Annotated in this window: 210 protein-coding genes, 4 tRNA genes, 1 other RNA gene and 2 riboswitches (2 of these 217 only partly in view); of the genes, 104 read left to right on the forward strand and 111 right to left on the reverse strand. The window is 70.0% G+C overall.

Translation table 11 applies throughout. From position 1 onward, the window contains the following. A protein-coding gene (locus tag ACTWNK_RS41260) for a gamma carbonic anhydrase family protein (RefSeq protein ID WP_474310465.1) crosses the window boundary here: on the forward strand, positions 1 to 349 show its 3' portion. 176 nt of this gene lie to the left of the window's left edge; 349 of the gene's 525 nt are visible here — the last part of the coding sequence; its start codon lies off the left edge, out of view; its stop codon occupies positions 347 to 349. Here the strand turns inward: ACTWNK_RS41260 and ACTWNK_RS41265 are convergent. After that, on the reverse strand, positions 318 to 1,214 hold the full coding sequence (locus tag ACTWNK_RS41265; RefSeq protein ID WP_474310466.1) for a hypothetical protein: 897 nt from the start codon (positions 1,212 to 1,214) through the stop codon (positions 318 to 320). The genes ACTWNK_RS41260 and ACTWNK_RS41265 overlap by 32 nt on opposite strands. Before the next feature lie 61 nt (positions 1,215 to 1,275). On the opposite strand from ACTWNK_RS41265, the gene ACTWNK_RS41270 reads away from it, so the two are divergent. Together ACTWNK_RS41270 and ACTWNK_RS41275 are read left to right on the forward strand one after the other, a co-directional pair. Further along, positions 1,276 to 2,550, forward strand: a complete 1,275-nt coding sequence (locus ACTWNK_RS41270; protein WP_474310467.1) for a hypothetical protein — start codon at positions 1,276 to 1,278, stop codon at positions 2,548 to 2,550. A 210-nt stretch (positions 2,551 to 2,760) separates the two neighbouring features. Further along, complete coding sequence (locus ACTWNK_RS41275; RefSeq protein WP_474310469.1) at positions 2,761 to 2,949, forward strand: hypothetical protein; 189 nt, start codon at positions 2,761 to 2,763, stop codon at positions 2,947 to 2,949. A gap of 87 nt (positions 2,950 to 3,036) precedes the next feature. On the opposite strand, the gene ACTWNK_RS41280 is transcribed toward ACTWNK_RS41275, so the two are convergent. The 7 genes from ACTWNK_RS41280 to ACTWNK_RS41310 form a co-directional block, all read right to left on the reverse strand. Further along, entirely contained in the window at positions 3,037 to 3,318 is a 282-nt protein-coding gene (locus tag ACTWNK_RS41280; protein ID WP_474310471.1) for a metal-sensitive transcriptional regulator, read from the reverse strand. A 19-nt stretch (positions 3,319 to 3,337) separates the two neighbouring features. Next, a complete protein-coding gene (locus tag ACTWNK_RS41285; protein WP_474310472.1) occupies positions 3,338 to 4,408 on the reverse strand; it encodes a glycosyltransferase in 1,071 nt (356 codons plus the stop codon). Beyond that, entirely contained in the window at positions 4,405 to 5,190 is a 786-nt protein-coding gene (locus ACTWNK_RS41290) for a hypothetical protein (protein WP_474311136.1), read from the reverse strand. Before ACTWNK_RS41290 ends, ACTWNK_RS41285 begins: the two co-directional genes overlap by 4 nt. 147 nt (positions 5,191 to 5,337) lie before the next feature. Further along, complete coding sequence (locus tag ACTWNK_RS41295; RefSeq protein WP_474310473.1) at positions 5,338 to 7,443, reverse strand: (Fe-S)-binding protein; 2,106 nt, start codon at positions 7,441 to 7,443, stop codon at positions 5,338 to 5,340. A 190-nt stretch (positions 7,444 to 7,633) separates the two neighbouring features. Then, positions 7,634 to 8,233 (reverse strand): TetR/AcrR family transcriptional regulator, encoded by a 600-nt coding sequence (locus tag ACTWNK_RS41300; protein ID WP_474310474.1) that lies wholly within the window; start codon positions 8,231 to 8,233, stop codon positions 7,634 to 7,636. Continuing rightward, positions 8,230 to 9,024, reverse strand: a complete 795-nt coding sequence (locus ACTWNK_RS41305) for a class I SAM-dependent methyltransferase (RefSeq protein ID WP_474310476.1) — start codon at positions 9,022 to 9,024, stop codon at positions 8,230 to 8,232. Before ACTWNK_RS41305 ends, ACTWNK_RS41300 begins: the two co-directional genes overlap by 4 nt. Before the next feature lie 4 nt (positions 9,025 to 9,028). Then, positions 9,029 to 9,841: a sugar phosphate isomerase/epimerase family protein gene (locus ACTWNK_RS41310; protein ID WP_474310477.1), complete on the reverse strand. Its 813-nt coding sequence runs from the start codon at positions 9,839 to 9,841 to the stop codon at positions 9,029 to 9,031. Positions 9,842 to 9,898: 57 nt separating this feature from the next. On the opposite strand from ACTWNK_RS41310, the gene ACTWNK_RS41315 reads away from it, so the two are divergent. The 5 genes from ACTWNK_RS41315 to disA all read left to right on the forward strand — a co-directional run bounded on the left by ACTWNK_RS41315 (position 9,899) and on the right by disA (position 14,146). After that, on the forward strand, positions 9,899 to 10,597 hold the full coding sequence (locus ACTWNK_RS41315; RefSeq protein WP_474310479.1) for a class I SAM-dependent methyltransferase: 699 nt from the start codon (positions 9,899 to 9,901) through the stop codon (positions 10,595 to 10,597). Positions 10,598 to 10,646: 49 nt separating this feature from the next. Continuing rightward, positions 10,647 to 11,021: a MerR family transcriptional regulator gene (locus ACTWNK_RS41320; protein WP_474310481.1), complete on the forward strand. Its 375-nt coding sequence runs from the start codon at positions 10,647 to 10,649 to the stop codon at positions 11,019 to 11,021. Further along, on the forward strand, positions 11,018 to 11,335 hold the full coding sequence (gene trxA / locus ACTWNK_RS41325; protein WP_474310483.1) for a thioredoxin: 318 nt from the start codon (positions 11,018 to 11,020) through the stop codon (positions 11,333 to 11,335). Before ACTWNK_RS41320 ends, trxA begins: the two co-directional genes overlap by 4 nt. 133 nt (positions 11,336 to 11,468) lie before the next feature. Beyond that, positions 11,469 to 12,878, forward strand: coding sequence for a DNA repair protein RadA (gene radA / locus ACTWNK_RS41330; RefSeq protein ID WP_474310485.1), 1,410 nt, complete (start codon positions 11,469 to 11,471; stop codon positions 12,876 to 12,878). Between the two features lie 182 nt (positions 12,879 to 13,060). Continuing rightward, positions 13,061 to 14,146: a DNA integrity scanning diadenylate cyclase DisA gene (disA, locus tag ACTWNK_RS41335; protein WP_474310487.1), complete on the forward strand. Its 1,086-nt coding sequence runs from the start codon at positions 13,061 to 13,063 to the stop codon at positions 14,144 to 14,146. A gap of 226 nt (positions 14,147 to 14,372) precedes the next feature. Here disA and ACTWNK_RS41340 read toward each other — a convergent pair whose 3' ends face one another. Then, entirely contained in the window at positions 14,373 to 15,083 is a 711-nt protein-coding gene (locus ACTWNK_RS41340; protein WP_474310489.1) for a hypothetical protein, read from the reverse strand. Positions 15,084 to 15,313: 230 nt separating this feature from the next. Between ACTWNK_RS41340 and ACTWNK_RS41345 the strand changes: the two genes are divergently transcribed. Continuing rightward, positions 15,314 to 16,069, forward strand: coding sequence for an HhH-GPD family protein (locus ACTWNK_RS41345; RefSeq protein WP_474310490.1), 756 nt, complete (start codon positions 15,314 to 15,316; stop codon positions 16,067 to 16,069). Positions 16,070 to 16,177: 108 nt separating this feature from the next. Here the strand turns inward: ACTWNK_RS41345 and ACTWNK_RS41350 are convergent, their stop codons facing one another. From ACTWNK_RS41350 to ACTWNK_RS41375, 6 genes are all read right to left on the reverse strand, one after another. Further along, positions 16,178 to 17,116 (reverse strand): TIM barrel protein, encoded by a 939-nt coding sequence (locus ACTWNK_RS41350; protein WP_474310491.1) that lies wholly within the window; start codon positions 17,114 to 17,116, stop codon positions 16,178 to 16,180. Between the two features lie 368 nt (positions 17,117 to 17,484). Next, complete coding sequence (locus ACTWNK_RS41355) at positions 17,485 to 19,989, reverse strand: ATP-dependent Clp protease ATP-binding subunit (protein WP_474311137.1); 2,505 nt, start codon at positions 19,987 to 19,989, stop codon at positions 17,485 to 17,487. A 299-nt stretch (positions 19,990 to 20,288) separates the two neighbouring features. Further along, on the reverse strand, positions 20,289 to 20,621 hold the full coding sequence (locus tag ACTWNK_RS41360) for a histone-like nucleoid-structuring protein Lsr2 (RefSeq protein ID WP_474310492.1): 333 nt from the start codon (positions 20,619 to 20,621) through the stop codon (positions 20,289 to 20,291). Positions 20,622 to 21,147: 526 nt separating this feature from the next. Further along, the gene (locus ACTWNK_RS41365; RefSeq protein ID WP_474310494.1) at positions 21,148 to 21,612 is read right to left on the reverse strand and encodes an RDD family protein; all 465 of its coding nucleotides are present in this window, start codon (positions 21,610 to 21,612) and stop codon (positions 21,148 to 21,150) included. Positions 21,613 to 22,058: 446 nt separating this feature from the next. Next, on the reverse strand, positions 22,059 to 23,666 hold the full coding sequence (locus ACTWNK_RS41370; protein WP_474310495.1) for an RDD family protein: 1,608 nt from the start codon (positions 23,664 to 23,666) through the stop codon (positions 22,059 to 22,061). Between the two features lie 205 nt (positions 23,667 to 23,871). Then, a complete protein-coding gene (locus tag ACTWNK_RS41375; protein ID WP_474310496.1) occupies positions 23,872 to 24,441 on the reverse strand; it encodes an amino-acid N-acetyltransferase in 570 nt (189 codons plus the stop codon). Between the two features lie 320 nt (positions 24,442 to 24,761). Then, a riboswitch (cyclic di-AMP (ydaO/yuaA leader) is annotated at positions 24,762 to 24,910 on the forward strand. Between the two features lie 5 nt (positions 24,911 to 24,915). Between ACTWNK_RS41375 and ACTWNK_RS41380 the strand changes: the two genes are divergently transcribed. Continuing rightward, positions 24,916 to 25,959, forward strand: a complete 1,044-nt coding sequence (locus ACTWNK_RS41380; RefSeq protein WP_474310498.1) for a C40 family peptidase — start codon at positions 24,916 to 24,918, stop codon at positions 25,957 to 25,959. A 242-nt stretch (positions 25,960 to 26,201) separates the two neighbouring features. On the opposite strand, the gene ACTWNK_RS41385 is transcribed toward ACTWNK_RS41380, so the two are convergent. Both ACTWNK_RS41385 and ACTWNK_RS41390 read right to left on the reverse strand, forming a co-directional pair. Beyond that, positions 26,202 to 26,414 carry a helix-turn-helix domain-containing protein gene (locus tag ACTWNK_RS41385; RefSeq protein WP_474310499.1) on the reverse strand — a complete coding sequence of 71 codons (213 nt, stop codon included), beginning with the start codon at positions 26,412 to 26,414 and terminating at the stop codon, positions 26,202 to 26,204. Positions 26,415 to 26,719: 305 nt separating this feature from the next. Next, positions 26,720 to 27,115, reverse strand: coding sequence for a winged helix-turn-helix transcriptional regulator (locus ACTWNK_RS41390; protein ID WP_474310500.1), 396 nt, complete (start codon positions 27,113 to 27,115; stop codon positions 26,720 to 26,722). 75 nt (positions 27,116 to 27,190) lie between these two features. Between ACTWNK_RS41390 and ACTWNK_RS41395 the strand changes: the two genes are divergently transcribed. After that, positions 27,191 to 28,129, forward strand: a complete 939-nt coding sequence (locus tag ACTWNK_RS41395) for an NADP-dependent oxidoreductase (RefSeq protein ID WP_474310501.1) — start codon at positions 27,191 to 27,193, stop codon at positions 28,127 to 28,129. Between the two features lie 55 nt (positions 28,130 to 28,184). Here the strand turns inward: ACTWNK_RS41395 and lysX are convergent, their stop codons facing one another. Then, complete coding sequence (gene lysX / locus ACTWNK_RS41400) at positions 28,185 to 29,684, reverse strand: bifunctional lysylphosphatidylglycerol synthetase/lysine--tRNA ligase LysX (RefSeq protein ID WP_474310503.1); 1,500 nt, start codon at positions 29,682 to 29,684, stop codon at positions 28,185 to 28,187. A gap of 157 nt (positions 29,685 to 29,841) precedes the next feature. Between lysX and ACTWNK_RS41405 the strand changes: the two genes are divergently transcribed. Then, the gene (locus tag ACTWNK_RS41405) at positions 29,842 to 30,351 is read left to right on the forward strand and encodes a hypothetical protein (protein WP_474310505.1); all 510 of its coding nucleotides are present in this window, start codon (positions 29,842 to 29,844) and stop codon (positions 30,349 to 30,351) included. Between the two features lie 56 nt (positions 30,352 to 30,407). On the opposite strand, the gene ACTWNK_RS41410 is transcribed toward ACTWNK_RS41405, so the two are convergent. The 6 genes from ACTWNK_RS41410 to ACTWNK_RS41435 all read right to left on the reverse strand — a co-directional run bounded on the left by ACTWNK_RS41410 (position 30,408) and on the right by ACTWNK_RS41435 (position 36,514). Then, complete coding sequence (locus ACTWNK_RS41410) at positions 30,408 to 31,190, reverse strand: type III pantothenate kinase (RefSeq protein ID WP_474310507.1); 783 nt, start codon at positions 31,188 to 31,190, stop codon at positions 30,408 to 30,410. After that, the gene (locus ACTWNK_RS41415; RefSeq protein ID WP_474310508.1) at positions 31,190 to 33,700 is read right to left on the reverse strand and encodes an L-aspartate oxidase; all 2,511 of its coding nucleotides are present in this window, start codon (positions 33,698 to 33,700) and stop codon (positions 31,190 to 31,192) included. The genes ACTWNK_RS41410 and ACTWNK_RS41415 overlap by 1 nt, the downstream gene beginning before the upstream one ends. 57 nt (positions 33,701 to 33,757) lie before the next feature. After that, positions 33,758 to 34,174: an aspartate 1-decarboxylase gene (gene panD / locus ACTWNK_RS41420; RefSeq protein WP_474310509.1), complete on the reverse strand. Its 417-nt coding sequence runs from the start codon at positions 34,172 to 34,174 to the stop codon at positions 33,758 to 33,760. A gap of 70 nt (positions 34,175 to 34,244) precedes the next feature. Then, a complete protein-coding gene (panC, locus tag ACTWNK_RS41425; protein WP_474310510.1) occupies positions 34,245 to 35,090 on the reverse strand; it encodes a pantoate--beta-alanine ligase in 846 nt (281 codons plus the stop codon). Beyond that, positions 35,081 to 35,971, reverse strand: coding sequence for a Rossmann-like and DUF2520 domain-containing protein (locus tag ACTWNK_RS41430; RefSeq protein WP_474310511.1), 891 nt, complete (start codon positions 35,969 to 35,971; stop codon positions 35,081 to 35,083). The genes panC and ACTWNK_RS41430 overlap by 10 nt, the downstream gene beginning before the upstream one ends. A gap of 318 nt (positions 35,972 to 36,289) precedes the next feature. Beyond that, positions 36,290 to 36,514 (reverse strand): chaplin family protein, encoded by a 225-nt coding sequence (locus ACTWNK_RS41435; RefSeq protein WP_474310513.1) that lies wholly within the window; start codon positions 36,512 to 36,514, stop codon positions 36,290 to 36,292. Positions 36,515 to 36,710: 196 nt separating this feature from the next. Here ACTWNK_RS41435 and ACTWNK_RS41440 point away from each other — a divergent pair, with 196 nt between their 5' ends. The 3 genes from ACTWNK_RS41440 to ACTWNK_RS41450 are packed head-to-tail and all read left to right on the forward strand — an operon-like array spanning position 36,711 to position 39,300. Continuing rightward, positions 36,711 to 37,652, forward strand: a complete 942-nt coding sequence (locus tag ACTWNK_RS41440; protein WP_474311139.1) for an SAM-dependent methyltransferase — start codon at positions 36,711 to 36,713, stop codon at positions 37,650 to 37,652. A gap of 2 nt (positions 37,653 to 37,654) precedes the next feature. Next, positions 37,655 to 38,137: a cation:proton antiporter regulatory subunit gene (locus ACTWNK_RS41445; RefSeq protein WP_474310515.1), complete on the forward strand. Its 483-nt coding sequence runs from the start codon at positions 37,655 to 37,657 to the stop codon at positions 38,135 to 38,137. Beyond that, positions 38,137 to 39,300: a cation:proton antiporter gene (locus tag ACTWNK_RS41450; protein WP_474310516.1), complete on the forward strand. Its 1,164-nt coding sequence runs from the start codon at positions 38,137 to 38,139 to the stop codon at positions 39,298 to 39,300. Before ACTWNK_RS41445 ends, ACTWNK_RS41450 begins: the two co-directional genes overlap by 1 nt. Here the strand turns inward: ACTWNK_RS41450 and ACTWNK_RS41455 are convergent, their stop codons facing one another. Both ACTWNK_RS41455 and ACTWNK_RS41460 read right to left on the reverse strand, forming a co-directional pair. Then, a complete protein-coding gene (locus tag ACTWNK_RS41455; RefSeq protein WP_474310517.1) occupies positions 39,301 to 40,500 on the reverse strand; it encodes a cytochrome P450 in 1,200 nt (399 codons plus the stop codon). It abuts the gene before it with no gap. 9 nt (positions 40,501 to 40,509) lie between these two features. After that, entirely contained in the window at positions 40,510 to 41,253 is a 744-nt protein-coding gene (locus ACTWNK_RS41460) for a TerC family protein (protein WP_474310518.1), read from the reverse strand. A gap of 101 nt (positions 41,254 to 41,354) precedes the next feature. Continuing rightward, a riboswitch (SAM riboswitch) is annotated at positions 41,355 to 41,470 on the forward strand. Between the two features lie 48 nt (positions 41,471 to 41,518). On the opposite strand from ACTWNK_RS41460, the gene ACTWNK_RS41465 reads away from it, so the two are divergent. Further along, the gene (locus tag ACTWNK_RS41465; protein ID WP_474310519.1) at positions 41,519 to 42,826 is read left to right on the forward strand and encodes an aminotransferase class V-fold PLP-dependent enzyme; all 1,308 of its coding nucleotides are present in this window, start codon (positions 41,519 to 41,521) and stop codon (positions 42,824 to 42,826) included. A gap of 10 nt (positions 42,827 to 42,836) precedes the next feature. On the opposite strand, the gene ACTWNK_RS41470 is transcribed toward ACTWNK_RS41465, so the two are convergent. Further along, positions 42,837 to 43,526, reverse strand: coding sequence for a DoxX family protein (locus ACTWNK_RS41470; RefSeq protein ID WP_474310521.1), 690 nt, complete (start codon positions 43,524 to 43,526; stop codon positions 42,837 to 42,839). Positions 43,527 to 43,648: 122 nt separating this feature from the next. Between ACTWNK_RS41470 and ACTWNK_RS41475 the strand changes: the two genes are divergently transcribed. Both ACTWNK_RS41475 and ACTWNK_RS41480 read left to right on the forward strand, forming a co-directional pair. Then, complete coding sequence (locus tag ACTWNK_RS41475) at positions 43,649 to 44,818, forward strand: NADH-quinone oxidoreductase subunit D (protein WP_474310523.1); 1,170 nt, start codon at positions 43,649 to 43,651, stop codon at positions 44,816 to 44,818. Continuing rightward, on the forward strand, positions 44,815 to 45,885 hold the full coding sequence (locus ACTWNK_RS41480) for an acyltransferase family protein (protein ID WP_474310525.1): 1,071 nt from the start codon (positions 44,815 to 44,817) through the stop codon (positions 45,883 to 45,885). Before ACTWNK_RS41475 ends, ACTWNK_RS41480 begins: the two co-directional genes overlap by 4 nt. A 7-nt stretch (positions 45,886 to 45,892) precedes the next feature. On the opposite strand, the gene ACTWNK_RS41485 is transcribed toward ACTWNK_RS41480, so the two are convergent. The 11 genes from ACTWNK_RS41485 to dacB form a co-directional block, all read right to left on the reverse strand. Beyond that, entirely contained in the window at positions 45,893 to 46,348 is a 456-nt protein-coding gene (locus tag ACTWNK_RS41485; RefSeq protein WP_474310527.1) for a DUF3180 domain-containing protein, read from the reverse strand. Then, a complete protein-coding gene (gene folK / locus ACTWNK_RS41490) occupies positions 46,345 to 46,845 on the reverse strand; it encodes a 2-amino-4-hydroxy-6-hydroxymethyldihydropteridine diphosphokinase (protein WP_474310529.1) in 501 nt (166 codons plus the stop codon). Before folK ends, ACTWNK_RS41485 begins: the two co-directional genes overlap by 4 nt. A gap of 94 nt (positions 46,846 to 46,939) precedes the next feature. After that, the gene (gene folB, locus ACTWNK_RS41495) at positions 46,940 to 47,305 is read right to left on the reverse strand and encodes a dihydroneopterin aldolase (RefSeq protein ID WP_474310530.1); all 366 of its coding nucleotides are present in this window, start codon (positions 47,303 to 47,305) and stop codon (positions 46,940 to 46,942) included. Beyond that, a complete protein-coding gene (locus ACTWNK_RS41500; protein ID WP_474310531.1) occupies positions 47,295 to 47,741 on the reverse strand; it encodes a nuclear transport factor 2 family protein in 447 nt (148 codons plus the stop codon). Before ACTWNK_RS41500 ends, folB begins: the two co-directional genes overlap by 11 nt. Next, the gene (gene folP, locus ACTWNK_RS41505; protein WP_474310533.1) at positions 47,738 to 48,712 is read right to left on the reverse strand and encodes a dihydropteroate synthase; all 975 of its coding nucleotides are present in this window, start codon (positions 48,710 to 48,712) and stop codon (positions 47,738 to 47,740) included. The genes ACTWNK_RS41500 and folP overlap by 4 nt, the downstream gene beginning before the upstream one ends. A gap of 75 nt (positions 48,713 to 48,787) precedes the next feature. Next, the gene (gene folE, locus ACTWNK_RS41510) at positions 48,788 to 49,369 is read right to left on the reverse strand and encodes a GTP cyclohydrolase I FolE (protein WP_474310534.1); all 582 of its coding nucleotides are present in this window, start codon (positions 49,367 to 49,369) and stop codon (positions 48,788 to 48,790) included. Continuing rightward, a complete protein-coding gene (gene ftsH, locus ACTWNK_RS41515; protein ID WP_474310536.1) occupies positions 49,366 to 51,363 on the reverse strand; it encodes an ATP-dependent zinc metalloprotease FtsH in 1,998 nt (665 codons plus the stop codon). The genes folE and ftsH overlap by 4 nt, the downstream gene beginning before the upstream one ends. Positions 51,364 to 51,615: 252 nt before the next feature. Continuing rightward, entirely contained in the window at positions 51,616 to 52,173 is a 558-nt protein-coding gene (gene hpt / locus ACTWNK_RS41520) for a hypoxanthine phosphoribosyltransferase (protein ID WP_474310537.1), read from the reverse strand. A gap of 11 nt (positions 52,174 to 52,184) precedes the next feature. Then, positions 52,185 to 53,195 (reverse strand): tRNA lysidine(34) synthetase TilS, encoded by a 1,011-nt coding sequence (gene tilS, locus ACTWNK_RS41525; protein ID WP_474310538.1) that lies wholly within the window; start codon positions 53,193 to 53,195, stop codon positions 52,185 to 52,187. Positions 53,196 to 53,224: 29 nt separating this feature from the next. Beyond that, on the reverse strand, positions 53,225 to 54,301 hold the full coding sequence (locus tag ACTWNK_RS41530) for a zinc-dependent metalloprotease (RefSeq protein WP_474310540.1): 1,077 nt from the start codon (positions 54,299 to 54,301) through the stop codon (positions 53,225 to 53,227). A gap of 22 nt (positions 54,302 to 54,323) precedes the next feature. Continuing rightward, positions 54,324 to 55,688 (reverse strand): D-alanyl-D-alanine carboxypeptidase/D-alanyl-D-alanine endopeptidase, encoded by a 1,365-nt coding sequence (gene dacB, locus ACTWNK_RS41535; protein WP_474310541.1) that lies wholly within the window; start codon positions 55,686 to 55,688, stop codon positions 54,324 to 54,326. A 131-nt stretch (positions 55,689 to 55,819) separates the two neighbouring features. On the opposite strand from dacB, the gene ACTWNK_RS41540 reads away from it, so the two are divergent. Continuing rightward, positions 55,820 to 56,317, forward strand: a complete 498-nt coding sequence (locus ACTWNK_RS41540) for an inorganic diphosphatase (protein WP_474310542.1) — start codon at positions 55,820 to 55,822, stop codon at positions 56,315 to 56,317. 30 nt (positions 56,318 to 56,347) lie between these two features. On the opposite strand, the gene ACTWNK_RS41545 is transcribed toward ACTWNK_RS41540, so the two are convergent. The 6 genes from ACTWNK_RS41545 to ACTWNK_RS41570 form a co-directional block, all read right to left on the reverse strand. Further along, a complete protein-coding gene (locus ACTWNK_RS41545; protein ID WP_474310543.1) occupies positions 56,348 to 57,520 on the reverse strand; it encodes a C40 family peptidase in 1,173 nt (390 codons plus the stop codon). 146 nt (positions 57,521 to 57,666) lie between these two features. Further along, the gene (locus ACTWNK_RS41550) at positions 57,667 to 58,305 is read right to left on the reverse strand and encodes a hypothetical protein (protein ID WP_474310544.1); all 639 of its coding nucleotides are present in this window, start codon (positions 58,303 to 58,305) and stop codon (positions 57,667 to 57,669) included. Between the two features lie 5 nt (positions 58,306 to 58,310). Further along, entirely contained in the window at positions 58,311 to 59,915 is a 1,605-nt protein-coding gene (locus tag ACTWNK_RS41555; protein WP_474310545.1) for a sigma factor-like helix-turn-helix DNA-binding protein, read from the reverse strand. Positions 59,916 to 59,988: 73 nt separating this feature from the next. Continuing rightward, the gene (locus ACTWNK_RS41560) at positions 59,989 to 61,002 is read right to left on the reverse strand and encodes an alkaline phosphatase family protein (RefSeq protein ID WP_474310546.1); all 1,014 of its coding nucleotides are present in this window, start codon (positions 61,000 to 61,002) and stop codon (positions 59,989 to 59,991) included. 128 nt (positions 61,003 to 61,130) lie between these two features. Next, positions 61,131 to 61,904: a hypothetical protein gene (locus ACTWNK_RS41565; protein WP_474310548.1), complete on the reverse strand. Its 774-nt coding sequence runs from the start codon at positions 61,902 to 61,904 to the stop codon at positions 61,131 to 61,133. A 99-nt stretch (positions 61,905 to 62,003) separates the two neighbouring features. Continuing rightward, entirely contained in the window at positions 62,004 to 63,614 is a 1,611-nt protein-coding gene (locus ACTWNK_RS41570) for an ABC-F family ATP-binding cassette domain-containing protein (RefSeq protein WP_474310549.1), read from the reverse strand. 153 nt (positions 63,615 to 63,767) lie between these two features. Here ACTWNK_RS41570 and ACTWNK_RS41575 point away from each other — a divergent pair, with 153 nt between their 5' ends. The 3 genes from ACTWNK_RS41575 to ACTWNK_RS41585 are packed head-to-tail and all read left to right on the forward strand — an operon-like array spanning position 63,768 to position 65,164. Next, positions 63,768 to 64,361 carry a hypothetical protein gene (locus tag ACTWNK_RS41575; RefSeq protein ID WP_474310550.1) on the forward strand — a complete coding sequence of 198 codons (594 nt, stop codon included), beginning with the start codon at positions 63,768 to 63,770 and terminating at the stop codon, positions 64,359 to 64,361. Between the two features lie 5 nt (positions 64,362 to 64,366). Next, complete coding sequence (locus ACTWNK_RS41580; protein WP_474310551.1) at positions 64,367 to 64,822, forward strand: hypothetical protein; 456 nt, start codon at positions 64,367 to 64,369, stop codon at positions 64,820 to 64,822. A gap of 45 nt (positions 64,823 to 64,867) precedes the next feature. Continuing rightward, a complete protein-coding gene (locus ACTWNK_RS41585) occupies positions 64,868 to 65,164 on the forward strand; it encodes a hypothetical protein (RefSeq protein ID WP_474310552.1) in 297 nt (98 codons plus the stop codon). A 124-nt stretch (positions 65,165 to 65,288) separates the two neighbouring features. Here ACTWNK_RS41585 and ACTWNK_RS41590 read toward each other — a convergent pair whose 3' ends face one another. Both ACTWNK_RS41590 and ACTWNK_RS41595 read right to left on the reverse strand, forming a co-directional pair. Further along, entirely contained in the window at positions 65,289 to 65,861 is a 573-nt protein-coding gene (locus ACTWNK_RS41590; RefSeq protein ID WP_474310553.1) for a DUF305 domain-containing protein, read from the reverse strand. 94 nt (positions 65,862 to 65,955) lie between these two features. Continuing rightward, entirely contained in the window at positions 65,956 to 66,834 is an 879-nt protein-coding gene (locus ACTWNK_RS41595) for a lytic polysaccharide monooxygenase auxiliary activity family 9 protein (RefSeq protein ID WP_474310554.1), read from the reverse strand. Positions 66,835 to 67,030: 196 nt separating this feature from the next. Between ACTWNK_RS41595 and ACTWNK_RS41600 the strand changes: the two genes are divergently transcribed. Next, a complete protein-coding gene (locus ACTWNK_RS41600) occupies positions 67,031 to 67,843 on the forward strand; it encodes an SDR family oxidoreductase (protein ID WP_474310556.1) in 813 nt (270 codons plus the stop codon). A gap of 3 nt (positions 67,844 to 67,846) precedes the next feature. Here the strand turns inward: ACTWNK_RS41600 and ACTWNK_RS41605 are convergent, their stop codons facing one another. Next, complete coding sequence (locus ACTWNK_RS41605; RefSeq protein WP_474310557.1) at positions 67,847 to 68,470, reverse strand: aldo/keto reductase; 624 nt, start codon at positions 68,468 to 68,470, stop codon at positions 67,847 to 67,849. A 19-nt stretch (positions 68,471 to 68,489) separates the two neighbouring features. Then, on the reverse strand, positions 68,490 to 69,389 hold the full coding sequence (locus ACTWNK_RS41610) for an NAD-dependent epimerase/dehydratase family protein (RefSeq protein WP_474310558.1): 900 nt from the start codon (positions 69,387 to 69,389) through the stop codon (positions 68,490 to 68,492). Between the two features lie 108 nt (positions 69,390 to 69,497). Between ACTWNK_RS41610 and ACTWNK_RS41615 the strand changes: the two genes are divergently transcribed. The 3 genes from ACTWNK_RS41615 to ACTWNK_RS41625 are packed head-to-tail and all read left to right on the forward strand — an operon-like array spanning position 69,498 to position 71,372. Next, a complete protein-coding gene (locus ACTWNK_RS41615; RefSeq protein ID WP_474310559.1) occupies positions 69,498 to 69,938 on the forward strand; it encodes an Lrp/AsnC family transcriptional regulator in 441 nt (146 codons plus the stop codon). 35 nt (positions 69,939 to 69,973) lie between these two features. After that, complete coding sequence (locus tag ACTWNK_RS41620; protein WP_474310560.1) at positions 69,974 to 70,531, forward strand: ArsR/SmtB family transcription factor; 558 nt, start codon at positions 69,974 to 69,976, stop codon at positions 70,529 to 70,531. Continuing rightward, positions 70,524 to 71,372, forward strand: coding sequence for an SRPBCC domain-containing protein (locus tag ACTWNK_RS41625; protein WP_474310561.1), 849 nt, complete (start codon positions 70,524 to 70,526; stop codon positions 71,370 to 71,372). The genes ACTWNK_RS41620 and ACTWNK_RS41625 overlap by 8 nt, the downstream gene beginning before the upstream one ends. Here ACTWNK_RS41625 and ACTWNK_RS41630 read toward each other — a convergent pair. After that, complete coding sequence (locus tag ACTWNK_RS41630) at positions 71,369 to 72,187, reverse strand: pentapeptide repeat-containing protein (protein ID WP_474310564.1); 819 nt, start codon at positions 72,185 to 72,187, stop codon at positions 71,369 to 71,371. The two genes, ACTWNK_RS41625 and ACTWNK_RS41630, sit on opposite strands and share 4 nt — an antisense overlap. A 132-nt stretch (positions 72,188 to 72,319) precedes the next feature. After that, positions 72,320 to 72,835, reverse strand: a complete 516-nt coding sequence (locus ACTWNK_RS41635) for a hypothetical protein (protein WP_474310565.1) — start codon at positions 72,833 to 72,835, stop codon at positions 72,320 to 72,322. 153 nt (positions 72,836 to 72,988) lie between these two features. Between ACTWNK_RS41635 and ACTWNK_RS41640 the strand changes: the two genes are divergently transcribed. The 4 genes from ACTWNK_RS41640 to ACTWNK_RS41655 all read left to right on the forward strand — a co-directional run bounded on the left by ACTWNK_RS41640 (position 72,989) and on the right by ACTWNK_RS41655 (position 76,076). After that, complete coding sequence (locus ACTWNK_RS41640; protein WP_474310566.1) at positions 72,989 to 73,663, forward strand: response regulator; 675 nt, start codon at positions 72,989 to 72,991, stop codon at positions 73,661 to 73,663. Beyond that, positions 73,660 to 75,039 (forward strand): ATP-binding protein, encoded by a 1,380-nt coding sequence (locus tag ACTWNK_RS41645; protein WP_474310568.1) that lies wholly within the window; start codon positions 73,660 to 73,662, stop codon positions 75,037 to 75,039. Before ACTWNK_RS41640 ends, ACTWNK_RS41645 begins: the two co-directional genes overlap by 4 nt. Continuing rightward, positions 75,036 to 75,518, forward strand: coding sequence for a hypothetical protein (locus ACTWNK_RS41650; RefSeq protein WP_474310569.1), 483 nt, complete (start codon positions 75,036 to 75,038; stop codon positions 75,516 to 75,518). Before ACTWNK_RS41645 ends, ACTWNK_RS41650 begins: the two co-directional genes overlap by 4 nt. A 249-nt stretch (positions 75,519 to 75,767) precedes the next feature. Then, a complete protein-coding gene (locus ACTWNK_RS41655) occupies positions 75,768 to 76,076 on the forward strand; it encodes a hypothetical protein (RefSeq protein WP_474310571.1) in 309 nt (102 codons plus the stop codon). Here the strand turns inward: ACTWNK_RS41655 and ACTWNK_RS41660 are convergent. From ACTWNK_RS41660 to topA, 10 genes are all read right to left on the reverse strand, one after another. Continuing rightward, on the reverse strand, positions 76,052 to 76,564 hold the full coding sequence (locus tag ACTWNK_RS41660) for a hypothetical protein (RefSeq protein ID WP_474310573.1): 513 nt from the start codon (positions 76,562 to 76,564) through the stop codon (positions 76,052 to 76,054). The two genes, ACTWNK_RS41655 and ACTWNK_RS41660, sit on opposite strands and share 25 nt — an antisense overlap. 11 nt (positions 76,565 to 76,575) lie before the next feature. Then, positions 76,576 to 78,144, reverse strand: coding sequence for an RNA-directed DNA polymerase (locus ACTWNK_RS41665; RefSeq protein ID WP_474310574.1), 1,569 nt, complete (start codon positions 78,142 to 78,144; stop codon positions 76,576 to 76,578). Between the two features lie 105 nt (positions 78,145 to 78,249). Beyond that, positions 78,250 to 78,813, reverse strand: a complete 564-nt coding sequence (locus tag ACTWNK_RS41670; protein WP_474310575.1) for a hypothetical protein — start codon at positions 78,811 to 78,813, stop codon at positions 78,250 to 78,252. Between the two features lie 395 nt (positions 78,814 to 79,208). Further along, positions 79,209 to 79,282 (reverse strand) — tRNA-Thr (locus ACTWNK_RS41675). 57 nt (positions 79,283 to 79,339) lie between these two features. After that, positions 79,340 to 80,935, reverse strand: a complete 1,596-nt coding sequence (locus tag ACTWNK_RS41680; RefSeq protein ID WP_474310576.1) for an alpha/beta hydrolase — start codon at positions 80,933 to 80,935, stop codon at positions 79,340 to 79,342. A gap of 94 nt (positions 80,936 to 81,029) precedes the next feature. After that, positions 81,030 to 81,878, reverse strand: a complete 849-nt coding sequence (locus ACTWNK_RS41685; RefSeq protein ID WP_474310578.1) for a PSP1 domain-containing protein — start codon at positions 81,876 to 81,878, stop codon at positions 81,030 to 81,032. 149 nt (positions 81,879 to 82,027) lie between these two features. Continuing rightward, positions 82,028 to 83,203, reverse strand: coding sequence for a DNA polymerase III subunit delta' (locus tag ACTWNK_RS41690; protein WP_474310580.1), 1,176 nt, complete (start codon positions 83,201 to 83,203; stop codon positions 82,028 to 82,030). A gap of 21 nt (positions 83,204 to 83,224) precedes the next feature. After that, the gene (gene tmk / locus ACTWNK_RS41695) at positions 83,225 to 85,273 is read right to left on the reverse strand and encodes a dTMP kinase (protein WP_474310581.1); all 2,049 of its coding nucleotides are present in this window, start codon (positions 85,271 to 85,273) and stop codon (positions 83,225 to 83,227) included. 164 nt (positions 85,274 to 85,437) lie between these two features. After that, on the reverse strand, positions 85,438 to 86,670 hold the full coding sequence (locus tag ACTWNK_RS41700; protein ID WP_474310582.1) for a metallophosphoesterase: 1,233 nt from the start codon (positions 86,668 to 86,670) through the stop codon (positions 85,438 to 85,440). Positions 86,671 to 86,717: 47 nt separating this feature from the next. After that, complete coding sequence (gene topA / locus ACTWNK_RS41705; RefSeq protein ID WP_474310583.1) at positions 86,718 to 89,447, reverse strand: type I DNA topoisomerase; 2,730 nt, start codon at positions 89,445 to 89,447, stop codon at positions 86,718 to 86,720. Between the two features lie 197 nt (positions 89,448 to 89,644). Here topA and ACTWNK_RS41710 point away from each other — a divergent pair, with 197 nt between their 5' ends. Beyond that, complete coding sequence (locus tag ACTWNK_RS41710; RefSeq protein WP_474311140.1) at positions 89,645 to 89,812, forward strand: DUF5703 family protein; 168 nt, start codon at positions 89,645 to 89,647, stop codon at positions 89,810 to 89,812. Positions 89,813 to 90,622: 810 nt separating this feature from the next. On the opposite strand, the gene ACTWNK_RS41715 is transcribed toward ACTWNK_RS41710, so the two are convergent. Further along, positions 90,623 to 92,587, reverse strand: a complete 1,965-nt coding sequence (locus ACTWNK_RS41715) for a chaplin family protein (protein ID WP_474310585.1) — start codon at positions 92,585 to 92,587, stop codon at positions 90,623 to 90,625. A 2,491-nt stretch (positions 92,588 to 95,078) separates the two neighbouring features. Continuing rightward, positions 95,079 to 96,386 carry a M20/M25/M40 family metallo-hydrolase gene (locus ACTWNK_RS41720; protein ID WP_474310586.1) on the reverse strand — a complete coding sequence of 436 codons (1,308 nt, stop codon included), beginning with the start codon at positions 96,384 to 96,386 and terminating at the stop codon, positions 95,079 to 95,081. 143 nt (positions 96,387 to 96,529) lie between these two features. On the opposite strand from ACTWNK_RS41720, the gene ACTWNK_RS41725 reads away from it, so the two are divergent. Beyond that, positions 96,530 to 96,615: transfer RNA gene (locus tag ACTWNK_RS41725), tRNA-Leu, on the forward strand. On the opposite strand, the gene ACTWNK_RS41730 is transcribed toward ACTWNK_RS41725, so the two are convergent. Continuing rightward, entirely contained in the window at positions 96,597 to 97,286 is a 690-nt protein-coding gene (locus ACTWNK_RS41730) for a serine integrase family protein (RefSeq protein ID WP_474310587.1), read from the reverse strand. The genes ACTWNK_RS41725 and ACTWNK_RS41730 overlap by 19 nt on opposite strands. Positions 97,287 to 97,458: 172 nt before the next feature. Between ACTWNK_RS41730 and ACTWNK_RS41735 the strand changes: the two genes are divergently transcribed. The 4 genes from ACTWNK_RS41735 (at position 97,459) to ACTWNK_RS41750 (ending at position 99,653) form a co-directional block, all read left to right on the forward strand. Beyond that, on the forward strand, positions 97,459 to 97,908 hold the full coding sequence (locus ACTWNK_RS41735) for a hypothetical protein (RefSeq protein WP_474310588.1): 450 nt from the start codon (positions 97,459 to 97,461) through the stop codon (positions 97,906 to 97,908). Further along, positions 97,905 to 98,255, forward strand: coding sequence for a hypothetical protein (locus ACTWNK_RS41740; protein ID WP_474310589.1), 351 nt, complete (start codon positions 97,905 to 97,907; stop codon positions 98,253 to 98,255). The genes ACTWNK_RS41735 and ACTWNK_RS41740 overlap by 4 nt, the downstream gene beginning before the upstream one ends. Positions 98,256 to 98,461: 206 nt before the next feature. Further along, a complete protein-coding gene (locus ACTWNK_RS41745) occupies positions 98,462 to 98,812 on the forward strand; it encodes an FAD-dependent monooxygenase (RefSeq protein ID WP_474311142.1) in 351 nt (116 codons plus the stop codon). Positions 98,813 to 98,999: 187 nt separating this feature from the next. Then, positions 99,000 to 99,653, forward strand: a complete 654-nt coding sequence (locus tag ACTWNK_RS41750; protein ID WP_474310590.1) for a class I SAM-dependent methyltransferase — start codon at positions 99,000 to 99,002, stop codon at positions 99,651 to 99,653. A gap of 45 nt (positions 99,654 to 99,698) precedes the next feature. Here the strand turns inward: ACTWNK_RS41750 and ACTWNK_RS41755 are convergent, their stop codons facing one another. The 3 genes from ACTWNK_RS41755 to ACTWNK_RS41765 are packed head-to-tail and all read right to left on the reverse strand — an operon-like array spanning position 99,699 to position 101,945. Further along, positions 99,699 to 100,127 carry a hypothetical protein gene (locus tag ACTWNK_RS41755; RefSeq protein WP_474310592.1) on the reverse strand — a complete coding sequence of 143 codons (429 nt, stop codon included), beginning with the start codon at positions 100,125 to 100,127 and terminating at the stop codon, positions 99,699 to 99,701. Next, positions 100,124 to 101,020 carry an NAD-dependent epimerase/dehydratase family protein gene (locus tag ACTWNK_RS41760; RefSeq protein WP_474310594.1) on the reverse strand — a complete coding sequence of 299 codons (897 nt, stop codon included), beginning with the start codon at positions 101,018 to 101,020 and terminating at the stop codon, positions 100,124 to 100,126. Before ACTWNK_RS41760 ends, ACTWNK_RS41755 begins: the two co-directional genes overlap by 4 nt. Before the next feature lie 34 nt (positions 101,021 to 101,054). Continuing rightward, on the reverse strand, positions 101,055 to 101,945 hold the full coding sequence (locus ACTWNK_RS41765) for an NAD-dependent epimerase/dehydratase family protein (protein ID WP_474310596.1): 891 nt from the start codon (positions 101,943 to 101,945) through the stop codon (positions 101,055 to 101,057). 152 nt (positions 101,946 to 102,097) lie between these two features. Between ACTWNK_RS41765 and ACTWNK_RS41770 the strand changes: the two genes are divergently transcribed. After that, complete coding sequence (locus ACTWNK_RS41770; RefSeq protein WP_474310597.1) at positions 102,098 to 104,782, forward strand: helix-turn-helix transcriptional regulator; 2,685 nt, start codon at positions 102,098 to 102,100, stop codon at positions 104,780 to 104,782. On the opposite strand, the gene ACTWNK_RS41775 is transcribed toward ACTWNK_RS41770, so the two are convergent. Further along, entirely contained in the window at positions 104,779 to 105,690 is a 912-nt protein-coding gene (locus ACTWNK_RS41775; RefSeq protein ID WP_474310598.1) for a LysR family transcriptional regulator, read from the reverse strand. The two genes, ACTWNK_RS41770 and ACTWNK_RS41775, sit on opposite strands and share 4 nt — an antisense overlap. A gap of 141 nt (positions 105,691 to 105,831) precedes the next feature. Here ACTWNK_RS41775 and ACTWNK_RS41780 point away from each other — a divergent pair, with 141 nt between their 5' ends. From ACTWNK_RS41780 to katG, 7 genes are all read left to right on the forward strand, one after another. Continuing rightward, complete coding sequence (locus ACTWNK_RS41780; RefSeq protein ID WP_474310599.1) at positions 105,832 to 106,485, forward strand: dihydrofolate reductase family protein; 654 nt, start codon at positions 105,832 to 105,834, stop codon at positions 106,483 to 106,485. Between the two features lie 39 nt (positions 106,486 to 106,524). Next, positions 106,525 to 107,727 carry a phage baseplate protein gene (locus ACTWNK_RS41785; protein ID WP_474310601.1) on the forward strand — a complete coding sequence of 401 codons (1,203 nt, stop codon included), beginning with the start codon at positions 106,525 to 106,527 and terminating at the stop codon, positions 107,725 to 107,727. Between the two features lie 11 nt (positions 107,728 to 107,738). Further along, entirely contained in the window at positions 107,739 to 108,182 is a 444-nt protein-coding gene (locus ACTWNK_RS41790; RefSeq protein WP_474310603.1) for a hypothetical protein, read from the forward strand. A 53-nt stretch (positions 108,183 to 108,235) separates the two neighbouring features. Continuing rightward, the gene (locus ACTWNK_RS41795) at positions 108,236 to 108,841 is read left to right on the forward strand and encodes a TetR/AcrR family transcriptional regulator (protein WP_474310604.1); all 606 of its coding nucleotides are present in this window, start codon (positions 108,236 to 108,238) and stop codon (positions 108,839 to 108,841) included. Next, on the forward strand, positions 108,834 to 110,099 hold the full coding sequence (locus tag ACTWNK_RS41800) for a glycosyltransferase (RefSeq protein WP_474310605.1): 1,266 nt from the start codon (positions 108,834 to 108,836) through the stop codon (positions 110,097 to 110,099). The genes ACTWNK_RS41795 and ACTWNK_RS41800 overlap by 8 nt, the downstream gene beginning before the upstream one ends. A gap of 146 nt (positions 110,100 to 110,245) precedes the next feature. Continuing rightward, the gene (locus ACTWNK_RS41805) at positions 110,246 to 110,686 is read left to right on the forward strand and encodes a Fur family transcriptional regulator (protein WP_474310606.1); all 441 of its coding nucleotides are present in this window, start codon (positions 110,246 to 110,248) and stop codon (positions 110,684 to 110,686) included. A 31-nt stretch (positions 110,687 to 110,717) separates the two neighbouring features. Next, positions 110,718 to 112,946, forward strand: coding sequence for a catalase/peroxidase HPI (gene katG / locus ACTWNK_RS41810; protein ID WP_474310607.1), 2,229 nt, complete (start codon positions 110,718 to 110,720; stop codon positions 112,944 to 112,946). 23 nt (positions 112,947 to 112,969) lie between these two features. Here the strand turns inward: katG and ACTWNK_RS41815 are convergent, their stop codons facing one another. Further along, a complete protein-coding gene (locus ACTWNK_RS41815; protein ID WP_474310609.1) occupies positions 112,970 to 115,777 on the reverse strand; it encodes an AfsR/SARP family transcriptional regulator in 2,808 nt (935 codons plus the stop codon). A gap of 135 nt (positions 115,778 to 115,912) precedes the next feature. Here ACTWNK_RS41815 and ACTWNK_RS41820 point away from each other — a divergent pair, with 135 nt between their 5' ends. After that, positions 115,913 to 116,695: an AfsR/SARP family transcriptional regulator gene (locus ACTWNK_RS41820; RefSeq protein ID WP_474310610.1), complete on the forward strand. Its 783-nt coding sequence runs from the start codon at positions 115,913 to 115,915 to the stop codon at positions 116,693 to 116,695. A 61-nt stretch (positions 116,696 to 116,756) separates the two neighbouring features. Here ACTWNK_RS41820 and ACTWNK_RS41825 read toward each other — a convergent pair whose 3' ends face one another. From ACTWNK_RS41825 to ACTWNK_RS41840, 4 genes are all read right to left on the reverse strand, one after another. Further along, positions 116,757 to 118,796, reverse strand: coding sequence for a glycoside hydrolase family 71 protein (locus ACTWNK_RS41825; protein ID WP_474310612.1), 2,040 nt, complete (start codon positions 118,794 to 118,796; stop codon positions 116,757 to 116,759). 229 nt (positions 118,797 to 119,025) lie between these two features. Further along, entirely contained in the window at positions 119,026 to 121,278 is a 2,253-nt protein-coding gene (locus ACTWNK_RS41830; RefSeq protein WP_474310613.1) for a polysaccharide lyase 8 family protein, read from the reverse strand. 154 nt (positions 121,279 to 121,432) lie between these two features. Next, complete coding sequence (locus ACTWNK_RS41835) at positions 121,433 to 121,843, reverse strand: DUF7144 family membrane protein (RefSeq protein ID WP_474310615.1); 411 nt, start codon at positions 121,841 to 121,843, stop codon at positions 121,433 to 121,435. A gap of 222 nt (positions 121,844 to 122,065) precedes the next feature. Next, entirely contained in the window at positions 122,066 to 123,001 is a 936-nt protein-coding gene (locus tag ACTWNK_RS41840; protein WP_474310616.1) for a zinc-binding dehydrogenase, read from the reverse strand. 85 nt (positions 123,002 to 123,086) lie between these two features. Between ACTWNK_RS41840 and ACTWNK_RS41845 the strand changes: the two genes are divergently transcribed. Beyond that, the gene (locus ACTWNK_RS41845; protein ID WP_474310617.1) at positions 123,087 to 123,755 is read left to right on the forward strand and encodes a TetR/AcrR family transcriptional regulator; all 669 of its coding nucleotides are present in this window, start codon (positions 123,087 to 123,089) and stop codon (positions 123,753 to 123,755) included. Here the strand turns inward: ACTWNK_RS41845 and def are convergent. The 3 genes from def to ACTWNK_RS41860 form a co-directional block, all read right to left on the reverse strand. Beyond that, entirely contained in the window at positions 123,752 to 124,294 is a 543-nt protein-coding gene (gene def / locus ACTWNK_RS41850; protein ID WP_474310618.1) for a peptide deformylase, read from the reverse strand. The genes ACTWNK_RS41845 and def overlap by 4 nt on opposite strands. A gap of 86 nt (positions 124,295 to 124,380) precedes the next feature. Beyond that, on the reverse strand, positions 124,381 to 125,130 hold the full coding sequence (locus ACTWNK_RS41855; RefSeq protein ID WP_474310619.1) for a rhomboid-like protein: 750 nt from the start codon (positions 125,128 to 125,130) through the stop codon (positions 124,381 to 124,383). Next, positions 125,127 to 126,371 carry a hypothetical protein gene (locus ACTWNK_RS41860; protein ID WP_474310621.1) on the reverse strand — a complete coding sequence of 415 codons (1,245 nt, stop codon included), beginning with the start codon at positions 126,369 to 126,371 and terminating at the stop codon, positions 125,127 to 125,129. The genes ACTWNK_RS41855 and ACTWNK_RS41860 overlap by 4 nt, the downstream gene beginning before the upstream one ends. Positions 126,372 to 126,656: 285 nt before the next feature. Here ACTWNK_RS41860 and ACTWNK_RS41865 point away from each other — a divergent pair, with 285 nt between their 5' ends. Continuing rightward, positions 126,657 to 127,469: an ABC transporter ATP-binding protein gene (locus ACTWNK_RS41865; RefSeq protein WP_474310623.1), complete on the forward strand. Its 813-nt coding sequence runs from the start codon at positions 126,657 to 126,659 to the stop codon at positions 127,467 to 127,469. Next, positions 127,466 to 130,219 (forward strand): YhgE/Pip family protein, encoded by a 2,754-nt coding sequence (locus ACTWNK_RS41870; protein WP_474310624.1) that lies wholly within the window; start codon positions 127,466 to 127,468, stop codon positions 130,217 to 130,219. The genes ACTWNK_RS41865 and ACTWNK_RS41870 overlap by 4 nt, the downstream gene beginning before the upstream one ends. A gap of 43 nt (positions 130,220 to 130,262) precedes the next feature. Here the strand turns inward: ACTWNK_RS41870 and ACTWNK_RS41875 are convergent, their stop codons facing one another. Further along, positions 130,263 to 131,747, reverse strand: coding sequence for an SDR family NAD(P)-dependent oxidoreductase (locus ACTWNK_RS41875; protein WP_474310625.1), 1,485 nt, complete (start codon positions 131,745 to 131,747; stop codon positions 130,263 to 130,265). Positions 131,748 to 131,823: 76 nt separating this feature from the next. Further along, positions 131,824 to 133,128 carry a YibE/F family protein gene (locus ACTWNK_RS41880; RefSeq protein WP_474310626.1) on the reverse strand — a complete coding sequence of 435 codons (1,305 nt, stop codon included), beginning with the start codon at positions 133,126 to 133,128 and terminating at the stop codon, positions 131,824 to 131,826. A gap of 177 nt (positions 133,129 to 133,305) precedes the next feature. Between ACTWNK_RS41880 and ACTWNK_RS41885 the strand changes: the two genes are divergently transcribed. The 8 genes from ACTWNK_RS41885 to ACTWNK_RS41920 all read left to right on the forward strand — a co-directional run bounded on the left by ACTWNK_RS41885 (position 133,306) and on the right by ACTWNK_RS41920 (position 145,483). Continuing rightward, positions 133,306 to 133,491, forward strand: a complete 186-nt coding sequence (locus tag ACTWNK_RS41885) for a hypothetical protein (protein ID WP_474310628.1) — start codon at positions 133,306 to 133,308, stop codon at positions 133,489 to 133,491. Between the two features lie 939 nt (positions 133,492 to 134,430). Then, positions 134,431 to 135,723, forward strand: coding sequence for an ion channel protein (locus ACTWNK_RS41890; RefSeq protein ID WP_474310629.1), 1,293 nt, complete (start codon positions 134,431 to 134,433; stop codon positions 135,721 to 135,723). A gap of 71 nt (positions 135,724 to 135,794) precedes the next feature. Continuing rightward, positions 135,795 to 136,349, forward strand: coding sequence for a DUF1269 domain-containing protein (locus ACTWNK_RS41895; protein WP_474310630.1), 555 nt, complete (start codon positions 135,795 to 135,797; stop codon positions 136,347 to 136,349). A gap of 75 nt (positions 136,350 to 136,424) precedes the next feature. Next, entirely contained in the window at positions 136,425 to 136,790 is a 366-nt protein-coding gene (locus ACTWNK_RS41900) for an SHOCT domain-containing protein (protein WP_474310631.1), read from the forward strand. 25 nt (positions 136,791 to 136,815) lie between these two features. Continuing rightward, positions 136,816 to 137,241: a nuclear transport factor 2 family protein gene (locus tag ACTWNK_RS41905; RefSeq protein ID WP_474310632.1), complete on the forward strand. Its 426-nt coding sequence runs from the start codon at positions 136,816 to 136,818 to the stop codon at positions 137,239 to 137,241. A gap of 757 nt (positions 137,242 to 137,998) precedes the next feature. Next, a complete protein-coding gene (locus ACTWNK_RS41910; RefSeq protein WP_474310634.1) occupies positions 137,999 to 138,553 on the forward strand; it encodes a hypothetical protein in 555 nt (184 codons plus the stop codon). Next, the gene (locus ACTWNK_RS41915; RefSeq protein WP_474310636.1) at positions 138,553 to 140,670 is read left to right on the forward strand and encodes a flotillin family protein; all 2,118 of its coding nucleotides are present in this window, start codon (positions 138,553 to 138,555) and stop codon (positions 140,668 to 140,670) included. The genes ACTWNK_RS41910 and ACTWNK_RS41915 overlap by 1 nt, the downstream gene beginning before the upstream one ends. Position 140,671: 1 nt before the next feature. Next, positions 140,672 to 145,483, forward strand: coding sequence for a DNA repair ATPase (locus ACTWNK_RS41920; protein ID WP_474310637.1), 4,812 nt, complete (start codon positions 140,672 to 140,674; stop codon positions 145,481 to 145,483). 13 nt (positions 145,484 to 145,496) lie between these two features. Here ACTWNK_RS41920 and ACTWNK_RS41925 read toward each other — a convergent pair whose 3' ends face one another. After that, positions 145,497 to 147,128: a TlrC/CarA/OleB/SrmB family ABC-F type ribosomal protection protein gene (locus tag ACTWNK_RS41925; protein WP_474310638.1), complete on the reverse strand. Its 1,632-nt coding sequence runs from the start codon at positions 147,126 to 147,128 to the stop codon at positions 145,497 to 145,499. Positions 147,129 to 147,255: 127 nt separating this feature from the next. Next, positions 147,256 to 147,732, reverse strand: a complete 477-nt coding sequence (locus ACTWNK_RS41930) for a MarR family winged helix-turn-helix transcriptional regulator (RefSeq protein ID WP_474310639.1) — start codon at positions 147,730 to 147,732, stop codon at positions 147,256 to 147,258. A gap of 39 nt (positions 147,733 to 147,771) precedes the next feature. Here ACTWNK_RS41930 and ACTWNK_RS41935 point away from each other — a divergent pair, with 39 nt between their 5' ends. The 9 genes from ACTWNK_RS41935 (at position 147,772) to ACTWNK_RS41975 (ending at position 156,233) form a co-directional block, all read left to right on the forward strand. Continuing rightward, positions 147,772 to 147,969, forward strand: a complete 198-nt coding sequence (locus ACTWNK_RS41935; protein WP_474310641.1) for a hypothetical protein — start codon at positions 147,772 to 147,774, stop codon at positions 147,967 to 147,969. Between the two features lie 110 nt (positions 147,970 to 148,079). Next, positions 148,080 to 148,760, forward strand: coding sequence for a hypothetical protein (locus ACTWNK_RS41940; RefSeq protein WP_474310643.1), 681 nt, complete (start codon positions 148,080 to 148,082; stop codon positions 148,758 to 148,760). A 68-nt stretch (positions 148,761 to 148,828) separates the two neighbouring features. Continuing rightward, positions 148,829 to 149,458, forward strand: a complete 630-nt coding sequence (locus tag ACTWNK_RS41945) for a thymidylate synthase family protein (protein WP_474310644.1) — start codon at positions 148,829 to 148,831, stop codon at positions 149,456 to 149,458. Next, complete coding sequence (locus ACTWNK_RS41950) at positions 149,418 to 150,377, forward strand: 3-oxoacyl-ACP synthase III family protein (RefSeq protein WP_474310645.1); 960 nt, start codon at positions 149,418 to 149,420, stop codon at positions 150,375 to 150,377. The genes ACTWNK_RS41945 and ACTWNK_RS41950 overlap by 41 nt, the downstream gene beginning before the upstream one ends. Positions 150,378 to 150,403: 26 nt before the next feature. Next, positions 150,404 to 151,144, forward strand: a complete 741-nt coding sequence (locus tag ACTWNK_RS41955; protein ID WP_474310646.1) for a glycosyltransferase family 2 protein — start codon at positions 150,404 to 150,406, stop codon at positions 151,142 to 151,144. Next, on the forward strand, positions 151,141 to 152,277 hold the full coding sequence (locus ACTWNK_RS41960; RefSeq protein ID WP_474310648.1) for a cytochrome P450: 1,137 nt from the start codon (positions 151,141 to 151,143) through the stop codon (positions 152,275 to 152,277). The genes ACTWNK_RS41955 and ACTWNK_RS41960 overlap by 4 nt, the downstream gene beginning before the upstream one ends. Further along, positions 152,274 to 153,836 (forward strand): class I adenylate-forming enzyme family protein, encoded by a 1,563-nt coding sequence (locus ACTWNK_RS41965; RefSeq protein ID WP_474310649.1) that lies wholly within the window; start codon positions 152,274 to 152,276, stop codon positions 153,834 to 153,836. Before ACTWNK_RS41960 ends, ACTWNK_RS41965 begins: the two co-directional genes overlap by 4 nt. Further along, complete coding sequence (locus ACTWNK_RS41970) at positions 153,833 to 154,753, forward strand: NAD-dependent epimerase/dehydratase family protein (protein WP_474310650.1); 921 nt, start codon at positions 153,833 to 153,835, stop codon at positions 154,751 to 154,753. Before ACTWNK_RS41965 ends, ACTWNK_RS41970 begins: the two co-directional genes overlap by 4 nt. A 94-nt stretch (positions 154,754 to 154,847) precedes the next feature. Beyond that, entirely contained in the window at positions 154,848 to 156,233 is a 1,386-nt protein-coding gene (locus ACTWNK_RS41975) for an LCP family protein (RefSeq protein WP_474310651.1), read from the forward strand. 7 nt (positions 156,234 to 156,240) lie between these two features. On the opposite strand, the gene ACTWNK_RS41980 is transcribed toward ACTWNK_RS41975, so the two are convergent. Then, a complete protein-coding gene (locus ACTWNK_RS41980) occupies positions 156,241 to 156,912 on the reverse strand; it encodes a L,D-transpeptidase family protein (RefSeq protein WP_474310652.1) in 672 nt (223 codons plus the stop codon). A 122-nt stretch (positions 156,913 to 157,034) separates the two neighbouring features. On the opposite strand from ACTWNK_RS41980, the gene ACTWNK_RS41985 reads away from it, so the two are divergent. The 6 genes from ACTWNK_RS41985 to ACTWNK_RS42010 all read left to right on the forward strand — a co-directional run bounded on the left by ACTWNK_RS41985 (position 157,035) and on the right by ACTWNK_RS42010 (position 161,602). Further along, on the forward strand, positions 157,035 to 158,099 hold the full coding sequence (locus tag ACTWNK_RS41985; RefSeq protein WP_474310653.1) for an ABC transporter substrate-binding protein: 1,065 nt from the start codon (positions 157,035 to 157,037) through the stop codon (positions 158,097 to 158,099). Further along, on the forward strand, positions 158,096 to 158,887 hold the full coding sequence (locus tag ACTWNK_RS41990; RefSeq protein WP_474310654.1) for an ABC transporter ATP-binding protein: 792 nt from the start codon (positions 158,096 to 158,098) through the stop codon (positions 158,885 to 158,887). Before ACTWNK_RS41985 ends, ACTWNK_RS41990 begins: the two co-directional genes overlap by 4 nt. Next, positions 158,877 to 159,737 carry an ABC transporter permease gene (locus ACTWNK_RS41995; RefSeq protein WP_474310655.1) on the forward strand — a complete coding sequence of 287 codons (861 nt, stop codon included), beginning with the start codon at positions 158,877 to 158,879 and terminating at the stop codon, positions 159,735 to 159,737. Before ACTWNK_RS41990 ends, ACTWNK_RS41995 begins: the two co-directional genes overlap by 11 nt. Before the next feature lie 2 nt (positions 159,738 to 159,739). After that, complete coding sequence (locus ACTWNK_RS42000) at positions 159,740 to 160,129, forward strand: RrF2 family transcriptional regulator (protein WP_474310656.1); 390 nt, start codon at positions 159,740 to 159,742, stop codon at positions 160,127 to 160,129. 50 nt (positions 160,130 to 160,179) lie between these two features. Next, complete coding sequence (locus ACTWNK_RS42005) at positions 160,180 to 161,133, forward strand: ATP-binding protein (RefSeq protein ID WP_474310658.1); 954 nt, start codon at positions 160,180 to 160,182, stop codon at positions 161,131 to 161,133. A gap of 82 nt (positions 161,134 to 161,215) precedes the next feature. Further along, the gene (locus ACTWNK_RS42010; protein ID WP_474310660.1) at positions 161,216 to 161,602 is read left to right on the forward strand and encodes an SCO5389 family protein; all 387 of its coding nucleotides are present in this window, start codon (positions 161,216 to 161,218) and stop codon (positions 161,600 to 161,602) included. Here ACTWNK_RS42010 and ACTWNK_RS42015 read toward each other — a convergent pair. The 4 genes from ACTWNK_RS42015 to ACTWNK_RS42030 form a co-directional block, all read right to left on the reverse strand. After that, complete coding sequence (locus ACTWNK_RS42015) at positions 161,571 to 162,587, reverse strand: LLM class flavin-dependent oxidoreductase (RefSeq protein WP_474310661.1); 1,017 nt, start codon at positions 162,585 to 162,587, stop codon at positions 161,571 to 161,573. The two genes, ACTWNK_RS42010 and ACTWNK_RS42015, sit on opposite strands and share 32 nt — an antisense overlap. Before the next feature lie 103 nt (positions 162,588 to 162,690). Continuing rightward, positions 162,691 to 164,241, reverse strand: coding sequence for a trypsin-like serine peptidase (locus tag ACTWNK_RS42020; RefSeq protein WP_474310662.1), 1,551 nt, complete (start codon positions 164,239 to 164,241; stop codon positions 162,691 to 162,693). A 127-nt stretch (positions 164,242 to 164,368) separates the two neighbouring features. Further along, positions 164,369 to 165,040: a ribonuclease HII gene (locus tag ACTWNK_RS42025; RefSeq protein ID WP_474310663.1), complete on the reverse strand. Its 672-nt coding sequence runs from the start codon at positions 165,038 to 165,040 to the stop codon at positions 164,369 to 164,371. Positions 165,041 to 165,051: 11 nt separating this feature from the next. After that, positions 165,052 to 165,987 (reverse strand): LysR family transcriptional regulator, encoded by a 936-nt coding sequence (locus ACTWNK_RS42030; RefSeq protein ID WP_474310664.1) that lies wholly within the window; start codon positions 165,985 to 165,987, stop codon positions 165,052 to 165,054. A 79-nt stretch (positions 165,988 to 166,066) separates the two neighbouring features. Here ACTWNK_RS42030 and ACTWNK_RS42035 point away from each other — a divergent pair, with 79 nt between their 5' ends. From ACTWNK_RS42035 to ACTWNK_RS42045, 3 genes are all read left to right on the forward strand, one after another. Continuing rightward, positions 166,067 to 167,380, forward strand: a complete 1,314-nt coding sequence (locus tag ACTWNK_RS42035; protein WP_474310665.1) for a pyridoxal phosphate-dependent aminotransferase — start codon at positions 166,067 to 166,069, stop codon at positions 167,378 to 167,380. Between the two features lie 152 nt (positions 167,381 to 167,532). Next, the gene (locus ACTWNK_RS42040; RefSeq protein WP_474310667.1) at positions 167,533 to 168,180 is read left to right on the forward strand and encodes a GNAT family N-acetyltransferase; all 648 of its coding nucleotides are present in this window, start codon (positions 167,533 to 167,535) and stop codon (positions 168,178 to 168,180) included. Positions 168,181 to 168,463: 283 nt separating this feature from the next. Beyond that, positions 168,464 to 171,454: an AfsR/SARP family transcriptional regulator gene (locus ACTWNK_RS42045; RefSeq protein ID WP_474310669.1), complete on the forward strand. Its 2,991-nt coding sequence runs from the start codon at positions 168,464 to 168,466 to the stop codon at positions 171,452 to 171,454. A 294-nt stretch (positions 171,455 to 171,748) separates the two neighbouring features. Here the strand turns inward: ACTWNK_RS42045 and ACTWNK_RS42050 are convergent, their stop codons facing one another. Then, the gene (locus ACTWNK_RS42050) at positions 171,749 to 173,152 is read right to left on the reverse strand and encodes a DUF7059 domain-containing protein (protein WP_474310672.1); all 1,404 of its coding nucleotides are present in this window, start codon (positions 173,150 to 173,152) and stop codon (positions 171,749 to 171,751) included. Positions 173,153 to 173,277: 125 nt separating this feature from the next. Between ACTWNK_RS42050 and ACTWNK_RS42055 the strand changes: the two genes are divergently transcribed. Then, positions 173,278 to 173,583 carry a hypothetical protein gene (locus ACTWNK_RS42055; RefSeq protein ID WP_474310673.1) on the forward strand — a complete coding sequence of 102 codons (306 nt, stop codon included), beginning with the start codon at positions 173,278 to 173,280 and terminating at the stop codon, positions 173,581 to 173,583. On the opposite strand, the gene ACTWNK_RS42060 is transcribed toward ACTWNK_RS42055, so the two are convergent. From ACTWNK_RS42060 to ACTWNK_RS42070, 3 genes are all read right to left on the reverse strand, one after another. Next, positions 173,570 to 174,529, reverse strand: a complete 960-nt coding sequence (locus ACTWNK_RS42060) for an NAD(P)-dependent oxidoreductase (protein WP_474310674.1) — start codon at positions 174,527 to 174,529, stop codon at positions 173,570 to 173,572. The two genes, ACTWNK_RS42055 and ACTWNK_RS42060, sit on opposite strands and share 14 nt — an antisense overlap. A 109-nt stretch (positions 174,530 to 174,638) precedes the next feature. Beyond that, on the reverse strand, positions 174,639 to 175,229 hold the full coding sequence (locus tag ACTWNK_RS42065) for a TetR/AcrR family transcriptional regulator (protein ID WP_474310676.1): 591 nt from the start codon (positions 175,227 to 175,229) through the stop codon (positions 174,639 to 174,641). Further along, positions 175,226 to 175,738, reverse strand: a complete 513-nt coding sequence (locus ACTWNK_RS42070; protein WP_474310677.1) for an N-acetyltransferase family protein — start codon at positions 175,736 to 175,738, stop codon at positions 175,226 to 175,228. The genes ACTWNK_RS42065 and ACTWNK_RS42070 overlap by 4 nt, the downstream gene beginning before the upstream one ends. 72 nt (positions 175,739 to 175,810) lie before the next feature. Between ACTWNK_RS42070 and ACTWNK_RS42075 the strand changes: the two genes are divergently transcribed. Beyond that, on the forward strand, positions 175,811 to 176,275 hold the full coding sequence (locus ACTWNK_RS42075) for a winged helix-turn-helix transcriptional regulator (protein WP_474310678.1): 465 nt from the start codon (positions 175,811 to 175,813) through the stop codon (positions 176,273 to 176,275). A 27-nt stretch (positions 176,276 to 176,302) separates the two neighbouring features. Here ACTWNK_RS42075 and ACTWNK_RS42080 read toward each other — a convergent pair whose 3' ends face one another. Further along, complete coding sequence (locus ACTWNK_RS42080; RefSeq protein WP_474310681.1) at positions 176,303 to 176,959, reverse strand: VC0807 family protein; 657 nt, start codon at positions 176,957 to 176,959, stop codon at positions 176,303 to 176,305. A 160-nt stretch (positions 176,960 to 177,119) separates the two neighbouring features. Between ACTWNK_RS42080 and ACTWNK_RS42085 the strand changes: the two genes are divergently transcribed. The 6 genes from ACTWNK_RS42085 to ACTWNK_RS42110 all read left to right on the forward strand — a co-directional run bounded on the left by ACTWNK_RS42085 (position 177,120) and on the right by ACTWNK_RS42110 (position 182,622). Next, the gene (locus ACTWNK_RS42085; protein WP_474310683.1) at positions 177,120 to 178,079 is read left to right on the forward strand and encodes an SURF1 family cytochrome oxidase biogenesis protein; all 960 of its coding nucleotides are present in this window, start codon (positions 177,120 to 177,122) and stop codon (positions 178,077 to 178,079) included. 256 nt (positions 178,080 to 178,335) lie between these two features. Next, positions 178,336 to 178,908 carry a putative glycolipid-binding domain-containing protein gene (locus ACTWNK_RS42090; RefSeq protein WP_474310685.1) on the forward strand — a complete coding sequence of 191 codons (573 nt, stop codon included), beginning with the start codon at positions 178,336 to 178,338 and terminating at the stop codon, positions 178,906 to 178,908. Between the two features lie 4 nt (positions 178,909 to 178,912). After that, a complete protein-coding gene (locus tag ACTWNK_RS42095; RefSeq protein WP_474310686.1) occupies positions 178,913 to 179,638 on the forward strand; it encodes a tyrosine-protein phosphatase in 726 nt (241 codons plus the stop codon). Positions 179,639 to 179,702: 64 nt separating this feature from the next. Further along, complete coding sequence (locus ACTWNK_RS42100) at positions 179,703 to 180,209, forward strand: RNA polymerase sigma factor (RefSeq protein WP_474310687.1); 507 nt, start codon at positions 179,703 to 179,705, stop codon at positions 180,207 to 180,209. Next, a complete protein-coding gene (locus ACTWNK_RS42105; protein WP_474310688.1) occupies positions 180,206 to 181,222 on the forward strand; it encodes a CU044_5270 family protein in 1,017 nt (338 codons plus the stop codon). The genes ACTWNK_RS42100 and ACTWNK_RS42105 overlap by 4 nt, the downstream gene beginning before the upstream one ends. Positions 181,223 to 181,425: 203 nt before the next feature. Continuing rightward, positions 181,426 to 182,622 carry an amidohydrolase family protein gene (locus ACTWNK_RS42110; RefSeq protein WP_474310690.1) on the forward strand — a complete coding sequence of 399 codons (1,197 nt, stop codon included), beginning with the start codon at positions 181,426 to 181,428 and terminating at the stop codon, positions 182,620 to 182,622. Between the two features lie 28 nt (positions 182,623 to 182,650). On the opposite strand, the gene ACTWNK_RS42115 is transcribed toward ACTWNK_RS42110, so the two are convergent. Genes ACTWNK_RS42115 through ACTWNK_RS42125 form a run of 3 tightly spaced genes read right to left on the reverse strand, consistent with a single transcriptional unit; the run spans position 182,651 to position 185,458 of the window. Further along, positions 182,651 to 183,037, reverse strand: coding sequence for a YkvA family protein (locus tag ACTWNK_RS42115; RefSeq protein WP_474310691.1), 387 nt, complete (start codon positions 183,035 to 183,037; stop codon positions 182,651 to 182,653). Positions 183,038 to 183,046: 9 nt separating this feature from the next. Continuing rightward, positions 183,047 to 184,471, reverse strand: coding sequence for an amidase (locus ACTWNK_RS42120; RefSeq protein WP_474310692.1), 1,425 nt, complete (start codon positions 184,469 to 184,471; stop codon positions 183,047 to 183,049). 21 nt (positions 184,472 to 184,492) lie between these two features. Further along, on the reverse strand, positions 184,493 to 185,458 hold the full coding sequence (locus tag ACTWNK_RS42125; RefSeq protein WP_474310693.1) for an LLM class F420-dependent oxidoreductase: 966 nt from the start codon (positions 185,456 to 185,458) through the stop codon (positions 184,493 to 184,495). A 177-nt stretch (positions 185,459 to 185,635) separates the two neighbouring features. Between ACTWNK_RS42125 and ACTWNK_RS42130 the strand changes: the two genes are divergently transcribed. Further along, entirely contained in the window at positions 185,636 to 186,943 is a 1,308-nt protein-coding gene (locus tag ACTWNK_RS42130) for a hypothetical protein (protein ID WP_474310695.1), read from the forward strand. Between the two features lie 15 nt (positions 186,944 to 186,958). Here the strand turns inward: ACTWNK_RS42130 and ACTWNK_RS42135 are convergent, their stop codons facing one another. Further along, on the reverse strand, positions 186,959 to 187,717 hold the full coding sequence (locus tag ACTWNK_RS42135) for a bestrophin-like domain (RefSeq protein ID WP_474310697.1): 759 nt from the start codon (positions 187,715 to 187,717) through the stop codon (positions 186,959 to 186,961). 43 nt (positions 187,718 to 187,760) lie between these two features. Then, positions 187,761 to 188,429, reverse strand: a complete 669-nt coding sequence (locus ACTWNK_RS42140; RefSeq protein ID WP_474310699.1) for a TetR/AcrR family transcriptional regulator — start codon at positions 188,427 to 188,429, stop codon at positions 187,761 to 187,763. 227 nt (positions 188,430 to 188,656) lie between these two features. Between ACTWNK_RS42140 and ACTWNK_RS42145 the strand changes: the two genes are divergently transcribed. Continuing rightward, entirely contained in the window at positions 188,657 to 189,229 is a 573-nt protein-coding gene (locus ACTWNK_RS42145; RefSeq protein WP_474310700.1) for a hypothetical protein, read from the forward strand. Positions 189,230 to 189,365: 136 nt separating this feature from the next. On the opposite strand, the gene ACTWNK_RS42150 is transcribed toward ACTWNK_RS42145, so the two are convergent. From ACTWNK_RS42150 to ACTWNK_RS42170, 5 genes are all read right to left on the reverse strand, one after another. Further along, positions 189,366 to 190,433, reverse strand: a complete 1,068-nt coding sequence (locus ACTWNK_RS42150) for an aspartate-semialdehyde dehydrogenase (protein ID WP_474310702.1) — start codon at positions 190,431 to 190,433, stop codon at positions 189,366 to 189,368. Further along, positions 190,430 to 191,704: an aspartate kinase gene (locus ACTWNK_RS42155; RefSeq protein WP_474310703.1), complete on the reverse strand. Its 1,275-nt coding sequence runs from the start codon at positions 191,702 to 191,704 to the stop codon at positions 190,430 to 190,432. Before ACTWNK_RS42155 ends, ACTWNK_RS42150 begins: the two co-directional genes overlap by 4 nt. An 85-nt stretch (positions 191,705 to 191,789) precedes the next feature. After that, positions 191,790 to 192,320 (reverse strand): DUF5063 domain-containing protein, encoded by a 531-nt coding sequence (locus ACTWNK_RS42160; RefSeq protein ID WP_474310705.1) that lies wholly within the window; start codon positions 192,318 to 192,320, stop codon positions 191,790 to 191,792. Next, positions 192,313 to 192,912 carry a recombination mediator RecR gene (recR, locus tag ACTWNK_RS42165; protein ID WP_474310707.1) on the reverse strand — a complete coding sequence of 200 codons (600 nt, stop codon included), beginning with the start codon at positions 192,910 to 192,912 and terminating at the stop codon, positions 192,313 to 192,315. Before recR ends, ACTWNK_RS42160 begins: the two co-directional genes overlap by 8 nt. Before the next feature lie 3 nt (positions 192,913 to 192,915). Beyond that, positions 192,916 to 193,266 (reverse strand): YbaB/EbfC family nucleoid-associated protein, encoded by a 351-nt coding sequence (locus ACTWNK_RS42170; RefSeq protein WP_474310708.1) that lies wholly within the window; start codon positions 193,264 to 193,266, stop codon positions 192,916 to 192,918. A 710-nt stretch (positions 193,267 to 193,976) separates the two neighbouring features. On the opposite strand from ACTWNK_RS42170, the gene ACTWNK_RS42175 reads away from it, so the two are divergent. Beyond that, the gene (locus tag ACTWNK_RS42175; protein WP_474310709.1) at positions 193,977 to 195,392 is read left to right on the forward strand and encodes a GAF domain-containing protein; all 1,416 of its coding nucleotides are present in this window, start codon (positions 193,977 to 193,979) and stop codon (positions 195,390 to 195,392) included. Between the two features lie 155 nt (positions 195,393 to 195,547). Here ACTWNK_RS42175 and ACTWNK_RS42180 read toward each other — a convergent pair whose 3' ends face one another. Both ACTWNK_RS42180 and ffs read right to left on the reverse strand, forming a co-directional pair. Then, complete coding sequence (locus tag ACTWNK_RS42180) at positions 195,548 to 198,016, reverse strand: DNA polymerase III subunit gamma and tau (protein ID WP_474310711.1); 2,469 nt, start codon at positions 198,014 to 198,016, stop codon at positions 195,548 to 195,550. 31 nt (positions 198,017 to 198,047) lie between these two features. After that, positions 198,048 to 198,143, reverse strand: an RNA gene (gene ffs, locus ACTWNK_RS42185) — signal recognition particle sRNA small type. A gap of 83 nt (positions 198,144 to 198,226) precedes the next feature. On the opposite strand from ffs, the gene ACTWNK_RS42190 reads away from it, so the two are divergent. The 6 genes from ACTWNK_RS42190 to ACTWNK_RS42215 all read left to right on the forward strand — a co-directional run bounded on the left by ACTWNK_RS42190 (position 198,227) and on the right by ACTWNK_RS42215 (position 203,811). Continuing rightward, positions 198,227 to 198,314 (forward strand) — tRNA-Ser (locus ACTWNK_RS42190). Positions 198,315 to 198,587: 273 nt separating this feature from the next. Further along, positions 198,588 to 198,896, forward strand: a complete 309-nt coding sequence (locus ACTWNK_RS42195; protein WP_474310712.1) for a DUF6355 family natural product biosynthesis protein — start codon at positions 198,588 to 198,590, stop codon at positions 198,894 to 198,896. A 177-nt stretch (positions 198,897 to 199,073) separates the two neighbouring features. Next, complete coding sequence (locus ACTWNK_RS42200; RefSeq protein WP_474310715.1) at positions 199,074 to 201,440, forward strand: helicase C-terminal domain-containing protein; 2,367 nt, start codon at positions 199,074 to 199,076, stop codon at positions 201,438 to 201,440. A gap of 143 nt (positions 201,441 to 201,583) precedes the next feature. Further along, positions 201,584 to 202,531: a KPN_02809 family neutral zinc metallopeptidase gene (gene ypfJ, locus ACTWNK_RS42205; RefSeq protein ID WP_474310716.1), complete on the forward strand. Its 948-nt coding sequence runs from the start codon at positions 201,584 to 201,586 to the stop codon at positions 202,529 to 202,531. Between the two features lie 72 nt (positions 202,532 to 202,603). Then, positions 202,604 to 203,455, forward strand: a complete 852-nt coding sequence (ypfJ, locus tag ACTWNK_RS42210; protein ID WP_474310718.1) for a KPN_02809 family neutral zinc metallopeptidase — start codon at positions 202,604 to 202,606, stop codon at positions 203,453 to 203,455. A 56-nt stretch (positions 203,456 to 203,511) separates the two neighbouring features. Beyond that, complete coding sequence (locus tag ACTWNK_RS42215; protein WP_474310720.1) at positions 203,512 to 203,811, forward strand: type II toxin-antitoxin system VapB family antitoxin; 300 nt, start codon at positions 203,512 to 203,514, stop codon at positions 203,809 to 203,811. A gap of 76 nt (positions 203,812 to 203,887) precedes the next feature. On the opposite strand, the gene ACTWNK_RS42220 is transcribed toward ACTWNK_RS42215, so the two are convergent. From ACTWNK_RS42220 to ACTWNK_RS42235, 4 genes are all read right to left on the reverse strand, one after another. Next, positions 203,888 to 203,975: transfer RNA gene (locus tag ACTWNK_RS42220), tRNA-Ser, on the reverse strand. 10 nt (positions 203,976 to 203,985) lie between these two features. Continuing rightward, on the reverse strand, positions 203,986 to 204,459 hold the full coding sequence (gene tadA, locus ACTWNK_RS42225; RefSeq protein WP_474311143.1) for a tRNA adenosine(34) deaminase TadA: 474 nt from the start codon (positions 204,457 to 204,459) through the stop codon (positions 203,986 to 203,988). A gap of 22 nt (positions 204,460 to 204,481) precedes the next feature. After that, positions 204,482 to 204,961, reverse strand: a complete 480-nt coding sequence (locus tag ACTWNK_RS42230) for a tRNA adenosine deaminase-associated protein (RefSeq protein WP_474310722.1) — start codon at positions 204,959 to 204,961, stop codon at positions 204,482 to 204,484. 17 nt (positions 204,962 to 204,978) lie between these two features. Further along, a complete protein-coding gene (locus ACTWNK_RS42235; protein WP_474310724.1) occupies positions 204,979 to 205,488 on the reverse strand; it encodes a tRNA adenosine deaminase-associated protein in 510 nt (169 codons plus the stop codon). A gap of 141 nt (positions 205,489 to 205,629) precedes the next feature. Here ACTWNK_RS42235 and upp point away from each other — a divergent pair, with 141 nt between their 5' ends. The 5 genes from upp (at position 205,630) to ACTWNK_RS42260 (ending at position 209,672) form a co-directional block, all read left to right on the forward strand. Beyond that, positions 205,630 to 206,268 carry a uracil phosphoribosyltransferase gene (gene upp, locus ACTWNK_RS42240; protein WP_474310725.1) on the forward strand — a complete coding sequence of 213 codons (639 nt, stop codon included), beginning with the start codon at positions 205,630 to 205,632 and terminating at the stop codon, positions 206,266 to 206,268. Between the two features lie 193 nt (positions 206,269 to 206,461). Then, complete coding sequence (locus ACTWNK_RS42245) at positions 206,462 to 206,695, forward strand: hypothetical protein (protein WP_474310726.1); 234 nt, start codon at positions 206,462 to 206,464, stop codon at positions 206,693 to 206,695. Between the two features lie 256 nt (positions 206,696 to 206,951). Further along, positions 206,952 to 207,482 carry a PH domain-containing protein gene (locus tag ACTWNK_RS42250; RefSeq protein ID WP_474310727.1) on the forward strand — a complete coding sequence of 177 codons (531 nt, stop codon included), beginning with the start codon at positions 206,952 to 206,954 and terminating at the stop codon, positions 207,480 to 207,482. Positions 207,483 to 207,569: 87 nt separating this feature from the next. Continuing rightward, positions 207,570 to 208,904 (forward strand): helix-turn-helix domain-containing protein, encoded by a 1,335-nt coding sequence (locus ACTWNK_RS42255; RefSeq protein WP_474310729.1) that lies wholly within the window; start codon positions 207,570 to 207,572, stop codon positions 208,902 to 208,904. Positions 208,905 to 208,994: 90 nt separating this feature from the next. Next, positions 208,995 to 209,672, forward strand: coding sequence for a FadR/GntR family transcriptional regulator (locus tag ACTWNK_RS42260; RefSeq protein ID WP_474310731.1), 678 nt, complete (start codon positions 208,995 to 208,997; stop codon positions 209,670 to 209,672). A gap of 68 nt (positions 209,673 to 209,740) precedes the next feature. On the opposite strand, the gene dnaN is transcribed toward ACTWNK_RS42260, so the two are convergent. The 3 genes from dnaN to ACTWNK_RS42275 all read right to left on the reverse strand — a co-directional run bounded on the left by dnaN (position 209,741) and on the right by ACTWNK_RS42275 (position 213,018). After that, on the reverse strand, positions 209,741 to 210,838 hold the full coding sequence (dnaN, locus tag ACTWNK_RS42265) for a DNA polymerase III subunit beta (RefSeq protein WP_474310732.1): 1,098 nt from the start codon (positions 210,836 to 210,838) through the stop codon (positions 209,741 to 209,743). A 90-nt stretch (positions 210,839 to 210,928) separates the two neighbouring features. Further along, positions 210,929 to 211,588, reverse strand: coding sequence for a response regulator (locus tag ACTWNK_RS42270; protein WP_474310733.1), 660 nt, complete (start codon positions 211,586 to 211,588; stop codon positions 210,929 to 210,931). Then, positions 211,582 to 213,018 (reverse strand): sensor histidine kinase, encoded by a 1,437-nt coding sequence (locus ACTWNK_RS42275; protein ID WP_474310734.1) that lies wholly within the window; start codon positions 213,016 to 213,018, stop codon positions 211,582 to 211,584. The genes ACTWNK_RS42270 and ACTWNK_RS42275 overlap by 7 nt, the downstream gene beginning before the upstream one ends. Positions 213,019 to 213,150: 132 nt before the next feature. Here ACTWNK_RS42275 and ACTWNK_RS42280 point away from each other — a divergent pair, with 132 nt between their 5' ends. Next, entirely contained in the window at positions 213,151 to 214,068 is a 918-nt protein-coding gene (locus ACTWNK_RS42280) for an ABC transporter ATP-binding protein (protein WP_474310736.1), read from the forward strand. Continuing rightward, positions 214,065 to 214,799, forward strand: a complete 735-nt coding sequence (locus tag ACTWNK_RS42285) for an ABC transporter permease (RefSeq protein WP_474310737.1) — start codon at positions 214,065 to 214,067, stop codon at positions 214,797 to 214,799. Before ACTWNK_RS42280 ends, ACTWNK_RS42285 begins: the two co-directional genes overlap by 4 nt. Before the next feature lie 68 nt (positions 214,800 to 214,867). On the opposite strand, the gene ACTWNK_RS42290 is transcribed toward ACTWNK_RS42285, so the two are convergent. Beyond that, on the reverse strand, positions 214,868 to 215,758 hold the full coding sequence (locus ACTWNK_RS42290; protein ID WP_474310739.1) for an SMP-30/gluconolactonase/LRE family protein: 891 nt from the start codon (positions 215,756 to 215,758) through the stop codon (positions 214,868 to 214,870). A gap of 65 nt (positions 215,759 to 215,823) precedes the next feature. On the opposite strand from ACTWNK_RS42290, the gene ACTWNK_RS42295 reads away from it, so the two are divergent. The 4 genes from ACTWNK_RS42295 to ACTWNK_RS42310 all read left to right on the forward strand — a co-directional run bounded on the left by ACTWNK_RS42295 (position 215,824) and on the right by ACTWNK_RS42310 (position 219,719). Beyond that, a complete protein-coding gene (locus ACTWNK_RS42295; protein ID WP_474310740.1) occupies positions 215,824 to 216,261 on the forward strand; it encodes an Lrp/AsnC family transcriptional regulator in 438 nt (145 codons plus the stop codon). A 27-nt stretch (positions 216,262 to 216,288) separates the two neighbouring features. After that, entirely contained in the window at positions 216,289 to 216,993 is a 705-nt protein-coding gene (locus ACTWNK_RS42300; protein WP_474310741.1) for a metallophosphoesterase, read from the forward strand. Positions 216,994 to 217,115: 122 nt separating this feature from the next. After that, positions 217,116 to 218,777 (forward strand): heparinase II/III domain-containing protein, encoded by a 1,662-nt coding sequence (locus tag ACTWNK_RS42305; RefSeq protein ID WP_474310742.1) that lies wholly within the window; start codon positions 217,116 to 217,118, stop codon positions 218,775 to 218,777. A gap of 75 nt (positions 218,778 to 218,852) precedes the next feature. Then, positions 218,853 to 219,719: an NAD(P)H-binding protein gene (locus ACTWNK_RS42310; protein ID WP_474310744.1), complete on the forward strand. Its 867-nt coding sequence runs from the start codon at positions 218,853 to 218,855 to the stop codon at positions 219,717 to 219,719. 16 nt (positions 219,720 to 219,735) lie between these two features. Here the strand turns inward: ACTWNK_RS42310 and ACTWNK_RS42315 are convergent, their stop codons facing one another. After that, on the reverse strand, positions 219,736 to 220,674 hold the full coding sequence (locus tag ACTWNK_RS42315; protein WP_474310745.1) for an AraC family transcriptional regulator: 939 nt from the start codon (positions 220,672 to 220,674) through the stop codon (positions 219,736 to 219,738). A gap of 112 nt (positions 220,675 to 220,786) precedes the next feature. Here ACTWNK_RS42315 and ACTWNK_RS42320 point away from each other — a divergent pair, with 112 nt between their 5' ends. Next, the gene (locus ACTWNK_RS42320) at positions 220,787 to 221,611 is read left to right on the forward strand and encodes an NAD(P)H-binding protein (protein WP_474310747.1); all 825 of its coding nucleotides are present in this window, start codon (positions 220,787 to 220,789) and stop codon (positions 221,609 to 221,611) included. A 121-nt stretch (positions 221,612 to 221,732) separates the two neighbouring features. Next, complete coding sequence (locus ACTWNK_RS42325) at positions 221,733 to 222,254, forward strand: hypothetical protein (RefSeq protein WP_474310749.1); 522 nt, start codon at positions 221,733 to 221,735, stop codon at positions 222,252 to 222,254. A gap of 9 nt (positions 222,255 to 222,263) precedes the next feature. On the opposite strand, the gene dnaB is transcribed toward ACTWNK_RS42325, so the two are convergent. Continuing rightward, positions 222,264 to 224,951 carry the 3' portion of a replicative DNA helicase gene (gene dnaB, locus ACTWNK_RS42330; RefSeq protein ID WP_474311145.1) on the reverse strand. It continues 573 nt past the right edge of the window, so the window shows 2,688 of its 3,261 coding nt (coding positions 574-3,261); the start codon falls outside the window, past its right edge; its stop codon occupies positions 222,264 to 222,266.

The raw sequence follows: 224,951 nt of genomic DNA on the forward strand, positions 1-224,951 counted from the left end.
GCAGGACCTGTGCTGCCTGCACGCCGACGAGGGCCAGCCCGCCGTGCTCGAACCCAGGGTCAGCCTCGGTCACAAGGCGATGGTGCACGGCGCACACGTCGAGACCGGCGCGCTGATCGGGATCGGCGCGATCGTGCTGGGCGGCGCCAGGATCGGCGCGGGCACGCTGGTCGCGGCGGGCGCGCTCGTCGGGCCGGGCAAGAAGATCCCCGAAGGCGTGCTGGTCGCGGGTGTGCCCGGCAAGGTGGTCAGGGAGCTCACCGACGCCGACCGGGCCTCCTTCTCCGGCACGCCCGACGGCTACATGGCCAAGGCGCTCAGACATCGGCGGGCGTCAGCAGTTTCGTGAGCACGGCGTCCGGCACCTTGACCGGGTCGGTCAGGTCGAGTCCTTTGGGCTGCGCCGGGCGCATGAACCTCACGTAGTCGACGCTCAGCCTGAGGTCGGGGCTGCCCTTCAGGATGCCGGCGTTGGCCTTGACCGGGTCCTTCTTCAGCGGGCCGAAGCTGTCCCAGTCGGTGAAGGCGATCACACCCCACTGCAGCACGCCAGGCAGCTCCGGCCTGGTCCAGCGGCCGGCCAGCTGCCAGGCGCCCGCGTCGCCCGCGCGGTAGAAGGCGGCCACCACGCCGCCCGCCCTGGCCAGGACGAGTTGCACCCAGCCCGAGCGCACCGGCGCCTCCTTGGTCGTGGAGCCGTCGTCCTTGGTGCTCTTCACCTCGACCGTGCTGGGGCGCTCGCCGGTGCCCGTCGTGATCGACAACCAGCGCTGGGAGCCGGGCTCGCGCACCATCGCGCCGCCGAGCGAGAACTTGCGCAGCGGCGTCGCCGCCTTGACCCCCTGGGCCCGTACGCGCATGTGCATGACGATGTCGCCGGCGAGCTCCTGGTAGAGCATGGGGCCGCGGAAGCGCTCGAACCAGGCCGACGTCTTGGGCTCCAGGTAGAGGGAGTGCTTGACCGTGGTGTCGGCGTCCAGCTTGGTCAGCAGGTCCTGGCCGCCCTCGGTCTCGTTCAGCCTGGTCCACGCGCCGAGCTCGGCGGGACCCGCGAACTCGCTCGACGCCGAGCCCACCTCCCCGCCCGTGATCGGCGCTCTGGCCTGGGCGAGTGTCAGCGTCGCTGGGGCCGAAGGTGCGGCAGAGGGGCCTCCGGCCGCACACCCACTGACAAGTCCGACAATGCTCAGAAACAGCACGATCTTTGGGCGCATGGTGCACATTCTGTATCGCGTGACTGAGAACTGACTTGTGGCCTGCCAGTAGCATGACGCCGTGCACCCAGCAGCGGCCTCGCCGTACTCCACGGTCGAGGCCGAGGTGCGTGCCACGGTGGGCGACCCGCGCTGGAGCGGTCTGCCTGATCACGTGCGCGCCCGGGTGGTCGCCGAGAGGTCCCTGGTGGCCGCCGACGGGTCCCGCTGGCTGTTCGGCGCCCATGCCAGGTGGTATCTCCTGGACACCTACGACGGCCGCTGGCACCTTTCGCCGCCGCCCCTCGACGACCGGGCCAGGATCTCCGCGCTGACCGTTCCACTGCCCGCGCAGCTGGTGCCGCAGGGGCCCGACTTCGCCCACGAGCGCGGCTCGGTCCAGGCCTTCGTCGGGCCCGACGTTCCGCACGGCATCGTCGACGCCGTGCGCGACCTGGTCAGGGCCAACGCCAGGCGCGATCACGGCGGCAGGCGGCCGGGCACGTTCGTCGCGGAGTTCGCCGCCGACGTGCCCGACGTCATCGCGGCGGTGTGGGGCACGATCATGTGGTGCGCCTACGCGCCCGCCTTCGACGGCAACGAACGGCTGCTCGGCGTGTTCGGCGAGTTCCTGGTCAGGCCGCTGCCCGGCGACGAGTGGGTGCGCTGGCTGCGGCCCGTCGCGCTGCTCGACCTGGCCGCCCTCCTCACCGAGTGCCTGCCCTCGCCGTCCACGGGCCAGGGCCTGCGGCTGCTCGCGCTGATCGCCGACACCGCCCACGTGCTGCGGGCCGACCGGCGTTTCCGGGCCAAGGCCGACGCCCTGCTGGCCATGGTCGAGCCCGCGCTGCACCGGCCCGGCCTCGACGACCGGATCGCCGAGCACGGCCCTGAGGCGGTCAGGGACGTGTGGCTGGCCAGATGTCCCGATCGGCACCGCCTCGCCGTACTCGGGGAGAGCGATCCCGGCGAGCACTTCAGGCACACGCTGTACGACCTGATGACGGCGCTGAGCTTCACGTCAGCGCCCAAACAGAGCGCGGCGGCACTCCTGGCCGCCGACATGGGCGAAGGGCCGCTCTCCCCACGTCTGGAGGCCTGGCTCGATCCGGAGAGCAGACGGCTGGTCCGCGAGGTGCTCGCCTCTCCCGCGCATCCGCTGCGGCGCTGGTGCGACGTCGACGTCCTGCGACCGCCCGACCGCGACTCGGCGGCGGCCGTCGTCGGGGCCGCATACGCGACGGGACTGGCCAGGTGCGCGCTGACGCTGGACGAGCCGCCCGCCGACGGCTTCCCCTCGGCCGGTGTGGTCGTCCCCAGGCTGGTCCACGAGCGCGACGACCAGCCGTGCGCGTGAGCGGCCAGGTCACGGGCCCAGGAATCCCCCACGACGACATTTGTCCCTTACTCCGCACATACCGCTATAAGACCTCACACATCCGCCAGTTCACAGAATCGTGATCCGAGATTCGGGAAATGATCCTCGTGGGGCGGCGAGGGCACCGGAAGGAATGACCCCGATGGGCCATGTCGCAGGAAGGGCCTCAGCCGTAACCTCGGAGTGGGTGTGGACTGCGGAAGGAAGGACGACGCGGTGGGGCACGACGACCTGGACTCTCGGGTCCACGACCGTGTCGCGTTGGACGAGATCGCGCTCTATGCCGAGGTGCTGACCGCGGTCGCTATCAGCGAGCAGCGGCTGACCTTGGACGAGCTCGACGACGCGCTCGGATTGCGGACCTCGGCGAGTTGCTGAGGACCATCACAATTACCTAGTCCCGGGCTCCACAGGGGTCCGGGACGCTGGTTTTCCCCGGCCTTGCGCACGGCCATGTGACTAGTCCTACGATCTGACCAGCCTCGCGATGGCGGCCGAGGCCTCCTTGACCTTCGCGTCGGCGTCGGGGCCGCCGGTGCTGATCGCATCGGCCACGCAGTGCGCGATGTGGTCCTCGAGCAGCCCCAGCGCCACGGCCTGCAACGCCCGCGTCGCCGCCGAGACCTGGGTGAGGATGTCGATGCAGTAGGCGTCGTCCTCGACCATGCGCTGCAGACCCCTGATCTGCCCTTCGATGCGGCGCAACCTTGTCTGGTAAGCCTGCTTGTCCCCGCTGTAGCCATGCATGGGTCAACGGTACCCGGCTTCAGCGCAGGTCGGAGATCATCTTCTCCCACTGCTCGGCGACCTCTCCCGCCGCGTGCCGCCTGGCGGTCTCCAGCGCTCCCGCGGCGAGCGACCTGCGCCGCAGATCGTCGTCGATGAGCGTGAGCAGCGCCGCCGAGAACGCCGCGAGCTCGCCCTCTCCCTCGGGCACGAGCACCCCGTTGTAGCCGGTCACCACCCGCTCGCCCGGCCCGCGCGGGCTGTCGAACGCCACCACGGGCACCCCGCACCCCAGCGCTTCGAGCACGGTCATGCCCATGGCCTCGCTGCGCGAGGTCGTCGCCACGATCGACGACTTGGCGAACTCCCCCGCCAGGTCGGACGTCGTGCCCATGAAGTACACGTGGTTGTGCAGCCCCAGCTCACCCACCAGCGACCTGAGCCGCCGCTCCTCGGGCCCCGAGCCGTAGAGCCGCAGCCGCCAGTCGGGCCGTTTGTCCGCCACCCCGGCGAACGCCCTGATCAGCCGGTCGTACGCCTTGACCGGCACCCACCTGCCCCCGGCCGCGACGATCCTGTTGTCCATACGCGAACGCGGCCACAGCCCCCTCGGCAGGACGTCGGGCAGCGAGTGCACGACCGGCCCGCCCTCGCCGAGCAGTCGCTCCCAGTCGCCTTTGGCGTCGTCGGTCGAGGCGGCCACGGCGTCGAGCCTGGGATAGAAGCGCTGCACCGGCCCCGGCACCGACGGCCTGCCCCACTCCCTGGCGATCCGCACGACCTCACGGGGCGCGTGCCTGGCCGCCTGCACGCCGATGCCGGGCCTGGTGGTCACCAGCACGTCGGCCTTCAGCGTGCGCAGCAGCCGCCACAACGCCACCTCGGTGCGCATCTGGCCGCGCGGCAGCAGGTGGCGCACACCGGGCCTGGCGTCGATGAGCGAGCGCATCCTGACCTTGGGCGCCACGGGGAAGAACGGCTTGTCCCGCTGCCGCCTGACGCTGACCACCTCGACCTCGTGCCGCGAGGCCAGCTCGCCCGCCAGGTTGAGCGTCGAGCGCACATCACCCCGCATGCCGTACGCCGAGGGCAGGACCAGGCAGATCTTCACCCGCCTACCTCGATCCGCAGCTCGTCGTCGGCGGTGTAGGAGGGGCGGATCGGCACGCCGTCGACCTTGGCCGCCGGGTAGTGCACGCGGCGGCGTTTGCCGTCGATGTCGTCCAGCCGCGAGCCCAGGCGCAGCGGGGTGGCCACGCCCTTGACCTCCAGCGTGGGCTCCCACGTGCCCGAGCCTTCGGGATCGGCCGCCAGCACGTCGACCAGCGAGAGCGCCGCGTGGAAGCGCACGCCCTGCACGGTGGCGACCGCGGCCACCTCGGCGGCCGGCTGCCTGCGGTGCAGCGAGAGCCTGGCCTCGTGCCGCGCGTCGTCGTCGTCGAGCCCGGTGAAGGCCAGCAGCCCGGTCACCTCGAACCTGCCCTCCCGAAACCACACCGCGCGCACCTCGGCCGCAGGCTCGGCGTCGCTGACCTTCACCGCGAGGAAGCCGTTGCGAGTGCGGTAGGAGCGGTAGCACAGCGTGCGGCGCGAGATGGCATAGGCGTCGAGGTGGTCGAGGGAGAAACCGGGATCGACGCTGGCGAGCCTGACCCGCTCGTTGCCGTGGCGCAGATAGGTGTCCCAGCGCCCTTCGCTGAGCGTCAGCGGCGCCAGCGAGACGGCGAGCGAGGAGTCGCGTACGGCGGCGCCGATCGCGATCACGCGTTCGGTCCCCGCGGCCCGGTGGCGCAGCACCAGCTCCGTCTCGTCGGGCAACGGCTCGTCGAGCGACAGTCGTAGGGAGAGGACGTCAGCCAGGGTGACCTCGGCATCGGTGACGACCACTCGCATCACCAGCCCCCTCCCCGTCGAATGAGCCGTGCGACGTTGAGGTTACCGTGATTTTCCCGTTATGTGGATGCCGGATTTCCCGTACCCGACCCCTCTGACGTGCGGAAGTCCTCCACAAGATCTGTGGAGGACTTCCGACAGAACAGGTCAGGACGCGCCCTTGACCGACTTGATCAGGAGCTGCGCGACGTCCACGACCTCCAGGCTCTCCTTGGCCTCACCGGCGTTCTTCTTCTCGTTGATGGCGTCGCCGAGCATGACCATGCAGAACGGGCACGCTGTGGAAACGGTGTCCGGATCGGTGGTCAGGGCCTCGTCCACGCGCTCGGTGTTGATGCGCTTGCCGAGACGCTCCTCCATCCACATGCGCGCCCCTCCGGCGCCGCAGCAGAAGCCCCTGTCCTTGTGCCGATGCATCTCCTGGGTCGTCACGCCAGGCACCTTGGCCATGATGTCGCGTGGCTGGGAGTACACCTTATTGTGGCGGCCGAGGAAGCACGGGTCGTGGTAGGTGATCTTCTCCTCGATCGGGGTGATCGGGGTGAGCAGGCCCTCGTCGACCAGCTTGGACAGCAGCTGCGTGTGGTGCACGACCTCGTAGGTGCCGCCGAGCTGCGGATACTCGTTGGCCAGGGTGTTGAAGCAGTGCGGGCAGGTCGCGACGATCTTCTTGACGCCGGCCTCGTTGAGGGTCTCGATGTTCTGCTGGGCGAGCATGTTGAACAGGAACTCCATGCCCAGCCGCCTGGCCGGGTCGCCCGTGCACGCCTCGGCCGGGCCGAGCACGGCGAACTTCACCCCGGCGATGTGCAGGAGCTCGGCGACCGCCTTGGTGGTCTTCTTCGCCCGGTCCTCCAGCGCTCCCGCGCAGCCGACCCAGAACAGGTACTCGGTGTCCTCGGGCATCTTCTCGTCGACGAGTTCGACCTCGAAGTCGAGCTCGGCGATCCAGTCGGCGCGCTTCATCTCGGACATGCCCCACGGGTTGCCCTTGTTCTCCAGGTTCTTCACCATCACTCCCGCCTCGGACGGGAACGACGACTCCACCATCACCTGGTAGCGGCGCATGTCGAGGATGTGGTCGATGTGCTCGATGTCCACAGGGCACTGCTCGACGCAGGCGCCGCAGTTCGTGCACGACCACAGCACGTCGGGATGGATGACGCCTTCTTCGCCGACGAGCGGCTTGTCCAGCAGCGCCAGCACGTCGGTGCCCGCGTGGGCGCGCTGCTCCTCGCTCATCATGAGGTACGGCGCGACCTTGAAGGCGTGGTCGCGCTGGTCGAGGATCAGCATCTTGGGCGAGAGCGGCTTGTCGGTGTTCCAGGCCGGGCACTGCGACTGGCACCGGCCGCACTCGGTGCAGGTGTAGAAGTCGAGGAAGCCCTTCCAGGTGGTGTCCTCGATCTTGCCTCTGCCCAGCTTGTCGCCGTCGAGGTCCTCGTCCTCGAAGTCGACGACCTTGCCGTCGATGCGCATCTCCTGCGCGGCGCCGAGCCCGTCGGGGCGGCGCGAGAACATCACGTTGAGCGGCGCGGTGAAGATGTGCAGGTGCTTGGAGTTCACCACGATGACGGAGAAGACCAGCATGACGCCGATGTGCAGCAGCAGTGCGACGCCCTCGAACGTCTCGCTCGTCGGCAGGATCTTCGCCACGGCCAGCGAGGCGAAGGCGCCCGAGTCGTAGGGGAAGTTGCCGGTGTTGACCGCGGCGCCGCGGGCCAGGAACAGCGTCCAGATGATGTTGAAGATCATGAACAGGACGACCCAGGCGCCACCCAGGTGCGAGCCGGAGAAACGCGAGCTGCGGCCGAGCCTCTTGGGCGAGTTCTTGATCCGGATGATCGCGAAGGCGAGCAGGCCGAGCAGACAGGCGACCGCGATGAAGTCCTGCAGGAAGCCCAGGATCGGCCAGGTGCCGATGATCGGGATGTGGAAGTTCGCATGCCCGGTGATCGCGCCCTGGATGATGGCGCCGTACGCCTCCACGTACACGGTCAGCAGGATGAAGAACGCCCACATGACGAAGAAGTGCGCGACGCCGGACGCGGTCCACTTCAGCAGCTTCTTCTGGCCGAACACCTCGACCAGCTGGGCCTTGATCTCGGTGCCGACATGCGTCCTGGCATACTCGATCCGCTCAGGGGCGGGTGGCCCCACGGTGGCGAGCTTGAAAAGGAACAGCACCCGCCTGCCCGCCACGGCGACTGCCACGGCGGTCATGACGAACGCGATGATGGCCACCCAGAGCACGGGTCCTCCCACAGACTGCATTGGCCGCGTTGGCTGCCAGCGTACGACCGCCGGTCATCCACGGTGACGACGAGGTCTCCCGGAATCCTACCGATGGGTAACAAATACCCACCAGGAACTCGGGCGTGACCGTGGTCACCATATGGTCAAGACCACGGCCAGAACAATGCTCTACCCCTCGCGCGGCGTCCTACGCCTGCTCGGCCTCGGGTGTCAGGTACCTCTGGATCGTGGGGGCGACCAGGGCGACGACCTCCTCGGTGCCGGCCGAGGCCAGCGGCTCGATCCTGATCACATAACGGGCCATGACCAGGCCGAACATCTGCGTGAACGCCGCCTCCGCCCGCAACCTGGGCACGTCGAGCGCCTCGGCCAGCCGGAACAGCAGGGCGTTGGTCACGAACTCCCGCACCATCGTGGCGGCCTGCTCGTTGGTCAGCGCCGAACGGATCAGCGCCAGCGCCGGTTGGCGGGTGTCGGCATCGGCGAACAGCTCCAGCAGGAACCTGACCAGCCGCTCCCCCACCTGCTCCCTCGGCCCCGCCACCACCAGCGGCAGGATCGTCGCCGGGCTGACCGGGAACTCCATCGCCGCCGTGAACACCCCCTCCTTCGTCTCGAAGTAGTGGTGCACCAGCGCCGGGTCGACCGCGGCCTCGCGTGCGATCCCCCTGACCGTGGCCTTGTCGAAGCCCTTCTCGGCGAACACCCTCCTGGCCGCCACCAGGATCTCGCCCCTGGTGTCGGCCGAGCCCGGCCTGCGTCCCGGCCGCCTGCCCACCGTGCTCATCGGCCCACCGCCAGGTAGACCCGCATCGGCACGCGCAGCACTCCGCCGGGGAAGACCCGCAGCAGGGCCGTGCGCTGCTCGCCGACCAGCGCGTCGGCCGCGGCGGGCGGCATCGCCGCCATGTAGGAGTGCGAGCGCAGGTCGAGCAGGAAGTCCTCCACGTCGACGATCCTCGTCCAATGCAGCCACCGCTCGCCCACGTCGAGCGCGTCGGCGATCCTCGGCACGCTCCAATGCGGCAACGCCGGTCCCCAATACGTCGGGCACGCCTCGGCCAGACGCACCTCGTAGGCGGCAAGCCAGTCGGCCTTGGCGGCGTCGGTGGTGTTCCACCAGGCGGCTACGGCGCCGCCCGGCCTGATCACCCTGCGGGCCTCGGCGATCGAGACGGCCGGGTCGAGCCAGTGCCAGGACTGGGCGTAACACACCAGGTCGGCCGCGCCGCCGCGCAACGGCAGCGCGTTGCCGTCGCCCTGGACGGCGACCAGGGCGTGCTCGCCCTCGGGAGTACGCGCCCTGAGCCTGGCCAGCATCGGCGCGCCGGGGTCGACGGCGACCACCCTGGCGCCCCTGGCCCTGAGCGCCCTGGCCGAGATGCCGGTGCCCGCCCCGACGTCGACCACCGTGGCGCCGTCCAGGCCGAACCCGCACAGCTCGGCGACCGCGTCGAACAACTCGTCCGGATAGCCGGGCCGTGCGGCGTCGTAGAGGTCGGCGACCGCGTCGAACACCCTGCCGAGCCCTCTGGCCGGGCCGGGCGCCACCTCGGAGGGCGGCTCCGCGACGCTCACCCGCTCACCTCGGTCCCGACGCCAGGAACAGGCGGGCGAACGCCAGCGCCTCCGCCAGGTCGTCGACGCGCTCGGAGCGGCTGGCCGCCTTACGTGTGTTGATCTCCAGGACCACCAGGCCGTCGAAGCCGGAGCCCGCGAGCCGCTCCAGCACCTGCGCGCACGGCTGGTTGCCCCGGCCCGGCACCAGGTGCTCGTCCTTGTTCGGCACGCCGAGGCCGTCGGCCAGATGCAGATGGGCGAGCCTGTCGCCCAGCTTGGACATCATCTCCAGCGCGTCGGAGCCCGACACCGCCGTGTGCGAGAGGTCGAGCGTGACCTGGGGGAAGGCGTAGTCGGTGGGGTCCCAGTCGGGCGAGTAGGGCACCACGTCGTTGCCCCTGGCCTTGAGCGGGAACATGTTCTCCACCGCGAAGACCACATCGGTCTCCTCGCGCATGCGCGCCAGCCCGCTCTCGAAGTCGCGTGCGTAGTCGCGCTGCCATCGGAACGGCGGATGCACCACCACCGTGCGGGCGCCGAGCCGTTCGGCCGCCTTCTGCGCCCGTACCAGCTTGGCCCACGGGTCGCGCCCCCACACCCGCTGGGTGACCAGCAGGCACGGGGCGTGAATGGCCAGCACGGGCACCTGGTAGTGATCGGACAAGCGTTCGATCACATCGATGTCCTGGCTGACCGGATCGGCGCCGACCATGATCTCGACACCGTCGTAGCCCAGGCGCGCTGCCAGCTCGAACGCGTCGGGAGTGCGCTCTGGATATACCGAAGCCGTGGACAATGCGATCTTCGCATTGGGCACGCGGATGACGTCTGCCACGTTGCCAGCCTAAGCCGGGCGAAGCCGATATGGCGTGCGAGCCCCTACGGTGTGTGCATGCCACGGATCGCGAAGGGCGCCATCCCCAGCCCCAACATCTGGAACACGCCGCAGACATACGAGGTGGAGAACCGCGCGGTCGACCCCGAGGGCAGGGTCAACACCCGTATGCGCGAGATCCGCTCGTGGCAGGGCGCGACCGTGCTGGACATCGGCTGCGGCACCGGGTACCACCTGCCGATCTTCGCGGCCGAGGCGGCCAAGGTGATCGGCGTCGAGCCGCACGGCGACCTCGTCGCACTCGCCCGCCGCCGCTGCGCCGGACTGCCGGACGTCGAGGTGCACGCGGCCACCGCGCAGGACCTCCCGCTGCCCGACGCCTCCGTCGACGTCGCCGTGGCACGCTGGGCCTACTTCTTCGGCCCCGGCTGCGAGCCCGGCCTGCGCGAACTGTCCCGCGTCGTACGGCGAGGCGGCGCCGCGTTCGTCGTCGACCTCGACGCCACGCGGGGGGCGTTCGGGCGATGGTTCCAGGACACGGTCCCCGCGTACTCGGCCAGGGCCGTCGAAGACTTCTGGTCCCGGCACGGCTGGCAGAAGGAGCGGCTCGACCTGCGGATGTCCTTCCAGCGCAGGGCCGACCTCGAAGCGGTGCTGCGGATCGAGTTCACGCCGCCCGTGGCCGAGCGGGCCATCGCCGAGACACCCGGCCTCGACCTGGCCTATCCCAACATTCTGCGATGGCGTCTGTTCTGATACGGCCCTGCTTGACCTTTACACAGGTGTCAAGGTTTAGCGTGGGTGCATGCGGATCGGCGAATTGGCCAGGCGAACGGGCGTCAGCGCTCGCTCCGTGCGCTATTACGAGGCGAACGGCCTGATCAGGGCTAGGCGCGCGGCCAATGGCTACCGCGAGTACGACGAGGCGGACGTGCGTCTCGTGAGCGAGATCAGGGCACTGCTGACGGTGGGCTTCACGCTGGAGGACGCCAGGCCGTTCGTCGACTGCCTGCGCGCGGGGCACTCGTCCGGGGCCTCGTGCGCCGACTCGGTCGCGGTCTACCGGCGCAAGCTGAGCGAGATCGACGACGAGATCCGTACCCTGCTCACCCGGCGTGCGGAGGTCTCCGCGCAACTCGACGCCGCCTGTCCCGGCTGCTTCTTCCAAGGAGAATCATGATCACGCTCAATGCCGAGAACTTCGACGAGCAGGTCCTGCGCAGCGACAAGCCTGTGCTGGTGGACTTCTGGGCCGAGTGGTGCGGCCCGTGCCGCATGATCGCGCCCGTCCTGGACGAGATCGACGCCGAGCAGCCCGGCCTCACGATCGGCAAGCTCAACTACGACGAGTTCCCCGAGATCGGGCAGCGCTTCGGCGTGCTCGGACTGCCGACGCTGCTGCTGTTCTCGGGCGGCGAGGTCGTACGCCAGATCGTCGGCGCCAAGCCCAAGCGCCTGCTCCTGAAGGAACTCGAAGGGCACGTCACGGTGTAGCGCGGGAAGTGGGGGGCACGTCACGGCGTAGCGCGGGAGGTCGGGGACACGTCACGGCTCGGCGCCAGGAATCTCGAAAGGCGCGTCGCCGCGTAGCGCGGGAATGTCGGTGGGCTCCGCTAGCCTGCCGGGCATGGCCAAGGTTGCGCAGAAGCCCGGATACCGCTGCGGCGAGTGCGGGTGGCGTACCCCCAAGTGGGTGGGGCGCTGCGGGGAGTGCCAGGCGTGGGGTGCGGTCGAGGAGGAGGGGGCCAGGGGCGGCGTCAATGTCGTCCAGCCCGGCGCCACGACCGCGCCCGCGGTGCCGATCGGCCAGGTCAAGGCCGAGGTGGCCGCCGCGAGGACCACGGGCGTGCCCGAGCTCGACCGGGTGCTCGGCGGTGGTCTGGTGCCGGGCGCGGTGCTGCTGCTCGCGGGCGAGCCCGGCATCGGCAAGTCGACCCTCCTGCTGGAGGCCGCGGCCAAGATCTCCGAGCGCGACACCGTGCTCTATGTGACGGGCGAGGAGTCGGCCTCCCAGGTCAGACTGCGCGCCGACCGCATCGGCGCCATCCGCGACCAGCTCTACCTGGCCGCCGAGACCGACCTTTCGGCCCTGCTGGCCCATGTCGAGCAGGTCCAGCCCAAGCTGCTCGTCGTCGACTCGGTGCAGACGATCGGCTCGGCGCAGGCCACCGGCGTACCCGGCGGTGTGACGCAGGTCAGGGAGGTCGCGGGCAACCTCGTCCGGCTGGCCAAGGAGCGCAACATGGCCACCGTGCTGGTCGGCCATGTCACCAAGGAGGGCTCGATCGCGGGCCCGCGCACACTTGAGCACCTGGTCGACGTCGTGCTGCACTTCGAGGGCGATCGGCACTCCAGGCTGCGCATGGTCAGGGCGATCAAGAACCGCTACGGCCCCATCGACGAGGTCGGCTGCTTCGACCTGCACGAAAGTGGCATCGAGGGCATCAGCGACCCCAGCGGCCTGTTCGTCTCGCGTCGCAGCGAGCCCGTGCCCGGCACCTGCATCACCATCACCGTGGAGGGCACCCGGCCGCTGCCCGCCGAGGTCCAGGCCCTGGTCGCCCGCACCGAGGCGCAGCAGCCGCGCCGCTCGTCCTCCGGGCTCGACACCTATCGCGTGCAGATGATCCTGGCCGTGCTGGAGCGCAGGCTCAATGCCAAGCTCGGCGGCTGCGACGTCTTCACCGCGACCGTGGGCGGCATCAAGCTGGCCGATCCCGCCATCGACCTGGCCGTCATGCTCGCCGTGGCCAGTGCGGCCGGTGACAAGCCACTGCCGTCCGGCCTGATCGCGCTCGGCGAGGTGGGGCTGGCCGGTGAGCTGCGTCCGGTGCGTGACGTGCGACGCCGCCTCACCGAGGCCTCGCGTCTCGGTTTCACCCGTGCGCTCGTCCCCACCGGGTCGCTGGAGCAGCACACGCGTCGCAAGCCGGACGAGCCGGCCAGCCTGGTGCCCGTCGGGCCACGGCCGTTCGCGGCCGGTTTCGAGGTCGTCGAGGCGGAGAACGTCTGGGACGCGCTCGGCCACATCACCTGATCGTCCGGAGAACCGGTCGCTCCCGACGTTCGGATTGGGCCAGGCCGCCAAGTGGCTGCATACAGGGGCACACGCGGCATTGTGCGGGGTCAGAAGGGGGGTGCGGAGGCCGGAAGACAGGAAATCGGCCTCTATGCATCCTTCGCCGGTAAGCTGAGGTGGACTAGTGACACGGGGGTCAGGTGGCAAACGACAGGAGTCTCGACGAACGTCGTCGCACAGCCCTAGCCACAGTGGCTCCAGGAACCCTGCTGCGTGACGGCCTTGAGCGCATCCTGCGCGGCCATACCGGCGGGCTCATCGTGCTCGGCTACGACAGTGTCGTCGAGGAGATCTGCAGCGGCGGATTCGAGCTCGACATCGAGTTCTCCGCGACCCGGCTGCGCGAGCTGGCCAAGATGGACGGCGCGATCGTGCTGCGCTGCGACGACCACAAGATCGTGCGGGCCGCGGTCCATCTGGTCCCCGATCCCTCCATCCCGACCGACGAGTCCGGCACCAGGCATCGCACCGCACAGCGCGTATCCCGGCAGACCGGCTTCCCGATCATCGCGATCAGCAAGTCGATGCGGATCATCGCCCTCTATCTCGACGGCACGCGCTATGTGCTGGAGGAGTCGGCGGCGATCCTGTCCAAGGCCAACCAGGCGCTGGCCACCCTGGAGCGCTACAAGCACCGCCTCGACGAGGTGTCAGGCACGCTCTCCGCCTTGGAGATCGAAGACCTGGTCACCGTGCGGGACGTCTCGGCCGTGGCGCAGCGGCTGGAGATGGTCAGGCGCATCTCCGACGAGATCGACGGCTACGTCGTGGAGCTCGGCACCGACGGGCGACTGCTGTCCCTGCAGCTCGACGAGCTGGTCGCCGGTGTCGAGTCCGAGCGCGAGCTGGTCGTACGCGACTACCTCCCCGCCCAGGCCGGGCGCAGGCCGCGCGCCTTCTCCCAGGCGCTACATGACTTCGACAAGCTCTCCGCGAGCGAGCTGCTCGACCTCGCGGCCGTGGCCCAGGTGCTCGGCCACAGCGGCGGCGACTCGCTCGACACACCCGTGAGCCCGCGCGGCTTCCGCCTGCTCGCCAAGGTCCCCCGCCTGCCCGCCACGGTCGTCGACCGCCTGGTCGACCACTTCGGCGGCCTGCAGAAGCTCCTCGCCGCCAGCATCGACGACCTCCAATCCGTAGGCGGCGTAGGCGAAGCCCGAGCCCGCAGCGTCCGCGAAGGCCTCTCCCGCCTCGCCGAATCCTCCATCCTCGAACGCTACGTCTAACCCCAAACCACCCCTACCGACCCCAGGCCCCCTTTACGGCAAGCCCACCATTGCTCCCCTCACCGCCCATGGCCGGCCCCCACCACACGACGCCCCTCAAGCGCCGCTGGCCGGCCACCGCAACGTCGCCCCCCAAATCCCCAAGCCAATCCAAGCCCCCGCACCAAGGCCGACAGGCTAAGCGCTGCCCTCGACCGCCGGACAGTCGTCGCCCGAGCGCGAACACCTACCGCAAATGGAACACAGTCTTGGGGCTGCGGAGTACCTCGGAGCGCACCACCGCCACGTACGTCCCCGGCATGGCCTCCGGCCGCTTCCCGCCGCACTCGGGGGCCGATCGGCGGCGGTCCCAGTCGAGGCTGCGGACGTATGGGATGCCGCGTTCCATGCGGCGGACCTCGGTGCCTTCGCCGCTCACGCAGTCGGATGTGGACCACACGCGGTCCTCGCCCGACGTGATGCGGATCTCCATCGTGCGTGGTCCGACGTCGGTCGTGCACATCACGGGACCGGTGTTGACCAGCGTCATCATGAAGTTCGGCCGACTGCCTCCGCCGTAGACGTCCTGCCTGCCCTGCAAGTTGAGGACCAGGTCGTCGGTTTCGCACGGCTCGCCGGGACGGCGCTTGCGTTCGGACTTGACGGGAGCGGGCTTGGCCGCCTTGGGTGCGGCCGAGGTGCTCGCCGAGGGCCCGGCGGACGGCGTGGCCGTACTGCTCGGGGTGGGTGTGGGGGTGGGCAGGCCCGCGAGGAGCGGGTCTGCCAGAGGGGCGCCAGGGATCTTGGTCTGCGCGCTGGAGGTCTGGTTGGGACCGCTCGATCCGCTGGAGCACGCCCAGGCGACGACGGCCACCACGACCAGCACTCCGACCAGCACGGTCATGCGACGGCGCCAGTACACGTCGCCACCGTCGGCACGCATTGTATCCGGATCCATACGCACAGTATGGAGAGTCGTTGTGCACGTTCCGTGACGACCCGCCGACGACGGCGAGGGCTTTGCCTTACCCGGTCAGGCGTAAGTGCGGCGCATGGCGGCGCGGCAGACCATACGCTGACGGGGTGAGTCTCCATGGTCCGGTTCTCAGGTGGTATGCGGAAAATGCTCGGGATCTGCCCTGGCGGCAGCCCGATGCCTCGGCCTGGGGCGTACTGGTCAGCGAGATCATGTTGCAGCAGACGCCGGTCGTCCGCGTCCTGCCGATCTGGCTGGACTGGATGCGCCGATGGCCGACCCCCAAGGACCTGGCCGTCGAGCCGCCCGGCGAGGCGGTGCGGCACTGGGGCAGGCTCGGCTACCCGCGACGCGCGTTGCGCCTGCACGCCTGCGCCAAGGCGATCGTCTACGAGCACGGCGGCGAGGTGCCGGACGACCACGCGACCCTGCTGGCCCTGCCGGGCATCGGCGAGTACACCGCCGCCGCCGTGGCCAGCTTCGCCTTCGGCGGCAGGCATGCCGTGCTCGACACCAATGTCAGACGTGTGTTCGCCCGAGCGGTGACCGGCGTGGAGTACCCGCCCACCGCCACCACCTCGGCCGAACGCCGCCTGGCCAACTCCCTGCTCCCCGAGCACGACGCCCCCACCTGGGCGGTGGCCGTGATGGAACTCGGCGCCCTGGTCTGTACGGCGAAGACCGCACGATGCGAGGAATGCCCGCTCTCCGGGCAGTGCACATGGCGCCTGGCCGGCAAACCGCCGCACACCGGCCCCGCCCGCAAGGGCCAGACCTACGAGGGCACCGACCGGCAGTGCCGAGGCCGCCTGCTCGCGGTGCTCAGGTCGGCCAGGGGCGCAGTGCCGAAGGCCGCACTCGACGTCGTCTGGCACGACGCCGTACAACGCGAACGCGCGCTGGACGGCCTGATCCACGACGGCCTGGCCGAGGTCCTGGACGACGACACCTACCGCCTCCCCCACTAGCCGCAGCCTGACGCTCTCCCGCCAGGCATGCGAGCCAAGGCCCAGAGATCAAGCCGCCATCCGCAGTCCGACGCTCCCCCGGACGTGCCCCCAAGGCACCGCCGGCGACTAAGCCGCCAGCTGTAGCCCCAAGCTGGTCAGATTGCTGCGGGCCCAGTCCAGCTCCTCGGCCAGCAGCGACACCAGCGCGCCGGGCCCCTTGGCCCGCTGCGGCAGGGCCAGGCTGTGCGCCTCGACCTCGATGTGCGCGGTGCCATTGACCGCGCCGGACAGCATGGCGTTGAGCGTGTCGTGCAGCACGCCACGGGTGCTCGGCGTCTCGCCGGTGTGGTTGTGCACATGGCCGAGCTTGACGACGGGAGCGCCGACGGCGGCGAACCCGCGCAGCGCTGCGCCCGCCTCCTCGGTGCCGCAGGCCAGGTGGCAGGCGTCGAGACACACGCCGAGGTGGTCGGAGTCGATGCCGCCGACACGCTCAAGGGCCTGCTCGGTGGTCTCCAGCACGCAGCCGGGCCACGGCTCGAAGCCGACCCTGATCGTCTTGCCGGTCACACTGTAGATACCGCGCAGTTCCCTGGCCAGCCGCTCCAGCCGCCTGGTCGCTATGGCATGCAGATCGGTGGGCCAGTCGCGCCGCCAGCCGATCGGAATCGTGGAGATGCTCCCGTAACGCACGTCCTCGGGCAGCAGGAACGCCAGGATCTTGGCCAGGGCCATCGTGTAGCGGTAGCGCTCGGGCTTGGCCCAGTCGGGCCCGGGGGCCTCCTGGTTGCGCCCGCCGGTGCCGTTGAGGCTGACCACTTCGAGGCCGCGCTCGTCGAGCGAGCGGCGTAGCCGTACCAGTTCGATGCGGTCGGCCGACAGGTGGTCGGCGACGCTGGGCGCCAGCCACAGCCCGACCCCCATGCGCTCGACCCCGAGCCGCTTGCGCACGGGCACCGCGTAGCGGGTCAGGTGGGCGATCAGGTTTTCCAGGTCTTCGGCGGGATGGACGCCGGCGTTGTACGCCAGGTGAACGAGCGTGCCGTCGTCATGACGCAGGCGCATCGGCTTCCTCCACGGGCTTGCGCTGGTGTTGAGATTGCATTGGCCCCACCCTCGATCCGGACCCGTTCCGTGCTGACACCAGGAGCGATCATCCAGCGATGGGCGAGGGTGCCGCGTCCGCCCCGGGTTGATTCCTTACTACGCCCCAGGGAGCAGGGCCGACCCTAGGGACACGCTCTTGTGAGCTACTTGGACCAGACTTGGTGGACCACCCAAGCTCTACGCAGTGTAGTACTACTCATCGTGGCGGGATAGCGGATCAGGTAACAAAACAGCAAGCCCCTGAACGTACGGCAGGCGAGGCGGCCGTGGCCGGGCACGACAAAAGACCCGCGTGAGCAAGCTCACGCGGGTCTTCGGGTCAGGCGTCAGTTCTGGATCGGCTCCGCGATGGCGGCAGCCGAGTCCGGAACCTGGGACGGAGCGTCCTCGCCGACGAAGATGAACTTGGCGTTGTCGCCCTCGCCCTCGATGCTGATCTTGACGATCTGCCCGGGACGGAGCTCGCCGTAGAGGATCTTCTCCGACAGCGTGTCCTCCAGCTCGCGCTGGATGGTGCGGCGCAGGGGCCGAGCGCCCATGACCGGGTCGTAACCGCGGTCGGCGAGCAGCTGCTTGGCGTCCTGCGTCAGCTCCAGGCCCATGTCGCGGTCCTTCAGACGCTGGTCCACCTGGGCCAGCATGAGGTCCACGATCTGGATGATCTCCTTCGGCGTGAGCTGGTGGAAGACCACGATGTCGTCGACACGGTTGAGGAACTCGGGCCGGAAGTGCTGCTTGAGCTCCTCCTGAACCTTGCCCTTCATCCGGTCGTAGTTGGACTCGACATCGTTGGACTTCGCGAAGCCGACGCCCTGGCCCTTGGAGATGTCGCGGGTGCCGAGGTTGGTCGTCATGATGATGACGGTGTTCTTGAAGTCGACGACCCGGCCCTGGGCGTCGGTCAGGCGACCGTCCTCCAGGATCTGCAGCAGCGAGTTGAAGATGTCGGGGTGGGCCTTCTCGATCTCGTCGAACAGGACCACGGAGAACGGCTTGCGGCGCACCTTCTCGGTGAGCTGGCCGCCCTCCTCGTAGCCGACATAGCCGGGAGGCGAGCCGAAGAGCCTGGAGACGGTGTGCTTCTCCATGAACTCCGACATGTCCAGCATGATCAGAGCGTCTTCGTCGCCGAACAGGAACTCCGCCAGCGCCTTGGACAGCTCGGTCTTACCGACACCCGAGGGGCCGGCGAAGATGAACGAGCCACCGGGGCGACGCGGGTCCTTCAGACCGGCGCGCGTGCGGCGGATCGATCGGGACAGACCCTTGATGGCGTCGTCCTGACCGATGATCCGCTTGTGCAGCTCGTCCTCCATGCGGAGCAGTCGCTGCGACTCCTCCTCGGTCAGCTTGAAGACCGGGATGCCGGTGGCGGTCGCGAGCACCTCGGCGATGAGTTCCTCGGTGACCTCGGCCACGACGTCCATGTCGCCGGCCTTCCACTCCTTCTCGCGCCTTTCGCGCTTGAGCTGGAGCTGCTTCTCCTGGTCGCGCAGCGCGGCGGCCTTCTCGAAGTCCTGCGCGTCGATCGCGGACTCCTTGTCGCGCCGCACGTTGGCTATCTTCTCGTCGTACTCGCGCAGGTCCGGGGGTGCGGTCATCCGGCGGATGCGCATCCTCGAACCGGCCTCGTCGATGAGGTCGATGGCCTTGTCCGGCAGGAACCGATCGCTGATGTAGCGGTCGGCCAGCTGCGCGGCGGCCACCAGGGCGCCGTCGGTGATCGACACACGGTGGTGCGCCTCGTAGCGGTCGCGCAGGCCCTTGAGGATCTCGATCGTGTGGCTGAGCGAGGGCTCGGCCACCTGGATCGGCTGGAAGCGGCGCTCGAGCGCGGCGTCCTTCTCCAGGTGCTTGCGATACTCGTCGAGGGTGGTCGCGCCGATGGTCTGCAGTTCGCCGCGGGCCAGCATCGGCTTGAGGATGCTGGCGGCGTCGATCGCGCCCTCGGCCGCGCCCGCGCCCACCAGGGTGTGCAGCTCGTCGATGAACAGGATGATGTCGCCGCGCGTGCGGATCTCCTTGAGCACCTTCTTCAGGCGCTCCTCGAAGTCACCGCGATAGCGGGAACCGGCCACGAGGGCGCCGAGGTCAAGCGTGTAGAGCTGCTTGTCCTTCAGCGTCTCGGGCACCTCACCCTTGACGATCTTCTGGGAGAGGCCTTCGACGACGGCGGTCTTGCCGACGCCCGGCTCGCCCACCAGAACGGGGTTGTTCTTGGTCCTGCGGGACAGGACCTGCATGACCCGCTCGATCTCCTTGTCACGGCCGATCACCGGGTCCAGCTTGCCCTCACGGGCGGCCTGGGTCAGGTTGCGGCCGAACTGGTCGAGCACCAAGGAAGTGGAGGGCGCGGCCTCCTGCGGACCGCCTGCGGCGGCCGGCTCCTTGCCCTGGTAACCGTGCAGCAGCTGGATCACCTGCTGGCGCACACGGTTGAGATCAGCTCCAAGCTTGACGAGCACCTGCGCCGCCACACCCTCACCCTCACGGATGAGCCCGAGCAGGATGTGCTCGGTGCCGATGTAGTTGTGGCCCAGCTGCAAAGCCTCACGGAGCGACAGCTCAAGAACCTTCTTGGCCCGCGGGGTGAACGGAATGTGCCCCGACGGAGCCGACTGGCCCTGGCCGATGATCTCCTCGACCTGCTGGCGCACACCTTCAAGGCTGATGCCGAGGCTCTCCAGAGCCTTGGCGGCTACGCCCTCACCTTCATGGATCAGACCAAGAAGAATGTGCTCAGTGCCGATGTAGTTGTGGTTGAGCATGCGGGCCTCTTCTTGGGCCAGCACGACAACCCGCCTTGCTCGGTCGGTGAACCTCTCGAACATCTCGTCGCTCCTCACAGAGCGGTCAGTCAGGCCCGGGTCATCCGGTCCCGTCATCCCGCATGCTAGCCCTGGCTCGGCGGACCGTGCCTTCTGCCGCTGACACGCTCTATAGCAGACACGTTCCCCGAGAGCAGGGCGTTCACCCTCCATCCAACTACCGATCGGGGGCTGCGTGTTCCCGATACGCCGCAAGCGAACGGTGTTTAGCAGACCCCCGAAGCGGCCGGAAATACGATCATGCGCCTATGACCGCCGCCGGGGTTCTAGGCGGCCGTCATAAGCGCATGGTCGGTGGGCGACTAGTGAGCCGCTTCGTACTTCTCTACGACGGTGGAGGCGATACGTCCGCGCTCGCTCACCGGCAGCCCGTGAGCCTTGGCCCACTGACGGATCTCGGCGCTCTTCTCGCGGTTGAGAACTCGCTGGCCGCCTCGCACCTTCCGGCGGGCGGTCGTGGCGCCCGAACGGCGAGCGTGCTGCACGAAAGGCGTCAGCGCGTCCCTCAACTTCTTCGCGTTGCCGTCGCTGAGGTCAATCTCATAGGACGAGCCGTCAATAGCGAAGGTGACCGTCTCATTGGCCTCGCCGCCATCGAGGTCGTCGATGAGAATCTCCTGGATCTGCTTGGCCATCTACGCAACCTTTCCGGAGCATTGTTTCATTCGCAGAGCAAACATATACCCGAAAAGGCGAAGTGACAATTTCCGCGCGAGGGTGATAGCGCCGTGGCGGCTGCTCAGTTGTGGTTCTCGGCCCGCTCGGCGGATTCCGCCCTGCGTCCGGCCTGCTCCGATCTCACCAGCTTCACCACTGCATAGATGAAGGCTCCCCCTACTACGACGGGGGGTGTGAGAGCTGACAATACGTCTACAACGGCTTGCATTCGTCCTCGACTCCGTGGGCCGGCCTTGAGGGGGTACGCACCTTAAACACCCGCGACACGGGAGGTGTCGTGCGAGGTCGCGGGTGAGATGCCCATCACTCGACCATAGCGGCCGATGGGGGCGACACGTGTGGCGGGGGCGGCGTTGCGCCACTGTCCCGGCGGCAGCAGCTTAATGCCAAGTCATCAGCCGCCTTACCGGATCATCTACCCCATAAATACGAAAACCCCTTAAATGATCTTCACTCCTCCTAGAACACCTGCAAAGCCGCACGTCATCGCACGTCCCGTACCACCACACTCCCGGCCAACCTGTCATGCAGACCACGCATCCAGGGCCTATCGACCAGGAGGAACAGTCCCACCGCGAACACGAAGATCTCGGCAGGCAGATTGACCAACGGAATGCCCATGAGAGCCAGTGGCCCGGGATAGATCAGCACCCGTTTGAACACGTGCACCCGTGCGGTCCCCTGCGGGATCACGCGGATCTTCATGATCTTCTTGCCGAACGTGCGCGCTCCCCCTGAAAGCGCCCACCACTCGTAGACCGCATAAGCCAGGCCTGCTGCCGTCCAGGCCAGGAGCTCGGCGGACCCGACAGTCCGCAACAATCTCCACAGGAGTAGCAGCAGAATGTAAAAGACCACCCCGAAGACCAGCCCCTCAATGAGGCGGGCACCGAGCCGCTCCCACCATTCGGCCGGGGCCGAGGGCTGTCCGCGAGGCACATCGACCATTACGTCACCCCGCGGTGACCTTTTGCAAGAGCTATTCGGACCCTACCTCCGACACGGTTTAGGCGCGCGGGGTCCGGGCAGTCCCCTTTTCCGCTTCATGCAACTTCCGCTTCATGCAACAGGAATCGCCGCAGGCACGAACGAGACCGGGTTCGAGGCTACCTCCGCCGCTCTTTCAGCAGGCCCGCAACAGAGGGCAGGACCACCCTTTCGGATGGTTCAGACCGGATCGCGCCCGGCATTCCCCCAAGACCAGAGCTTTGCCGTGAGCTGACACTTTCCTGAACGAGCGGGACGCATGCGAAAACGGGTCCATGGCCCCGAGAAGACGGCACACGACCGAAATCCGCCGCGCCGAGGAGCAGTACCGGGGAGTGGACACGGGCCCGCACGCGAAAGCAGGGACCGGCCACCAGGCCGGCCCCTGCTTCTTCGTCCCGCTTGAGCTACTTGATCTTCACAACCACTGTTTCAGCCACCTTGTCGGCATAGGTCTGCGCCAACGGCTTGTTCCAGAACTGTGAAGCACCGTTGACGCCGATCCCCGCCGCGGCGAGAAGGCTGAACACCGGCGCGAGGATGAACGAGCCGAGGGCGTAGAACACATATGCGCCCCACGTGACGCCCGCCCGCTTGAGCGCGACGCCACCCTCCAGCCCACCGGCGGAGGGAACGCTGCCCACGGGCATGATCGCGATCCCCATCACCATCTTGCCGACCGTCTGGCCCTTGGCCTTGGTCAGGAAGTACTCGTAACCGATGTAGAGCACGGTGATCACGAGCCCCGAGATGAAGCCGATCAGCTTCAGCCCGAACGGCACGTAGATCTCACCCGTGGTGACGTCGAATCCGCCACCCGTCGCGATGAAGATCCCCAGGATCAGGGCGAGGACGAAGTTGATGATCGCCCCGACCACGCCGACGATGATGCCGTCGATGATCCTGGCCACCAGGCGCTGCCACCACTCCGCGAGAGGCGCGGGCGCCCCCGGAGGCTGGACGCCCGTCACGTGGCCGTAGCCCTTGTTCCCCTCGTAGGCGGGCGCCTGGCCGTAGCCCTGCTGCTGGTGCCCGTACGCGGCCTGCTGGTCGTAGCCCTGCTGCCCTGAGGCCGCGTACGGCTGCGCCTGGGCGGCCTGGCCGTAGGCGTCCTGGCCGTAGCTCTGGCCGGAGGCCTGCTGGCCCGATGCGGGCTGCTGGCCGTAGCTGTACTGGCCGGAGGCGGGCTGCTGTCCGTAGGCCTGCTGCTGCCCCGAGGCCGGCTGCTGACCATAGGCCTGCTGGCCCGAGGCCGCCTGGCCGTAGGACTGCTGGCCCGAGGCGGGCTGCTGACCGTAGGACTGCTGCTGTCCGTAGCCCTGCTGGCCGTAGGCGGCCTGCTGGTCGTAGGACTGCTGGCCAGAGGCCGCCTGGCCGTAGCCGGGCTGCTGTGCGGCCTGCTGGCCGTACCCCTGCTGCTGACCGTAGGCCTGCTGGTCGTAGGAGGCTGGCTGCTGGCCGTAGCCGGGCTGTGCGGCCTGCTGGCCATAGCCCTGCTGCTGACCGTAAGCCTGCTGGTCGTAGCCCTGCTGGTCGTAGGACTGCTGGCCAGACGCCGCCTGGCCGTAGCCGGGCTGCTGTGCGGCCTGCTGGCCATAGCCCTGCTGCTGACCGTAGGCCTGCTGGTCGTACGACGCGGGCTGCTGGCCGTAGCCGGGCTGTGCGGCCTGCTGGCCGTACCCCTGCTGCTGACCGTAGGCCTGCTGGTCGTAGGAGGCTGGCTGCTGGCCGTAGCCGGGCTGCTGTGCGGCCTGCTGGTCGTAGCCCTGCTGCTGACCGTAGCCCTGCTGGTCGTAGGAGCCGGGCTGTGCGGCCTGCTGGCCGTAGCCCTGCTGCTGCTGACCGTAGGCCTGCTGCTGGCCGTAGCCGGGCTGTGCGGCCTGCTGGCCATAGCCCTGCTGCTGGCCGTACCCCTGCTGCTGACCGTAGCCCTGCTGGTCATAGGAGCCGGGCTGCTGGCCGTAGCCGGGCTGACCCTGGGAGCCGGTGTCTGTCCGGTAGCCCACGATCGTCACGTCTGGATCGGGCTCGCCCTGGGCGTGACCCGTGTACTGCTGTCCGTATTCAGGCGACCCCGATCGATGGGAACTGTGCTCTGGATCGTCCTGTGGATACGGCGGCTGTCCGGTGCTCACCGTGTCACCTCGCTTCGACTGCGCATGCGGCACATGTCAGGCAGCATGCTTGCTGTGCCCAACGTATCGACATAGGTATCAACAATCACCTTTCCGGCGAGTCAACACCTACGTCATTAGTTGGGAGATGGAGCAACATCCGGGTGTTCCCGAGCGTGTTCGGCTTCACGTGTTCAAGATCGAGAAACTCGGCGACGCCCTCGTCATAAGAGGCCAGAAGCTCGGCATAGACCTCCGGAGCCACTGGTGTGCCCTGGATGGGATGGAATCCGTGCCCGGCGAAGAAGTCCACCTCGAATGTCAGGCAGAACACACGCCGCAGCCCGAGATCCCGTGCGTGCCGAATGAGCGAGGCGACGATGCGATGACCGATGCCGAGCCCCCTGCACTCGGGGTCGACCGCGACCGTTCGAATCTCCGCCAGGTCCTCCCAGAGCACGTGAAGTGCTCCGCATCCCACCACGCGGCCCGCGCGCTCGGCCACCCAGAATTCCTGGACATCCTCGTAAAGCGTCACCGTCGCCTTCTCCAGCAGCCTTGGACCGGCGCCGGCATAGGTGTCGACCAGGCGTCGAATCCCTCGCACGTCGGGCGTGCGCGCACGCCGGACCACGATCTCCACGTCCGGGACAGCCAGTTCGACGACCTGCTCCATGACCGCTCAGCCTAGCGATCCCATTACGGTTCACACTTAACTCATGACCCGTCGGCCTCATGTGACTTTCAGTAAGTGATTAGTCACGTTACGAATTTCAGGATTCTGCCGGGCGCAGACCTGCATGGACCGCCTTGCCGTACCCCGAAAAGCCATGAAAGTGCTGCAAAAAGGACACCTTACGGCCTGCAGAACGTGATCTCCTCGTGTCCTTTCAGTTGTGAAAACTCAACAGACTTGGCAGTTCTGGTTGAGCACGAACCATCCGGTGCACTAGTGTCCAGCGACGATGTCACCCGTACGGTCTGCATCTGACCAGGCGGGAAGGCGCGCCTAATCCCCGCTCGCGGGGAGCCGGGGAACCATCGACGGCCGTGGCCGTCATCGGGGTGAGTCCGAGCCCGCGCTCGGTAGGGCTGCTCCGGCCCGAACCCGTCAGCTAACCCGGTAGGCGCCGATGAGAGGAGCTGGTTGGTGAAGCGGACGCGTGCCCGTGAAGGGAAGCAGGCGGGCAAACACGCCCGCCCTCCGGAACGCGTGTTCCACCCTCGTAGGTTCGCGATCGTCGGCGTGGCCGTGGCCGCTCTGGCCTTCTGCGCCCCGCTGGGCTCCGCCGCGGCCGACCCGGAGCCGACGCTCAAGGAGCTCTCGGCCAAGGTGGAGAAGCTGCACGAGCAGATCGGCGTGCTGAGCGAGGAGTTCAACGGCCAGCGCGAGCGCCTCAAGGACGCCAAGACCCGCTCGGAGAAGGCCAAGAAGGTGCTTTCCACCAGCGAGGCCGATCTGGCCGCCAAGCGGGAGAAGGCCACGCTGCTCGCCCAGAGCGCCTACATGTCGGGCGGCCTCACCGGCGCGCTCGCCTTCACCAACTCCGCCGACCCCGACGCCTTCCTCGACCGCGCCGCCACCACCTACGCCCTTGAGCAGCAGCAGGGCGAGGAGGTCCTGCAGGTCGCCAAGGCCATCGAGGACGCCGAGCGGGCCCGCGCCAGCGCCAAGACGCGCATCTCCGAGGTCCAGAAGATCGTCGACGACCTCGAAGGCAAGCGCGACAAGATCCGCAAGCTGGTCGGCCAGGTCGAGAGCGACCTGTTCAGCCGGGCGATGGGCGAGGCCGGCCGTCCCGGCACCAGGGCGGTCAGGGTCAACCTGCCGGTCATCGGCAGCGGCAAGGCGGCAGGCGCCGCACGCTGGGCGCTGACCCAGCAGCTCAAGCCCTACGTGTGGGGAGCCGAGGGCCCGAGCTCCTTCGACTGCTCCGGCCTGGTCATGGCCGCCTACGAGACGGTCGGGATCAGCCTGCCGCACTACACGGGCGACCAGTGGACCGCGGGCACGCACATCTCCAAGGAGGAGCTGCGGCCGGGCGACCTGGTGTTCTTCTACAACGACCTGCACCACGTCGGGATCTACATCGGCGGCGGCATGATGGTGCACGCCCCGCGCACCGGCGACGTCGTCCGCATCGCCAAGATCGACGGACGGCCCTGGGCCGGCGCGGTCCGCATCGCCGACTGAGGCTTGTCGCGCACGCGAGCCGGCTAAGGCCTTTTCGCGCACGCGAAGAGCGCGCACGGCACGGGTGAGCGGACACGGCAGTGCCCGCGCTCACGAAAGGGGCGGCCCCCGCCGGCTGCGGGGGTCGCCCTTTCGAGTCACGGTCCGCGTCCTTGTGGGACACGGGCGATCGAGGATGGAACCGGGGTGCGTCACACCGTCGCTGACCTGGGCCGAACCGTTTGGGAGCGGTCCAAAATCAGCTAGATCAAACGACGGCGAGCCGCCCAGGCGACCGCCTCAATGGCAGTCGCCACCCCAATTCGATCGCAGATGCCGCGCAAGCGGCGTCGTACCGTTCGTCCACTGATCTCCAGGCGCCGCCCAACACGGTCGACCGTCACGCCTTTGGCCAACTCCGCGAGCAGAGCCAGGTCGTCCGGGCCCAAAGCCACATCCACATCGGGATAAGCCATCGGGAGCCCTCCCCCCAACGACGGAACTCATCGACGTCTCGGCGCGAGCAATCTTGCTCGTCTCCGCGACGTTAAACGTATCGGCGAAAGGTCGTCAAGCGCCGCCATAAGGGCGGCACAACGAGCGCTATTGACGTGATCGCCACGGTGTGAAGTACTCACGCTATGACGGCGTACGCCATAACACAATGACGTCTTTGGGGGCTATCCCTGCCATTTTTCAGGGATTTGATCGGTTTGTCCCGGATTTCACTGACGATCCACCGAGCGGCCGCAAGCTGTTCCCCTGCGTCGCCCAGACGACCTCATACAGCGTCATACCGGACCCGCGCCGCCTCCACTTCCTCGATATGCACCTGTGACCAGGCCTTGATGGCCTCGACCAGCGGCAGGAGGGTACGGCCGAGCGGAGTGAGGTCGTAGTCGACACGGACCGGCACCGAGGCCGTGACCTCGCGTGTGAGCAGTCCGTCACGCTCCAGCGCGCGTAGCGTCTGGGTGAGCATCTTCTGACTTACTCCGGCGATGATCCTGGCCAGGTCGCTGTATCTCTTCGAACCGTCGGCGAGTGCGTTGAGCACCAACGTGACCCATTTGTCACTGAGCGTGTCGAGCAGTTTGCGAGAAGGACAGGTGTCGATATAGGCGTCGTAGGCGACTTTCGCGGCCTCACGGCGCTGGGCGGCGTTCATGGTCGCCATACGGTCCTCCGGGTGGGTTACGCACCTTCGGGTGCCTTCTTTCCGCTAGAGAGTAGCTCTCCTACGGTTCACGGCATGACGACAACGACACGAGCGCTCATCGCCAGGAACGGCGTCCTCGAGATCGGCCGCACACCGCTGCCCCGCCCGGCCGGCCGCCAGGTGCTCATCCGGGTCGAGGCGTCCGCCGTACAGCCGGTCGACCTCATCACCGCCTCCGGCGCCCTGCCCGGCTACGGGCTGAGCGACCCGTTGGAGGAGTACGCGCTGGGCTGGGACGTGGCGGGAGTGGTCGAGGCCGCGGGGCCCGGCAGTGCCTACGGGCCTGGCGACCGGGTGATCGGCCTGTCCACACGCCTCATGGCCGCGCTCAAAGGGCAGGCCGAGCGGGTGGTGCTCGACGACGACGCGGTGGCGCACGCGCCAGAGGGGGTGGACGCGGTGGCCGCCTCGACCCTGCCGCTCAACGCGCTGACCGCCTGGCAGGCGCTGGACGCGAGCGGGCTGACGAGCGGGCAGACCCTGCTCGTCACCGGCGCTGCGGGCGGCGTGGGCGGCTTCCTGGTCGAGCTGGGCGCACGCAGAGGGCTCAGGGTGGTCGCGGTGGCGGGGAAGGACGACGAGGGCCTCGTACGCGACTTCGGGGCCGAATGGTTCGCCGAGCGTGGCCCCGGGCTGGCCGAGCGGGTACGTGCGCTGGTGCCGGGCGGTGTGGCGGGTGTGGTGGACGCGGCACTGGTCGGGTTCCAGGCGCTGGACGCGGTGCGGGAGAGCGGGGCCTTCGTCACCGTGGCGGCGGGCGCGGCTCCGCCTCCGCTGCGCGGGATCAGGGTGAGCACCGTGTTCGTACGGGCGGACGCGGCCCAGCTCGCCGAGGTGTCGAGGCTGGCCGCCACCGGCGCACTGGCCATGCGGGTGGCGCGTACCTACCCGTTGGAGCAGGCGGCCGAGGCGCACGCCCTGCTGGCCAAGGGCGGCCTGCGCGGGCGGCTGGTCCTGGTGCCAACGGCCTGAGACACGCGGAAGGGCGGCTCCCCCGGACACCTGGGGAGCCGCCCTTCGCACGTGCTCAGCTGGACGGCTTGACCAGCGGGAAGAGGATCGTCTCCCTGATGTTCCTCCCGGTGAACGCCATGACGAGCCTGTCGATGCCGAGGCCCATGCCCCCGGTCGGCGGCATGCCGTACTCAAGGGCGGTCAGGAAGTCCTCGTCGAGCTGCATGGCCTCGGCGTCGCCTCCGGCGGCCAGCAGGGACTGCTCGGTCAGGCGGCGGCGCTGCTCGACCGGGTCGACGAGCTCGGAGTAGGCGGTGCCGAGTTCGGTGCCGAAGCCGATGAGGTCCCACTTCTCGGTCAGCAGCGGGTTGTCGCGGTGCTGGCGGGTCAGCGGCGAGGTCTCCAGCGGGTAGTCCATGACGAACGTGGGCTGGATGAGCGTGTGCTCGACCAGCGCCTCGAAGATCTCCTGGACCAGCTTGCCCTGACCCCACTTGGCGTCCCAGTGGATGTCGCGGTCGTCGGCCAGCTTGCGGACGTGGTCGATCGGCGTCTCGGTGGTGATCTCCTCGCCGAGCGCCTCGGACACCGAGCCGTAGAGCGTGATCCTCGGCCACTCGGCCAGGCCCAGGTCGACCTGGTGGCCCTCGTGCTCGACCACGGAGGTGCCCAGTGCGGAGACGACCGCCTTCTGGATCATCCGCTGGGTGAGGTCGGCCATGTCGTTGTAGTCGAGGTAGGTGCCGTAGGCCTCGAGCATGGTGAACTCGGGGTTGTGCGTGGAGTCCGCGCCCTCGTTGCGGAAGTTGCGGTTGACCTCGAAGACCTTCTCGATGCCGCCGACCACGAGCCGCTTGAGGTAGAGCTCGATCGCGATGCGGAGGTAGAGCTCCATGTTGTAGGCGTTGATGTGCGTCTTGAAGGGCCTGGCCGTCGCGCCGCCGTGTATCGGCTGCAGCATCGGCGTCTCGACCTCCAGATAGCCCTCTTCGTGCCAGAAGTCGCGGATGGCGCGCACGACGGCCGAGCGCGTGTAGGCCATCCTGCGCGCGTCTTCGTTGACGATGAGGTCGATGTAGCGCTGGCGGACGCGGGCCTCGGGGTCGGTCAGGCCGACGTGCTTCTCCGGCAGCGGGCGCAGGCACTTGGCGGTGATCGCGAAACGGTCGGCCAGGATCGAGATCTCACCGCGCTTGGAGGTGATCACCTCGCCCTCCACACCGACGTGGTCGCCGAGGTCGACGTCGCGCTTCCAGGCCGCGAGCGCCTCCTCGCCCACCTTGTCGAGCGAGAGCATGACCTGCAGGTCGCCCGAGCCGTCGCGCAGGGTGGCGAAGCAGAGCTTGCCGCCGTCGCGGCGCAGCATGACGCGACCGGTGACACCGACCCTGTCGCCCGTGGCGGTGTCCGGCTCCAGCCCCTGGTATTTGTCCCTGATCTCGGCGTTGGTCGCCGTGCGCGGGAACGTCACCGGGTAGGGGTCGACGCCCTCGTCGCGAAGGCGCTCGAGCTTCTCCCGCCGGATGCGCATCTGCTCCGGGAGATCCTGTGCTGGAGTCGTGGATTCGGTCACAGACAAAGGTTACCGATTAGGCGAACTGCAAGAGGCCGACGGTGGCATGAAGGAGAGGTGCAGGGGGCTTGCAAGCGCCCGCCTTTATCAATGACTTACAGAGCCCGGGGGGGACCGGCAGGGCGCCGGACCAGGGAAAGGGCTCATGGAGAGAGTCATGATCAAGAAGCTCGCCGCCGGTCTCGCCGCGGTCGCCGCCGCCGGCGCCCTCGCCATCGCTCTGCCCACCTCCTCCGCCAGCGCCACCACCGCGCCGGCCAAGGCCGGTTCGTCCAACTCCTACGACTGGGACGACTTCTGGGGCGCCTACTACTCCAAGCACCACCTGGCCAAGGTCAGCGGCTGGATCGGCGTCGACTGGAACCACGACCAGGACAGCAACAGCGTGCACGTCAAGGGCCGGCTGTACGACCTCGACAACCGCACCTACAGCCAGGGCGGCAAGTGCGCGTACGTGAAGTTCCAGGTCTCCTACTTCGACGACGACTACGACTGGAGCGACGCCTACAGCAAGAAGTACTGCGGCTACCCCGGCTACAAGTCCTTCAGCTTCCACGACGAGGACGTCTACAGCGTGCGGGTGAAGGTCTGCCAGGTCACCAAGTCCGGCGGCTACGTCACCAACTGCCGCCCGTGGAACTACCTCTACACCACCGAGAGCGAGTGACCCCATAGATGACCGACGCGCCCTCCCCACCCGAGCGGGGAGGGCGCGTCGGCATGTCATCCGGCGTTGCGGTTGTAGATCAGGCGCAGGCCGATGAGCGTGAGCCACGGCTCGTGCAGGTCGATCGAGCGCGCCTCGCCGACGACCAGCGCGGCGACACCGCCCGTGGCCACGACCGTGACCTCGTCGGGGTCGTCGGCCAGCTCGGCCGCCATGCGCTCGACGATGCCGTCGACCTGGCCGGCGAAGCCGTAGATGATGCCGGACTGCAGGGCCTCGACGGTGTTCTTGGCGATGACCGAGCGCGGCCTGATCAGCTCGACCTTGTGCAGCTGGGCTCCGGCCGCGGCCAGGGCGTCGACCGAGATCTCGATGCCGGGCGCGGTGACCGCCCCGACGTACTCGCCCTTGGCCGAGACCGCGTCGAAGGAGGTCGCGGTGCCGAAGTCGACGATGATGCACGGCCCGCCGTACTGGTCGATGGCGGCCAGGGCGTTGACGATGCGGTCGCTGCCGACCTCCTTGGGGTTGTCCATGCGGACGGGCACGCCGGTGCGGATGCCGGGCTCGACGATGACCGCGGTGACGTCGCCGTAGTAACGCCTGCACATCTCGCGCATCTCGTTGAGCACGGAGGGCACCGTCGAGCAGATCGCGATGCCTCCGATGTCGGCGCCCTTGAGCAGGGGCGACTGGCCGAGCAGCCCCTGCAGCACGACGGCGATCTCGTCGGCGGTGCGGCGGGCATCGGTGGCTATGCGCCAGTGCTCGATGACCTCCTCGCCCTCGAACAGGCCGAGGACGGTGTGCGTGTTGCCGACGTCGATCGTGAGCAGCACTATGCCCCCCGTAGATCCAGTGCGATGTCGAGCGCGGGCGCCGAATGCGTCAGCGCTCCCACCGCAAGGTAGTCCACGCCAGTTTCTGCCACATCACGGGCAGATTCCAAGGTCAATCCGCCGCTGGACTCAAGCCGTGCCCTGTTATTGACGATTTGTACGGCCTCGCGAAGCATGGGCACGGTGAAGTTGTCGAGCAGGATCTCCTGCGCGCCTTCGGCGAGCACCGGTTCGATCTGGTCGATCCGGTCGACCTCGACCTCGATCGGCAGGTCGGGATAGCGCTCCCGCACCGCCCTGAACGCCTCGGCCACGCCTCCGGCCGCCACCACGTGGTTGTCCTTGATCAGGGCGGCGTCGGAGAGCGACATGCGGTGGTTGACGCCGCCTCCCGCCCTGACCGCGTACTTCTCCAGGCCGCGCAGGCCAGGCAGCGTCTTGCGGCTGTCGCGCACGCGGGCCCGGGTGCCGCCGACGGCCTCGACCCAGCGTGCGGTCTGGGTGGCGATGCCCGACAGGTGGGTGAGGATGTTGAGCGCGGTGCGCTCGGCGGTGAGCAGGTCGCGGGTCGAGCCCTGGACCGTCATCAGCACGTCGCCCCTGACCACGCGCTCGCCGTCCTTGACCCTGCGCTCGGCGACCTCGGCGCCGAGCCTGGCGAAGACCGCCTCGGCCACGCCGAGCCCGGCGACGACGCCGTCGGCCCTGGCCACCACGTCGGCCGTGGAGACGTGGTCGGCGGCGATCGTGGCCAGGCTGGTGACGTCGCCCGGCTCCTGGAGGTCTTCGGCCAGCGCGCGGTCGATCACCGCGTGCACGTCGGCGGGGTCGAGCCCGGCCGAGGCCAGCTCCTCGGCCAGCCGCGAGGGCAGCGCGTCCCCGTGCGGACGGTAGGTCATGGTCAGTCCTTCCTCGGTGAGCCTGGCGTCGAGATGGCCGAGCCACTGCTGATCGTCGCGCTCGGGGAAGTCCTCGCGCCAGTGCGACCCTCGGGTCTCCTCGCGGTGCAGTGCGGCCGCGACCAGGACGGACGCGACCGTCAGCAGGTTCGTCGCCTCCCACGACTCGGTGCGGGCGGGCACCGCGACCGGCGTCCAGCGCGCGTCGCTCAGCGCCTTGGCGGCCTCGGCCAGAGAGGTACGGCTGCGCAGCACGCTCACCCCCCTGCTCATGTGCGCCTGGACGCGCGGCCTCGAACGCGGGTCGACCAGGGCGTCGAACGCCGTGGGCGCGACCGGCAGGCGTCTGGCGGGCCTGATGTCGGCCGCGATGCGCTCGGCGAAGACCAGCCCCTCCAGCAGCGAGTTGGAGGCCAGCCTGTTGGCGCCGTGCACGCCGGTGCAGGCGACCTCGCCGCAGGCGTAGAGCCCCTCGATGCTCGTACGCCCGCTGAGATCGGCCCGCACGCCGCCACTGGCGTAGTGCGCGGCGGGAGCCACGGGGATCGGCTGTACGGCGGGGTCGATGCCGTGCTCAAGGCAGACCGCGTAGATCGTGGGGAAGCGTGTGCGCCACTTGTCGGCGCCGAAGTGCGTGCCGTCCAGGAAGACGTGCTCGGCGCCGCTCCCCCGCATGGTCCGCATGATCGCCTTGGCCACGACGTCACGCGGCGCCAGGTCGGCGAGGTCGTGCACCCCGGCCATGAACGCCGTGCCGTCGTGGTCGCGCAGCACGGCGCCTTCGCCGCGTACGGCCTCCGAGATGAGCGGCTGCTGACCGGTCGAGCCTTCGCCGAGCCAGAGCACGGTCGGGTGGAACTGGACGAACTCCAGGTCGCGCACCACGGCTCCGGCCCGCAGTGCCAGCGCCACACCGTCGCCCGTCGAGACGGCCGGGTTGGTGGTGGCGGCGAACACCTGGCCCATGCCGCCCGTCGCCAGCACGACGGCTCCCGCGTGCACGGCGCCGACGCCGTCCCGCGCGCCTTCGCCCATGACGTGCAGGGTCACGCCCGCGGCCCGGCCTTCCGCGTCCTTGAGCAGGTCGAGGACGAGCGCGTGCTCGATGACCTCGATCCTGGGCTCGGCGTGCACGGCCTGCACCAGCGCCCGTTGCACCTCGGCCCCGGTGGCGTCGCCCCCGGCGTGCACGATCCGGTCACGCAGGTGCCCGCCCTCACGCGTGAGCTGCAACTCGCCCCGCTCGTCGGTGTCGAACCTCGCCCCCCGCGCGATCAGCCGCCGCAGCGCACCCGGCCCTTCGGTCACCAGCGTCCGTACGGCGGGCACGTCGCACAGCCCCACCCCGGCCACCAGGGTGTCGCGCAGATGGTCGGCCGGGCTGTCGTCGGGGTCGAGCACGGCCGCGATGCCGCCCTGCGCCCAGCGTGTGGAGCCCGATGAGAGCACGTCCTTGGTGACGACGAGCACCTTGGCCTCGGGGTGCAGCTCGGCGAAACGCAGGGCGGTGGTCAGCCCGGCGATGCCGGATCCGACGACCACGACATCGGCGGCCACACTCCACCCCGGGCTCGGCGCGGTCAGTCTCAAGGGGATCGGCGGTGCACTCATGGGAGCCTCCTCGGGCTTTCGTCACTATGACGATAACGCCTCGCCCGGAGCTCGCCGTCAGGCGGGTAGGTGAATCTCGTCACCCCTGAGCGTGCCCTCGACCGGTGCGCCCAGGTCCGTGCCGAGCTCGACGACGCGGTTGGCCGCGTCGACGTGCACCACGCGGGGCACGAACACACGGGCCTCGGCGTCCTCCAGCTGGCCGTACGCGATGATGATCACGAGGTCGCCCGGGGAGACCAGGCGGGCGGCGGCACCGTTGATGCCGATGACGCCGGTGCCCCTCGGGCCCGCGATCGTGTAGGTGACCAGGCGGGCGCCGTTGTCGATGTCGACGACGTGGACCTGCTCGCCGGGCAGCAGCCCGGCCGCCTCCAGGAGGTCCTCGTCCACGGTGAGCGAGCCGACGTAGTGCAGGTCGGCCTGGGTCACGGTGGCCCGGTGGATCTTCGACGTGAGCATGGTCCTGAGCATGCGGGATTCACCTTTCGCCGGTCGCGCCGCTTGCCGCGTGCACGCCTCGGAGGTTCTGCGCTGGATGTGTCTACGCAGGATTCAACGTCAGGACAACGTTGTCGATCAACCGGGTAGTCCCGACTTTCGCCGCGAGGGCGAGAATCGCCTCCCCGGTGTGGTCGTCGGCCACCTCGGCGAACGTCGAGGGCTCGACCAGCGCCAGGTAGTCGAGCAGCAGCGGCGGATCGAGCCTGGCCGCGTCCTCGAGCACCGCCTTGGCCGCCTCCAGCACCTGGCGAGGCGTGTCCTTGGCCGCTCCGGCGCGCAGGGCGTGCGACAGCTCCAGCGCGGTCGCCCGGTCGGCGGCCGTCAGGTAGCGGTTGCGGCTCGACATCGCCAGGCCGTCCGGCTCGCGCAGGGTGGGCGCGCCGACGATCTCCACGGGCAGGTCGAGGTCGGCGGCCATGCGGCGGATGAGGGCCAGTTGCTGTGCGTCCTTCATCCCGAAGACGGCGACGTCCGGCTGGACCAGGTTGAGCAGCTTGAGCACCACGGTCAGCACGCCGTCGAAGTGGCCCGGCCGGAACGCCCCCTCGACGATGGCGCCCATGTGCCCGGCCGACACGCCCACCTGACGGTCGGGCAGGTACATCTGCTCGGGGCTCGGACTGAACACCACCTCGACGCCTTCGGCCGCGCAGACCTCCAGGTCGGCCTCGAACGTGCGCGGGTAGCGCGAGAAGTCCTCGCCGGGACCGAACTGCAGCGGATTGACGAAGATGCTCACCACGACGTGGTCGGCACGCTCGGCGGCCAGGCGCATGAGCGAGCGGTGCCCCTCGTGCAGGGCGCCCATCGTGGGCACCAGCGCCACTCGCCCGGCGCCGCGCGCCTTGACCAGTTCGGCGCGGTCGCCCGCGACGATCACGTCCATATGTTGCCTCCCAGGGCGTCCAGGAGCCGCTCGGCGGCCTCGGGCTTGAGCAGTCCGGCGGCCAGCGCCCGGTCGGCCGTGAGCCTGGCGAGTGCGACGTAGGCGTCGGCCGCCTCGGGCGCGGCCAGGATGAGGGCGTCGACGTGCCTGCGCACGGTGCCCGCGTCCCCCCTGACGACGGGTCCGGTCAGCGCGCCGATGCCCATCCGCAGCACGTTGTCGAGCGCGGCCCCGAGCAGCGGCCCGAGCATGCGGCCCGGATGGTCGACGCCGATGCGGGTGAGCAGCTCGGACGACTCGGCGATGAGCGTGACCATGTGGTTGGCCGCTCCCGCCAGGGCCGCGTGGTACAGCGCGCGGTCGGCGTCGGCGATCCAGACCGGCTCGCCGCCCATCTCGATGACCAGGGCCTCGGCGATCGGGCGCAGCACCTCGGGCGAGGTGACGCCGAACGAGCAGCCGGTCAGCCTGGTGAGGTCGTCGTCCCGGCCGGTGAAGGTCATGACGGGATGCAGGGCGAGCGGCAGTGCGCCCTCGTGGGTGGCCGGGTCGAGCACCGAGAGGCCGTAGGCGCCGCTGGTGTGCACGAGCAGCTTGCCCCTGAGGTCGGCGCCGGTCGCGACCAGGCCGGACACCAGGTCGGGCAGCGCGTCGTCGGGCACGGTCAGCAGGATGAGCTCGGCCGCGGCGACGACGTCGTCGGCCCGGCTGGTGGCGACGCCGAGCCGTTCGACCGCCCAGCGTTGCGAGCTGTCGGACACGCCGCTCGCCGCGACGACACGGTGTCCGGCCTGCGTGAGTGCGGCGCCGAGCACCGATCCGACCTTGCCGGCACCGAGCACGCCTACGGACAGCCGTGCCGGCCGATCACCTACGTCCATGACGCCCCGATTCCTCCGACCCAGGTGGCACTGCCGTCAGAGTAACGGGCGACTCGGAGATCCAGCGTGACCGGGGTTTTGCCGCATGTTGAGGTCACGACATATCGGACACGGGCATACAAATGACATAACCCCCTGTCGGAGGAACGCAAGAGGGGAGACGAACGGGCGCCGAGCCCGAAGTGGACCCGACGCCCGCGCACCTCACTCGGCCGGCCAACCGCCGACTGACCGGCCACGCTTTTCCCGCCCATCCGGGCCCGCCAGGGGCTCCGCCGCCCCGAAGGACCCGGGTGGGCTCATGTCATGCTCGCCGGGTCAGTGCCGCTCGACCTCGACCGAGGCGCCACCCTGGCAACCGGCGATGGCCGTGCCGAGGATGCCGATGGCGTTGCCGCAGACGTTCACCGGGATCGAGATCGGGGCGAAGATCTGGTTGCCGGACACCACGCCGCTCTTGCCGCTGGTGATGTCGGCGTGCGCGGGTGTGGCCAGGGCCGCCATGGCGACGATGCCGGCCAGGACGAGGGTCTTCTTCAACACTGGGGTTCCTTTCGGGGTTCGGCTGCTCCAGGGCCTCCGGCGACCGAACCGCGCCCGATGGGGGACGGGCCGGGGCGGGTGCACCGGGTGGCTGCGAGTAACGCTAGCGCAAAAGAATCACAATACGTAGTAACGACATCACTCAGCGTGTCATGAGATACCGTTCCCATGCATGTGGCTCAGCTGGCGTGCCGCCATGGAACACGCGCTCTACGGCGAGGCCGGCTTCTACCTCACCCAGCGCCCGTCGGGCCACTTCCGCACCTCGGTCAGCGCCTCCACCGCGTTCGCCGACGCCGTGCACACGCTGCTGCGCCAGGTCGACGAGGAGCTCGGCGGCCCGGCGGTGCTCGACCTGGTCGACATCGGCGCGGGCGAGGGCGCGCTCGTCACCCACGTGCTGGCCGCCGCCTCCCCCGGCCTGCGGGCCAGGCTGCGCGTCACCGCCGTCGACCTGTCGCCCAGGCCGGCCCACCTGCCCGCCGCGATCGGCTGGCGGCACGACCTGCCATCGGGCGTCACGGGGCTGGCCGTGGCCAACGAGTGGCTGGACAACGTGCCGCTCGACGTGGCCGAGCTGACCTCCGAAGGGCCTCGGCTGATCGAGGTGCACACCGGGACCGGGGCCGAGCGGCTCGGCCCGCCGCCCTGCGCCGAGGACGTGCGCTGGTTGCGCCGGTGGTGGCCGCATCCCCGCGTCGGCACCCGCGCCGAGATCGGCCGTACCCGTGACGCCGCGTGGGCCGCGGTCCTCCAGCGGCTGACCAGAGGCAGGGCCGTGGCCGTGGACTATGCACACCCTGTGGAGGACCGCCCGCCGTACGGATCGCTCACCGGGTATCGCGACGGCTCCCTGGTCAAGCCGATCCCCGACGGCTCCTGCGACATCACCGCGCACGTGGCGCTCGACGCCTGCGCCGAGGCGGGCCTGCGCGCGGGGGCCGCGACGAGCGAGCTGACCACGCAGCGGGCGGCGCTGCGCGCACTCGGCCTGCTGGGCGCGAGACCGCCGATCGAGCGGGCGGGCACCGATCCACGCGGCTACCTGCGTGCCCTCGCTCGTGCCTCCGAGGAGGCGGAACTGATTGACTCGTCCGGCCTGGGCAGCTTTGGGTGGTTAAACCAGCTACGTTATTAGTTGTGGAGATCGAACAGACCACCCTGCCGGGAATAGGGCTCAAACACGAGTTCACCACCCAGTCGGGACGCCGCATCGCGATCGTGTCGCACCGCACGGGCCGTCGTGACCTCGTCATCTATGACAAGTCCGACCCCGACCGCGCGTGCGAGGCCGTCAAGCTCAATGACGAGGAGGCCGACGCCCTCGTCGAACTCCTCGGCGCTCCTCGCATCGTGCAGCGGCTCAACGCCCTGCATCGCGAGGTCGAGGGCCTGGAGAGCCTCCAGATCCCGATCGCGCCCGGCTCGCCGTACGCGGGCAGGCCCATGGGTGACGCCAGGATCCGTACGCGGACGGGAGCGTCGGTGGTCGCGGTGGTCCGCGCGGGTCAGGTGCACGCCAGTCCCACACCTGACTTCGTCTTCGCCCCAGGCGACGTCGTGGTCGTCGTCGGCGACCAGCAGACGACCACCGGCGCCGCCGACATTCTCACGGACGGCTAGTGCATACGGCGATTCTCTTTCTCGAACTCGGCGGGGTCATTCTCGCCCTTGGCGTGCTCGGAGCGCTCGCGCTGCGCTTCGGAATCTCCCCCATCCCCCTCTACCTCGTCGCCGGTCTCGCCTTCGGGACCGGCGGCATCCTCCCCCTGGCCACCAGCGAGGACTTCATCGCGGTAGGCGCGGAGCTCGGCGTCATCCTGCTGCTGCTGACGCTCGGACTCGAGTACAACGCCAGTGAACTGGTCGGCAGCCTCAAGGGCAGTGCCGTGGCCGGTCTGGTCGACATGGTGCTCAACGCGGCGCCCGGCGTGATCGTGGCGCTGGCACTCGGCTGGGGGCCCGTCGCGGCCGTCGCCATGGGTGGCGTCACGTACATGACATCGTCCGGCATCACCGCCAAGGTGCTGTCCGACCTCGGCTGGATCGGTAACCGCGAGACGCCCGTCGTGCTGTCACTGCTGGTCTTCGAGGACCTGGCGATGGCGGTCTACCTGCCGGTGCTGACCGCGATGCTGGCCGGGGTCGGCTTCGTCAGCGGCGCCGTCACCGTCGGCATCGCACTGGCGACCGTCACCATCGTCCTCGTGGTGGCGTTGCGCTTCGGGCGGTTCATCGAGGCCTTCGTGGCCAGTCCGAACAACGAGGTGCTGCTGCTCAAGGTCGTCGGCCTGGCGCTGCTGGTGGCGGGCATCGCCCAGCAGTTGCAGGTCTCGGCCGCCGTCGGGGCCTTCCTCGTGGGCATCGCCCTGTCCGGTGAGCTCGCACACGAGGCGCGTGCCCTGCTGATGCCGCTGCGCGATCTGTTCGCCGCGGTGTTCTTCGTCTTCTTCGGTCTGCAGACCGACCCGTCCAAACTCGGGCAGGTCGCCGGGCTCGCCGCACTGCTCGCGGTGATCGGCATCGTCACCAAGCTGCTGACGGGCGCCTTCGCGGCGAAGAGGGCGGGAATAGCCAGGGCGGGCCGGGTACGGGCGGGCATCGGGCTGATACCCAGGGGCGAGTTCAACATCGTCATCGCCGGTCTCGCCGTGGCCGCCGGTGCGCATCCCGACCTGGGACCGCTCGCGGCGGCGTACGTGCTGATCCTGGCCGCGTTCGGACCGCTCGCGGCCAGGATGCTGCAACCGTTGATCGCGCGGATCGCCCACGCGCAACCCGGCTGATCAGATGGCGACGTCCAGGGAGCGGAGCCCTCGGATGACATAGCCGGGATTCCACACCGGCTCGGCGAGCAGCTCCATGTTCGGCGCCTTGCGCAGCAGGGCGCCGAACGACTCCACCAGCTCCACCCTGGCCAGCGGCGCGCCGAGACAGAAGTGGATGCCCGCCCCGAAGGAGATGTGCGGGTTGTCCACCCGGCCCACGTCCAGCCTGTCGGGCTCGTCGAACACCTCGGGATCGCGGTTGGCCGAGCCGAACAGCAGCGCGACCTCGACGCCCTTGGGGATGGCCACCCCGCCGACCTCGATGTCCTCCAGCACCCAACGCTCGAACATCTGCAGCGGGGTGTCCCAGCGCATCAGCTCCTCGATCGCGGTCGGGAGCAGCGAGTGGTCGGCGCGCAGCCTGGCCAGCTCCTCCGGATTGCGGAACAGCGACCACCAGCCGTTGCCGGTCACATTGACCGTGGCCTCGTGCCCGGCGTTGAGCAGCAGCACGCAGGTGCCGACCAGCTCGTCCTCGGTCAGCCTGTCGCCCTCGTCGGCGACCTGGGCCAGCAGGCTGATCAGGTCGTCGCCCGGGTTCTTGGCCCGCTCCCTGGCCAGCACCTTGAGGTAGTCGGAGAACTCCTGTGCGGCGCGCACGGCGGTGTGCTGGGTCTGCTCGGAGGGCTTGAGCTCGTACATGCCGCAGATGTCGGCCGACCACGGCCGCAGCAGGTGCCTGTCGGACTCGGGCACGCCCAGCATCTCGGCGATCACCGTCACCGGCAGCGGCTCGGCCACCTCGGAGATCAGGTCGCCGCCTCCCTTGGCCACGAAGGCGTCGACCAGGCTCTCGGCCATCTCGTGCACCCTCGGGCGCAGCGACTCCACCATGCGCGGTGTGAACGCCTTGGAGACCAGCCTGCGCAGGCGGGTGTGGACCGGCGGCTCGACGTCGAGCATGCCGGCCCTGACCACCCGCCAGAACGGCTCCTGGAACTCGGGCTCGCCCTGCTGCCCGAACTCCTCGTGCGAGGCGACGTGCAGATAGGAACGGCCGAGCCGCCGATCGCGCAGCAACGCGTTGACATCGGCGTGCCTGGCCACCAGCCACTGGCCCGTCGGCTCGAAGAAGCTGACCGGCGCCTGCTGCCGCAACTCGGCGTATGCGGCGTACGGGCTGGCTACGAAATCCGGATTCCAGGGATCAAAGCGCACCACTTCATGCTAGTCGGCCGACTCCGTGCTCTGACTTTCGACCGCCTTGGCCCGGCTGCGCACCCTGATGTTGAGCAGCTCCACAGCCAGCGAGAACGCCATGGCGAAGTAGATGTAGCCCTTGGAGATGTGCTGCCCGAGGCCCTCGGCGATGAGCACCACGCCGATGAGGATGAGGAACGACAGCGCCAGCATCTTGATGCTCGGGTGCTTGTCCACGAAGCGCGAGATCGGCCCCGAGGCGAAGAGCATGACCAGCACCGACACGATCACGGCCGCGATCATCACACCGAGCTCGTCCACCATGCCGACCGCGGTGATCACCGAGTCGAGCGAGAACACGATGTCGAGCACCATGATCTGCAGGATCACCGAGGTGAAGGACACGGGCTTGCCGTTCTTCTTCGACCCGTGCTCCTTGTGCTCCATCGCGGAGCCGATCTCCAGCACGCTCTTGGCCAGCAGGAACAGACCGCCGAACAGCAGGATGAGATCCCGGCCCGATATCTCCTGCCCGAGCACCACGAACAGCGGCGCGGTGAGTTTGACCACCCAGCTCAGGGCGAACAGCAGAGCCAGGCGGCTGATCAGGGCGGCGGCCAGACCGAGCACGCGGGCCCGGTCTCGCTGTTCGGGCGGGAGCTTTCCCGCCAGGATCGAGATGAAGATGATGTTGTCGATTCCCAGCACGATCTCCAGCGAGACCAGTGTGAGGAAGCCGATCCAGATTTGCGGGTCGGTCAGCCAGTCCATGACATGCCTTAACGAGCGAAGGTTTGCAGAAGTTCGCCGATCTCATGATCACATCTGGACTTGCGGAATCGGGCCAAGCGTCGGTTATAGTTCGGGCTGTAGGTCATGAGTGCCAGCACACAGCCCCGGCTTGCTGGCCGGCAACCCTCGCGCTCGCGGCGGGGTGCCCCGGGTGAGGACCTGGCCTGTCACGAGGTGTGGCAGGCAAGCGCGGGCCAGCCGACATCGCCACGGCCGAGGTCCGATGACCTTCTGGAGGCCTGGCGTGTCCACTCTGACGATCTTCAACGGCTCCGTACCCGCCCAGACGTCACCCGCCCAGACGTCCGTCGTGGCCGACGTGCCCGACGCCCGGGCGCTGCCCGCCGTGCTCGGGGCCGATCTAGAGGTGCCGGTCAAGGGGGGCCGGCTGGTCTCCTACGCCAACCTCGACTACGCGGCGAGCGCGCCGTGTCTCGAGCCGGTGAGCGCGGCCGTGGCCTCGGCGCTCCCGGCCTACTCCAGCGTCCACCGCGGCGCCGGTTACGCCTCGCAGCTCACGACCGCACGCTACGAGCAGGCCAGGCACACCGTGCGCGCTTTCGCCGGGGCCAGGCCCGACGACGCCGTCGTGTTCACGCGCAACACCACCGACGCCACCAACCTGCTCGCCTCGTGCCTGCCCGAAGGCACGACCGTCGTCGTCTTCGACACCGAGCACCACGCCTCGCTGCTGCCCTGGCCCGATGCCGTGCGTCTCGCGCCTCCGGCCTTCCCCGGCGAGGCCGTGCGCGCCGTCGACGAGGCGCTGGCCGCCGTCGAGGGGCCCAAGCTGCTGGTCGTGACCGCCGCCTCCAACGTCACGGGCGAGCTGTGGCCGATCGCCGCGCTGGCCCACATCGCGCATCGGCACGGCGCCCGCATCCTCGTCGACGCCGCCCAGCTCGTCCCGCACCGCAGGCTGAACCTGACCGCGCTCGACCTCGACTACGTGGCCTTCTCCGGGCACAAGCTGTACGCGCCCTTCGGTGCGGGCGTGCTGATCGGCAGGCGGGACTGGCTGGCCGACTCCGAGCCGTACCTGCGGGGCGGCGGCGCCACCAAGGCGGTCACCGACGAGGGCGTGGAATGGGTGCAGGACGCCGAGCAGCTGCACGAGGCGGGCACGCCGAACGTGCTGGGCGCCATCGCACTGGCCGCCGCCTGCGACGCGCTGTCGGCGACCGGCTGGAACGCCCTCGTCCGCGAGGAGGAGCGCCTGATCGCCAGACTGCGCGCGGGCCTGGCCGACATCCCGGCGGTGCACGAGCTGTCGCTGTGGGGCCCCGAGCACCCGAGGGTGGGCATCGTCTCGTTCGTCGTCGACGGCTTCACCGCACGCGAGGTGGCCGAGGCGCTGTCGTCGGAGTACGGCATCGGCGTGCGTGACGGGAAGTTCTGCGCCCACCCCTTCGTCAGGTACCTGCTGGACGCCTCCGACGGCGGCTGCGAGGACGGCACCGCATCGGCCGTGCGCGCCTCCATCGGGCTCGGCTCCACGCAGGAGCACGTCGACCGCCTGGTGACGGCCCTGCGCGAGCTGACCTCGCGCTGAGCCGCCGCCGCTACGTGCGCGGTTCCTGCTTGTGCTGGTCGGCGAAGAGGGCGTCGATGTCCCTGAGGTCCTCCTCGCTCCACTCCTGCCCGCCGGAGGTGGCCCTCGGCCCGGGTACGGCGGGCTGCGGCGCGGTGGGGTCGTCCATGACCTGGGCCTGCCTGCCCTGCTTGGGCAGCGGCAGTTCGGGAGCCGCCGCCGGGTCGGGTGTGATGACCGTGACGCCGGACGGCGGTTCGGGTGCGGCACGCCGTACCTCGGCCTGCTGTTCGGCCGCCCGGCGCTCGGCGCGCCTGCCGAACATGGCGGCGAAGATGCCGTCGATGCCGATCCTGCCTCCGCCGAGCGCCAGGAACAGCACGCAGGCGGCGGCGAGCGAGCCCACGAGCTCCCAGCCGTTGTCGGTGACGAACACCCCGTTCATCCCGTGCACGTACACGATCGCGCCGACCGAGACCACCAGCAGCGCCAGCGCGGCCAGCCTGACCAGCAGGCCGAGGATCAGGAAGGCGCCTCCCACCATCTCGGCCAGCGAGGTGAAGGTGGCGGCCAGCTGTGGTTGCGGCACTCCCGCCTGGGTGAACATCGTCGTCGTCGCGTCCAGGCCCGCGTCCCACTTCTTCCATCCGTGCGCGACGAAGATCACGCCGATGGTGACACGAGCGATCAGGGCGGCGATATCAAAGGTGACTCGCTTCATCCTGAAACTCCCCCCATTCACGACATTTCTCCCCGCTTCACCTGCGAAGATGCGGTTTCATACCGTTCCTTGACCATTGACCGTGCTGGCCCCCGTCCACCGCCGGTGGCAGCATGGCGGGTATGACAGAACGGGTGGTCGGAATCGGCGCCGGTGCCGCACTGGTCGGCACGCACGCCGACAAGGAGCTCGCCACCGAGGACATGATCCTCAACATCGGCCCGCAGCACCCGTCGACACACGGGGTGCTGCGCCTGCGCATCACGCTCGACGGCGAACGCATCAGCGCGGCCGAGCCGATCATCGGCTACATGCACAGGGGCGCGGAGAAGCTGTTCGAGGTCCGCGACTACCGCCAGATCATCATGCTGGCCAACCGGCACGACTGGCTGTCGGGCTTCGCCAACGAACTCGGCGTCGTGCTGGCCGTCGAACGGCTGCTCGGCATGGAGGTGCCGGTCAGGGCCGTGTGGGCGCGCACGCTGCTGGCCGAGCTCAACCGGGTGCTCAACCACCTGATGTTCCTCGGCTCCTATCCGCTGGAGCTCGGCGCCATCACCCCGCTGTTCTACTCCTTCAACGAGCGCGAGCGGGTCCAGGCCGTGATGGAGGAGATCTCCGGCGGGCGCATGCACTACATGTTCAACCGGGTCGGCGGGCTCAAGGAGGAACTGCCGGCGGGCTGGCTCGGCCGCGTCGCCGACACCCTCACCGAGGTACGCCGCCGCCTGCCCGACATCGAGAACCTGCTCCTCGGCAACGAGATCTTCCTGGCCAGGACCAGAGGCGTGGGCGTCCTGCACCGCGACACCATCCTGCAGTACGGCGTCAGCGGCCCCATCGCCAGAGCCTCCGGCGTCGACTTCGACCTGCGCCGCGACGAGCCGTACCTGGCCTACGCCGAGCTGCCCGTCAAGGTCGTCACCCGGACCGAAGGCGACTGCCTGGCCAGGTTCGAGGTGCTGCTCGAACAGGTCAAGGTCTCGCTCGACCTCGCCGAGATCTGCGTCGAGCGGCTGCGCGAGCTGCCCCAGGGGCCGATCAACCAGCGACTGCCCAAGGTGCTGAAGGTCCCGGAGGGCCACACCTACGCCTGGACCGAGAACCCGCTCGGCATCAACGGCTATTACCTGGTCTCCAAGGGCGACAAGACGCCGTGGCGCATGAAGTTGCGCTCGGCCTCGTACAACAATGTGCAGGTGCTACGCGAAATGTTGCCAGGCAATCTGGTCGCCGACATGGTGGCGATCCTCGGTTCGATGTTCTTCGTGGTCGGCGACATCGACAAGTGAAGACCGAGCGCGACAAGTACGTCGACTGGCTGCGCGCCCTCAGCCTGATCGTCGTGGTGGTGTGGCACTGGGCGTTCACCATCCTGCAGTGGGGTCCCGAAGGGCCGTCCCCGACCAGTCCGCTCGGCTTCACCTCGGGCCTGTGGATCCTCACCTGGCTGCTGCAGGTGCTGCCGCTGTTCTTCTATGTCGGCGGGCACGTCCACCTGCTGTCGTGGCAGCGCGCCCAGGCCCGCGGGGTCGGCATCGGCGCGTTCGTGCTGCGCCGGATCAAGGCGCTGGCCGTGCCCGCGCTGACGCTGTCGGGCGTGTGGATCGCGATCGGCGTGACGATCACGCTGATGTTCCGGATCGAGTGGGTCTGGCGCGTGGTGCTGCTCGTGCTCAGCCCGCTGTGGTTCCTCGGCGTCTACCTGGTCCTCATCGCGCTGCTGCCGATCTCGCTCTGGCTGCATCGGCGCTACGACGTGCTGACCCTCATCTGGCTCGGCGGCGCCGCGCTCGTGGTCGACGTGGTACGGCTGCGCTACGGGGTGGAGTGGATCGCCTGGCTGAACATGCTGTTCGTCTGGGGGCTGGCCCACCAGGCCGGGTTCTTCTACGACCGGGTGGTCGCACTGCCACGGCGCTACGACTTCGCCGTGCTGTGGACCGGGCTGTTCGCCCTGGTCGGGCTGGTCTACTCCGGGCTGTATCCCGGCTCGATGGTCGGCGTGCCCGGCGACAAGCTGTCCAACATGGCGCCGCCGACCTTCGTCATCGTGGCGCTGCTCATCTTCCAGATCGGGCTGGTGGAGGTGCTGCGCCCGGCCATGGAACGCCTGCTGGAGCGTCCGCGCTGGAGCCGGGTCAACGAGGTCATCAACCGATTCGCCCTGCCGTTGTTCCTCTTCCACACCACCGGCATGGCCATCGCGCTGGCGCTCGGCTGGTGGCTGTTCGGGCACCTGGGGCAGGAGGTGCCGCCGGACCTCGTGTGGTGGCTGGAGCGCCCTCTGGCCATCCTCGGGCCGCTGCTGTGCACCCTGCCGGTCATCTGGCTGTTCGGCAGGCGCACGACGCGCTGAACGGCCGCTACGGCCGCTCGGGCTCGCTCGGGTCCTTGGGCGCGCGGCAGCAGTACTCCAGATAGAGGGCCGCCGCGATGAGGACCACGAACGCCAGGAAGGAGCCGGTGGCGATGAAGAAGTCCTCGCGCGGCCGCTCGCGGTCGAGCAGTTGCACCGTGTGCAGGGTGAAGCCGCCGAACAGGCCCGCGAAGATCGCCCCCGCGTAGGCCGACGCCTTGGCCAGGGCCGCCAGCCTGGCGACGGCCAGCGGCTCGACGGGCTTGGTGTCGGGCTTGCGGGCGATCCTGGCCCTGGTCATCGAGCCGGTGTAGGCCTCGCCGACCGCCAGCAGCAACACCGTGGGGATGGCCGTCCACGGCACCATCGGCAGCGTGGCGTAGAACATGCGCACGATCATCCAGGTGAGCAGCGCCACGACGACGACGATGACGGCGAGCGGCGCGACACGTGTCGGCTTCACGACGGCCCCTGGAGCGTGCGATCGGTGCGCAGCCGCACACCCTGCTGGTCGAGGCCGGGCAGGATCTGGGCGATCTGGCCGTGGCCGGGGATGACGGCCACCGGGTCGAGCAGCACCCACGGCACGAGCACGAAGGCGCGCTCGTGTGCCCTCGGGTGCGGCAGGGTGAGCTCGGGGTCGTCCGAGACGGTGTCGCCGACCAGGATGAGGTCGACGTCGATCGTGCGCGGGCCCCAGCGCTCGGAACGCACCCTGCCGAGTGAGTTCTCCACACCCTGGGTGCGGTCCAGCAGCGTGCGGGGGTCGAGGGTGGTCTCGGCCAGCACGACGGCATTGAGGTAGGCGCCCTGCTCGGGGCCGCCCACCGGGTCGGTCTCGTAGACGGGCGACACGGCGGTGAACTCCAGCCCTGGCGCGTCGAACAGCGCGTCGATGGCCTGCTGGAGCGTGTCGAGACGGCGGCCCATGTTGGAGCCCAGGGCGATGACGACCTTCATAGCGACGCTCCCCTCGGAAACGGGCTTGTCGATGCCTGGTTTCCGGTCCTCGTGCGATCTCTCGTGTGCCGGGGACCTACCCGTACACGACAGGTCATGCGCGGCTCCGGCGAATGGTGACGATCACATCGTCGAAGGGCAGCGGGATGGGGGCGCTCGGCTTGTGCACACTGACCTCGGCCTCGTGCACGAGGTCGCTCGCCAGGCAGACGTCGGCCAGGCGCTGGGCCAGCGTCTCGATGAGGTCGACCGGCTCGCCCTCGACGACCTTCGCCAGCGCCTCGGCCAGCTCGCCATAGTGCACGGTCCTGGTCAGGTCGTCGCCCGCCGCGGCCGGTGCGGTGTCGAGGAAGAGCGTGACGTCCAGCACGAACTCCTGGCCGAGCTCCCGCTCGGCGGCCAGGACGCCGTGTCTGCCCCTGACGCGCAGGCCCTTGAGCGTGATCCGGTCAGCGGTCAAGGTCGCCCTCCTCCTCGTCGTCGTCCTCGCCCTGCAGGACCGGGGAGCCGTGGTGCATCCACAGCCGCCAGCCGGTGCCGGTGCGGATGTAGACGTTGCTGGCCACGACCTTGCCCGCGGCGAAGCTGGAGTCGCCCTCGTCGCCCGCGGTCAGGATGTTCTCCACACAGGTGAGGACGGCGGCATCGCCGAGCACCTGGGTCTGCACGTCGGTCAGCACGAACTGGATGTAGGTGGTGTTGGCCATGATGAGCGCCCACGAGCGCAGCACCTCGCCGCGCCCGGCCAGCAGCGACCAGCCGGGGTGCACGCAGCTCACCTGGCCGTCGGCCGAGTCCTCGGCCCAGATCTCGGTCATGCGATCGAGGTCGCCGTTCTCGATCGCCGTGTAGAACGACTGGTTGATCGTCTCGATCGCGGCCGTGTCGACGCTCATGCGCCCTCCTCCTGACCGCGCTGAGGAGTCCCGGACTCCGCACGCTGCACGACTGGCTGGCTCATGTGCCCCTTCCCAAAGGCGCCGCTGGACAAGGCAGAATCAGCGGGGACGGCGGCGGCCCTGCTCAGCGCTGCCGCGCGCCAGGCCGCGGCGACCCTGACGGCGTCGGCGTTGGCGCTCACGTCGTGCACCCGCACGCACCAGGCGCCCGCCTGCGCGGCGAGCGCGGTCACCGCGAGCGTGGCGTCGTCGCTGTGGCCGAAGGGGCGGGGCGTGCCGTCGGGACCGGCGAGCAGGCGGCCGAGGAACCTCTTGCGCGAGGCCCCGATGATCAGCGGGAAGCCGAGCTCCTCCAACTGGCCGATGCCGGCGAGCAGGTCCCAGTTGTGCTCGGGGTGCTTGGCGAAGCCCAGGCCGGGGTCGAGCACGATCTGGCTCTCCTCGACGCCTTCGGCCAGCACCAGCGCGACCCGCTTGGCCAGCTCCTCGCGCACCTCGGCGACGACGTCGGCATAGACGGCACGCGAGTCCATGTCATGGCTGTGGCCACGCCAGTGCATCACCACGTAGGGCACGCCGGTCGCGGCGACCACCCTCGGCATCTCGGGATCGGCCAGGCCGCCGCTCACGTCGTTGACCAGCCTGGCGCCCGCCTCGACGGCCGCGGCGGCGGTCTCGGCGCGCATCGTGTCGACGCTCACCGCCACGCCTTCGGCGCTGAGCGCCCTGATCACCGGCACCACCCTGGCCAGCTCCTCCTCCAGGCCGACGCGCGCGGCGCCGGGCCTGGTGGACTCGCCGCCCACGTCGACGAGGTCGGCGCCCTGGCGGACGAGCTCGAGGCCGTGCTCGATCGCGGCGCGCTCGTCGAACCAGAGACCGCCGTCGGAGAAGGAGTCGGGGGTGACGTTGACCACGCCCATGACGAGGCAGCGCTCCTGCGCTGGCAGCCCCGGCACGCTTTTCATGCCGACAAGACTAGGTGTTCGGGCATGGCCATCCACGTCGCGGGTCCAGGGTTGTGGATAACGAACGATAACGAATCAGCGGCCGATGATCAGCGACATCGCCTCTGCGCGCGTCTTGTCGCTGTTGCGGAAGTCGCCGCGCACGGCCGATGTGATGGTCTTGGCGCCCGGCTTGCGCACGCCGCGCATCGTCATGCAGAGGTGCTCGCACTCCACGACGACGATGACGCCGCGCGGTTCGAGCACGCTCATCAGCGCGTCGGCGATCTGCGAGGTCATGCGCTCCTGCACCTGCGGCCTGCGGGCGTAGAGGTCGACCAGGCGTGCCAGCTTGGACAGGCCGGTCACCTGGCCCTTCTCGTTGGGGATGTAGCCGACGTGGGCCACCCCGTGGAAAGGGACCAGGTGGTGTTCGCAGGTGGAGTAGACCTCGATGTCGCGCACCAGGACCATCTCGTCGTGATCGACGTCGAAGACCTTGGTGAGAACGTCTTCCGGCTTCTGGTGCAACCCGGCGAACTGCTCGGCGTAGGCCCGCGCCACCCGGCCCGGGGTGTCGAGCAGGCCGTCACGGTCGGGATCCTCACCGATGGCGAAGAGGATCTCGCGGACGGCCTTCTCGATCCGGGCCGAGTCGACGTTGTCGTGCTTGGTCACGCACTTTCCCCAGACGGCAGAGCGTCCTGCTGGCCGGAGGTGAGCGAGCCGTTGCCGTTGGCCGACTGCTCCTTCGGCGTCAGGATGGGCGGCCGGTCCGAGGGCAGGCGCTTGCCGTAACCCGAGTAGGACGGGCGGTGCTCCTTGACGACCACGGAGGAGAAGATCTCCACCACCTGCTGGCGGGAGAGCGTCTCCTTCTCCATGAGCTGCAGGACGAGGTTGTCGAGCACGTCACGGTAGGTCACGAGGATGTCCCACGCCTGGTCGTGCGCGCTCTCGATCATCCTGCGGACCTCCTCGTCGATCGTCGAGGCGATCTTCTCGGAATAGTCACGCTCGTGGCCCATGTCGCGGCCGAGGAAGACCTCGCTGTTGCCGCTGCCGAACTTGCGCGCGCCCAGCTGCTCGCTCATGCCGTACTCGGTGACCATGCGGCGGGCGATCGAGGTGGCCTTCTCGATGTCGTTGGAGGCGCCGGTGGTGGGCTCGTGGAAGACGAGCTCCTCCGCGGCGCGACCGCCGAGCAGCATGGCGAGCTGGTCCATCATCTCCGAGCGCGTGGCGAGGAACTTGTCCTCCATCGGCAGCGTCATCGTGTAACCGAGTGCGCGGCCTCGCGACAGGATGGTGATCTTGTGGACCGGGTCGGAGTTGGGCAGGGCGTGCGCCACCAGGGCGTGGCCGCCCTCGTGGTAGGCGATCATCTTCTTCTCCGCGTCCGACATGACCCGCGTCTTGCGCTCGGGTCCTGCCATGACACGGTCGATGGCCTCCTCCAGCACGCTCATCGTGATGAGCTTCTGGTCGGCACGCGCGGTGAGCAGCGCCGCCTCGTTGATCACGTTGGCCAGGTCGGCGCCGGTGAACCCGGGGGTACGGCGGGCGATGACGTCGAGGTCGACGTCGCCGTCGAACGGCTTGCCCCGCCCGTGCACACGCAGGATGCCCTTGCGGCCTTCGAGGTCGGGCCGGTCGACGGTGACCTGGCGGTCGAAACGACCGGGACGCAGCAGCGCCGGGTCGAGGATGTCGGGCCTGTTGGTCGCGGCGATGAGGATCACGCCGCCCTTGACGTCGAAGCCGTCCATCTCGACGAGGAGCTGGTTGAGCGTCTGCTCGCGCTCGTCGTGACCGCCGCCGAGCCCGGCGCCGCGGTGGCGGCCGACGGCGTCGATCTCGTCGATGAAGATGATGGCGGGCGCGTTGGCCTTGGCCTGCTCGAACAGGTCGCGCACCCGGGAGGCGCCGACACCGACGAACATCTCGACGAAGTCGGAGCCCGAGATCGAGTAGAAGGGCACTCCGGCCTCACCGGCGACCGCACGGGCCAGCAGCGTCTTGCCGGTGCCTGGCGGGCCGTAGAGCAGCACGCCCTTGGGAATCTTGGCCCCGATCGCCTGGAACTTGGCCGGGGCCTGGAGGAACTCCTTGATCTCCTGGAGCTCCTCGATCGCCTCGTCCGCGCCTGCGACGTCGGCGAAGGTGGTCTTGGGCGTGTCCTTGGTGATCAGCTTCGCCTTGGACTTGCCGAAGTTCATCACCCGGGAGCCGCCGCCCTGCATCTGGTTCATGATGAACAGGAAGAGCAGCACGATGATGACGATCGGCAGGAAGCTGACGAGCAGCCCGACGAGGAAGTTCTCGCTCGGGTTCTCGCTGGTGTAGCTCTTGGTCGGGTCCGCCTTCACCTGCTCCTGCAGCATGTTGGCGATCTCGACGCCCTGGCCGGTGACCCAGGGGGCCTGAATACGCGTGACGTTGGGCTCACTGCCGACCTTGATCGCGGTCTTGAGCGTGAGCTCGGTCCGCTGGTCCTTGTCGACGACCTTGCCGCTGGTGAAGTTGCCCTGCTGGATCTGCGTGATGACCGTGGAGGTGTCGGCTTTGACGAAGTTGCCATCGCCGCCCCACATGGTGGTCACGAGCAGGAGCAGTACGACGATGCCCAGGATCCACAGCAGTGGCCCACGTGTAAATCGCTTGAGATCCATCCGATGCGGAACCCCTTGCGGGCCCGTCCCTTCCTGACCAAGGCCTCAAACCCCGGGTCTAGCCGGGGCCGCGGCATCCGAAACCGCTCCAACTGACTACCCGAAGGGGACACGACGTCACCCCTCGGTGTCCGAAGGTACACCGGCAGAGCGCGCAGGGTCACTGCCCGGACTCCACCGGCCTTGCCCTACCAACGTACGTCAGGCTGCGCCGTGTTCCCGCTCGCTACGGGCAATGTCGCCGCCGCGTCTTCACTCGCCGCCGTAGACGTGTGGGGCGAGCGTGCCGATGAAGGGCAGGTTGCGGTAGCGCTCGGCGTAGTCGAGCCCGTAGCCGATCACGAACTCGTTGGGGATGTCGAAGCCGACGTACTTCACGTCGATCTGCACCTTCAGCGCGTCCGGCTTGCGCAGCGCCGTGCAGATCTCGACCGAGGCCGGGTTGCGCGACTTCAGGTTGTTGACCAGCCAGTGCAGCGTCAGGCCCGAGTCGATGATGTCCTCGACGATCAGCACGTGCCGTCCGGCGATGTCGGTGTCGAGGTCCTTGAGCAGGCGTACGACGCCCGACGACTTGGTGCCGGCGCCGTAGGAGGAGACGGCCATCCAGTCCATCTGCACCGAGACGTGCAACGCTCTGGCCAGGTCGGCCATCACCATCACGGCGCCCTTGAGCACTCCGACGATGAGCAGTTCCTTGCCTGCGTAGTCGGCGTCGATCCGGCCCGCCAACTCCTTGATCTTGGCCTGGAGCTCGTCCTCGGGGATGAGGACCTTCTCCAGGTCACGGCCCATGTCGGCTGCGTCCACCGTGATGTTCCTTACGGGATGGGGCTGGTCGCGACGCCGTCGCGCTTGGCGAATATCAGGGTGCCATACCGCCGGACCATGACGATCCCCCCGGGCAGGTCAGCGGGCCCCTGCCCACGCCAGTCGCGGATCGGGGCGTCCATGGCGAGCGTGTGGGTCGCCGACAGCGCGCCCGCGTCCGCTCCCGCCGCGACGGCGGCCCGGCGCAACACCCTGCGACGTACGGCCACCGGCAGTCCTTCGAGCTCCGGGACGGGCAGACGCACACCGTTGATATCGCTAAGAGCGCAATCGTCATAGGCCTTCGCGGCCCACTCGTCGAGCGCGTCGGCGTCGTCGCGGCACAGCGCCGCCGTACGGGCGAGTGCGTCGGCCACGCCGGGGCCGAGTTCGGACTCCAGGACCGGCAGGACGCGCTCGCGGACCCTGACCCGGGTGTAGCGCGTGTCGCGGTTGTGCGGGTCGTGCCAGGCGAGCAGGTCCAGCGCGTGACAGACGGCCAGCGTGCTCTGCCTGGTCAGATCGAGGAACGGGCGGCGGTACAGGCCGGAGCGCGCGGCCATGCCGGACAGCGAGCGGGAGCCGCTGCCTCTGGTCAGGCGCAGGAGCACGGTCTCGGCCTGGTCGTCGCGGGTGTGTCCCAGGAGGACGGCCGAGGCGCCCAGTCCGGCGGCCGCCTCGTCCATGACCTGGTAGCGGGCCTGCCTGGCGGCGTTCTCCGGGCCGCCTTCGACGCCGACACGGGCGGTGAGCGCACGCGCGGGGTCGAGGCCGAGCCCGGCGGCCATGCGGACCACGTGGTCGGCCTGCAGCCTCGATCCCTCCTGCAGGCCGTGGTCGACGGTGAGCAGACCGGCGCGCAGCCCGGCGCGCGGTGCGACGAACGCCAGCGCGGCGGCCAGCGCCAGCGAGTCGGCGCCGCCGCTGCACGCGACCAGGACGAGGTCGCCCTCGCCCAGGTCGGCGACTGCCTGACGTACCGCCCTGCGCGCGTCGGCGACGGCGGGATGTGGACCGGCCATGACCCCATTGTCCCCGGCGGCGCGGCGCCTCAGGCGGGCAGGGCCTCCTGACCTGCGACGCGGGCGATCCAGAGGGAGGGGTCCTGGATCTCGGCCTGGGTGGGAAGCGTCTGCGGCGAGGTCCACACCTTGTTGAAGCCGTCCATGCCGACCTCGGTGACCACGGCCTTGACGAAGGCCGAGCCCTCGGCGTACTGCTTCATCTTCAGGTCGACGCCCAGCAGGCGGCGGATCGTGCGGTCCAGGCGGGAGCCGCCCTCGCGCCGATGGCCGAACTTGGCCCTGATGTCGGCGACCGAAGGCACGACCGAGGGGCCGACGGCGTCCATCACGTAGTCGCCGTGCCCCTCCACCAGCGTCATCACCGCGGTGAGCCGGTCGAGGATCTCCTTCTGCTCCGGCGTCTGGATGGCGTCGATGAGGTTGCCCTCGCCGCCGCGCACCACCTCGGCGACCGTGTCGGCGGCGTTGCGCAGCCGTTCGAGCAGGGTCGGCAGGTCGATGTCGGAGGCCAGCAGGAACTCCGTCATCTGCGACCTGACGTACTCGCGCAGCCAGGGCACGCCGGTGAACTGCACGCGGTGGGTCTCCTCGTGCAGGCAGACCCAGAGCCTGAAGTCACGCGGGTGCAGGCCCATCTCGCGCTCGGCGTTGACGATGTTGGGCGCGACGAGCGTGAGCCTGCCGGTGGCCGCCTGGCCCGAGGGGTCCGGCGGCAGGAACAGTTCGTACTGGCCGAGCACGCGGGAGGCGAGGAAGGCCAGCACGGCGCCGACCTCGACGCCGGTGATGCGGGCGCCCACGGCGCTGACGATGGCGGGCGGCGGATTGCTCCTCGCGCCCATGCGCTCGGTCAGCGGCTCCAGGACCACCCTGAAGCCCTCGACATTGGCCTTGATCCAGCCTGGCCTGTCGACGATGGTCGCGGGCTGCGGCGGCGTGGCCGTGTCTATCTTGGTGAACTCGCGCACGTGGCCTTCGGCCTCACGCGAGAGGGCGCGTAGCTCGGTGACCGCTTGCTTGGCCTCGGAGCGACTCACTTGGGGACCGGGGCGCACGAGGCGCGTTCCGGTCGCGACGGCCAGATCCCAGTCGATCACCTGCATACCGTCCACCGTACGTGCTCGGCTACGAGCGCGCGACGATGGCGGCCAAGCGGTCGAGAACGGCTTCGGCTCCGCCGCCCATCGGCGTCCTGTCCGCCATGAAGGCGAACGTCACGAGCCTGCCGTCCTTGGTGGTCGCCAGGCCCGCCAGGGTGTTGACGTTGTTGAGCGTGCCGGTCTTGGCCCGGACCAGGCCCGCCTGGCCCTTGGCGTCGGCCTCGGTGAAGCGCCTGCCGTTGCCCAGCGTGCCGGTGAACCCGGCGACCGGCATGCCGGAGGCGATGGCATGCAGGTCGGGATGCGCCGGTGAGGTGGCGAGGGCGACCAGGCCGGCCATGGCGTTGGCGCTGATGCGGTTGCGCGGCGACAGGCCGCTGCCGTCGAAGACCTGAACGCCCTTGCCGACGCCCAGACGCCGCAACACCGACGGCACGGCCTCGATCACGCCGTCGAACGAGGCGTCCTTCCCCTCCTTGATCGCCACATGTCTGGCCAGCGCCTCCGACAGGTCGTTGTCGCTCAGCGTCAGCGCCCGTTCGACCAGGGCGTAGACCGGGGCCGAATACACCTTGGCCAGTTCGGTCGCACCGGGAGGCGCGGTCGCCGCCCGGATCGACTTGCCCGTGCTCACGCCGTACTTGGCCAGGGTCCTGGCGAAGGCCAGCGCCGCGTGCCTGGCCGGGTCGGGGACGCGGGGCTGGGAGTGGGCGGGGTTCAGCCTGCCCTCGTCGATCGCCAGCGCCGACACCGGGGCCACATTGCCGTCTGGCACGTAGGACGGCTTCCATGTCGGGCTCTTGGACGGGCCGACGAACAGCGTGGCGTCATAGGACAGCGTGACCCTGGACACGCCCGACTCCTTGAGCGCCTTGGCCGTGCGCATGGCCAGCTGCGTCATCGAGGCGGCGCGCGGGTAGGCCTCGGCCTTGGCGCTCGGCCCGGCGAGCGTGGGGTCGCCGCCGCCGACCAGGACGATCGACGACGGGCTCCGGCCGCGCACCACGGTCGTCGCCAGGCGCGTGTCGGGGCCGAGCGAGGCCAGCGCGACGACACCCGTGACGACCTTCGTGGTGGAGGCGGGCGTGATGCCGGTGTCGGCGCCGGAGGCGAAGATCGACTCGCCGGTGGAGGCGTCGAGAACCACGGCTCCCACGCGCTCACCCAGCGCTTTGTCACCCAAGGCATCGGTGAGCGCCTGCGTCAAAGTACCCTTGGAGGGGAGAGGTCCGTTCCCGCCCGCGGCCAGCACAGGTCCAGCGGTCATCACGGGGACGGGGGGAGGCTCGGCCGACACGATCGGACGTGGCGTGTCTCGCGTCAACGCACTCAGGCTGAAGTCGCTGGTCACCGCGTAAGCGCCGGTGGCGATCGTCACGGCCTGAAGCATGGCGAGAGTGGTCAACGCCACCCACCGCTCGCGCCGTACCACGTCGCCGCCTCTCTCCAGGTATGGGTATTCGTCTACGAGACATTAACGCCCGTCCGGGGGTGCCCGGGGGCTTGAGCGGAGGAACCGCGGTGGAGTTCGACGTTGTCGTTGAGATTCCCAAGGGACAACGGAACAAGTACGAGGTGGACCACAAGACCGGGCGCATCAGGCTGGACCGGCTGCTGTTCACGTCCACGCAGTACCCCGCCGACTACGGCTTCATCGAGAACACACTCGGTGAGGACGGCGACCCCTTGGACGCCCTGGTGCTGCTCCAGGAGCCCACGTTCCCGGGCTGCTACATCACCTGCCGCGCGGTGGGCATGTTCCGGATGACCGACGAGGCGGGCGGTGACGACAAGGTGCTGTGCGTGCCCGCCACCGACCCGCGGATGGAGCACATCCGCGACATCCACCACGTGCCGGAGTTCGACCGGCTGGAGATCCAGCACTTCTTCGAGGTCTACAAGGACCTTGAGCCCGGCAAGTCGGTCGAAGGCGCCAACTGGGTCGGCCGGGTCGAGGCCGAGGCCGAGATCGAGCGTTCGTTCAAGCGTCTGGTCGACAAGGGCGAGGACCACCACTAGTGAGCCGGGTGGTCCTGCGGCAGGGCGCGATCACGAAGGACGGGTCGCGCCCACCAGGTCCCTGCGCCACATCGAGGCGATCCTGACGACGTCTCCGGTCTGGGGCGCGTGCACCATGAGGCCCCTGCCGATGTACATCCCCACATGGTGGATGTCGCCGGGGTTGCGGGTGATGCGCCCGAAGAACAGCAGGTCGCCACGGCGCAGCTGGTTCAGCGGGATGTGCGGGCCCGAGGTCCACTGGGTGCCGGTCCAGTGGTCGATCCGCACGCCGACCCGCTCCCATGCCCGCATCGTCAGGCCCGAGCAGTCGAAGCTGTTGGGCCCCTCCGCCGCCCAGACGTAGGGCTTGCCGAGCTGGGCCAGCGCCCAGTTGGCGACGACGTCCCCCCTGCTCGACCCGGTGCGCAGGCCGCGGCCCGCCCCCAGCCCCGGACGGCTGGACGAGGCCGTCGCCGCACGGCGTGCCGCCTCCTCTCGCTCCTTGGCCAGTCTGGCGAGCCTGGCCCGCTCCAGCGCCTCGGCGCGTGCCCGTGCGAGGCGCTCGGCCTTGCTCCTGGCCGCGTCGACCTTCTCCTGCAGTTCCTTGCGCTCGGCCGTGATGCGACCGGTCTCGGCCGTCTGCTCGGCCACCGCCTTCTGCGCCGCCGCCTTGGCCGACTCGGCCCTGGCCGCCGCCTCCTGCTGCGCCGCGTGCGCCTTGCCGGCCTGCTCGCGCAGGATGGCCGAGACCTCCTGGGTGGCCCGCATCTGCTTGAGCGTCTCGCCCTGCTCGCCGCCGAGCTGCGACAGCACACTGGCCCGGTGCAGCAGGCCTTCGAGGCCGCCGGTGTCGGACAGGACGGCGACCAGGGAGCGGCTGAGGTCGACGCCGCTGTAGTTCTGCGCCGCGATGACGCCGACGGCGTCCCTGGCCTCGCGCACGCTGGCCTCGGCCAGGCGCAGGCGCTCCTTGGCCTCCTGGTGGGTACGCTCGGCCGCGGCCAGGCGCACGCGTTCGCCGTTGTACGCCTCGACCATGCGACCGGCCTTCTCGGCGAGTTCGTCGAGCCTGGCCTGGGCGTCGGCGAGCTGGGCGCTGGCCGCGCCGAGCTGTTTCGCCCTGTCCTTCACGGCCTGCCGTGCGTCGGCGACCTCTCCTGCCGAGGGGCCTGGCTCGGCCTGGACGGGGGTGTTCGCCGTGGCGACGGCTCCGATGGGCATCGCCAGGACACAGGCCAGTAGCAGTCGCGCTTTGACGGAATACACCCGTCCCCCTCACACCGCGTGTCGCTGCGTGACATTTGGTCACTCTACGCACACAGTTCCCCGTCGTTACGTTCCGCACACATAAATCTCACGCAACGTCATCACCGCAGGCGGAAGAGGCGTTCCAGCCATGGGCGCATGCCGATCGGCGGGGGCAGGGTGTCGCGGGGGTAGGTGAAGACCGGCGTCTGGTGCCTGGCCGCCTGGCACCAGTCGGCGCTCACCCGGGTGGCCGCCCAGGCGGCGGCGATGGAGGGGCGGGTCTCGGGGTGGCGGTCGTAGGTCTGCTGGAGGGTCATCGTGGCGTGCGCGGCGTGGTGGCCGTCGACGGGATAGGCGGTGCCCGCGAGGTAGGGCGCCGTGACCCTGGCGCCGTAGGAGGTGCCGAGCACCCAGGTCCAGTCGGCCATGACGAGGGCGAGCACGGCGTCGGGCACGGCCGCGGCGGCGCCGTACATGCGTTCCTGGCGGAGGCCGGTGAGGCGGCGGCACGACCACAGCCAGTCGTGGTCGTCGGGAGGCTGCCCTGCCGCCAGCCAGGACAGCACGCTCAGGCCTCTGGCCGTCTGCAGGCGGCACAGTTCGACCACATCGCGGATCATTCTGGGGCCGGGGTCGAGCCAGGTGGGCCAGTCGATGTGGTGCACCCGGGGCACCAGGTCGGCGAGATCCCTGCTGACAGGGAGCGGGCATACCCGGTGCCCCAGGTGGGGGTCGACGCGTACCGCGTAGGCCTCCACGGGGGTCAGACGCTCCCGGCGGCCTCGTCACGAAGCGGCGCCGCCACCATGGGGGGCGGCTCTTCGGCCGGTCGTTCTGGGGTGGCCGGGGTGCTTTCGTTCAGGGGGGTCGGGGCGCGGTGGTGTTCGACCGGCGGCGGCGCCGATGCTCCGCCCGCCGGGGGCGGGGTGGAGGCCGGGGGCTCGCTCGGCTGCTCGGTCGGGGTGGGCTTGGGTGTCGGCTTGGGCGTCGGCCTGAAGGTGGGCTTCTGGGTGGGCCTCGGGGTCGAGGTCGCGGTCGCGGTGGGCGTGGGCGTGGGCTGGACGGTCGGCTTGCGGCACGGGGTCTCGCGCGGGCCGTGCTGGTGATCGCGTGGACGTGTCGTGGGCTCGGCGCCAGGCTGCAGCGGGCCCGGCTCCTGCTGCGTCGGGGTCGGCGCGGGGGTAGCGGTCGGAGGGGCCGCGGTCGGCTTCGGTGTGGCGGGCGCGGCGGTAGGCGTCGGGACCGGCCTCGGCTCCAGCGGGTCCGCACCGGTGTCGACGATCGGCGCACGCGAGTAGTGCGGGCCGACCGGCACCACGCCCGGCCCGTCGTGGATGGGCGCCAGCCGCACGCGGGAGTCCTGCGGCTCGGGCCGCCACGGCAGCCTGATGCCGGGCGGCTCCCCCGTCGCGGGGAACGCGCCGGACGCCAGGCCCACCAGTCCGCCGTCGCGCTCGGCGCCGAACTGGTTGAACATCACCGCGATCACCGCTGCCGCAGCCACCGCAGCAGCCGCCCCGGCAAGCGCGTGAGGCCACCGGCGAGGGCGGCGATCCCCCGAGAGGGGAAAGCCGGCCGCGTCCAGCGACGCCGACCTGCGCGCCACATATCTCCGGTACGGCAGCAGCTCGGGATCGAGGAAGCAGCTCAGCACCCTGACCCTGAGCGACTCGGGCAGGCTCACGGTGGGCAGCAGCTCCACCACCTTGGCCGCCGACACCTGCCTGGCCCGATGCGGAGCGCACGTGCGACAGCCCGACAGATGGGCGATGACCTGCCTGCGCACCTCGGGCGTGAGCTCGCCGGTGAAGTCGGCCAGCAGCGCGGCCCGCGTCGTGCAGTCGTAGGGCCCCTTGCGGGCCAGCACCTCCGCCGTGATCGCGTCGCCGAGCGCGTCGCGGGCGCTCATGTGCGCGGCCTCGACGTGCTTGGCGGTCGCGCCGAGCACGGCCGCGAGCTCGGAGGCGGTCAGGCCGTGCCTGTGCACCAGCTCCAGGATCTCGCGGTCGGCCGGAGGCAGGCTCCTGATGGCGTTCCAGGCCATGATCCGCAGATCGGCCTCACCCGGGTCGCCCCCCGCCGGGGCCTCGACGTGCGGCTCCTCCTGCTCGGTGCCCTGCTGCCTGCGCAGGCACTCGACCCTGGCCAGGGCGTGCAGCCACGGCCTGAGCCTGCCGGGGTCCGACAGCTCGGCGATGTGCGACTCGGCGGCGATGAGCGTGTCGCGCAACGCCACCTGGGCGCTGTCGGCGCTCATGAGAAGAGACCAGCAATACCTGTAGATGCTCTCGGAGTGCGAGTCGTACAGCGCAGCGAGGGCACCCGGGTCGCGGGCACGCAACGCCTCGACCAGGACGCGATCATTCATGTGACCGACGGTAAAGGTTTGGTAACTCGCAGTTCTACCGATTCGCTCTAATGACAGCAGCAGTAGTGCCGAGTCAGGACGCGAGTGAAGATCCGTCGAGCTCGTCCGGCACCGGCAGGCCGAGCCGGTCGAACACGGTCGCCGCGACGTCCACCAGGCGTGCGCCGGTGCGTCGTACCCCTGCGGCGATGCCCGGTCCCGCGGCCAGGACGAAGATGCCCCGCTCGGCCGCCGACGCGCCGCCGTGACCGCCCTTGTCACGATGGCCGTGGTCGGTGGTGACGATCACCGTCCAGTCCTCGGCCGCGTAGCCCGGCCTCGCCTTGATCGCGGCGAACAGCCTGCCGAGCGCCGCGTCCATGGCGGTGATCGCGTCGAGGTAGTCCACACCGGAGGCGCCGAGCCTGTGCGCGACCGAGTCGGTGTTCTCCAGGTGCAGGAACGCCACGTCGATCCGGCTCGTCCGCAGCAGCCCCGCCGTGCGTTCGACGATGAGCGCGTCCTTCACCCCCTGCCCGTACGGCGTGCGGTGGCCGGTGGCGTGCCAGTCGACGAGGCCGCCCACCGCGCCGGTGTCGACGAGCGAGCGCCATGCGGCGACGGCGACCGTGTGCAGGTCCGGGTGCAGCCGCTCAAGCCGCGTCAAGAAGTCCGGATATTTCGTGAACTTGCGCCCAGCGAAGGAGTTGTCGCGTACGCCGTGCTTGGCGGGTTCGACGCCGGTCAGCACGGTCGCCCAGCCCGGACCGCTCACCGAACGCACATGCCCCTTCAACGGCAGCACACCGGTCGCGAACGTGCCCTGTCGCATCATCTCGCGCATGTTCGGCACATACGCGCTCAGCAGCCTGTCGTACCTGACGCCGTCCATACCCACCACGAGCACCTTGCGCTCCCGTGCGACGGCTGCGGTGGAGGTAGCGGTGGTGGTGGTCGCGGCGGTGCTGGTGGTCGTGGTGGTCAGCTCGGGTCCGACGGTCAGGGCGGGGAAGGCGGCCTGCCGTGGCGCCGGGTGTGCGCACCCGGCGAGTCCCAGCAGCCCGGCCGCCGCCGCACCGCACGCCACCAGCCTGCGCGCGAACGACACGACGGACGCGCACAGAGGTGACGACCGAGACGGCTGGGACGGCTGGGACGGCTGGGACGGGTGGGACGGGTGAGACGGGTGAGACGGCTGGGACGCGGGGAGGGCGTGCGGCCCTCGCCGCGCCCGGCTCACTGCTGCTTGGCGGCTGCGGGGAGCGCCTGCCCCCTGCGGTCCTTGGCGAACGGCTCGGTCGTCGGCTTGGCCGTGTGGACCGGCAGTGCGCCGCCCAGGGCCAGCTCGTCGTACGGCCTGCCGGTCGAGCCCCACGTCCTGGCGACCACCTCGGTGGCCTTGACCTCGGTCTGCGGCGCGACGCCGTCGATGGTGAGGATGAAGCGCGGCTTGTCGGTGCCGCCCTCGACGTCGTCGACGAACGTACTGGCCCCTCCCACCAGCTTGCCGCCGGTGTCGCGCAGCAACGCGCTGACCACCAGGCTGCTCGCGGGCAGGCGGTAGGGGTTGGCGACATACCCGGTCACCAGGTACGAGCCGTTCTTCTGCCGCTGGGTCAGCACCCGGCTCACGGGGAACGGCTTGAACGCCGACGTGATCCGCGCCGCCGGTCGCCACTGGGCCGGGCGGTACTCGATCGTCACCTTCTCCGGCTTCTCCGCCGCCACGGCCTGCCCGGTGAAGGCCAGCGACCCGGAGGGCGGGACGGCGTCGAGCGACTGCTCCATCCTGACGACCTCGCCGCCCTTCGCGTCGCGCCCGACGACGGTCGCCACCACGTGCTCACCGAAATGCCAGGGGTTGCGGTTGTTCAGCACCCCTGCCCAGTTGACGATGTAGCCCGCGTCGGCCTTGCTGACGCTGGAGGCCTGTTCCTTGAGCGCGAGCGGCTGCAGCGGCGTGGGATCCGCCTCCTGTCCGGAGCAGCCCGCGAGAGTGATCGCCCCCACTGCGAGGACGCTGACGATTCGACGACGAAGGATCACTTTGCCGTCATAGCCCGGCTTGGGCACGGCGAAAGCGGGACACGCCCCTGCCGTACCCAATCTTTAACGCGGGCGGACCACCCGCGACTCATCCCATACCGGCTCGGGCGCCTCATAGACCCGCCCATCACTGCCGAACACCAGGAACCTGTCGAAGTCCTCGGCGAACCACCGGTCGTGCGTGACGGCCATGACCGTGCCGTCGAAGGCGTTCAGGCCGATCTGCAGGGCCTCGGCGCTGGCCAGGTCGAGGTTGTCGGTCGGCTCGTCGAGCAGCAGCAACGTCGAACCGGACAGCTCCAGCAGCAGGATCTGCAGCCGGGCCTGCTGACCGCCCGAAAGCGTCTCGAACCGCTGGTCGGCGATCAGCCCGGCGAGTTCGTAGCGGCTGAGCGCCTTCATCGCCTCGTTCTTGAGCCTGGCGTGCTCGCTCATGACGATCTCGCACGGCGTGCGACCGCGTAGCTCGGGCCGGGCATGGGTCTGGGCGAAATGCCCGGGTACGACACGTGCGCCGAGCCTGGCCACACCCTCGTGCCTGATCGCCTCGCCCGCCAGCAGGCGCAGGAAGTGCGACTTGCCCGACCCGTTGGAGCCCAGCACGGCGACCCGCTCGCCGTACCAGACCTCCAGGTCGAACGGCTTCATCAGGCCCGACAGTTCGAGGCCTTCGGCGATGACCGCGCGTTTGGCGGTGCGCCCGCCCTTGAGCCGCATGGTGATCGCCTGGTCGCGCGGCGCCTCCTCGGGCGGCCCCGCCTCCTCGAACCTGCGCAGCCTCGTCATCGCCGCGTGGTACGGCGCGGCCATGCCGTCGTTGTAGGCGGCCTTGTTCTTGAGCATGTTGACCAGGCGCTTGAGCTTGGCGTGCTCCTCGTCCCATCGCCTGCGCAGCTCGTCGAGGCGTTCGTTGCGCGCCTTGCGGGCCTCGGCGTAGCTACGGAAGCCGCTGCCGTGGATCCAGATGTTGCCCTGCTCGACGGTGATGATGCGATCGGCCGCGTTCGCCAGGAGCTGGCGGTCGTGGCTGATCAGGAGCACCGTCTTGGGCGTCTCCCTGAGCTGCTCCTCGAGCCAGACCTTGCCCGGCACGTCGAGGTAGTTGTCGGGCTCGTCGAGCAGCAGCGTCTGGTCGGGCCCACGCAACAACGCCTCCAGCACGAGCCGCTTCTGCTCACCGCCCGACAGCGTCGAGGTCTCCCGATACTTCACCCTGTCGTACGGCATGCCGAGCGCGGCCACCGTACAGGTGTCCCAGAGCACCTCGATGTCGTAGCCGCCCGCGTCGGTGTAGTCGGTGATGGCCTGCGCGTAACGCATCTGCGTCTTCTCGTCGTCGCGCTCCATCATGACGAGCTCGGCCGCTTCAAGGCGCTCCGCCGCCGCGCGCACCGGCGGCGGCGCGACGCTCAGCAGCAGGTCGTGCACCGTGCTGCCGTCACGCACACTTCCGATGAACTGCCGCATCACACCGAGCCCGCCCGAACTGGCGGTGCTGCCCTCGACCGGCTGGATGTCGCCCGCGATGAGCCGCATCAGCGTCGTCTTCCCCGCCCCGTTGGGCCCGACGAGCGCCGCCTTGACACCCTCCCCGATCCTGAACGACACGTCATCAAGCAACGGCCGCCCATCCGGCAACACATACGTCAGATGCCCGACCTCGACGTGTCCCACAGCGGTTCCCTCCCTCATGTCCCCGCCGCAGGCTACAGGCCGTCCCAGCCTCCCGGCCTCCCGATTTTCGCACCACGACACGACCCGGCCGATCGGGGTCGAACGACTACACAGAGCGATGTCTATGCGATAGATGCATAGTACTATGCATCTATGAGGGAGACTCCGCCCCTGCTGCTGGCCCTGCTCCGGTCCAACATCGTCGGCGAACTGCTCGCCTGGCTGTACCTCCATCCGGAGAAGGAGTACTCGACGACCGATCTCGCGCATCGGGTGAAGGCGTCCCAGTCGACCGTGAGCCGCGAGGCGGACCGGTTCGCCGCCGCCGGGCTGATCAAGGAGAGACGGCACGGCAACCTCCGCCTCATCCGCGCCGACACCGACACGGTCATCGCCAAACCGCTCACGGACCTGCTGGCGGTGACCTTCGGCCCTGTGGCCGTCCTGCCGCCCCTCCTGCAGCCGATCTCAGGCGTCGACGAGGCCTACATCTACGGCTCCTGGGCCGCCCGGCACGCGAACCAGGCCGGGCCACCCCCGCGTGACATCGACGTCCTCGTGGTGGGCTCCCCGGACGAGGACGAACTGTACGACGCGGCACGAGCGGCGGAACGCGTCCTCGGCCGTGAGGTGAACGTCACCCGGATCTCGTCGGCGTCATGGCATGCCGACGAGGGCGACCCGTTCGTGACGTCCCTGCGGAGCAAGCCCCTTCACCCCCTGATCCTGAACCGGAGCACATCGTGAGATGGATGCAAGGACGCGACCGGATCGACGCGATGCTGGCCGCCGGCCAGGTGGAGCGGGTGCCACCGAGCCGGGACCACGCCGACACCATGATCATCCAGGCCGAGCGGCACATCGCCCTCGCCCGCAGCGGTGTCGGGACGGACCCCACAGGGGCCTACCAGCTCGTCTACGACGCCTCACGGAAGGCTCTCGCGTCGATCCTGGAGAACCAGGGACTGCGTGCCACGAGCCGTGGCGGGCACCTCGCGGTGCTGGACGTGGTGACGGCCCAACTCGACCCGCCGCTCGGGCAGGCACTCCGCTCCTTCGACCGGATGCGCCGCCGTCGCAACAGCGCCGAATATCCACGCCCGGACACGCCGGAGATCACTCCTGATGACGTCCTGCGCGACGTGGAGAGGGCCGAGCAGTTCATCGCGCTCGCCGCCAAGGTGCTGGACCAGATGAGCCCGTACTGAGGCGTCTCTCGAGCCTGTCTGAACTGCTTCCGACAAGATGGGAGCGTGACGACGAAGAGCTTTCGCTCCAGCGCGTTTCTGCGTGGTCCCTCCCAGGCGCCGGCCGAGGAGCTTCCATGGGTCGCCTGGTTGCCCGAGACCGAGCGTGACAGCTGTGTCAGGGAGCTCCTCGACCAGTTGATCGCCGGAGCCGACACCGGCGAACTCCTCCCCTTCGACCGCGCCCTCGCCTCCTGGCGCTCGACCGCCGTGGCCTGGAGCGACCCCCAGCTCGCGCGCGACCTCCAGGGCCCCTTCCCCGGCGACGGCCCCGAGGTCCCCCGCCCCGGCCGGGCCGCATGACAGGCCGAGGCGGCGAGGTCCCACGCCCCCGCTCATTGCGGTCGTCAGGGCCAGGCCCGGCCTGGTGGCTGGTGCGCACATCGCAGGCCGGGCGCGCGGGCTCGTGGAATGCCGATCCCGTCGCCTACGAGTCGGCTTTGGCTGCCTTCGTCAGCAGGTTCAGCATGTGATCGATCTGGTCGTTGCGGGAGCTGTCGATGCTCTTGGCCAGGGTCATGACCTGCGGGTTGACACCCGTCGCGGACTCGACCCTCGCCATCTGGACGGCGTCGTCCTGGTGCGAGATGAGCAGGTTGAGGAAGTCCCGGTCGAACTCCTTGGCCTTGCGCAGCCTGTCGATCTGCGCCTTCTCCGTCTCGGGCATGCCGCCGTGGTGGGCGTGGGCGTCGCTGGGTGCGGTGAGCGGCTGCTCCCACTGCTGCAGCCATACGCTCATGGTCTGCACCTCGGACGTCTGGGTGGCCTCGATGGCCGCGGCCATCTGCTGGATCTCGGGGTTCTTGGAATGGCCCTTGGCCAGCTTGACGATCTCGATGCCCTGCCGGTGATGGGGGATCATCATCTGCAGGAACATCACGTCGTCGGCGTCGACCGAGCCTGTGGCCGCCGAGGCGAGTGCTGGCGGCTCGCCGTACCCTCCGCACCCGGAGAGGGCCAGGATCGCGACGGCTGCCAGGGCTGCGGCGCGGTGTCTCATGGGGGGCTCCTGAGCTGCGTGCCAGCCCCGCCGCCGGCACGGCGGGGCTGACTTGTCTAACGACGCTGCGCTACGCGAGGTACGGCGTGCGAGGTCAGACGCGACGCCACAGGGCGGGGACGTTGGACGGCTCCCACCCTGCGTAGGCGGTGTGCGGCTGCACACACTCGTAGGTCGACCCGTTGTAGGTCACCCGGTCGCCCGCACGGTAGGCGGTGCCCGCCTTCCACGTGCCGCTCTGGGTCACGGTGGGCGAGGGGCTCGCGGTGACGGTGGGCGAGACCGTCGGAGAGGGGTCGACGGTGGGGCTCACGGTCGGGGTGGGGCTGGGCGAGGGGGTGGTGCCGCCGCCGAAGTCCACGTCCGAGCAGGTGTAGAAGGCCTCGTTGCTGCCGACCACGCGCTGCCAGATGGAGTACAGGATGTGGCGGCCCGACCGCTGGGGCAGGTTGATCGTCCAGTTGGTGAACGTGGTGGGGTTCTGGTTGTTGAAGTTCTTGATCGAAACGAGGTCCGACCACTTCAGCGGCATGGTGGGGTTCCAGCCGTCACGCGTGATGTAGAACTCGAAGTGGCTGTTGGAGTGCGGGGCCGACGCGTGGTACGTCACGGTCAGCGGTCCGGGTGCCACCGATTTGGCGGGCCAGTCGGCACGCTGCAGGTCGAGTCCCCGGTACTTCTCCCGGCCGGCGCTGCACAGCTTGCCGTCCGGAATGAGCTGGCGGTGCCTGCCGCCGGCCTCCAGCAGGGAGACCTCGTTCCAGTCGTAGTACGCCTGGGGGCCGCCCGCGGCGACGGCGGCCTTGCAGGCGTCGGACTTGGGCGTCTCGGGCCCTTCGTTCTTACAGACGTAGACCCTGCTCGGCGGGTTCGAGAGCGTGCCGTGCGCGCTGGCCGGAGAGGCCGGGAGCAGGACGATGGCGGTGGCAAGGGTGACGGACGCGGCAAGGGCAGCCTTGGTTCGCTGGTGCACCTGTTCCTCCATGTGCAAGGGGGGTGGGAGGTCATCGGCTGCGGCTGGTCAGGCCGTCGGGAGCAGCGCCATTGAAAAGGAAACCTTCTTAAGAGTTAACGATACGACCGCGTTAACGCAAGGGGAATGACGAGGAATGGGTCCCCCGTTGCGGTGGCTTTGTCCCGGATTGGCGGCGTGGTGGCACACTGGACGCATGATCGCTGTGACAGGGGCCACCGGAGAACTCGGCGGCAGGATCGCCAGACGCGTGGCCGCCTCCGGATCGCCGCAACGCCTGGTCGTACGCGACGCCTCCCGCGCGCCCTCGCTGGCCGGCGCCACGGTCGAGCAGGCCTCCTACGACGACCCCGACGCCTTCCGCGACGCCCTGGCCGGGGTGGGCACCCTGCTCCTGGTCTCGGCCACCGAGCAGGAGGGCCGGGTGGCGCTGCACACCGGCGCCGTGGACGCGGCGGTCGAGGCCGGCGTCTCGCGCATCGTGTACATCTCCTTCCTCGGCGCCGCGCCCGACGCGACGTTCACGTTCGGCCGTGACCACTGGAGCACCGAGCAGCACATCCGCGCCTCGGGCGTGGAGTTCACCTTCCTGCGCGACAACCTCTACATGGACGTCCTGCCGTACATGGTCGGCGAGGACGGCGTGATCAGGGGCCCGGCGGGCGACGGCAGGGCGGGGGTGGTGGCGCGTGACGACATCGCCGACGTGGCCGCCGCCGTGCTCACCTCGGCCGGGTACGAAGGCCAGACCTTCGACCTGACCGGCCCCGAGGCGCTCAGCATGGCCGAGATCGCCGACCTGCTCGGCGCCCGCTACCACGCGGAGACGGTCGAGGAGGCCTACGCCTCCAGGGCGAAGTACGGCGCGCCGCGGTGGGAGGTCGACGGCTGGGTGACCTCCTACACCGCGATCGCGGCGGGCGAGCTCGACGTGGTCAGCGACACGGTCGAACGCGTCGCCGGGCACCGGCCGCGCTCGCTCGCCGAGCACCTGCGCCTGGCCGGATAGCCGCTACACCCGGCCCAGCAGGTCGAGCTCGTCCTCGGTCAGCACCAGGCCGGCCGCCGCCGCCGAGTCGCGGATCGACTCCGGCCTGGTCGAGCCTGGGATCACCACCGTGGTGTGCGACAGCGCCAGCATCCAGGCCAGGCACACCCGGTGCGGGCTCACGCCCCTGGCCGCCGCCACGCCGACGAACGGACTGCCCGGCTCGGCCACACCCGCGAACGTGCCCCACGGCAGGAAGGCCAGCCCGAGATCGGCGCACAGCCGCAGCTCGGCCGCCGCCGCGCGCACCGAGGGCGCGAACTCGTTCTGCACCGACACCAGCCGCCCGCCGAGCACCTCGTTCGCCTCGTGGATCTGGGCGGAGTCGACGTTCGAGATCCCAGCCATCAGGATCTTGCCGTCGTCCAGCAGGTCGGCGAGCGCGCCGACGGACTCGGCCCACGGCACCTCCGGGTCCGGTTTGTGCAGCTGGTACAGCCCGATCGCCTCGACGCCGGAGTCGGCCGTGTCGACCAGCGTCGCACCGGCCTCGACCGCCGCCCGCACGGTGGCCAGTGCCCTGGCCGGGTCCGGCCTGCCCTCGATCGACAGCGGCATCGCGCCCAGCCCGACGACCCCGACCTCCACCCCGCCGATCCGCCGCGGCCTACCCTCCCGCGATCACGTCGGGCAGCCAGTCGGCCACCTTCCTGAACGGAAACCCCAGCGCACTCGCCCTGGCGTTGCTCATGCCGTACGGCGTGGCGAAGGAGTAGGGCGAGGTCTCCTCCCCCGGCTCGGCGACGCGCCACAGCGGGGTGCCGCCGAATCCGGCGACCAGGTCGGTGACGTCGAGTTCGCCGTCGGAGCAGGCGTTGACCGGGCCGGTGAAGTCGCCCTTGGCCGCCCACAGCAGGAAATCGGCGATCTCGCCGTAGTGGATGTAGGTCGAGGGGTGGTTGTCGGCGTGCACGACGATCGGGATGCCGTCGCGTACCCGATCGGCGTAGTGGGCCAGCCTGCCGGTGAAGTCCTCGGCGCCGCCGCCGAGCACGTGGGCGCAGCGCACGGTGACCACGTCGAACGGCGCTCCCTCGGCGCTCAGCACGGCCTCGGCCTGGCGCTTGCCCTCGCCGTAGCCGCCCTCGACGCCGTAGACGCGGGCGATGGCCTGCTCGTCGTGCCAGGGCAGGTCCAGGCGCACCGGCCAGGCGGTCAGGTCGACGGCGTCCTCGGTGACCGGGGCCCGCCTGGTCACCCGCTCGTACACCTCGATCGTGGAGGTCATGACGTAGCGCCGAGTGCGCCCGGCGAAGACCCTGCGGGCGATGTCGGCCTGGGGCGGCGTGTAGAGCACCTGGTCGACGACCACGTCGAACGTACGCTCGCCGATCGCCTCGGCCAGGGCGCTCTCGTCGTCGCGGTCGGCGACGAGATGCGTGGTGCCCTGGGGCGCCGGAGCCGATCCCCTGTTGACGACCGTGACGTGCGCGCCCGCTTCCTGCAGGAGCACGATCAGCCGCTTGCCGAAATAGCGGCTGCCACCGATGAGGCAAACTTCCTTCATGACGCCAAGTCTTCCGCTGTTGCACGGCCGATTGAAGGGGCATTCATGACTGTTGACGCGGTTTCCCCAAAAGATCCACGGCATCTTCGGGATATCCCCCACGATTCCGTGGACCTGCATCTGCTGGAGCTGGTCCAACTGGAAGGCCGCATCACCCTGAGCGAACTCGGCCGAAGGGTACGGCTCAGCCCGGCCGCGGTCGCCGAGCGCATCCGCAGGCTGGAGGCGTCGGGCACGATCACCGGCTACACGGCGCAGGTGTCGGCGGTGCGGCTCGGCTATCACCTTCAGGCCTTCGTCCGGGTGAACCCGCACGGCGGCTTCTCGCTACGCCATCCCCGTACCCAGGACGTGCTGGCCCGGATGGAGATTCGGGAGGTGCACCACGTGGTGGGCGAGGACTGCTGGATCATCAAGATCGCGGTTCGGGACACCTCCCACCTGGAGGAACTGCTGGAGCAGCTGTCCACACTGGGCCGGACGACGACCTCGATCGTCATGTCGTCGCCGGTCGAGCACAGGGTTCTGCTGCCGTCCGAGACTCATTGACAAAATTCATTTTTACGTACAAGCTTGATTTTGCGATGAGAGACGTCCTGTACCTGGAAGAGATCGAGCAGGCCGAAGCCCTGCTCAAGCCCCAGCGCATCGAGGTGCTGAGGCAGCTCGCCGAGCCCCGCTCGTGCGGCGAGGTCGCCGCCGTGCTCGGGCAGACCCCACAGCGGGTCTACTACCACGTCAAACGGCTCGTGGACGCCGGCCTGGTCACCCAGGTGGGCGAGCGCAAGGTGCGCGGCATCCACGAAGGCGTCTACCAGGCCAGTGCCCGTTCCTACTGGCTCTCGCCCCGGCTCGTCGGGCGGATCGGCCTGCACAGGCAGCAGGAGGAGATGAGCCTCGGCTACCTCCTCGACCTGATGGAGGAGGTCCAGGCCGACGTCGCCGCGCTCGACCGCACGGCGCCCGAACTGCCGTCCGTCGGTGTGTCGGGCGAGATCCGCATCAAGGCGGACCAGCGCGCCCAGTTCTTCGAAGACCTGCAGCACACCCTGCAGGAGCTGTTCACCCGCTACGGCGGCGCAGAAGGAGACGCCTTCAAGCTCGCCGTGGCCTGTTACCCCAAGGGAGATCGTCATGAGTGACCCGATGAAGATCGGCGTTCGTATCGCCGCCCCCGTCAAGCAGGTGCACCACGCGCTCACCGACCCGGAGGCGCTGCGGGTCTGGCTGGCCGAGCACGCCGAGGTCGAGCTGCCGCACCGCTATGAGTTCTGGGGTCGCTTCACGCCCGAGGGCGACGCGCCGCACCAGCGCCTGCTGCACGCCGACGAGCACACGATCCGCTTCGCCTGGCTGCTCGACGGCGTCGAGACGACGACCGAGATCACCCTGGCCGAGGGCGAGGACGACAGCACCGTGCTCACCCTGTCGCAGTCGCACTTCAGCATGGAGGAGGCGCTCAGCGAGTCCACGATCAGGGGCGCCCTGCAGACGTACTGGTACCTTTCGCTCGGCAACCTCGCCGACTACGCCGAAGGCCGTCCCGTCGGCGCGCGCACCGACTTCACCAGTCCGGAGCTGCGCGCGGAGTACCTCATCGGCGCACCCGTCGCCGAGGTCTACGACTCGCTGACCTCGTCGGAGAAGACCACCGCGTGGTTCGGCTACCCGATCGGCATCGAGCCGCACGTCGGCGGCAGGTTCGCGATGGGCGGCCTGGACAACGACCCCCACCCCGCCAGGATCGTCGAGCTGGAGCCCGAGGCGCGCATGGTCATCGACTGGGGCATCATGGGCGTCGCCACCTGGGAGCTGGAGGAGTCCGGCGGCCGGACCAAACTCACCTTCGTCCAGAGCGGCTTCAAGACCGACGCCCCGCCCTACGCGGGCTGGACCGGCATCCTCAGCGGCATCGTCGAGCTGCGCCGCTTCAACGAGGTGCCCGACTGGACCCCCCGCTGGATCGAGGAGCCCGCGGCCTAGGCCTTCGACCAGTGCGCCGGTCTGGAGAGCGATGGCGACACCCGGGTGGCGTCATCGCCTCTGGCCGCGTCCAGCTGTGACTGCAGCAGGAACAGCGCGCCCGTCAGATCGGCCCCGCGCAGATCGGCGTTCCTGAAGTCGGCCCCGATGACGTCGGCCGAACGCAGGTCGGCCTCCCTCAGGTCGGCCCCGATGAGGTAGGCGCCCCGCAGGCTCGCCCCCCGCAGATCGGCCTTGCGCAGCTTGGCCCCGATGAGGTCGGCTCCCCTGCGGTCCTTGCCCCTGCCCTTGGCCGCCTTGGCCCTGACCAGCTCGCTGGCCCGTAGCAGGAGCGGGTTCACCGCCTGGCGCAGGGCCCCGGCATCGGCCTTCAGCACGGCGTCCGCGCCCTGGTTGGTGATCGCCTCGATCTCGGCGAAGGCCCGATCCAGGTCCTGGTGCACGGCTCGCGCCTGCGGCATGGCCCTGGCCTCGGCCAGATAGCGCAGCAACTCGTGCAGATCACGCATGACGGGGAACACGGCGTACATCCGCTGCGCCGACCCCGGATCGGCACGCCAGTCCCGCCCCTCGAACGTCACCTGCGACACCTGCTGCCCGGCCCCGAAACAGTCGTAGACCGTGCATCCGGTGAAGCCCTTGGGCCTGAGCTCGGCGTGGATGCCGCATCTGAAGTCGCCGCCCAGATGGGGGCAGGCCGTACGGGCGGGCTTGTCGATCGCGAAGTCGGCCGAGGCGGCGAACGCCGGAACCACACAGCACAATCCGAAGCACCTGGAACAGTCGGCCCGCAGCCCGTCGATCGCCTTCACCACCGGGAAAGTCTACGGTTCGCCGCGACGCCTCCCCACCCCTTTCCCGCGCCCTCGCCACCCCTTCCTGCCCCCCAGCAGGAAGGGGGCCAGCAGGAAGGGGGATGGCCCGGCGAGGGCGCGGGAGCTCTGGGATCAGCCCTCTTCGTACGGGGCCGGGGGCTCGATGGCGGCGCAGGCCTCGAAGGCCTTACGCTCCTCGGGCGAGCCGGGCTTGACCTGCTTGAAGCCGGCGGGCTTGTCCTCCTTGCCGACGGGCTGCCACACGCCGCCCTTGCGCAGGCACTCCGCCCATGCGGTGAACTTGGCCTCGTCCTCGGGCGAGGTCGGCTCGGCGCCGCCGAGAATGACGGAGTTCCACTCCTCGCACGCCTTCATGGCGGCGTCGAGCTTGGCCTGGGTGACCTTGGTGACGGCGCTGGTGTCGAGGTCCTGGCCCTTGACCGGGTCGGGGATGTCGATGCCGTTCTCACGCATGCACGAGGCGAACTTCAGCGCGGTGTCGTGCCAGCTCGGCTTGGCCGCGCTCCCGGAGGCCGCGGCGGGGGCGTCGGCGCCGGTGCTGGCGAAGCTCTGGGCTCCGCAGGCCGCGCTCAGGGCGAGGGCGGGGATGGCGGCCAGGACGGCGAGGCGCCGCTTGGTGATGAACACGTGTCCTCCATGGGTCGCTTTCCGCCAGCAGGTCGCTGACTGCCCATCACCCTGCCGATCCCCTGTACGCGGCCCGTCCGCGCGATGTCATGAACACGTAATAGCTTCCAGGACCGGACAAACCGCAACGCAGCGCCGCCGATACTGGAACGCATGGCCCGCGTGTTGCTGATCGAGGACGACCCCAGCGTCAGGGACGCCCTGACGCTCGCCCTCAAGGGCAGGGAGCACGAGGTCGAATCGGCCGCATCGGGCGAGGAAGGCCTGGCGCGATTGGCCCGCTTCGCCGCCGACGTGGTCGTGCTCGACCTCATGCTGCCCGGCATCGACGGCTTCGAGGTGTGCAGGCGCATCCGCGCGACCACCTCCACCTCGATCGTCATGCTGAGCGCGCGCGGCGACGACTTCGACGTGGTCGGCGGCCTCGAAGCCGGAGCCGACGACTACGTGGTCAAGCCGGTACGCCCGCAGGTGCTCGAGGCCAGGATCAGAGCCGTGCTGCGCCGTACGGACGGGGTCGCCTCGCCCGTGGAGAGCCACGGCGACCTGCGGGTGGACCGGGCCTCGCTGACCGTGACCAGGGCCGGGCTGCAGGTGACGCTGCCGCCGATGGAGCTACGGCTGCTGCTGCACCTGTCGGCCGCGCCCGGACAGGTCTTCAGCAGGCAGCAACTGCTCGAATCGGTGTGGGAGCACGACTACCTGGGCGACTCGCGGCTGGTCGACGCGTGTGTGCAACGGCTGCGCGCCAAGATCGAGGACGTGCCCGCCGAGCCGAGGTACGTGCAGACCGTGCGGGGATTCGGCTATCGCTTCGGACCGGTATGAGCTGGCTGCGAGGTCTGCGGGCCCGGCTGGTGATCACGTTCGTGCTGGTCGGGGGGCTGAGCGCGGTGGGAGCCGCCGGGCTGACCTATGTCAAGGCGCGGGAGAACCTGCTGGCCGGGGTGCAGGACCGGCTGCTGCAGGACTTCAGGAACCGCGTGCTGCTGCTGGCCCGCGACGTCGCACTGCCCGCGAGCGACGGCGAGCTCGCCCTGCTGGCCGAAGACCTGGAGGTCGGCGACCGCAAGGTGTACGTGGTCAGGGACGGCGCCGTGCCCAGCGACGCCCGTATCACCGCCGAGCTACGCGAACAGGTCCGCACGCGATCGGCCCTGGCCTGGCAGCGCGTGACCCGCGACGGCGTGCCGTACCTCGTGGGTGGCAGCAGGGTCATGCTGCTGGCCGGTGGGGAGCCTTCGGGGATCACCATCTACCTGGTCGAGTCGCTCGCGCAGGCCGCGTCCGACGAGGCCGCCGTGCTGCGCGCCGCGCAGACCGCCGCACTGCCCGTCGTCCTGCTCGCCGTACTGGCCGGGCTGCTGGCCGCGCGTGGTGTGCTGCGTCCCGTCGCCGATCTGGACCGTGCGGCCACCCGGCTGGGCGAAGGGCGCCTGGAGACCCGGCTGCCCGTACGCGGCAGCGACGAGCTGGCCAGGCTGGCCGGGCGGTTCAACGAGACCGCCGCCGCGCTCGAACGCTCGGTCGGTGAGCTGCGTGAGATGGAGGCCAGGTCGCGGCGGTTCGTCGCCGACGTCTCGCACGAACTCCGTACGCCCCTGGCCGCCGCCACCGCCGTCACCGACGTGCTCGAAGCCGGGGCCGACCGGCTCGACTCCGACGCCGCGACCGCCGCCCGGATGGTCACCTCGGAGATCGCCAGGCTCACCACGCTGGTCGACGACCTGATGGAGATCTCGCGCTTCGACGCGGGCGCTGCCGTACTCAATCTCAACGACGTGGACGTCGGCGCCGCCGTCGCCGCCTGCCTGCGCTCGCGCGGCTGGACGAGCACCGTCACCGCCGACCTGCCATCGGGGGTACGGGTGCCGCTCGATCCACGACGCCTGGACGTCATCGTCGCCAATCTCGTCGGCAACGCGTTGCGGCACGGGGAGGCGCCGGTCACCGTGCGGGTACGCGTCGAGGCCCGGGCCGTGGCCGTCGAGGTCGCCGACCACGGTCCCGGGCTGGCCTCGGACGTGCTTCCCCATGTGTTCGAGCGCTTCTACAAGGCCGACGCCGCACGCGCCCGCTCCGAAGGCAGCGGTCTCGGCCTGGCCATCGCCCGCGAGAACGCCCTCCTGCACGGCGGCGACCTCACCGTGGCCCCCGGTCCCGGCGCCGTCTTCACCCTCACACTGCCGAGGAGCCGGCCATGAGAGCCCTGCGCCTGCTCTGTCCGCTCCTGGTGGTCGCCGCGTGTGGCGTCGGTCCCACGTCCGTCATCGACGCCGGTGAGCCCGCGCGCGGCTTCATCCAAGGCACGCGTCTGTACTTCGTCGTCGACGGCAACCTCGCTCCCCTCAGCCGTCCCGAGGGCCCGTTGACCGCCTCCGAGGCCGTCACCCTGCTGATCGCCGGGCCGACGTCGAAGGAGCGCGACCGCTCGTTCGACACCCGGTTGCCCAGGAATCTGGCGGTACGCGTGAACGACACCGGCTTCAAGCTGGACAAAGGCGTGCCGATGCTGGTGGATGACCGCTGGCTGCCCCCCGTCTCGCGCCTGTCGGACGTGGCCACCGGGCAGCTCGTGTGCACGATCGCTTCGGCGACCGCGGCTCGGCGTGGGGTCGGGGTGGAGGAGGTCGTGGTGGCGGTGCCGGACAAGGGGGACGTACGGTGCTCGGACTACGCGTGAGGGGGTGGCGGTGGCTCGGGGCGGCGGTAGCTCGATGGTGCCCGGAACGGGCTTGGCGGCTGGGGTCATGCGCCCGAAATATGGACATTCGATAGCTCCTCGCCCAAGCCGATCGATGTTCCCCTTGTGGTGACCGCCGTACCTCATGAGCCAGCCTGGTTCTTCGGGCCATGAGGTCGTCGCTAGTTGATTCAGTCTTTGCGAGTTGATTCGCCCCGGTTCTCCCCCACCAGTGCGAGGAGTCCCCGCATGAAGCTCGGCCACCTGCTCACCGCCGCCCTGCTCACCACCGCCATCACCACCGGCACCGGCACCGCCGCCACCCTCACCACCCCCGCCTCCGCATCCACCTCCCCTCCCACCGGCGTCACCCAGTCCGCTCCCCTACCTCCCGACTGGTACCGCGTAGGCCCCTACGCCACCATCACCGAATGCCGCACCGCCTTCCTCGACGCCGCCGTCAACGGCGACTTCACCGGCGTAGGCGCCTGCTACTGGGACCGAGGCTTCCCCGGCCGCTGGCCGGCGGGGTACTACTTCACGGTGTACATTCCCTGAGGCCCTTCCCTCGCCCCTGCGCCCTGGCCATGGGCCACACGATCCAGCCCAGTGACGAACTCCCGACAGGTCAGGGCGCAGACGGCGAGCGTCCCAGAGGTGATCACCACCGCGCCGTCACGAACGGGTACGCCGATGGCACGTAGCTCGCGAGGCTTGTCCTTCGCCAGCTGGTGCGGAGTGAAACGCCCAAGCCCATGCGCGACGGCGTTTCGGACGACGAAGCACGCCTCTAATGCTGTACTGCCCTCGACCAGGCCGACATCGATTTCGTGACGTTTCTCCAGGGCCTTCTTCACCTCGGCCCACCCGTGAGAAGCCTTGCCCTGCCCCTCTCCGTCAAGGCGGAGGAGAAGCGCCTCGGCGTAGATCTCCACGACGCTGACCATGCGCAACCAGCAGGCCGCCCGATCTGTCGCCGTCGTTCCGGCCCTGGCATGGGTCGCGATGAGCTCTTCCAGCGCATTTTCGGTGATGTCGAGAATCACAGGTTCCAGGGTCATGACGGGGCCAGAATCGCGGCGTGCATGCCGCCCTCGTCCCGAACGGCGTCGTACGCCTCCTGGGTGACGAACCCACGCTCGCGCAACCGCCGTAAGGCCACCAGGTACCAGGACAACAATGCCCATGGTTCCTGGTCGAGGGCACGCGTGACCTCCTGGGGGTCGATACGCCCGGCTGCCGCGAGGACAAGCGCAGCCTCGGCGCGTACGACAGGCTCGAAGCGTCGCCCGCGATGGCCGTCCACCCAGGCGGACAACGTCTCGGTATCGGCGAGCCCCAGATCCCCGATTGTGCGGAGCACACAGAACCGCTGCCAATCGCTGAGGCTCACATCCGTGGTGATCGCCTCCATCGTTCTGATCACCGCAGGCCGATCGAGCCCGGCCATGGCCCGCAGGTACTGAAGGACGTACGGCGTCACTGACGGGAGAAATCCGACGATGCTCTCCATCTTGGGCAGCACCGACAGCGCACGCGGTTCCGTCGGATCGGCCAACCGCAAGAGCGCCCGCCGGACGAACCTGATGTCGGAACGATCTGCGTTACGCAGATTCGTCTTCTCGGAGGTCGAGTCGTCGGCTCCGCCGTCGCGGGGCGTGACGGTCGATTCGAGGAATTCGATGGCCCACCCGGGGTCACCAGTGAGGGACTCCTCGAAGTAGTCGGCCACGAAATCCGCTGGATGAGACTGCATACCTGTTCGTGGCAGGTTGACGTCAACCTGGCCGATCACCGTCTCGCGCCAGTAGCTGGCGATCGACGGCGTACGGGTCTTGGACTCGTTCAGGATCAGGCCATTGTCCCGAGCAGCCGCCGTCAGATCGTCCAGCGCCCGCTTGACCTCCTCGAATGTCTCGACCGCGATCCGGAAATCGTCATTGAAACGCCATGCAGGCCACTGCTTTCGCCGCAGGGCCCTCAACACCCGAGTCGCGTACACATCGGAAAGCCGATCGGAGGGCTCAAGGAGCTGGGGAAGCCCGTAACGCCTCCCCTGAACATCACCGAGCAGGTCCAGAAGGCACTCGACAGCAGCATGGTCGGCTGTACGGATCAGCAACTCCCGGCCGAGAATGTCATGATCGACGTAGTCGTAGAACGACGCAATGTCAGCCTTGACGACATATTGAACGATCGCCTCATCGGGCCAGACCCCTGCGAACAGAGTGTTTTCTTTCTCCGGCCGAGGGCCAAGCTCCTGCGCATATGCCATCGGCGCGTTGACGAAATCCCGATACCGCTCAGGCGAACGGTCCACCTCGTACTTCGCCGATGTCATCAGCAGATCGGTCAATGCCCTGTAGGTGACCCGCTCAGGAAATCCCCAGATCGCGACCGCCCGGCTACCGGTGACCGGTTTGGCCACAGACACAACCACCCCACACCCACTCGGCAACCCCGCCCGAAGCTGCCCACCCAGCCAGAGCGCGAACGCCACCCTCCCCTTCCTCATCTCCACCGCACCCGGCGACACCGGAACCAACGGCTCAACAGCATCAGCCTCCCGCCCCACAGCACCTTCAAGATCAAGGCGCGAAAGAACCTCCACCGGAACCGGTCTCATGATTCGCATGAAAGCACCAGCCGAGCTGTCTGCCAATGCCCAAGCCGGTCGTCACATCTCTTCGGCCGTTCGTCCTCCGATCGCAAGACTCCTCCGGCCGCAACGCTATTCCTCATACGGCTGTCTTATGCGCCATTGCTGAGTACGGAGCTCACCTTCGCTCCCTTGACATTCAGCCAGCCTGAGTGGCCGATCCAGGGCAAATTCGGTCAGGCAGAGATCGGGTTCCACTTTGGGCCTCAGGGAAAAGAATCCAGATCTGCCCGAGACCGGCCTAAAGATCCAGTGCTGACTATTTTCAAGACCGTCCGTCCCATGCAGCCCATCCGGCTGCCTGACGATGGAGACGTCCGATCCTGTCACATCGAAATCCACTACATATTCGTCGGTATACCCTGCTTCAATTAAGAAGTCACCGTCCTCGTCCCAATCCCAGAGCACCCATTTCGTCTCCGGCGTATCGGCACCAGGAGTCAGGATGCTAAGCAGCGGACGCTTCTCCGGACTCTTCTTGCCGCCGGAGATGACATGGTCACCATCGATCTCGAAAACCACAGAAGTGCCGTGCGTCAAATTCGCAGCAATGGGATTCCGCCTCGGCGTCCCCGTTTCGGGCGCGCCCTGCAGGATCGCAATCAGGATGGTGACACCTATGCCAAGTATGCCCACCAGGGCTCCGATTCCCTGCCAACTGGGCTTCGAAAGCCATTGCGGCCGCTGAGGCCCACTACCACTCTGGCTGGGCAGAGGCTGAACGACGGGCGGAATGGGCGCTTTACCTAAAGCACCTTTACCTAAAGCACTCCGCTTCCTAGACCGCTTACCTTTAGCAGGGCCGCCCATTCGGCTACTCCTGACACAACAGTGAAGGCGAAAAACGGAAGGTCACCTGCAAAGTCGCTTACCGCTGCCGCAAGTATTCCTCGATCGACAAGGCCGTGCAAGCAGCACCTTTCCTTCAGACGGACCACAGTCGTCCGGAGAGCATCAGCGCGGCGACGACGCTCTCACCCCGAACACGCAGAAGCCCCTCAAGGTGATCCCTTGAGGGGCTTCCAGCCACGAGCCGCCTTCGGGATTCGAACCCGAGACCCCTTCATTACGAGTGAAGTGCTCTGGCCGACTGAGCTAAGGCGGCGTTGCCGTATGGCTTGCAGCAGTCTACAGGTAATCGAGGGGTTCTCGCTCCTCCAGATCACTGGATGTCGGCACACAGTGTCCCCTCGCCGGGGACCATGCCCTCCAGGATGTACGCGTCCACGGCGGAGTCGACGCAGTTGGACCCGGCGCGATACGCCGTGTGGCCGTCGCCGTCCAGGCCGAGCAGCACGCCGGACTCCAGCTGCTCGGCCAGGGCCTCGGCCCACACGTACGGCGTCGCAGGGTCGCGCAGGGTGCCGACGACCAGGATCGGGCCGGCGCCCGAGGCTGTCAGCGGGTCGGACGGCGCGACGGGGGCGGGCCAGAAGGCGCAGGGCAGGGAGCTCCACATGATGTACGCGCCGAAGCCGGGTGCGGCGCTCTCGGCGGTGGCGGCGGCCTTGGTGAAGGCGGGGACGGTGGCGGGGTAGGGGCTGTCGACGCAGTTCACGGCCATGTTGGCCTCGGTCTGGTTGGTGTAGGCCCCGCCGGGCGAACGGCCGAACAGCTGGTCGGCGAGGCTGAGCAACGTACGGCCTTCGCCCTTCTTGGCCTCGGCGAGCGCGTCGGTGAGGATCGGCCAGGCGCTGCGGTCGTACAGCGGGTACAACGCCCCGATCGTGGCCAGCGCCTCGGTCACCGGACGCGAGCCGCGCAGGGGCGTGACGTCCACGCGCCGGAGCAGGGCGACGAGTTCGGCCTGGGCGCCTTCGGGCGTGCGACTGGTGAACGGACAGGCGGCCTGGGCGAAGCAGTGCCGCGCGTAGGCCAGGAAGGCGGTCTGGAAGCCTTCGGCCTGGGTCTGGTTCTGGGCGGCGCGGCTCATCGCCGGGTCGACGGCGCCGTCGAGCACGAGGGCGCCGACCTTGGCGGGAAAGAGCTGGGCGTAGTGCGCGCCCAGGTACGTGCCGTAGGACTTGCCCAGGTAGGTGAGCTTGTCGTCGCCGAGCGCGGCCCGCAGCACGTCCATGTCGCGGGCGGCGTCGGCGGTGCCGACATGCGGCAGGAGCTCGGCCGAGTGCTCCTCGCACCCGGCGGCGAAGCGGCGCGAGGCGGCTTCGAGCTCGTCCACCTCGCCGGGCGTGTCAGGCGTGGCGTCCACGGCGAGAAAGGCGTCGAGCGCGTCGTCGTCGAGGCATTCGACCGGCGAGGACTCGCCCACGCCCCTCGGGTCGAAGCCCACGACGTCGTAGCGGGCCCTGATCGCACTGCTGAGCACGGTACGGGCGGCCCTGCCATAGCCGATGCCGGAACCGCCTGGCCCGCCCGGGTTGATCAGTATGGAGCCCCGCCGCGAGCCGGGCCCCGCCGCCTTCAGCCGGATGACGCTGATGCGGATCTGCCGGCCTTCGGGGCGCTCGTAGTCGAGCGGGACCTTGAGCTTGGCGCACTGGAAGCCGTCGCCGCAGTCGTCCCAGTCCAGGCGCTGGTCGTAGTAGGCGTCGAGCGAGCCTTCGGCATCCTGCGACGGGCGCCGCGACTCGCCCGCGGACGGCTCCGGCAGCGGCACGTCCGCGACGGGCGGCGTGAGCGGCCCCGCGGTGCCCCAGGCCTTGCTCTGACCGGTCGTCGCGTGCGGCTCCTGCGTGCCCGCGCAGCCCGTCATGGCCAGGCAGAGCGTCAGGCCCATCGCCACCTGCCACCGTGTCACGCCGACCTCGCTCCCGCTCCGCCCGTTCCCGACGGGTCGAATCGTAAGTCCTGGCTTCGGCCCGTCGCCCGGAGTACGGCGAGAATGGTGGAGATCAGGCGGTGCCGGGCTCCTCCTCCTCGGCACCGTACATCTTGTCGTGCTGCTTGCGCGGCGCGCAGACCGACGCCGATGGGCAGGCGCAGCGGCGACCGCCCTCGTCGAGCCGCACGGTGAGGGAGTCGGAGGGCACGTTGCGGCTGAGCACCGTGCCGTCGCCCTCGGGGGTGCCGACCCGCGAGCCGACCTTGGGCATGCGGTTGTGCGTCTCGACGTACAGCGGGTGCTCGTACTTCAGGCAGCACATCAACCGCCCGCACGCCCCCGCGATGCGCAGCGGGTTGACCGGCAGGTCCTGGTCCTTGGCCATGCGTACGGAGACGGGCTCGAAGTCCTTCAGGAACGTCGCACAGCACAGGTCACGGCCGCAGGGACCGATGCCGCCCTGCAGTCTGGCCTCGTCGCGTGGGCCGATCTGCCTGAGCTCCACCCTCGCCCGCAGGTTGCGCGCCAGGTCGCGGACGAGCGCGCGGAAGTCGACGCGGTGCGGCGCGGAGAAGTACACGGTGTAGATGTTGTCGGCGTCGAGGTAGTCGACGCCGACCACCTTCATCGGCAGCGTGTGCCGCCTGATCAGCCGTTTGGACACACTGCGCGCCTCGGCCCTGCGGCGTTTGTTGCTCTCGTCGCGGCCGAGATGCTCCTCCTGCGCCATGCCCGAGCAGACCGGCAGGCCTTCGATGTCCTCGCTGCTCCATTGCGGCGCCCATACGCACTCGGCGACCTCAGGGCCGGAATCGGTGGGAACGAGCACCTTGTCCCCGACCTTGGGGGTGTGCCCTCCGGGATCCAGGTAGTAGAGCCGCCCATAACGGGTGAAGCTCACGGCCATGATCATTCCCATGGGCTCGCGCTCGCCTCCTGGCCTCGGGGGTCTTCCGGCCTGCGTCCCTCACCCTACGCGTAGGCGCGTGCCGATCGTGAGAGGCACCAGCAGCTGTCTTCGCTCCTCCATTCCCTGGACAGGGCCATCGCCACACCTGCCACGGAGAATCAGGGGCGGCGCAGGCCCAGCATCATCGCCTCGACCGCGATCTGCGGATTGACGTTCGCCGCGAGCCGCTCACGGCACTGCATGATCGTGTCGATGCGCCGCAGCGTCTCCTCCGGCGTCGAGGCCTTGGCCAGCGAGTCCAGGTCGAAGCGGTGATCGTCGTTGGCCAGTTCGACGGCCGCGCCGAACTGCATGGCCAGGACGTCGCGGTAGAAGGCGACGAGTTCGAGCAGGGCGCCGTCGAGGGAGTCGCGCTTGATCCTGGTGGCACGCGACTTCTGCCGGTCCTCCAGCTCCTTCAGCGCGCCCGCTCCGCCTCTGACCAGGCCCCGGTTGAGCCCCTTGCCGGTGGAGCCCTCGCCGTACAGGCGGCGCAGGTCGGTGGTCTCGCTCTCGTTGAGCGCGGCCGTGGCCGACGCGGCCTCCTCCTCGGCGGTCTTGACGAGGTGCTCGGCCGCCGTGATGCACTCGCCGACGCCGGTCAGCGAGCGCGGGATGCCCAGCACGGCCTCGCGGCGCGCCCTGACCGAGGGGTCGAGTGCGAGCTTGCGCGCCCTGCTGATGTGCCCCTGTGCGGCACGCGCGGCGAAGGCGGCCATGTCCCACGGGATGGAGTCGCGCGTGGCCAGCACGTGCGCCACGGCCTCGGTCGACGGCGTGGCCAGCGTGACGACACGGCAGCGCGACCTGATGGTGATCATCATGTCGTCGGGCGAGGGCGAGCACAGCAGCCACACGGTCTTGGGCGCGGGCTCCTCGACGGCCTTGAGCAGCGCGTTGGCCGCGGCCTCCGTGGCCCGGTCGGCGTCCTCGAACAGCATCACACGCCAACGGCCCATCGTCGGCGCCCCGGCCGCGCGCAGGATGAGCTCACGGGTCTGCTTGACGCTGTAGGACAGGCCCTGGGGGCGTACGGCCTCCAGGTCGGGATGCGAGCCGATGGCCACCTGGTGGCACTGGTCGCAGTGCCCGCAGCCGCCGTCGGGGCACAGCAGCGCCGAGGCGAACGCCCTGGCCGCCTCCTCGCGCCCGGAGCCCGGCGGGCCGGTGAACAGCCAGGCGTGCGTCATGCCGGTGCCCCTGCCGCCAGCGACGACCTCGGCGGCGGCGCCCGCGGCGCGGGAGAGCACGCCGGCGGCCTGGTCCTGACCTACGAGATCGTCGAAGACACCCACCACGCCAACCTACACGCAGGGCTAGTCGCGGATCGCCGGGATCGTGCCGGTCACGTCTTCGGACTCGGTCGGCACGGGGTCGGGCAGGATGTCGCGCGCCCGGTCCTGGATGAGGCGGGAGATCTCCTCCTGCGCCAGCGTGCCGTCGACGACCAGGTAGCGCTCGGGCGCGGCCGAGGCCAGCGCGCGGAACTCCTTGCGCACCCGCTCGTGGAACTCCACCGGCTCGGACTCGATCCGGTCGGCGGCCCCGCCCAGCCTGGTCAGCCCGATCGACGGCGGGGTGTCGATGAGGATCGTCAGATCGGGTACGAGCCCGCCGGTCGCCCAGGCGTTGACCTTGGAGACGTCCTCGGGGTCGAGCGCACGCCCGGCGCCCTGGTAGGCGAGCGAGGAGTCGACATAGCGGTCGGAGATCACCATCGAGCCCCGGTACAGGGCGGGCAGGATGACCTTCTCGACGTGCTCGGCGCGGTCGGCGGCATAGAGCAGGGCCTCCGACCTGGCCGAGAGCCCGGCCTGCGCGGCGTCGAGCAGGATCGCGCGCAGCCGCATGCCGACCTTGGTCGAGCCGGGCTCACGCGTCTGCACGACGTCGAAGCCCTGGTCGCGCAGCCAGATGGCCAGCAGCCTCGACTGGGTCGTCTTGCCCGACCCTTCGCCGCCTTCGAGTGCGATGAACACGCCCCTGGCCTGCTCGGGCGTCTCCGGCACGAACCGCTGACCGCGCAGCGCGGAGTACAGGTCGGTGGCCAGCGGCACGCCCTTGCGGTCGTCCATCTGACGCAGGGCCAGCAGACCCACGGCGGCCGCGAGCACACCGCCGAGCAGCAGCACGAAGTTCGACCCGTCGAACCGGTAGACCGCGCTGCCGAACGCGATCGGATGACTGCCGAACAGTCCGGCCAGCGGGTTGGCCACCGCCACCACGAGCAGCAGCACGACCCTGGCCGTCGACTGCAGGAAGGAGAACGTACGGCCACGCAACGAGTCGTCGACCTCTAGCCCGATCAGCGTGTAGCCGATGATCCAGGCGATGCCCGCACACGCGCCGAGCACGGCGGTGAGCAGGACGACGATCACCAGGTTGTGCACGAGTGCGATGGCGGCGAGCACGACACCGGCCACGACGATCGACAGGCCGAACAGCCGCCGCCTCGACAGCTCGCGCAGCAGCCTGAGCCCGAAGAACATGCCCATCGCCATGCCGACGAACACCGCACCGAACACGACGCCGTAGGCCGCGTCGCCGCCGCCCAGCGCGACCACGTAGATCTTGGCGACGCCGACGACCGTGCCTCCGGCGGCGAAGGCGCCCAGCATGCCGATGACCAGCCCGCGGATCAGTCTGTTGCCGCCGACGAAGCGCCAGCCTTCGAGGATCTGCTTGATCACCGAGGGCGTGGCGACCGAGGGCGCGCTGCGCTTGGGGATGTCGCGCAGCGTGAAGATGAGGACCGCGGAGACGGCATAGGCCAGCGCGTTGACGACCAGCGCGAGATCGGTGGAGTCGGTGCCCGCGAGCACGGGCAGCACGCTGCGCAACAGTTCGCCGGTGAGCGACAGCACGGCGAACAGCAGGGCGGCGATCGGCGCGGTGCCGTAGGTGACCAGCAGGTTGAGCTGGTTGGCCTCTTCGAGACGCTCCCTCGGCACCAGGTTCGGCACGGTGGCGTCCTTGGCCGGGACCCAGAACAGGTTCACGCACTCGACCAGGAAGGTCGCGATGATCACCCACTGGTAGCTGCCGACCAGCGGGATCGACAGCACCAGCGCGAACCTGGAGACGTCGGCGACGACCATGGTGATACGCCGGTCGAACCGGTCGGCGAACGCGCCCGCGAGCGGCCCGAGCAGGATGGCAGGCAACATCTTGGCGACGAAGACGCCGCCGATGGCCAGCGACTGCGCCTGGTATCCGGAGCCCGCGGTGAGGTTCCCCGCGAAGGCGGTCAGGGCGAGAATATTGAGCCAGTCGCCCAGACTGCACACCGACATGGCCGTCCACAGCCTGCGGAAGGGGGCGTTAGCCAGCACATGTGCGGGTTTGCGACGGCCAGGCGTGGTCATAGTTTCAGCGTATCCAGATGCTCGCTCGACAGGGAGGGCGGCGAAGTTAGCCGGAAATGCCCGGCTCCTCGTCGCCTGAGGGTATACGTCCGGACCTCCTCCGCGCAGGGTTCACCCGGCGAATAGGCCCCCCGAAACAGGCAGGTGGAGCCTGCGCTTTCCCCTCAGCTCCCTGGAGTCAGCTCCAGCACAGTGATCTCAGGCGGTGCGCCCACACGCACGGGCGGTCCCCAGAACCCCGCGCCCCTCGTGACGTACACCTGGACGTCGTCCACCGTGCCGAGGCCCGCCACCACCGGCTGCTGGAAGGGCACCACCAGATTGAACGGCACCATCTGCCCGCCGTGCGTGTGCCCCGACAGCTGCAGGTCGACGCCGAACTCGGCCGCCTGCCGTACCTGGACGGGCTGGTGGGCCAGCAGGACGGTCGAGCGGGTGGTGTCGCGGCCGCCGAGCGCCCTGGCGAAGTCGGGGCCCTGGCCGAACTCCACGCCGCCGATGTCGTTGACCCCGGCCAGGTCGAGCACGGCGCCGTTGTGCCTGATCTCAACGCGTTCGTTGGCCAGCGAGCGCACGCCCAGGTCGCCGAGCTCCTCGATCCACTCGGCGGGGCCGTTGGCGGTGTAGTACTCGTGGTTGCCGGTCACGAAGTACGCGCCGTAGCGCGACTCCAGCCCGCGCAGCGGCCTGGCCAGCGGGCCGAGCTCGGCCACCGTGCCGTCGACCAGGTCGCCGACGATCGCCACCACGTCGGCCTCGACCTCGTTGATCATCCGTACGATGCGGGCCGCGTGTTCCTTGCCGGTCAGCGGGCCCAGGTGGATGTCGCTCACGACCGCGAACCGCAGACCGGCGAGCCTCGGGTCGAGCCTGGGCAGCTTCACCCGCACCGACTCCAGCACCGGATCGCCCAGCGCGGTCGGAATGCCCGACCCCACCGTGGCCAGCGCCCCCACACCCGCCGCCGTCGCCAGCGTGCGATTGAGGAACAGCCTGCGCGAGACCAGGTCCACCGGCGCCTCCGGCAGGCTCTCGGCCACCGGCTCCCCCGCCTGCGGCACCAGCACCGGCACCGGCACGGCCGCCTCCGCCTTACGCCTGGAGGTACGGCGCAGCACCAGGTTCGCCACCGCCCTGGGGATCTCCAGCACCACCAGGAAGACCACCAGATAGAACATGACCGCCACCCACATGAACCCCGGCCAGGCCAGCCAGTGCAGGCGCTCGTCGCGCGAACCCAGCAGCGTCACGGGGACCAGCACGGCCAGCACGACCATGACCCAGGTCAGCACCCGCCTGGCCCGCCCTCGCCCGGTCGTCGAGCGGACCAGGCGATGCCAGAGGTACAGGTGCAGGGCGACGACGAGGGCGAGCATCACGCTCACGAATCCGACCACTCCGACAGCCTATGAGCCGGAGTGGTCGGCGCGAGCTGAGATCGTTCTCAGGATGTGGTGCTCGTCTTGCTGCGCGACGTCGTCGTCTTCGCGGTGGCCGCCTTCGTCGTGGTCGCCTTCTTGGCGGCGGCCGGCTTCTTGGCGGCGGGCTTCTTCGGCGCAGGAGCGCGTTCGCGTCGCTCGGCGAGCAGCTCGGCCGCCCGCTCGATCGTGATGTCCTCGACCGCGTCGCCCTTGCGCAGGGAGGCGTTGGTCTCGCCGTCGGTGACATAGGGCCCGAAGCGGCCCTCCTTCACCACGACCGGCTTCTTGGAGTTGGGGTCGTCGCCCAGCTCACGCAGCGGGGGCGCGGCGGCGGCCCGGCCCCTGCCCCTGGCCTTCGGCTGCGAGAACAGCTCCTTGGCCTGCTCGATCGTCACCGTGAACATCTCGTCCTCGGAGGCGAGCGAGCGGGAGTCGGTGCCCTTCTTGACGTAGGGGCCGAACCGGCCGTTCTGCGCCGTGACCTGCTCGCCGTCGAGCTCGCCCACGACCCTCGGCAGCGCCAGCAGCTTCAGCGCGTCCTCCAGCGTGACCGTGTCCAGCGACATGGTCTTGAACAGCGAGCCGGTGCGCGGCTTGGCCGCCTCCGCCTTCTTGGTGCGCTTCTTCGGCGCGGCCGGGTCGGCGGGCGGGTCCTCGGGCAGGACCTCGGTCACGTACGGGCCGAAACGGCCGTCCTTGGCGACGATCTTGTGGCCGGTCACCGGGTCGGTGCCGAGCTCCCTGTCGCCCGTCGGGCGCGAGAACAGCTCCTCGGCCTTCTCCGCGGTCAGCTCGTCCGGCGTCATGTCCTCGGGGACGTTGACCCTGGCGCCGTCGCGGTCGAGGTAGGGCCCGTAGCGGCCGACGCGGATCATGATGTCGGAGCCGCGGATCGGGAACGAGCTGATCTCCTTGGCGTCGATCTCGCCGAGGTCGGTGACCATCTCCTTCAGGCCCTCGTCGCCGTCCTCGCCGAAGTAGAAGCGCCGGAGCTCCGGCACCCGCTCGGCGCGGTCGTTGGCGATGTCGTCGAGGACCTTCTCCATGTCGGCGGTGAAGTCGTAGTCGACCAGGTTGCCGAAATGCTGCTCCAGCAGGTTCACCACGGCGAACGCCAGGAACGAGGGCACCAGCGCGGTGCCCTTCTTGAAGACGTAGCCCCGGTCCAGGATCGTTCCGATGATGGAGGAGTACGTCGAGGGCCGCCCGATCTCGCGGTCCTCGAGCTCCTTGATCAGCGAAGCCTCGGTGTAGCGCGCCGGAGCCTTGGTCGAGTGGCCCGACACATCCAGCCTGGTCAGGTCGAGACGGTCGTTCTCCTCCAGGTTCGGCAGGCGCTTCTCCTGGTCGTCGCGGTCGCTCGACGGGTCGTCCGCGCCCTCGACGTAGGCCTTGAGGAAGCCGTGGAAGGTGATCGTGCGGCCGGAGGCGCTGAACTCCACCCGCTCGCCGCTCGACGACTCCCCCGCCACCTTGACCGTGACCGACTCGCCGACGGCGTCCTTCATCTGCGAGGAGACCGTGCGCTGCCAGATCAGCTCGTACAGGCGGAACATGTCGCCGCTCAGCCCGGTCTCGCCCGGCGTGCGGAACTCCTCGCCCGAGGGGCGGATCGCCTCGTGCGCCTCCTGCGCGTTCTTCACCTTGCTGGCATAGACGCGCGGCTTGTCCGGGACGTACGCCGAGCCGTACAGCTTGATCGCCTGGGACCTGGCCGCGGCCACGGCGACGTCCGACAGCGTGATGCTGTCGGTACGCATGTAGGTGATGAAGCCGTTCTCGTAGAGCCGCTGCGCCACCTGCATCGTGTACTTCGCGGAGAACCCCAGCTTCCTGCTGGCCTCCTGCTGCAACGTCGTCGTGCGGAAGGGCGCGTAGGGCTTACGTGTGTACGGCTTGCGCTCGACGGACTTGACCGCGTAGGCCGAGCCGCGAAGACGTGTGGCCAGCTCGCCCGCCGCGGCCTCCGACAGGTGCAGGGCGTCGTTCTTGAGCACGCCCGAGCTGTTGAAGTCGCGGCCCTGCGCCACCCGCCTGCCGTCGATCGTGGTCAGCGTGGCGGTGAAGTCGCGGGGCGTCTCGCCCGCCTTGCCGGTGTCGAACAGGGCCGCCAGATCCCAGTAGTGGGCGGCGGTGAAGGCCAGGCGCTCGCGTTCGCGCTCGACGACCAGCCTGGTCGCGACCGACTGCACCCGGCCGGCCGACAGGCCCGGCTTGACCTTCTTCCACAGGACCGGGCTGACCTCGTAGCCGTAGAGGCGGTCGAGGATGCGGCGCGTCTCCTGGGCGTCGACCAGGCGCAGGTTGAGGTCGCGCGGGTTGGACACCGCGTCCCTGATCGCCTGCTTGGTGATCTCGTGGAAGACCATGCGGTGCACCGGCACCTTGGGCTTGAGCACCTCCTGCAGGTGCCACGCGATGGCCTCGCCCTCGCGGTCCTCGTCAGTGGCGAGGTAGAGCTCGTCGGCGTCCCTCAGCAGCTGCTTGAGCTTGTTGACCTGAGCCTTCTTGTCGGCGTTGACGACGTACAAGGGCTCGAACTCGTGCTCGACGTTGACGCCGAGCCGGGCCCACGGAGCACCCTTGTGCTTCTCCGGGATGTCGTCGGCCTTCACGGGAAGATCCCTGATGTGGCCGATGCTTGACTCCACCGTGAACCCTTGCCCGAGGTACTCAGCGATCTTCTTCGCCTTGGTCGGCGACTCGACGATCACCAGGCGGGTTCCGCCGGCGCTGCCGTTGTTGGCTGGCACGCTGCTTCCTACCTCGCTGTTCGCTCTACGTATCCCCCTGCCGGGATCCGGCACAGACTTGAAAGGTAACCCGACTCGCGGGAATTCCTTCCCTGCGGGTTACCCGATCTCCTTCGGGTCCACCCACAAGCACGCACAATAAACCTCGTCCCCCGAAACCGTCACGGAGACCAATCGCCTTGCCCGACTACTCCTACATGGAAGTCCACATCCCTCGCGGCATCTCACGAGAGGCCGCCAGGCAACTGCTGACCGAACATGCCGAGTATGGCCAGTGGGAGCTGGACCGCCTGCGACTGTATCCCGACGGGAGTCGTCGCGTGCGGTTGCGCCGCAAGATCATACGCGTTGTCCGAACCATGTAGCAGCAGTCAGTCTCGTCTGTCAGGTCGCCTTTCGGGGGGATCCGGTCGTGTGTCGAGCGCCTTTGGGGGCGCTTTGGTGCGACTTTTGGGTCCCTTTTGGGCCCTCCGGAGCACACCGCGGCCGCAGTGCCACCCGCCCATGGCTGGGGCGCGTGCGCGCTCGTGGTCGAACCTGGTACGGCGGATGCCCGAGATGGGCGGTCCGGGTGCCGTGTCCTGCTCGTTGTTCCGGGTCGCGTACTCGTTGTTCCGGGTCTGGCACGTGGAACGCTGCGGGTGTCACGAGGGGTTTGTGGGGTGTTTGTTGCGGGTTTGCGGGGTGTTTCGGGACGGCCTGGGTGTTGGTCCGGGCGTGTCCCGAATGGCGCGAATCCGCTGAGATCACTCCCGAAGCAGGATCTCAGGCTGTCCGAATCCCGTCACCCTCAGCAAGCCCCCACACCTTCGACACGGCCTCGATTCCCAGCCTCTCGGGCTCGGGTCCTGCTTCCGGCCTCTCGCGGCTCCAGCCCCTTCTGGTCCCAGCTCCGTCGTACTGCTCGGGGCCGGGCCTCTCGTTCGAGGGTAGCCCCTGGTGCGGGGTGTTCCCTGACGCGGCTCGGACATGGCTCTGCCCGTCCTGGGCCGCGCCCCCAGAACGGGCAAAGCTTTCTCTCGCTCCGTCCCACGGGATCGCCTGCGGTTGCCGGTCGATCCCATGTTGATCGGACGAAGCTTCATTTTTCGGCCCCGAAGTACGGAGCCCCTCAGCTACACACCCACTGGCTGCGGGCGGAGCCGTTCATGGACCTGCTGGTGTCTGACTCGGGCTTACTTCTTGCCGAACCCGAACCGGCGGGTGGTGGCGAACAGGGTCGCCGAGGCGGCGAACATGGCGCCGAGTACCAGCGCGAACAGCGAGCTGGAGTTCATACCGGCGACGCCGGCCGGCTGAGCGGCGCTCATCAGGCCGAGGTCGCCGACGGGCAGCGCGCCACCGACCGGGGTCGAGGCGACGAGCTGGGTGGCGGGCGCGAGAGCCGAGACGGGGCTGCTCGCGGGAGCGTGCTTGCCCTGCTTGGCAGGGGTCGCGGGCGAGCCGGGCAGGCCGGGCATCGCGGGCAGGGCCGGCAGGCCGAGCGTCTGGGTCACGTCGCCGACGACCGGCAGGGCGGGAAGCCCGGCGCCGCGCATCTGCTGGGTGACGTTGCCCACATCCTGCAGCCCGGCCATCGCGGGCACGACAGGCAGCGCGGGAAGCATGCCGCTGGTCTTGTACCCCTTCACCTTGCCCTTGGGACGGGTCCAGTGGTCGTAGCCGTCGCCCGGCTCCTCCACCGGCGGGCCGACCCGCGAGCCGCCCAGGCAGCCTGCGGCGGCGTCACCCAGTACGGCGACCGCGTTGCCGCACACGTTGACGGGAGCGGTGATCGGGGCGACCACCTGGTTGCCTGCCAGCACGCCGGACTTGCCGGACGTGGTGTTGCCACCGCCGCCGACGCCGCCCCCTTCGGGGTTGACGGTCGCGCCGCCCTTGCAGTTGGCCTCGGACAGGCCGAGCGCGGCCACGGCGTTGCCGCAGGCGTTGATCGGAGCGGTGATCGGAGCGATGACCTGGTTGCCAGCGCCCACTCCGGACTGGCCGGTCGTGGAGTTGCCGCCCGCGCCCTTGCCGCCGTTCTTGACCTCGACGCCGCCCTTGCACCCGGCGAACGCCTCGCCCGCCAGGGCCACCGCGTTGCCGCACACGTTGATCGGAGCGGTGATCGGGGCGACCACCTGGTTGCCTGCCAGCACGCCGGACTTGCCGGACGTGGTGTTGCCTCCGGCGCCGGTGCCGCCGCCCGAGTTCTCGACCGAGCTGCCGCCCTTGCATCCGGCGGGCGCGTTGCCGACCGCGTTGCCGCAGGCGGTGATGGGCAGGCTGATCGGCGCGATCACCTGGTTGCCCGAACCGGCGCCGAAGCGGCCGTCGGTGTCGTTGCCCTGGGAACCGCCGGGGCCCGCCTGGTAGCCGGGCTTGGGTCCGCCGCCGGGGCCCTTGTCACCGCCGCCGCCCTTGCCGCCACCGTTGTTGGTGACGGAGGAGCCGCCCTTGCAGCCGGAGAACGCCTCGCCGAAGATCGCGATCGCGTTGCCGCAGATGTTGATCGGGCCGCTGATCGGCGCGATCACCTGGTTGCCGCCCAGAGCGGCGTTCTTGCCCGACGTGGTGTTGCCGCCGGCGCCGAGGCCGGTGTTCTTGACCGACGAGCCGCCCTTGCAGCCGGCCGTGGCGTCGCCGAAGATGGCCAGCGCGTTGCCGCAGGCGTTGATCGGGGCGCTGATCGGGGCCAGCACCTGGTTGCCGCCGAGGACGCTGCTGTCGCCGTTGGTCTTGTTGCCGCCCGCGCCGCCCTTGCCCGCCGTCTTGACGGAGGAGCCGCCCTTGCAGCCCGCGTCGGAGCTGCCGAACAGCGAGATCGCGTTGCCACAGGCGTTGACGGGAGCGCTGATCGGCGCGTTGACCTGGTTGCCGCCGAGGACGCTGTTGTCGCCGGAAGTCTTGCCGGGGATGCCCCCGGTGGTGGTGTTCTCGACCGAGGCGCCGCCCTCAGAGGCCGCGGTCGACTCGCCGGCCGCACCCACGGCGTTGCCGCTGATGTCGATCGGCAGGGAGATGGGCAGGTTGACCTGGTTGCCGCCACCGACGGAAGAGTTGCCCGAGGTGTCGGCGACAGCGGTGCCGCTGCCGAGAGACATGACCGCTACCGCGAGCAGAGCCGCGGGGGCCGATGCCTTCGCCCACGTACGCATGATGAATGCTCCTAGTGGTTCTTGGGGGGAATACCTGACAGCTCGCGGGCGCCGAGATCGTGCGAGATCCTGATCCGCGCACAGCGGGACCTCGATGCCGGTACGAGCCAAGGAAACGACTGACGAATCACCCACGCGCGAAGCGTTCGACCAGGCCCCGGACCAGTTGCCCGGCTTCCTGGGTACGCTCGGCCTCCACGCTTTCCGGATGTGCGACGTCCTCGTGCGCCTGCCTGTGCTTCCGGCCTGCGTCCGACGAGTCCCACTCCTGGACCAGCTGGCCAACCCCCAGAGCCGGTACGACGCGTACTTCCCGTACGTCGCCTTCCTGGCCTTTCCTGGGCGCCTCGGACCTGAGACGAGCTACCGCTCTCCGCCTCGTGGCCTGAGGTGAGGTTCAGATCTCCGCCTCGTGGTCTTGAATCTGAGGCGAGCCACTGATCCCCTGCCTGGGGCCTGAGGTGAGCTCTTGCTCTGTGTCTCGTGGGCTGTCCTGTGGTTGGGGTACTCCGTGTCCTGCGGCCCCAAGGCCTGCTCCGCGGGCCCGAGCCGGTAGGCCACGGGACCGGGAGCTTCGCCTTGGCAGCCTGCGCCGTTCGGCTGCGGATTTCTCAGCCTGCGCCGCTTGGCCGCGGTGTTCGGGAGTGCGTCTGCCCTGATGAGCCACGCCGATCTGCCGGTTACCCGGCGACCGGTGCGGCCGGCCTCGCCAGCTTCATCGGCCTCACCGGCTTCGTCGCCGGTTGGTCCGATGATCGGATGACCGGTCAGCCAATCGGCCGGTCAGCTGCGGACTCGGGAAGCTTCGGGAACCTGTCCCCCATGGTCGGGAACCCGCCCCTACGGTCCGCGCCGGTAAGCCGCGGCCTTGAGAACCCCGCCCTTTCGGCCCACGTCACGACGTCGCCGGTCTCGGGACTCTAGCCCTGCCGGTCGGCGTCCCCGCGTCGCGGATCTCGGAACCTCGTCCCCAGCGGCCGGCGCCGTACTGACGCGAACCTCGGAACCCCGGCCCCTGCGGTCTGCGCCGGTAAGTCGCAGGCCTTGGGGCGTGGCGCCATCGGTCTGTGCCGGTAAGTCACAGTCCGACGGGAGCCGCTGTAGCCGTTGATCTGTCGCTGGTAGTGCGCAGACCTGAGAGCTGGGTTCCGTCCGTCCGCGCCGGTTCGCGGCGCAGACCATGGGGCTTGGTTTCCTCGACCCGCGTCACCTGGGACACGGACCTTGGGGGCTGGTCTCCTTCGACCTGCGCCGATCGAGACGCGGACTCCGGGGCTTGATCCCGTAGGGAGCCGGTTCCTTCGGCCGGGCGCCGGTGAGGGCGTCAGGCCTGGGGAGCTGGTTCCTTCGGTCCCGCGTCGACTGGGACGCGAGGCCTGCTCAGGGGGTCAACCACAGGCGGCCGGTCTGGCCGCGCTCCGCGACCGGTGGCTCGACTCCTGATGGACGAGCCTGCTCGACCCTCGAAGGGTGAGCCCGGTCCACTCGCCGGGGTCAGTCAGGTGAGAAAGACGGGTCGTCAGCCGCTGTGCGGACGACCGGGGGCAGCACGCGCGCCAGGGGGGCGCGCTGTGCCGTGAGACGCGGGTCGAAGGACCTCGCGATGTCCCCCATGCCTGGCCCGAAGGGGCCGTTGCCACCGCTGCCAGGCGCCAAGCCATTGGCGCCCATGTCGCTGGCGGTGGAAGGTGCTGGGACGCCGGGCTTCGACTGGCTGGTCAGCCCGTCTACACCACGCCCGGCCATTGCCTCGGCGTTGTCCGTCGCCGAGACGGCGTCGTCTGCCGTGGGGAAGTCGCCCGAAGGCGACCCGGAGACGACCTGAGAGATGCCGGCGACCGGAGAGACGACCGGATGGGGCAGGTCCGCCTGTGGAACGTCGGCAAGAGCGACGTCCTCCCGCGGAGCGACATCTCGCCAGGCGGCCGCTCCTGGAGCGGTTGCCTGCGGTGTGTCGGCTGGACCGGCCTCCGCCTGCGAGACGCCCGTCTGCCGGGCGTATGCCTGCGGGGCTACGGCGGTGGTCGCCGAGTGATCGGCGCCTTGCTCCGCCGGGTCGTGTGCCCCCATGGCGTCATGGGTGGTCACCGGGGTGTCGGCCCCTGTCGCCGCGGTGGGATCCGCGGCAGCCGGAGCGGCTCCTAGGAATCCGAAGAGCACTGCGAGCAGCCAGCCGGCGGCCATCAGGCCGCCTACCGTGGACGCTCGTGCGAAAACCTTCCGGGTGCCGGCCGCGAACCGCGCCATCCGAGCGGCCCGAGTGGTCAGCGCACCCTCTTCGGAGACGGCCACGGGCACGCGCCGAACAGCAAGGGACGATGTCCCCTGCTGCCGCACCGGCATGCGTGCCACGTGACCTCCCGAGCTCCAGAACCGACCTCCAGAGAGCCTCCCGGCCCTCTGCGCCGAGGTCAGTCCGTGGACTCACCCCTCAACGATCCGTAACCGTAACAGCACTCCACGTCATCGCAACGTGTTTTCCGCGAAGGAATCAGCAGCGATCCAGGAACCGGTCAAGTACCCGTACCCCAAATGCCAGCGAATCGGTCGGGACTCGCTCGTCCACCCCATGGAACATCCCCGAGAAGTCCAGATCGGCGGGCAACTTCAGCGGCGCGAAGCCGTACCCCCTGATCCCCAGCCGGTCGAACGCCTTGAGGTCGGTGCCACCGGACAGCGTGTACGGCACGACCCTGCCGTCCGGGTCCTCCTCCAGCAGGGCCGAGGTCATCGCGTCGACGAGCGAGCCCTCGAACGCGGCCTCCAGGGCGATGTGGTGCTGGATGAACTCCCTGCTGACGTTCGGGCCGATGAGGGTGTCGATCGTGGCGAAGAACTCCTCCTCGAGGCCGGGCAGGAACCTGCCGTCGATGGTGGCGCTCGCGGCCTGCGGGATGACGTTGGCCTTGTACCCCGCTTCGAGCATCGTCGGGTTCGCCGTGTTGCGCAGGACCGCGCCGATCATCCTGGCCAGCGGCCCGAGCCTGGCGACCGTGGCCTCGGCGTCGGCCTCGTCGAACTCCACGCCCAGCGCGTCCGACGTCTCACGCAGGAACGTGCGCACCGTCGGCGTCAGCCGTACCGGCCATTCGTGGCGTCCGATGCGGGCCACGGCCTCGGCCAGTTCGGTCACCGCGTTGTCGTCGTTGAGCATGGAGCCGTGCCCGGCCCTGCCCTTGGCCGTGAGGCGCATCCAGGCCATGCCCTTCTCCGCGGCCTCGACCAGGTACAGCCTGGTGGCCTCGTCGATCGACACGCTGAACCCGCCGACCTCGCCGATCGCCTCCGTCACGCCTTCGAACGCCTCGGGGTGCTTGTCGACGAGCCAGTGCGCGCCGTACGTGCCGCCCGCCTCCTCGTCCGCGGTGAACATCAGGACGACGTCACGCGGCGGCCTCCTGCCCTCGGCGAGGCGCTGCCTGACGACGGCCAGGATCATCGCGTCCATGTTCTTCATGTCGACCGCGCCCCGGCCCCACACACATCCGTCGGCCACTTCGCCGGACATCGGGTGGTACGTCCAGTCGGGCGCGTCGAAGGGTACGACGTCGAGATGGCCGTGCAGCAGCAGCGCGCCCCTGCTGGAGTCCTCGCCCTCGATCCGCGCGACGACGTTCGCCCGCCGCGCGTCCGACTCCAGCACCCTGGCCTGCAGCCCCACCTCGGCCAGCTTCTCCGCCACGTACTCCGCCACCGCCCGCTCCCCGGGCCCCGCGTTGTCCCCCGCGTTCCTGGAGTCGATCCTGATCAGGTCGCGACACAGCTCGACGACCTCGTCCTCACCCTTGAGCACGGCCATGGCGGCTCCCTCGATTGATCCTCTTTACCGCCCATCCTGCCTTCGGCCGGGCCGCCTCGCATTAAGCGGTATGACGCACCCCTCAGAGTTTGCTAACCTTAGGCACGCCGACGCGGGATGACGGTCCCGCGTGCAGGCACCAAGTCCGGGTGGCGGAATAGGCAGACGCGCTAGCTTGAGGTGCTAGAGCCCTTTACGGGGCGTGGGGGTTCAAGTCCCCCCTCGGACACGCAAGTACCCCATATGCGGGGTCAAGCTCGGTCTACGGACCGGGCTTTTTGCTTTCCAGCGACAACCCTCCGCGTCCACCAGGCGGTAGCCGTACGGCGGGCGCCCGCCCATGTACCTGCCCTGCTGGGCCGCCTGCACCCGCATCGCCGCCAGCACCCGGTGCCCGGCACGCACGACCTCGCGCTTGGACTGAGCACCCAGGACCGTCGTCAGCACCCGGTGCATCGGGCTGTCCACCTCCACCGGACCGGCCACCTCCGGCAGCCACACTTGAACCCCGTGCTCCTCCAGCCAAGGCAACAGCTTGTTAAGTTGGTCATCGAAGAACGCCCGCTCGTACTCACCGACCACGATCGCGTCGATGGGGCGGCCTGGCCGCTGACAAGCGCCAGCAGCTCCGATGCCTGAGGACGTTCCCGCCGTGACACCCCGATGTCGAAGAACTCCCCGAACGATCCGTCCGTGCCCCACGACCAGATCCGCGGCAACTTCCTGCTGCCAGCCGCGCGAGGTCCACCGGTCCTGGAGCCGTTTGGTCGAGGTCAGGCCGTAGAACGCGAACCGCAGACCGGGTTCGGCTTCCTGACTCCCGGGCGGCCGCCGACGGGTTCCTCGACGTGCCTGCATGATCCAACCGTCGAGGTGTGGTTCGGAGGGTGTAGTCGTCATGGCACTGCCTCTCCTCGCCGCTCTCCCAGCCGACGAGGATCTGACCTCCCTATGACGCGAATCCCTCGCAACACCTCATACCGCCCGTGACATAGCGGCCTCCTCCATCATGCGCCTTAGTCTTCAACATTAGTGTTGCATTAGTGACGCACTTGAGAGGTAGTCTGGAACCATGAAGACGTTCCCTTTCAGCGCGCTGGCCCGTGACCGCAACGAGGTCTTCCCTGAGCTCGACGCTGCAGACGTCCTCCTGGAGCGCCGGGACGCCGAAAACGTCTGGCTGGTCCGCGACGAGCGCTACCAGGCCGCTCGCGGCGCCCTTCTCACGCTGGCCCGGTCCATGACCATCGTCGCCCGTGCCAACCGAGTCCTGGCGGAAGAGGCCATAGCCGAGGACCTTCCGTGGCTGACCTGGCTGCCCGAGAACGAGCGCCCCCAGTGTGTTCGTGAACTCCTCGCTCATCTGCTGGCTGGAGCCGACACGGGGGAACTGATGCCCTACGCCCGAGCCCGCCGGTCGTGGACTTCCACCGCTCTGGCCTGGAGCGATCCTGAGATTGCCCGTGACCTGGCCAATCCGTTCGACGGCAGCGGCGGACAGTCGGTTGAGAGTGCCGAATGAGTGGCCGGGGCGAGGAGATCCGCCGACCTACCGGATGGATCGTACGCGCCGCCAACGCCAAGGCTTGGAAGGCCTGGCGGGAGCTACGGGCCCAGGTGCCTGGTAACTGTGACCGCTGCTGCTGGTTGGACCTCACCGGTGATCCGCGCCGGGTCGATGACCGTCAGCATCCGTTGTCTGGATCGCTGGGCACCGTCAAGCACGACAACCGTGATCTGGAGCAGTGGCAGTACGAGATCACCTCCGGGGGACGCGTCTGGTACGCCATCGACGACGACGAAACGACCATCTGGCTCACCAAGGTCGCCGCCGGCCACCCCAAGGCATCCGAACGACGAAACCGCTAGTCGACCCTGAACCCACGCATCGAGGGCACTCTTTGATGACATCGATGACGCGGCCCACCTCGGACACCCAACAAGACCTGCCTACTTGAGCATGTGTCCGGCCCTGACCACGCAGCCACCACCCGGGTTCAACAAGTGCTCGGATCGCCCTGATCCGCAGAAAGCTCGCCGGGCTGGCGCGGGCCGACTCGGTCTACTACGACACCATCAGCCAGGTCGTCGCCCCGCAGTGGAGCAAGGGCCGGGTGGTGCTGCTCGGAGATGCGGCCTGGTGCGTGACGCTGTTCGCCGGATACGGCTCCTCCCTGGCCGTCGGCGGTGCCGACCGCCTCGGCGCCGAACTGGCCGCCCACCCCGGCGACCTCCCGGCCGCACTCGCCGCGTGGGAGGCCGCCATCCGGCCCGAGGCGGAACGGAAACAGAAGCTCGGCCGCCGGGTCAAAGGTGTTTACGCCCCCGCCAACTCCCTGGTGCTGTGGCTGAGCCTGCTCCCGCTGCGCCTGGCCTCGTTGCCGCCGGTGCGCCGGTACATGACCCGCCGCTTCATCAAAGGCTGACACTCGCCGCGTGTCGGGGATGGCGCAGCGTGCCGACGGCCGGGGCGTGCCTCGATCCGGTCAGTACGGCGCATGCGGCATCAAGGATGCGTAGGGATCGAGGTCAGGCGCGCAGGTATCTCGTATGAGCGACGGTCGCAGGTGGAGGGGTGCTTGAGAGTGGGAGCCGTCACCCGTAGGAGGAGCGATGACGGTGCGTACCCCCGAGCGCGGCCAACCCCCGGATACCCGGACGATCCAGGGCCGGGGCATGGAGCAGTTCCATCACCCGCGGCCGGTTCGCGAGATGTCACGACCCACCAGGCAACGAGCGCAGCTGCTCTCCGGCCTGACGGGCACCGTCCTGGAGCTGGGGGCCGGTGACGGCGTCAAGCTGGCCTGCTACCCGGCCGGCGTCGGCGTCGAACGGATCGTCCTGGTGGAGCCCGACCCGTTCCTGCGGGCCATGGCCGAGCACACGGCGCAGGATCTTCCGGTGCCGGTCAGCGTGATCGACGGCGATCTCACCCGGCTGCCCGTTGCGGAGGCGTCGTGCGATGCCGTGGTCTGCTCGCTGATCCTTTGCTGTGCGGCCCGTCCGGCGCAGGCGCTGGCCGAGGTACGGCGTGTGCTGCGACCGGGCGGGCAGCTTCGCTTCTACGAGCACCAGCGATCCGGCAACCCGTTCCTCGCCCTGGCCGAGACCCTGGCGACCCCGGTCTGGTCACGGGCCTCGGGCGGCTGCCGCCCGGCACGCGACACCATGGCGTGCATCGAGCGGGCCGGTTTCGGGATCGAACGGCTCGAAAGGTTCGACTATCACCGCGTCCCCCACGTCCTCGGCGTGGCACGCCCGCGCTAGAGGCACCGGCACGGCGGCTCCCGTCGGCACGTACCGCGCCGCCCCTCACGTACCAGGAGTGCCTCGGCGGGCGGTCACGACTTTCGCGTTCCGGGCGCCCCCCTCGGTCCCCCGGCGCCTCCACCTCAAGCGTGCCACCAGCCCCGCCGCCGCGACCAACGACACAGCCCCCAGCCCCCACGCATCCCACACATTCCCTCCCAACGGCAGATCCAGAACGTGATTGGCCGCATGGAACGTATTGGTGACCAAGAACCCGCCCAACACGGTGGCGACCACATCCCGGCACCACAAAGCAGCCAGCAGTGTCAGCCCGATGCCGATCTGGAAAACGCCGGCGTCGTGCAGGAAATGGAGGTGGTTGGGCCAGTTGGTGAAAGCGGCGAAGGTGGCGGGGGAGAGTCTGGCCCAGATGCCGGTGGTGAGCATGGAGGCGGCGGAGAGCAGGACGGTGAGGCGTACGAAGGTGGTCATGGGGTGTCGATTCCGGCGCGCGGGCGCCAGGTGAGGTCGTGGCGGGCCTTGTCGTTGGAGACGTGCAGGGTGGTGTCGATCATCAAGGCGCCCAGGTAGGGGACGAGGCGGCGGAGCAGGGGGCCGGGCAGGCGTAAGGGGAGGCGGCCTCGGGCCGAGGCGGTGGCTTTGGCCATGTCGCCCCAGGTCGTGGAGTGGTCGGCGACGATGTTGTACGCCTCGCCCGGACGGCCGTGTTCCAGGGCGGCGACGGTGGCGTCGGCCGCGTCGGCGGTGTGGATCCACGGGACCAGGCCGCCGCCGTTCCACGGCACGGGCGTGGAACGGCTGCCCGGACGCGGGTCGAACCAGGTGCCGGGCCCGTGGAACAGGCCGTAGCGCAGGGCGATGCCGTCCAGGTGGCGTGCGGACAGGACCTGGTGCTCGGTCGAGCGCAGGCCGTCGAGGACGAAGTCGGCGACCGTGCCCCGGGCGACGGCGAAGGGCGCCTCCTCGGTGAGTACGGTGCGGCCGTGGTCGGTGTAGCCGTAGCCGAGCGCCATCGACTGGGTGACGAACCGGGTGGCGCCCAGCGACTCGGCCGCCTCCAGCAGGTGTGCGGTTCCCCGGCTGCGCAGGAGGGTGTTGGGGTCGTTCGCGTCCAGGGTGCGTCTGGGTCTGCTCAGGGAGGTGAGCTGGTGGACGACGGCGTCGGCGGACAGGCCTGCCACCGCGTGGAGCAGGGCGTCGCGGTCCAGTGCGTCGGCTCGTACGGGCTTGGCGCCGAGCCCGGTGGCCGTCGCCTCGGCGGTCTCGGTGCGGACGAGGGCGAGCACCTCGTGCCCGGCGGTCGTCAGCGCGCGGGTCAGCGGCCTGCCGATGGCCCCCGTGGCACCGGCCAGCAGGACCCTCATGTCAGGCACTCGGCCATACGCCCGAACAGGACCCTCACCTCAGCCCCTCGATCCCGTCCCGGTACGTGCTCATCGCCGGAGTCCACCCCAGTTCCGCCTTGGCCTTCGCGTTGGACAGCCGGTAGGTGCCGGTCATGACGGCGTGGATGTACGGCATCGCCCGCAGGAACCAGCCGGGAACGGCGCGGGGTGTCGGAGCGCCGATGCGGGACGCGACCGCCACGTAGTAGTCGCGGAAGGAGGCGGGCAGGTCGTCGACGATGTTGTACGCCTGGCCGGGGCGGCCGTGTTCGAGGGCGGCCACGGTGGCGGCGGCGGCGTCGACGACGTGGATCCTGGACATGAGCCCGCCGTGCGGCACCGGCAGTTTGCCCTGCCGTACGGAGTCGATGGTCGGATCGCCGTCGGCGCCGTAGAAGATGCCGTAGCGCAGGGCGATGCCGCCGATCGCGTACGCCTGCTGCTCGGTGCTGTGCATGGCGGCGATGTGCTGGTCGAATCGGCCGAATCCCGGCTTGCCGAACGGGTCGTTCTCGGTCAGTGGCCGCTCCCCCAGGTCGCCGTAGCCGTACCCGAAGATCATCGACTGGGTCAGGAAGCGGGTGGCGCCTGTCCGCCGGGCCAGTTCGACCAGGTTGGCCGTGCCTTCGACGCGCAGGCGGTTGGTGGCGGCCATGTCCTTGTGCCGCATGGGCGCCTTCTTCAGTGCGGTCAGCTCGTGGATCACGGCGTCGGCGCGCAGGCCGTCGGCCGCCTTCAGCAGGCCGTCGCGGTCCAGAGCGTCGCCGACCAGCGGTTCGACGCCATCGGTCAGAGTGTCGCCGCCGCGGCGGGTGAGGGCGACGACGTCGTGGCCCGCGGCGAGGAGCGCCCGGGTGAGGGGGGCTCCGACGGCGCCGCTCGCACCGGCGAGGATGACTCTCATGGTGGTGCTGCTCCTTCGATGTCTTCCGTGTCTGGATGCCGTGTCCGGCTTCGGCCGGTCACCACGTTAGGAGCGGGCGACGGCCTGCGGTATCGGGCAATTGCCCTGCTCTCAGGTTGTGAGGCGTCGTGTGCGTGAATTAGGTTCTGCACGTGCTTCACGGCAGGCAATCGGAACAGCAACACATCGCACGGCTCCTGTCAGAGGCCGAAGACGGTCACAGCTCGGCCCTGGTCGTCATCGGCGAGCCCGGCGGCGGTAAGACCGCGCTCATGGAGCACGCCGCACGCCTCGCATCGGGCGGCTTCACCCTCCTGCGGTGCACCGGGATCGAGAGCGAGTCCGAGCTGCCTTTCGCCGCGCTGCACCTGCTGCTGTCGCCGGTGCGTGAAGGGGTCGACGCGCTCGCCGTACCGCAGGCCGATGCGTTGCGGGCGGCGTTCGGGCTGGCCGCGCCGGGGGGCGCCGATCGCTTCCTCGTCGGGCTGGCCGCACTGTCGCTGCTGGCCGACGCGGCTGCCGCGGGGCCGGTGCTCTGCCTGGTCGACGACGCTCAGTGGCTCGACCAGCCCTCGCTCGAAGCGCTGCTGTTCGCCGCCAGGCGGCTGGCCGCCGAGGGAGTCGTGCTGCTGTTCGCCGGGCGGGAGGAGCTCGTGGCGCCCGGACTGCCCGAGCTCCGGCTGGCGGCGCTGAGCCGGAACGCCTCGCGCGACCTGCTCGCCGAGCACGCGCCCGACCTCGAACCGGGGGCACGCGACCGGGTGCTGGCCGAGGCCGCGGGCAACCCCCTGGCCCTGCGCGAGCTGGCGCATGCCGACGTCGACTCCCTGGCGGTCGGGCCGCTGCCGCTGCCGCGCCGGCTGCAGGAGGCCTACCGGCAGCGGATCGCCGGGCTGCCCGAGCACACCAGGACGGCCCTGCTGGTGGCAGCCGCGCAGGAGACCGACGAGCTGGACACGGTCCTGCACGCCATGGCCGATCTCGGTCTGTCGGCCGAGTCGCTGGCCGAGGCCGAGGAGATCGGCCTGGTGACGGTCTCCCATCACTCGATCGCGTTCAGGCATCCGCTGATCCGGGCGGCGGCCTACCAGGGCGCCTCCTTCACCCGGCGGATGGTCGCGCACGCGGCGATCGCCGCCCGGCTGAGCGATCCCGACCGGATCGCCTGGCACCGGGCGGCGGCCACGGCCGGGCCGGACGAGCGGGTCGCCGCCGAGCTGGAGGCGGTAGCCGTACGGGCGAGGCTGCGGACCGGGTACGCCACGGCGGTGACGGCGCTGGAGCGGTCGGCCAGGCTCACGCCCGAGGACGGGGCGCGGGCGCGGCGGCTGGTCACGGCGGCGGAGACGGCCGTCGACGCGGGACAGCCCGACCGGGCGCTGCGGCTGGCCGAGCAGGCCCAGCGCCTGCCGCTGAACGTCAGCGAGGCGGCGCGGCTGGCCGGAGTGCGCTCATGGATCGAGTTCGAGCACGGTTCGCTGGAATCGGCCTACGACGTCCTGATCGCGGCGGCGGAAGGCGTCGCCGGGCACGACCCGGACCTGGCGGCGGCCATGCTGGTCGACGCGGCGAGGGCGGCCTGGACGATCGGCAGGGCCGAAGGGGTCGTCCTCACCCACAGGAGGCTGGCCGAGCTGCCGCAGGACGCCGCACGGCAGATGCACCTCCAGATCGCCACAGGGCTGGTCGGGCTGCTCTCCGACGACGCCGAGAGCGGGGTGGCGCTGCTGGGGCGGATCGTGGCCGAAGGCCGTGACATCCGGCCGGGCCTGACCTCGCTGCGGCTCAGCCTCTCCCTGCTGGCCCAGCTCGTCGGCGACTTCGACACCGCGAGGGAGATCGTCGTCGCCCTGGCCGACGAGTGCCGTACCCACGGCATGGTGGGCTGGCTGCCGCCGGTGCTGTGCACGCTGGCCCTGGCCGAGGCCAACGTCGGCCGCTTCCGCGACGCCGCTTCCGCCGCCGCCGAAGGCGCCCAGGTCGCCAGGGACACCGGGCAGCCGAGCCGGGTCGCCCAGGCCGACATGATCCTGGCCTTCGTGGCCGCGGTCGACGGCGACGAGGAGCGCTGCCGCGAGCTGGCCGGGCGCAGTCTGAGCACGTTCGCCGCCGAGTCCAACACGGTGTCGGCGGTACGCGGCGAATGGGCGCTCGCCCTGCTGGAGCTGGGGCTCGGTCGCAACGAGGCCGCGCTCGACCGCATGGAGACCGCCTTGCGCGACATCGGCCCCTGCCGCGGCAACGTCCTGCTGATGGCCGCCGACCAGGTGGAGGCCGCGGTCAGGGCCGGGCAGCCCGAACGCGCGGCGGAGCCGATGGCCGCCGTCGAGTGGTGGGCGCGTGTGGTGCCCGCCGACTGGTCGCGTGCGCTGCTGCTGCGGTGCCTGGCCCTGCTGAACGGCTCGGAGGCGGCCTTCCTCCAGGCCGTCGAGCTGCACGCGGGCGACGAGCGCAGGCTGTTCGACCGGGCGCGTACCCACCTGGTGTACGGCGAATGGCTGCGCCGCGAACGCCGTAAGAGCGAGGCGAGGGCCAGGCTGCGCGACGCGCTCGAAACGTTCGAACGGCTCGGCGCGAAGCCCTGGGCCGAGCGCGCCCGTGCCGAGCTGCGAGCCGCCGGTGAGGGCGCCATCCAGCCTTCCGGCACCGATCCGGCGGGCCTGCTCACGCCTCAGGAGCTCCAGGTCGTCCGGCTGGCGGCGACCGGCGCGACGAACAAGGAGATCGGCGCCCAGCTCTTCCTCAGTCCCAAGACCGTCGGCCACCACCTCTACCGGGCCTTCCCCAAGCTCCAGGTGTCGACGCGCACGGAGCTCGCCACCCTTCGTCTCGGCTAGGCGCTCACCTTGGGGCCCAGGTCGCCCACCACCCTGGCGAGCGCGCGTACCCGCTCGTTCTCGGCCTCGCTGCGCCAGACCAGGCCCCACCGGGCGGGCGGGCTGTCGCGCATGAGCAGGTAGGCGACGTCCGGCCTGGCGTGGTAGCGGGTGGCGTGCGCGCTCAGCGGCTGTACGGCCTGCCCGGCGCCGACCAGTGTGAAGATGTCCTCCAGCGTCGCGACCGACTGCGCTCCCCGCTCGACCCGGCGGCCTTTGGGCGTGTGGAAGGGCGTGAAGACGTCCTCCCAGTACTCGGGGACGTTGCGCCTGCCGTTCACCCGGCCGTCCAGGACCGGGAAGTCGCCCAGCGCCTCGCTCGACACCGACGTGCCCCGTACGGCCAGGCAGTGGTCGGCGGCCACCAGCAGCACGCGGGGCTCGGTGAAGACGACCGGGCCGACGGTGAAGTCGGGCTCCTCGACGGGCAGCCAGGCGACGAGCACGTCGACATCGCCCCTGCGCAGGGCCGCGAAGGCGTCGACGAACGGGTTGTGCCTGATCTGCAGCTCCCACTGGGGGTGCCTGGCGCGGAAGGTCTCCCAGAACGGGCGAAGGTCGTAGGCGTTGCTGGGCAGCATCCCGACCCGCACCACCCCGCGCAGTCCACGGCCGGCCGCGATCGCCTCGGCGATCACCTGCTGGGTACGGGCGTAGGCGGGACGCAGGTCGGCGTCGAACCTCTCCCCTGCCGGTGTCAGCGTCACCCTGCGGGTGGTCCGGTCGAACAGGGGGAAGCCGAGCAGGCGTTCGAGCTTCTTGATCGTCTGGCTGACCCGTGCCGTGGACACCGTCAACCGGTCGGCGGCCCGGCCGAAGTGCAGCTCCTCGGCGACCGTCAGGAAGATCTCGATATCGCGCTGTTCCACCTTGATAACTCCTACATGACCATTAATCGCCAGCTTAACGACTGTTGCGAAATCTGCTCTTTTTCCCGGTCAGGCGCCCGGTCCATCGTTGGCAGGGGTCCGCCCACGCGGATCATCACGAACCGAGACAGGAGCCACACCATGGAGATCAGCGTCAACACCTTCGTCAGCCTCGACGGTGTCATGCAGGGGCCCGGCGGCCGCACCGAGGACCAGAGCGACGGCTTCGACCGAGGCGGCTGGCTGGTGCCGCACAGCATGGACGGCCAGCTGAACGCCGTCGCCGGATGGTTCGGCAAGGCGGACGCCATCCTGCTGGGCCGTACCACGTTCGAGATGATGCGCGGGTACTGGTCGCAGGTGACCGAGCCGGACAACATCGTGGCCACGGCGCTCAACACCTGGCAGAAGTACGTCGTCAGCGACACGTTGTCGGACGAGCAGGCGGCGTGGGGCCGTACGACGGTGCTGCGCGGCGACGTCCTCGACCAGGTGCGCAAGCTCAAGGAGCAGCCCGGCGGCGAGCTGCAGGTGCACGGCAGCTGGCGGCTGGCCCGCACCCTGCACGACGCCGGGCTCGTCGACCTCTACCGGCTGATCCAGGTGCCGGTGGTCGTGGGCGAGGGCAAGCGGCTGTTCGCCGACGGCGCGGTCCCGGCGACGTACCGGGTCACCGAGGCCGAGGTGGTCGACGGAGGGTCGGGCGCGGTCGTGCTGACCCTGCGTCAAAGTGCGTTCGGCACCGCGGGGGCGGGCGAGTTCACGGTGAGCGACGGCAAGGAGGACGTCGCCTGAGGACCGTCGCCCCTCCCCCGATCGAAGGAGACCTCCGTCATGTTCGACCTGACCGGCCCCTGGGCGCGTGTGCTGGCCGACACGAGGCTGCACCACGGGCCCGCCATGCAGTCGCTGGCCGTTGACCCGGTCTCCCACGAGCTGTACCTCGTCCAGCTCCGCGACCCCCGAGGCGTCGACCTGTGCGTCAACCGCGTCTCGCGCGTCACCGGGCAGGTGCTGGACTGGATGCACCTGGACGGCTTCGGCCACGGCTACCAGATCGGCGCACAGCACATCGGCGGGCGTACTCATCTGTGGTCCGAGACCGCGCCCGTGCGCAAGGGGTTCGGAACCAGGGTGGCCAGGTTCCCGTATCTGCCCGGCCGGACCATCGGCCCGGCCTCCGGCGAGCTGACCAAGCCGTACTCCCCCGGTCCCGACACCCTGACCTGCGCGCCCGCCGTCGACCCGATCGGCAACTGGCTGACGCTTCGCCACCGCAGGCCCGGTGGCCTCTTCTACAGCCGTCATCCCGTCGACCCGGCCACCGGCAAGGTCTCGGGCACCGCCGCCGCCACCATCGCGCACCCGGCGTCGGTCGTGGGCACCTTCCAGGGGTTCGCCACCGTCGGCGATCTGCTCTACCTCTACAACGGCAGTCCGTCGGACTCCTACGAGAGCGGCGACGCGCGCATCTCGCTGCTGTCCTGGCGGCATCCGGACCGGCCTCCGGTCGTCACCCCCGTCACCGCGCTGCCCGGCCTGGCGCATCGCGAACCCGAGGGGCTCGCCGTCGAACCGCTGGGGCGGGGCCGGGCGCGGTTGCTGTTCGGCTTCAGCGGCGACGCGCCGAAAGGGCGGCTGGCCAGCGTGTGCGCCTTCACCTCCGATCCGCCGGTCCAGGGGGTGAAGGTGCTGGCGGACTGGGGTGAGCTGGCGCTCGGCCGCGCGTTCACGGCGCACACGGGCGGGCGGGTGCCGCGGGCCCGGCTGGTCAGCGTCGGCGGGGTGACCCAGCTCCAGCTCCGCGGCTCGCTCGGCTGCCCGGACCTCACCGGGGCGGCGGACTTCGCCGACCTGCCTCCCTGGCTGACGCCGAGCCTGCCGGTGCGCTCGGCCGTACCGCGCAACATGAGTCACGGCCGTGCCGCGTGCCAGGTGGAGGCGCTGCCCTCCGGGCGGCTGCGGGTCTCGGGCGCCGGTTCCGCCCATCCGCTGACCTGGATCGACCTCGACAGCTTCACCGCGCCTTGGAAGTGACGGAACTCGCCATGTCATCGCCTGCTCGCCGTACCGTGCTCACGGCGGCCTTCGTGCTGCCCGCCCTCTCCCTGCCCGTGCTCGCCGCCGGGTCCTCCGTTTCGGAGGTGGTGTTCGACTGGCAGGCCGTCAGGCTTTCGGGTACGGCGAAGGCCGTGGCGGGCGGGGAGCCGCAGGCACGGGTGGTCAGGGTCGCGGGCACCGATTTCCTGCAGTTGCGTGGTGCCGTGCGGGTTTCCTTGAGCGCCGACGGCGTGCTGGGGACGCTGCCCGCCGGGCTGCGGGCGCCGAAGCTGACGCGCGGCCTGTGTCCTCGCAATCGCGACGCCGGCCGGGGTCTGGACGTGTGCCGGGTGGAGGCCGACGTCAGCGGCGCCGTCGTCGTGCTCGGCGCCACCGTCGCGAGTCCCATCACCTGGGTACGGCTCGACGGCTTCTCCTCGGTGCTGTCCTGAGCTGCCCGGCATTTGGATTGACTTGAGACACAATTAAATGTAATTATCGCTCCATGGAAAGTGGTCCGGCGGCCAAACGCCCCTACCGCCTGGGCGCCCGTGCCGCCGCCGTGGAGGCGACGCGGGCGCGGGTGATGGAGGCCGCGGCGGCCCTGTGGACGCGGCGCTCCTACTCCGACGTCACGTTGCAGGACATCGCGGTCGAGGCCGATGTCTCCGTCCAGACGATCGTCAACCGGTTCGGCAGCAAGGAAGGGCTGGCCGACGCGGTGGCCGACGGGATGGGAGAGCGGGTGCTCGCCGATCGGCAGGCGCCCACCGGGGATGTCGCGACGATCGTGCGGGTGCTCTTCGCCGACTACGAACGGCACGGCGACGCCAATGCGCGCTGGACGGCCGAGGAGGGCGTTCCGGCGATGGCGCGGGCCATCGCCGGGGCGCGCAGGATGCATCGGGAGTGGCTGGAGCAGGTGTTCGCCGATCGCCTCCCGGCGGCCGGAGCCGAGCGCGAGCACGCGCTGCACCTGCACTACGCCGCCACCGACGTCACCCTCTGGAAGCTCTGGCGCCGCGACCTCCAGCTGTCACGCGAGGACGCCGAACGAGCCATGCGCGACCTCTTGCATGCGATCGACCCGAGAAGGGGCCACCATGAGTAGGCGATTCCTGTTCACCACCTGGTCCGGCGGCGGAGCCGTGCCCCCCGTGCTCTCGGTGGCCCGAGCCCTGCACGAGCGCGGGCACAGCGTGCGCATCCTGGCCGGTACGGCGGAGCTCGCGGATGTCGCCGCCACGGGCGCCGTGCCCGTCGCCTGGACGACGGCGCCACACGGTGACCCCGCCGATCCGGCGACCGACGTGCTGAAGGAGTTCGAGAGCCGGACACCGCTGGGGGCCTTCGCCCGGCTCCGGGACCGGCTGGTGTGCGGGCCCGCGGCGGACTTCGCCAGGGACACGCTGGCCGAGCTGGCGGCCCATCCGGCCGATGTGCTGGTCACCGACTTCGCCCTGCTCGGCACGATCGTCGCGGGTGAGGCGGCGGGGGTTCCGGTGGTCTCGCTGGGCACGACCGTCTATCCGTTCACCACGCCGGGCGCGCCACCGTTCGGGCCCGGGTTCGCGCCCGCCGCCGGACGGCTGGGGCGGCTGCGCGATCAGGTCGTGGCACGGCTGATCGACCTGCCCTGGTCGAAGGGGCTGCCCGCGCTCAACGCCGCCCGGGTCGCGAACGGACTGGCGCCGGTGGAGTCGGTCGTACCGATGTTCTCGCGTATCGACCGCTTTCTGGTGCTGTCGCCGCGGGCGCTCGACTATCCGGGCCGCCGCTTCCCCGAGCACGTACGCCATGTCGGTCCTCGGCTCGACGACCCGGCCTGGGCTGCGGCGGACCTCGGGCAGGTGCCGGAGGGGGAGGCGCCGTTGGTGCTGGTCGGGTTGAGCTCGACGTTCATGGAGCAGGGCGCGCTGCTCGCCCGGATCGCGCAGGCGCTCGGCACCCTGCCGGTGCGCGGGCTGGTGACGACCGGGCCCGCGGTGGACCCGGCGACGATCCCGGCGCCCCGCAACGTCCACGTCACCACCGCCGTGGCGCACAGCGTGGCGCTGCGGCAGGCCGCCGTGACGCTCACGCATGCCGGTCACGGGACCGTCGTGAAGTCGCTGGCCGCCGGTGTCCCGCTGGTCTGCATACCGCTGGGCCGCGACCAGACCGAGGTCGCCAGGCGCGTCGAGCAGGCGGGCGCCGGTGTCACCGTACGCAAGGGCGCTTCGGCGGGCACGATCGCCCACGCCGTCGAACGCGTGCTCGGCGACCCGTCCTTCCGCCGGGCGGCACGACGGCTGGCGACCGAGATCGCCGAGGAGACAGCCACCGACCGGGCGGTCACCGAACTGGAGAGCATCGCCGCCGCCGTGTGAGGGCGATCGCGGGTCGCATGGTCGCCGTCTAGAGAGCGTCGATGACGAGGAAGCGGAACGGGCTGCCGGAGAGTTCACCGACTTGTCAAAACTTGGATGGTTCGTTCTCTTGAACTTGTCGTGTTTACGCCGGTAGGTTGGCGCGCATGACCGCATCCCAGCCCCCCGCCACCACCGCCGAGGAGCTGCGTGGGGCCGGTCTGCGGGTGACGGCCGCGCGGGTTGCGTTGCTCGAGGTCGTCAGGGGTGGCGATCATCTCGACGTGGAGGCCATCGCCTCGGGGGTGCGCGATCGGGTGGGCCACATCTCGTTGCAGGCCGTGTACGAGGCCCTGCACGCGCTGACCGCCGCGCGGCTCGTACGCAGGATCGAGCCGCCTGGCAGTCCGGCTCTTTTCGAAGGACGGGTGGGAGACAACCACCACCACATCGTGTGCCGGTCGTGCGGCGCCGTGGCCGACGTCGACTGTGCGGTCGGCGAGGCGCCGTGCCTGACGGCCTCCGACGACCACGGCTTCGCCATCGACGAGGCCGAGGTCATCTATTGGGGCCTGTGTTCCGGCTGTAGCAGCGCCCGCAGTGCTTGAGGACTTTGATCGTTATTCCGGAGGGATTCGCATGACCGACAACCACGACGCACTCGTCACCGAGGACGTGCCCACGAGCGGGGACGGCTGTCCTGTCGCGCACACGCGCGCCTCGCACCCGACGCAGGGCGGCGACAACCGTCAGTGGTGGCCCGAGCGGCTCAACCTGAGGATCCTGGCCAAGAACCCGGTCGTCGGCAACCCTCTCGGCGCCGACTTCGACTACGCCGAGGCGTTCAAGAGCCTCGACCTCGCGGCCGTCAAGCGCGACATCGCCGAGGTGCTCACCACCTCGCAGGACTGGTGGCCCGCCGACTTCGGGCACTACGGCCCGTTCATGGTCAGGATGGCGTGGCACAGCGCGGGCACCTACCGCATCAGCGACGGCCGAGGTGGCGCCGGAGCCGGTCAGCAGCGTTTCGCCCCGCTCAACAGCTGGCCCGACAACGCCAACCTGGACAAGGCCCGCCGCCTGCTGTGGCCGGTCAAGAAGAAGTACGGCCAGAAGCTGTCCTGGGCCGACCTGCTGATCCTCACCGGCAATGTCGCCCTGGAGACGATGGGCCTGCCGACGTTCGGCTTCGGCGGCGGTCGCGCCGACGTGTGGGAGGCCGAGGAGGACGTCTACTGGGGTCCCGAGACCACCTGGCTCGCCGACGAGCGCTACACCGGCGACCGCGAGCTCGAAGGCCCGCTCGGTGCGGTCCAGATGGGCCTCATCTACGTCAACCCCGAGGGCCCCAACGGCAACCCGGACCCGCTCGCCTCGGCCCGCGACATCCGCGAGACCTTCCGCCGCATGGCGATGAACGACGAGGAGACGGCCGCGCTCATCGCGGGCGGTCACACCTTCGGCAAGACCCACGGCGCCGGCCCCGCCGACCATGTGGGCGGCGACCCCGAGTCCGCCTCGATCGAGGACCAGGGCCTCGGCTGGAAGAACGCCTTCGGCAGCGGCAAGGGCGGCGACACCATCACCAGCGGCCTTGAGGGCATCTGGACGAACACTCCGATCACCTGGGACAACACCTTCCTGGAGATCCTCTACGGCTACGAGTGGGAGCTGTTCAAGAGCCCGGCTGGCGCCGACCAGTGGCGGCCGAAGGACGGCGCGGGCGCCGGCACCGTGCCCGACGCGCACGACCCGTCGAAGAGCCACGCCCCGACGATGCTGACGACCGACCTGGCCCTGCGGGTCGACCCGATCTACGAGCAGATCACCCGTCGCTGGCTCGAGCACCCCGACGAGTTCGCCGACGCCTTCGCCAGGGCGTGGTTCAAGCTGACCCACCGCGACATGGGCCCGGTCGTGCGCTACCTCGGCCCCGAGGTGCCCTCCGAGGTGCTGCTGTGGCAGGACCCGCTGCCCGTGGCGTACTACGAGGGCATCGACGCCGACGACGTCGCCGCGCTCAAGGAGCGGATCGCCGGCACCGGCCTCACGGTCGCGCAGCTCGTCTCGGCCGCCTGGGCCTCGGCCGCCTCCTACCGCGACAGCGACAAGCGCGGCGGCGCCAACGGCGGACGCGTACGGCTGCAGCCGCAGGTCGGCTGGGAGGCCAACAACCCCGGCCGGCTGGCGACGGTGCTCAACGCGCTCGAAGGCGTGGAGCAGGCCTTCAACGCGGGCAGGACCGACGGCAAGCGCGTCTCGATCGCCGACCTGATCGTGCTCGGCGGCGTGGTCGGCGTCGAGCGTGCGGCCAAGGAGGCGGGCTTCGAGGTCGAGGTCCCGTTCACGCCCGGCCGGGTCGACGCCTCGCAGGAGGAGACGGACGTGGAGTCCTTCCACGCCCTTGAGCCCTCGGCCGACGGCTTCCGCAACTACCTGGGCAAGGACGCCAGGCTGCCCGCCGAGTACCTCCTGATCGACAAGGCGAACCTGCTGTCGCTGAGCGCTCCCGAGACGGCCGTGCTCGTCGGCGGTCTGCGCGTGCTCGGCGCCACGCACGAGCAGACGCCGTTCTCGGCCTTCACCGACAGGCCGGGCACGCTGACGAACGACTTCTTCGTCAACCTGCTCGACCTGGGCACGACGTGGTCGGCCACCTCGGGCGACGCCAACGTCTTCGAGGGGCGCGACGCCACCGGCGCCGTCAGGTGGACCGGGAGCCGGGCCGACCTGGTGTTCGGCTCGAACGCCGAGCTGCGCGCGCTCGCCGAGGTCTACGCCAGCGACGACGCCGCGCAGAAGTTCGTGACGGACTTCGTCGCCGCCTGGGCCAAGGTCATGGACCTCGACCGCTTCGACCTGGTGTGACGCCGAGCGACCGCCTCCCCCGCTCAGTGGGAGGCGGTCGCCTCGACGAAGGCGGCCAGTCTGGCCCTGGTCGCGGGCGCCTGGTCGGGCGAGAAGCCGGTGAGCAGCGCCTCGGCCTGCCTGACGATCTCACGCGCCTCCTCCGTCCTGCCGCCCTCGTGCATGACCTCGGCCAGCCGGCTGAGCGCGTCGGTCTCGTCGAACCTGGACTGGCCGCGCCGCAACGCCAGCGCCGCCTCGTAGTGCGCGATGGCCTCGTCGTAGCGGCCGAGCCCCCGGTAGACGAAGCCGAGGCTGTCGAGCGAGCACGCCTCGCCGACCGGATCGCCGATCTCGCCCAGGATCTCCAGCGCCTCGACGCAGTGCGCCAGCGCCTCCTCGCGCCTGCCGAGCTGGGCCTTGCTCCAGCCGATGTTGTTGAGCGCCATGCCCTCGCCCGGCCGGTGCCCCACCGCACGGCACAGGGCCAGGGCCGCGGTGCCGTTGTCCAGCGCGTGCTCGTGGTCGCCGAGCGCGGTGGCCAGGACCGCCCTGTGGATGTGCGCGGCCGACTGGCCGATGTTGTCGCCGAGCCGCCGGTAGAGGTCGAGTGCGGCGTCGAGGTGGAAGGTCGTCTCCTCCCACGCGCCGAGCCTGCTGAGCGCCTGCCCGAGACCGAAGTGGCAGTAGGCGATCGCCGAGACGTCGCCGAGCCTGCTCGCGGCTTCGAGGCCGATGCGGTGCAGGTCGGCCTGCTCGTGGAAGTGGCCCCACTGCTGCAGGAACGTACGCAGCGTGCGGGGCAGCTGCCAGGCGTAGTCGTCGTAGCCCGCCGCCCTGGCCGCGTCGACGGCCGCCACCAGCGTGCCGAGCTCCCTGTGCAGCCAGGTCAGCGCGGCCCGGTCGTCCTTCGGCCGGATCACCGTCACGTGCTCTTCGGGCGGCGCGATCGTCACGGCGAGCTGGTAGTTCGGATTGAGCGTCTTGTCGCACTGATAGGCCGTGTGCAGGTAGTGGTCGAGCAGCCCGCGCAGGGCGTCGTCGCGTACGTTCTCCGGGTCGTGGGCGAGGGTCAGCTCCCTGGTGTAGGCCCAGACCAGGTCGTGGCAGACGTAACGCTCGGCCGACACCATGGTCAGCAGGCTCGCCCTGGTCAGCTCGGTCAGCAGGCGGCGGGCCCGCTCCAGCGGCACGCGGGCGAGGCTGGCCGCCGCGGCGGCGGTCAGGTCGGTGCCCAGGTGCAGTCCGAGCAGGCGGAACAGCCTGGCCGCCTCCTCGCTGAGCGCCAGGTAGGACCAGGAGAACACCGCGCGCAGATCGGTGCTCGCGTCGCCGCCGTCGAAGGCGTCCAGCCTGCTGCCCGCGACGCCGAGCTCGTCCAGCACCTGGCGCAGGGCGATGGCCGGTCTGGTGACCGCCCTGGCCAGCACGATGGCCAGGGTCAGCGGCAGGCCGTCGCACAGCGCGACGATGTCCTCGACCGCCTCGCTCTCCGCACTCGCCCTGCCGATGCCCACCCTGCGGACGACGAGCTCGCGGGCCTGGGCGTCGGGCAGCAGGGCGAGCGGCACCGGCAGTGCGCCGTCGAGTGCGACCAGGCCGCCGAGCTCGTGCCTGCTCGTCACCAGGATCAGGCAGCCGGAGGAGTTCGGCAGCAGGGCTCTGACCTGGTCGGCGTCGCGGGCGTTGTCCAGCAGCAGCAGGATGCGGCGCCCGGCCATCTTGGTCCGCAGCAGGCCCACGCGCGCCTGGAGCGTGTGCGGGATCTGGGCGGGCGAGAAGCTCAGCGCCTCCAGGCACAGCCTGGCCGCCTCCGAAGGCGGCATCGGCTCGTCGACGGGGCCGAACCCCCTGAGGTTCACGTACAGCTGCCCGTCGGGGAAGCGCTCGCGTACGGTGTGCGCCCATTGCACGGCGAGCGCGGTCTTGCCGACGCCGCCGCTGCCGGTGATGAGGCCGACGGCCGGAGCGCCGGACGCCGGGTCGCCGGGACCGCGCAGCAGGGTGTCGAGCAGGGCGAGTTCGGCCGCGCGGCCGGTGAAGTGGTCGGTGCCGGGAGGCAGCTGTCTCGGGATCGGCCCGTCCGGCGGTTCGGCTGGGAGGGGTCCCGCGGTCAGGGTGGCGACCGGTCTGCCGTTGAGGACGTCCTGGTGCGCCTGCTGCAGGGCGTCGCCTGGTTCGATGCCGAGTTCGTCGGCGAAGCTCTGCCGTACCCGCCGGAACAGCTCCAGGGCGTCGGCGCGTCTGCCTGACAGGGCCAGTGCCGACAGCAGCAGGACGGCCAGCCGCTCCCTGAGGGCGTGCTCGGCGTGCAGGGCGGTCAGGTCGGCGACCACCTTGTCGTGCCGTCCGGCCCGCAGTTCGAGCAGGGCGTGCTCCTCGAGTACGGCCAGGCGCTCGTCCTGGAGGCCGGGCGCGACCATGTCGTGCAGCCATCTGCCCGCGACGTCGCCGAGCGCGGGGCCGCGCCACAGGGCCATGGCCTGTTCCAGCCGGTCGCCCGCCGTCTCGCCTTCGAGCTGCTTGGCCTCGGCGACCAGGGCCCTGAACCGGTGCAGGTCGATCCGGGCGGGGTCGGCCTCCAGGCTGTAGCCGTGCGCGAAGGTACGCAGCTCGACGCCCTCGCCCGAGGCGAGCAGCATGCGCAGTTTGGACACCTGGACCTGCACGGAGTTACGCGCGGTGGCCGGTGGGGCGCCGCCCCACAGTGCGGTCGTCAGCCGCTCGACGGGAACCGTACGGCCGGGTTCGAGCAGGAGCATCGCCAGGACGGTCCGCTGCTGCGCGGTGACGGGGCCGACTCGCTGTCCGTCCTGCCAGATCCCCACCGGACCCAGAAGACGAAATTCCATGGATGCGCCACCTTGCCCTTCGCTGGAGCAATGATCCCGGATTTCAGCGCCCGATCAGCCGGATTTCAGGGCCCTCCGAAAATCTGACAGACCACGGCCGTGCCCAAGGCGGCCGGTGAGCGCCGAGGAGGGCCGATGGAGATCCGTATCCTGGGATCGGTCGAGGTGGTGACACCGGGCGGACCCCTCGGACTGCGCTCCGAACGTGCCCGCAGCCTGCTCGCCCTGCTGGCCTGGCGCCCGAACGTCCTGGTGACCGACGAGACGGCCATCGAGGAGATCTGGGGCGAGAACCTGCCCCAGCACCCCCAGGACGCCCTCTACACCTGCGCCAACCGGGTACGGCAGGTGCTCAGGACGGCCTCCGGCGAGCGGCCGTGCACAGTGGTCAGGCAGACGGGCGGCTACCGGCTCACGGCCGAGCCCGACCAGATCGACCTGCACAGGTTCCGCGCCGGGACCGAGGCCGCGTACTCGGCCGCGCACGACGGCAGGCATGCCGACGCGCTCGGTATGTTCGACGCGGCACTCGGCCTGTGGGGCGGCCCGCCGCTCGCCGATCTGGCCACACCGTGGGCCGAACGGGTCCGGGTCGCCCTGTGCCGCGAACGGCTGAGCGCGCAGACCGGCAGGGCCGAGGCGAGCCTGCGTCTCGGCCGGCATCGGGAGATCGTCCCGACGCTCGCCCAGCTGGCCGACGAGCACGCCCTGGACGAGACGATCGCGGGCATGCACATGCTCGCCCTCTACCGCAGCGGCCGCCAGCCGGACGCGCTCGCCGCCTTCGCCCTGATCCGCCGCAGGCTGATCGAGCAGGTGGGCGACGAACCCGGACCCGACCTGCGGCGGCTGCATCAGCAGGTGCTGCGCAGGGACCCCGCGCTGGCCCGGTGGCCCGACGCCCTGGTGCCCGCCTGACCGTGACGACGGCCTTCCCCCTGCGGAGGCGGGGAAAGGCCGTCGTCGTCTCAACCGGCGACTACAGCGGACGCGCGCACGGCAGCCCGCCGCCCGCGTGGTTGATCAGGTCCTGGTAGACGACGGACTTCTTGATGGGAGTACGGCTGGTCACGCTCTGCACGGTCTTGCCGTCACGCTTGAGCTCGAAGACCGGCGTCGTGCCCGGCACCATCGCCACCTTGAACGACACCATGCCGGGCGAGGTGACCTCCTTGGTCCGCACGTCGTCGCCCTGCCTGACGACGAGCGTGCCCGCCTGCTTCACGAACGCGAGCAGCTCGACGGTGTTGGTGGCCGGGTCACCGTACGGGATGGAGATCGGGCCGATCGTCTGCTTGGTCGCGTCGAAGGGCGCGTCGGTGCGGTGCGAGCGGTGGAAGTAGTACAGCGCGTCACGGACCACACCGGGCTCCTTGCCGGTCTTGTACCAGGTCGTGTAGTACGCGATGACATCGGCGGGGGCGTAACCGCGCTCGACCGAAGGGGCCACCCAGGACTCGGCGTAGTCGTTCCACGTGATCAGCGAGATCATGTCGGCGCCGCCCTCCATCGCCTTGGCGAACGACTGGCGCAGCGTGCCGCTGTTGGACGGCTCCCAGTAGCGCTTGTCACGGGGGCGCACGTCCTCCAGCGCGGCGGGGGCCATGTAGAACCGGCCACGCTTCTTCGCCTCGACCGCCGCCTTGCGCAGGCCGTCGGTCGAGCCCTGCCAGCGGATGCCCCAGGAGGAGTAGCCCGCGACCGAGTCGTTCCACTCGCTCTTCCCGCTGCCGCTCCAGTCGAGGAAGATCGGCACCAGGACGGTCTTCATACCCTTGTCGGCCAGCTTGCCGCGCAGGGCGTCCCACCAGGCGGGCGACTGGCGCTCGGGGTAGAAGGGCGCGAGCGGGATCGTGCCGTCGGGCAGGTGGTAGAGCGAGGGGTGTCCCTTGGCCATGAGGACGTCGGAGATGACCTTGTCGGGGGCGGCTCCCTTCTCGGTGGGGAAGTCCGGGCTGAGCATGATCCGGAATCCCGGGTCGACCGCCTTGGCCGCGGCCAGCAGCAGCGGGAACTGGTTGAAGCGCTGGTCGGAGGCCGAGGTGTGGTGCTCGTAGATGAAGCCGTCGAGTCCCATGGCGATGGCCTGGCGGATCTCGACCTCGAAGTCCTGCTGACGCCAGTCGGCGCCCTTGCGTGCGGGCCTGGGCAGCGGCCGGTCGCGCGAGTGCCCGCCCTGGGCTGCGTACAGGCCCTTGGAGCCAGCCGGGTCGAGCCAGGAGGCGTACTGGTCCTTATCCGGGTCCTTGTTGTCGATCGACAGCGGGTAGGGCGGGAAGTAGAAGGCGAAGACCTTCTTGCCGAAGGATCGCAGCGTGCTCGCCGCCGGCTTGTCGAACGGCAGGCACTGGCCGCCGTTCGTGGGCTGGGGAGTCGGGGTCGCGGTCGGGGTCGGGGTGGCGGTCGGGCTGGGCGTGGGGGTGGGGGTGGCCGTGCCCGGCGTGTAGCTGATCTTCAGGCGGGGGCCCTTGCCCGCCGCCCTCGACGAGTGCAGCACGGCGACGGGGCCCGCGCTCGCGGTCAGGCCGAAGGAGTAGGAGCCGTTGCCCGTGTACGCCGACGAGACGTCGAACTCGGCATAGGACTCGGCGGTGAAGCCGGTCCGGGTGTCGAGCACGGCGCCCAGACCCGGCCTGGAGTTCCACGAGGTGGTCGTCTGGCTCCAGGCAGCGGTGATCTTGTGCGCGGAGACCGTGGTGGTCGTCGTCCTGGCCGCCCGCACCTGGAGGATCAGCCGTACGTCACCGGCATTGGCCGGAATGCCGGACACGGTGAAGCCGGTCAGGGCACGGCGCTCGGTGTCGGGCGTGTTGTTGCAGGTCTTGGGGCATACCGACAGCCACGCGGCGTCCTTGTAGACGGTGGCGGGCGCGGCCTGGCTGATGAAGACGTCCTTGGCCGAGGCGACCGTGACGGTCGTGACAGCGGCCGTCGCGGAGGCGGGCGTGAGGCCCAGAGACAGGACACACACGACGGCCGCGAAGGTGCCGAGCAGAGCTCGCCTTCGATGGGATGACAATGTTCCTCCACATCTTTTCTTTCGGAAAAACGAGCTCATCGTAGCCACCGAATATGTGTGGAGAAGGGCTTGCAAAATTTGGAACGCGCCATTACCGGATGGCGGAAGAAATAAGAAAGACGGCCGCACGAAAAAATGCGGCCGTCGACGTCCGAATGGTGGCCGGACATATGTGCCCGCCATCCTGCCAGCCGGATCTGTCGCGTTTCTTTCAGCTCTTTCAGCTCTTTCAGCCGAGCCGCACGGTGACCGTGTTCGAGGCGCCGCCTCGTCCGGCCAGCCTGCCGAACCTCAGCGTGAGCCCGCCGCCGGTCGTGGCGCGCTCCAGCACGCGGTGGCCGCGCAGCAGTGCGCGCACCGGCCGGTCCCAGGTCACGGTCAGGTCCTCCAGCGCCCTGCGCGGGTCCGAGACGGTCACGGTGGCGGTGCCGTCGCCCCGCTCGCGTACCAGGAGCGCGCACGGGGCCGAGACCGTCAGCCCTCCGGCGGAGCCCGGCTGCCAGAAGGCGAGCGCGGTGACGCCGAGCGAGGGCACGCGGACGCCCTGCGCGCCGGTGTCGTTGGCCAGGACCTCGAGCCAGCCCCTGTCGGCCGCCCGCGCCTCGGTCGCGGCCCGGTCGGCGCCGGGCATCAGCAGGTAGAGGTACTCGCCCGCCGTGGGGTCGACCCCGTGGTCGAGCCACAGCGTCACGTATCCCCTGCTCACCGTGCCGTCGGTGCGGTCCTCGCGCCTGGTGAGCAGGCGTGGGCAGCTCATCGGGACGTAGCCGCCGTGCCCGTCCAGATGGGCCCAGCCCGCCATCTCGTCGGCCATGAGCAGGGCGCCCGTCCGGCGGTTGTCCACGATCGTCTCGACCGTGCTCCCGTCGGCGCAGGTGATCCCCGCGCCCATGCAGATCACCGCGTCGTCGAGGAACACCCACGTCTTGAACGCCTCCAGCGTGCTCTCCAGCCCGCCCAGGTGCTGGGCCGCCACCGCGTGACGCCCGTCGCTCGCGCCGCCCACCCATTCATAGGGAGTCCGCGCCTGGCCCCACGCCTGTCCCGCCCCTTCGGGCAGCCTGCGGGCCGACACCGTCGTGCCGGGCAGGCGGTAGGGGTCCACCGTGCTCCAGAAGGCGTCGGAGTACTGGTCGCCGTGGCCTTCGGCCCACCAATAGAGCATGCCGGAGCCGGTGTGCCAGCCTTTGAGGTTCTCGCCGTTGCCGTACTCGTAATGTGCGATGCGCGCGGAGGCCATGCTGAGCGCCGCGCACCAGCCTGGGCGTCTGTGCACGGCCCTGGCGCTCATGGCCAGCAGCCTGTGGCCGGGCGGCTCGGCGAGCGCGGGCACGGCGGGATCGTCGAGCAGGGCGGCGAGCCTGGCATGGAAGGCCAGGTCCTCACGCTCGGCCGCCTCCAGCATCGGCACGTGGGTGCCGCGTACGGCCCAGCCCTTGACCATGCCGGGCCAGTGGGCGCGTTCGGCCGCGGGCGCCGATCCGGCCAGCAGCAGGACGGCCGCGGCGATCTGCCTGCCCCTCCGGTGGTCGCCGAACGCCTGTCTGCCGATGCCGCGCCCGCTCACCAGGTCCATGCAGAAGCCGTCGTGCACGAACGGCGCGAACGACCTGACCACCATGTCGGACACGACCCGCCCCGCCACCTCCGCGAGCGCCCACGGCGTACCGCGCAACACCGCGAACAACCTGGCCAGCCCTTCGAGCAGCACCAGCCCGTAACCCCCCTGGTACGGCACGGCGGTGTGCTGCAGGAAGGAGCCGTCGCGGTAGAAGCCATCGCCTTCGCTGACATAGCCGAACACCGGCGACAACGCGCGCACCGCATGCCCGGCCGCCGCCTCGTCACCGCGTAACGCCGCCAGCAGGAGCAGCACCGTGCACAGGTCCACCCGGTTGGCGCCCGTACTCGTGCCCGAGTAGTCCGCCACTCTGCTGCCCGGCACGAAGTGCGCCACGGCCTCGCCCAGCGCCCTGCTCCGCTCTTCGCCCAGCGTCGGGCCGATCAGCAGCGCCGCGTCGAGCAGCCGCTTGGGCGCGCCGATCTCCCACTCCCACCAGTTGCCCTCCGGTTCGGCGCCTGCCGTGTAGCGGTGCCGCCCGAAGTGCTCGATGCCTTCGGCCACCGCCTCCCCCAGCGCCGCGTCGCCCGTCACCCCCGTGCCCGGCAGCGCGTAGGCATGTGCCATGTCCTGCAGCCGTCCGGGCACCCGCGTCCATCCGGGGCCCGAGTACGGCAGGTCGGGCCACAGGTGCTCCGGGGTCGCCGTCGTCATGGTCTCGCGCAGGCTCAGCGCTCTTCTGCCCGCCTGGGCCAGCCTGGTGGCGTAGGGCTCGGCGGAGGGGTCGAATCCCTGCCCGGCCGATACCGCTCGCCATTGTTCGCGCAGCAGGGGAAAGGGGTCGGGGGTCGGCCGGTGCCGCGGCAGGAATGGGACGAGAGCGCCCAGCGTGAGCACGGAACGCCGTGATAATCGCCGCATGCCGCGATTATCGCGTGCGCGGCACGAGGGAGGGAGAACACAGCGATGGGTGCCGTCGCCCACTCGCTCCGGCACCCATCGCCCACCGCTTGCCGGAAGGCCCCCGCATGCGGGAAGGCCCCCGTATGCCGGAAGGCCCCTGTATCCAGGAAGGTCAGTACCCCTGCTCGCGCAAGGTCTTGGCCTCCGAGCCGTGCACGGTGAGCGCGTAGAGCACCAGGCCGTCGACGATGATGGCCAGGATCGACCACCACGGATAGAGCGGGATCGACACCATCTGGAACACCGCGTTGAGTGCGACCAGGATGATGCCCACCACCCTCGCCCACGTGGCCCCGGTGGCCAGCGCCGCACCGACGACGATCAGCAGGACGCCGATGATCAGGTGCACCCAGCCCCAGCCGGTGACGTCCAGGACCAGGACACGGTCACGCCCCTCGACGAAGAACTGGTCGTGGAACAGGGCGGTCAGGCCGTTGATGGAGTTGAAGATCCCGTTGACGATCATCATCATTCCGGCGAACCAGATCCAGCCGACCCAGCCCGTGACACGTTCCGCTGCCATGCGATCCTCCTCGCAGAGAACTGATGCAGGTAGTGATCCCCGGGCGAGGTCAATTTCCGGAAAAGACAGCCTTTCGCCAATGCCAGGATCTTCACGTGCCGCCCGCCCGACGCCAGGACCTGCACAGACGTGTCACATGATCAGTAATGTCCTGCCCTTCGTCCGGCGTTCCTCGACTCACACGACCAGCAGTGTCCTGCCCTTCCTGTGCCGAGACTCGACTCAGACGACCAGCAATGTCTTACCCTTCGTCCGGCGTGACTCGATCGCGTGGTGGGCGCGTGCCACCTCGGCCAGCGGCACCAGCTGGCCGATGTGGGGGCGCAGCAGTCCCTTCACCGCGAGGTCGAGCGCCTCGGCGCTGTAGGCCGCGGCCTCGACCGGTGTGGGTGCGGGCGAGTTCACCAGGGCGACGCCGCCGGTGTCGGAGTCCTCGCCGCTCGCCATGCCGTACACGCTGGCCCTGCCGCCCGGTCTGAGGGTGCGCAGCGCCTCGGTGCCCAGGGGGCCGCTGACGCCGTCGAAGACCAGGTCGATGCCGAGCTCGGCGGTGTGTTCGGCCCAGCCTGGCCGCGTGTAGTCGACATAGGCCGAGGCGCCGAGCGACGTCACCAGGTCGCGCTTCGTCTCGCCTCCGGCCGCGCCGACCACCCTGGCGCCCGAGGCTGCGGCGAGCTGGACGAGCATGCTCCCGACGCCGCCTCCGGCCGCCGTCACCAGCACGCCTTCGCCCGCGCGCACCCCGGCCGCCCGGTGCAGGAGCACGGCGGTGCGCCCGTCGGCCATCAGCGCCACGGCCTCGCGCAGGCCCAGCCCGGCGGGGACGGGGACGAGCTCGTCCGCCTGGGCGACGGCCAGCTCGGCGTATCCGCCGACACCGCCCGTGGTGCTCACGACGACCGCGCCGACGAGAGCGGGGTCGGCATCGGGCCCGACGGCGACGACCGTGCCGCCGACGCCGTTGCCAGGTACGCGGGGAAGCGGCGGGCGCCGTTTGGCCGGAGGGCCGCCGCCCGCACGCACCTGCGTCTCGACGAACGTCACACTGGCGTACTCCACCGCGATCAGGACCTGGCCCCTGCCCGGCTCCGGATCGGGCACCTCGATCACCTGGAGCACCTCGGGCCCGCCGTACTCCTTCATCACCGCTGCGCGCATGTCCGCCCCCTTCAAACGGAGTGAAACCATCCGATTGACACGCTATAACGGAGTGAAGCACTCCGCAACAGGTAGGATGGAGGGCATGACCGCACCCGCTCCTCGCAAGGCGCCACGGCATGCCGAGGCCGAGCGCAACGACAGGGCCCTGCTCGACGCCGCCCGCGACGTCATCGCCATGGACGGCGTGCACGCCTCGGTCGCGGCCATCGCGGCCAGGGCCGGTGTGGGCATCGGCAGCCTCTACCGGCGCTATCGCACGAAGGACGAGCTGTTCCAGCGTCTGGCCGAGCTCTCCCTCGGCCAGTGGATCGAGATCGCCGAGCAGGGGCTGGCCCATGCCGACCCCTGGGCCGGCCTGGCGGGCTACATCACCTCGGCCGTCGAGTTCGGCGCCGGTTCGCTGGGCCCGCTCGCGGGGACGATCGAGGTCTCGCCCGAGATGGCGGCCAGGGCGGCCAGGTCAGACGAGGTCGCCGACGCGCTCGTGGCCAGGGCGCACGCGGCGGGCGTGCTACGGACCGATGTGACGCCGGTCGACATCTCCCTGCTGATCGAGCAGCTCAGCAAGTCGCCGCTGATCGAGCAGCTGACCCGGCAGGGCAAGGACGACCTGCTGCCCGCGGCCCATGCCGCCCGCACCCGCCTGATCGCGATCGCACTCGACGGCCTGCGCCCACACCCCGGCGCCGCGCTGCCGGGCGCCCCACCCGGCCAGGAGCTCTTCACCGCCCGCTGGGAGCACGACGCCTAGACGGCGGGCTGCTCCAGCGACGCCTCGTAGGCGGCCAGCACCTGCTTGCGGCGCTTGGCCGGGAGCCTGTCGATGTAGAGCGTGCCGTCGAGGTGGTCGCACTCGTGCTGCAGGCAGCGGGCCAGCAGGCCGGTGCCCTCGACGGTGACGGGCTCGCCGGTGACGTCGAACCCGGTGACGGCGGCGCGGTCCGGGCGGGCCAGGACGGCGCGCTGGCCGGGCACCGAAAGGCAGCCCTCGTCGTACTCCTCCAGATTGCGCTCGCCCAGCGCGGGGACCACGAGCGTCGGGTTGACCACGACGCCCTTCTGGTACACCTCGTCGGCGTCGGGGCAGTCGTAGACGAAGACCCTGAGGCCGATGCCGATCTGGTTGGCCGCCAGCCCCACGCCCTGTGCGGCGTACATGCTGGCGAACATGTCGTCGACCAGCGTGGCGAGCTCGTCGTCGAAGGTCGTCACCGGCTCGCACGGACGGTGCAGGACCTGCTCGCCGACGTAGGTGATCTGCCGGACCGTGCCCGTGCGACTGTCGTCCACTGTTCTCCCTGCCGCGCTGCGATCTTCCATTGCTGTCAAAGGCCAGATCTTCCATTGCTACCGAAGGCCAAAAGACAGGATAGGCATCACCGCGCCCGCCTGAGACAGGGCTTCAGGTCCACCGGCGTACGCGCCGGCCCCGTCCGCAGGCACACCAGGGCCGCGCCGAGACCACACACGGCGGCCAGCAGGTGCCCCAGGTTCCACAGGGTGTGCGTGACGACCATCGGCGCCACCACGCCGAGCACCATCGCGCCCACCCCGGCGACCAGCCACCACCCGCGCATGAGCAGCACGGCCGCCGCACAGCCCGCGACCATGATGTAGCTGACCCCGACGTCGGTGGTGTAGGCCAGTGCGGCGGGCGCCCTGCCGGTCTCGATGGCACGCCACTCCACCAGCGCGGTCAGCAGCGAGCCGAGCACGTGTCCGGCCAGCCCGATGACGATCGTCCGGGGCGTGCCGTACCTCCGTTCCGCCCAGGCGACGACGCTCGCGTACACCAGGACGTAGAGGATCAGGCCCGCGCCCCTGTCGGCCACCCACAGCGCGCTGTCGACGAGGGCGACGAGCGGGCGGTCGGTGAGGTGACGCAGGTTCGTGCTCTGCAGCCTGGTCAGGACCTCGATCAGCGTGGGCGGCGCCGTACGCTGCACGAAGGTCGAGCTGACGAAGATCGCGACGTACGCGAACGTCGCGGGCGCCGACAGCACCCAGGCATGCGCCGCCGCGGTGTACGGCGAGAGCCTGGCCACCAGCCCTCGCGCCCGCACCGACCAGCGGGCCGAGCCACGCAGGAGGTACCAGCAGCAGGCGAGCGCGACGAGCACGATCACCGGCGCGCGGTCCTCCCGCCGAGGAACTCCACGACCGCGAGCAGGAACAGCACCAGCACGACGAGCCAGCACACCACGACCGCGCTCGGGTGCTCCCACAGCAGCAGGACGACCACGGCGAGCACCACGCTCAGCGCGCGCAACAGCCCGGCGTTGTTCCGTACCCAGGCGCCGACGCTGCCGGTGTCCAGGTCACCGCGCAGCCGGGCGATCCCGCCGCCGAGCAGGGCCCGCGTCCGGGTCGCCGTGACCGAGTGCCCGGTGAAGAAGGCCGCGAGCGCGACCGCGGCGCCGATCGCCAGCAGGGTACGCACCCCCGCCTTCAGGAACCTGGCCAGCGTGTCGAACAGATCTCCGGCAGCCGCCACCGAGAGCCCGCCTTCGGCCACGGCGTTGAGGTACACCGCACGCCCCACCGCGAGCCCGGCCGCCACGACCAGCATGGCGACCACCAGCCCGATCCCCGCGCCCACCAGCGCACGCCGATGCGAGCCCGCCACGTACACGCCGATCGCGATCAGCAGGAGCGACAGCACGGGCAGCACCCAGCGCAACGTGTTCAGCCAGGTGTAGGCGCTCTGCGCCTTGACCAGGTCGGCGGACTGCAAAAGCACGATCGAGGTGTGGATCGGCGGGATCGCGGAGGCGATGCCGAGCCCTCCCGCGACCAGTCGCTGCTTGACCTGCTCGACGACGGGCGCCAGATCGAGGCTGACCGTGTCGCCCGACACCTGCAGCGCCTGGCTGCCCTGACCGGAGAGCACCGCGTTGAGCTGCTTGCTCGCCGCCCGGTTCGCGCCCACCCACAGGGTCGCGAACGCGTCGCTGCGCACGACGGCCAGCGTCTGGCGGTCGACGAAGCCCTGCACGCCTCCGGCCAGCGCGCCGGACAGGCCCTCCAGCTTGTCGCCGACCTTCGGGGGCAGGCCCCGGTCCTCCAGCGCGCCGACGACCTCGCCGACGATCTGCGGCACGTCGATGGCCCGCATCACCTCGGCGCTCACCCGGGCGGCGACGGCGTCCTGGATGGCGGGATCGGAGGCGAGCGGCGTGACGTTCTCGACATACCGCTCGGTGTCGGTGATCTCATTGCTCACCCACACCCCGACGAGCGCGAACGGCGCCAGCACGCACCCCACGACGATCAGCACGGTCGCGACCACCGCACGCCACCGCCCCCGGCGCCCGCTCAGCCGCTCCACCTCGGCCCTGAGCCGTACCAGTTCCTCGTGCTCGTCCATGGGCGACTCCCGTCGATCACCTAACCTCCCTCGTCCCCCAGCCCCCGCAAACCGGACCCCCGCACACCCCCATTTCCCCCCAATACGGCAAGCCGCCCCCAGCGCCTCCGTCCGCACCCCACCCGTCCCTCACGCACGCACCCCCAGCGGGACTCCGCTCACCGCAGGCAACGTCCCCCGTGCATCTGGGCAATGACCACGGAAAACGCGGGGTGGCGACGGGCGGAGACACCACGTCGAAGTGGGACGGTCTCCTCAGTTCAGTCGTCCTACGGGTGTCGGGGTATGTCGAACGAAAAAGACACGTCAGCCGACAGCGGAGCACATCTCACCGCCAAAGGGCTGTCACTGAAGGGCTCACGCGGCTGGGTGTTCCGCGACGTCCGGCTCAGCGCCGAGCCGGGCGACCTCGTCTGCGTGTGCGGCGAAGGCGGGAGCGGCAGGACCAGCCTGCTTCTCACCCTCGCCGGGCGGATGCGCCCGACGTCGGGAAGTGTGCGCATCGACGGCGAGAGCCAGCCGCGCAGGCTGCACGAACTGGCCGCGCTCGCCGTGCTGCCCGGCGTCAACGACCTGGAGCCGAGCCTCACCGTCGGCGAGCACTTCCACGAGCGGCTCACCGGACAGGGCTGGATGCTGGGGCGCACGGTCAGACGCAGGATCGACGAGGCCATGGCGGCCGTCGGGCTGGAGGTCGACCTGCGGGCCAGGACCGACTCCCTCGATCCCGTGCAGATCGGCCACATGGGAGTGGCGCTCGCCCTGCTGCAGAAGCCTGAGGTGATCATGGTGGACGACGTGGGCAGAGGCGTGCCGCACGAGCGCCGCGAGGAGGTGTGGGCGCCGCTGTTCGACCTGCCGGTCACGGTGGTGGCCGCATGCGTCGATCCACATCCTCGGGCCCAGGTCGTCGTCACCCTCCCCCTCGACCGCACGATCAGCCATCCCAGGTCCAGGACGCCCCCGGGCCCGGCGCCCGAACCGGCGGCGAACGGCGCCGAGGAGGGTGAGCCCGCCGAGCGGCCCGAGACGCGGCCACGCGGTGACGGCGCCCAGTCGGCGCTCGGCCTGACCGCCTATCTGGGCGGCACGGCATGAGTCCGTCGCTGGGGCTCGGGCGCCTTGAGCTGCGCAGGTTCGGGCGCAGCCGGTTGACGCGGGCCGCACTGGCCACGATCGTGCTGCTGCCGCTGCTGTATGCCGGGCTGTACCTGTGGTCGTTCTGGAACCCGCAGGGCAATCTGGACCGGCTGCCCGCCGCGATGGTGATGCTCGACACGGGCGCCACGCAGGACGGCAAGGAGGTCAACGCGGGCCGTGACCTCGCCGACAAGCTGGAGGAACGCCGGATCTTCGACTGGCGCGACGTCACACCCGAGCAGGCCGAGCAGGGCGTCAAGGACGGCGAGTACTACCTCTCGCTGACCGTGCCCGCCGACTTCAGCGCCAGGATCGCCTCGGTGTCGGACCCGGAGCCGCCCGAGCCCGCCTATCTGGACGTGCACATCGACCAGGGCCGCAGCTATCTCATCGAGACCATCGCCAAGGCGGTGTTCGCCGAGGTGCAGGCCACGGCGGCGCGGTCGGCCATCAGCGAGTACCTCGACAAGATCTTCCTGTCCTTCTCCGAACTGCACGAGAAGACCGGCGAGGCCGCCGACGGCGCTGGCGAACTCGCCGACGGCTCCGCACGGGCGCAGAGCGGCGCCGCCCAGCTCGCCGACGGGCTCGGCACCGCGCAGAAGGGCACAGGCACCCTCGTCGAAGGCACGACCAAGCTCAGGGCCGGAGCCGGCCAGCTCACCTCGGGCCTCGGCACCGCACACACCGGCGCCGCGAAACTGGCCGCCGGCCTGGGTACGGCCCAGCAGGGCACGGGCACGCTGGTCGACGGCGCGACCAAGCTGCGGAAGGGCGCGGGCACCCTCGACCAGGGTCTCGGCACGGCCAGAACCGGCGCGGGCACCCTGACCGACGGCCTGCGCACCGCGCACACCGGCGCCGGGACCCTGGCGAGCGGACTCGGCACGGCGAAGAACGGCGCGCACACCCTGGCCGGAGGGCTGGACTCGGCCGGACAGGGCGTCGACCGGCTGGCCGCCGGGTCGGTACAGCTCGACGAGGGCGCGAGACAGCTGGCCGAAGGCAGTGCGGAGATCTACCGGCAGGTGCACACGGTCGTGCCCCAGGTGGACGAGGCCATCGACGTGGCGGTGCCGTTCCTGCGGAAGAACGCGCCGGAGATCAGGCGGATGGCGCTGTTCGTCCAGAAGGCGGCGGCCTTCCTCGCCGACTGCCTCGAAGACCTGCCCGCCCGGGTGGAGAGGGCCAAGATCAAGGCCGACAAGGCCTACAAGGAGCTCAAGACCTACCTCGACGCCCATCCCGATCTGGACCCGGTGCTCACGGACCTGCTCAAGGCCGCGGTCGCCGGGGCCAAGCGGCTGGCCGAGCTGGCCGAGTGGCTCGACAGGTTCGTGGGAGAGCATCTGGGCGACCTGAAGAGGTTCGAGCGGGAGGCGCAGGAGGTGGCAGCGCTGGCGATCAGGCTGGCCGACGCCGCTCCCGGGCTGGCCGACCGGCTGGAGGGCGCGCGGACCAAGCTCGACGAGCTGGACGCCGGGCTGCTCAAGCTGGCCCAGGGCGCGGCGAAACTGCACCAGGGCACGGGAGCCGCCGTCTCCGGCGTCGGCGAACTCGCCGCGGGCATCGCCAAGCTGGACGGCGGCGCGCACACGCTGGACGCGGGCCTGGCCAGACTGCGGACCGGCGCGACGACACTCGACTCCGGGCTCGGCAAGCTGGTCGCCGGGGCCTCGTCGCTCGACTCCGGGCTCGGCAGGCTGCAGACCGGCGCCGGACAGCTCGACGCCGGGCTCGGCACACTGACCGGCGGCGCGCGCAAACTCGACGGCGGCCTCACCCGGCTGTCCGCAGGCGCGGGCACGCTGAACTCGGGCCTGGGCCAACTGCAGAGCGGCGCCGTACGGCTGGACGGGGGTCTGGTCAGCCTGGCGACCGGCGCACGCAAGCTGGGCACCGGCATCGGCAGGCTGAACGAAGGCGCCGAAAGCCTGGACAGGGGCCTCGGCGACCTCGACAAGGGCGCGGGCAAACTGGCCACGGCGCTGAGCGACGGCGCCAAGCAGATCCCCGACTACGACACCGCGCAGCGCGACGGGCACGTCGACATGATGAGCGAGCCGGTCAGGGTGAACACCCAGGTCGACGATCCCGTGCCGAACTACGGCACCGGGTTCGCGCCCTACTTCCTGCCGCTGAGCCTCTGGGTCGGCTCGATGCTCACCTACATGCTGCTGCGCCCGCTGAACCCGCGTGTGCTGGCCGGCTCGACGCCGAGTTGGCGTGCCGCGCTCGCCGGGTGGCTGCCCGCCGCCGCCATCGGGGTCCTTCAGGTGGCGGCCATCTCGATCGTGCTCAAGTGGGGGCTCGGGCTGCGGGCCGAGCACTGGGCGGGCATGATCGCGCTGCTCGTGCTCACCGCGATGGCCTTCCTCGCCATCGTGCAGGCGGTCAACGCCTACTTCGGGCCGGTGGGCAAGGTGCTCGCGCTGGCGTTGCTCATGCTGCAGCTCACCTCGGCGGGCGGCACCTATCCCATCGAGACGTCGGCCGGATTCTTCCAGTCGATCTCCAACTGGCTGCCGATGACGTGGGTGGTATCGGCGCTGCGCAGGCTGATCAGCGGAGGCGACCAGACGGCCGTCATGCAGGCCGTCGTCGTCCTGTCGCTGTGCCTGGCGGGCGGGCTCGCGGTCACGACGCTGGCCGCGCGCAAGGGCCGGATGTGGACGCTGTCCCGCCTGCACCCGGTGCTGTCCCTGTGACCCGCCGACCGGGCTTCGAATTGACCTGACGCCGGGCCTCCCCTCACCAGGAGGCCGGCTCGAAGTCCTTCAGGAAGCAGCCGTAGAGGTCTTCGCCCTGCTCGCCCCGCACGATCGGGTCGTAGACGCGTGCGGCGCCGTCCACCAGGTCGAGCGGAGCCCTGAAGCCCTCGTCGGCCAGGCGCATCCTGGTCGGGTGCGGGCGTTCGTCGGTGATCCAGCCGGTGTCGACCGCGGTCATGAGGATGCCGTCGCTCAGCATCTCCTCCGCGCTGGTCCTGGTCAGCATGTTGAGCGCGGCCTTGGCCATGTTCGTGTGCGGGTGGCCCGGTCCCTTGTAGGCACGGCTGAACTGGCCCTCCATGGCCGAGACGTTCACGATGTACTTGCGTCGCGCACGCGAGGCGGCCATCGCCGGGCGTAGCCTGCTGACCAGGACGAACGGGGCCGTCACATTGCAGAGCTGGACCTCGAGCAGCTCCAGCGGGTCGACCTCCTGCACGTGCTGGGTCCAGCTGTTGACCGAGACCAGGTCCGGGACCAGGCCTCCGGCGTCGATGGCGGTGCCGGTGGCGATCCGTTCGGGCGAGGCCGAACCGCCGGTCAGCGCGAGTGCGGCCAGCGCGTCCGGGGTCGGTGCGAACGTCGGCCTGACCTCTTCGAGCAGCCCGACGCCCGACGTCTCGGCGCCGGTCGGCTCGCTCCTACCGGTCGCGGCCAGGGCCGCCTGCCGTACGCCGCCGAACGTGATCACTTCGGGCAGCGGGCCTTCGGGCAGCGGCTCGGACTCGGCGGCCACCAGGTGGTGGTAGGAGCCCGCCGTACGCTTCACGGTCTGGGCGGCGTTGTTGATGAGGATGTCCAGCGGGCCGGCGGCGCTGACGGAGTCGGCGAGTGCGAGCACCTGGGCCGGGTCGCGCAGGTCGATGCCGACCACGCGCAGGCGGTGCAGCCACTGGTCGCTGTCGGGCATGGCGCTGAAACGGCGTACGGCGTCGCTGGGGAAGCGCGTGGTGATCGTGGTGTGCGCGCCGTCGCGGAGCAGGCGGAGGGCGATGTACATGCCGATCTTCGCGCGCCCGCCGGTGAGCAGGGCCCTGCGACCGCTCAGGTCGACGCTGGCGTCCCTGCGGCCCCTGTTGCGCTGGGCGCAGGCCGGGCAGAGCTGGTGGTAGAAGGCGTCCACGTCGTGGTAGCGCGTCTTGCACGTGTAGCAGGAGCGGGCCCGCTGGTAGCTGCCGACCGTGCCCGAGGCGGCGGTCGTCAGGCCGAAGCCCTCGGTCTCGTCGTCGAGCCTGCCTGGGGCCGCGGTCGCGGTGGCCGCCATCACCGCGCGGTCCGCGGCCGTCACGGCGGCACGCTTCTCCTTGCGGCGCTGCGTCTTGGCGCTCTTGAAGATCGCGGCGGTGGCGATCCTGACCCTGACCGCGTCGGGATGTTCCGGATGCAGGGCCTCGACCTGGGACAGCACGTCCAGGCACACCTGAAGGCTCGCCGGGTCGATCCCGGTCGGTCGGTCCTGGTCCACGTGTCCCCCTCGAAGTCGGCGAGCCCCGGAACTCTACGCAGTCAGGCCCTGGGCCGCCAAAAGCAATGGCAGCGCGTCACAGCGGACGCCTGTGTCTGGCCGCCGACACGGGTACGTCGGCGTCGTGGTCGTGGTCGGGCTGGGTGCGGGTGCGGGTGCTGACCAGGGCGGCGAGTGCGGTCGTGATCGGCACGGCCGCGATGAGGCCGAGTGTGCCCACGACGCTTCTGACGATCTCGGTGGCGATGACCGGGTTGGTGAGGACGTCGCCGATCGGCTGGTCGCCCACGCTGATCAGCAGGAGCAGCGGCAGCGAGGCGCCCGCGTACGCCAGCACGATCGTGTTGATCACCGAGGCGATGTGCGCCCTGCCGACCCTGGCCGCCGCGCGGTAGAGGGCGCGCGGGCCGTAGGAGGGATTGGCGTGGGCGAGTTCGGACACGGTGGCGGCCTGGGTGACGGTGACGTCGTCGAGCACACCGAGCGCGCCGATGATGATGCTGGCCAGCAGCAGGCCCTGGGTGTTGATCTGGTACCCGACGTCGAGGTAGAAGGCCGCCTCGTCGGTGATCCCGGTGAGTTCGGCCATGCCGATCGCCAGGTACGACAGTCCACCCGTCAGCGCCAGCGCCAGCAGTGTGCCCACGACGGCCATGGACGTGGTCAGCGAGAACCCGTGCGTCAGGTACAGCACGGTCAGCATGATCGCCGCCGCCCCCACCACCGCGACCAGCAGCGGCGGCTCACCCCCCAGGATCGCCGGGATCACGAACATCAACAGCAGCACGAACGTGATCGCCAGCCCCGCCAGCGCGCTCAGCCCCCGCCACCGCCCGAACGCCACCACCGCCAGCGCGAACGCCACCCCCAGCCACACCAGCGGCGCCGACCGGTCATGGTCGGACAGCCGGTACGGCGAGACGTCGAGCGTCTCCTCCGGGGAGTAGAGCAGGATGACGTCGTCATCGACCGCGAACCGCTGGGCGCCCGGCCCGCTGGGCAGGTCGGTGGTGATCGTCTGGCCCTCGTTGGCACCGCTGGTCAGCCTGACCGTGGCCGTGCCGCAGGTCGCCGGGTCGGGCGCCTTCGGGGGCGCGACCGTGCCGTCGGCCGAGGGTTCGGTTGGGGGTTCGGTTGGGGGTTCGGTCGGTGGCTCGACCGGAGGTTCGGCCGGGCAGGGCTGCAGGGTGATGCCCGTGATGCTGCCCGAGATCCGCTCCAGGCCCGGCGGCGGCGTGGCGCCCTCGGGCTGTCCGGACGGCCACAGCAGGACGAGTGCGGCCAGCGTGAGCAGCGCCAGCGGGACGATCACGGCCACGGTGGCCCGCACCGCACCCTTGGACGCGGGCGCGACAGGGCCATGCGTGTGGTTGCCACCCATGGACGGCTGGGCTCCTTCTCGGGGTGTGTTGCTCTGGGCTGAGCCGGGTTCACCAATCTAAGGTCGCGGGCCCGTCGGTACGGTGCCGGTCCGCGAAAGAGAATCAGCCTTTAAGCCCGAAAAGGTGCAAAGTATGCATAAACTACACACCAAGCAGCCTGGCGAAGAGGTGACCCCATGCAGAAGATCGTCCACGTCCGTCCCCTGGACGACGTCATCGGCCACGAAGAGTCGCACGAATGCATCTGCGGCCCCACCGGACAGGGCGTCCACAACGACGCCACCCAGAAGATGGTCGGCGTGATCTTCCACCACCACGCCGTACGCCCCTGCCATGAGTGGGAGTCGTCGCTCTCGGCTTGAGGCTGAAGGCTGGGCCTTGTGTGGGCAAAGCTTGGGATAGGTCCGATGCGTTGCCGGGTGGCCGGGTAGTTGGTCATCCATGGGGGAACATCCGCTCGACTACCGGCCTGATGTCGACTTCCTTGGGGTACTTGCCTGGGGTGGTGGGGTTGGTGGGGTTGCTGATGTCGGAAAGCTTGGCGGGGTTGGCAGGCTTGGCGGGGTTGGCAGGCTTGGTGGGGTTGGTGGTGCTGGTGAGGTTGGGCTGGAGGGGCTTGGGGCTGGACTGGATGGGCTTGGGCTAGATGGGCTTGGGCTAGATGGGCTTGGGCTAGATGGGCTTGGGCTAGATGGGCTTGGGCTAGATGGGCTTGGGCTAGATGGGCGTGGGCTAGATGGGCGTGGACTGGATGGGCTTGGGCTAGATGGGCTTGGGCTGGTTGGGGGGTTCGGTGGGGGTGGGGCGTTCGACTCGCTGGAAGTAGCGGGCGTGGTGCTGGAGGCAGCGGGGGTGGTGTTCGTCTCGCGCCCTCCTGTCGGAGTGTTCGTCTTGTCCGGTTTGGCGGGCACGGCTGATGGGCTGGTGGGCCAAGCCCGTGAGGGTGCTCTGACTTCCGCTTCTGCTGCCGTGCTCGCCTTCGCGTGTAGTGGTGGCGGCGACACGATTGCGACGTTCTAGAGATGCGCAGACCGGCGATGCGCAGTCGAGGCGCGTGCGATCCAGGGATGCACGACCGAGGCGAGCGCGAGACGCCGCCTCCGTTCCCCGGCACGCATACCAGCCCCGGCCCCCCTGGCCTGCGCCTGCGCGTGGGCCTGGGCCTGGGCCAACATAGCCGCCACCGGCACCACCGGCACCACCGGCACCACCGGCACCGGTAGCCGTACCTACATCGCCACCTCGGTGCAACCCGCCCCTGTGCATGTCGGGGCGTTGTCGCTTGTTCCTATGGACGGAGCGTGCTTGTGACTGCCGACTCGACGTCCCCGACGCCTCCGACGCCTCCGGTCGCTGCCTCGCTTTCGGCCAGGACGTTGATCGCATTGGTTGTTCCGGCTGCCCTCGTGGGGGCCGGGTCGGCCTTGGTGCTGATCGCGTTGAGTGTGACGGCGGGGTGGCTTGAGGACTTCTTGTGGGACGTGCTGCCGGGGTGGGCGGGGGTGAGTGGGACCTCCGGATGGTGGATCGTCGTCGTGCTGACGGCTGTCGGGTTCGGTACGGGACTGGTGTTGTGGAAGGCGCCGGGGCGTGGAGGGCCGGATCCGGCCACCGAGGACCTGGTCGCGCCGCCGATGCCGCTCGGCGTACTGCCGGGGCTGGTGGTGGCGACGTTGCTCACGCTGGCCGGTGGGGTGAGCCTGGGACCCGAGAACCCGATCATGGCGATCAACATCGCGCTGGCGTTCGCGATCGGTAGCAGGGTCATGCCGATGACCAAGGCGCCGCTGTGGCTCGGACTGGCGGCGGCGGGCACGATCGGGGCGCTGTTCGGTACTCCGGTGGCCGCGGCGCTGATGTTGTCGGAGTCGCTGGGTGGTGGGCAGGATCAGCCGCCGTTGTGGGATCGGCTGTTCGCCCCGCTGGTCGCCGCGGCCGTCGGGTCGATCACGATGCTGACGCTGACGAACGAGTCGCTGACGCTGAGCGTTCCGGACTATCCGGGATTCCATGTCGGGGACCTGCTGAGCGCCTGTGTGCTCGCCGTGCTGGCCGTACTGCTGGGGATGATCGCGGTTCATGCCTTTCCCCATGTGCATCGGCTTTTCCGGCGTATTCGTCATCCGCTGTTGATGGCGACGGCCGGTGGGCTCGTACTCGGGCTGCTGGGGGTGCTCGGCGGGCCGATCTCACTGTTCAAGGGGGTCGACCAGGCGCGGGAGCTGGTCGACCCCACGTCGTCGTTCACCGCGCTGCAGCTGGTGCTGATCATCGTGGTGAAGCTGGCGGCGCTGGTGGTCGCGGCGACGTCGGGGTTCAGGGGCGGGCGTATCTTCCCCGTGGTGTTCACGGGGGTGGCGCTGGGGCTGCTGGCCAGTACGGTCGTCGACTCGGTCCCGCTGTCGCTGGCCATCGCGGCGAGTGTGATGGGGTTCGTGCTCGTCGTCACCAGGCAGGGGTGGGTCAGCCTGTTCACCGGGATCGTCATGGTGCAGCAGGCCGAGCTCATACCGATTCTCTGTGTCGCGATCCTGCCCGCGTGGCTGCTGGTCACCAGCGGGCCTCGCATGCTGATCACCGAGGAGGAGGGGTAGGCGTCCACCACTTCCGTCACATTCCGCAGTAGTGTCACTACCGTTCGTCATCTTCATTATTCGGGGGAATCATGAGCAACCTGGTCGCCATCGCCTATCCGGACGTCGCCACCGCAACCACTGTTCGCGACCGGCTGTTCGAGCTGCAGAAGCAGAACCTGATCACGCTGGAGGACGCGGCCGTCGCCGAGCGCAAGGAGGACGGCAAGATCAAGCTGCACCAGGTCAACAGTACGATCGGCGTCGGCGCCGCCGGGGGCGCGCTCTGGGGCGGGCTCATCGGCCTGCTGTTCTTCATGCCGCTGCTCGGTATGGCCATCGGCGCGGCCGGTGGCGCGGCGGGCGGCGCGATGACCGATGTCGGCGTCGACGACGACTTCATGAAGGAGCTCGGCGAGAAGCTGCCCATCGGCGGCGCCGCACTGTTCCTGCTGGTGGCGGGCAGCACGCCGGACAAGGTCATCCCGCAGATCGCACCGTACGGCGGCGAGATCATCAAGACCTCGCTCGGCAACGAGGAGGAGGCCCACCTGCGCGCCGCCGTCTCGGCCGCCCGCGGCCAGCAGTCCCACGCCCAGGCGCAGGCCCAGGGGCAGGGGCAGGGGCAGGGGCAGCCGCAGGCGTAGTACGTATCGCTTGGCCACACGAAGGTGAGAGGCGCCCCCGTGCGGGGGCGCCCCGACCAGCGAGGAGCAACCAGCATGGGTATCTTCTTCCGGCCCCGCCGTCCCCTCATGCGCCTGGCCACCGGCGCCGCGACCGCCACCATCGCCTACCAGGCGGGCAAGAGCAACGCCAGGCAGCAGGGCTACAACGAGCAGGCCGAGGCCGCCTACCAGGCGACCCAGGACCAGCAACAGGCACAACAGGCCCAAGCCCTGGCCGCCGCACAACTCCAAGCCCAGCAGGCCCAGCAGACGCAACAAGCTCAGCAGGCTCAGCAGGCTCAGCGGCAAGGCTCCGGGGATCCGTTGGCCGAATTGGAGCGGCTGGCCAATCTGCATGCGTCGGGTGCGCTGACCGACAGTGAGTTCGCCGCCATGAAGGCCCGCCTCATCGGCGGCTGAGTACGACACCGGGGATGGACCAGACATGACTGCTGTACAGGCTGGACAGATCGTGCTCGACGCCCTCAAGGCGACCGCGACCGGCGACGTCGCGGCCATCGAGGCGCTGTACGCCTCCGACGTGACCGGCTGGACGGCGGGCCAGGAGATCACCTCACGCGACGACCTCCTCACCGAGGCCGAGGGCCGCGCCACCGGCCTGTCGGAGGTCACGATCGAGGCAGACCCGATCGAACTGCCCGACGGCACCATCGTGGCCGAATGGCGCCTGACGGCCAGGCACACCGGCCCGATCGCCCTGGAGGAGGACGCCTTCCTCCCCGCAACCGGTCGTCCACTCGACCTACGCGGAGCCCTGTTCGCCAAACTGTCAGACGGCCAGATCACCGACTTCCGCCAGTACTGGGACGAGGCCGACCTCCTCGAACAACTCGGCCTACTCGGCGACTGACCAGCACGCCGTACACACTGGCGGACGAGCAGCGCCCGCTTACCGACAAGCAGTCCCGCTGGCCGACGAGCCGTGCACGTCGGCCGACGACTGCCCCGCAAGGCACACGCGCGGCCCGACGAGCACTGCCGTCGGCCAGCAACTGACACGCGAGCACTGCCGTCGGCCAGCAACTGACACGCGAGCAGTGCGCGCCGGTCAGCCACTGACCTGCGAGCAGTGTGCGCCGGTCAGAGCAGTGTGCGCTGGTCAGAATGGCGGCATCCGACCGGCCCGCCTCCACCGCCCCGGCCGCAAACAGGGCGGCGGGTGAGGACACCACGTCCCACCTGCCGCTTTCCGGCGCCCTCACGCCGACGTTCTCCAGGCATCATCGCTGCCCGCCCCTCCCGACCGCCCGAGCCACCCAGTGGGGCAGCCGCCCAGCTGTGGCCACTCCTGTCGCCCCAGCCGTCGCCGCCACCCGCCCTCCGCACCCCACGCTCTGGATACGCGCCAGTCGAGACGACCCCAAGCGCCGCCCCGCGCCCCACCCCCCAGAGGCCCGAAACGATCACCCCGCCCGCCCAATCCTCACCCCCGCAAAAACAATCCTACCCCCGCAAACCCCCACCCCACAGCCCATCCGCGAAACGATCAAGCAACCCGCAACCAAACTGCAATGTCCGTCTAAGACCATATACGTGATGATTTATCCCGCAATAACGGTCACCTCTGCATGGCCGTATCCCGCCACCCCGCTCCCCGACGAGCGCGTATGAGCGAGTTCCTCCAAGCCGTCCTCGCCTTCCCTACCGTGGTCTTCACCTTCCTCCTCCTCGTCGTCGTCGCGTACTGGACGCTGGCCCTGCTCGGCCTGACCGACCTGGAGGACGACCTCCCGTGGCTCGGCCTGGCGGGAGTGCCCGCCGCGGTCACGATCTCGTTGGTCGTCGCGCTGGCCTGGTTCATCAGCCTGGCGGGTGGCGCGCTCGTCGACGGGACGCCGCTGCTGATCGGCGTGCTGGTGCTCGCGCTGGTGGGCGGCTGGGCGGGAGCCAGGATGCTGGTCTCGCCGATGCGCCGCCTGTTCCCGAGTGCCGCCGCGCCCACCCGTGCCGAGTTCGTCGGACTGCGCTGCGTCGTCAGGACCGGCCGGGCCACCTCCGACTTCGGCCAGGCCGAGGTGACGGCGGCGGACGGCTCCTCCGCGCTCGTCCAGGTGCGTACGACAGGGTCGGACACCCTCGTACGCGGCGACAGCGCCCTGATCTTCCAATACGACCGCGACGGCGAGTTCTTCTGGGTCATGCCGTACGAAAGGGATTTGTGATGGACGTCATCTCCACTGGGTTCGGCATTCTGCTGGCCGTCGTCGCGCTGGTCGTGATCGCGTTGCTCGTCGTGATCAGCCGGCTGTTCCGCAAGGTGGAGCAGGGCAAGGCGCTGATCGTGTCGAAGGTCAACAAAGTGGACGTCACCTTCACCGGCGCCATCGTGCTTCCCGTCGTGCACAAGGCCGAGACGATGGACATCTCGGTCAAGACCATTGAGATCGCCAGGACCGGCGGCGAGGGCCTGATCTGCCGTGACAACATCAGGGCCGACATCCGCATCACGTTCTTCGTCAGGGTGAACAAGACCGTCGAGGACGTCATCAAGGTCGCCCAGGCCATCGGCACCGAGCGGGCCAGCGACGAGGGCACGCTGCAGGCGCTGTTCGCGGCGAAGTTCTCCGAGGCGCTCAAGACCGTGGGCAAGCAGCTCGACTTCGTCGACCTCTACACCAAGCGCGACGAGTTCCGCGACCAGATCGTGCGGGTGATCGGCACCGACCTCAACGGCTACAGCCTGGAGGACGCGGCCATCGACTACCTCGAGCAGACGCCGATGACCAAGCTCGACCCGGCCAACATCCTCGACGCCCAGGGCATCCGCAAGATCACCGAACTCACCGCGGGCGAGAACGTCAAGACCAACGAGTACCGCAGGCACGAGGAGAAGGAGATCACCCGCCAGAACGTCGACGCCCGCGAGGCCATCCTCGAACTCGAACGCCGCCAGGCCGATGCCGAGATCAAGCAGAAGCGCGAGATCGAGACCATGCGCGCCCGCGAGGAGGCCGAGATCTCCAGGGTCATGGCCGAGGAGCGGCTCAAGGCCCAGGCCGCGGCCCTCAAGACCGACGAGCAGCTCGGCGTCCAGACGGAGAACAAGGCCCGCGAGGTCGCGGTCGCGGAGAAGAACCGCGAGCGGGTCATCGCCATCGAGACCGAGCGCATCGAGAAGGACCGCATGCTGGAGGTCATCGCACGCGAGCGCGAGACCGAGCTGTCACGCATCTCCAAGGACAAGGAGCTGGAGAGCGAGAAGCGCTCGATCGCCGAGGTGATCAGGGAGCGGATCGCGGTCGAGAAGACGGTCGCCGAGCAGGAGGAGAACATCAAGCGCCTGCGCGCGGTCGAGGAGGCGGAGCGGCTTCGCCAGACCACGATCATCCAGGCCGAGGCCGAGGCGCAGGAGGCCCTGGTCAAGGACATCAAGGCGGCCGAGACCGCGGAGGCGACGGCCAAGCACAAGGCCCGTGAGGAGCTGACGCTGGCCGAGGCCAGGCAGCAGACCGCCGAGCTCGACACCCGCGCGAAGATCAGGCTCGCCGAGGGCATCCAGGCCGAGGCGGCGGCCAGGGGCCTGGCCGAGGTGCAGGTCAAGGAGCGCGACGCGGAGGCGATCGAGAAGGTCGGCCGCGCCGAGGCAGTGGTGGAGCGCGAGAAGGCCATGGTGGTGGCCGACCGGCTCAAGGCCGAGGCGGAGGGCGAGCGGGCCAAGGCGGTCGTCGTCGGCGACCGGCTCAAGGCGGAGGCCGAGGGCGAGCAGGCCAAGGCGCTGGCCGCGGCGGCGGCCGTGGGCGAGAAGCTGAAGGCCGAGGCCGAGGGTCTGACCGAGAAGGCCGCGGCGATGGCCGCGCTCGACGACGCCACCCGCGCGCACGAGGAGTACCGCCTGCGCCTCGAGGCCGACAAGGAGGTCAGGCTCAAGCAGATCGACGTCCAGCGCAAGATCGCCGAGTCGCAGGCAGGCGTCCTGGCCGCGGGCCTGGCCAAGGCGAACATCGACATCGTCGGCGGCGACACCATGTTCTTCGACAGGGTCGTCGGCTCGATCAGCGCCGGAAAGGCCGTCGACGGCTTCGTCCAGCACTCGGAGGTCACCAGGACGCTGGCCGAGCCGTACCTCAACGGCAGTGCGAGCCTGCCGCAGGACCTGGGCCTGTTGCTGGGCGGGATCAGCAGCGAGGACGTCAAGAACCTCACGCTGTCGGCGCTGCTGGTCAGGCTCATCCAGGACGGCGGCCCGCAGAGCGGCAAGCTCGGCGAACTGCTGGAGACCGCTCGCAGGCTCGGCGTCGCCGACTCCCCCGTGGCGGCCCTGACGGCGGCGAAGGGCTGACGTGTCCCCGGACGAACCCCACACGGGTACGGCGAGCACGGCCGGGCTGGAGGCGGGCACCTATGAGGTGTTGCGCGCCCGCCTGGCCACGCAGGCCGCCGCGCTCGCGGCCAGGGCCGAGGCGGTCAACGCCGATCGGCTGCGCGAGTTCGGCGGCGCGGAGCTGCGGCTGATCGGCTCGGAGCGCATCCGTACCGAGAACAACTGTGTGCCGCGCGACATCGTCTCCGTCGGCGAGACGATGGTGTTCGGCTACAACGTCTTCATCGGGCTCAAGCCCGAGACGACGGTCGGCGACGTGTTCGCCGCGCACACCTTCACCAGGGACGGCGACACCTTCAGGTTCGACGAGGCGCGGTCGATGGAGGCGCTGCGCGATCCCGCGTTCGTCAAGGACTTCGCCGAGCTCTACAGGTACTACAAGGAGACGAGGCTGCTGCAGCTTCGTCGCCTGGACGGCAAGCTGCTCGCGGTCTTCCAGACCGGCCCGAACGACACCCGCGTCCTGCGCTGGACGATCACCAAAGACGGTGTCACGAAATATCAGGACAGCCGGGGGGAACGCGATCACGTCTTCCCACCGTCGCACGACTTCGAGTGGATCCCGGCCACCCGTGACGACCACGTGCTCGGCCGGCACCCGCACATCTCGATCGAGGGCGAGGTGTTCGTCGAGACCGTCGGCGGCGACCTCACCATCAAGATCGAGAACAACACGGAGTCAGGCGAAGGCATCTACCGCGAGCCGGTCAGCGAGCCGCTGCAGAGCCTGGCCGACGCCGACGTCGAACACGCCAGGGTCGGGCCGCTGATCCTGCTCAGGGTCAGGCCGTACAAGGAGAGCGAGTGGCGGCACCTGGTGTTCAACACCAGGACCAAGGCGGTGACCAGGCTCGACGGCATCGCCCTCGCCTGTCAGCGGCTGCCCGAGGACCAAGGGTTGATCTTCCCCGGCGGGTTCTACCTGTCGACGGGGCTGGCCAGGACGTTCGACACCGATGTGACCGACCTGGAGTTCGAGCGGGTCGTGCGCTCGCCCAACGGCGAGGACGTGCTGTACGTCTTCCATGCCAAGGGCGAGGGCCGTTCGCTGCTGCTGCCGTACAACGTCATCAGGAAGCAGGTCGCCACGCCGATCCCCTGCCACGGGTTCTCGCTGTTCGACGACGGGACGCTGGTGGTCTTCCGCGCCACCTCCGACGAGCCGACGCGCGTGCACCCGATGCAGGTCTGGCAGACGCCCTACACCTCCGACACCTTCGCCGCCGCCCAGCCGGTCGGCACCGGGCCGCTGGCCAGGATCGGCAATGCCGAGCTGGTCAGAGGTGTCTCCGACTGCCTGTCCGTGGCCAGGATGGGCGAGGAGATGACCGCGTCGGCGGCCATGTTCGAGGCGCTGATCGCCGCGTGCGCCAGGGCGTTCGACCACTACCACTGGCTCGCCGAGCAGGGCCTGCACGAGCCGCTCGCCGCCGTGCGCACCACCGCCGAGCAGGTGCTCGACGAGTACGAGAAGGTGGAGAGCCTCACCCGCCAGGCCGCCGATGCCCTGCGCGGCGCCCAGGAGGAGACCACCGCGCTGATCAGGCAGGCCAGGGGCGAGACGCTCACCAGCGCCGACGCCTGGGTGGCACGCCTGGCCGCCATGCGCAGGGCCCAGGGCCGCCTGGTGACGTTGCGCGAGACGCGCTACCTCGACACCGCGGCCCTCGACGCGCTCGGCGCCGAACTCGCCGAGGAGACGAGCTCGGTGGGTCGCCGTGCGGTGACCTTCCTCGAAGGCGCCGAGGCGTTCGCCGGGTACCAGGCCGAGGTCGGGCAGCTGGCCGCCGAGGCCGCCGCCCTGGCCACGGCGGCGCAGGCCGGGCCGCTGCAGGAACGCATCGGCGCCCAGTCGGAGGGCCTTGAAGTCGTCACCGAGGTCGTCGGCTCGCTCGACATCGGCGACGCCACCGTGCGTACGGCGATCCTGGAGCGCATCGGCGAGGTGCTCGGCGGGCTCAACCGGGCCAGGGCCGTACTGGAGGGTCGCAGGCGCGAGCTGCTCGCCACCGAGGGCAGGGCCGCCTTCGCCGCGGAGTTCGCGCTGCTCGCCCAGGCGATCACCGGGGCGCTGGCGATGGCCGACACGCCCGAGCGCTGCGACGAGCAGCTCGGCAGGCTGATGCTGCAGCTGGAGAATCTGGAGTCGCGGTTCGGGGAGTTCGACGACTTCCTGGCCAAGCTCACCGCCCAGCGCGAGGACGTCTACGAGGCCTTCTCCGCCCGCAAGCAGGCGCTGCTCGACGAACGGGCCAGGCGGACCGACCGGCTGGCCGCCTCCGCCGAGCGCATCCTGACCAGTGTGACCAGGCGGGTGGGCACACTCGGCTCGCTCGACGACGTCAACACCTACTTCGCCGCCGATCCCATGGTGGCCAAGCTGCGTTCGGTGGCCGAGGAGATGCGCTCGCTCGGGGACGCGGTGCGCGCCGAAGAGCTGGCCGGCCGGATCAAGGCCGCCCAGCAGGAGGCGGGACGCTCGCTGCGCGACCGGCTCGACCTGTTCTCGGCCGACGGCGAGACGCTGCGCCTGGGGCGGCATGCCTTCGCCGTCAACACCCAGCCCATCGACCTCACCCTGGTGCCGTCCGGCGGCGAGATGACGTTCGCCATCACCGGCACCGACTACCGCTCGCCCGCGCCCGCCGCCTTCGCCGACACCCGTCCCTTCTGGGACCAGCTCATCGTCTCGGAGAGCGCCGAGGTCTACCGGGCCGAGCACCTGGCGGCGACGCTGCTGGAGGCGGGCGTCGAGAGCGATCTGCTCACCGCCGTGCGCAAGGCCGCCGAGGAGCGCTACGACGAGGGGTACGAGCGCGGGGTGCACGACCACGACGCCGCGGCCATTCTGGACGCGCTGGTCAGACTCGCGGCCGGAGCGGGGCTGCTGCGCTATCCCCCGGCCGATCGGGCCGCGGCGCAGCTGTACTGGGCCCATGAGCTGGACGACGTTTCACGTAAAACATTCTCCACACGGGCTTCTGCGCTCGCACGGGTCAGATCGGCTTTCGGGGCGACGCCCGCCTGGGGGCTCCTGTGCAACGAGCTGGAGGCGGCGATCGGCTCGCCAGGCGGTCTCGGCGGGGAGTACCTCGCCGAGGAGCTGAGCTCCTCCTCCGCCGGATTCGTCACCAGCAAGGCGGCCAGAGAGCTCATCGACCGGTTCCGCAGGCAGCTCGGCCCGGCCAGGGTGCGCGAGTTCGACGACGATCTGCGCCTGCTCGACCTGCCCGCCAGGCGGCAGCTCGCCGAAGCCTGGCTCGGCGCGTTCGAGCCCGGCCATCCCGAGCTGGCCGAGGCGGTCGCCGTCCTGCTGTGCGACCTGCCCAGGCACGACAGCAGCGCCACCCTCACCGAGACCGTCTCCGGCCTGCTCGGCTCGCACCCGAGGATCAAGGACAGGCAGCTCGTCCTCCGCCTGGACGAGACGCTGGCCAGGACCAGGACGTTCAGAGTGCGGCAGGTGCCCGCCTTCCGGGCCTACCAGAAGCGCAGAGCCGAGCTGGTCGAGGCCGAACGCGAGCGGCTCAGACTCGGCGAGTACCAGCCCAAGGTCATGAGCGCCTTCGTCCGCAACCGCCTGCTGGACGAGGTGTACCTACCGCTGATCGGCGACAACCTGGCCAAACAGCTCGGCGCGGCCGGAGCAGGCAAACGCACCGACCAGATGGGCCTGCTCCTGCTCATCTCACCGCCCGGGTACGGCAAGACGACGCTGATGGAGTATGTCGCCAGCCGCCTCGGCCTGCTGTTCGTCAAGGTGAACGGGCCCGCGCTCGGGCACGGCGTGACCTCGCTCGACCCGGCCGACGCGCCGGACGCCACGGCCAGGCAGGAGGTGGAGAAGATCTCGTTCGCCCTGGAGTCGGGCAACAACACCCTGCTCTATCTCGACGACATCCAGCACACCTCGCCCGAACTGCTGCAGAAGTTCATCTCGCTGTGCGACGCCCAGCGCCGCATCGAAGGCGTGTGGAACGGCCGTACCCGGACATACGACCTGCGGGGCAAGCGCTTCGCCGTGTGCATGTCGGGCAACCCGTACACGGAGTCCGGTCAGCTCTTCCGTATTCCCGACATGCTGGCCAACCGGGCCGACGTGTGGAACCTGGGCGACGTGCTGTCGGGCCGGGACGAGCTGTTCGCACTCAGCTATCTGGACAACGCCCTCACCTCCAACGCCGTGCTCGCCCCGCTGTCCACCCGGGCCAGGGGCGATGTCGAGCTGCTGGTCAAACTGGCCAGAGGCGACGAAGGCGTACGGCAGGACCAGCTCGCGCACGCCTACTCCAAGGTCGAGCTGGAGCAGGTCCTCTCGGTGTTGCGCAAGCTGGTCCGGGTGCAGGAGGTCGTGCTGGCCAACAACCGGGCCTACATCGCATCGGCCGCCCGCAGCGACGAGTCGCGCACCGAGCCGCCGTTCCGGCTGCAGGGGTCCTACCGCAATATGAACAAGCTGGCCGAGCGCATCGTGCCGGTGATGAACGACGCCGAACTCGAAGCGGTGATCGACGACCACTACGCGGGCGAGGCGCAGACGCTCACCACCGGCGCCGAGGCGAACCTGCTCAAGCTCGCCGAGCTCCGCGGCCGGCTGACCGAGGAGCAGGCGGCGCGCTGGGCGGCGGTCAAGGCCGCCTACGTGCGCGGCCTGGCGCTCGGCGGCGGCCAGGACGACCCGATGACCCGTGCGGTCGGCGCGGTCGGCCTGCTCGCCGACCGCATCTCCACCTCCATCGACCGGGCGGCCGACCGCTTCACGGCATCCTGACGCCCGTCGTCGTTCAGGCCGCCTGCCGCTCCTCCAGGCGGCCTGCTTCCAGGTCGAGCCTGCGGCCCTCGAACGAGGCCCGCAGGCGGCGGTCGTGGGTGACCACGACCAGGGCTCCGGTGTAGTGGGCCAGGGCCTGCTGCAGGTCCTCCACGAGGGCCGGAGACAGGTGGTTGGTCGGCTCGTCCAGCAGGAGCAGGTCATACGGGCTCGCGACCAGGCGGGCCAGTTCGATCCTGCGGCGCTGGCCGACCGACAGCTCGCCGACCCTGAGCGCCAGGTCGGCCGGGCCGAACAGCCCGGTCGCCAGCAACGCGTCGGCATGCTCGTCCAGGTCGCCCGGCCGCCCCTCGGCGTAGGCGCGCAGCACCGAGCGCCGGGGGGCGAGGACGGCCTCCTCCTGGCGCAGGAGCCCGGCCCTGCCCGCCACCCGCACCGCACCGGCGTCGGGGGCGAGTTCACCGGCCAGGACACGCATGAGCGTGGTCTTGCCCGCGCCGTTCGGACCGGTGACGAGCACGCGTTCGCCGGGTGCGATGCGCAACCCCTCGATGTGCAGCCGCCTGCCAACCCTGACCCCGGCCAGCTCGGCCAGCACGCCGCCGAGTCCCGGTGTGGCCTGCTCCAGGTCGGCGGTGAAGCTCAGCGGGCGCGGCGGAGGCGGCACCGGGTTGGCCGTCAGCGTCTGCAGCCGCTCCTTGGCGTTGCGGATCCTGCTCATCGCCCCGTGCGCCCGCGACCTGGCCCGGAAGGCGCCCGCGCCGCTGAAGGCCGCGGGGGCCTTGCGCGGGATGGCGCCGAGCCTGGTGATGTTCGACTCGGCCAGGCCGGTGTGCCGTTTCACCTCGGCCTTCCACTCCGCGTGCGCCACGGCCCAGCGCTGGCGGGCCGCCGCCTTGGCGGTGAGATAGCCGCCGTAGCCGTTGCCGTAGCGGCTGACCGCGCCCCGCTCCACCTCGAGGACGGTCGAGGTGATGCGTTCGAGGAACACACGGTCGTGCGTGACGGCCACGACCGTGCCCCGGTGTGCCCGCAGGTGCTCTTCGAGCCAGCCGACGGCCTCGTCGTCGAGGTCGTTGGTGGGTTCGTCGAGCAGCAGCAGTTCGGGTGCGGACGCCAGGGTCGCGGCCAGGGCCAGCCGTGAGCGCTCACCGCCCGACAGGGCGCCCAGCCGTCGCCGCCTGTCCAGAGCCGGAAGGCCGAGACCGTGCAGGGCGACGTCCACCCTGGCGTCGGCCTCGTAGCCGCCCCTGGCCTCGAACGCGGTGACCAGATCGGCATAGGCGGCCAGCCCGGCCTCACCGCTGTCGGCGAGCGTCGCCTCGGCCGTACGCATCCGGGACTCCAGCTCGCGCAGGTCGGACAGGGCGTCGTCGATCACATCGGCCACGGTCGCCGTGAGCGGGAGTCCCAGGCTCTGGCCGAGATGGCCGATGCCGCCCGGCGCGACGACGGTGAGCTCACCGTTGTCCGGGCGCTCGACGCCCGCGATGAGCCTGAGCAGGGTGGACTTGCCCGAGCCGTTGTCGCCGATCACGCCGATCCGCTCGCCGGGAGCGACGCTGAGGCTGACCTGGTCGAGCACGACACGGGTGTCGTAACGCTTGGTGACATCGAAGAGGGAAAGGTGTGATGGGGCACGCATAGCGAAACCACCTCCGGATTCTCGTCATCGGATCGATGGCGGGCCGCACGGCGGAGCATCGCTCGACGCCGTCGCGGTCGTGAGAATCACAGGAAGTACAGACACATGGGCATGACCATAGGCATGGTTAGGGCCGATGTCCAGTGGATATTCGGTCGGCCGCTCCCTCCTGGAGCAGGTTCGCCCTGGTCAGGAAGTCGACGACAGTGGCGAGTTCGGCATCGGAGTAGCGGGTGAACAGCGCCTGCCGCCCGTGCGCCAGGTCGGCGGCGACCTCGGCGAACCCGGTCAGCCCGTCCGGCCCCGCCTCGACGATGACCCGGCGCCTGTCCCTGGGGTCGCGGCTGCGCCGTACCAGCCATTTGGCCTCCAGCCTGTCGACCACTCCGGTGACCGAGGCCGGGGCCAGGCCGCTGCGTTCGCCGATCTCGCCCGCTGTCAGGGGTCCGGCGGCGCGCAGCAGGTCGAGCACCCGCTCCTCCGAGCCGCCGAGCCCGATCCAGGCGCTGACCTCGCCCCGGTACCGCACGGCGGCGGCGTCACTCCTGCCCATGGCCGAGACGAGTTCCGCCATGAGCGCTTCGCGGGATTGTTTCGTTCGCACGAAGGAAACAATAGCGATCTTGTCGACTAGCATCGAGGCATGGACGAGCCCCAGCGCTTCGCACTGCCCAACGGCCGCGACCTCAGCTGCACCGCCTGTGGCAACGAGCTGTTCCATCGGGCCAAATGGAAGCTCCAGACGACCGGCATGACGTTCTTCGGCATGGACTGGGCCAATCGTGATGCCACCTGCATGGTCTGCTCCTCCTGTCGCCACATCCACTGGTTTCACATCTGACTGCCACCTCTTTCCATTTGTTGTGGTGAATGTGGAGAAACGGCCGCCACTTTCCAGATAAGTGCCCATACTGGAAAGTGCTGGCCAAAGGGCGTCATCGGAGTACGATCATGCGGAAAACCCCCGAACGCATGACACCGGAGGAGGGGCCGAACGCAGCCCAGTTCCTCCAGCTCACGGCCGTTGACTTCAACGGCGTCTACGCGGTCCACCTTGCCGCCAAGGAAGAGCGCCTCAAGATGACCAGGCTCGCCATGAGCCTGCTCGCCACCCCCTTCGCCGCCACGATCGCGCTGGCGAGCACGAAGGTGCTCGACCCCGGCGCCCTGACCGCGTGGAGCACGGTGCCCTGGTACCTGTTCGCCCTGGTCGCGGTGTTCGGGCTGCTCACCACACTGCCGTTCCTGCGGCTGATCGAAGCGGTGAACACCCACGCCAGGACGGCCAGGGCGATCAACAACTTCCGCCTGCTCTACATGACCAGGCTGAAGGAGCACTTCGACGACGCCGGCTGGACGCAGAGCCTGCCCGTCGATCCGCACTACCCCGAGACCTACGCCCCGCTGGCCTGGCCCGGTGTCAATGTCATGATGCTGGCCCTGGCCAACGGCGCCTACCTGTCGGTGGGCGTGACCGGTCTCAGCGGCGCGAGGCCGCACTGGCTCCTGGTGGTGACGAGCGTGCTGCTCGTCGCCCTGGTGCACTACCTGGTCTACTACGTGCGCTGCAATGTCACCAGGCGCCGCCGACTGCCCCACAACCCCTACGGATTCACGAATACGGAGACGTGATGCCCGACCCCGACGCGACGGCGGGGATGCGACAGTGGAAGTCCTGTGGGGAGGCATGGATATGGCTCATGCGCCATGTCTGGACGACCGGCACACCAGCCGACGACGACAGAGGCCCGGTCCTTGAGGCCCCGGCCGTACTCTTCGAGATCACCGATGTGCGATCGGACGACCCGATCCTGACCCGGCACGGCGAGGCGGACAGGACGGCGCTCTACGCGCGCAAGTTCACCGAGAACGAGATCGTCACCCCCTTCAAGTACAGCTACGGCGCCAGGCTCAGGCCGCAGATCGGCTGGGCCGAGCAGATCCTGCGGCGCAAGCCGTACAGCAAGAGTGCGTGGATCTCGCTGACGCGGCCGGGCGAGCCCTGTGACGCGGTGCCGTGCCTCAGTGCGATGGCCGTCAGGATCAGGGACGGCACGCTCGTGCTGACCGCGGCCTTCAGGTCGCAGAACGCCTTCACCAGCTATCTGAACTACGTGCCGCTGAGCGGCGTCCAGGCGGAGATCGCACGCGATCTCGGCCTGCGGCCCGGCCCGATGCGCGTGTTCGTCGACGTCCCCCACCTCTACCTGTCCGACCTGCACGAGGTACGGCAGGTCATCAGGCCGGGCGTCAAGCCCTCTGCAAGCGGTCATGACTACCTTGAGGGGAATGAAGGCCCGAATTTCGGAAATATCCACTTACCTTCCTGAGGCGACCCTGACCAGCGCCGAGGTGGAGGCGAAGATCGTCGGATGGCGTCCGCCGTCCGGGATCGTCGAACGCCTGACCGGCATCAGGCGAAGGCACGTGGCCGCACCCGGCCAGCAGGCGTCCGACCTGGCCGCGCTCGCCGCCGCCGGACTCGACCTGAACGGCGTCGATCTGCTGATCTTCGGGTCGGCCTCCCAGGACATGGTCGAACCCGCGACCGCACACATCGTCAGTGCCAAGCTCGGCCTGTCCTGCCCGGTCTTCGACGTCAAGAACGCCTGCAACAGCCTGCTCAACGCCTTACAGGTGGCCGAGGCGCTGATCAGGACCGGCGCCCATCGCAAGGTGCTGGTGTGCACCGGCGAGACGCCGTCGCGGGCCGTGCGCTGGCACGTCGCGGATCGGGCCCAGTTCGTCGACTCCTTCGCTGGGTACACGCTGTCGGACTCGGGAGCCGCCCTTCTCGTCGAGGCCGACCAGGCGCGGGGCGTCTTCCACCGCGAGTTCAGCGCCGACAGCACCGCATGGGCCGTCGGCACGCTGCCCGGCGGCGGATCGGCGCATCCGCGCGACCCGGAGTACTCCTACTTCAGGGGCGACGGGCGCAGGCTCAAGGAGGCCTTCGAGCGCGTCGGGCCGGACCTGTTCCTCAACGCGCTCAAGCGCACCGGCCTGACCTGGGACGACTTCGCCGTCGTCGCCGTGCACCAGGTGGCGATGCCCTACCTCGACTTCCTGGCGGGCACGCTCGGCATCCCGGCCGAGCGGCTGGTCACCACGCTGCCCGAGCACGGCAACTGCGCTTCGGCCACACTGGCCCTGCAACTGGCCGAAGGCGGCTGGAACAGAGGAGACAGGGTGGCGTTGCTGGGACTCGGCGGCGGCATCAGCATGGGCGTCATGCTGGCGGAGATGTGAGCGCCTCCGGGAGAAGAGGAACGGCAATGGATCTGTGGGTCGTGGTGCCCGCCTACAACGAGGAGGCCGGCATCGCCCACACGCTGCGCGCACTCCACGCCCAGCAGGACCGCGACTTCAGGCTCGTGGTCGTGGACAACGCCAGCACCGACGCCACCGTCGAGGTGGTCAGGTCCTGCACCGACCTGCCGATCGAGATCGTGCACGAGTCGCGCAAAGGCACCGGCGCCGCCTCCGACACCGGCATCAGGCATGCCATCGCACGCGGCGCCACCCACCTGGCCAGGACCGACGCCGACTGCCTGCCACGCCCCGACTGGACCCGCAACATCCGCAGGGCCTTCGACGACGGCCTCGAACTCGTCGGCGGCAAACTACGCGCCCGCACCGACGAGTTCCCGCTGCGCTTCTGGGAGCGCCGCCTCATCCCCGCCCTGGTCGAGACCGCCGCCTTCTTCGGCAAGGTACGGCCGAGCAACCGCTCCCCCGACTACCTGGGCCCGTACGTGATGATGCCGGGCGCCACCCTGGCCATCACCGCCGACCTCTACGAACGCACGGGCGGCTTCCCCCGCACCGCGATCGAGGAGATGCACGAGGACCGCGAGCTGGTCAACCGGGCCCGCAGGCTGACCGGCGCCTACGCCTCGCGGCGCGACGTCGTGGTGTTCGGCTCGGTGCGACGGCTGCGCGCCTACGGCCTGGTCGGGACCCTCGCCTGGTACATCGACCACCACTACAGCCCCGACGTGGTCGACATCAGATGAGCCCGCTGTCCGGGGAGACGCGGCTGCACCTGGCCGCCCATCCCTTCGCCTATCCCCTGCTGCGGCTGCTGGCCAGGCGCGGGCCCGTCGTGCGGGCGCCCGGACTCGGCGTGGTGGTCAACGACGCCGTCGTGGCCCGCGAGGTGCTCATGGACGGGCGGTTCCGCAAGGACGGGCCGGGCTCGCCCGGTGATCTGTGGACGCCAGTGCTCGGGCCTTCGGTGCTGCTCAACATGGAGGGCGACGGGCACACGGCACTGCGCCGCAAGCTGGCCCCGCTGTTCACCCCCGCCTCGGTCGCCGCGCTGGTCGCCGACGTGCTGGCCGGGCCGCTCGGCACGCTCGCCGAACGGCTCGACGCCGGGGCCGAGGTCGACCTGGTCGACGCCATGCGGCTGATGGCGGGCGCGGTCGTGTGCCGGGTGATCGGACTCGGCGAGGTCGGGCCCGAGCAGGCCAGGCGGCTGTTCGAGGACGGCGAGCGCGTGGTGTCGATGGTCTCCCTGCGTACCCGGTCGCTGAACCCGCGGCAGATCGGCGTCGCCAGGCAGGTGCTCGACCGGATCGGCGACATCGCCGAGGCCGCCTACCACGCGGGCGACGAGTCGACCGTGATGGGCCGCATGCGGGCGCTCGGCCTGTCGGCGGCCGAGGCGAGGGGCGCCGCTGGCGCGTTCTTCCTGACCGGCACCGAGACCGTCGCCACCTTCGTGCCCCGCCTGATCGCCCTGCTGCACGACCACGGCACGGCCACGGCCGATCTGCCGCTGGACGCGGTGATCGACGAGGCCATGCGGATCACGACGCCCACGCCCGTCATGTTGCGCTCGGTCGCCGAACCCGCCACCGTTGGCGGTGTCGCCGTGCGACCCGGGGACCGGGTGGTGATCGCCACCCATACCTGCGCCCGCGCACACGGGCCCTTCGACCCCTCGCGGGGGCATCCGCCCGAGCTGCGGCTGCTCTGGTTCGGGGCCGGGCCGCACTTCTGCATCGGCTATCCGCTGGCGATGGCCGAGATCAGGGCGGTGGCCTCGGTGCTGGTGCCGCGCGAGCCGCGGGTGACCCGGCGGCGCGCGGCCAGGGGTGTGCTCCTGCCGACCTACTCAGAGTTGTGGATCACGATGAGATGACCGACATCGTCACCGACATCCTGGCCGCCGCCTCCTGTGCGCCTTCGGCCACGGCGGTCATCGGGGCCGACGGCTCGACGCTCACCTTCGCCGGACTGCGTGAGCGGGTGCTCGCCGTCGCGCACGCCCTGCGGCCCGCTCGCGCCGAGCCCTTCACCGTGCTGTTCGCGGTCAGGCCGGGCCCCGACGCGGTGGCGCTCGCACTCGGCGCGGTGGCCGCGGGCGGCACGCTGGTGCTGGCCGATCCCGGTCTCGCACCCGGTGTGCTGGAGCGCCGGTTGGAGCTCACGCGGCCCTCGTGGGTGCTGGCCGAGTCGCTGCTGTACCTGTTGAGCGGGCCGTTGAAGCGGGTGGCCAGGCGCAAGGGGCTGCATCTTCCCGCGCTGGCCGATCCGGTGCCCGGCACGCCGCCTCGTCACCTGCACACCGGGCCGTGGCTGCCCGGCGTGCCGCGCGGCGCCGTGAGCCTGCGCGCACTGCCCAGGGCGGACGCCGAGCCCGGCCGGGTACGCCCGGGGCAGCGTGCGGTCGTCGTCTTCACCTCGGGCACGACCGATGCGCCCAAGGGCGTCGTGCACACCAGGGGCTCGCTCGCGGCCGGGCTCGCCATGTTCCGCGCCGCCGTGTCGGTCGCGCCCGGCGACGTCGTGCACACCGACCAGCTCATGCTCGGTCTGGCCGCGCTCACCACCGGGGCCACCTGGTCGCTGCCCGGCGCCGGGCCCTACGCGGAGGAGCTGGCGGCGCGGCGGGCCACCCATGCCTTCGCCGTGCCCGTGCACCTGGACAGGCTGGCGGAGACGCCGCTGCCCGCCACCCTGCGCTATCTGCTGCTCGGCGCCGCGCCCGCCCCGCCCGCCGTCCTGCGCAAGGCGCTCGCCCTCGCGCCCGGCGCCGAGGTGCTGTCGGTCTACGCGATGACCGAGGCCCTGCCGATCGCCGTCGCCTCGGCCCGCGACAAGCTGGCCCAGCCGTACGGCGACCTGCTGGGCGCACCGCTGCCCGGCGTGGGGCTGCGGCTCGCGCCCGACGGCGAGCTGCACGTCAGCGGAGCACACCTGGCACACGGCTACCTGGAGCAGGGTCTTCGTGAGCAGGGTCTTCGTGAGCAGGGTCTTCGTGAGCAGGGTCTTCGTGAGCAGGGTCTTCGTGAGCAGGGCGATACGCCGATGGACGAGGTGGGCACCGGCGACCTGGCCAGGCTCGACGCACGGGGCCGGATCGTGCTGCTCGGCCGCAAGAAGGACATGATCCTGCGCGACGGCGTGAACATCTACCCCGGCCTGTACGAACAGCCGATCGCCGCCCTGCCCGGCGTGCGGGAGGCGGCGATCGTGGGGCTCGCCGATCCGCGCACCGGCGACGAGGAGGTCGTGCTCGCCCTCGTCACCGACGACGGCTACGACGAGCAGGTGCTGCGCAAGGCCCTGCCCGACATCGTGGACGCGGCGGCGCTGCCCGACAGGATCGAGGTGCTCGGCGCACTGCCGAGGGCCGGGCGCACCGACAAGCTGGACCGCCGTGCGCTGCGGCTGCTGCTGGGCGGGAAGGGCTCGTGAGGGTCGCGGTGACGGGCGCCTCCGGATTCGTCGGCGGCGCGGTCTGCCGGGCGGCGGTCGCACGCGGCTGGAGTGTGCTCGCCTTCGGCAGGCGGGCACGTGTGGACCCCGCGCACGTGGGCGGCTCGCCGTACCGAAGGTGGGATCTGCTGGGCGGGAGCGCGCCCGGCGGGCGGGTGGACGTGGTGGTGCACTGCGCCGGGAGTGTCACCGACTGGGGTGATCCCCGGGCGATCTGGGCGGCGAACGTCGAAGGCACCCGTGCGGCGCTCGCGGCCTTCCCCGGGGCCGCGTTCGTCCATGTGAGCACGGCCAGCGTCTACGACCCGCGCGTGCCGACCGTGCGGGCGCGCGAGGAGCAGGCGCCGGTGCGCAGGTACGTCAACGCCTACGGCGCGGCCAAGGCGTCGGCCGAGCACGTGGCGGCGCGTGCGGGCGCGACGATCCTGAGACCGCACGCCGTGTACGGGCCGGGCGACACGACGCTGCTGCCGAGGGTGCTGCGCGCGGTCAGGGGCGGGCGGCTGATCGCGGTGGGCGACGGGCGGCAGCTGGTCAGCCTGACCTCGGTCGCCAATCTGGTCGACGCCTGCCTGCTGGCCGCGGAGAAGGGTGTGCCCGGCGCGTTCAATGTGAGCGACGAGGCCCCCGTGGTGCTGGACGACGCGCTCAGGACGCTCCTGCGCCTGCGCGGCATCGCCGCCGAGCCGTGTTACGTGCCGCTCGCGGTGGCCGGGCCGCTGGCCGCCGTGGCCGAGACGGCGTTCCGCCTGGCGGGCAGCGCCGAGCCGCCGAGCCTGACGCGGTATGCCGTGGGGCATCTGGCCGTCGAGCGCACGCTGGACATCGGCAAGGCGCGACGGCTGCTCGGTTACCGGCCGAGTGCCACGTCGTTCGCGGGCGCAGGCACTTGGTGAAGTCTTTCCTCGCCGCGCCCCTTCCTTTGCCCCAGGCACCCGCAAACCGTTACTAATCTGTGACAGGTCTGCTGGAGACGGGGGATGGCGCAGGATGAGTGGCAAAGGCCGTGGCTTCAGCCTCGGGGCGAGCATCGCGATCACCGTGGGCTCGGCCGTGTTGTGGGGGCTCGCACACTTCTTCACAGGCCGGACGCGAACGGGCGCCGTGCTCGCGGGGGTCTACGCCCTGCTGATCGCCGCGGCGCTGACGGCGGCGACCTGGTTCAGGGGGGATCTGCTGGCGCTGGCCGTACAGCCCGGGTGGCTCACCGCGGCGACCGTGGCGGTGTGTCTGGTCGCCCTGCTCTGGTCCGTGGTCATCGTGTGGTCGTATCTGCTCGTCCGGCCGGACGATACGGGTACGAAGGCGGTGTCCGCCGTCGTCGCCGGTCTGCTGTGCCTGCTGGTCGTCGCGCCAAGCGCCTACACCGCCAGGCTGGCCTACGTCTCGCATGACGTCGTCACCAGTGTGTTCGCCTCCGGCGGCAAGGCGCAGCCGGTCGGGCGCGACCCTTGGAACGGGGCCGAGCGGGTCAACATCCTGCTCATCGGCGCCGACGCCGCACCGCACCGGCCCGGCGTGCGCACCGACAGCATGACCGTGGCCAGCGTCGACGTGCACAGCGGCGCGACCGTCCTGCTCAGCCTGCCGCGCAACCTGGAGCACGTGCGGTTCGCCTCGGGCCCGGCGCGCGAGCGCTTCCCCTACGGCTTCACCGGCGAGCCGCCGTACACACCCGGCCTGCTCAACGAGGTCTTCCAGTACGCCGAGGACTACCCGGAGATGGTGCCGGGCCTGCCGTCGGGCAGACGCGGCCCCGCCCTGCTCAAGCAGACGGTCGGCGCCATACTCGGCATCCCGGTCGAGCAGTACGCCATGGTCGACATGAAGGGCTTCGCCGAGATCATCGACGCCATGGGCGGTGTGAAGATCACCGTCAAGGAGCCGATCGTGTACGGCAGGCAGAGCGAAGGCCTGATCCCGGCGGGCACCCGCACCCTGTCGGGCGAGGACGCGCTCTGGTACGGCCGATCGCGCACCAACACCGACGACTACAGCCGGATGGGCAGGCAGAAGTGCCTGCTCAACGCCGTGGCCAAGCAGGCCGACCCGATGACCGTGCTCAACAGCTTCGAGAAGCTCGCGGGCGCGGCCAAGCGGGCGATCTCCACCGACATCCCGCAGGACCTGCTGCCCGCGCTGGCCGAGCTCTCGCAGAAGGTGAAGAGCACCGAGATCAAGAGCCTGCAGTTCGTCCCGCCGATGATCAGCACGGCCGACCCGGACTGGGACCTGATCAGGAACAAGGTCACCCTCGCCCTGGCCGACCGCCCGAAGGCGGCGACGGCGCCCAGCGCGAGCACCGCCGCCCCTCGGCCCGCCGAGAAGAGCACGCCCCGCCACGACACGGTCTCGCTCGACTCCACCTGCGGCTGAGGCCGCGTCAGCGGCGGCCCTGGCGCACGTACACGGGGTCGCCGTTGCGCACGAGCTTGAAGACCTTGTCGGCGGTGTGCAACGGAATGCGCACGCACCCGTGCGAGGCCGGGCGCAGCGGCACCGAGACCGAGCCGTGCATGGCGATCCCGCCCCTGAAGTACAGCGGCTTGTACATCGCGCCGAGACGTCCGACGTCCCAGCCCTTGACTCGGCGGTTGACCTTGAAGTCCCCGACCGGCGTGATCGCGAAGCCGCAACGCCCGCCCGCGCAGTAGGAGCGCCTGGCCCCCGTCGAGATGTGCGTGACGAGGGCCAGCGTGCCCCTGTCGTAGACGAACAGCAGCTGGCGCCGCAGGTCGATCTCGACGCGGTCGCGCCCGCCCTTGCGGACGAGTGGACGCACCTTTTTCGGGTGCTCCATCGCCCGCCACGTCCTGGCGTTGGTCCGTGAGCGTGGCTTGAGCCGGTTCAGCTTCTGGAAGCCCCACAGGGCGGTGAGCGTCTCCTCGCGGAAGGCCCCGTCGAGCGGTCCGGGGTCGAAGCGCAGTGCCTTGAGCCTGCGCTGGAGGTCGTACACCTCCTCGCCCGAGTCGCCGAGCCGGACGTCGGCCAGCGCCGGAGCGCTGAGCAGCAGGGACGCCGTGATGACCGCGAGCGGAACAACGATCTTGCGCATGCCCCCGACGTAACCATCTCTTGTACCGGTCCAAGTCGTGACACGCGAGGACTTGACACTTTCGCGGCTGTGCCTTTTGATAACCCCATAACCGACTTATTAAGTAGGAATTAGGAGCAAAGATGAGCGCGGTACGCAGGGTGGTGGCGGCGGTCGCCGTCGCAGCGATCACATCCGTGGCCGCGGCGTGCGGGGGCACGGAAACCGCGGGTACGACGACGAACGACGGGAAGCCGGCGGCAGCGGCAGAGCTCCGCCTCGGCTTCTTCCCGAACATCACACACTCCACCGCCCTGGTCGGCGTGGAGAAGGGGCTGTTCACCAAGCACCTCGGCAGCGGCACCAAGCTGACCACGAGTACGTTCAACGCGGGCCCCGCCGCAATCGAAGCCGTCTTCTCCGGCGCGATCGACGCCACCTACATCGGCCCGAACCCGGCGATCAACGCCTGGGCGAAGTCCAAGGGCGAGGCCATCAAGATCATCGCAGGCGCGGCCTCGGGCGGCGTCTTCCTGGTCGTCAAGCCCGAGATCAACGCCATCGAGGACCTCAAGGGCAAGAAGGTCGCCACGCCGCAGCTCGGCAACACGCAGGACGTGGCGCTGCGCTACTACCTGCAGGAGAAGGGCATCAAGACCGACACCAAGGGTGGCGGCGAGGTGTCGATCATCCCGCAGGAGAACTCGCAGACGCTGCAGACGTTCGCCACCGGCGACATCGACGGCGCCTGGGTGCCCGAGCCGTTCGCCAGCCGTCTGGTGCTGGAGAGCAAGGGCAAGATCCTGCTCGACGAGCGCGACCTGTGGCCGAACAAGCAGTTCGTGATCACCCACCTGATCGTCAGGCAGGAGTTCGCCAAGCAGCACCCCGTCCTGGTCGAGAAGCTGCTGCAGGGGCACGTCGAGGCCACCGAGGCGATCACCAAGGACCCGGCGGGCTCGGCCACGGCCGTCAACTCCGCGATCGAGAAGCTGACCGGCAAGCCGCTCAAGCCCGAGGTGCTCGACGCCGCGTTCAAGAACATCACCTTCACCAACGACCCCATCGCCTCGTCGCTGGTCGGCAGTGCGGACCACGCCACGAAGATCGGCCTGCTCGACCCGGTCGACCTCAACGGCATCTACGACCTGGCGCCGCTCAACAAGATCCTCGCCGCGAAGGGCCAGACGGAGGTAGCGGACAAGTGACAGCTCCCCTCACGGAGCAGGCCGAGAGCCGGATCGAAGGGCGTAGGCCCGCGGTCCGGCTCGACGCCGTCTCCAAGATCTACGGGCACGGAGGCAACAGCCTGCTGGCCCTCGACAATGTCAGCCTCTCCGTCGATCCGGGGGAGTTCGTCTGTCTGCTCGGCGCCTCGGGATGCGGCAAGAGTACGATGCTCTCGCTCGTCGCCGGGCTCGACAGGGTGACCGCGGGCGCCATCGACACCCACGGCAGCCGCATCGCGATGATGTTCCAGGAGCCGGCCCTCTTCCCCTGGCTCACCGTCTCGGCCAACGTCGAGATGGCCCTGCGCTCGCAGGGCGTCGCCCGCAAGCAGCGTCAGGTGAAGGCCCAGGAGTTCCTGGAGATCGTGCACCTCGGCGGATTCGGCAAGAAGCGCCCGCACGAGCTGTCGGGCGGTATGCGCCAGCGCGTCGCCCTGGCCAGGGCCCTGGCCCAGGACGCCGACGTGCTGCTCATGGACGAGCCCTTCGGCGCGCTCGACGCCATGACCCGCGACCTGCTGCACGACGAGCTGGAGCGCATCTGGCGCGAGCGTGAGCTGTCGGTCCTGTTCGTCACCCACAACGTCCGCGAAGCCGTACGGCTCGGCGATCGGGTCGTGCTGCTCAGCAGCAGGCCGGGCCGGGTCGTGGAGGACTTCCCGATCACACTGCCCAGGCCGCGCCGTACCGACTCGCCCGAGGTGGCGGCTCTCGCGGCGACGATCACGGACCGGCTGAAGGAGGAGGTGATCAGGCATGGCGGTTGACACCCACGCCAAGTCGCTCGCGGGCCTCGACGCCCTGGAGCTCGTGACCCCGCGCAAGCAGAGCGCCGCCTCACGGGTCTGGGGCCGGGCCTGGCCGATGGCGCTGGCCGTCGCCCTGGTCGGCATCGTCTGGGAGGTGGTCGTCCTCAGCGGCTGGCGGCCGGAGTACGTGCTCGCCGGGCCGGTCACCACGGCCGAGGAGCTGCTCAAGCGGCTCGGCGATCCCGAGTTCTACCAGGCGCTCGGCGTGACCATGCGAAGGGCGGTCACCGGGTTCGCGATGGCCGTGCTGGTCGGGCTGGTCGTCGGGGCCGCGGTGTCGCGGATCAAGCCGCTGCGCGCGGCCGTCGGCTCGCTGATCACCGGACTGCAGACGATGCCGTCCATCGCGTGGTTCCCGCTGGCCATCCTGCTGTTCAAGCTGACCGAGAGCGCGATCCTGTTCGTCGTGGTGCTCGGCGCCGCGCCGTCGATCGCCAACGGCCTGATCGCCGGTGTCGACTACACCTCGCCGCTGCTGCTGCGGGCCGGGCACATGATGGGCTTTCGCCGGTTGCAGCTGTACCGGCACGTGATCCTTCCGGCGTCGCTGCCCTCGTTCCTGGCCGGGCTCAAGCAGGGATGGGCGTTCGCGTGGCGTTCGCTGATGGCGGGCGAGCTGCTGGTGATCATCGCCAACCAGCCGTCGATCGGCGAGCAGCTGCACTACGCGCGTGAACTCGCCGACTCGCCCGGACTGCTGGCCACGATGATCGTCATCCTGGTGATCGGCATCGTGGTCGACATGCTCTTCGAATGGGCCGACGGCGCACTCCGCCGCCGTTGGGGTCTCGACCAGCGACCCGCCTAGGCATGCGGATCTCCGCACGAACTCAGTACGCCCTGCGCGCGGTGGCCGAACTGGCCGCCGCGCCGCCGGGCCCGGTCCCCGCGGAACGCATCGCGGTGACACAACAGATCCCACGGCGATTCCTGGACAACATCCTGCTGCAGTTGCGCAGAGCCGGTCTGATCCACAGCCAGCGCGGCCCCGAAGGCGGCTACTGGCTGGCCAGACCGGCCGCCGACATCACACTCGCCGATGTGATCATCGTGGTGGAAGGCGTGCCCGAACGGGCGGAACACGGAGGCTATCCCGGCGTCGCCCAGCCGCTCGCGGACGTGTGGAGCGCCCTGCGCGAGCACGAGGAGACCCTGCTGACCGAGATCACCTTCGCGCAAATCGTGAAACCCGATCACTGAGCGTGCCATGATGGATGGGAAATGATTTTCATCGTCATGGAGGTCCTCCAGTGCGCGTGGCATTCGTCGGCAAGGGCGGCAGCGGAAAGACCACGATGTCGGCCCTCTTCGCTCGCTACCTGTCGAGCCGGGGCGCCCCCGTCGTGGCCGTCGACGCCGACATCAACCAGCACCTCGCGATGGTGCTCGGGCTCGACGAGCCGCCACCGGCGCTCGGCGCCCACCTCGACGAGATCAAGGACTTCCTGCGCGGGGACAACCCGCTGATCCCCTCCGCCTCCGCCATGGTGAAGACCACCCCACCGGGCCGGGGCTCGCGCATCCTCACCACGGCCGACCTGCTCGACTCCTCCTACACCGCCGGCACGCCCGAAGGCCCCCGGCTGATGGTGAGCGGGCCCTTCGCCGAGGACGACCTGGGCGTCGCCTGCTACCACTCCAAGCTCGGCGCGGTCGAACTCCTGCTCAACCATCTGGTCGACGGGCACGGCGAGTACGTCGTCGTCGACATGACCGCGGGCGCCGACTCCTTCGCCTCCGGCCTGTTCACGCGCTTCGACCTCACCTTCCTCGTGGCCGAGCCGACCCGCCAGGGCGTGAGCGTCTACCGGCAGTACAAGGACTACGCGGCCGACTTCGACGTGCCGCTCGCGGTCGTCGGCAACAAGGTGCAGGGGCCGGACGACATCGCCTTCCTGCGCGAGCACGTCGGCGCCGACCTGCTCACCTGGGGTGAGCACTCCACCGCCGTCCGGGCCATGGAGCAGGGCCGCCCCTTCGCGCTCGGCGACCTCGAACCCGCCAACCTCGCGATGTTGTCGACCCTGGCCGACCACCTCGACGCCCAGCAGAAGGACTGGGAGGGGTTCGGCCGTCAGACCGTCGAGTTCCACCTGCGCAACGCCGAGGCCTGGGCCAACAGCGCCACAGGCCGGGATCTCGCCCTGCAGATCGACACGGGCTTCGAGTACGGCCCGGCGGCACTTCACGCACTGCACGGCTAGACGACTCTCGCCTGTACGCCATATGGAGCCGACCGGCTTCGCCACCTAGCGTCCGTATTGTTCCCCTTCGAGAGGAGACAGCATGTCGCTGACCGTTCCGAACGATCTGCTCGACCAGGCCAGGGCGGGTGAGATCGACGACGCGGCGTTCCTCGCCTGCGTGCGCGACTCCCTTCCCTACGCGTGGTCGATGATCAGCGAGCTGGTCCAGCAGCGTGATCAGAGCGGTGCCGTGTTCACCGACAACCAGGTTCCGCCGCCGGACGAGGAGGCACGCGGCCAGCTGCTGCGCTGCCTGGCGAGCGACTCGATGAGGGGCGCGCTCGAACGTCACTACGGCGTGCGCCTGGCCTTCCAGAACTGTCACAGGGTCGCCGTGTTCGACCCGACCGCCACCGAGGCGCTGCGCGACTTCGTCAGCCCGCGCGCGCAGATTCTCAACCAGAAGCCGGAGCTCGTGGACTGCTGATCCACGGCAGCACCTCGGCGCCCAGGCGCCTGATGTTGTCGAGGGTGCGGGCGTGCTCGCCCGTGCCCTCGACCATGAGGATCAGCCGGTCCAGGCCCGTGGCCACGGCCGTCGCCCTGATCGTCTCGACGCAGTGCTCGGCGTCGCCCACCGGATGGGTCCGCGTCAGGAAGTCGGCATAGGCCGCGACGTCCCTGGCCGGGCGTGGTCCGGCGATCGACACATATCCCTTGAGCCCCGGTTCGAGCCACCGCGGCAGCGCCTCCCGCATCTCGCGCCTGGCGTGCGCGGTGGAGTCGCCGATGAAGGCGAGCGCGGCTCCCACGTGGCCGACGGCCGTCGCGTCCGCCCGGTGCTCGCCGTACGTGTGGATGGCCTTGGCCTTGTCCTCGTCGCCGATGTGCATGCCGAGGAGCATCGGGAGGGAGCGGGCGGCGGCGAGGGCGACGGTCGAGGCGGAGGTGCAGGCGACGATCGGGGTGAGGCAGGCGCCCGGCACGACCTCGACCTCGCGGAAGGCGAAGAACTCGCCCGAGGCGGAGACCCGTTCACCGGGCAGCGAGGCGCACAGCAGGTCGAGGGACTCGGCGAAGCCGCGTTCGTAGCGGTCCAGGCCGGTGCCGAACACCTCCAGGTCCACCCACGGCCCGCCCCTGCCGACGCCGAGTGCGAACCGCCCGCCCGACAGGTGGTGTGCCGTCGCGGCCTCCTCGGCCAGTGCCACCGGATGGCGGGTGGACAGCACGCTCACCGCCGTGCCCACCGTGATGACGCTCGTGCGCGCGAGCGCCGCGACCGCGAGCATGGTCGCGCTCGGGCACACACCGTAGGACATGAAGTGGTGCTCGGCGATCCAGGCGCTCTCGAACCCCGCCTCCTCGGCGGCGACGACCGCCTCGACGGTCTGCCTGAGCCTGAGGCCGGGGTCCTGGCCGGGTAATCGCGTCGCGAGGAGGAACACGCCGATCCGCATGCGGGCAGACATTCCCCGCGGGCATCCTGGACATGCGACCGCCGCGACGCAATTGGAGTGCGTCGCGGCGGTCTATCCCTTTACTGAGTCGCACGGCCTCCTCCCGCGCCGGGTCCTACTTGTACAGCTCCCCGTTGGGGCCGACGATCTTGCCGGACCACAGGTTCTTCGCCGCGTTGTAGACCGCCGCGGTCTCACCGTCGAAGTACGGCGAGGAGATGTAGTCGACGCGGTCGTTGCCGTCCTGGTCGTTGAAGGTGCTGGTGACACCGTTCACGTAGCCCAGACGCTTGGCGTTGCTGTACTTGATGAGCCACGGAGCGCCGTCGGCGCCCGAGGTCAGCGCCGCCTTCAGCGCGATGTGCTCCTCGATCTTCTTGGCGGCCGAGCCCACGGTCTTGGCCGAGGTCTTGCCGTAGACCCACTTCGGCGTGACACCGGTGTAGGGCTTGCTGCCGTCGGGGTGCGGGGCCGCCGGGTAACCGAAGACGAAGACGTTGAGCCCGGTCTTCTGGTTGTAGGCGAAGCCCTGGCCACCGACGGCGTCACCGAGACGACCCGCGTCGACCGAGAGCTCGATGACGAACTCGTCCTTGTAGTACGTGATCGAGACGCCCTTCTTCACCCAGAGGTTGAGGAAGTACTTCTCGACGATGTAGTTGCCGCCCGCGTCCACGAACTTGAAGCCGGGGCCCGTGTAGGCCTCGTAGTCGCTCTTCGTGGCGAAGGTGTACTGACGCTTGAACCGCTTGGTGTAGTTGCCGGGCTGGAAGCCCTCCCAGTGCGGGGCGGCGTCCACCGTGGGCTCGGGGGCGGCGAGGTACTTCTCCCTGTCCACCTCGAGCGAGGTGCGCTCGGTCAGGCGGTGGTCGGGGCTGCCGACCTCCTGCGTGGCGGCGGTCTTGGAGTAGTAGCCGTTGGTCTCGGGGGCGTTGACCGGCCCGCGACCCTTCTCGTACTCCTCCTTGGTGATGGTGGAGGTCTTGATGTACTTCGGCCCGACGAACTTGGCGTACTCGTCGGCGGTGACGGTCTTCGCGCCGCCGAACTTGATGCCGTTGTAGACCGTGACGAAGGCGTAGTCGCGGTCGAAGTCCTCGTAGACGTCGTAGTCGTAGTGCGTGAACGCCTGCTTGCCGACGAAGATGCCGTACGGCGCCTTGCCCTGGTAGTAGGCAGGGACGAAGACCCACTTGTCGTAGGCCGAGTTGGTGTCGGGGTTGTACACCGCGTGGCCGGCCGTGATGACCAGGTTGCGGTAGTGCGACTGGATGGAAGTGGCGCTGGCCCACTTCTTCTCGCCGGTGCCGTCGACCCAGAACACCTTGCCGATGGTGCGCGGCAGGTTGATGTTCTTGACCTTGCCCGCGGCCTTCTTCTCCTCCCCGATCGGGGGAACGAGGCCGGGCTTGCCGTCAGGGGTGTACCCGCCCTTGGAGACGAGCTTCTTGACGTCCTTGGCGTCCCAGTAGTACGCCGAGGCGGCCTTGAGGGCCTCGCCGTTGTGGGCAGCCCAGAACTGGGCGACCGAGTAGGCCTCGGCGGTGTTCTTGGCCAGCGGGTCGGTGCTGGTGTCGCCGCTCGCCTGGGCGGAACCGGCGAGGCCGGCGGCGAGCAGGCCGGTGGCGAGGACCGCGCCACCGACGGGGAGGAAGATGCGCTTCAAGGGGAAACTCCTTGGGCTGTCGTGGAACGCCTCATGCGTCCCATGCGTCAGAGAAGGACTGACGCAAAACATACACAGCCGATAGGAAATACCGGAATGGTGGTAAACTGTGATCTGGATCACAGTTTCACCCGAACAGTGACAGCTGCCCTTCGCCGGCGGCCGCGTCCCTGTGCCTTTTGAGGTGCCGCCACTGCGGAAGATCGTCCAGGTAGGACCACGACAACCGGTGCAAAGGCGTGGGTCCGAGCGCGGTCAGCGTCTGCACGTGCTGGGGCGAGGGATAGCCCGCGTTGTCGGCGAATCCGTAGTCGTCGAACCCGACCGTGCCCATGTACGCGTCGCGCCTGACCTTCGCCAGGACCGAGGCGGCCGCCACCGAGACGCTCGCCTGGTCGCCCTTGATCTCCAGCCTGACCGGCCAGGGCGCGCCGATGTAGTCGTGCTTGCCGTCGAGGATCACCACGTCCGGCCGTACCGGCAGCGACTCCAGCGCCCGGCGCGCGGCCCTGCGCAGGGCCTGCGTCATGCCGAGCGCGTCGATCTCCTCGTGGGTCGCCTCGCCGAAGCCGACGCCGCTCGCCCACTGCTCCACCTCACCCGACAACGCACTCCTTCGTGCGGCCGAGAGCTGTTTGGAGTCGGTCAGACCGGCGGGCGGCGGCGACAGGTCGGTGACCACCGCGCACACGGTCACCGGCCCGGCCCAGGCGCCTCTACCGACCTCGTCGACCCCGGCGACGATCCGGGCGCTGCCCGATGCGAGCAGCAGGTTCTCGATGTCATAGCTGGGCGGCATGCCAGCAGACGCTACCTGGAGGCCGGCGTCACCGGATCCAGATCGGCCGCCAGGTACCGGGCGGCCACGTGAATGGCCCGCAACGTCACCGAGACCGACGGCCGCGAGACGCTCGACCCCCGCGCGACCGCCAGCACCTCCCGCGTCACCGGCCGCCCGGGAAACTCCCGTACGGCGATGCCGCGCACCCCGGCGGCCAGCGCGAGCGAGGGCACGGCCGCGATGCCGATGCCCTTGGCCACCAGGCTCAGGATCGTGCCGAGCCCCTCGAACTCCCACGGCACCGGCCTGGTGCCGCCCACGTCGGCGAAGATCCGGTCGACGGCGAGGCGTGAGGGTTCGCCGTCCGGCGTCGCCATCCACGGCTCGTCCCGCAGTTCGCGCAGGTCGAACGGCTCGTCGGGGGATGCCAGGCGGTGCCTGCGCGGCACCACGAGCACGATCGGGTCGTTCAGCAGCGGGTAGACGCGCAGGCTGTCGTTCTCGCGCACCCGCCCGTACCAGTCGTCGACCAGGGCGATGTCCACCTCGCCCGACTGCACCTCGCGCATGCCCCTGCCCGAACGCGACTGGCCGAGCCGCAGCGTCAGCCCGGTGTGGCGGCGCAGGGAGCGGGCCAGCGCGGGCGCGAACGCGACGGCGGCCGTGGGGAAGGCGGTGACCACGACACGCCCCGAAGGCGTCGCGGTGTGCGCCGACAGGTCGGACTCGGCCTCCTCCACCATCGACAGGATGCGCTCGGCGTGCACGACCAGCCTGCGCCCGGCGTCGGTCAGCTCCGCGCTGCGCGCCGTGCGGTCGAGCAGCGCCGTGCCCGTCTCCCTCTCCAACGCGGCCAGCTGCTGGGACACGGCCGACGGACTGTAGCCGAGCGAGTCGGCCGTGGCCGCGATACTCCCTCGCCTGGCGAACTCGCAGATCAATACCAAACGCCGCAGATCGAGCATCGGACTTCCTTATGCCTACCCCTGAAAAGCCTCGCTTGTCGTGATGCCTTCATCCAACCACCCTGGGAACGTGACAAACATGACCTTGACCCTGTCGGCCACGCTGGCGGCCAACGAAGACATCGCGCGAAGACGAAGCGCCGGGGAGCGAGTCCTGCACCTGGCCTTCGGTGAGGCGGGACTGCCCGTGCACCCGGCGCTGCGCGAACGCCTCATCGCCGCCTCCGAGCGCAACGGCTACGGCCCCGTCGCGGGCGCACGGGAACTGCGCGAGGCCGCGGCCGGCTACTGGAGCAGGCGCGGCACCCCCACCGACCCCGACGCCGTCGTCTGCGGACCCGGCAGCAAGCCCCTGCTGTACGCCCTGCTGCTGGCGATCGGCTGCTCGGGCACACCCGGCGACATCGTGCTGCCGATGCCCAGCTGGGTCAGCTACGCCGCCCAGGCCGACCTGGTGGGCGCCAGGCCGCTGCTGGTTCCGGCGCCCCCCGGCGAGGGTGGGGTGCCGGACCCCGAGCGGGTGCGCTCGGCCGTGCTGCTCGCACGGTCGCAGGGCCGTGCGGTCGGCTCGGTGCTGGTGACGCTGCCCGACAACCCGACGGGCAGGCTGGCGACGCCCGAGACGGTGGCCAGGCTGGTCGAGGTGGCCCGTGACCTGGACCTGACGATCATCTCCGACGAGATCTACCGCGACCTCGTGCACGACCCCGCGCCGCCGTACCTCTCCCCTGCGGCGCTCGCGCCCGAAAGGACGGTGGTGACGACCGGGCTCAGCAAGAGCCTGGCGCTGGGCGGGTGGCGGATCGGCGTGGCGCGGCTGCCCGAGGGGGCGCACGCGCTGCGGGCCAGGCTGCTGGCCGTGGCCAGTGAGATCTGGTCGGCTCCGGCGGCGCCGGTGCAGGAGGCCGCCGCCTACGCCTTCGACGAGCCGGACGAGGTGGTCAAGCGCGTCGAGCAGAGCAGGCTGCTGCACGCCAGGGTCGCACGGGCGGTGCACAGGAGGTTCGCCGACGCCGGGATCGAGGTGGACGAGCCGCAGGGCGGGTTCTACATGTACCCGGACTTCGGGCGGCTGCGTGAGCGGCTCGGCGCGCACACCTCGGGCGAGCTGGCCCACCTGCTGCTCGACAGGTTCGGCGTCGGCGTCCTGCCGGGTCAGGCGTTCGGCGACGACCCGGCGGCGCTCCGGGTCAGGGTGGCGACCAGCCTGCTCTACGGCGAGTCGGCCCAGGAGCGGCTGACCGCGCTGACGAGTGCCGATCCACTCGCGCTGCCGTGGATCGCGGGCGCGCTCGACCACCTCACCGAGGCCCTCGCCGGGCTCAACGCGATGCGTGCGGCGACGCGCAGGGCGGGCACGCCGACCTTGGTGCCAACGGCGGTGCACGGCTGAGCGTCGTTTTGGCGAACCTTTGCTCACGGGGGGCTTCGAGCACGCTACGATCTCCCCGCTGAGCTGGGGAAACACCGGTCCGCGCAGACCTGCAGAAAGTTGCAACGTGTCACATGGTGCGAGGGGTGTCCTTAAGCCCTCATCATGTGCACATGCCCGCTTTTGTCACCCTGTCCGGGCGCTCTGTGCGCCTGGAACCTCTCAGCCTCGCGGTCGTCGACGACCTCGTCGCCGCGGCGAGTGAAGACCGCTCCACCTACACCTTCACTCGCGTCCCCACTGGCCGGGACGAGATGGTCTCCTATGTGGAGGCCGCTATGGCTGAGCAGGCGGAGGGCCGCACGATGCCCTTCGCCATCCGGTGGCTGCACACCGACCGCGTGGTCGGTGCCACCCGTCTCATGCACCTGGAGTACTGGCAGGGCCCCATGCCCTGGCCGCCGGGCGCACGCGGCGCGGTGGGCGAGGTCCCGTCCGTCGCGGACATCGGTTACACCTGGCTGGCCGCTTCGGCCCAGGGCACGGGTGTGAACCGGGAGAGCAAGTACCTCATGCTCTCGCTCGCGTTCGAGACGTGGAACGTCCACCGCATCACGCTCAAGGCAGACGTACGCAATGTGAGATCCCGGCTCGCCATCGAGGCCCTCGGCGCGCACCTCGACGGTGTGCGGCGAGCGGACAGCCGAGGCGCCGACGACACGGTCCGAGATACGGCGTACTACTCGATCCTCAGTTCCGAATGGCCCGCGCTGCGAGAACGCATGCTGATGCGCCTCGGCCTGGTCGAGGCGGCGGCCTAGGTCCCTCTCCCCTGCGAACCTCGAATACGTGGACACGAAGGCCCCACCCGCCCGACGGGTGGGGCCTGGTGTTCTTTGCGGCCCGAAAATTCTCGGGGGGCGTGACCGCCCCCGTGGAAAATGGGGCCACGCCCTACGCTCCTCAGCATCCCCAGGCCCGTTCAACAGCGGATCAACGACAAATCAACGCTTCGGTTAACGAGTTGGCCTGCACCTATGTCGCAGGCAACGAAGGATCTATCATTTGGTAGCAAAACATCCCATTGCACTGGAGACTCGCGGCATGGCTGATCAGGGCGTCGAAGGCGGGCTGCGGTTCGCCGTACTCGGCCCGGTCCGCGCGTGGCGCGGGGACAACGAGCTCGATCTCGGCACCCCTCTGCAGCGCTCCATTCTCGGCATGCTGCTCCTGCGCGAGGGCAGGGCGGTCACGCCGGGCGAGATGATCGACGGCGTCTGGGGCGAGGACGCGCCGCCCAGGGCGCTCGGCGCGTTGCGCACCTACGTCTCGCGGCTGCGTACCGTGCTGGAACCCGACAGGTCGCCGCGCTCGCGGCCCGAACTGCTCACCTCGGTCGGCAGGGGCTACGCGTTGCGCCTGGCCGAAGGCTCGCTGGACCTGACCAGGTTCGAGCGCGGCATCCACGCCGCCGAGAGCGCGCGCAAGGCCGGGCACACCGCGCGGGCCGCCGACACCCTGCGTGAGGCGCTCGACCTGTGCGAGGGCGAGCCGCTGGCCGGAGCCGTCGGGCCGTTCGCCGAGCACCAGCGCGACCGGCTGATCGAGTCGCGGATGGGCGCCATCGAGGTGCTGATGGACCTCGACCTCGAACTCGGCAGGCACGCCGCCGTCGTCTCCACCCTCATCGCGCTGACCGCCGACCATCCGTTGCGTGAGCGGCTGCGCGCCCAGCTCATGCTCGCCTACTACCGCTGCGGACGGCAGGGCGACGCGCTCGCGGTGTTCACCGAGACGCGCGAGGCGCTCATCGACGAACTCGGCATCGAGCCAGGCCCCGAGCTGACCGCACTGCACCACCGCATCCTGGCCGCCGACCCGGCCCTGGCGGGCGCGCCCCCCGCGCTCGGCCCGGCCGACCCCGCCGAGACCCCGGCCGACGACGCCCTGCGGGGCGACGAGCTCGAACTGCCCAAGCCCGCCCAGCTGCCCGCGGCCGTAAACGACTTCACGGGCAGGCGCGAGGTCGTCGGCAGGCTGCGCACCCTGCTGTCGGCCCAGTCCGCGACCGAGGGCGTGCCCGTCGCCGCCATCTGCGGCATCGGCGGCGTCGGCAAGACCGCGCTCGCCGTACACGTGGCGCACTCCGCCGAAGACCTCTTCCCCGACGGGCAGCTCTACGCCGACCTGCGTGGTTACGGCGAGATCCCCACCGCGCCCGAAACCGCGATCGGCGCTTTCCTGCGTGCGCTCGGCATCCCGGCCGACGTCATCCCCGAAGGCCTGTCCGAGCGCTCGGCGCTCTACCGCTCGCTGCTGGCCGATCGGCGCATCCTCGTCCTGCTCGACAATGCGCGCGACGCCGCCCAGGTCGGGCCGCTGCTGCCCGGCTCGCCCGGCTGTGCCGCCATCGTCACCAGCAGGCACAAGCTCGCCGACCTGCCTTCGGCCAGGCTCATCGACCTGGACGTGATGGAGCCGGAGGAGGCGCTGTCGCTGTTCGCCGCCGTGGCCGGTCCCGAGCGGGTGGCGCCCGAGCGCGCCGCGGCCATGGACGTCGTCGCCGCCTGCGGGTTCCTGCCGCTGGCCGTACGCATCGTGGCCGCGCGGCTGGCGGCCAGGCCCGCGTGGACGGTCGCGTCGCTGGTGCCCAGGCTCGCCGACGAGGCGCGCAGGCTGGACGAGATGCGCGTCGGCAACCTCGCCGTCGAAGCCACCTTCGCACTCGGGTACGGCCAGCTCGACCCGGAGCAGGCGCGTGCCTTCCGGCTGCTGTCGCTGCCCAACGGGGCCGACATCTCCGCGGCCGCCGCAGCCGCCGTGCTGTCGCTGAGCACGCTGGACACCGAGGACCTGCTGGAGTCGCTGGTCGACGCCAGCCTGCTTGAGGCCCCCGCGCCGGGCCGCTACCGATTCCACGACCTGCTCAAGCTGTTCGCCAGGCGCATCCTGGACAAGAGCGAGAGCCAGCAGGACCGGGCGCTGGCCCTGCGCAGGCTGCTCGGCTACTACCTGGCATCGGCCAAGGAGGCGCACCGCCTGGCCTACGAGGGCAGCCTCATCGCCGACAACCTCATCGAGATCGGCAGCGGGCGCGGCTTCCACTCCGCCGACGACGCCGTGGCCTGGCTCACCGTCGAGGGCGACGCGCTGTTCGCCGTCATCGCACAGGCCGCGGGCTCCTCGCCCACCGCCTCCTCGCTGCTTCCGGCCGCCGACCTGCTGCTGGCCATGGAGCCGCTGCTGGAGTCCGGCACGCACACGCGGGAGTTCGACCTGTCCACGCGGGCCGTCCTGGCCGCCGCGCGGACGATCTCCGACAGTGCGAGCGAGCTGCGCTGCAGGTACGTGCTCGGCAGGGTGCTGTTCGGGGCCGACCGGCTGCCCGACGCCGAGGAGCAGTTCCGGGTGGCGCTCGACCTGTCGGGAACGGGCGACCGCATCGTGACGGGCGAGGTGCTCAACGCCCTGGCCGTCGTCGCCGGGCGGCAGCGCAGGCATACCGAGGCGCTCACCTGGTTCGACTCGGCGACCAAGTTCTACCGTGAGATCGGCGCGCCCGCCGGTGAGGCGCTGGTGCTCAGCTACTCCGCGCGCGACCACCTCGGTCTCGGCCGTCCCGACGACGCCATCGCCGCCGCCGAGCAGGGCCTGGCCATCTTCAGCGAGGTCGGCAGCGGAGCGGGCACCGCACGGGCCCGCTACCACCTGGGCATCGTGCTGTCGCGTGTCGGCCGTTTCGCCGAGGCCGTGCATCACCATGCCGAGTGCCTGGCCTTCTTCAGGGCCAGCAACCAGCGGGTGTGGGAGCAGCGCGTCTGCTGCCGCCTGGCCGAGACGTTCATCGCCGCAGGCCGCTTCGGCGACGCCGTACGCCATGCCGAGCAGGCGCTCAACGTCAGCCGCGAGATCGGCCACCCGTACGGCGAGGCGCTGTCGCTGACCGTGCTCGGCAAGGCCCTGCGGGGTCTGGGAAGCACTGCTCGAGCCATCGACTGCCTACGCCGGGCCTATGACATCTTCAGCAGGCTCGGCACCCCCGAAGCCGGAGACGTCCGCGCCCTTCTCGAGGTCGCCGAGCGGGTCGAGACCTGAGTAGAGGTCGTCGTCGAGCCGGGTCATGCGTACGTGGTTGATCATGGTGTGCCCCCTTCAGTCGGGATGGGGTGTGTCGTCCGGCCGGCCGTCTGACCATCGCGCTTCGCTAGGGGGCCCGGTTATCCGGATGCTCCACGCAATGGCTAGCCGCCTCACATCGACGACCGGCCGGACCTGGCACGAACCTCGAACCCCCCAGGTCCGTGCCCACATCCACACCATCTCGGGGCGAGCTCAACAAGCAATCAACGCCCGATCAACAGGGTCCTGACTCCCTGTGGACAAAACCCATCAAAGCCTGAAGTACCCCTCGGCGATCAAGGGTCTGAGCACGTCGGCGGCCAGTTGCTCGTCCTCCGCGCCGATCAGTTCGGCGATGACATTGAGCAGCGGGCCGAGCGCCAGTTCGCCGTCGCAGACCCCGGCCAGCGCCGCCTCGACCGTGCCCACGTCGGTGGCCCTGCGCAGCCCTCTGGTCTGGCGCAGCACGATCCGCGAGGGGTCCTCGGCTCCCGGCTCGCCGATGCGCTCGTCGAGCAGGCCTTCGGCCACACGCAACCGCGCCTGCTCCAGGCCGCCCGCCCGGTGCGCGGTGGTGATCGCGTCGAGCACCTCGTGCACGTAGCCGCCCACCGGGAGCTCCACCTGGTGGGTCAGCGCCTCCAGCCTGACGACCGGGTCGAGGGTGCCCGAGTTGTGCAGGGTGATCCACCCGAAACCGATCGCCTCGACGCCGAGCGAGTCGAACCAGCCGAGCCACCTGTCGTAGTGCTCGGCATAGCCGGGCGTGCCCTGCTCGGCGGCGTCGCGCAGCCACAGCTCGACGTACTCGGCCGGGTCCTGGACGTCGCGTTGCACCACCCAGCCGTCGCACCCGGTCTCGGCCAGCCAGGATCCGACGCGCTCACGCCAGTCCTCGCCCTTGACGTGCAGCCAGTTGGCCAGCAGCTGGGCGTGCCCGTCGGGGGCCAGGTGGCTGGGCGCCCTGCGGACGAGGTCGCGGACGAAGGAGTCGGCCTCGTGACCGGACTCCCGGTAGGTCAGCCCCTCCCCCTTGGGCGAGATCACGAAGGGCGGATTGGAGACGATCAGGTCGAACAGCTCGTCCTCGACCGGCTCGAACATAGACCCGACCCGGCCGTCGACGCCCGTGACGCCGGACAGCCGCCAGCTCAGCTTGGCCAGCTCGACCGCTCTCGGGTTCACATCGGTCGCCACGACGTGGTCGGCGCGATCGGCCAGGTGGAGCACCTGTACGCCACAGCCGGTGCCCAGGTCGAGGGCCCGTTCCACCGGGCGGCGCGAGACGAGCTGGGCCAGGTTGGCCGAGGCTCCGCCCGCGCCCACCACGTGGTCGGCGCGCAGGCTCGGGTCGCCCGGCCGTACCTTGCGGTCGGAGACGACGTAGCCGCCGGTCTCCCACGGCTGCAGGTGCACGCTCGACCTGATCGCCTCGCCTTCGGGCACGACCAGGCCGGACTCCAGCAGCTCGTGCGGCACCTCGTCGGCGTCGACGGGCACACCGAGCCACAGCAGTCTGATCAGGGTGTTCAGCGGGTCCGCCTGCCTGGTCGCGCGGAGCGCGGGGACGATCTCCTCCCTGGCCAGCGCGGTGGCGGCCACATCGCCGAGCCGCTCGCGCACGCCGTCGATCGTGTAGCCGGCCTTCAGGAGGTGATCGCGTAGTCGTTCCACCCCGGGCACCCTCACATCTCACAATGAGTCACAAATCGTTACCTTGTGCGGCAAGCGCTTCGCAAGCAGCAGACAAGTCTCCCGCGATACACCTGGGCTTTGACCGCACTCCTAAGGATCCGGCCATGTTGATCCCCTGCCTCGCCTGTGAGACACGCTTCAAGCCCGACGAGTATTTCAGCGCCTGCTCCGACTACGACCGCGGTCTCGATCGGCTGTGCTGGACGTGTCCGCGGTGTGGCAACCGTGACGACCTGCGGGTCTTCACGGGCGAGCTCGGTTTCGGCACGGCCGGGCTGCGCAGGTTCGACGTGCACGACCGGGTGGCGGTGCCCGGTCTGCGGCGTCAGCGACTGGAACTGCGGCTGGACATCTCCTGGGAGTCCCATGTGTGGCGGGTGCCCAGCAGGGCGTGTCTCACACCGGTGTAGGCGCCGCCGCGGTGATGCCCTTCAGCAGTCTGACCATGTCCTCGACGATCGCCATCGCCCTTTCGGTCCGGCTCTCCTGGGTCGCCTCGCCCAGCGAAGGGGTCAGGACGACGTTGCGCAGCCTGGTCAGTGGATGGGCGGGGTCGAGCCACTCGCCCTCGAAGTGGTCGAGCCCCGCTCCCGCCAGATGCCCCCAGCGCAACGCGTCGACCAGGGCGGCCAGGTCGTGCAGCGCCCCTCGCGAGGTGTTGAGGTAGACCGAGCCGCAGCGCATGGCGGCGAACTCGGTGTCGCCCATCAGACTGCGCGTCTCGGTCGTCACCGGCAGGTGCAGGGAGACGACGTCGGCCTCGGCGAGCAGGTCGGCCAGCGTGTGGGTGACGTCCGAGGCGAGGCCGAGCGGGTCGCAGGTGATCACTCGCATCCCGAGGCCCTCGGCCCGCCAGCACACCGCCCTGCCCTCGTCGCCCAGTCCGACGACGCCGAACGTACGGCCCACCATGCGCAGGCCGCGGTGGCGCTCCTCAGGGGGCAGGCGTCTGCGGTAGACGCGGCCTCGCCGTACCTCCCGGTCGGCGGTGACGAGGTGGCGGGCGACGGCGAACATCAGGGCGATGGTGAGTTCGGCGGCGGCGTCGGCGTCGTACTCCTCGGCGAGGACGACCGGCACGCCGCGCTCGGCCGCGAGGGCCAGGTCGACCCCGGCGGCCGGGCCCAGGCAGGCGACGGCGTCGAGAGGCAGGGCGAGCACCGATCTGCCGATCTCGTCGGCTCCGGTGAACAGGATGCTGGCGCCGGTCTCGATGACGAGGTCGGCCAGTTGCTCGTCGCCGTAGCCGAGCCGGGGCCGCAGGACCGGCGCGGTCACCACCTCGGCCACCTCGGCGAGACGGGAGGCCGCAGGCTCCGGCAGATCAATGAGGACCAAAGCACGTGGTTGGCTCACAAACGTGACAATAACACCACGGACTGTCACGCCTCAGTCGCTTCGTGTAGCCTGGCCACGCCGGGCTGCGGAGGGGCAGCCCGGACTCGACTTCCCCGCGTCGCGGGGGCTATCGCTGGCGCAGGCTCTGCCAGGCGGCCTCACCGAGGTTCTTGATCTCCTCGTCGGTCGGCTGGTGTGCTCCCGCGAACCACAGGCGGCACATCTCCTGGGTGGGGCCGAGCCACAGCACGTAGCACATCGTGGCGTGCACCGGCTGGAGCAGGCCGTTCTTCATGTGCGGCTTCCACCAGTCGGCGACCTGCCTGAAGAAGGCGCGCCTGGCGTCGGCCACCTCGGCGCCGCCCGGCTCGTGCTTGCGCGGCGGGCGCTCGCTGACCAGCAGGCGAGCACGCTCGGGGTGCTCGCCCGCCCAGCGCATGTGGAAGGCGACGATGGCCTCGATGCCCGCCTTCGCGTCCTCGTGGCTGACCAGTTCGGCGAGAAAGGCGCTCTGGTAGGCCGCGGAGATCTCCGAGTAGAGCACCCCGAAGACATGCTCTTTACTGGCGAAGTGGTGGTAGAAACTGCCGACACTGACGCCGCTTTCCTCGCGGAGACTCGCCAGGGTGGTAGCCGAGACCCCGTCCTGACTGAAACGGCGCAAGGCGCCTTCGATGATCCGGGTCCGGCCGTCTCTGCCGTTCTTGGCACTCTTCACAAGGTCAATGGTGGGCCAACAGAACCTTGTTCCGCAAATATTGGTGCCGAACGGATCTTAGCGCTTACCGCAACGCTTCCGGAAGCCGCCTTCATGACGGCATCCGGCCAGGTTCTTCGGATTAAGCCGAGTACCCGGCGATTCTCGCCAAGGACGTCCATTTCCACGGTGTTCGCGCCTTTCGCCAGGGCGCTGACGAGCAGGAAATCGATCATCACGCTGCCCAGGCCGCATCCCTGCCATTGATCGGCGACCACGACCGCGATCTCGACGTCCTGCTCGCCGCCCCTGATGCTCATGGCATGGGCGATGATCTCGCCGCCCAGGGTCGCGACCAGCACGTCCCTGCGGTCGTCGACCGTCAGCAGGGAGCGGACGAGCGCGGCGCCCGGACGGGCGATCCCGGTGAAGAACCGCAGGGTCTGCGTGTGCAGCGAGAGGCCGGTCAGGAAGTTGGCGATGCGCTCCGCGTCGTCGGGTCCGGCCGGTCTGATCTGAGTTCCTATCACGAACTCAGCATCCCGTTCCGCTCCTGAGTTCGTCAAGTGAACTTAGGTGCACGGCGAAGTACCATGCGAGGTATGACCGTGCCCTTCCGGGTGGACAACTGCTCCATCGAGCGCACGCTGACCGTCGTCGGCGAGAAGTGGACGTTCCTGGTCCTGCGTGAGGCCTTCAGCGGGATACGCAGGTTCGCCGACATGCAGGCCACGACGGGCGCGCCACGCCAGGTGCTCAGCGCCAGGCTGGCCAGGCTGGTCGACGAGGGACTGCTGCGCAAGGTGCCCTACCGCGAGCCCGGCCAGCGCCAGCGCGACGAGTACCGGCTGACCGACAAGGGCCGCGACCTCTATCCCCTGCTGGTCGCGCTCATGCAGTGGGGCGACCGCCACCTGGCCGGAGAGTCGGGCCCGCCGGTCCGGCTCACCCACAGGGGCTGCGGCGCCCCCGTCGAGCAGCACCTGGTCTGCGCCGAAGGCCACGACGTCGCGGGCCCGCGCGAGATCACCCCGTTGCAGGGCTCGATGAGCCTGAAGAGCGCCTGACCACCCGGCGCTCCCTCCGGGGCAGATTCAGCAGGCCCGCAGGCTCCGGCGGAAGTCCAGCACGGAGAACACCGCGACCGAGCCCAGCAGCACCGCCACGACCACCGTGCGGACCAGCAGATAGCCCTGTGTGCTCAGGCTGACCAGCAACCACAGGCTCAGCGCCCCGTTGCCGAGCTGAGCCACCCCCCACACCAGCGACTGCCTGGTGAAGAACGCGCGCATCGCCGGATGTGCCACCACATGTCCGGGCAGCGGCACGAGATCGGCCGTGATCCGCTCGGCCAGCGGCCTGCACCCCCTGGCCGTGGCCAGGAAGGCCACCCCGACACAGCACACGCCGAGCGTCGGCGGCAGGAAGAAGAAGATCCCGTTGTGCGTGACGACCGCGACCACACCCCTGGCCGTGATCGCACATGCCGCCAGCACCACCGTGCCCGGCACCGCCACCCGCCTGACCAGCCGCAGCACGACACCGCCGTAGACCCACAACGCCGAGGCCGCGATCCCGCCGCACAACCCCGCCGTCTGCCCGAACGGCGAGCCGAGCGCCATGCCCGCCCAGAACAGCAGCACCGGCAGCAGCATGCTCTCGAACACCCGGGGAGCCGCGTGCCTGAGCAGCGTCCCCAGCCGGGGCAGCGAGAGCGGGTGCGCCGATGGCCGCGCTACGAGCATCACCATGAGGTTCGTGCAGCTCCTGAGGGGGTGGAGCGTTCCGGGGACAGCATCCGACCGTACGCGATGACCAGGAGATTGGTAAGGCTTTCCACCGGATCGGTCGGCGGGCGAGCGCCGAGGGGCGACGGCGGGACCGGTGCCGGGTGTGCCTACTCTTGAAGGCGTGTACCGGTTCCTCCTGACCCGACGATGGGTGGCGCTCCACATCGTGGTGCTGCTGGTCATCCCCGCGTTCGTGTTCCTGGGCCAGTGGCAGTTCGGCCGGTACGAAGAGCGCTCCACGAGCGGCGACCTCGTCACGCGCAACATCGAGGCCGCGACCGTGCCGATCGGCCGGGTGGTCCCGCCCGGCGGCACGGTCGAGGACGGCCAGCGCTACCGCCGGGTCGAGGTCAAGGGCACGTTCGACACGGCCAACGCCATGCTGGTACGGCGTCGGCCCCAGGACGGCCAGACCGGGTACTACGTGCTCACGCCGCTGGTCACAGGGCCAGGACAGGGCGTGCTGGTCAACAGGGGCTGGGTCAAGGCCGGGGCGACGGCCGACACGCCTCCCGTGGTGCCGCCCGCCCCGACCGGCGAGGTGACGGTGACGGGCCGCCTGCGGCTGAGCGAGTCGCCCGAGACGTCCGGCATCAGGGACCGCGCCGGGCTGCCCGCCGGACAGGTGCTGCTGATCAACGCACCCGCCATCGGGGCGCGCCTGCCGTACGACGTGCTCAACGGCTACGTCGAGCTGGTGGAGCTGCGCCCCGCCGCTTCGCCCGCGCCCGCGCCCGTCCCCGCGCCCGACCTCGGGGGCGGCGGGGGGCTCAACCTGGCGTACGGGGTGCAGTGGTGGCTGTTCATCGGGATCGCGATCGGCGGCTGGATCCTGCTGATCCGCCGCGAACTCGCCGACCGCAAGGCAGCCGAGGCGAACCCCGGCAAGGCCGGGGGCGCTGAAGGAGCTGCGGGAGGGGTTGAAGCGGCTGCCGGAGGCGCTGAAGGCGCTGCGCGCGCGGGCACGGACACAGGCACGGGCCGGCACGCGGACACGAGCCAGGCCGAGGGGCTGGAGGCCGAGGGGCTGGAGGCCGCGGAAGCGGCCGACACCAACGCCGAACACGCCAGAACGCCTTAACACCCGCGCCGCGCCACCCTCGCACACCACCAAACCACCCTCGCGCAGCACCAAACCGCCCTCCCGCACCCCACGCCCGCGCTCCTGGGCACTCCCCTCCCAGCCAGCCTCCGCGCCCCCGCCTCCCCCGCCCACCCCGCTCTCCCCCCAGCCCGAGACCCCCTACCCCCTGATCTTGCGGACCGATACCCCTATCCCGCCCTCACCCCTACCGTCATCCGCCGGATTTGTCGGCCCGAAGATCTAGCGTGGCCTCATGCTGCGTTCGCTGGTGTGGGTGAAGGACGAAGGCGCGGAGTATGCCGAGGTGCGGCTCGCGGGTGGGCTGCGGGCGTCGGGGCGCGCGGTGGGGGCGGGGCCCGTGCCGTACGTGCTGGAGCACACGCTGACGTGTTCGCCCGAGCACGTGACCGAGCGGCTCACCGTGCGTACGACGGGGCTCGGCTGGTGGCGTGCGCTGGACCTGCGACGGGAGCGGGACGGCAGGTGGGCGATCGACGCCGAGGGCATGGGCGAGCTCGAAGGCCCGCCTCCGGGCGGCGACGCGGAGGCGCTGGCCGGGGCGGTGGACTGCGACCTGGGGCTGTCGCCGCTCACCAACACGATGCCCGTCCTGCGACACGGCCTGCTGACCGAGCCGGGCAGTGTGGAGCTGGTCATGGCCTGGGTGCGCGTGCCACAGCTCGCGGTGATACGCCATCCGCAGTCCTACACCCACCTCGACCCGGGCGTCGTGCGCTACGAGAGCGAGGGCTTCAAGGCCGATCTGGTCTACACGCCGGAGGGACTTGTCGCCGATTACCCAGGGCTCGCCCGGCTTGTACGCTGAAGATGTGATCCGTCACATCGAGTTCGACCGGCTGTACAACTTCCGCGATGTCGGCGGATACCCCGCGCACGACGGCCGTTCGGTGGGCTGGGGCCGGCTGTACCGAGCCGACTCGCTCGGCTGGCTCGACGGCGACGACGTGGCGCGCTTCCACGCGCTCGGCGTGCGCACGGTCATCGACCTGCGCCATCCCGACGAGATCAAGCGCAACGGCCGGGCGCCCGAGATCGAGGGCCTGCGCTACCACAACCTGCCGGTCGAGGGCCGCAGGTGGGACATCGAGCGGTTCGCGCCCGGCCACGACATCGCCAGGTTCCTCGCCGACCGCTACGTCGAGGTGATCGAGGACGGCGTGGCCGAACTGCGCTCGGCGATCGAGACCATCGCCGCGCCCGCGTCCGCCCCCGTCGTCGTGCACTGCGCCGCGGGCAAGGACCGCACCGGCGTGCTGACCGCGCTCGTGCTGTCGCTGGTCGGCGTCGACGAGTCCGACATCGTCGAGGACTACGCGCTGACCGGCCTGGCGACCGCGCGGATCATCGACGAGTGGCGCACGAGGCGGCCGGAGGCCGTGCTGTGGCCCGGGTTCGGCAAGGCGCCCGAGGAGGCGATGCGGCTGCTCCTCGCCGAGCTCGGCGAGCGGCACGGCTCGGCGAACGGCTACTGCTCGGAGGTGCTGCGCATCGACGCGGCGACCGTCACCGCCTTGCAGAATAATCTTCTAGAGTAAGAAGTCGCATTCATCCGTCATTTCATTGCATGAGGCATTTACCCGGTATGAAGCCCACCCCGGTATGAGGCCGACCGAACGCGAGTTCACCGACCTCTACGAGGCGCACTACCGGAGCGTCTACTCCTACGCCGTCAGCAGAGCCGGTCGCCAGCTCGCCGAAGAGGTGGTCAGCGAGACCTTCCTCGTGGCCTGGCGGCGCATCGACGACCTGCCCAGGCACCGTACGCTGCCCTGGCTGCTCACCGTGGCGCGCAACGTCGTGCACGAACGCATCCGCGAGCACGCCAGGCAGTCCTCGATCCAGGAGGAGCTGCGCGCCTGGACCGAGGAGGCGGGCGACGACGTGGGCGAGCAGGTCGCCGACCGGGTCGCGGTACTGAAGGCGCTGTCGACGCTCTCCGAGGACGACAGGGAGGCGCTCACGCTCATCGCCTGGCACGGCCTCGCACCGGGAGAGGCGGCCCAGGTGCTCGGCTGCTCGCGCGCCGCCTTCTTCGTCAGGCTGCACCGGGCCCGCAGGCGGCTCGGCGAGGCGATGTCCGAGCGGGAAGTCAGGAGCGGGCGATGAACGACATCATGGACGTGCTCGCCGACGCCAGGCCGCCCCGGCTCAACCCACCGGGCGCCCCGCCGCCCCTACGCCTGCCCGCACGCGCCGAAGCGGCCGCGAACCGTGCCCGCCGTACCCTGATCATCGCGGGGGCCGCCACGGTCGCGCTGGCGGTCGCGGGGCTGGGGTCGGCGGTGGGGGTGTTCGCGCACGGCGACCGGAGTGCGCCCACCGGGCCGCCGCAGGCGATGTCGGCCGCGGGCGTGCTGATGACGGCGGCCGAGCGCACGGCTGTACGGCAGGACACCGGGACCGTGTGGCACGTGCGGCGGCTGTTCAGGTCGACCACGGTCGTCGGCGCGTACGCGATGACCAAGACCGAACGCATCGAGTACTGGCTAGGCGCCCAGGACGGCCTGCAGATCGTCACCGACCTCGGCGCCGAGCCCACCACCCCGGCCGACGCCGCCGCCTGGCGCGCCGACGGCAGCCCGACCACGTGGCGGTTCACGGCATACGGCCAGACCTTGCGCCTGGAGTCGCGACCGGGCGCGTCCGAACGCCGCGAGGTACGGCTCGGCACGACCTCGTGGTCCAGCACGATGCCGCCTGTCGGCCTGCCGATGGCCGGACTGCTGGCCCTGCCGCAGGACCCGGCCGGGCTCGACGTGTACCTGCGCAGGCGCTTCGACGGCCCGAACACCGACGGCGACGTCTTCGGCTCGCTCCTCAGCCTGATCTACGACCTTCCGGTCAGGCCGGGCACCCGATCGGCCGCCTACCGGCTGCTCGCCGAGCGGCACGACCTGCGTGCCCTGGGCGCGGTCGAGGATCCGCTCGGCCGGGCGGGGGTCGCCATCGGCATGAGCGGCGCCCCGCACGAGCGCGGGCCGACCGAAACCCGATTGATCATCGATGAGCGCACGGGCGACCCGCTGGCCTGGGTGGACAATCTCACATCGACCGGTGTGCCGGTCTACGCGCACATCATCGAGAGCGCGCGGTGGACTGACTCGATTCCCCGCGGGTAGCGGACTTCGGGGCCTGTTGGCAGCACCCTCGCGCAAGCGGGTCCCACGGGCTCGGGGCCGCCTCTGCCCCCTCTTGGGCGGTCCCGAGCCCGCACGATCTGGTCCTCGGAGTAAGACAACTCTCCCTCCGAGTGAGATAACGGATACCAACCGGAGACCTCGCAGCTTGTTCGACGTTATGCCGCCGTCGTACCGTTGCCTGCGTGACTACGCCGCTGCTTCCTGATCCTGATCCGCGGCGGCGCGACTATGTGATCATCTCTGCCGACGATCATCTGATCGAGCCGCCCGACCTCTTCGAGGACCGGGTGCCGGAGAAATACATCGAGGCGGCGCCCAAGGTCGTCGAGACGGCCGCCGGTCACCAGGTCTGGCGCTACGGCGGCTCGACCTTCCCGTGTGCGGGGCTGGACGTCGGCGCCGGGCTGCCGCGTGAGCAGTGGACGCTCGACCCGGTCAGGTTCGAGCACATGCGTCCGGGCTGCCACGACATCGAGGCCAGGATCGACGACATGGACAGGGCGGGCATCTGGGCCGCCCTGTGCTTCCCCGGCATGCTCGCCCTCCAGTCCGGCATGCTGTTCGCCAGGACCCGTGACCAGGACCTCGGCCTCGCCCTGGTCAAGGCGTGGAACGAATGGCACATCGACGTCTGGGCCGGCACCTACCCCGAGCGGATCATCGGCCTGCAGCTGCCCTGGCTGCCTGATCCCGACCTCGCCGCCAAGGAGATCAGGGCCAATGCCGCCAAGGGCTTCAAGGCGGTCGTCTTCCCCGAGTTCCCCACCAGGTTGCGCCTGCCGTCCATCCACACCGGCCATTGGGACCCGTTCTTCGCCGCGTGCGAGGAGACGGGCACCGTCGTGTGCCTGCACTCCGGCGCCTCCAGTTGGTCGCCGGTGCCCTCGCCTGACACCCCCATCGAGGCGATCACCACGCTGATGCCGGCCAGTGCGATGTTCGCGTGCGCCGACTGGCTGTGGTCGGGCGTCCCGCTGCGCTTCCCCGGGCTGCGCGTGCTCATCGTCGAGGGCGGCGTCGGCTGGCTGCCGATGCTGGCCGAGCGGGCCGACTACGCGCTGGACCACCCGGTCGCGAGCGAGACCTCCTGGGAGGGCGGGCTCAAGCCGAGCGAGGTGCTGCGCCGCAACTTCTTCTTCGGCACGCTGGACGACCAGGCCCTGTCCGGGGTGCGGCTGGCCGTCGGGCTCGACCACGTGCTGCTGGAGAGCGGCTATCCGCACTCCGACTCGACCTGGCCCGACACCCAGCGCTCCGTGGCCAAGAACCTCGGCGCGCTGCCTCCCGCCGACATCGCCCGCGTCGCCTACGGCAACGCCGCCCGGCTGTTCGGCCATCCGCTGCCCTCACGCGCGTGGCTGCGCATGGAGCAGCTCTAGGTGCACTCGGCCCCGATCGGGGGCGGGCTCACGCCTCGGGCGCGAGCTCGCCTCTGATCACCTTGTGCTCCCAGTCGAGATAGCGCCCGCTCTCGCCGAGCATCGAGCCCATCAGCCAGAGGAAGACGCCGAAGTCGTCCGCCACCCCGACGAGCACCAGGAAGTCGGGGATGACGTCGATCGGCGAAAGAATGTAGACCACGCCTGCGGCCAGCATGAGCAGCTTGCTGCGGCCCATGCCCGGGTAACCGCCGCGCGCCGCCGCACCGAGCATGCGGGGCAGCGCCCTGAGCCTGGCCACAAGTCCCGGCGTGCCGGGCTTGGTCACCTCACGGTATGTGCGCCAGGTCGCGGCGGCCTTGGTCACCTTCGCCATGTCGAGCACCTCCTCGGCTGTACAACGCACTACCCTCACCGGACGTTCCTAACGCATCGCCCCGTGCTGGAAGGGGCTCGCGGCCTCGATCCGCGCGGCGATCCGCACCAGGAGGTCCTCGCGTCCCGCCGCCGCCACCAGTTGCACCCCCACCGGCAGCCCCTCGGCCGTCCGGTGCAGCGGCAGCGAGATCGCGGGCTGCCCGGTCGCGTTGAACGGCGAGGTGTAGGCCACCGCCCGTGCCGTACGCCCCTGGGACACGCTCATGTCGTCGTCGGGCAGCCAGCCGAGCGGGAAGGGCGCGACGCCGACCGAAGGCGCGAGCAGCAGGTCGTAGCCGTCGTGCCACCATGCGGCCATACGCCTGCGGTAGTCGTCGATCCACTGGGTGGCCAGCAGGTGCTCCACCGCACTCCTGGTACGGCCGAGCCCGGCGAGCAGGCGGTTGCGCGGCTCCAGCTCCTCCAGGGTGACGGGCCTGCCCCGCCAGGCGCCGACGTTCTCCATCTCGAGGGCGACATGGGCCGACACCACCGCGCCGAACCACACGGGGAAGTTCGCGTCGCCGAGCGCACGCGGGCAGTCCTCGGTGACGTCGTGGCCGAGCCGTTCGAGCAGCAGGGCGGCGGCCGTCACGGCCGCGGTGAGGTCGGGGTCGGCGGGCACGTCGCCCCGGGGATGGGTGGTCACGAAGCCGATCCGCAGCCGGCCCGGGTCGCGACCGGCCTCGTCGGCGAGCGGGCCGGGCAGGGCGGGCGCGTCGTAGGGGTCGCCGTGCCTGAACCCCGATATCACGTCGAGCAGGGCCGCCGTGTCGCGTACGGTCCTGGTCACCACGCCTGCGGCCGAGAAGCCGTTCCAGCCCTCGCCCGTCGAAGGGCCGTAGCTGGAGCGCCCTCTGGACGGCTTGAGCCCGACCACACCGCACAGGCTGGCCGGGATCCTGATCGAGCCGCCGCCGTCGCTCGCGGTGGCCACCGCGACCATCCCCGTGGCCACCGCGACGGCCGACCCGCCGCTCGACCCGCCGCTGGAGATCCCCGGGTCGTACGGATTGCGCGTGGGCCCGTAGGCGTGCGGTTCGGTGGTGATCGTCGTGCCCCACTCCGGGGTGCTGGTCCTGCCGACCACGACGAACCCCGCCTCGCGCAGCCGCCGCACGCCGTAGCCGTCGGCGGCCACCCGCACGCCTTCGAGCGTGCGCGAGCCCGCCGTGTACGGCTCGCCCGCCTGCGGCCAGCCGAGGTCCTTGAGCAGGATCGGCACTCCGGCGAACGGCGCGTCCCTCGGCAGGTCGGCGCTCGCGGCCTCGGCCAGCGCACGCTCGAACCTGGGATGCACGACCGCGTTCAGCTCGCCGTCGTGCGCCTGGATCGCGGCCACGGCGGCGCCGACCAGCTCGGCCGGAGTGAGCAGGCCGTCGCGTATCGCCGCCGCCTGGGCGGTCGCGTCCAGTCTCAGAACGTCGTGCACGCCTTCATCCTCCGGGTTGCGTCAGGAGGCCGCCGTCGGAGCCAGGGACCTGACGGCCTCGTCGATCGAGACCTCGCCACCGGGTATCGGCGCGAGCACGGGCGTGGTGAGCCCGTTGTCCACATACTCCTGGACGCGGGCCCGGCAGGTCGCGGCGTCGCCGTGCACGACGAGGGCGTCGACCACCTCGTCGGGTATCGCGGCCAGTGCCGCCTTGCGCTCGCCCGCCGCCCAGGCCTCGTGCATCGGGCGCAGCGCCTCGCCCCTGCCCAGCCAGTCGTGGAAGGCGGCGTAGGCCGGGACGGTCAGATAGCCGGCCAGCATCCGCCTGGCCATCGCGCGTACCCTCTCCGCGTCCTCGCTCACACAGACGAACAGCCTGGCGATCAGCTCGGTGTCCGGCCCGATCTCCGCGCGCACGGTGCGGACGTCGTCGGGCGAGAGCCAGTTGGTGATCGCGCCGTCCGCCTCCTCGGCCGCCAGGCGCAGCATCCTCGGGCGCAGCGCCGCCAGCACGATGCCCGGCGGCTGCTCGGGCGCGCGTTCCAGCCTGAACCCGTCGACGGCGAACGTCTCGTACCTCACCGTCACCTTCTCCCCCGCCAGCGCCCGGCGCAGGAAGCGCAGGGTGTCCCTGGTCCTGGCGTACGGCTTGGCGAACTCACCGGCGTTCCACCGCTCGACGATCGCCGGGGACGAACTGCCGATGCCCAGCACGAACCGGCCGGGCGCGAGGTCGGCGAGCGTGGCGGCCGACATCGCCAGCAGGGCCGGGCCACGCGTCGAGACCGGGACGATCGCGGTGCCGAGCCGTACACCCAGCGCCCACCCGGCGGCCAGGGCGAGCGGGACGAAGGCATCGGCGCCGTTGACCTCGGCCGACCAGACGTCGGTGTAGCCGAGCGCGGGCAACTCGGCGACGAGCTCCCTGGCGGCGGCGGGCGAACGGTCGTGGAAGGGCAGTGTCATGCCCCATTTCTGGGTCATCGCGAGCCTCCGGGGAGTCTGATGCGGCTTGTCCTGGTACGCGGGGAGGGGTGGGCAGGTTGACCATACCAACCAGGCGGTATGTGCGCGGCACGCTGATCTTCGGGTCACCGAAAAGCCGGTCCTGAGCTGCTAAAACTATCCAAAGTGAGACCACGTAGACTCCTTGCGGCCGCTGTGCTGACGACCGGAATCGTGCTGCCGTTCGCAGCGACCGTCGCCGTGGCCGCGACCGCCGCCTCTCCGCACTCCGAGCCCGGCAAGCGAGGTGGGGCGGGCAAGGAGCGGCGCTCGCCTTGGCCGGTGTGCCCGCCCGGGAGTGTCGAGGCCGGGGCGCCGTTGATCTCGCTGGAGGTGCTCTGCACCGACATCGGGCTGGTGTACCCGGGGATCGGCGGGCCGCTCATCGCGATCAACCTGCCGTCGTTCCCGCCGGTCCTTCCGCCTTCGCCGCAGGACGAGCTGCCTTCGCCGCAGGACGAGGTCACGCCCGAGCTGCCGCCGACGCCCGAGCCCGATGTGACGCCCGAGCTCACGCCCGAGGCGGATGTCACGCCGGAACTCACGCCCGAGCCGACGCCGTGTCCCGGCAATCCGGGCTACTACGTGGACGAGCAGACGCCCTGCCCGGCGCTTCCGACGCCGCCGACCTGCCCCGGGCATCCTTCGTACGTCATCGACGAGCAGACGCCGTGCCCTCTGCCGCCCACCCCGGCCGTCCTCGTGCTGCCGCCGACGCCTACTCCCACACCCACGCCTACGCCCTCCGTCACGCCCACGCCGAGCCCCAGTCCGACCGTGAGTCCGAGTCCTAGCCCGAGTCCGACCGTTTCGCCCAGTCCTGCGGTTGTTCCGGTGTCCCCGGTCGTGGCCTCGCCGACCGTCTCGCCCGTCGTTTCGGTCACCCCCTCGACGGCTCCCAGTACGCCGCAGGCGCCCTCGATCGGGCCTCCGGTTGTCGAGGTGCCTCCGGTCGTGCCGAGTCCGCAGAATCCCGCTGAGCCCGTCCGGCCCACGAGTCCCGCCGTGGGGCCCCTCCCGCCGGTCTTTCCGTTCCTACCGGTTCAACCGGTTCAGCCTGTTCGCCCGGTCCAGCCGCCCGCGCAACCGGCGCAGCCTGCCGTACAGGGGCCGGTCGCGGTTCAGCCCGCACAACCCGCACAACCCGCACAGATCATCGCCCAGCCGGCCCAGCCCCCCGCACAGCGGCAACCCCAGCAACGCCCCCAGGCCAAGCCGCCCGCCAAACCCGCTAAACCGGCTGAACCAGCCCAGCCAGCCGAGCCCGAGAGCGACTACGACGTCTATGCCGCGCAGGAGGAAGAGGCGGTGCTGGAGCGGTTCGAGGAGCGCAGGGAGGGGCTGGACCGGAAGAAGGCGGTTGTGGTGATCTTCAGTGGCGTCGTGGGCGTGGCCACGCTGTCGGCGCTGAGCACGCGGGGGGCCAGGACCTCGGCCAGGGGCGGCGGTACGCGCCGCCGCTGACCGCGGGTCCGCGCGTCATCGTGGCGGCAGGTGCTTGTCGATCTGGTCGTACTGCTCCTGAGCCGCCACGAACGCGTCGGGCTGCACCGCGCCGGGCCCGGAGAACGGATGCGCGGTCAGCTGGATGATGATGATGCCCACGACGACCACCCCGACCCTGACCAGGTCCGACACGACCGACGGCAGGGTCGGCCTGGCCCCGGCGAACCACGGCAGTGCGATCACCAGCAGGCCGGAGAGCACCATCGAGACCATGAAGATCGGGTCGAGTTCGGTGCCCGCGTCGTCGGCCCTGATGGAGCGCGCGTGGCTCACCTCGGCCGCCCGGCCGAGCGCGTCGCCCCTGGCCTCCTTGCCGGGGTCGTCGGCGGGCCTGAGCTTGATGATCGCCGTACGCATGGTCTCCAGCGTCGACGCGGGCACGGGCGACAGCTCGCCCTCCGACATCAGCGGCCAGTCCAGATCGATGGACTCCGTGGTGTACGCCCTGATCTGACCCCTGATCGGATCGGCCTCGGGAATGGAGGCGACCGACCAGTACAGCTCGGTCAGGCCTTCCGCCTCGGCCGCCGCGTCGGACTCGGAGGCGCCGATCGCGTCGTTGCCGAGCACGGCGGCATAGGCGAGGACGAGTAGATACACCGCCAATGCCAGGTTCGCGGCGAAGTCCAGCGAGGCGGGACCGTGGTCCTCGTCCTCACGTCCTCTGCGGCGGAGCACCACCAGTGCGATGAGAAGTACCGCGATGGCGACCGCCACCGAAACCCACGCCATGTCCGACCCCCGATAGTTCGCGTGACTACCGAGAGTAATTGGATCAAGCTCGAAGCTCGTGGACCACCGCGATGAAGTCCTTGGCGATTCCCCGCAGGCCTGGCAGATGCGACAACCCGACCAGTCGGTCGACCAGCGGAACCGTGGTCTCGATCAGCCGATATGTACGCTCACAGCCGGGCGAGGTGTCGTGCACCCAGAACAGCACGATGCCCATCGACATCAGCCAGAGCAGCTCGGGCAGCTCCTCGCGCAACTCGGGATCCATCCGGCCGTGCGAACCCTCGACGACCTGCCGGTAGATCGCGATCGACGCCTCGCGCGCGGGGGTGGACTCGGCGCTGAACGGGCTGAGCGGATTGGACGGCTCGGCCGCGTGCTTGAAGAACTTCACCGCGAACGCGTGGTACGGCTCGGACACGCGCACCCACTCACACAGCACACCGCTCAGCCTGGCCCCGAACGACCTCTCCGTCGCGAGCAGCTCCCGGCAGGCGATCTCGTGCTCGATCTGGGCACGGTCGTAGTACGCCTGGATCAACGCTTCTTTGGAGGCGAAGTAGTAGTAGGCGTTGCCCACGGAGACCCCGGCCTCGGCGGCGATGGCCCTCATCGTGGTGGCATCGAAGCCGCGTTCCCGGAACAGCCGCAACGCCGTCTCGACGATGACCTCGCGGGTGCTCTCCGATCCTCGGTTTCGGGGTTCGGACACGTTCGTCACTTTACGTGATACGAGCCGCTTAGGTCATGGAGCGGAACGGTGATCACCGCCACAGGGCAAAGATCCGCTTCGTGGAGGGATCACCCGGTCCGAACCGTGGGATTGATGTCTCTGGCGGAAGGGCTATCCGCGAGAAGGCGTACAACATGTTGATACGTGGGACTGCGCGACTCGTCATGGTCGCACTGTTTGCCCTGCAAATATCCATCATCGCGCTCGTGTCCGCCGCTTCCGCGGCACCCGCACCCGCCCCGAAGGACGCAGAGCGCAAGGCCGCGAGGCCGATCGTGCGCACGTATGAGATCGAGGGGGTCGTGGAGTCGGCCCGCTGGTACGCGTCGAGGCTGGCGCAGGTGAAGGCCAGGCTGGCCAAACTGAAGATGGCCAAGCAGCGCTCGGCCAAGCTGAGCCACGACCACGCGATGACCAGGCTCAAGCAGGCCGGACTCGGCTGGAAGTCCTCAGGCGGCTGCGCCGACAAGCGCATCCGCGTGTGCACGTCCCTGCAGTCGGTACGGCAGGGCACGATCTACGAGGTGATCCAGCTGAAGCGGCAGAGCGGCTGCGCGATCGTCGTCACCGGCGGCACGGAGACCGGGCACGCCCCCGGCCCGCACAGCCACAGCACCGGCTACAAGCTGGACATCGAACACAACACCTGCATCGACCGCCATGTGACGAAAAATCACGCTAAGGCGGGCGTGCGCGGGGACGGCTCCGCGCTCTACCGGGCCAGGAACGGCACGGTGTTCGCCGACGAGTCCGACCACTGGGACATCCTGTTCAAGTGAGCTCTTCGAGCGGGCTCTTCACGTGAGCCGCCTGCTCACCCGATCCGACAACGATCGAGCCGGGTGATCCGACAACGATCGAGCCCGGCTCCCCGCGAAGGGGATGCCGGGCTCGGTCGTCGTCGGTGGAGCCGCGCTACGAGAACTCCGCCGCCACCAGCTCGGCGATCTCGGCCGCGTTGAGCGCGGCGCCCTTGCGGAGGTTGTCGCCGCACACGAACAGGTCGAGGGTGTTCGGGAAGTCGAACGCCTGCCTGATACGCCCCACATAGGTGGGGTCGGTGCCCACGACGTCGGCCGGGGTGGGCCACACGCCGTTCTCGGGGTCGTCCATCAGCACGACCGTGGGAGCGGCGGCCAGGATGCGGTGCGCGTCGGCCACCGTGATCTCACGCTCGAACCTGGCGTGCACGGCCAGCGAGTGCGTGGTGATGACCGGAACCCGCACACAGGTCGCGGAGACCTTGAGGTCGGGGATGCCGAGGATCTTGCGCGACTCGTTGCGCAGCTTGAGCTCCTCAGAAGCCCAGCCGCCCTCCTTCAGCGACCCGGCCCACGGCACCACGTTGAACGCCACCGGCGCGGGGAACGGCGAGTCGTCGCCGAGCTTGTTGGCCAGCGTCTTGCGCACGTCGCCCGCGACCTGACCGACCGTGCGGTCGCCCGCGAGCGCCTCGATCTCGTCGTAGAGCCTGGCCGAACCGGCCACACCCGCGCCCGACACCGCCTGGTAGGAGGCGACGACGAGCTCCTTGAGCACGTACTCCTCGTGCAGGGCGCCCATCGCGGCCATCATCGACAGCGTGGTGCAGTTGGGGGTCGAGATGATCCCCAGCGGCCTGGTGGTCGCGTCGCCCGGGTTGACCTCGGGCACCACGAGCGGCACCTCCGGGTTCATCCGGAACGTGCCCGACTTGTCGATCGCGATGGCCCCGCGGGCGGCGGCGACCGGCACCCACTCGGCCGAGACCTCGTCGGGCACATCGAAGATCGCGATGTCGACGCCGTCGAACACCTCGGGGGTCAGCGCCTGGACCACGACGTCCTCGCCGCGGACCGGCAGCACCTTCCCGGCCGAGCGGGCCGATGCGACCAGACGGATCTCGCCGTAGATGTCGGCGCGATTGGTGATGATGTCGCGCATGACGGTGCCGACCGCACCGGTTGCGCCGACGAGAGCGAGGGTGGGCTTGCGCGAACTCATCGTCCTGATCCTCCGTACACCACAGCTTCAACCTGGTCCGAGTCGAGGTCGAACGCCTTGTGCGCGGCGTTGACCGCAGCGTCGACGCCACCCTCCCCGACGATCACCGAGATGCGGATCTCCGAGGTGGAGATCATCTCGATGTTGACGCCCGCGTCGGCGAGCGCGGCGAAGAACGTCGCGGTGACGCCCGGGTGCGAGCGCATGCCCGCGCCGATCAGCGACACCTTGCCGATCTGGTCGTCGTACTGGAGCGACTCGAAGCCGATCTCGTCCTGGATGCGCTTGAGCGACGTCAGGGCCGTCGACCCGTCGGACGTGGGCAGCGTGAAGGAGATGTCGGTGCGACCCGTCGCCGCGGCCGAGACGTTCTGGACGACCATGTCGATGTTGACACCGGCGCCGGCCAGCGTTTTGAAGATCGCGGCAGCCTCGCCGATCTTGTCGGGGACCCCGACAACTGTGATCTTGGCCTCGCTCCGGTCGTGCGCGACGCCGGAGATGATCGGCTGCTCCATCTCGGTTCCTTCGGTCTTGGGGTCGGACACGACCCACGTGCCTTCCTTCTGGCTGAACGAGCTGCGCACGTGGATCGGCAGGTTGAACCGGCGAGCGTACTCGACGCACCGCAGGTGCAGGACCTTCGCGCCCGAGGCGGCCATCTCCAGCATCTCCTCGTAGGAGATCTTCGGGATCTTGCGCGCCGCGGGGACGATGCGCGGATCGGCGGTGAAGATGCCGTCCACGTCGGTGTAGATCTCGCACACGTCGGCGCTCAGCGCCGCGGCCAGCGCGACGGCCGTCGTGTCCGAGCCACCGCGGCCCAGGGTGGTGATGTCCTTGGTGTCCTGCGAGACACCCTGGAAACCGGCCACGATCGCGATGCTGCCCTGGTCGAGGGCCTCACGCAGGCGGCCGGGTGTCACGTCGATGATCCGCGCCTTGCCGTGCGCCGAGTCGGTGATCACGCCTGCCTGCGAGCCGGTGAACGAGCGCGCCTCATGGCCCAGGTTGGCGATGGCCATCGCCAGCAGGGCCATGGAGATGCGCTCACCGGAGGTCAGCAGCATGTCGAGCTCGCGGCCCGGAGGCAGCGGCGACACCTGCTGTGCCAGGTCGAGCAGCTCGTCCGTGGTGTCGCCCATCGCGGAGACGATGACGACGACGTCGTTGCCGGCTTTTTTCGTCGCGACGATCCGCTGCGCGACCCGCTTGATGCAGGACGCGTCGGCGACGGACGAACCACCGTACTTTTGAACGACGAGTGCCACGAGATCTCTCCCAGTCTGGACTGTGAGCTTGCAGTCTACTGGCGAGGTCTGATGCGCCCGATGGTACGGCCCACTATGTGGACGATCACACAGATGTGGCCTCTTCGACGACATCCAGCCGGGTGTGTGCCACAAGCGCCTGAAGTGCACGCATGGCGGCTCCTGCGTGGTTTCCCCACGTATTGAAGTAGGAGTACTGCCACCACCACAGCGCCTCGCCCGGACGGCCCGCACGGTAGTGCCGCAGCCCGTGAATCAGGTCGGCGGCGATCATCGTCAGGTCGTCGGAGAGCCGATAGGCGGTCACACCCGTGTCCTTGTACGGGTCGAACACCTCGGCGTAGTCGTCGACAGGGCCGAGTCGCTCGGCCAGTGCCTGCCGTACCCCGTCGACGTCCGGGTCCTCGCTCAACGGGGGCTCCCAGTTGCCCGACAGGATGACGTCCTGGCTCGCGCCCAGCCTGGCGCCCGCCAGGCTCACCTGGGCCACCTCGACCAGCAGCAGCGGCAGCAGGGCGTCGCCACCCTCGCCGCCGGCGACCCTGGTCAGGCCGTCCACGTAGTTCTGGGCGTGCCCGGCGATCTCTTCGGCGAGCTCGCTCCACTGGTCAGACATCCAGGAGCCTCCGTCCTTCGAACGCGCGGCCCAGGGTGACCTCGTCGGCATACTCGAGGTCACCGCCCACGGGCAGGCCGCTGGCCAGTCGTGTCACTTTCACACCCATCGGCTTGACCAGACGGGCGAGGTAGGTGGCCGTCGCCTCCCCCTCAAGGTTGGGGTCGGTGGCGAGGATGAGCTCGGTGACCTCGCCGTCGGCGAGACGCACCATCAGCTCGCGAATGCGCAGGTCGTCGGGCCCCACGCCGTCGATCGGGCTGATCGCGCCGCCGAGCACGTGGTAGGTGCCCCTGAACTCGCGCGTCTTCTCGATCGCGACGACGTCCTTGGACTCCTCGACGACGCAGATCACATGGGGATCGCGACGGGCGTCACGGCAGATCCGGCACTCCTCTTCGGAGGCGACATTGCCGCAGACCCTGCAGAACCGGACCTTCTCCTTGACTTCGAGCAGCGCATGGGCCAGCCGCTTGACGTCGACAGGGTCGGCCGACAGCAGGTGGAAGGCGATGCGCTGCGCGCTCTTCGGACCGACGCCGGGCAGCAGGCCCAGCTCGTCGATCAGGTTCTGGACGACCCCTTCGTACATGGCCTAGAACCCGGGCAACTGGCCGAGGCCGCCGCCGCCGAGGCCCTGTGCCAGGGGGCCGAGCTTCTCCTGCTGCAGGTCGGCCGCGGCCCTGACCGCGTCGCGGACCGCCGCGATCACCAGGTCGGCGATCGTCTCGGCGGTCTCCTGCGGGTCGGCGGCGTCGACGACCTCCGGATTGATCTTCAGCTCCAGCAGCTCGCCCGACCCGTTGACGACGGCCACGACCATGCCGCCCCCGGCCGACCCCTCGATCTGCGCGTCGCTCAGCTCCTGCTGGGCGCTGACAAGCTGCTGCTGCATGAGCTGAGCCTGCTCCAGCAGTTGCTGCAGGTTGACATCCCCTGGATTCACCGTCGTGCGCTCCTCGTGGCTCCGCGTCCGTGACTGCCACGAGCCTACGGTGTCGAGGCGTCCAGATGCACCGGCGAGCCCGCGTGTTTCCCCCGTACGCATTGGCCTCACCTTTTGCGTCACCTCATCGGGGGGTGTGGGGGGTATGACGACATGAGCGATCGGCTGGGCGGTCGCGTGGTGGGGCTCTGCCCGGGAGGGTGGGGGGTAGTCCTCTTTTGGAGGGGGTGTTCGTGGGGCGGTTTCGCGGGACGCATTCCCTGGGGCCTCGTTTCGCGGGACGCGCTTCCTTGAGTCTCTTCGTCAGACTTGGGCCTCCTCGTCGCACGGCATGCGCAAAACCCGTCAGGGCACGAGCGCCCCACAGCGGCCTCGGCAACACCCCAACAGGCCCGTCCAGCCTCTCCCTCACACCGCAACCACACCCGCATTCCGGCCGACCGATTCCACCCCATCCGAACAGCGCACGCCGACTCGCGCCTCGAAGGAGTTTTGGCCGGGTCCCGGCCCCCCTCCAGCGCCCGGGACCCAGCCACACGCCGACCGGAGCGGCCGCACCACGACGGCGTGTACGCAGGAAGGTACTGTCGCCGACGTTGCACACACGTTGCAAGCAATCAATCACCCTACGCAAACACCGGAACCGGTTGCGCGAACCCCTCCTTTACCCGGATGCTTCGCCCCAGAGGGTTGACTACGAGGAGTGGCCGATGAGTAACCCGAGCCGGCTCCGCCTCATGCATGAGGCGGCTGTGACCGGCGAGTGCGGCCCGAGCCCGCGCCGGTTGATCTCCGCGTCCTGGAGGCGCTCCCTGGATGCGGCGGTCGATCCAGAGATCAGCGCCGCCCCGCTCGTCTACGACCGGGCGGACATCGGCGACATGCGCGCCGCCCACCCCTTGAGCCCCCTGCTGCCCATGCTGGCCGCCACCCTCCGCCAGGCAGCCGACGAGAGCGCCCACGTCATGATCGTGACCGACTCCGCAGGCCGTATCCTCTGGCGCGACGGCAACCGAAGCGTCATGCGCACCGCCGACGCGGTGGGCCTGGCCGACGGCTTCGACTGGGCCGAGAGCGCCGTCGGCACCAACGGCATCGGCACGGCGCTCACCACCCACAAACCGGTACACGTCTATGCGGCCGAGCACATCATGCGCGCTCTACACGTGTGGTCGTGCAGCGGTGCGCCCATCGTCGATCCCGACAGCGGCGCCGTACTCGGGTGTGTCGACATCAGCGGCAAGTCGAACACCCTGCATCCGGCCACCCTCGGCCTCGTCAACGCCGCGGCCAAGCTCGCCGAGACCCACCTGGCGCTGCGCATGCACGAACGCGACGAGCGCCTGCGTCTACGCTACGACGCCCTGCCCGGCAGGCCGGGTGCGCTGGTCACCGGCACGGGCCGGATCATCGCGGGCGATCCCTCACGCCTGCTCGGCGACCGCCTCACGCTCCCGGCGGGCGACCAGTCGACGGTGAGCCTGCCCGACGGCACGTCCGGGCTGCTGGAGCCGTTCTTCGACGGCTACCTGCTGCGCGTCGGGCCCGACGGCGTCACCGCCCCGTCGCTGCGCCTGGCCTTCCTCGGCGCCGGGCATCCGGACGTACTCATCAACGGGCGTCGTGTGACGTTGTCGCTGCGGCATGCCGAGATCCTCGCCCTGCTGGCCCTGCATCCGCGCGGCCTCACAGCCGAGCAGCTGTCGTACTGTCTCTACGGCGACGACGGCAATCCCGTGACGATCAGGGCCGAGATCCATCGCTTACGCGCCCAGCTGGGCGGCGGCATCGAAGCCAAGCCGTACCGGCTCGACATCCCGCTCGAAGCCGACTTCCTTGAGGTCAAGCACCTCCTGCCCGCCGCCGCCCCAGCCGCCGTCGCCCGCTCCTACCCCGGCCCGCTGCTGCCCCGCTCCGAGGCCCCCGCCATCCGCCGCGAACGCGAAGAGCTCGAAGGCCAGGTCCGAGCCTGCCTCCTGCGCAACGGCTCCCCGGAAGACCTCTGGTCCTACGCCCAGACCCCCAGCGGCCGCGACGACATCCAGGTCCTCGAATCCGTGGCCGCCGCCCTCCCCCCCACCGACCACCGCGCCGTAGCCGCCCGCTTCCGCCTCCTCTCCGACTAACCCCCACCCCTTCACATCCCTCTACGGCAAGCCAGCCCCAGCACCGCCGTCCCCTCCACCTCCCCCTCCATCCCCGGCGCCCCTCCAGCGCCGCCCCACCCCAGCCCATCGCCCCCTGCACACGGGGCTTCCGCACACCTCGGGCCCAAGCCCGCCTACGTGTGGTCGATCTCGCCGATGACCTGGGCGCCGAGTTCGCGTTGGAGGAGGGCCATGCCGCTCAGCTCGTCGACATCGGCGTTGGCGTCGTTCAGGGGGTCCACGTCGTCGGCCTCAGGGCCCTTGGTCCGTGCCGGAACGGCGTCGGGCCAGCCGCTGTTCGTCGCGCCGTGCCGTACGCCCTGGCGAGGGCCTGCCTGCGCTGCCGCCTTGGCGGCGGATCGGGCGGCGGCCAGGCCGGTGCTGGGAGCGGCGGGGCGTGCGGTCGCCGTGCCGGGGTCGGGCATGGGCTGGGAGCCGTGGCCCGGGTCGTCGTCGGGCGCCGACGGCCAGGACTCGTCGGTCAGCTGCGGCCCACCGGCCCCTCCGCCGCCCTGCACCGCCGTTCCCTGTGCTGCCGTTCCCTGTGCTGCCTGTGTTCCCGCCCCAGGAGCTACCGCCCCGACCGAGACGGCAACCCTCTCCTCCACCGCGACGCCGGCCCCGCCACCACCGACGATGCCCGCACCGGCACCAGCGGCCTTGGAGCCGGCCGCCACACCTGCCGACGCGGCATCGATCACAGCCGAGGCAGCCCCACCATCAGTCGGCGAGACGGTGACCGCCCCACCGGAGCCACTCGCCAGCACCACACCACCACTGGGCGCCCCACCCTGCTCAGGCCCATGCCCACCGGGCCCACCGGCAGGACCGCCACCCCCGGCAGGCGGCTGCGGCCGGTTGGGCTGCCCGCCGCCGCCGCGCGGAGCGGGAGCCCCGCCGACGACCGCCTCGACCTTCCAGTTCCCGCCGAGCACATCGCTCAACGCCAGGGCGACGACGGCGTCCTTGCCGCCACCCGTGAAGTTCTTCATCGCCCCGACCTGGGCGAACCCCAGGGTGACGACCTTGCCCTCGACACCCACCACCTGGGCGTTGGTGTTGACATTGGCCCAGACGACGATGCTGCGCTGCTTGAGTGCGGCGAGCACGGCAGGCCACTGCTGCTGCAGCGCCCCGGCGCCACCGGGCGACACCCCTTGGGCAGGGGCCGCATGCCCACCGGACGGCTGCCCGCCCCCAGCACTCTGAACGGGCGGCGCAGCCTGAACAGGCGCCCCAGGCCGTACGGTCTCCGGCCAGTCCTCACCCACCGGAGCCGGCGCCGACGGCACACCCCCACCGGAAGCCTGCCCCCCAACAGAGGCAGGAGCAGGAGAAACAGGGGCAGCAGCAGGAGCAGGAGCAGCGGCAGGCACCACCGGCGAAGGCGGCGCCACGGCACCACCCCCGCGCGTCGCGCCGCTCCCCGCCGCCATCTGCGCGACGACTCCCCCGCGCTCCAGCCTCTCCAGGCGAGCGAGCAACGAGCCCTCGTCCAGCGCAGCACCGGGCAGCAACACCCGAGAACACATCAGCTCAAGCAACAACCGAGGCGAAGTAGCGCCGCGCATCTCGGTGAGCCCGGTGTTGAACACCTCGGCCGCCCGGGTCAGCTCGGCCGGTCCCATGGAGGCGGCCTGCCCCACCAGGCGTTCCAGCTCGTCGGCCGGGCGGTCCAGCAGTCCGCTGGACGCGGCCTCGGGCACGTTGGCCAGGATCACCAGGTCGCGGAAGCGTTCGAGCAGGTCCATGGCGAACCTGCGTGGGTCGTGCCCGCCCTCGATCACCCGGTTGACCGCCTGGAAGACGGCCGCGCCGTCCCGCCCGGCGAACGCCGCCACGACCTCGTCGAGCAGATCCCCGTCGGTGTACCCGAGCAGGGAGACGGCCTTGGCATACGTGATGCCGTCGTCGTCGGCCCCGGCCAGGAGCTGGTCGAGAATGGACAGCGAGTCACGCGCCGACCCCGCGCCCGCACGCACGACCAGCGGCAGCGCGGGCGGCTCGAACGGCACGCTCTCGGAGACGAGGATCTCCTCGAGCAGCGCCTTGAGCGTCGCGGGCGGCATCAGCCTGAACGGGTAGTGATGGGTACGCGACTTGATCGTGCCGATGACCTTCTCGGGCTCGGTCGTCGCGAAGATGAACTTCAGGTGCGGCGGCGGCTCCTCGACGAGTTTGAGCAGCGCGTTGAAACCCTCGCGGGTCACCATGTGCGCCTCGTCGATGATGTAGATCTTGTAGCGCGCGGCCACGGGCGCGAAGAAGGCGCGCTCACGCAGGTCGCGGGCGTCGTCGACACCACCGTGCGAAGCGGCGTCGATCTCGATGACATCGAGGTGGCCCGGCCCGGTGGCGGCCAGCGCCACACACGACTCGCACTCGCCGCAGGGGTCGGGGGTCGGGCCCTGCTCGCAGTTCAGGGATCTGGCCAGGATGCGCGCGCTCGACGTCTTCCCACAGCCTCGCGGCCCGCTGAACAGGTAGGCGTGGTTGATCCGGCCGGTGCGCAGTGCCTGCCGCAAGGGATCGGTGACGTGTTCCTGGCCCTTGACCTCCGCGAAGGTGCCGGGCCGGTACTTGCGGTAAAGCGCAAGGCTCATGCGACCATCCCGCCTGCGAGGGGCTCACAACGAAAGAGACCCCCCGCACACCCGCCAGAGCCCGCTTATCCTTGCTGCCTTCCGGCCCTGGGGAGGTTCACAGGATGACGCCGCGCGAGGGGTCCTACGACAGTCTAGCCCCGTTGGGCAGTGCTTGCGGCCGTGAATTCGTGGTCACTTCATCGCCAGGAGTCCGGTAAGCTTCGTGGCGGAGGATTCGCGTAGTGGCCGAGCGCGCACGCTTGGAAAGCGTGTATGGGGCAACCCATCAGGAGTTCAAATCTCCTATCCTCCGCCACCTCAGAGGGGCCGCACCGATCTCGGTGCGGCCCCTCTGGCATTTCCCCGGCCCGGCCACCTGACGCACCGGCCCGGCCACCTGAGGCCAGAGACGCCGGACATCCCGCCGCCCGGCCGTCCGGGCCGAGAAGCCCACCCAGCGTCGAGCGCGCCCCCTTTCTGCTTTGGCAGCAAACCATCCACGTTTGGCAGGAATGACTGTCGATCAAGACGATATTTACTAGTTAATCTGACAGCATTCCACAAAGAATGAAATGGGGTGCACGACACCATGCGTACAAAGATTCTCAAAGTGGCCGCAGGAGCATTGGCCGCGCTCGCGCTGACCACCGCGCCGACCTACGCCGCCACCACCGCGACGACCGCGAAGACGGCCGGGACGTCGGCGTTCGCCTGTGGCTGGGACCCACAGGGCGCCATCGCGAGGTACAACCACTGCAACTCCAACGTCAGCGTCTGGATCCGCGTCGAGCGGACCTTCGACCGCCCGGGATACGACCAGTGCGTCGAACCGGGCGTGACCATGCTGGGGCTCACTTACGACATTCTGTACGCCTGGTACAAGGGCGAGACCTGCTGATTACCGCACGGCAAAAGCCGGTAAAGCCGGACCGCCCTCGCGGTCCGGCTTTACCTTTCTCAGCACAGGCCGGATGAGGACAAAGGGACGCGCGCCGCCTGCGGATCGCCCCGGGATGCGTCATCCTGGTCCGGGCGCCGGGCGCTCGCGCGTTCCCGACCTCGCGAGGTGACCTCTGTGACGTCCCGATCCACGCTGACAGCCTGGCTCGCCGATCTCGAAGCGCCACGACTGGCTCGCGTCCTGACCCTGCGCGAGGACGCCACCGCCCCCTCCGAACCACGCTCGCTCGAGGAACTCGCGCAACGCCTGCAACGGCCGGGATCGGTCATGCTCGCCATGGCACGCCTCCCCCTGCCCTGCCTCCAGGTGGCCGAGGCGCTGGCCACATCGGCGACGCCCATGCCGCGCGACGCCCTGGCGAGGCTGCTGGGCGTGACGCCGCCCGCCCTCGCCGAGTCCCTGGAGACGCTGGCCGACAACGCCCTCGTATGGCCGGATGAAGGCGAAGGGCTGGACATGGCCCTCCCCCTGCGGCAGGCGTGGGAGGCGCCCTTGGGCCTGGGCGCTTCCCTGGAGCGGACGTTGGAGGGCACCACCTCCGAGGAACTGCGCGGCATGCTCGCGACCTTGGGCGTCAAACCTCCGGGCACCAGGCAGCAGCGCATGGCCGCTCTCGTCGCCCATCACAGCGACCCGGTACGCGTCGCCGCGGTGCTCGCGCAGGCGCCCCCGGCCACGCGGGAGCTCCTGGAACGTCAGATGAGGTCAGCGCCGCGGCGTACGGCATCGGTCATGTTCGGGGCCTTCACGGGCGAGGTCAGGCCGGGCGAGCGGTGGGCGCTCGACCGAGGCCTGCTGGTGGGCGATCGGCACGGCTTCAGAGCGGCGCGCATGCCGAGGGAGATCGCGCTGGCGTTGCGCGGGCCGCACTGGCATGCACCGTTCGACCCGGTTCCGCCCGTCGCCGAGCTGGTCGCCGTCCCCGCCGCCGAGGTGAACAGGGAGGCCGCCGCCGCGGCCACCGCCTTCGCGGCGCATGCCGCCTCGGTCCTGTCGGTCTGCTCGTCCGCCGCACCGGCCGCCCTGAAGTCCGGCGGGATCGGCGCACGCGAACTCGGCCGTCTGGCCAAGGCCGCGCAGGCCGACGACGCCGTGGTACGCATCACCCTGGAGACGGCGCGCCCGGCCGGGCTCCTGGCCAAGGACGGCGACCGCGTCGCCCCCACCAAGGGCTACGACGCCTGGGCGGCCCAGGAGCCGTCGGCCCGGCTCGCCGTACTTCTCCAGGCCTGGTGGGAACTGCCGCTCACCGCGTCCCGGTCCTGCGACGAGTACGGGAAGACCCGTCCCGCCCTGGCCGGGGAGCAGCCGTGCGACGGCTGCCTGCAGGGCCGGAAGGGGCTGCTCGCCGCAGCGGCCGAGCTCCCCGAGGGACAGGGCGCGCGGGTCCCGGCGGACCTGGGCGGGCTCGTCGCCTGGCACCGGCCGCTCGCCCATCCGTATGCCCAGGACGCGACGCCGTTCGCCACCGTCGTCCGCGAGGCCGAGCTGCTCGGCGTCATCGCCAGGGGTGCGCTCTCCCCGCTCGGCGCGGCCCTGCTGTCCGGCGACGCCGAGGCCCTGGTGACCGCATGCGAGGGTGCGCTGCCCGAGGCCACCGGTACGGCACGGCTCGGCGGCGACCTCACCGCCGTCGTCGGAGGCACGCCCACGGCACGGCTGGCCGGACTCCTGGACGCGACGGCGGACCGGGAGAGCAGCGGCACGGCCTCGGTGTGGCGCTTCAGCGCGGGCAGCATCCGAAGGGCCTTGGACGCCGGACGCACCCCGGACAAGATCAAGGCCGCACTGACCGCCATCGCCGAAGGCTCCCCGACGGGTCTGCCGCAGGCCCTGTCCTATCTCATCGCCGATGCCGCACGCCGTCACGGCCGGGTGCGCATCGCACCGGCGGGCTTCGTCGTGCACGGCGACGACCCCGCGCTCCTGGCCGAGCTCGCCGCCCATCGAGGGCTGGCCGCGCTCGGGCTGCGGCAGCTCGCCCCGACCGTGCTCGTCGGCTCGGGCACGCCGGAGCAGGCCCTCACCGCACTCAGGGCCAAGGGGTACGCGCCGGTCGCCGAGACGCCGGACGGCATCGTACGCATCGAGAAGGCCGCGCCTCGGCGAGCGCCCGCCACCCGCGCGAGACGCCCGGCGGCGGCCCCGGCGGCCGTCGACGCCCACACGCTGGCCACCCGGCTGCTGAACACCGCCCCGACGGCCCCGCAGCCCGACTCCCGTACTCCCGACTCCCGTACCGAGGAGATCGTCGCCCGATACACCAAGCGACTCCCGTACTCCGACATGTGCCAACTCGTCCATGCGCTCACCAGCGGCGGCGCCGTCACGATCGCCTATGTCGCCGCCTCGGGCGAACACACCGTGCGCACACTCAGCCGCCTGGCACTCGACCCGCCCTACCTCGAAGCCTGGTGCCACCTCCGCAAGGACGAACGCGTCTTCGCCCTCTCCCGCATCCAAAGCGTCACCCCCGCCTAGAACACAGAGCCCTGCCTAGAACACAGAGCCCCATCCAGAACACAGAGCGCGACAGTCGGACACGAAGAGTAATCGTCCCACTACGAGGGAAGGATCCCGGTTCGAGGCCGGACGCCGGCCGGTCGGCGAGGGGGACGCCAGACATGCAGTTCGACGACGACGCGCAGCTCGACCCGTCCCAGGTCGAGGATGTCAGGGCGAGCGGCAGGCAGCAGGGCGGCGGCCGCAGGGGGGCCATGCCCGGCGGATGCGCACTGCCGATCGGCGGCAAGGGCGGCGGGTGCCTGCTGCTCGTGCTCGCGGTCGCCGGACTGCTGCTGTTCAAGATCATGCCCACCGGGTTCGTCGGAGGCGACCAGGGCACCCAGCCGGGCGGCCAGGCCGTACCCTCTCCCGTCGGGGCGACCGCGTCGGGGCTCAGCGAGCGATGCCGCACCGGCGCCGATGCCGACCAGACCCAGGACTGCCGCGTGGTCGGCACGGTCAACAGCATCCAGGCGTACTGGAAACAGGCCTTCGCCCAGCGCAACGGCAAGGCCTACACACCGGCCAAGACCGTGCTGTTCTCCAGGGCGGTGAACACCGCGTGCGGCGCGGCCGACTCCAACGTCGGGCCGTTCTACTGCCCGGCCGATCGCAAGGTGTACCTCGACCTGACCTTCTTCGACACCCTGCAGCAGGACTTCGGCGCGAGCGGCGGGCCGTTCGCCCAGGCGTACGTGATCGCACACGAGTACGGCCATCACGTGCAGAACCTGCTCGGCACCATGGACAGGGTCGGCAACTCCCGCCAGGGCGCCTCCAGCGGAGCCGTACGGCTGGAGCTGCAGGCCGACTGCTACGCGGGCGTGTGGGCGAACAACGCGGTGCGCACCGGCTTCTACGACGGCCCGTTCAGCGCGGCCGACATCGACGAGGCGCTCAGCGCGGCCGCCGCGGTGGGCGACGACAGCATCCAGAAGCGGGTCCAGGGCCGGGTCACCCCCGACGCGTTCACGCACGGCACGTCGGCGCAGCGCGAGAAGTGGTTCACGGTCGGGTACCAGAGCGGCGACCCCAAGCGCTGCGACACCTTCACCGGCGCCATCTAGCCGCACCCGCCAGGTCTCAAAGCCCGCTTTCCGGGCAGGAGAGGTCGCCAGCACCCGAGAAGGGAACTGGCGATGGACTTCAAGGACGACGTCAACCTCGACGCCTCCCAGGTGGAGAACCGAGGCGGAGGCGGCGGCTTCCCCGGCGGCGGGCTGGCGGTGGGCGGCGGGATCACCGGCATCATCGCGCTCATCGTCGCCGCGATATTCGGCGTCACCAACCTCACCGGCGGCGGCGAGCCCGCCGGACCCGACGCCGGCTCCGACCTCGGCAGCGAGTGCCGTACCGGCGCGGATGCCGACCAGAGCGAGCGGTGCAGGGTCGTCGGCATCGTCAACAGCGTGCAGAACTACTGGGGCGAACGCGTCGACGGCTACGCCAAGGCCAAGACCGTGCTGTTCACCGGCGGCGTGCAGACCGGCTGCGGCTCGGCCGACTCCTCGGTCGGCCCCTTCTACTGCCCGCCCGACCAGCAGGTCTACCTCGACCTCGCCTTCTTCGACACCCTCGCCCGCGAGTTCGGCGCCAAGAACGGCCCGCTCCCGCAGGCGTACGTGATCGGCCACGAGTACGGCCACCACGTGCAGAACCTCACCGGCGTGATGGAGCGCGTACGCGAGGGCACCGGCGCCGAGAGCGACGCCGTAAAGCTGGAGCTACAGGCCGACTGCTACGCGGGCGCCTGGGCCAAGAAGGCGGTCGAGACCGGCTACTTCGCCAAGCCGTTCACCGATGCCGAGATCAAGGACGCCATCGACGCCGCCGCGGCCGTCGGCGACGACAACATCCAGCAGCGTTCGCAGGGCCGCGTCAATCCCGACGCGTTCACGCACGGCACTTCCGAGCAGCGCGTCACGTGGTTCAAGACCGGCTACGAAACCGGCGAGCCCGGACCGTGCGACCCCTTCAAAAAGGGCGTCTGAGCTGGTCAGGAGCGGCGGAGAACGCAAGAATGCGAATTCTCTCCTAAAATCAATGGGTGATCTTTAAGTTGGTCGGCGACGGACGCCCTTATCCCGAACACGGTCTGTCCCACAAAGACTGGGCACAGATCCCGCCGAGGCAGGTCCGGCTCGACACGCTGGTCACCACCAAAGCGATGCTCGACTTGCACTCCCTGCTCGCCGCCGACTCCACGTTCTACGGCGACCTTTTCCCGCACGTCGTGCAGTGGCGCGGCGAGTTCTACCTGGAGGACGGCCTGCACCGAGCCCTCAGAGCCGCACTGCACCAACGCTCAGTCCTGCACGCCCGTGTCCTCGACCTGCCCACATCCTGACCCACGCCCTCGAACACACGACCTCGAACACACGAAGGGCCCTCGATCCGTTCGCTGGATCGAGGGCCCTTCGTCGTGGCGGTGGTGGTGGGATTTGAACCCACGGAAGCTTGCACTTCACACGCTTTCGAGGCGTGCGCCCTCGGCCACTAGGCGACACCACCGTCGAGCAGCTTACCGGATTCTTCGGGCAGCGAAGAACTCCTTGAGTACGGCGGCGCATTCGTCGGCCAGGACGCCCATGATCACCTCGGGTCTGTGGTTGAGCCGCCGATCCCTGACGACGTCCCAGAGCGACCCCACGGCCCCGCCCTTCTCGTCGACCGCGCCGTAGACCACACGCTCCACCCGCGAAAGCACGGCGGCGCCCGCGCACATCGTGCACGGCTCCAGGGTGACCACGAGCGTGCAGCCGCTCAGCCGCCAGGTGCCGAGCGCGCGGGCGGCGGCGCGCAGGGCGAGTACCTCGGCATGCGCGGTGGGATCGGCCCCGGCCTCACGGTCGTTGCCCGCGGCGGCGATCGGACGCATGGCGGCGTCGAGCACGACGGCGCCGACCGGCACCTCGCCCCGCTCACCGGCGGCGACCGCCTGCTCGAGCGCGAGACGCATCGCCCGCTCCTCACCAACGGCAGGCGCGGGGTTCACGGAGGACGACACCCCGTCGACGCTATCTCAGCCGGTCCAGCTCGTCGGCGAAGCCGAGGCGTTCGGCCAGGACCGAGAGCACGTCGGCGGGCAGCACGCCCTCCTCCATGCTGAGCTCCACCAGCTCGGCCGCGCTCACCCCGAGGTCGGCCAGCAGCTCGAAGTCACCGGCCGGACGCACGCCGATGTCGGTGCTCTCCTTGTCCGGCGCCACCCCGGCCAGCTCGGCGAACAACTCGCTGAGCGTGTCGAGCGAGCCGGTCTGGGTGTCGGAAAGGAACGCACGAGGCTCGGCGTCGCCCTGGTAGCGGACGATCGCGAACCATTCGTCCTCGGCCTCGACACACAGCAGGGCCAGCTCGTCCCCGTCGAGCCCCAGACTCTCCTGTACGGCGTCGGCGAAGTCGTCGACGATCTCGGCCGCGCTCAGGTCCACCTCCTCCCCGCTCCAGCCGTCGGGCAGCCGGACGAACCCGGCGGAGAAGAGGGCGCTGGCAGGCATCAGCGGGCTCCCGAGGGTCAGCCGAAGACCGAGTCGATGGCACGCTCGAACGGCTCGGAGAAGCCGAGCCGCGCGGCGATGCTGGACAGCACGTCCTCGGGATGGAGATCGATGTCCCCGGACAGGATGCCCAGCTCCATCTCGTCCAATCCGAGATCCACGAAGATCGATAGATCGCCCGCGGGCAGAACGGTCTCCTCGTCCTGGAGGATCTCATCCAGCTCGTCCTCGTCGGGCACGGGAACGTCCAGGTAGTCCAGCACCTGCTGGGCCAACGGGAAGTCCCAGGAGGCCGCGATGTCGGAGAGGAACACGCTCACCCGCTCGCCCAGGACGCGCAGCGCCACGAAGAACTCGTCGCCGACGGCGATCAGCCCGATCGAGCCGTTGACGCTCGGCTGCTGCCTCAGCGCGTGAACCAGGCCGTGCAGATCCGATGTGAGGGCGACCGGGAGCATCTCCGCTTCCCAGCCTTCATCCTCCCTATAGACCACGATGGCGAAGTCAAGCGCGTCTTCGTCGTTCATCGTCCACCCCACCGACGCGGCCTATGCGGTCTCCAATGCTTTCAGACCTGACCGCGCACTGCGGCCCGGTCCGACCAAATTGTGATCAAATCCGGGCGCGGAACGTGTTGGTACCTCCACTACAAGCTAGCCTTGTCCGTTATGGAAACCCTGGTTGTCGATCACCCGCTGGTCGCGCACAAGCTGACCGCGCTGCGGGATGTTCGCACCGACTCGCCGACGTTTCGCCGCCTCGCCGACGAGCTGGTGACGCTGCTGGCCTACGAGGCCACTCGCGACGTCCGGGTCACTCCTGTCACGGTCGAGACGCCGGTCGCGCCCGCGCACGGTGTTCAGCTCGCCAGGCCCAGGCCCCTCGTGGTGCCGATCCTCAGGGCCGGGCTCGGCATGCTCGACGGTATGACCAGGCTCCTGCCCACGGCCGAGGTCGGTTTCCTCGGGATGATCCGCAACGAGTCGACGCTGCAGGCCGAGACGTACGCGACCCGGCTGCCCGACGACCTGTCGGGACGGCAGTGCTACGTCGTCGACCCGATGCTCGCCACCGGCGGCACGCTGGCCGCGGCCGTCCAGTTCCTCTTCGACAGGGGCGCGGAGGACGTGACCGCGCTGTGCCTGCTGGCCGCGCCCGAGGGCCTGGCCCACATGGACGAGGTGTTCGCGGGATCCGGCAGGCCGATCAGACTCGTCACCGCGGCGCTCGACGAGCGGCTGAACGAGCACGGCTACATCGTCCCCGGCCTCGGCGACGCGGGCGACCGGCTCTACGGCGTCGTCTAGGACCTCGTCCACCCCTGTGTCGCTGCCCTGGACTTCGCGTCTTTCCGGCGCGTCGGTGTAAATCGCTGGCTGACGCGCTCTTTCCCTCCCCTAGGCCCAGCCGTTCGTTACATACTGTGTTGGCATGGGTACGAAGAGTAATGAAGGCATCTCTTCCGCGTCCCATTTCCGGGGGCGAACGTATGGGAGCACCATGAGTGAGCGAAGCAGTGGACCCGAGGCCGAGCCGACACCCTACGCGGATGTCGAAGCGGCCCTGCGCGACGAGTTCGCGGAGGTCCACACGCCGGCGACGGTGACTCGCTGTGTCGAGGCGGCGCACTACGGTGCGCTCGAGGTGACGGGCTATGCCCATCCCGGTCTCGTCGAGCGGATCGCGCGCAAGCATCTTCACGTGCTCGCTCTCGTCGCGAGCGAACGCGGATAGCTCAAGATCAGAAAAACCACGGGAGTGTTCCCTTTACCCGGGCATTCGGGTGGGTAATGTATCCGGTGGGTGTAGTGGGTACGTGGGTAGTGGAGGCGACAGTGCAGGTCAAGAAGGTCCTCACATACACGGGTATCGCGTTCGTCGCGTATTACCTGTTCGCACGACCAGCTGACGCAGCTGATGCGGTCCGAGGAGCGTTGGACAGTGTGTTCAACGCGGCCGACTCGCTGGCTCAGTTCTTCAACAGCCTCGCATGAGACTTGTGACGCATGGGGACTCTGCCCCGTCGTCCGTCAACCGCTACCTACTCCCCCACGAACACCAGGTCATCATGGTGCGGCGACACCCAGCCGTGCTGCTCCGTCCGGTCGCCGAGGTCTTCGGCGGCCTGATCATCGCTGGACTGCTCAGCAAGTTCTTCGGCGACAAGGACGCCGGATCCGCCCTCGTCGTCGTGTGGTGGCTCTGGCTCCTGTTGCTGATCCGTTTCGTGTGGAAGGTCGCGGAGTGGTCGGTCGACTACTTCGTGGTCACCTCCAAGCGCATGCTCCTGACCACGGGCCTCATCACCCGTAAGGTCGCGATGATGCCGCTGCAGAAGGTCACGGACATGAGCTTCCAGCGCTCGCTGCTCGGTCGCATGATGGGCTACGGAGAGTTCATCCTGGAGTCGGCCGGTCAGGATCAGGCCCTGTCGACGGTGCCGTACATCCCGTATCCGGAGACCCTCTACCTCGAGGTCTGCCAGATGCTGTTTCCCAGTAAGGATGATGGGGATGATTAGCCCCTATTCCTGGCGTGGGGATACCCGATTCGGCCGCTTCATGCAATCATGGCGAGACGTTGACCGTACTTCGCCTTGAGAGATGAGATGCCCAGTCAGGGAACCATCGGTGACCGCGTACGCGGATTGCGGCTGAACAGGCGGATGTCGCAGGCCCAGTTGGCCGGCCCCGACCTGTCCGACAGTTACGTCTCGCTCATCGAGTCCGGTAAGCGCACCCCGACTCCCGTTGTGGCGCGCTTGCTGGCCGAGCGTCTTGGCTGCACTACCGAGTTCCTGCTTCATGGCATCGAACCCAGGCAGCGCATTGACACTGAGCTTGGACTCCGTCACGCCGAGCTGGAGCTGCAGCACGGCGACCCCATGGCAGCCGCCGAACGCTTCACCGAGATCGTCAAGGCGGCCGGTGAAGAGAACGCCATGCTCGCCGCACACGCCAGGCTTGGCAGAGCCCGCGCGTTGGAGGCACAGGGACGCATCGGCCCGGCCGTCGAAGCCTTCGAGAGACTGCGCAGGGAGGCCGCCGCCCATCCCGAGCGGCTCGCCGACCTGCCACTGACCGTCGCGCTCAGCCGCTGCTACCAGCGCGCCGGAGACAGGTTGCGCGCCCGCGACCTCGGCGCACACGCCCTTGAGCAGGTCGAACGCCTCGGCGTCAACCAGGGCGAGATCGCGGTCGACCTGGCCGCCGCCCTGGTCGAGACGCAGGGCGCCGGAGACAAGGGCTCGCGCGAGCTCGCCTACGTGCACCGGGTGCTGTCGGCGGGCGACGTCGCCGACGCGGCGGACCGTTCCGCCGAGATCCACGCCCTGTGGCAGGCGAGCATCGTGGCCGCGGCGGGCGAGGACTCGGCGCTGGCCGTACGTCTGGCCGACGACGCGATCGCCGCCGGCAGGGCCACGAGGGTCGCGTTGCGCACCGCGCGCATCGCGCTCGACTGGGCCAGGCTCGACCTTGAGGGGTCCGAGGCGCTGGCGACGATGGCGCACCGCGTCTTCTCCGGGTTCCCCGGTGCGGTCAAGGAGCGCGTCGAGAGTCTCGTCGGTCTCGGCAAGGTCCGGCTCAGGGCAGGAGAGCCGGTCAAGGCGGGAGCGCTGGCGAGGGAAGCAGTCGACCTTGTGCGTGATTTGTCGGGAACGGTCCCGGCCGCCGCGCATCTCTTGACTGCGGAGGTCGCCCTGGCTACTGGCGGCGATGCGATTGCATCGCTCCAAGCGGCCAAGGCCCAGCTCAGCGCCCTGAACACCCCGCTTTACGGCTCCGACAGGCAGGCAGCAAGGACCTGGCGCGAGCTCGGCGACCTCTATGGCCGTGCGGGGATAGTCGAGGAGCAGACCGCCGCGTATCGTAAGGCCCTTGAAGCCGCCGGAGTCCGCTCCGCGATGGCCGGTGTGACGGTCGACGCCGCTCTCGTACGTTGACCAGTGGATTTGTCTTTCCGGGGCGGGAATAATTAGGGTCTACCAGTCATTGACTCATAGGATGATTGGGTTCCCCGGAGGAGGCGGACTGTGAGTCTGCGTACGGCGCAGCGAGCTTCGCTCGTCGACCAGGTGATCGATCAGCTCAAGGAGCAGATCACCTCAGGTTCGTGGCAGATGCACGGCAAGATCCCCACCGAGACGGTGCTCGCCGAGCAGCTCGGCGTGGGGCGCAACACGGTCCGCGAGGCCGTGCGCGCCCTCACGCACGCCGGGCTGCTGGAGTGCCGCCAGGGCGACGGCACCTACGTGCGGGCCACCAGCGAGCTCTCAGGCGCCATGCTGCGGCGCCTGCGCCAGGCCGAGCAGCTGGAGATCCTCGAAGTACGGCGGGCCCTGGAGGTCGAGTCGGCCAGGCTCGCCGCCGCCAGGCGCACCGACGACGACATCCGCCGCATCGAGACCGCTCTCGCCGAGCGCGACCGGGCCTGGGAGCTCCAGGACTCCGACGCCTTCGTCGAGGCCGACCTCAACTTCCACATGACGGTGGTGCACGCGACGCACAACCTGGTCCTCATCGACCTGTACGAAGACTTCTCCGCGGCGCTGCGGGCCAGCATCACGGCCGCGGGGACGTCGTTCAACAGCAGCTACATCCCGCACGACGCCATCGCCAGGGCCATCGCAGCCGGTGACGCGGCCGCGGCCGAGCGGGCCGGACACGCCTGCATGGAGCACATCCTGATCGCGCTGACCGACCAGGAGTAGCGCAGGCCAAGGACACGAGAAAAGGGCTCCCGCCCAGGCGGGGGCCCTTTTCTCGTCTCAGGAAGCGGTCAGGACAGGCGCAGCGACATGACCAGGTAGCGGAAGGCGGCAGGCTCGTCGCCGGGCGGCTCGGTGATGAGGGCGGCCCTGGTGGGCGACTCCATGTTGATACGGACGATCTCGCCCTCGACCCCGGTCAGGCCGTCGAGCAGGAACTGCGACTGGAAGGCGATCTGGATGTCGTCGCCGTGCAGCTCGCAGTCGAGCACCTCGGCGCCCCTGCCGATGTCGCCGCCTCCGGCCTGGATGAGCACCTGCCCCCGCGTGAACGTCAGCCGGATGGCCGTGTTGCGCTCGGCCACCAGCGCGACGCGCTTGATCGCGTCGACGAAGGGCGCGGCCCGCAGATCGGCGTGGATCGACCAGTCGGCGGTCAGCCGGGCCCGGTAGTCGATGAACTGCTCGTCGAGCAGGCGGACGGTCGTGCTGCGGCCGACGCTCTCGAACCCGGCCACACCGTCGCCCAGCGCGATCGAGACCTCGCCGCCGCGCAGCGACTTGGCCACCTCGACCAGCACACGGGCGGGCACCATCGCCGATGTCGCCACGTCGGGCGAGATCGGACGCCAGGCGAAGTCGCGCGCGGCGATGCGGTAGCGGTCGGTCGCGGCCATGGCCACCGTGTCACCGGCGAGATCCACCCTGATGCCGGTCAGCATCGGCAGCGTGTCGTCACGGCTCGCGGCGGGCGCGACCTGCCCGACGGCCGAGGCGAACACACCGCCGCCGACCGCGCCGACCCTGGCCGGCATGACCGGCAGCGTCGGGAAGTCCTCGACCGGCATGGTGACCAGTCCGAACTCGGCGCTGCCGCACGTGAGCACGGCCTCGGAGCCGCTGGTCATGATGTCGACCGGCTCGGCGGGCAGGCTCCTGCTGATCTCGGCCAGCAGCCTGCCGGGAATGAGCACCTTGCCCGGCTCCGACACCTCGGCCTCGATCCGCGCCCGCGCGGAGACGTCGTAGTCGAAGGCCGAGAGGCTGAGCTCGTCGTCGGCCTCCAGCAGCAGGCCCGACAGGACCGGAGCGGCCGGGCGGGCAGGCAGGACACGGGCCGCCCACGCCACCGCTTCGGCAAGAACATCGCGGTTCACCCGGAACTTCACCTGATCCGCCCCTTCTGTGCATCGTTCGCTCCTCTGACCGTAGCCTGCGCCACTGACAGAAGCGCAGGCAGGCCGAGCAGCGGAGCGCGATCAGCGGTTGGCGGCGTTGAGATAGGCGAGTACGGCCAGCACCCGGCGGTTGTCGTCGTCGGAGGGCGCGAGGTCGAGTTTGCCGAAGATGCTCGCCGTGTGTTTGGCCACGGCGCTCTCGCTCAGGAACAGCCGCTGGGCGATCGCCGCGTTGGAGCGCCCTTCGGCCATGGCTTCGAGCACCTCGCGCTCACGCGGGGTCAACCGGCCGAGCGGCTCGTGGCGCGCGTTGCTGGCCAGGAGTTTGGCGATCACCTCGGGGTCCATCATCGTGCCGCCGCCCGCGACCCTGCGCACCGCGTCGATGAACTGCTCGGCGTTGAACACCCTGTCCTTCAGCAGGTAGCCGATCGCCCCCGAGCCGTCGGCCAGCAGTTCGCGCGCGTAGAGCTGCTCGACGTGCTGGGAGAGCACGAGGATCGGCAGGCCGGGCACCGCGCGCCTGGCGGCCAGCGCGGCCTGCAGCCCCTCGTCGGTGAAGGTGGGCGGAAGGCGCACATCGACGACCGAGACGTCGGGACGCAGCTCGACCAGGGCCTTGAGCAGCTCGGGACCGCTCTCGACGGCGGCCACGACGGTGAAGCCGTGTGCCTGGAGCAGGTGGACGAGGCCGTCTCTGAGCAGGTAGAGGTCTTCGGCGATGACGACGCGATTCAGCATTTCCCGAACCATAGCCGCCGCGAGACGTCCGCCTCCACCTGCAGTCGTTTGGTATGGGTAGCGGGCAGCATGATGGCCAGCGTGTACATCAGCGTGCCGAGGACGACCATGAAGATGATGGCGGGCCACTGCCACGGGTCGGGCAGGTAGAGGGCGAGGAACCACGCCTTCTCCTCCGAGCCGAGGATCTTGAAGATGCCCGCGACCACGCCCTGCGGGAAGGTCGGGCACCATGCCGTGCAGTACAGGAAGAGCACGAGCGCGGTCTTCCAGCGCGGCATCTCGGGCAGCGTGTTGCCCCAGGGCTTGGGCAGCACGCGGGGCACGTGCATGACGACCGTGGTGGGCCCGCCGGGCGGGCTCTGCAGGGCCAGGACGCCGTCGAAGGCGGCCAGGCGTCGTTCGATGCCGAGCAGGCCGCTGCCCTTGGCCGGGTCGGCGCCGCCCTGCCCGTCGTCGCTCACGACCACGCGCAGGTCGCCGCCCACCTGGCTGATGTCCACGATGGCCGCGTCCGCCTTGCCGTGCCGTACGGCGTTGGAGAGCAGCTCGCTGACGGCGAAGTAGATGGCGGCCTCGACCGGCGACTCGGGGCGGTGCGGGAGGTCGACGTCGACGGTGACGTGCAGGGGGCTGTCCATGGCCAGGGCGCGTACGGCGTCGGCCAGGCCGCGTTCGGCCAGGACGGGCGGGTGGATGCCGCGTACGACCCTGCGCAGTTCGGCCAAAGCCTCGCCGGAGGCCTCCCTGGCCTTCGCCAGCAGGGCCTTGGCGGCGTCGGGGGTGGTGTCGACGAGTTGCTCGACCGCGCCCAGCATCATGCCGAGCGCGACCAGCCTGGCCTGGGCGCCGTCGTGCAGGTCGCGCTCGATCCTGCGCATCTCGGCGGCCTGGGAGTCGACGGTGATGCTGCGGACCTCGGTGAGGTGCTGGACGCGTCCGGCCAGCATGTTGGCCTCGGTCGGCGCCAGCAGCAGCTCGGCCCACAGTCCGTAGACACGCAGCACGCGCCCGGGGAAGAGCACCAGCGGGATCGCCAGCACCAGCTTGACCGCCGGGTCGAGCACGAGCCACAGGTGGTCGCGCCAGGTGGCGGGGTCGCCGACCAGCCACTTCCAGCGCGCGTTCCACGCCGGGATCCTGGGCGTCTTGTAGAGCGTGCGGTCGGATCGGTACCAGCCGTCGGACTGCGGGCGCGGGGGCGGCGGCTTGGGCCGGTAGGGCGTGGGGATGTCGACCCCGGTCCACGCTCCGGCCAGCGCCCTGGTGCGTTCGGCCACCCTGCGCACGAGCATCATCTGCGGCGGCACCAGGAAGACCATGCCCAGACCGAACGACAGCAGCAGCATGACGAAGCTCACGACGATGACGGGGATCTGCACCACCAGCAGCGCGAGCAGCGCGAGACTGTGTCCGGTCTTTCGAAACATGCCCCAAGTCTGCTTGACCGGACCGAGAACCGGCAGTGGTGCTAGGTACACCTTCCCGCTCCTCCCACCTCCACCTCTGTACGGCACGCAGCCGCATTACGCCGCAGGCCCGGAATTTCTACCGTTTTAGCCATGAAGGTCATCGAGGTCAGCAACCTCCACAAGCGCTACCGCGACCATGTGGCGGTGGACGACGTGTCGTTCGCCGTCGACGAGGGTGAGATCTTCGGCGTGCTCGGCCCCAACGGCGCCGGGAAGACCACCACGGTCGAGTGCGTCGTCGGCCTGCGCACCCCTGACAGAGGCACGGTCCGTGTGGCCGGGCACGACCCCCAGCAGGACAAGGACGCGGTGCGCCGGTTGCTCGGCGTGCAGCTGCAGAGCGCGGCGCTGCCGGAGAAGATGAAGGTGTGGGAGGCGCTAGACCTCTACGCGTCGTTCTATCCCGACCCGGCCGACTGGCGTGAGCTGCTGGAGCGCGTCGGTCTCGGCGCCAAGCGCGACACCGCGTTCGGCAAGCTGTCGGGCGGTCAGCGCCAGCGCCTCTCGGTGGCGCTCGCCCTGATCGGCAGGCCGAGGATCGCGGTGCTCGACGAGCTCACCACCGGACTCGACCCGCAGGCCAGGCGCGACACCTGGGAGCTGGTGGAGAGCGTGCGCGACTCCGGCGTCACGATCGTGCTGGTCACCCACTTCATGGAGGAGGCCGAGCGCCTCTGCGACCGGATCGCGCTCATCGACTCGGGCCGCGTGGTGGCCACCGACACGCCCGCCGGGCTGATCGCCCAGGTCAACGGCGAGCAGCGGCTGAGGTTCAGGCCTTCGGCGCCGCTCGACGACGCGCTGCTGCTCGCGCTGCCCGGCGTGACGGGCGTGAGCCGTACCGGGGGGCAGGTGGTCGTGACCGGCACGGGCAACCTGCCGCATGTCGTCACCCTCGCCCTCGCGGGCAACGCCATCGTGCCCACCGACCTGCGTATCGAGCAGGCCTCACTCGACGACGCCTTCCTCGCCCTGACCGGGCGCAGCCTTTCGGAGGAGACCTCATGATCAAGCTGTTGGCAGTGGAGATCAAGCTGCACCTGCGCGACTGGCCGGGGCTGCTGTTCACGATCGGCCTGCCGGTGGGGCTGCTGCTGATCCTCGGCAGTATCCCGGACTTCTCCAAGCCCGATCCGGCCCTGGGCGGGCAGAGCATCAACGACACGCAGATGCCGGCGATGATGACGCTGCTGGCCCTGCTCACGCTGTCGCTCAGCGTGCTGCCCGCGGTGCTGACCGGCTACCGGGAGCAGGGCGTGCTGCGGCGGATGTCGACCACGCCGGTCGCGCCCGTCAAGCTGCTCGGCGCGCAGTTGCTGGTGAACGCGGCCGTGGGCGCCGTCTCGGTGATCGTCTTGATGACGGCCGGGTACTTCGTGCTCGGCACGTCCTTCCCCAAGCAGTTCGCGGGGTTCGTCGCGGTGCTGGTGCTCGGCATGGCCGCGCTGCTCAGCATCGGCCTGGTGATCGCGGCCGTGTCCAAGAGCAGCAAGATCGCACCGGCGATCGGCTCGGTCGTGATGTTCCCGCTGATGTTCGTGGCCGGGATGTGGGTGCCGAAGGAGTTCATGCCGGACCTGCTGGCCAGGATCAGCGACTTCTCCGTCGCCGGTCCCTTCGCCCAGGCGCTGCGCGACACGTGGGCCGGGCAGCCTCCGCAGCTGCTGCACCTGGCGGTCATGGCGGCGGGCGTGCTGGTGTTCGGCGGGCTCGCGGTGAAGTTGTTCCGCTGGGAGTAGGGCATGCCGCCCGGGTCCCTCTCGCCGCCCGGCCGCCGCACTTCGCGGTGGCGGGCGGCGAGCGGCGTTCAGGCCCCCGTGACGTTCAGCATCAGGGAGTACAGGCTGGAGGAGGCGGTCACGAACAGGCGGTTGCGCTTGGGGCCGCCGAAGGTGAGGTTGGCGACCTCCTCGGGCAGCAGGAGTTTGCCGATCAGCGTGCCGTCGGGGTCGAAGCAGTGCACGCCGTCCCCGGCCGCGGCCCAGATCCGGCCGGTGTCGTCGAGCCTGATGCCGTCGAGGTTGCCGCAGGCGTTGGTCGCGAAGACCTCGCCGCCCGCCAGGCCGCCGTTCTCGCGTACGTCGAAGAGCCTGATGTGGTTGCGTCTGGTGTCCACGACGTAGAGGCGCGAGCCGTCCAGGGAGAAGGCCAGGCCGTTGGGCCGGACGAAGTCGTCGGCGACGACGGTGACCTCGCCGCTCGCCGGGTCGATGCGGTAGACGTGGCAGCCGTCGATCTCGGCATCGGCCTTGTGGCCCTCGTAGTCGCTGAGGATGCCGTAGGGCGGGTCGGTGAACCAGAGGGAGCCGTCGAAGCGTTCGACGACGTCGTTGGGGCTGTTGAGGCGCCTGCCGTTCCAGTGCGAGGCGAGCACGGTGAGGGAGCCGTCGTGCTCGGTCCTGGTGACGCGGCGACCGCCCTGCTCACAGGAGATCAGCCTGCCCTGGGCGTCGCGGGTGCCGCCGTTGGCGTAGCCGGTGGGCTGGCGGAAGACCGCGACCGTGCCCGTGGGCTCGTCCCAGCGCAGCATCCTGTCGTTGGGGATGTCGTTCCACACGAGGTAGCGGCCCGCGGGGAAGTAGACGGGGCCCTCGGCCCAGCGGGTGCCTGTGTACAGCCGTTCGACCCGGTTGTCGCCTCCGACGGCCTTGAAGCGCTCGTCGAGGACCTCGAACTCGGTGGCGATGGTGTCGGTCATACGTCCAGCAAAGACGACCGGATGCTGTTTGGTCAAATCCAGAAATTGCAGGATATGGTTTACATATGGACGACATCGACAGGACGCTGATCAGCCTGGTGCAGCAGGACGCCACCCGGTCCTACGCGAGCCTCGGCCAGGCGGTCGGGCTGTCGGGGGGCGCGGCGCACGAGCGGGTGCGCAAGCTGCGTGAGCGCGGTGTCATCCGGCGTACCACCGTCGAGGTCGACCCCGTCGCCGTCGGGCGTGGCGTGCTGGCCTACGTCATGGTCGACGGAGGCGCCTGGATGGGCGACACCTCGGCCGCGCTGGAGGCGGTGCCGGAGATCGAGGAGGCGCATGTGATCGCCGGACCGGCGTCGGTGCTGGTCAAGGTGCGCACGGCCGACACCAAGGCGCTGCAGGACGTGCTGCGCAGACTGTTCCAGGTCGAGGGCGTCACCGGGACCCAGACGATCGTCGTGCTGGAGACGTTCTTCGAACGCCCGACGTCGCCCCTCTAAAGTGAGCAGATGCTGATATTTGCCCATGTGAGTGATATCCATCTCGGTGGCTCCGACGACAGCGTCGAACGGGCCGACCGGCTGCTGCGGCACCTGGAGAGCCTGCCCGGTCCCCTCGACGCGATCGTGGTCACCGGCGACCTCGCCGACCACGGCACGCTGGAGGAGTCGCAGCTGGCGGCCACGTTGTTGAAGTCCCCCATCCCCTTGATCACCTGCCCGGGCAACCATGACGTACGGGCGGCTTTCGTCCAGGGCGTCGGCCCGGTCAACCAGGTGCTCCGACTGGAGCGGGCCACGATCGCATTGGCGGATTCCAGCGTGCCGGGCGCCCATCACGGTCATCTCGGCGACGAGAGCCTGGCCTGGCTCGACGAGGTGCTCGCCGAACGGCCGGACGTGCCCGCCTTCGTGGGCATGCACCACCCGCCGGTCGCCCTGGGCATCCCGTACGTCGACGAGATCCGCCTGGAGAACGCCGAGCGGCTCGCCGGGCTGGTCGAGCGGCATCCGCACATCGTGGCGCTGCTGGCCGGGCACGCGCACACGGGGGCGGCGAGCACGTTCGCCGGAAGGCCGCTGATCGTGGCGCCCGGCTGCGTGTCCACCGCGCTGACCACGGCCGAGACCACGGACGCCGTCCCGCTCGACCACACCCTGCCTCCGGCGTACGCGCTGCACCTCTTCGATGGGGTCCGGCTGATTACCCATTTCCGGCCGATCGCCCGCTAGCTCGAACAACGGTTCCGTGAAAGGCATCAAAAGAGGGTGAAAAGCATTAGGTGACCGCCGGTCGCCCGGTGTCCGAAGCCGCGGATGCACAGGGGCCGTCCGCGTCCCGACGGGAGCAGTTCTTGCGCGCACGCGTTCTTCGATGGCACCTCGCGGCCGGCCTCGTGGCCGCCACCTTCCTCATCGTCACCGACAGGCCGCCGGACGCGGCCAGGCCCTCGCTCGCCTCGGGCAAGGGCGTGGCCGTCTGCGACTCCACCCAGTTCGCCGCCGTACGGCCAGCCGAGATCATCGCGGGCCGGGTGAACTTCGTCGGCCTGCCGCCCGTCGACCTCGGCCGTGACATCGACTGGACCGCCGATCCGCATCGCAACCGCTCATGGGCGCTCAACCTGCACGCCCTGCGCTGGATGGGCCGCATGGTCGTCGACCACGAACGCACCGGCCGCGCCGACTACCTGGCCAGGGCCACCGAGATCGCCCGCGACTGGGTGAAGGACAACCCGCGCGGCGGCAAGGACGTCAGCCCGTGGGCCTGGGCCGAGCACCCCATCGCCCTGCGCGCGCCCGCCCTGGTGTGCCTCAGCAAGTACGTCAAGGCGGACTGGCTGGCCGAGAGCCTCGGCGAGCACGCCGAACTGCTGGCCAGGCCCGGCCTGTACAAGAAGGGCCACAACCACGGCCTCGACCAGGACATCGCCCTGCTCGGCATCGCCTGCAGGCTGGACGAGGGCCGCTGGAGACGGCTGGCGCTCAACCGGATGACCTCCTCGGCCGCCTACGCCATCGACGACCAGGGCGTGCTGAGGGAACAGGCGCCCCGCTACGGCATCTACGTCCACAGGCGGCTCGGCGTCGCACTGAACGCCATCAAGGACTGCCGCATCACCCCGCCCGCCGCCCTCACCGGCAGGCGGCGGCTGCTCGAGGACTACATCGCCCATGCCATCCAGCCCGACGGCCGTATCGTGGCGATCGGCGACAGCCCGGCCGACATGCGGCCGATCGGCTTCGGCCGTCAGGCCGGGGCCACGGTCAAGGTGTTCGACGGCGGCTACGTCTTCGGCCGCAGCGCCTGGCAGCCCGGCGCCTCGTACTACTCCATCAGGTTCGGCCCCGGCAGGAGGGCGCACGGCCACGAGGACCACCTGGGTGTCACCTACCAGGCGCAAGGCCGCGATCTGCTGGTCGAGGCCGGGTTCCACTCGTATGAGAAGACCGCGTACCAGCGCTGGACGGTCACGCCGCAGGCGCACAACGTGCCCGTGGTGGTGGGAGCGGCCTTCCGTGAGGAGAGCCCGAGCCGGCTGATCCGTTCCTCGCTCGGCTCGACCCGCCAGAGCTACCGGCTGACCGACCGGGCCTACGGCGTCGCCCGTACCCGGTCGGTGCTCGTCGACCAGGAGCGGGACCTGCTGGCCGTGGTGGACGAGGTGCCGGGCCCGGCCAAGGTGCAGCCGATCTGGCACCTCGCACCGGGCCTGCGCGCCGCACCCGCCGCCGCGGGCCGCGTCGTGCTCTCCTCCGGCGCCTTCCGCGCCGCCCTCGTCCAGGTGGAGCTGCCCTCCTGCCGCCCCCTCACCGGCCAGCGGGTACGGCGGGGCCAGGTCTCGCCCGGCTTCCTCAAGCGCGTCGAGGCGCCCGTCGTCACCGCCGATCCCGCGCGGTCGGTGCTGACCGTCGTCGTGCCCGGCGTCGCCGATCCGCGTCTGACGTGCGAAGGGACGAAGGTCGTCGCGCACACGCCGAAGGGGACGGTGACCTTCGACACGGCCAAGGGCTGACCAGCCGGACGAACGGACATCAGAGGCGGATGTCTGGACATGGCCCGGCGCGGCGCCCGGCGACAGGCTTGAGGCATGACTTCAGAAGCGACTCACGACGACCGCCCGATCCTCGTCATCGGCGGCACGGGCAAGACCGGCAAGCGCGTGGTGACGCGGCTGCGCGAGCGAGGCCTCCCGGTGCGGGTGGCCTCGCGCTCGGGCGACACGCCGTTCGACTGGTACGACAGCGGCACCTGGGCCGCCGCGCTCGACGGGGTGCGTGCCGCCTACGTCGTCCAGCTCGACGAGACGCCCTCCCCCACGCAGGCCCTGGTCGACCAGGCCGTGGCCGCGGGCGTCGAGCGGCTGGTGCTGCTCTCGGCCAGGGGCGTGGACGTGCCCGGCTGGTTCGGCGAGTCGATGGAGGGCGACGCGCCGCACGTCCAGGGCGAGAACGCCGTACGCGCCTCCGGTGTCGAGTGGACGATCCTGCGGCCCGGCTGGTTCGCGCAGAACTTCGACGAGGGCATGTTCCTGCTGCCGGTCCTCCAGGGTGAGGTCGCCCTGCCGACCGGCGACGGCGCATCGGCCTTCGTCGACGCCGACGACATCGCGGACGTCGCCGTCGCGGCGCTCACCGAGGACGGGCACGCCGGGCAGGTGTACGAGCTGTCCGGTCCTCGCGCGCTCACGATCGAGGACGCACTCGGCGAGATCGCCAAGGCCGGAGGGGCCAAGGCGGTCTACGTGCCGATCGAGGAGGCCGACTTCCTGGCCACCCTGACCGAGGGCGGCGTGCCCGCCGACGAGGCGGCGGTGTGGGCCGCCGCGCTGACGCCGATCAGGAGCAACGCGGAGGCGGCCGTGGCCGACGGCGTCCAGCGGGCGCTCGGGCGCGCCCCTCGTGACTTCGCCGACTACGCGAAGGCGGCCGTCGCCCAGGGCGCCTGGCAGAGCTGACCGCCCGCGGGCGGTGCTATCCCGCCGGGACCTCGCGCTCGTGCCCCGATTCGGCCGCGGCGTCCCGGCGGTAGGCGGTCGGGCTCACGCCCTGCACCCGTTTGAAGGCCGCGCTGAAGCCGAACGCGTCGGCGTATCCCACCCTGCGGGCCACCGCCGCCACCGTCATCTCCGACTGGCCGAGCAGGTCGGCGGCCAGCGTCATACGCCATTCGGCCAGGTAGGCGGCCGGCCCCTCGCCGACCAGGTCGGTGAACCTCTTGGCCAGCGTCGTGCGCGAGACGCCGACCCTCGCGGCCAGCTCCGTCGTCGTCCACGGATGGGCGGGATCGGCATGCAGGGCGCGCAGGGCCGGGCCCGCCACCTCGTCGCCCAGCGCCTGGTACCAGCGGGGCCGCTCGGCCTCCGACCGGTCGAACCAGTCGCGCAGCGTGCACACCAGCAGCCAGTCGAGCAGCCGGTCGAGCACGATCTGCCGTCCGGGCCTGCCGCCCGCGATCTGGGTCTCCAGGTAGTCGCGCAACGGACCGCAGTCCTGCTCGTCCGGCACGACCAGCACGGGCGGCAGCAGCCGCAGCAGGCGTCTCGGCGCGAGCGCCCGCACGTCGTAGGCGGCGGCCATGAGCACCGTCGGCCCGTGCAGCTCCTCGTCCGAAGGCGGACCGCCGTCCTCGACCACGCCGAACCGCACCTCGCGCACCGGCGCTCCCCCGGTGGCCGGGTCGTCGGTGAAGACGAACGGCGCCGGGCCGCGCACGATGGCCGCCTCGCCCAGCCGTACCTGCCTGGGCCTGCCGCCTTCGGGCACCAGCCAGCCGCCGCCGCGCAGGGGCACGCACAACGTCAGGTAGGCCTCGTCGGTGAAACGCAACGACCACGGCGGCCACAACACCGAGCGCCCGAAGAGCGCGCCCCTGCCTCTGACACCGCGCAGCAGTTCGTCGAACACGTCCATGACGCCCACCCTAGGCGGGCCGGACGTCGTGCACGGCGGTCCGGACGATCGCCTATGCGTCGCGGACACGCGCCCATGTCCCGGCCTCCGGCCCCCGTGGTCGACTCGGGACATGACCACGAACATCCTTGTGCTCGGCGCCACCGGCAAGTCCGGAAGGCGGCTCACCCCACGGCTGCGCGCGGCCGGGGCGACGGTGAAGGCGGCCTCCAGGAGCGGCGGGACGCGCTTCGACTGGACCCTGCCCGCCACCTGGGGACCGGCCCTGGCGGGAGCCGACGCCGTCTACCTCATCGCACCGTACGAGCCGTCCGGCGTGCGGGACTTCGTCACCGAGGCGGTCGCGGCCGGGGTACGGCGTTTCGTCATGCTGTCGGGGCGCGGCGTCGACCGGGTCGGGGACGGCTTCGGCGCCGGGATGCTGGCGGGCGAGGCCGCCGTACGGGAGTCCGGCGTGGAGTGGACCGTGCTCAGGCCCGGCAACTTCTTCCAGAACTTCGACGAGGACCTCTGGCACGCGCCGCTGGTGGCCGGGCGGCTCGGGCTGCCGATCGGTCCGACGCCCGAGGCGTTCGTCGACGTGGAGGACGTCGCCGAGGTCGCCGCCGCCGTGCTCACCGGCTCCGGGCACACCGGGCGGACCTACGAGCTGTCCGGGCCGCAGAGCCTGACGTTCGCGGACGCGGTGCACGCGATCGGCGAGGCCGCCGGGCGGACGATCGTGTACGAGGAGCTGACGCCCGAGGCGTACCTGGAGGAGCTGCTGGCCGAGGGGTACACGCGTGAGCAGGCCGAAGGGCTCGGCGCGATGTTCGCCATGCACAGGACCGGCCACACCAGCGACCCGGTCGACGGAGTACGGCAGGTGCTCGGCCGGGCGCCTTCGGCCTTCGGTCCCTGGGCCAGGCGCGTCGCCGCCCAGGGGGTCTGGGGCTGATCGGCCCGCGCATGACCGGTCTCAGGGGCGTGTCAGTGCCGTGACAGCGATGGGCGCGAATGTTGGCGACATCAGCCCGACGCCCTGACATCCGGTCAGCACCCTGAGGAGAACGAACGCCATGCTCGCCTTCGCCGCCACCCTGCAGTTGCTCATCGCCCTCGCCTTCCTGAGCATCCCGGCCGTGCGCCACCGCTACGGCGGCGGGGCCAAGGCGGCGGCCGAGGCCGAGCTCGCCCGCCAGGGCGTGCCCGCGAGCGTGCTGGCCGACAATCGGATCAGCTTCGACGCGAGCGGGCACGAGACCGTGGTGCCCGCGACCGTCGCACTCGTCATGACGGTCCTGGCCGTGCTCAACCTGTCGGGCAGCGCGTGGGGCACGACGCTGTCGTGGGTCTTCCAGCCGCTGGTGCTGGCCGGGAACGTCCTCATCCTGCACAGCCAGCTCACCGCCGCCACGTCGGTGCGCAAGGCGTTCGAGCGCAAGGGCGACCCGATGCTGGCGCGCATCGACGTCCGCGCCTTCCTGACCGCCGCCGAGCGCGCCTTCCCCACCTGGGTGATGCCCGTCCTGCAGAACGCCAGGCACGCGGTCGTCATGGGCGGCTCCCTCCTCGTCATCGCCGCCCTGATCCTCGCCTGAGGCGCCTGCTCAATGTTGGGCCATGTCGACGAAGCGGCTGTAGTGGCCCTGGAAGGCGACGGTCACGGTGGCGGTGGGGCCGTTACGGTGCTTGGCGACGATCAGGTCGGCCTCGCCCGCCCTGGGCGACTCCCGCTCGTAGGCGTCCTCGCGGTGCAGCAGGATGACCATGTCGGCGTCCTGCTCGATGCTGTTGTGCACGCTGACGCCTTCGGCCACGAAGTTGTGCGTGCCGAGCACGGTGGCGTCGTAGACGGGCTGCTCGCCCAGGTACTCGACCGAGGCGACCTCGTCCCAGAACACGTCGTTGGTCGCGAGCAGCTCCAGGCCGGAGTCGTCGAGCACGGCGGCCACCCGGCCGATCGCAGGGGCCCCGGCCATGGCGAGCCGGCGCTCCGGGGTATCGGTGAACACGCCCTTGAGGCGGTCGTGGAGCACCTCGGGAGTGCCGCCCGCTGCTCCGGGAAGCGCACGCAGGTGCCCGGCGCAGACGACGGCCTGGACGGCGTGGAGCTGGGGGACGCCGACGTCGTCGAGGAAGCGGAGCTGGTCGGCCGTGCCTTCGACGAGGAGCTCGTGCTCCCCGCCCGGCGTCCGCTCGATCCTGGTCATCACATTGAAGCGCAGCAGCAGCCTGGCCACGTCGTCGACGAGCCTCCTGCCGGAGGAGACGCACGAGACACGGGCCTCGCGGGCGCCCTCGTCCCAGCGCAGACCGCCGTGCGCGGCCCACACCCGGCGCAGGAAGGACGCGACCTGCCGCTTGGGCGCCGCGAACACCGGCACGGGCACGCCGGAGCCCGGCGCGAACTCCTCGTGCTCGGTGAGGTCGTGCTCGGTGAGGTCGTGCCCGGTGAAGCCGTGCGCGGTGAGATCGTGCTCGGCGAGCGCCAGCGGCGGCGGCACGTGGCGAGGGACGGCGACCTTGGTGCCCGGCGGCAGATCGCCGACCGGCCGCCAGCCGTCGTAGGTGAGGAACGGGTGGTTGGCCGTCGCCTCGACCTGACGGCCCGAGCGCAGCGTCACCCTGTGGACGCCCTTGACGCCGCTGGGGAAGACGTGGGTCATCGTACGGGGAACCAGCCTGAGCCGGTCGTCGAGCGACCAGACGGGGATGTCCCTGGCGCCGGAGGCCAGCAGCTCGCCCAGGGTGACCTCGGCGCCGGTGTCGGCGCGCATGATGCGGGTGCCCGCCGTCAGGCAGCCGGACTCACGCAGGTCGCTGACCGCGGGACGCTTGTCGGTGCGCTGCTCGGGACCACGGTTCAGCTGGGAGATCGCGATGACCGGGACCTCCAGCTCCTTGGCCAGCAGCTTGATCGCACGGGAGATCTCGGAGACCTCGTTCTGCCGGCTCTCGGTCTTCTTCGGCGAGCTCATCAGCTGCAGATAGTCGATGACCACGAACCGCAGGTCGTTGCGCTGCTTGAGCCGACGGCACTTGGCCCTGATCTCCATCATCGACATGTTCGGCGAGTCGTCGATGAACAGCGGGGCCTCGGCGACCTCGCTCATCCGCCTGGCCAGCCTGGTCCAGTCGTCGTCGCTCATCAGGCCCGATCGCATCGTGTGCAGGGCGACCCTGGCCTCGGCCGAGAGCAGACGCATGGTGATCTCGTTGCGCGACATCTCCAGGGAGAAGACGACGGTCGTCATCTGGTGCTTGATCGCGGCCGAACGGGCGAAGTCGAGGCCGAGCGTGCTGTTGTGGGTGGGTACGCAGGACCGGCTCGCCAGGTACAGGTGGTCGGCGTTGTCGACCTCGACGCATCGCACGGGCCGCGAGGCCACCGGCCGCACACCGACGATGCGACGCGCCCTGGCCGGGGTGAGCTCGACGACTCCGGGCCCGCCGAGCCTCGCGCCGTGCCCGAGTCCGAGCGCGAGCTCACGAAGGTCGCCCGCGAGCCCGTCATCGCCGCCGACCGTGACGACGACCGTCCCGTCGTCCCGCACCCCGGCGGCGGCCGTGTCCAGCACACCGCCGAGCAGGGCCCCGCGCTGCGCCTTGGAGGCCCGCAGGAAGGCCTGAGGGATACGCCCACCGGCCTCGGCCAGGCGCCGCCCCCATGCCCTGGGGTCACCCGGCAGGTCGTCGCGCTCGGGCAGCTCGAAGGCCGAGGCGAGGACGACACTGTGCGCGGGCGCCCCGTCGGGCAGCAGCAACGTGTCCGCGATGTCCACCGTGGTCAGCACCCGGCCGCCGGACGAGACGCCGTCGCCGGACGAGACACCGTCGCCGGACGAGACGCCGTCGCACGCGACGGCTCCGGTCGCCGCCGGGACCGGACCACGCGCACCCGCCACCGTGCGGACGAGCCACTGGTGCTGCGCGTCGACCTCGGAGCACGGGTGAACGAACCGCCGGTGCTGCGCGTCGCCCCCGGAGCCCGAGTGCACCAGCCACTGGTGCTGCGCGTCGGCCGTGATGGTCGTGCCGTCGTCGAACTCGACCTCGTAGCACGGCCGGTCGTGCATGACCTCGGTCGCGGCGAGCACGGTGGTGGGGCGGCCGTCGGCGCCGAGCAGCAGGTCGCCAGGCCCGACCTCGCCCATCGTGGTCCAGCCGTACGGCGTGGGCAGGGCGGTGTCGAGGGTGAGGGCCTTGCCGATGGCCGGGCGGGCGGCGACGACGATCATCTGGCCGGGGTGCAGGCCGTTGGTGAGGGCGTCGAGGTCCTGGAAGCCGGTGGGCAC

The sequence above is a fragment of the Nonomuraea sp. IBHARD001 genome, from assembly GCF_056106265.1.

What these genes read in the sequence shown, in the direction of transcription:
- ACTWNK_RS42055 (WP_474310673.1), top strand. Translation starts at nt 173,278, where the DNA reads ATGTTGATCCCCTGCCTCGCCTGTGAGACACGCTTCAAGCCCGACGAG.
- ACTWNK_RS42245 (WP_474310726.1), top strand. Translation starts at nt 206,462, where the DNA reads ATGAGTGAGCGAAGCAGTGGACCCGAGGCCGAGCCGACACCCTACGCG.
- ACTWNK_RS41845 (WP_474310617.1), top strand. Translation starts at nt 123,087, where the DNA reads ATGACCGCACCCGCTCCTCGCAAGGCGCCACGGCATGCCGAGGCCGAG.
- ACTWNK_RS41300 (WP_474310474.1), bottom strand. Translation starts at nt 8,233, where the DNA reads ATGAGCACGGTGGGCAGGCGGCCGGGACGCAGGCCGGGCTCGGCCGAC.
- ACTWNK_RS41760 (WP_474310594.1), bottom strand. Translation starts at nt 101,020, where the DNA reads ATGAGGGTCCTGCTGGCCGGTGCCACGGGGGCCATCGGCAGGCCGCTG.
- ACTWNK_RS41430 (WP_474310511.1), bottom strand. Translation starts at nt 35,971, where the DNA reads ATGGACGTAGGTGATCGGCCGGCACGGCTGTCCGTAGGCGTGCTCGGT.
- ACTWNK_RS41740 (WP_474310589.1), top strand. Translation starts at nt 97,905, where the DNA reads ATGAGTGGCCGGGGCGAGGAGATCCGCCGACCTACCGGATGGATCGTA.
- recR (WP_474310707.1), bottom strand. Translation starts at nt 192,912, where the DNA reads ATGTACGAAGGGGTCGTCCAGAACCTGATCGACGAGCTGGGCCTGCTG.
- ACTWNK_RS41925 (WP_474310638.1), bottom strand. Translation starts at nt 147,128, where the DNA reads ATGCGTGCCCCATCACACCTTTCCCTCTTCGATGTCACCAAGCGTTAC.
- ACTWNK_RS41710 (WP_474311140.1), top strand. Translation starts at nt 89,645, where the DNA reads ATGGAAGTCCACATCCCTCGCGGCATCTCACGAGAGGCCGCCAGGCAA.
- ACTWNK_RS41835 (WP_474310615.1), bottom strand. Translation starts at nt 121,843, where the DNA reads ATGGCAGCGGAACGTGTCACGGGCTGGGTCGGCTGGATCTGGTTCGCC.
- ACTWNK_RS42000 (WP_474310656.1), top strand. Translation starts at nt 159,740, where the DNA reads ATGCGGATCTCCGCACGAACTCAGTACGCCCTGCGCGCGGTGGCCGAA.
- ACTWNK_RS42315 (WP_474310745.1), bottom strand. Translation starts at nt 220,674, where the DNA reads ATGGACGTGTTCGACGAACTGCTGCGCGGTGTCAGAGGCAGGGGCGCG.
- ACTWNK_RS41625 (WP_474310561.1), top strand. Translation starts at nt 70,524, where the DNA reads ATGAGTGACCCGATGAAGATCGGCGTTCGTATCGCCGCCCCCGTCAAG.
- ACTWNK_RS42080 (WP_474310681.1), bottom strand. Translation starts at nt 176,959, where the DNA reads ATGGTGATGCTCGTAGCGCGGCCATCGGCGCACCCGCTCTCGCTGCCC.
- ACTWNK_RS41730 (WP_474310587.1), bottom strand. Translation starts at nt 97,286, where the DNA reads ATGACGACTACACCCTCCGAACCACACCTCGACGGTTGGATCATGCAG.
- ACTWNK_RS41880 (WP_474310626.1), bottom strand. Translation starts at nt 133,128, where the DNA reads ATGGGTGGCAACCACACGCATGGCCCTGTCGCGCCCGCGTCCAAGGGT.
- ACTWNK_RS41265 (WP_474310466.1), bottom strand. Translation starts at nt 1,214, where the DNA reads ATGCGCCCAAAGATCGTGCTGTTTCTGAGCATTGTCGGACTTGTCAGT.
- ACTWNK_RS42230 (WP_474310722.1), bottom strand. Translation starts at nt 204,961, where the DNA reads ATGCCTGCCAGCGCCCTCTTCTCCGCCGGGTTCGTCCGGCTGCCCGAC.
- ACTWNK_RS41820 (WP_474310610.1), top strand. Translation starts at nt 115,913, where the DNA reads ATGGAGATCCGTATCCTGGGATCGGTCGAGGTGGTGACACCGGGCGGA.
- ACTWNK_RS41530 (WP_474310540.1), bottom strand. Translation starts at nt 54,301, where the DNA reads ATGCAGGTGATCGACTGGGATCTGGCCGTCGCGACCGGAACGCGCCTC.
- ACTWNK_RS42035 (WP_474310665.1), top strand. Translation starts at nt 166,067, where the DNA reads ATGACCTTGACCCTGTCGGCCACGCTGGCGGCCAACGAAGACATCGCG.
- ACTWNK_RS42270 (WP_474310733.1), bottom strand. Translation starts at nt 211,588, where the DNA reads ATGCTGAATCGCGTCGTCATCGCCGAAGACCTCTACCTGCTCAGAGAC.
- ACTWNK_RS41545 (WP_474310543.1), bottom strand. Translation starts at nt 57,520, where the DNA reads ATGCCCATCGGAGCCGTCGCCACGGCGAACACCCCCGTCCAGGCCGAG.
- ACTWNK_RS42025 (WP_474310663.1), bottom strand. Translation starts at nt 165,040, where the DNA reads ATGCCGCCCAGCTATGACATCGAGAACCTGCTGCTCGCATCGGGCAGC.
- ACTWNK_RS42125 (WP_474310693.1), bottom strand. Translation starts at nt 185,458, where the DNA reads ATGACCCAGAAATGGGGCATGACACTGCCCTTCCACGACCGTTCGCCC.
- ACTWNK_RS42150 (WP_474310702.1), bottom strand. Translation starts at nt 190,433, where the DNA reads ATGAGTTCGCGCAAGCCCACCCTCGCTCTCGTCGGCGCAACCGGTGCG.
- ACTWNK_RS41600 (WP_474310556.1), top strand. Translation starts at nt 67,031, where the DNA reads ATGATCGCTGTGACAGGGGCCACCGGAGAACTCGGCGGCAGGATCGCC.
- ACTWNK_RS41795 (WP_474310604.1), top strand. Translation starts at nt 108,236, where the DNA reads ATGGAAAGTGGTCCGGCGGCCAAACGCCCCTACCGCCTGGGCGCCCGT.
- ACTWNK_RS42105 (WP_474310688.1), top strand. Translation starts at nt 180,206, where the DNA reads ATGAACGACATCATGGACGTGCTCGCCGACGCCAGGCCGCCCCGGCTC.
- ACTWNK_RS42045 (WP_474310669.1), top strand. Translation starts at nt 168,464, where the DNA reads ATGGCTGATCAGGGCGTCGAAGGCGGGCTGCGGTTCGCCGTACTCGGC.
- ACTWNK_RS41945 (WP_474310644.1), top strand. Translation starts at nt 148,829, where the DNA reads ATGCGCCATGTCTGGACGACCGGCACACCAGCCGACGACGACAGAGGC.
- ACTWNK_RS41375 (WP_474310496.1), bottom strand. Translation starts at nt 24,441, where the DNA reads ATGGAGCAGGTCGTCGAACTGGCTGTCCCGGACGTGGAGATCGTGGTC.
- ACTWNK_RS41390 (WP_474310500.1), bottom strand. Translation starts at nt 27,115, where the DNA reads ATGGCGACCATGAACGCCGCCCAGCGCCGTGAGGCCGCGAAAGTCGCC.
- ACTWNK_RS42310 (WP_474310744.1), top strand. Translation starts at nt 218,853, where the DNA reads ATGACTTCAGAAGCGACTCACGACGACCGCCCGATCCTCGTCATCGGC.
- ACTWNK_RS41870 (WP_474310624.1), top strand. Translation starts at nt 127,466, where the DNA reads ATGAGTCCGTCGCTGGGGCTCGGGCGCCTTGAGCTGCGCAGGTTCGGG.
- katG (WP_474310607.1), top strand. Translation starts at nt 110,718, where the DNA reads ATGACCGACAACCACGACGCACTCGTCACCGAGGACGTGCCCACGAGC.
- ACTWNK_RS42075 (WP_474310678.1), top strand. Translation starts at nt 175,811, where the DNA reads ATGACCGTGCCCTTCCGGGTGGACAACTGCTCCATCGAGCGCACGCTG.
- ACTWNK_RS41320 (WP_474310481.1), top strand. Translation starts at nt 10,647, where the DNA reads ATGCGGATCGGCGAATTGGCCAGGCGAACGGGCGTCAGCGCTCGCTCC.
- ACTWNK_RS41940 (WP_474310643.1), top strand. Translation starts at nt 148,080, where the DNA reads ATGCGGAAAACCCCCGAACGCATGACACCGGAGGAGGGGCCGAACGCA.
- ACTWNK_RS41440 (WP_474311139.1), top strand. Translation starts at nt 36,711, where the DNA reads ATGGAACACGCGCTCTACGGCGAGGCCGGCTTCTACCTCACCCAGCGC.
- ACTWNK_RS42255 (WP_474310729.1), top strand. Translation starts at nt 207,570, where the DNA reads ATGCCCAGTCAGGGAACCATCGGTGACCGCGTACGCGGATTGCGGCTG.
- ACTWNK_RS41655 (WP_474310571.1), top strand. Translation starts at nt 75,768, where the DNA reads ATGAAGCTCGGCCACCTGCTCACCGCCGCCCTGCTCACCACCGCCATC.
- ACTWNK_RS41765 (WP_474310596.1), bottom strand. Translation starts at nt 101,945, where the DNA reads ATGAGAGTCATCCTCGCCGGTGCGAGCGGCGCCGTCGGAGCCCCCCTC.
- ACTWNK_RS41500 (WP_474310531.1), bottom strand. Translation starts at nt 47,741, where the DNA reads ATGAGCGTCGACACGGCCGCGATCGAGACGATCAACCAGTCGTTCTAC.
- ACTWNK_RS41645 (WP_474310568.1), top strand. Translation starts at nt 73,660, where the DNA reads ATGAGCTGGCTGCGAGGTCTGCGGGCCCGGCTGGTGATCACGTTCGTG.
- ACTWNK_RS41640 (WP_474310566.1), top strand. Translation starts at nt 72,989, where the DNA reads ATGGCCCGCGTGTTGCTGATCGAGGACGACCCCAGCGTCAGGGACGCC.
- tmk (WP_474310581.1), bottom strand. Translation starts at nt 85,273, where the DNA reads ATGACCACGCCTGGCCGTCGCAAACCCGCACATGTGCTGGCTAACGCC.
- ACTWNK_RS41460 (WP_474310518.1), bottom strand. Translation starts at nt 41,253, where the DNA reads ATGGACTGGCTGACCGACCCGCAAATCTGGATCGGCTTCCTCACACTG.
- ACTWNK_RS42235 (WP_474310724.1), bottom strand. Translation starts at nt 205,488, where the DNA reads ATGAACGACGAAGACGCGCTTGACTTCGCCATCGTGGTCTATAGGGAG.
- ACTWNK_RS41900 (WP_474310631.1), top strand. Translation starts at nt 136,425, where the DNA reads ATGGGTATCTTCTTCCGGCCCCGCCGTCCCCTCATGCGCCTGGCCACC.
- ACTWNK_RS41340 (WP_474310489.1), bottom strand. Translation starts at nt 15,083, where the DNA reads ATGGATCCGGATACAATGCGTGCCGACGGTGGCGACGTGTACTGGCGC.
- ACTWNK_RS41785 (WP_474310601.1), top strand. Translation starts at nt 106,525, where the DNA reads ATGTTCGACCTGACCGGCCCCTGGGCGCGTGTGCTGGCCGACACGAGG.
- ACTWNK_RS41385 (WP_474310499.1), bottom strand. Translation starts at nt 26,414, where the DNA reads ATGGCTTATCCCGATGTGGATGTGGCTTTGGGCCCGGACGACCTGGCT.
- ACTWNK_RS41885 (WP_474310628.1), top strand. Translation starts at nt 133,306, where the DNA reads ATGCAGAAGATCGTCCACGTCCGTCCCCTGGACGACGTCATCGGCCAC.
- ACTWNK_RS41860 (WP_474310621.1), bottom strand. Translation starts at nt 126,371, where the DNA reads ATGGACGAGCACGAGGAACTGGTACGGCTCAGGGCCGAGGTGGAGCGG.
- ftsH (WP_474310536.1), bottom strand. Translation starts at nt 51,363, where the DNA reads ATGGATCTCAAGCGATTTACACGTGGGCCACTGCTGTGGATCCTGGGC.
- ACTWNK_RS42090 (WP_474310685.1), top strand. Translation starts at nt 178,336, where the DNA reads ATGCTGCGTTCGCTGGTGTGGGTGAAGGACGAAGGCGCGGAGTATGCC.
- ACTWNK_RS41735 (WP_474310588.1), top strand. Translation starts at nt 97,459, where the DNA reads ATGAAGACGTTCCCTTTCAGCGCGCTGGCCCGTGACCGCAACGAGGTC.
- ACTWNK_RS41475 (WP_474310523.1), top strand. Translation starts at nt 43,649, where the DNA reads ATGACAGAACGGGTGGTCGGAATCGGCGCCGGTGCCGCACTGGTCGGC.
- ACTWNK_RS41985 (WP_474310653.1), top strand. Translation starts at nt 157,035, where the DNA reads ATGAGCGCGGTACGCAGGGTGGTGGCGGCGGTCGCCGTCGCAGCGATC.
- ACTWNK_RS41830 (WP_474310613.1), bottom strand. Translation starts at nt 121,278, where the DNA reads ATGCGGCGATTATCACGGCGTTCCGTGCTCACGCTGGGCGCTCTCGTC.
- folP (WP_474310533.1), bottom strand. Translation starts at nt 48,712, where the DNA reads ATGAAAAGCGTGCCGGGGCTGCCAGCGCAGGAGCGCTGCCTCGTCATG.
- ACTWNK_RS41405 (WP_474310505.1), top strand. Translation starts at nt 29,842, where the DNA reads ATGATCAAGAAGCTCGCCGCCGGTCTCGCCGCGGTCGCCGCCGCCGGC.
- ACTWNK_RS41750 (WP_474310590.1), top strand. Translation starts at nt 99,000, where the DNA reads ATGACGGTGCGTACCCCCGAGCGCGGCCAACCCCCGGATACCCGGACG.
- ACTWNK_RS41590 (WP_474310553.1), bottom strand. Translation starts at nt 65,861, where the DNA reads ATGAGACACCGCGCCGCAGCCCTGGCAGCCGTCGCGATCCTGGCCCTC.
- ACTWNK_RS42325 (WP_474310749.1), top strand. Translation starts at nt 221,733, where the DNA reads ATGCTCGCCTTCGCCGCCACCCTGCAGTTGCTCATCGCCCTCGCCTTC.
- ACTWNK_RS41805 (WP_474310606.1), top strand. Translation starts at nt 110,246, where the DNA reads ATGACCGCATCCCAGCCCCCCGCCACCACCGCCGAGGAGCTGCGTGGG.
- ACTWNK_RS41280 (WP_474310471.1), bottom strand. Translation starts at nt 3,318, where the DNA reads ATGCATGGCTACAGCGGGGACAAGCAGGCTTACCAGACAAGGTTGCGC.
- upp (WP_474310725.1), top strand. Translation starts at nt 205,630, where the DNA reads ATGGAAACCCTGGTTGTCGATCACCCGCTGGTCGCGCACAAGCTGACC.
- ACTWNK_RS41620 (WP_474310560.1), top strand. Translation starts at nt 69,974, where the DNA reads ATGAGAGACGTCCTGTACCTGGAAGAGATCGAGCAGGCCGAAGCCCTG.
- ACTWNK_RS42280 (WP_474310736.1), top strand. Translation starts at nt 213,151, where the DNA reads ATGAAGGTCATCGAGGTCAGCAACCTCCACAAGCGCTACCGCGACCAT.
- ACTWNK_RS41995 (WP_474310655.1), top strand. Translation starts at nt 158,877, where the DNA reads ATGGCGGTTGACACCCACGCCAAGTCGCTCGCGGGCCTCGACGCCCTG.
- ACTWNK_RS41720 (WP_474310586.1), bottom strand. Translation starts at nt 96,386, where the DNA reads ATGGCCGTGCTCAAGGGTGAGGACGAGGTCGTCGAGCTGTGTCGCGAC.
- ACTWNK_RS41415 (WP_474310508.1), bottom strand. Translation starts at nt 33,700, where the DNA reads ATGAGTGCACCGCCGATCCCCTTGAGACTGACCGCGCCGAGCCCGGGG.
- ACTWNK_RS42285 (WP_474310737.1), top strand. Translation starts at nt 214,065, where the DNA reads ATGATCAAGCTGTTGGCAGTGGAGATCAAGCTGCACCTGCGCGACTGG.
- ACTWNK_RS42135 (WP_474310697.1), bottom strand. Translation starts at nt 187,717, where the DNA reads ATGGCGTGGGTTTCGGTGGCGGTCGCCATCGCGGTACTTCTCATCGCA.
- ACTWNK_RS41345 (WP_474310490.1), top strand. Translation starts at nt 15,314, where the DNA reads ATGTTGCAGCAGACGCCGGTCGTCCGCGTCCTGCCGATCTGGCTGGAC.
- ACTWNK_RS41755 (WP_474310592.1), bottom strand. Translation starts at nt 100,127, where the DNA reads ATGACCACCTTCGTACGCCTCACCGTCCTGCTCTCCGCCGCCTCCATG.
- ACTWNK_RS42320 (WP_474310747.1), top strand. Translation starts at nt 220,787, where the DNA reads ATGACCACGAACATCCTTGTGCTCGGCGCCACCGGCAAGTCCGGAAGG.
- ACTWNK_RS41840 (WP_474310616.1), bottom strand. Translation starts at nt 123,001, where the DNA reads ATGCGCGCAGCGGTGATGAAGGAGTACGGCGGGCCCGAGGTGCTCCAG.
- ACTWNK_RS41910 (WP_474310634.1), top strand. Translation starts at nt 137,999, where the DNA reads ATGAGCGAGTTCCTCCAAGCCGTCCTCGCCTTCCCTACCGTGGTCTTC.
- ACTWNK_RS42250 (WP_474310727.1), top strand. Translation starts at nt 206,952, where the DNA reads ATGAGACTTGTGACGCATGGGGACTCTGCCCCGTCGTCCGTCAACCGC.
- ACTWNK_RS41685 (WP_474310578.1), bottom strand. Translation starts at nt 81,878, where the DNA reads ATGGGAATGATCATGGCCGTGAGCTTCACCCGTTATGGGCGGCTCTAC.
- ACTWNK_RS41715 (WP_474310585.1), bottom strand. Translation starts at nt 92,587, where the DNA reads ATGCGTACGTGGGCGAAGGCATCGGCCCCCGCGGCTCTGCTCGCGGTA.
- ACTWNK_RS42180 (WP_474310711.1), bottom strand. Translation starts at nt 198,016, where the DNA reads ATGAGCCTTGCGCTTTACCGCAAGTACCGGCCCGGCACCTTCGCGGAG.
- ACTWNK_RS41935 (WP_474310641.1), top strand. Translation starts at nt 147,772, where the DNA reads ATGGACGAGCCCCAGCGCTTCGCACTGCCCAACGGCCGCGACCTCAGC.
- ACTWNK_RS41865 (WP_474310623.1), top strand. Translation starts at nt 126,657, where the DNA reads ATGTCGAACGAAAAAGACACGTCAGCCGACAGCGGAGCACATCTCACC.
- ACTWNK_RS41895 (WP_474310630.1), top strand. Translation starts at nt 135,795, where the DNA reads ATGAGCAACCTGGTCGCCATCGCCTATCCGGACGTCGCCACCGCAACC.
- ACTWNK_RS42100 (WP_474310687.1), top strand. Translation starts at nt 179,703, where the DNA reads ATGAGGCCGACCGAACGCGAGTTCACCGACCTCTACGAGGCGCACTAC.
- ACTWNK_RS41980 (WP_474310652.1), bottom strand. Translation starts at nt 156,912, where the DNA reads ATGCGCAAGATCGTTGTTCCGCTCGCGGTCATCACGGCGTCCCTGCTG.
- ypfJ (WP_474310716.1), top strand. Translation starts at nt 201,584, where the DNA reads ATGCAGTTCGACGACGACGCGCAGCTCGACCCGTCCCAGGTCGAGGAT.
- ACTWNK_RS41905 (WP_474310632.1), top strand. Translation starts at nt 136,816, where the DNA reads ATGACTGCTGTACAGGCTGGACAGATCGTGCTCGACGCCCTCAAGGCG.
- ACTWNK_RS41575 (WP_474310550.1), top strand. Translation starts at nt 63,768, where the DNA reads ATGAGGGAGACTCCGCCCCTGCTGCTGGCCCTGCTCCGGTCCAACATC.
- ypfJ (WP_474310718.1), top strand. Translation starts at nt 202,604, where the DNA reads ATGGACTTCAAGGACGACGTCAACCTCGACGCCTCCCAGGTGGAGAAC.
- ACTWNK_RS41780 (WP_474310599.1), top strand. Translation starts at nt 105,832, where the DNA reads ATGGAGATCAGCGTCAACACCTTCGTCAGCCTCGACGGTGTCATGCAG.
- ACTWNK_RS41555 (WP_474310545.1), bottom strand. Translation starts at nt 59,915, where the DNA reads ATGAATGATCGCGTCCTGGTCGAGGCGTTGCGTGCCCGCGACCCGGGT.
- radA (WP_474310485.1), top strand. Translation starts at nt 11,469, where the DNA reads ATGGCCAAGGTTGCGCAGAAGCCCGGATACCGCTGCGGCGAGTGCGGG.
- ACTWNK_RS41365 (WP_474310494.1), bottom strand. Translation starts at nt 21,612, where the DNA reads ATGGTCGATGTGCCTCGCGGACAGCCCTCGGCCCCGGCCGAATGGTGG.
- ACTWNK_RS41290 (WP_474311136.1), bottom strand. Translation starts at nt 5,190, where the DNA reads ATGCGAGTGGTCGTCACCGATGCCGAGGTCACCCTGGCTGACGTCCTC.
- ACTWNK_RS42195 (WP_474310712.1), top strand. Translation starts at nt 198,588, where the DNA reads ATGCGTACAAAGATTCTCAAAGTGGCCGCAGGAGCATTGGCCGCGCTC.
- tilS (WP_474310538.1), bottom strand. Translation starts at nt 53,195, where the DNA reads ATGGCCGGTCCACATCCCGCCGTCGCCGACGCGCGCAGGGCGGTACGT.
- ACTWNK_RS41965 (WP_474310649.1), top strand. Translation starts at nt 152,274, where the DNA reads ATGACCGACATCGTCACCGACATCCTGGCCGCCGCCTCCTGTGCGCCT.
- ACTWNK_RS41975 (WP_474310651.1), top strand. Translation starts at nt 154,848, where the DNA reads ATGAGTGGCAAAGGCCGTGGCTTCAGCCTCGGGGCGAGCATCGCGATC.
- ACTWNK_RS42295 (WP_474310740.1), top strand. Translation starts at nt 215,824, where the DNA reads ATGGACGACATCGACAGGACGCTGATCAGCCTGGTGCAGCAGGACGCC.
- ACTWNK_RS42290 (WP_474310739.1), bottom strand. Translation starts at nt 215,758, where the DNA reads ATGACCGACACCATCGCCACCGAGTTCGAGGTCCTCGACGAGCGCTTC.
- ACTWNK_RS42040 (WP_474310667.1), top strand. Translation starts at nt 167,533, where the DNA reads ATGCCCGCTTTTGTCACCCTGTCCGGGCGCTCTGTGCGCCTGGAACCT.
- ACTWNK_RS42160 (WP_474310705.1), bottom strand. Translation starts at nt 192,320, where the DNA reads ATGTCTGACCAGTGGAGCGAGCTCGCCGAAGAGATCGCCGGGCACGCC.
- ACTWNK_RS41800 (WP_474310605.1), top strand. Translation starts at nt 108,834, where the DNA reads ATGAGTAGGCGATTCCTGTTCACCACCTGGTCCGGCGGCGGAGCCGTG.
- ACTWNK_RS41815 (WP_474310609.1), bottom strand. Translation starts at nt 115,777, where the DNA reads ATGGAATTTCGTCTTCTGGGTCCGGTGGGGATCTGGCAGGACGGACAG.
- ACTWNK_RS42175 (WP_474310709.1), top strand. Translation starts at nt 193,977, where the DNA reads ATGAGTAACCCGAGCCGGCTCCGCCTCATGCATGAGGCGGCTGTGACC.
- ACTWNK_RS41960 (WP_474310648.1), top strand. Translation starts at nt 151,141, where the DNA reads ATGAGCCCGCTGTCCGGGGAGACGCGGCTGCACCTGGCCGCCCATCCC.
- trxA (WP_474310483.1), top strand. Translation starts at nt 11,018, where the DNA reads ATGATCACGCTCAATGCCGAGAACTTCGACGAGCAGGTCCTGCGCAGC.
- ACTWNK_RS41395 (WP_474310501.1), top strand. Translation starts at nt 27,191, where the DNA reads ATGACGACAACGACACGAGCGCTCATCGCCAGGAACGGCGTCCTCGAG.
- dacB (WP_474310541.1), bottom strand. Translation starts at nt 55,688, where the DNA reads ATGCTTCAGGCCGTGACGATCGCCACCGGCGCTTACGCGGTGACCAGC.
- ACTWNK_RS41350 (WP_474310491.1), bottom strand. Translation starts at nt 17,116, where the DNA reads ATGCGCCTGCGTCATGACGACGGCACGCTCGTTCACCTGGCGTACAAC.
- ACTWNK_RS42010 (WP_474310660.1), top strand. Translation starts at nt 161,216, where the DNA reads ATGTCGCTGACCGTTCCGAACGATCTGCTCGACCAGGCCAGGGCGGGT.
- ACTWNK_RS41950 (WP_474310645.1), top strand. Translation starts at nt 149,418, where the DNA reads ATGAAGGCCCGAATTTCGGAAATATCCACTTACCTTCCTGAGGCGACC.
- ACTWNK_RS41470 (WP_474310521.1), bottom strand. Translation starts at nt 43,526, where the DNA reads ATGAAGCGAGTCACCTTTGATATCGCCGCCCTGATCGCTCGTGTCACC.
- ACTWNK_RS41610 (WP_474310558.1), bottom strand. Translation starts at nt 69,389, where the DNA reads ATGAAGGAAGTTTGCCTCATCGGTGGCAGCCGCTATTTCGGCAAGCGG.
- ACTWNK_RS41355 (WP_474311137.1), bottom strand. Translation starts at nt 19,989, where the DNA reads ATGTTCGAGAGGTTCACCGACCGAGCAAGGCGGGTTGTCGTGCTGGCC.
- ACTWNK_RS41955 (WP_474310646.1), top strand. Translation starts at nt 150,404, where the DNA reads ATGGATCTGTGGGTCGTGGTGCCCGCCTACAACGAGGAGGCCGGCATC.
- ACTWNK_RS41650 (WP_474310569.1), top strand. Translation starts at nt 75,036, where the DNA reads ATGAGAGCCCTGCGCCTGCTCTGTCCGCTCCTGGTGGTCGCCGCGTGT.
- ACTWNK_RS42015 (WP_474310661.1), bottom strand. Translation starts at nt 162,587, where the DNA reads ATGTCTGCCCGCATGCGGATCGGCGTGTTCCTCCTCGCGACGCGATTA.
- ACTWNK_RS41580 (WP_474310551.1), top strand. Translation starts at nt 64,367, where the DNA reads ATGCAAGGACGCGACCGGATCGACGCGATGCTGGCCGCCGGCCAGGTG.
- panD (WP_474310509.1), bottom strand. Translation starts at nt 34,174, where the DNA reads ATGCTCAGGACCATGCTCACGTCGAAGATCCACCGGGCCACCGTGACC.
- ACTWNK_RS41915 (WP_474310636.1), top strand. Translation starts at nt 138,553, where the DNA reads ATGGACGTCATCTCCACTGGGTTCGGCATTCTGCTGGCCGTCGTCGCG.
- ACTWNK_RS42275 (WP_474310734.1), bottom strand. Translation starts at nt 213,018, where the DNA reads ATGTTTCGAAAGACCGGACACAGTCTCGCGCTGCTCGCGCTGCTGGTG.
- ACTWNK_RS41790 (WP_474310603.1), top strand. Translation starts at nt 107,739, where the DNA reads ATGTCATCGCCTGCTCGCCGTACCGTGCTCACGGCGGCCTTCGTGCTG.
- ACTWNK_RS42030 (WP_474310664.1), bottom strand. Translation starts at nt 165,987, where the DNA reads ATGCTCGATCTGCGGCGTTTGGTATTGATCTGCGAGTTCGCCAGGCGA.
- ACTWNK_RS41665 (WP_474310574.1), bottom strand. Translation starts at nt 78,144, where the DNA reads ATGAGACCGGTTCCGGTGGAGGTTCTTTCGCGCCTTGATCTTGAAGGT.
- panC (WP_474310510.1), bottom strand. Translation starts at nt 35,090, where the DNA reads ATGGACGTGATCGTCGCGGGCGACCGCGCCGAACTGGTCAAGGCGCGC.
- folK (WP_474310529.1), bottom strand. Translation starts at nt 46,845, where the DNA reads ATGAAGGTCGTCATCGCCCTGGGCTCCAACATGGGCCGCCGTCTCGAC.
- ACTWNK_RS41315 (WP_474310479.1), top strand. Translation starts at nt 9,899, where the DNA reads ATGCCACGGATCGCGAAGGGCGCCATCCCCAGCCCCAACATCTGGAAC.
- ACTWNK_RS41360 (WP_474310492.1), bottom strand. Translation starts at nt 20,621, where the DNA reads ATGGCCAAGCAGATCCAGGAGATTCTCATCGACGACCTCGATGGCGGC.